The 230,686-nt window shown below is 32.1% G+C and carries 213 protein-coding genes and 1 tRNA gene (2 of these 214 cut by a window edge); 127 read left to right on the top strand and 87 right to left on the bottom strand.

The annotated features are described in order from the left end of the window. The 4 genes from BK011_05365 to BK011_05350 form a co-directional block, all read left to right on the top strand. Positions 1-576: the 3' portion of a hypothetical protein gene (locus tag BK011_05365; protein ID AUD65135.1), read on the top strand. Its footprint begins 39 nt before the window's first position; only the last 576 of its 615 coding nucleotides appear in the window; its start codon lies beyond the left edge, outside the window; the stop codon is at positions 574-576. A 68-nt stretch (positions 577-644) separates the two neighbouring features. After that, positions 645-1,304 carry a hypothetical protein gene (locus BK011_05360; protein AUD65134.1) on the top strand — a complete coding sequence of 220 codons (660 nt, stop codon included), beginning with the start codon at positions 645-647 and terminating at the stop codon, positions 1,302-1,304. A gap of 104 nt (positions 1,305-1,408) precedes the next feature. Next, positions 1,409-1,756, top strand: coding sequence for a hypothetical protein (locus BK011_05355; protein ID AUD65133.1), 348 nt, complete (start codon positions 1,409-1,411; stop codon positions 1,754-1,756). After that, positions 1,753-2,604, top strand: a complete 852-nt coding sequence (locus BK011_05350) for a hypothetical protein (GenBank protein AUD65132.1) — start codon at positions 1,753-1,755, stop codon at positions 2,602-2,604. The genes BK011_05355 and BK011_05350 overlap by 4 nt, the downstream gene beginning before the upstream one ends. Positions 2,605-2,649: 45 nt before the next feature. Here BK011_05350 and BK011_05345 read toward each other — a convergent pair whose 3' ends face one another. Further along, complete coding sequence (locus tag BK011_05345) at positions 2,650-3,639, bottom strand: hypothetical protein (protein AUD65131.1); 990 nt, start codon at positions 3,637-3,639, stop codon at positions 2,650-2,652. A gap of 412 nt (positions 3,640-4,051) precedes the next feature. On the opposite strand from BK011_05345, the gene BK011_05340 reads away from it, so the two are divergent. Both BK011_05340 and BK011_05335 read left to right on the top strand, forming a co-directional pair. After that, a complete protein-coding gene (locus BK011_05340; GenBank protein AUD65130.1) occupies positions 4,052-5,353 on the top strand; it encodes a hypothetical protein in 1,302 nt (433 codons plus the stop codon). Beyond that, a complete protein-coding gene (locus BK011_05335; GenBank protein AUD65129.1) occupies positions 5,353-6,618 on the top strand; it encodes a transporter in 1,266 nt (421 codons plus the stop codon). The genes BK011_05340 and BK011_05335 overlap by 1 nt, the downstream gene beginning before the upstream one ends. Before the next feature lie 70 nt (positions 6,619-6,688). Here BK011_05335 and BK011_05330 read toward each other — a convergent pair whose 3' ends face one another. Continuing rightward, a complete protein-coding gene (locus BK011_05330; protein ID AUD65128.1) occupies positions 6,689-7,558 on the bottom strand; it encodes a hypothetical protein in 870 nt (289 codons plus the stop codon). A 203-nt stretch (positions 7,559-7,761) separates the two neighbouring features. Here BK011_05330 and BK011_05325 point away from each other — a divergent pair, with 203 nt between their 5' ends. The 4 genes from BK011_05325 (at position 7,762) to BK011_05310 (ending at position 12,823) form a co-directional block, all read left to right on the top strand. Beyond that, on the top strand, positions 7,762-9,585 hold the full coding sequence (locus tag BK011_05325) for an elongation factor 4 (GenBank protein AUD65127.1): 1,824 nt from the start codon (positions 7,762-7,764) through the stop codon (positions 9,583-9,585). A gap of 69 nt (positions 9,586-9,654) precedes the next feature. Beyond that, on the top strand, positions 9,655-10,746 hold the full coding sequence (locus BK011_05320) for a hypothetical protein (protein AUD65126.1): 1,092 nt from the start codon (positions 9,655-9,657) through the stop codon (positions 10,744-10,746). Further along, the gene (locus tag BK011_05315) at positions 10,743-11,642 is read left to right on the top strand and encodes a site-specific tyrosine recombinase XerD (protein ID AUD65125.1); all 900 of its coding nucleotides are present in this window, start codon (positions 10,743-10,745) and stop codon (positions 11,640-11,642) included. Before BK011_05320 ends, BK011_05315 begins: the two co-directional genes overlap by 4 nt. After that, positions 11,642-12,823: a phosphopentomutase gene (locus BK011_05310; GenBank protein ID AUD65124.1), complete on the top strand. Its 1,182-nt coding sequence runs from the start codon at positions 11,642-11,644 to the stop codon at positions 12,821-12,823. The genes BK011_05315 and BK011_05310 overlap by 1 nt, the downstream gene beginning before the upstream one ends. Positions 12,824-12,885: 62 nt before the next feature. On the opposite strand, the gene BK011_05305 is transcribed toward BK011_05310, so the two are convergent. From BK011_05305 to BK011_05225, 17 genes are all read right to left on the bottom strand, one after another. Next, positions 12,886-13,560 (bottom strand): hypothetical protein, encoded by a 675-nt coding sequence (locus tag BK011_05305; GenBank protein ID AUD65123.1) that lies wholly within the window; start codon positions 13,558-13,560, stop codon positions 12,886-12,888. A 13-nt stretch (positions 13,561-13,573) separates the two neighbouring features. Next, on the bottom strand, positions 13,574-14,551 hold the full coding sequence (locus BK011_05300) for an L-asparaginase (protein AUD65122.1): 978 nt from the start codon (positions 14,549-14,551) through the stop codon (positions 13,574-13,576). Between the two features lie 1,932 nt (positions 14,552-16,483). Next, positions 16,484-17,377 carry a hypothetical protein gene (locus BK011_05295; GenBank protein AUD65121.1) on the bottom strand — a complete coding sequence of 298 codons (894 nt, stop codon included), beginning with the start codon at positions 17,375-17,377 and terminating at the stop codon, positions 16,484-16,486. A gap of 12 nt (positions 17,378-17,389) precedes the next feature. Further along, complete coding sequence (locus tag BK011_05290) at positions 17,390-18,211, bottom strand: alpha/beta hydrolase (protein ID AUD65120.1); 822 nt, start codon at positions 18,209-18,211, stop codon at positions 17,390-17,392. Between the two features lies 1 nt (position 18,212). Beyond that, complete coding sequence (locus BK011_05285; protein AUD65119.1) at positions 18,213-19,526, bottom strand: 4-hydroxybutyrate--acetyl-CoA CoA transferase; 1,314 nt, start codon at positions 19,524-19,526, stop codon at positions 18,213-18,215. A 69-nt stretch (positions 19,527-19,595) separates the two neighbouring features. Beyond that, on the bottom strand, positions 19,596-21,356 hold the full coding sequence (locus BK011_05280; protein AUD65118.1) for a hypothetical protein: 1,761 nt from the start codon (positions 21,354-21,356) through the stop codon (positions 19,596-19,598). Positions 21,357-21,416: 60 nt separating this feature from the next. Then, a complete protein-coding gene (locus tag BK011_05275) occupies positions 21,417-22,187 on the bottom strand; it encodes an ABC transporter ATP-binding protein (GenBank protein ID AUD65117.1) in 771 nt (256 codons plus the stop codon). Between the two features lies 1 nt (position 22,188). Next, positions 22,189-22,935, bottom strand: coding sequence for an ABC transporter ATP-binding protein (locus BK011_05270; GenBank protein AUD66155.1), 747 nt, complete (start codon positions 22,933-22,935; stop codon positions 22,189-22,191). A 694-nt stretch (positions 22,936-23,629) separates the two neighbouring features. Continuing rightward, positions 23,630-24,721: a hypothetical protein gene (locus BK011_05265; GenBank protein ID AUD65116.1), complete on the bottom strand. Its 1,092-nt coding sequence runs from the start codon at positions 24,719-24,721 to the stop codon at positions 23,630-23,632. A gap of 2 nt (positions 24,722-24,723) precedes the next feature. Further along, positions 24,724-25,683 carry a hypothetical protein gene (locus BK011_05260; GenBank protein ID AUD65115.1) on the bottom strand — a complete coding sequence of 320 codons (960 nt, stop codon included), beginning with the start codon at positions 25,681-25,683 and terminating at the stop codon, positions 24,724-24,726. A gap of 9 nt (positions 25,684-25,692) precedes the next feature. Further along, complete coding sequence (locus BK011_05255) at positions 25,693-26,718, bottom strand: hypothetical protein (protein ID AUD65114.1); 1,026 nt, start codon at positions 26,716-26,718, stop codon at positions 25,693-25,695. Between the two features lie 36 nt (positions 26,719-26,754). Next, positions 26,755-27,477 (bottom strand): beta-ketoacyl-ACP reductase, encoded by a 723-nt coding sequence (locus tag BK011_05250; protein ID AUD65113.1) that lies wholly within the window; start codon positions 27,475-27,477, stop codon positions 26,755-26,757. Between the two features lie 10 nt (positions 27,478-27,487). Next, positions 27,488-28,699, bottom strand: a complete 1,212-nt coding sequence (locus tag BK011_05245) for an acetyl-CoA acetyltransferase (GenBank protein AUD65112.1) — start codon at positions 28,697-28,699, stop codon at positions 27,488-27,490. A 240-nt stretch (positions 28,700-28,939) separates the two neighbouring features. After that, a complete protein-coding gene (locus BK011_05240; protein ID AUD65111.1) occupies positions 28,940-29,929 on the bottom strand; it encodes a hypothetical protein in 990 nt (329 codons plus the stop codon). Continuing rightward, entirely contained in the window at positions 29,926-30,714 is a 789-nt protein-coding gene (locus BK011_05235) for an electron transfer flavoprotein subunit beta (protein AUD65110.1), read from the bottom strand. Before BK011_05235 ends, BK011_05240 begins: the two co-directional genes overlap by 4 nt. Next, complete coding sequence (locus BK011_05230) at positions 30,711-31,835, bottom strand: acyl-CoA dehydrogenase (protein ID AUD65109.1); 1,125 nt, start codon at positions 31,833-31,835, stop codon at positions 30,711-30,713. Before BK011_05230 ends, BK011_05235 begins: the two co-directional genes overlap by 4 nt. After that, positions 31,832-32,245, bottom strand: coding sequence for an enoyl-CoA hydratase (locus BK011_05225; GenBank protein AUD66154.1), 414 nt, complete (start codon positions 32,243-32,245; stop codon positions 31,832-31,834). Before BK011_05225 ends, BK011_05230 begins: the two co-directional genes overlap by 4 nt. A gap of 306 nt (positions 32,246-32,551) precedes the next feature. On the opposite strand from BK011_05225, the gene BK011_05220 reads away from it, so the two are divergent. Together BK011_05220 and BK011_05215 are read left to right on the top strand one after the other, a co-directional pair. Continuing rightward, a complete protein-coding gene (locus tag BK011_05220; GenBank protein ID AUD65108.1) occupies positions 32,552-33,157 on the top strand; it encodes a hypothetical protein in 606 nt (201 codons plus the stop codon). A gap of 212 nt (positions 33,158-33,369) precedes the next feature. Continuing rightward, positions 33,370-34,218, top strand: coding sequence for a hypothetical protein (locus BK011_05215; GenBank protein AUD65107.1), 849 nt, complete (start codon positions 33,370-33,372; stop codon positions 34,216-34,218). Between the two features lie 83 nt (positions 34,219-34,301). Here BK011_05215 and BK011_05210 read toward each other — a convergent pair whose 3' ends face one another. The 5 genes from BK011_05210 to BK011_05190 form a co-directional block, all read right to left on the bottom strand. Next, positions 34,302-35,153, bottom strand: coding sequence for a translation elongation factor Ts (locus tag BK011_05210; protein ID AUD65106.1), 852 nt, complete (start codon positions 35,151-35,153; stop codon positions 34,302-34,304). Positions 35,154-35,245: 92 nt separating this feature from the next. After that, positions 35,246-36,298 carry a hypothetical protein gene (locus BK011_05205; GenBank protein AUD65105.1) on the bottom strand — a complete coding sequence of 351 codons (1,053 nt, stop codon included), beginning with the start codon at positions 36,296-36,298 and terminating at the stop codon, positions 35,246-35,248. Positions 36,299-36,310: 12 nt separating this feature from the next. Further along, entirely contained in the window at positions 36,311-37,975 is a 1,665-nt protein-coding gene (locus BK011_05200) for a hypothetical protein (GenBank protein AUD66153.1), read from the bottom strand. Continuing rightward, entirely contained in the window at positions 37,965-40,559 is a 2,595-nt protein-coding gene (locus BK011_05195; GenBank protein ID AUD65104.1) for a DNA topoisomerase IV subunit A, read from the bottom strand. Before BK011_05195 ends, BK011_05200 begins: the two co-directional genes overlap by 11 nt. Continuing rightward, positions 40,559-42,514, bottom strand: a complete 1,956-nt coding sequence (locus BK011_05190; protein AUD65103.1) for a DNA topoisomerase IV subunit B — start codon at positions 42,512-42,514, stop codon at positions 40,559-40,561. The genes BK011_05195 and BK011_05190 overlap by 1 nt, the downstream gene beginning before the upstream one ends. A 142-nt stretch (positions 42,515-42,656) precedes the next feature. Here BK011_05190 and BK011_05185 point away from each other — a divergent pair, with 142 nt between their 5' ends. After that, complete coding sequence (locus BK011_05185; GenBank protein ID AUD65102.1) at positions 42,657-43,301, top strand: acyl-phosphate glycerol 3-phosphate acyltransferase; 645 nt, start codon at positions 42,657-42,659, stop codon at positions 43,299-43,301. Between the two features lie 47 nt (positions 43,302-43,348). On the opposite strand, the gene BK011_05180 is transcribed toward BK011_05185, so the two are convergent. Then, positions 43,349-43,567, bottom strand: a complete 219-nt coding sequence (locus tag BK011_05180; GenBank protein AUD65101.1) for a hypothetical protein — start codon at positions 43,565-43,567, stop codon at positions 43,349-43,351. Positions 43,568-43,703: 136 nt separating this feature from the next. Between BK011_05180 and BK011_05175 the strand changes: the two genes are divergently transcribed. Beyond that, positions 43,704-44,540 (top strand): hypothetical protein, encoded by an 837-nt coding sequence (locus BK011_05175; protein ID AUD65100.1) that lies wholly within the window; start codon positions 43,704-43,706, stop codon positions 44,538-44,540. A gap of 26 nt (positions 44,541-44,566) precedes the next feature. On the opposite strand, the gene BK011_05170 is transcribed toward BK011_05175, so the two are convergent. From BK011_05170 to BK011_05060, 23 genes are all read right to left on the bottom strand, one after another. Further along, the gene (locus tag BK011_05170) at positions 44,567-45,106 is read right to left on the bottom strand and encodes a 16S rRNA (guanine(966)-N(2))-methyltransferase RsmD (GenBank protein AUD65099.1); all 540 of its coding nucleotides are present in this window, start codon (positions 45,104-45,106) and stop codon (positions 44,567-44,569) included. 65 nt (positions 45,107-45,171) lie between these two features. After that, positions 45,172-46,230, bottom strand: a complete 1,059-nt coding sequence (locus BK011_05165; GenBank protein AUD65098.1) for a peptidase M28 — start codon at positions 46,228-46,230, stop codon at positions 45,172-45,174. Positions 46,231-46,620: 390 nt separating this feature from the next. Then, positions 46,621-48,078, bottom strand: coding sequence for a hypothetical protein (locus BK011_05160; protein ID AUD65097.1), 1,458 nt, complete (start codon positions 48,076-48,078; stop codon positions 46,621-46,623). A 59-nt stretch (positions 48,079-48,137) separates the two neighbouring features. After that, positions 48,138-48,734: a 50S ribosomal protein L20 gene (locus tag BK011_05155; protein ID AUD65096.1), complete on the bottom strand. Its 597-nt coding sequence runs from the start codon at positions 48,732-48,734 to the stop codon at positions 48,138-48,140. Between the two features lie 16 nt (positions 48,735-48,750). Further along, positions 48,751-48,951 (bottom strand): 50S ribosomal protein L35, encoded by a 201-nt coding sequence (locus BK011_05150; GenBank protein ID AUD65095.1) that lies wholly within the window; start codon positions 48,949-48,951, stop codon positions 48,751-48,753. A gap of 18 nt (positions 48,952-48,969) precedes the next feature. Then, positions 48,970-49,503: a translation initiation factor IF-3 gene (locus BK011_05145; protein ID AUD65094.1), complete on the bottom strand. Its 534-nt coding sequence runs from the start codon at positions 49,501-49,503 to the stop codon at positions 48,970-48,972. Between the two features lie 209 nt (positions 49,504-49,712). Beyond that, entirely contained in the window at positions 49,713-50,384 is a 672-nt protein-coding gene (locus BK011_05140; protein AUD65093.1) for a hypothetical protein, read from the bottom strand. Continuing rightward, the gene (locus tag BK011_05135; protein AUD65092.1) at positions 50,381-50,935 is read right to left on the bottom strand and encodes a hypothetical protein; all 555 of its coding nucleotides are present in this window, start codon (positions 50,933-50,935) and stop codon (positions 50,381-50,383) included. The genes BK011_05140 and BK011_05135 overlap by 4 nt, the downstream gene beginning before the upstream one ends. Continuing rightward, positions 50,913-51,701 (bottom strand): hypothetical protein, encoded by a 789-nt coding sequence (locus tag BK011_05130; GenBank protein AUD65091.1) that lies wholly within the window; start codon positions 51,699-51,701, stop codon positions 50,913-50,915. Before BK011_05130 ends, BK011_05135 begins: the two co-directional genes overlap by 23 nt. Continuing rightward, entirely contained in the window at positions 51,698-52,324 is a 627-nt protein-coding gene (locus BK011_05125; protein AUD65090.1) for a hypothetical protein, read from the bottom strand. The genes BK011_05130 and BK011_05125 overlap by 4 nt, the downstream gene beginning before the upstream one ends. A gap of 50 nt (positions 52,325-52,374) precedes the next feature. Continuing rightward, a complete protein-coding gene (locus BK011_05120; GenBank protein AUD65089.1) occupies positions 52,375-53,625 on the bottom strand; it encodes a hypothetical protein in 1,251 nt (416 codons plus the stop codon). A gap of 13 nt (positions 53,626-53,638) precedes the next feature. Further along, positions 53,639-55,303 carry a hypothetical protein gene (locus tag BK011_05115; protein AUD65088.1) on the bottom strand — a complete coding sequence of 555 codons (1,665 nt, stop codon included), beginning with the start codon at positions 55,301-55,303 and terminating at the stop codon, positions 53,639-53,641. Positions 55,304-55,354: 51 nt separating this feature from the next. Further along, a complete protein-coding gene (locus BK011_05110) occupies positions 55,355-56,110 on the bottom strand; it encodes a hypothetical protein (GenBank protein ID AUD65087.1) in 756 nt (251 codons plus the stop codon). A 14-nt stretch (positions 56,111-56,124) separates the two neighbouring features. After that, positions 56,125-56,892, bottom strand: coding sequence for a hypothetical protein (locus BK011_05105; GenBank protein ID AUD65086.1), 768 nt, complete (start codon positions 56,890-56,892; stop codon positions 56,125-56,127). Between the two features lie 102 nt (positions 56,893-56,994). Beyond that, on the bottom strand, positions 56,995-57,642 hold the full coding sequence (locus BK011_05100) for a hypothetical protein (GenBank protein ID AUD65085.1): 648 nt from the start codon (positions 57,640-57,642) through the stop codon (positions 56,995-56,997). A 55-nt stretch (positions 57,643-57,697) separates the two neighbouring features. After that, positions 57,698-58,537, bottom strand: coding sequence for a hypothetical protein (locus tag BK011_05095; GenBank protein AUD65084.1), 840 nt, complete (start codon positions 58,535-58,537; stop codon positions 57,698-57,700). A 3-nt stretch (positions 58,538-58,540) separates the two neighbouring features. Beyond that, positions 58,541-59,596 carry a hypothetical protein gene (locus BK011_05090; GenBank protein ID AUD65083.1) on the bottom strand — a complete coding sequence of 352 codons (1,056 nt, stop codon included), beginning with the start codon at positions 59,594-59,596 and terminating at the stop codon, positions 58,541-58,543. Beyond that, positions 59,577-60,197 carry a tRNA (guanosine(46)-N7)-methyltransferase TrmB gene (locus BK011_05085; protein AUD65082.1) on the bottom strand — a complete coding sequence of 207 codons (621 nt, stop codon included), beginning with the start codon at positions 60,195-60,197 and terminating at the stop codon, positions 59,577-59,579. Before BK011_05085 ends, BK011_05090 begins: the two co-directional genes overlap by 20 nt. 49 nt (positions 60,198-60,246) lie before the next feature. Next, a complete protein-coding gene (locus tag BK011_05080; GenBank protein ID AUD65081.1) occupies positions 60,247-60,516 on the bottom strand; it encodes a phosphocarrier protein HPr in 270 nt (89 codons plus the stop codon). Then, the gene (locus BK011_05075; protein AUD65080.1) at positions 60,516-60,893 is read right to left on the bottom strand and encodes a hypothetical protein; all 378 of its coding nucleotides are present in this window, start codon (positions 60,891-60,893) and stop codon (positions 60,516-60,518) included. The genes BK011_05080 and BK011_05075 overlap by 1 nt, the downstream gene beginning before the upstream one ends. 56 nt (positions 60,894-60,949) lie before the next feature. Next, positions 60,950-61,966 (bottom strand): tRNA preQ1(34) S-adenosylmethionine ribosyltransferase-isomerase QueA, encoded by a 1,017-nt coding sequence (locus tag BK011_05070; GenBank protein AUD65079.1) that lies wholly within the window; start codon positions 61,964-61,966, stop codon positions 60,950-60,952. Beyond that, on the bottom strand, positions 61,963-62,973 hold the full coding sequence (locus BK011_05065) for a Holliday junction DNA helicase RuvB (GenBank protein ID AUD65078.1): 1,011 nt from the start codon (positions 62,971-62,973) through the stop codon (positions 61,963-61,965). Before BK011_05065 ends, BK011_05070 begins: the two co-directional genes overlap by 4 nt. Before the next feature lie 14 nt (positions 62,974-62,987). Then, positions 62,988-63,542 (bottom strand): Holliday junction DNA helicase RuvA, encoded by a 555-nt coding sequence (locus BK011_05060; protein ID AUD65077.1) that lies wholly within the window; start codon positions 63,540-63,542, stop codon positions 62,988-62,990. A gap of 230 nt (positions 63,543-63,772) precedes the next feature. On the opposite strand from BK011_05060, the gene BK011_05055 reads away from it, so the two are divergent. Beyond that, positions 63,773-67,252, top strand: a complete 3,480-nt coding sequence (locus tag BK011_05055; GenBank protein ID AUD65076.1) for a hypothetical protein — start codon at positions 63,773-63,775, stop codon at positions 67,250-67,252. A 34-nt stretch (positions 67,253-67,286) separates the two neighbouring features. Here BK011_05055 and BK011_05050 read toward each other — a convergent pair whose 3' ends face one another. After that, complete coding sequence (locus BK011_05050; GenBank protein ID AUD65075.1) at positions 67,287-68,267, bottom strand: IS30 family transposase; 981 nt, start codon at positions 68,265-68,267, stop codon at positions 67,287-67,289. Positions 68,268-68,379: 112 nt separating this feature from the next. Next, the gene (locus tag BK011_05045) at positions 68,380-69,000 is read right to left on the bottom strand and encodes a YigZ family protein (GenBank protein ID AUD65074.1); all 621 of its coding nucleotides are present in this window, start codon (positions 68,998-69,000) and stop codon (positions 68,380-68,382) included. 84 nt (positions 69,001-69,084) lie between these two features. On the opposite strand from BK011_05045, the gene BK011_05040 reads away from it, so the two are divergent. From BK011_05040 to BK011_05030, 3 genes are all read left to right on the top strand, one after another. Further along, positions 69,085-69,936 (top strand): hypothetical protein, encoded by an 852-nt coding sequence (locus tag BK011_05040; protein ID AUD65073.1) that lies wholly within the window; start codon positions 69,085-69,087, stop codon positions 69,934-69,936. 74 nt (positions 69,937-70,010) lie between these two features. Next, positions 70,011-71,159, top strand: a complete 1,149-nt coding sequence (locus BK011_05035; protein ID AUD65072.1) for a hypothetical protein — start codon at positions 70,011-70,013, stop codon at positions 71,157-71,159. Between the two features lie 9 nt (positions 71,160-71,168). After that, positions 71,169-72,089 carry a hypothetical protein gene (locus BK011_05030; protein AUD65071.1) on the top strand — a complete coding sequence of 307 codons (921 nt, stop codon included), beginning with the start codon at positions 71,169-71,171 and terminating at the stop codon, positions 72,087-72,089. A gap of 67 nt (positions 72,090-72,156) precedes the next feature. On the opposite strand, the gene BK011_05025 is transcribed toward BK011_05030, so the two are convergent. Then, positions 72,157-75,123: a hypothetical protein gene (locus BK011_05025; protein AUD65070.1), complete on the bottom strand. Its 2,967-nt coding sequence runs from the start codon at positions 75,121-75,123 to the stop codon at positions 72,157-72,159. Between the two features lie 133 nt (positions 75,124-75,256). Between BK011_05025 and BK011_05020 the strand changes: the two genes are divergently transcribed. Genes BK011_05020 through BK011_05010 form a run of 3 tightly spaced genes read left to right on the top strand, consistent with a single transcriptional unit; the run spans position 75,257 to position 77,119 of the window. Further along, positions 75,257-76,027, top strand: coding sequence for a hypothetical protein (locus BK011_05020; GenBank protein AUD65069.1), 771 nt, complete (start codon positions 75,257-75,259; stop codon positions 76,025-76,027). Continuing rightward, positions 76,024-76,467 carry a hypothetical protein gene (locus BK011_05015; protein ID AUD65068.1) on the top strand — a complete coding sequence of 148 codons (444 nt, stop codon included), beginning with the start codon at positions 76,024-76,026 and terminating at the stop codon, positions 76,465-76,467. The genes BK011_05020 and BK011_05015 overlap by 4 nt, the downstream gene beginning before the upstream one ends. A gap of 13 nt (positions 76,468-76,480) precedes the next feature. Next, positions 76,481-77,119 carry a hypothetical protein gene (locus tag BK011_05010; protein ID AUD65067.1) on the top strand — a complete coding sequence of 213 codons (639 nt, stop codon included), beginning with the start codon at positions 76,481-76,483 and terminating at the stop codon, positions 77,117-77,119. A gap of 25 nt (positions 77,120-77,144) precedes the next feature. Here BK011_05010 and BK011_05005 read toward each other — a convergent pair whose 3' ends face one another. The 7 genes from BK011_05005 to BK011_04975 are packed head-to-tail and all read right to left on the bottom strand — an operon-like array spanning position 77,145 to position 81,392. After that, the gene (locus BK011_05005) at positions 77,145-78,758 is read right to left on the bottom strand and encodes a hypothetical protein (GenBank protein ID AUD65066.1); all 1,614 of its coding nucleotides are present in this window, start codon (positions 78,756-78,758) and stop codon (positions 77,145-77,147) included. Then, positions 78,758-79,087 carry a sodium:proton antiporter gene (locus BK011_05000; protein AUD65065.1) on the bottom strand — a complete coding sequence of 110 codons (330 nt, stop codon included), beginning with the start codon at positions 79,085-79,087 and terminating at the stop codon, positions 78,758-78,760. The genes BK011_05005 and BK011_05000 overlap by 1 nt, the downstream gene beginning before the upstream one ends. Before the next feature lies 1 nt (position 79,088). Next, positions 79,089-79,781: a hypothetical protein gene (locus BK011_04995; protein AUD65064.1), complete on the bottom strand. Its 693-nt coding sequence runs from the start codon at positions 79,779-79,781 to the stop codon at positions 79,089-79,091. Beyond that, positions 79,774-80,322 carry a hypothetical protein gene (locus tag BK011_04990; protein ID AUD65063.1) on the bottom strand — a complete coding sequence of 183 codons (549 nt, stop codon included), beginning with the start codon at positions 80,320-80,322 and terminating at the stop codon, positions 79,774-79,776. The genes BK011_04995 and BK011_04990 overlap by 8 nt, the downstream gene beginning before the upstream one ends. Beyond that, entirely contained in the window at positions 80,319-80,618 is a 300-nt protein-coding gene (locus tag BK011_04985) for a hypothetical protein (GenBank protein AUD66152.1), read from the bottom strand. Before BK011_04985 ends, BK011_04990 begins: the two co-directional genes overlap by 4 nt. A 2-nt stretch (positions 80,619-80,620) precedes the next feature. Further along, positions 80,621-80,881 carry a pH regulation protein F gene (locus BK011_04980; protein AUD66151.1) on the bottom strand — a complete coding sequence of 87 codons (261 nt, stop codon included), beginning with the start codon at positions 80,879-80,881 and terminating at the stop codon, positions 80,621-80,623. Between the two features lies 1 nt (position 80,882). Beyond that, on the bottom strand, positions 80,883-81,392 hold the full coding sequence (locus BK011_04975) for a hypothetical protein (protein AUD65062.1): 510 nt from the start codon (positions 81,390-81,392) through the stop codon (positions 80,883-80,885). Positions 81,393-81,514: 122 nt separating this feature from the next. On the opposite strand from BK011_04975, the gene BK011_04970 reads away from it, so the two are divergent. Both BK011_04970 and BK011_04965 read left to right on the top strand, forming a co-directional pair. Continuing rightward, positions 81,515-81,946, top strand: coding sequence for a hypothetical protein (locus BK011_04970; GenBank protein AUD65061.1), 432 nt, complete (start codon positions 81,515-81,517; stop codon positions 81,944-81,946). 9 nt (positions 81,947-81,955) lie between these two features. Continuing rightward, positions 81,956-82,810 (top strand): hypothetical protein, encoded by an 855-nt coding sequence (locus BK011_04965; GenBank protein AUD65060.1) that lies wholly within the window; start codon positions 81,956-81,958, stop codon positions 82,808-82,810. A gap of 50 nt (positions 82,811-82,860) precedes the next feature. On the opposite strand, the gene BK011_04960 is transcribed toward BK011_04965, so the two are convergent. Both BK011_04960 and BK011_04955 read right to left on the bottom strand, forming a co-directional pair. Continuing rightward, the gene (locus tag BK011_04960; GenBank protein AUD65059.1) at positions 82,861-83,820 is read right to left on the bottom strand and encodes a hypothetical protein; all 960 of its coding nucleotides are present in this window, start codon (positions 83,818-83,820) and stop codon (positions 82,861-82,863) included. Continuing rightward, positions 83,807-84,133 carry a PadR family transcriptional regulator gene (locus BK011_04955; GenBank protein AUD65058.1) on the bottom strand — a complete coding sequence of 109 codons (327 nt, stop codon included), beginning with the start codon at positions 84,131-84,133 and terminating at the stop codon, positions 83,807-83,809. Before BK011_04955 ends, BK011_04960 begins: the two co-directional genes overlap by 14 nt. 326 nt (positions 84,134-84,459) lie before the next feature. On the opposite strand from BK011_04955, the gene BK011_04950 reads away from it, so the two are divergent. The 25 genes from BK011_04950 (at position 84,460) to BK011_04830 (ending at position 119,836) form a co-directional block, all read left to right on the top strand. Continuing rightward, positions 84,460-85,479, top strand: coding sequence for a 3-deoxy-7-phosphoheptulonate synthase (locus tag BK011_04950; protein ID AUD65057.1), 1,020 nt, complete (start codon positions 84,460-84,462; stop codon positions 85,477-85,479). Next, positions 85,476-86,306, top strand: coding sequence for a hypothetical protein (locus BK011_04945; protein AUD65056.1), 831 nt, complete (start codon positions 85,476-85,478; stop codon positions 86,304-86,306). Before BK011_04950 ends, BK011_04945 begins: the two co-directional genes overlap by 4 nt. Next, positions 86,296-87,303, top strand: a complete 1,008-nt coding sequence (locus tag BK011_04940; protein AUD65055.1) for a 3-dehydroquinate synthase — start codon at positions 86,296-86,298, stop codon at positions 87,301-87,303. Before BK011_04945 ends, BK011_04940 begins: the two co-directional genes overlap by 11 nt. Beyond that, on the top strand, positions 87,300-88,574 hold the full coding sequence (locus tag BK011_04935; GenBank protein ID AUD65054.1) for a 3-phosphoshikimate 1-carboxyvinyltransferase: 1,275 nt from the start codon (positions 87,300-87,302) through the stop codon (positions 88,572-88,574). Before BK011_04940 ends, BK011_04935 begins: the two co-directional genes overlap by 4 nt. Next, the gene (locus BK011_04930; protein ID AUD65053.1) at positions 88,561-88,824 is read left to right on the top strand and encodes a chorismate mutase; all 264 of its coding nucleotides are present in this window, start codon (positions 88,561-88,563) and stop codon (positions 88,822-88,824) included. The genes BK011_04935 and BK011_04930 overlap by 14 nt, the downstream gene beginning before the upstream one ends. Beyond that, positions 88,818-89,594, top strand: a complete 777-nt coding sequence (locus tag BK011_04925; GenBank protein AUD65052.1) for a hypothetical protein — start codon at positions 88,818-88,820, stop codon at positions 89,592-89,594. The genes BK011_04930 and BK011_04925 overlap by 7 nt, the downstream gene beginning before the upstream one ends. After that, on the top strand, positions 89,587-90,573 hold the full coding sequence (locus tag BK011_04920) for a hypothetical protein (GenBank protein AUD65051.1): 987 nt from the start codon (positions 89,587-89,589) through the stop codon (positions 90,571-90,573). The genes BK011_04925 and BK011_04920 overlap by 8 nt, the downstream gene beginning before the upstream one ends. 85 nt (positions 90,574-90,658) lie before the next feature. After that, complete coding sequence (locus tag BK011_04915; GenBank protein ID AUD65050.1) at positions 90,659-91,021, top strand: transcriptional regulator; 363 nt, start codon at positions 90,659-90,661, stop codon at positions 91,019-91,021. A gap of 3 nt (positions 91,022-91,024) precedes the next feature. Further along, entirely contained in the window at positions 91,025-93,124 is a 2,100-nt protein-coding gene (locus BK011_04910; GenBank protein AUD65049.1) for a cadmium-translocating P-type ATPase, read from the top strand. A 35-nt stretch (positions 93,125-93,159) separates the two neighbouring features. Beyond that, positions 93,160-95,145 (top strand): hypothetical protein, encoded by a 1,986-nt coding sequence (locus BK011_04905; GenBank protein ID AUD65048.1) that lies wholly within the window; start codon positions 93,160-93,162, stop codon positions 95,143-95,145. A gap of 31 nt (positions 95,146-95,176) precedes the next feature. Then, positions 95,177-96,184, top strand: a complete 1,008-nt coding sequence (locus BK011_04900) for a hypothetical protein (protein ID AUD65047.1) — start codon at positions 95,177-95,179, stop codon at positions 96,182-96,184. Beyond that, entirely contained in the window at positions 96,181-96,855 is a 675-nt protein-coding gene (locus BK011_04895; protein ID AUD65046.1) for a ribonuclease III, read from the top strand. The genes BK011_04900 and BK011_04895 overlap by 4 nt, the downstream gene beginning before the upstream one ends. After that, complete coding sequence (locus BK011_04890) at positions 96,836-97,447, top strand: hypothetical protein (GenBank protein ID AUD66150.1); 612 nt, start codon at positions 96,836-96,838, stop codon at positions 97,445-97,447. The genes BK011_04895 and BK011_04890 overlap by 20 nt, the downstream gene beginning before the upstream one ends. Next, complete coding sequence (locus BK011_04885; GenBank protein ID AUD65045.1) at positions 97,444-98,079, top strand: endonuclease III; 636 nt, start codon at positions 97,444-97,446, stop codon at positions 98,077-98,079. Before BK011_04890 ends, BK011_04885 begins: the two co-directional genes overlap by 4 nt. Positions 98,080-98,180: 101 nt before the next feature. Then, entirely contained in the window at positions 98,181-99,413 is a 1,233-nt protein-coding gene (locus BK011_04880; protein ID AUD65044.1) for a hypothetical protein, read from the top strand. 110 nt (positions 99,414-99,523) lie between these two features. Next, a complete protein-coding gene (locus BK011_04875; protein ID AUD65043.1) occupies positions 99,524-101,371 on the top strand; it encodes a hypothetical protein in 1,848 nt (615 codons plus the stop codon). Then, positions 101,361-103,190 (top strand): ABC transporter ATP-binding protein, encoded by a 1,830-nt coding sequence (locus tag BK011_04870; protein ID AUD65042.1) that lies wholly within the window; start codon positions 101,361-101,363, stop codon positions 103,188-103,190. Before BK011_04875 ends, BK011_04870 begins: the two co-directional genes overlap by 11 nt. A gap of 50 nt (positions 103,191-103,240) precedes the next feature. After that, the gene (locus BK011_04865; protein ID AUD65041.1) at positions 103,241-105,301 is read left to right on the top strand and encodes a hypothetical protein; all 2,061 of its coding nucleotides are present in this window, start codon (positions 103,241-103,243) and stop codon (positions 105,299-105,301) included. Between the two features lie 76 nt (positions 105,302-105,377). After that, positions 105,378-105,806, top strand: a complete 429-nt coding sequence (locus BK011_04860) for a flavodoxin (GenBank protein ID AUD65040.1) — start codon at positions 105,378-105,380, stop codon at positions 105,804-105,806. Between the two features lie 91 nt (positions 105,807-105,897). Further along, positions 105,898-108,864, top strand: coding sequence for a hypothetical protein (locus tag BK011_04855; GenBank protein ID AUD65039.1), 2,967 nt, complete (start codon positions 105,898-105,900; stop codon positions 108,862-108,864). Continuing rightward, positions 108,861-109,385, top strand: coding sequence for a hypothetical protein (locus BK011_04850; GenBank protein AUD65038.1), 525 nt, complete (start codon positions 108,861-108,863; stop codon positions 109,383-109,385). The genes BK011_04855 and BK011_04850 overlap by 4 nt, the downstream gene beginning before the upstream one ends. Positions 109,386-109,392: 7 nt before the next feature. Beyond that, positions 109,393-110,280: a hypothetical protein gene (locus tag BK011_04845; GenBank protein AUD65037.1), complete on the top strand. Its 888-nt coding sequence runs from the start codon at positions 109,393-109,395 to the stop codon at positions 110,278-110,280. A 179-nt stretch (positions 110,281-110,459) separates the two neighbouring features. Further along, on the top strand, positions 110,460-111,080 hold the full coding sequence (locus BK011_04840) for a hypothetical protein (protein ID AUD65036.1): 621 nt from the start codon (positions 110,460-110,462) through the stop codon (positions 111,078-111,080). Between the two features lie 106 nt (positions 111,081-111,186). Then, positions 111,187-111,855 (top strand): hypothetical protein, encoded by a 669-nt coding sequence (locus BK011_04835; protein AUD65035.1) that lies wholly within the window; start codon positions 111,187-111,189, stop codon positions 111,853-111,855. Between the two features lie 457 nt (positions 111,856-112,312). Then, the gene (locus tag BK011_04830) at positions 112,313-119,836 is read left to right on the top strand and encodes a hypothetical protein (GenBank protein AUD65034.1); all 7,524 of its coding nucleotides are present in this window, start codon (positions 112,313-112,315) and stop codon (positions 119,834-119,836) included. Positions 119,837-119,895: 59 nt separating this feature from the next. Here the strand turns inward: BK011_04830 and BK011_04825 are convergent, their stop codons facing one another. From BK011_04825 to BK011_04810, 4 genes are all read right to left on the bottom strand, one after another. After that, complete coding sequence (locus BK011_04825) at positions 119,896-121,326, bottom strand: hypothetical protein (protein ID AUD65033.1); 1,431 nt, start codon at positions 121,324-121,326, stop codon at positions 119,896-119,898. Then, complete coding sequence (locus BK011_04820) at positions 121,326-121,985, bottom strand: hypothetical protein (protein AUD65032.1); 660 nt, start codon at positions 121,983-121,985, stop codon at positions 121,326-121,328. The genes BK011_04825 and BK011_04820 overlap by 1 nt, the downstream gene beginning before the upstream one ends. Continuing rightward, positions 121,986-122,726, bottom strand: coding sequence for a hypothetical protein (locus tag BK011_04815; protein AUD65031.1), 741 nt, complete (start codon positions 122,724-122,726; stop codon positions 121,986-121,988). Positions 122,727-122,847: 121 nt separating this feature from the next. Beyond that, positions 122,848-124,092: a 6-phosphofructokinase gene (locus BK011_04810; GenBank protein ID AUD65030.1), complete on the bottom strand. Its 1,245-nt coding sequence runs from the start codon at positions 124,090-124,092 to the stop codon at positions 122,848-122,850. Positions 124,093-124,277: 185 nt separating this feature from the next. Here BK011_04810 and BK011_04805 point away from each other — a divergent pair, with 185 nt between their 5' ends. Further along, positions 124,278-125,228, top strand: coding sequence for a 6-phosphofructokinase (locus BK011_04805; GenBank protein AUD65029.1), 951 nt, complete (start codon positions 124,278-124,280; stop codon positions 125,226-125,228). A 47-nt stretch (positions 125,229-125,275) separates the two neighbouring features. After that, entirely contained in the window at positions 125,276-127,906 is a 2,631-nt protein-coding gene (locus BK011_04800; GenBank protein ID AUD65028.1) for a pyruvate, phosphate dikinase, read from the top strand. 138 nt (positions 127,907-128,044) lie between these two features. Here the strand turns inward: BK011_04800 and BK011_04795 are convergent, their stop codons facing one another. From BK011_04795 to BK011_04785, 3 genes are all read right to left on the bottom strand, one after another. Beyond that, a complete protein-coding gene (locus BK011_04795) occupies positions 128,045-128,365 on the bottom strand; it encodes a hypothetical protein (GenBank protein AUD65027.1) in 321 nt (106 codons plus the stop codon). Beyond that, positions 128,358-129,698 (bottom strand): hypothetical protein, encoded by a 1,341-nt coding sequence (locus tag BK011_04790; GenBank protein AUD65026.1) that lies wholly within the window; start codon positions 129,696-129,698, stop codon positions 128,358-128,360. The genes BK011_04795 and BK011_04790 overlap by 8 nt, the downstream gene beginning before the upstream one ends. A 72-nt stretch (positions 129,699-129,770) precedes the next feature. Further along, entirely contained in the window at positions 129,771-130,817 is a 1,047-nt protein-coding gene (locus BK011_04785; protein ID AUD65025.1) for a hypothetical protein, read from the bottom strand. 335 nt (positions 130,818-131,152) lie between these two features. Between BK011_04785 and BK011_04780 the strand changes: the two genes are divergently transcribed. The 4 genes from BK011_04780 to BK011_04765 all read left to right on the top strand — a co-directional run bounded on the left by BK011_04780 (position 131,153) and on the right by BK011_04765 (position 136,762). Further along, on the top strand, positions 131,153-132,820 hold the full coding sequence (locus BK011_04780) for a hypothetical protein (GenBank protein AUD66149.1): 1,668 nt from the start codon (positions 131,153-131,155) through the stop codon (positions 132,818-132,820). An 18-nt stretch (positions 132,821-132,838) separates the two neighbouring features. Continuing rightward, positions 132,839-134,794, top strand: coding sequence for an excinuclease ABC subunit B (locus tag BK011_04775; protein ID AUD65024.1), 1,956 nt, complete (start codon positions 132,839-132,841; stop codon positions 134,792-134,794). Position 134,795: 1 nt separating this feature from the next. After that, the gene (locus BK011_04770; protein ID AUD65023.1) at positions 134,796-135,416 is read left to right on the top strand and encodes a hypothetical protein; all 621 of its coding nucleotides are present in this window, start codon (positions 134,796-134,798) and stop codon (positions 135,414-135,416) included. Between the two features lie 83 nt (positions 135,417-135,499). After that, positions 135,500-136,762 (top strand): hypothetical protein, encoded by a 1,263-nt coding sequence (locus BK011_04765; GenBank protein ID AUD65022.1) that lies wholly within the window; start codon positions 135,500-135,502, stop codon positions 136,760-136,762. Positions 136,763-136,794: 32 nt separating this feature from the next. Here BK011_04765 and BK011_04760 read toward each other — a convergent pair whose 3' ends face one another. Beyond that, positions 136,795-138,006: a peptidase T gene (locus BK011_04760; GenBank protein AUD65021.1), complete on the bottom strand. Its 1,212-nt coding sequence runs from the start codon at positions 138,004-138,006 to the stop codon at positions 136,795-136,797. A gap of 187 nt (positions 138,007-138,193) precedes the next feature. Here BK011_04760 and BK011_04755 point away from each other — a divergent pair, with 187 nt between their 5' ends. From BK011_04755 to BK011_04735, 5 genes are all read left to right on the top strand, one after another. Then, on the top strand, positions 138,194-138,547 hold the full coding sequence (locus BK011_04755; protein AUD65020.1) for a hypothetical protein: 354 nt from the start codon (positions 138,194-138,196) through the stop codon (positions 138,545-138,547). Positions 138,548-138,577: 30 nt separating this feature from the next. Next, positions 138,578-138,979 (top strand): hypothetical protein, encoded by a 402-nt coding sequence (locus BK011_04750; GenBank protein AUD66148.1) that lies wholly within the window; start codon positions 138,578-138,580, stop codon positions 138,977-138,979. Between the two features lie 187 nt (positions 138,980-139,166). Then, the gene (locus tag BK011_04745; protein AUD65019.1) at positions 139,167-139,550 is read left to right on the top strand and encodes a hypothetical protein; all 384 of its coding nucleotides are present in this window, start codon (positions 139,167-139,169) and stop codon (positions 139,548-139,550) included. 90 nt (positions 139,551-139,640) lie between these two features. After that, positions 139,641-141,416 (top strand): hypothetical protein, encoded by a 1,776-nt coding sequence (locus BK011_04740; GenBank protein AUD65018.1) that lies wholly within the window; start codon positions 139,641-139,643, stop codon positions 141,414-141,416. After that, positions 141,403-143,196 carry an ABC transporter ATP-binding protein gene (locus tag BK011_04735; GenBank protein ID AUD65017.1) on the top strand — a complete coding sequence of 598 codons (1,794 nt, stop codon included), beginning with the start codon at positions 141,403-141,405 and terminating at the stop codon, positions 143,194-143,196. The genes BK011_04740 and BK011_04735 overlap by 14 nt, the downstream gene beginning before the upstream one ends. A gap of 73 nt (positions 143,197-143,269) precedes the next feature. On the opposite strand, the gene BK011_04730 is transcribed toward BK011_04735, so the two are convergent. Next, on the bottom strand, positions 143,270-144,196 hold the full coding sequence (locus tag BK011_04730; GenBank protein AUD65016.1) for a hypothetical protein: 927 nt from the start codon (positions 144,194-144,196) through the stop codon (positions 143,270-143,272). A 275-nt stretch (positions 144,197-144,471) separates the two neighbouring features. Between BK011_04730 and BK011_04725 the strand changes: the two genes are divergently transcribed. From BK011_04725 to BK011_04705, 5 genes are all read left to right on the top strand, one after another. Then, positions 144,472-145,512: a hypothetical protein gene (locus BK011_04725; protein ID AUD65015.1), complete on the top strand. Its 1,041-nt coding sequence runs from the start codon at positions 144,472-144,474 to the stop codon at positions 145,510-145,512. Between the two features lie 124 nt (positions 145,513-145,636). Continuing rightward, entirely contained in the window at positions 145,637-146,461 is an 825-nt protein-coding gene (locus BK011_04720) for a ZIP family metal transporter (protein AUD65014.1), read from the top strand. Between the two features lie 13 nt (positions 146,462-146,474). Continuing rightward, positions 146,475-147,128: a hypothetical protein gene (locus BK011_04715; GenBank protein ID AUD65013.1), complete on the top strand. Its 654-nt coding sequence runs from the start codon at positions 146,475-146,477 to the stop codon at positions 147,126-147,128. Positions 147,129-147,151: 23 nt separating this feature from the next. Then, complete coding sequence (locus BK011_04710) at positions 147,152-148,468, top strand: magnesium transporter (protein ID AUD65012.1); 1,317 nt, start codon at positions 147,152-147,154, stop codon at positions 148,466-148,468. A gap of 1 nt (position 148,469) precedes the next feature. Beyond that, entirely contained in the window at positions 148,470-149,801 is a 1,332-nt protein-coding gene (locus tag BK011_04705; protein AUD65011.1) for a magnesium transporter, read from the top strand. 100 nt (positions 149,802-149,901) lie between these two features. On the opposite strand, the gene BK011_04700 is transcribed toward BK011_04705, so the two are convergent. Then, positions 149,902-151,617 carry a hypothetical protein gene (locus tag BK011_04700; protein ID AUD65010.1) on the bottom strand — a complete coding sequence of 572 codons (1,716 nt, stop codon included), beginning with the start codon at positions 151,615-151,617 and terminating at the stop codon, positions 149,902-149,904. Positions 151,618-151,892: 275 nt separating this feature from the next. Between BK011_04700 and BK011_04695 the strand changes: the two genes are divergently transcribed. From BK011_04695 to BK011_04680, 4 genes are all read left to right on the top strand, one after another. Continuing rightward, on the top strand, positions 151,893-153,383 hold the full coding sequence (locus tag BK011_04695; GenBank protein ID AUD65009.1) for a hypothetical protein: 1,491 nt from the start codon (positions 151,893-151,895) through the stop codon (positions 153,381-153,383). Positions 153,384-153,392: 9 nt separating this feature from the next. Then, a complete protein-coding gene (locus tag BK011_04690) occupies positions 153,393-154,610 on the top strand; it encodes an L-serine ammonia-lyase (protein AUD65008.1) in 1,218 nt (405 codons plus the stop codon). Further along, a complete protein-coding gene (locus BK011_04685) occupies positions 154,594-155,886 on the top strand; it encodes a 23S rRNA (uracil-5-)-methyltransferase RumA (GenBank protein ID AUD65007.1) in 1,293 nt (430 codons plus the stop codon). Before BK011_04690 ends, BK011_04685 begins: the two co-directional genes overlap by 17 nt. A 70-nt stretch (positions 155,887-155,956) precedes the next feature. Further along, positions 155,957-156,742 (top strand): hypothetical protein, encoded by a 786-nt coding sequence (locus tag BK011_04680; protein ID AUD65006.1) that lies wholly within the window; start codon positions 155,957-155,959, stop codon positions 156,740-156,742. 64 nt (positions 156,743-156,806) lie between these two features. On the opposite strand, the gene BK011_04675 is transcribed toward BK011_04680, so the two are convergent. Continuing rightward, a complete protein-coding gene (locus BK011_04675) occupies positions 156,807-157,415 on the bottom strand; it encodes a hypothetical protein (GenBank protein AUD65005.1) in 609 nt (202 codons plus the stop codon). 99 nt (positions 157,416-157,514) lie between these two features. On the opposite strand from BK011_04675, the gene BK011_04670 reads away from it, so the two are divergent. The 16 genes from BK011_04670 to BK011_04595 all read left to right on the top strand — a co-directional run bounded on the left by BK011_04670 (position 157,515) and on the right by BK011_04595 (position 169,396). Then, complete coding sequence (locus BK011_04670; protein ID AUD66147.1) at positions 157,515-158,444, top strand: cysteine synthase A; 930 nt, start codon at positions 157,515-157,517, stop codon at positions 158,442-158,444. A 2-nt stretch (positions 158,445-158,446) separates the two neighbouring features. After that, the gene (locus BK011_04665; protein ID AUD65004.1) at positions 158,447-158,965 is read left to right on the top strand and encodes a serine O-acetyltransferase; all 519 of its coding nucleotides are present in this window, start codon (positions 158,447-158,449) and stop codon (positions 158,963-158,965) included. 99 nt (positions 158,966-159,064) lie between these two features. Beyond that, the gene (locus BK011_04660; protein ID AUD65003.1) at positions 159,065-159,289 is read left to right on the top strand and encodes a preprotein translocase subunit SecG; all 225 of its coding nucleotides are present in this window, start codon (positions 159,065-159,067) and stop codon (positions 159,287-159,289) included. 59 nt (positions 159,290-159,348) lie between these two features. Further along, positions 159,349-160,056: a hypothetical protein gene (locus tag BK011_04655; protein ID AUD65002.1), complete on the top strand. Its 708-nt coding sequence runs from the start codon at positions 159,349-159,351 to the stop codon at positions 160,054-160,056. A 72-nt stretch (positions 160,057-160,128) separates the two neighbouring features. Then, positions 160,129-160,302, top strand: coding sequence for a 30S ribosomal protein S21 (locus BK011_04650; protein AUD65001.1), 174 nt, complete (start codon positions 160,129-160,131; stop codon positions 160,300-160,302). A 121-nt stretch (positions 160,303-160,423) separates the two neighbouring features. Beyond that, positions 160,424-161,377 carry a phosphate starvation-inducible protein PhoH gene (locus BK011_04645; protein AUD65000.1) on the top strand — a complete coding sequence of 318 codons (954 nt, stop codon included), beginning with the start codon at positions 160,424-160,426 and terminating at the stop codon, positions 161,375-161,377. Further along, a complete protein-coding gene (locus BK011_04640) occupies positions 161,367-161,783 on the top strand; it encodes an rRNA maturation RNase YbeY (protein ID AUD64999.1) in 417 nt (138 codons plus the stop codon). Before BK011_04645 ends, BK011_04640 begins: the two co-directional genes overlap by 11 nt. A gap of 2 nt (positions 161,784-161,785) precedes the next feature. Then, positions 161,786-162,187, top strand: coding sequence for a cytidine deaminase (locus BK011_04635; GenBank protein AUD64998.1), 402 nt, complete (start codon positions 161,786-161,788; stop codon positions 162,185-162,187). Then, positions 162,180-163,064, top strand: coding sequence for a GTPase Era (locus BK011_04630; protein AUD64997.1), 885 nt, complete (start codon positions 162,180-162,182; stop codon positions 163,062-163,064). Before BK011_04635 ends, BK011_04630 begins: the two co-directional genes overlap by 8 nt. Before the next feature lie 3 nt (positions 163,065-163,067). After that, positions 163,068-163,724, top strand: coding sequence for a DNA repair protein RecO (locus BK011_04625; GenBank protein AUD64996.1), 657 nt, complete (start codon positions 163,068-163,070; stop codon positions 163,722-163,724). A 13-nt stretch (positions 163,725-163,737) separates the two neighbouring features. After that, on the top strand, positions 163,738-165,108 hold the full coding sequence (locus tag BK011_04620) for a glycine--tRNA ligase (GenBank protein AUD64995.1): 1,371 nt from the start codon (positions 163,738-163,740) through the stop codon (positions 165,106-165,108). A 20-nt stretch (positions 165,109-165,128) separates the two neighbouring features. Further along, a complete protein-coding gene (locus tag BK011_04615; GenBank protein AUD64994.1) occupies positions 165,129-166,862 on the top strand; it encodes a DNA primase in 1,734 nt (577 codons plus the stop codon). 15 nt (positions 166,863-166,877) lie between these two features. After that, positions 166,878-168,128, top strand: coding sequence for an RNA polymerase sigma factor RpoD (locus tag BK011_04610; protein ID AUD64993.1), 1,251 nt, complete (start codon positions 166,878-166,880; stop codon positions 168,126-168,128). After that, positions 168,115-168,732, top strand: coding sequence for a hypothetical protein (locus tag BK011_04605; GenBank protein AUD64992.1), 618 nt, complete (start codon positions 168,115-168,117; stop codon positions 168,730-168,732). The genes BK011_04610 and BK011_04605 overlap by 14 nt, the downstream gene beginning before the upstream one ends. Positions 168,733-168,801: 69 nt before the next feature. Next, positions 168,802-169,239, top strand: a complete 438-nt coding sequence (locus tag BK011_04600; protein ID AUD64991.1) for a hypothetical protein — start codon at positions 168,802-168,804, stop codon at positions 169,237-169,239. Positions 169,240-169,319: 80 nt separating this feature from the next. Then, positions 169,320-169,396 (top strand) — tRNA-Arg (locus BK011_04595). 209 nt (positions 169,397-169,605) lie between these two features. On the opposite strand, the gene BK011_04590 is transcribed toward BK011_04595, so the two are convergent. Then, on the bottom strand, positions 169,606-169,926 hold the full coding sequence (locus tag BK011_04590) for a hypothetical protein (protein AUD64990.1): 321 nt from the start codon (positions 169,924-169,926) through the stop codon (positions 169,606-169,608). Continuing rightward, positions 169,919-171,259 carry a hypothetical protein gene (locus BK011_04585; GenBank protein ID AUD64989.1) on the bottom strand — a complete coding sequence of 447 codons (1,341 nt, stop codon included), beginning with the start codon at positions 171,257-171,259 and terminating at the stop codon, positions 169,919-169,921. The genes BK011_04590 and BK011_04585 overlap by 8 nt, the downstream gene beginning before the upstream one ends. A gap of 101 nt (positions 171,260-171,360) precedes the next feature. On the opposite strand from BK011_04585, the gene BK011_04580 reads away from it, so the two are divergent. Then, positions 171,361-172,266, top strand: a complete 906-nt coding sequence (locus BK011_04580; GenBank protein ID AUD64988.1) for a hypothetical protein — start codon at positions 171,361-171,363, stop codon at positions 172,264-172,266. 278 nt (positions 172,267-172,544) lie between these two features. Here the strand turns inward: BK011_04580 and BK011_04575 are convergent, their stop codons facing one another. Further along, positions 172,545-173,771, bottom strand: a complete 1,227-nt coding sequence (locus tag BK011_04575) for a hypothetical protein (GenBank protein AUD64987.1) — start codon at positions 173,769-173,771, stop codon at positions 172,545-172,547. Positions 173,772-174,091: 320 nt separating this feature from the next. Between BK011_04575 and BK011_04570 the strand changes: the two genes are divergently transcribed. The 8 genes from BK011_04570 to BK011_04535 all read left to right on the top strand — a co-directional run bounded on the left by BK011_04570 (position 174,092) and on the right by BK011_04535 (position 181,789). After that, entirely contained in the window at positions 174,092-174,751 is a 660-nt protein-coding gene (locus BK011_04570; protein AUD64986.1) for a hypothetical protein, read from the top strand. Positions 174,752-175,148: 397 nt separating this feature from the next. Beyond that, complete coding sequence (locus BK011_04565; protein AUD64985.1) at positions 175,149-176,489, top strand: hypothetical protein; 1,341 nt, start codon at positions 175,149-175,151, stop codon at positions 176,487-176,489. A 14-nt stretch (positions 176,490-176,503) separates the two neighbouring features. Next, positions 176,504-177,274, top strand: coding sequence for a hypothetical protein (locus BK011_04560; GenBank protein ID AUD64984.1), 771 nt, complete (start codon positions 176,504-176,506; stop codon positions 177,272-177,274). A gap of 11 nt (positions 177,275-177,285) precedes the next feature. Beyond that, complete coding sequence (locus tag BK011_04555) at positions 177,286-178,101, top strand: hypothetical protein (protein ID AUD64983.1); 816 nt, start codon at positions 177,286-177,288, stop codon at positions 178,099-178,101. A 316-nt stretch (positions 178,102-178,417) separates the two neighbouring features. Next, complete coding sequence (locus BK011_04550; protein AUD64982.1) at positions 178,418-179,089, top strand: hypothetical protein; 672 nt, start codon at positions 178,418-178,420, stop codon at positions 179,087-179,089. 14 nt (positions 179,090-179,103) lie between these two features. After that, positions 179,104-179,841, top strand: coding sequence for a hypothetical protein (locus BK011_04545; GenBank protein AUD64981.1), 738 nt, complete (start codon positions 179,104-179,106; stop codon positions 179,839-179,841). Positions 179,842-180,135: 294 nt separating this feature from the next. Further along, positions 180,136-181,476 (top strand): hypothetical protein, encoded by a 1,341-nt coding sequence (locus BK011_04540; protein AUD64980.1) that lies wholly within the window; start codon positions 180,136-180,138, stop codon positions 181,474-181,476. Next, the gene (locus BK011_04535; protein ID AUD64979.1) at positions 181,469-181,789 is read left to right on the top strand and encodes a hypothetical protein; all 321 of its coding nucleotides are present in this window, start codon (positions 181,469-181,471) and stop codon (positions 181,787-181,789) included. The genes BK011_04540 and BK011_04535 overlap by 8 nt, the downstream gene beginning before the upstream one ends. Before the next feature lie 99 nt (positions 181,790-181,888). Here the strand turns inward: BK011_04535 and BK011_04530 are convergent, their stop codons facing one another. From BK011_04530 to BK011_04515, 4 genes are all read right to left on the bottom strand, one after another. Beyond that, positions 181,889-182,719, bottom strand: coding sequence for a hypothetical protein (locus BK011_04530; protein AUD64978.1), 831 nt, complete (start codon positions 182,717-182,719; stop codon positions 181,889-181,891). An 82-nt stretch (positions 182,720-182,801) separates the two neighbouring features. Then, on the bottom strand, positions 182,802-183,941 hold the full coding sequence (locus tag BK011_04525) for a hypothetical protein (GenBank protein ID AUD64977.1): 1,140 nt from the start codon (positions 183,939-183,941) through the stop codon (positions 182,802-182,804). Between the two features lie 14 nt (positions 183,942-183,955). Next, positions 183,956-184,462 (bottom strand): hypothetical protein, encoded by a 507-nt coding sequence (locus BK011_04520; GenBank protein AUD64976.1) that lies wholly within the window; start codon positions 184,460-184,462, stop codon positions 183,956-183,958. After that, the gene (locus tag BK011_04515; GenBank protein AUD64975.1) at positions 184,449-184,892 is read right to left on the bottom strand and encodes a hypothetical protein; all 444 of its coding nucleotides are present in this window, start codon (positions 184,890-184,892) and stop codon (positions 184,449-184,451) included. The genes BK011_04520 and BK011_04515 overlap by 14 nt, the downstream gene beginning before the upstream one ends. 138 nt (positions 184,893-185,030) lie before the next feature. Between BK011_04515 and BK011_04510 the strand changes: the two genes are divergently transcribed. From BK011_04510 to BK011_04400, 23 genes are all read left to right on the top strand, one after another. Beyond that, positions 185,031-186,227, top strand: coding sequence for a hypothetical protein (locus BK011_04510; protein ID AUD64974.1), 1,197 nt, complete (start codon positions 185,031-185,033; stop codon positions 186,225-186,227). A 1-nt stretch (position 186,228) separates the two neighbouring features. Further along, a complete protein-coding gene (locus BK011_04505; GenBank protein ID AUD64973.1) occupies positions 186,229-187,884 on the top strand; it encodes a type II secretion system protein GspE in 1,656 nt (551 codons plus the stop codon). 10 nt (positions 187,885-187,894) lie between these two features. Next, positions 187,895-189,115 carry a hypothetical protein gene (locus BK011_04500; protein ID AUD64972.1) on the top strand — a complete coding sequence of 407 codons (1,221 nt, stop codon included), beginning with the start codon at positions 187,895-187,897 and terminating at the stop codon, positions 189,113-189,115. A 102-nt stretch (positions 189,116-189,217) separates the two neighbouring features. Beyond that, positions 189,218-189,625 carry a hypothetical protein gene (locus BK011_04495; GenBank protein ID AUD64971.1) on the top strand — a complete coding sequence of 136 codons (408 nt, stop codon included), beginning with the start codon at positions 189,218-189,220 and terminating at the stop codon, positions 189,623-189,625. 86 nt (positions 189,626-189,711) lie between these two features. After that, complete coding sequence (locus BK011_04490; protein AUD64970.1) at positions 189,712-190,464, top strand: hypothetical protein; 753 nt, start codon at positions 189,712-189,714, stop codon at positions 190,462-190,464. A 6-nt stretch (positions 190,465-190,470) separates the two neighbouring features. Beyond that, positions 190,471-191,922, top strand: a complete 1,452-nt coding sequence (locus BK011_04485; protein AUD64969.1) for a hypothetical protein — start codon at positions 190,471-190,473, stop codon at positions 191,920-191,922. Further along, entirely contained in the window at positions 191,915-192,478 is a 564-nt protein-coding gene (locus BK011_04480; protein AUD64968.1) for a hypothetical protein, read from the top strand. Before BK011_04485 ends, BK011_04480 begins: the two co-directional genes overlap by 8 nt. Positions 192,479-192,563: 85 nt before the next feature. Further along, complete coding sequence (locus BK011_04475; protein AUD64967.1) at positions 192,564-193,337, top strand: hypothetical protein; 774 nt, start codon at positions 192,564-192,566, stop codon at positions 193,335-193,337. Continuing rightward, positions 193,334-195,436, top strand: a complete 2,103-nt coding sequence (locus BK011_04470; GenBank protein ID AUD64966.1) for a hypothetical protein — start codon at positions 193,334-193,336, stop codon at positions 195,434-195,436. The genes BK011_04475 and BK011_04470 overlap by 4 nt, the downstream gene beginning before the upstream one ends. A 14-nt stretch (positions 195,437-195,450) precedes the next feature. Then, positions 195,451-196,320, top strand: coding sequence for a signal peptidase I (locus tag BK011_04465; protein AUD64965.1), 870 nt, complete (start codon positions 195,451-195,453; stop codon positions 196,318-196,320). Next, the gene (locus tag BK011_04460; protein AUD64964.1) at positions 196,313-197,176 is read left to right on the top strand and encodes a ribosome biogenesis GTPase YlqF; all 864 of its coding nucleotides are present in this window, start codon (positions 196,313-196,315) and stop codon (positions 197,174-197,176) included. The genes BK011_04465 and BK011_04460 overlap by 8 nt, the downstream gene beginning before the upstream one ends. Then, on the top strand, positions 197,163-197,816 hold the full coding sequence (locus BK011_04455) for a ribonuclease HII (GenBank protein ID AUD64963.1): 654 nt from the start codon (positions 197,163-197,165) through the stop codon (positions 197,814-197,816). The genes BK011_04460 and BK011_04455 overlap by 14 nt, the downstream gene beginning before the upstream one ends. After that, a complete protein-coding gene (locus tag BK011_04450) occupies positions 197,791-198,303 on the top strand; it encodes a hypothetical protein (protein AUD64962.1) in 513 nt (170 codons plus the stop codon). Before BK011_04455 ends, BK011_04450 begins: the two co-directional genes overlap by 26 nt. A 160-nt stretch (positions 198,304-198,463) precedes the next feature. Next, positions 198,464-200,278, top strand: coding sequence for a DNA topoisomerase I (locus BK011_04445; GenBank protein AUD64961.1), 1,815 nt, complete (start codon positions 198,464-198,466; stop codon positions 200,276-200,278). A 205-nt stretch (positions 200,279-200,483) separates the two neighbouring features. Then, positions 200,484-200,984: a lipid hydroperoxide peroxidase gene (locus tag BK011_04440; GenBank protein AUD64960.1), complete on the top strand. Its 501-nt coding sequence runs from the start codon at positions 200,484-200,486 to the stop codon at positions 200,982-200,984. A 56-nt stretch (positions 200,985-201,040) separates the two neighbouring features. Continuing rightward, positions 201,041-201,997, top strand: a complete 957-nt coding sequence (locus BK011_04435) for a signal recognition particle-docking protein FtsY (GenBank protein ID AUD64959.1) — start codon at positions 201,041-201,043, stop codon at positions 201,995-201,997. Between the two features lie 9 nt (positions 201,998-202,006). Next, a complete protein-coding gene (locus BK011_04430) occupies positions 202,007-202,321 on the top strand; it encodes a hypothetical protein (protein AUD64958.1) in 315 nt (104 codons plus the stop codon). Beyond that, positions 202,321-203,727 carry a signal recognition particle protein gene (locus BK011_04425; protein AUD64957.1) on the top strand — a complete coding sequence of 469 codons (1,407 nt, stop codon included), beginning with the start codon at positions 202,321-202,323 and terminating at the stop codon, positions 203,725-203,727. The genes BK011_04430 and BK011_04425 overlap by 1 nt, the downstream gene beginning before the upstream one ends. Positions 203,728-203,806: 79 nt before the next feature. Next, positions 203,807-206,428 carry a DNA polymerase I gene (locus tag BK011_04420; GenBank protein ID AUD66146.1) on the top strand — a complete coding sequence of 874 codons (2,622 nt, stop codon included), beginning with the start codon at positions 203,807-203,809 and terminating at the stop codon, positions 206,426-206,428. Positions 206,429-206,436: 8 nt separating this feature from the next. Further along, positions 206,437-207,246: a DNA-formamidopyrimidine glycosylase gene (locus tag BK011_04415; GenBank protein AUD64956.1), complete on the top strand. Its 810-nt coding sequence runs from the start codon at positions 206,437-206,439 to the stop codon at positions 207,244-207,246. Further along, positions 207,221-207,832: a dephospho-CoA kinase gene (locus tag BK011_04410; GenBank protein ID AUD64955.1), complete on the top strand. Its 612-nt coding sequence runs from the start codon at positions 207,221-207,223 to the stop codon at positions 207,830-207,832. Before BK011_04415 ends, BK011_04410 begins: the two co-directional genes overlap by 26 nt. Then, positions 207,822-208,985, top strand: a complete 1,164-nt coding sequence (locus tag BK011_04405) for a hypothetical protein (GenBank protein ID AUD64954.1) — start codon at positions 207,822-207,824, stop codon at positions 208,983-208,985. The genes BK011_04410 and BK011_04405 overlap by 11 nt, the downstream gene beginning before the upstream one ends. Next, positions 208,982-209,794, top strand: coding sequence for a hypothetical protein (locus tag BK011_04400; GenBank protein AUD64953.1), 813 nt, complete (start codon positions 208,982-208,984; stop codon positions 209,792-209,794). Before BK011_04405 ends, BK011_04400 begins: the two co-directional genes overlap by 4 nt. Positions 209,795-210,175: 381 nt before the next feature. Here the strand turns inward: BK011_04400 and BK011_04395 are convergent, their stop codons facing one another. Continuing rightward, the gene (locus tag BK011_04395) at positions 210,176-211,402 is read right to left on the bottom strand and encodes a hypothetical protein (protein ID AUD64952.1); all 1,227 of its coding nucleotides are present in this window, start codon (positions 211,400-211,402) and stop codon (positions 210,176-210,178) included. 319 nt (positions 211,403-211,721) lie between these two features. Between BK011_04395 and BK011_04390 the strand changes: the two genes are divergently transcribed. From BK011_04390 to BK011_04370, 5 genes are all read left to right on the top strand, one after another. Then, positions 211,722-213,653: a threonine--tRNA ligase gene (locus BK011_04390; protein ID AUD64951.1), complete on the top strand. Its 1,932-nt coding sequence runs from the start codon at positions 211,722-211,724 to the stop codon at positions 213,651-213,653. A gap of 100 nt (positions 213,654-213,753) precedes the next feature. Beyond that, on the top strand, positions 213,754-214,656 hold the full coding sequence (locus BK011_04385; GenBank protein AUD66145.1) for a sodium ABC transporter ATP-binding protein: 903 nt from the start codon (positions 213,754-213,756) through the stop codon (positions 214,654-214,656). Then, positions 214,643-215,920: a hypothetical protein gene (locus BK011_04380; protein AUD64950.1), complete on the top strand. Its 1,278-nt coding sequence runs from the start codon at positions 214,643-214,645 to the stop codon at positions 215,918-215,920. The genes BK011_04385 and BK011_04380 overlap by 14 nt, the downstream gene beginning before the upstream one ends. A gap of 17 nt (positions 215,921-215,937) precedes the next feature. Then, on the top strand, positions 215,938-216,294 hold the full coding sequence (locus BK011_04375) for a hypothetical protein (GenBank protein AUD64949.1): 357 nt from the start codon (positions 215,938-215,940) through the stop codon (positions 216,292-216,294). A 24-nt stretch (positions 216,295-216,318) separates the two neighbouring features. After that, positions 216,319-217,263 carry a hypothetical protein gene (locus BK011_04370; protein ID AUD64948.1) on the top strand — a complete coding sequence of 315 codons (945 nt, stop codon included), beginning with the start codon at positions 216,319-216,321 and terminating at the stop codon, positions 217,261-217,263. A gap of 33 nt (positions 217,264-217,296) precedes the next feature. Here the strand turns inward: BK011_04370 and BK011_04365 are convergent, their stop codons facing one another. From BK011_04365 to BK011_04355, 3 genes are read right to left on the bottom strand one after another with little or no spacing between them, the layout of a single operon-like run. Next, the gene (locus BK011_04365; protein ID AUD64947.1) at positions 217,297-217,593 is read right to left on the bottom strand and encodes a hypothetical protein; all 297 of its coding nucleotides are present in this window, start codon (positions 217,591-217,593) and stop codon (positions 217,297-217,299) included. Between the two features lie 22 nt (positions 217,594-217,615). After that, on the bottom strand, positions 217,616-219,319 hold the full coding sequence (locus BK011_04360) for a phosphoenolpyruvate--protein phosphotransferase (protein AUD64946.1): 1,704 nt from the start codon (positions 219,317-219,319) through the stop codon (positions 217,616-217,618). A 12-nt stretch (positions 219,320-219,331) separates the two neighbouring features. Beyond that, positions 219,332-219,766 carry a hypothetical protein gene (locus tag BK011_04355; GenBank protein AUD64945.1) on the bottom strand — a complete coding sequence of 145 codons (435 nt, stop codon included), beginning with the start codon at positions 219,764-219,766 and terminating at the stop codon, positions 219,332-219,334. Between the two features lie 130 nt (positions 219,767-219,896). Here BK011_04355 and BK011_04350 point away from each other — a divergent pair, with 130 nt between their 5' ends. Continuing rightward, positions 219,897-220,895, top strand: a complete 999-nt coding sequence (locus tag BK011_04350; GenBank protein ID AUD64944.1) for a hypothetical protein — start codon at positions 219,897-219,899, stop codon at positions 220,893-220,895. A gap of 31 nt (positions 220,896-220,926) precedes the next feature. Here BK011_04350 and BK011_04345 read toward each other — a convergent pair whose 3' ends face one another. The 4 genes from BK011_04345 to BK011_04330 are packed head-to-tail and all read right to left on the bottom strand — an operon-like array spanning position 220,927 to position 225,150. Continuing rightward, the gene (locus tag BK011_04345) at positions 220,927-222,375 is read right to left on the bottom strand and encodes a glycine dehydrogenase (aminomethyl-transferring) (GenBank protein AUD64943.1); all 1,449 of its coding nucleotides are present in this window, start codon (positions 222,373-222,375) and stop codon (positions 220,927-220,929) included. Beyond that, positions 222,372-223,685, bottom strand: a complete 1,314-nt coding sequence (locus tag BK011_04340; GenBank protein AUD64942.1) for a glycine dehydrogenase (aminomethyl-transferring) — start codon at positions 223,683-223,685, stop codon at positions 222,372-222,374. Before BK011_04340 ends, BK011_04345 begins: the two co-directional genes overlap by 4 nt. 1 nt (position 223,686) lies before the next feature. After that, complete coding sequence (locus BK011_04335) at positions 223,687-224,055, bottom strand: glycine cleavage system protein H (protein ID AUD64941.1); 369 nt, start codon at positions 224,053-224,055, stop codon at positions 223,687-223,689. Positions 224,056-224,067: 12 nt separating this feature from the next. After that, positions 224,068-225,150, bottom strand: coding sequence for a hypothetical protein (locus BK011_04330; GenBank protein AUD66144.1), 1,083 nt, complete (start codon positions 225,148-225,150; stop codon positions 224,068-224,070). Positions 225,151-225,461: 311 nt separating this feature from the next. Here BK011_04330 and BK011_04325 point away from each other — a divergent pair, with 311 nt between their 5' ends. The 5 genes from BK011_04325 (at position 225,462) to BK011_04305 (ending at position 229,888) form a co-directional block, all read left to right on the top strand. After that, positions 225,462-226,508 carry a hypothetical protein gene (locus BK011_04325; protein ID AUD64940.1) on the top strand — a complete coding sequence of 349 codons (1,047 nt, stop codon included), beginning with the start codon at positions 225,462-225,464 and terminating at the stop codon, positions 226,506-226,508. Positions 226,509-226,574: 66 nt separating this feature from the next. Next, positions 226,575-227,384 (top strand): hypothetical protein, encoded by an 810-nt coding sequence (locus tag BK011_04320; protein ID AUD64939.1) that lies wholly within the window; start codon positions 226,575-226,577, stop codon positions 227,382-227,384. Beyond that, positions 227,381-228,232, top strand: coding sequence for an oxidoreductase (locus BK011_04315; GenBank protein ID AUD64938.1), 852 nt, complete (start codon positions 227,381-227,383; stop codon positions 228,230-228,232). Before BK011_04320 ends, BK011_04315 begins: the two co-directional genes overlap by 4 nt. Positions 228,233-228,244: 12 nt before the next feature. Further along, entirely contained in the window at positions 228,245-228,478 is a 234-nt protein-coding gene (locus tag BK011_04310) for a hypothetical protein (protein AUD64937.1), read from the top strand. Positions 228,479-228,706: 228 nt separating this feature from the next. Next, complete coding sequence (locus BK011_04305; GenBank protein ID AUD64936.1) at positions 228,707-229,888, top strand: hypothetical protein; 1,182 nt, start codon at positions 228,707-228,709, stop codon at positions 229,886-229,888. 61 nt (positions 229,889-229,949) lie between these two features. Here BK011_04305 and BK011_04300 read toward each other — a convergent pair whose 3' ends face one another. Continuing rightward, positions 229,950-230,686, bottom strand: partial view of a phosphoglycerate mutase (2,3-diphosphoglycerate-independent) gene (locus BK011_04300; protein ID AUD64935.1) — the 3' end only. Its footprint extends 787 nt past the window's final position; the window shows 737 of its 1,524 coding nt (coding positions 788-1,524); the start codon falls outside the window, past its right edge; it ends in the stop codon at positions 229,950-229,952.

The raw sequence follows: 230,686 nt of genomic DNA, 5'->3' as shown, positions 1-230,686 counted from the left end.
AGAAAGGAAAGAATGATTCCTGGTGTTATGTATGGCAAATCAATTGAATCTACATCAATTGAGGTTGAAGAAAAGGCCTTTAAAGATGCCTTAGCTGAATATGGAAAATCTATGACATTTAGAGTAACTCTAGATGGAAAAAGACATAACGTTTATATTAAAAACATTCAATCTGACATTTTAAAACCAGATGATATCGTTCATTTTGAATTACACAGAATCGCTAAAGACGAAACTGTTTCTGCAAGTATTCCTGTGGTTATTCATGGAAAAGAGACGCTTGAAAAACGAAAATTATATGTACAATTAGGATTGCAAGAAATCAATTGTGAGTACAAATCAGGATCAGGTATACAACACTTTGAGTTTGATGTTAGTGACATGGAACAAGATGAAGCCATTCATGTTAAGGATATTGTGATTCCTGAGGGTGTTACCATTCATGAAGATCCAGAACAAATTGTCTTTATCGTTAAGGAAGCTCATCAAGTTCTAGAAGAAGAAACTGATGAAGAAGCTATTGAAACTGATGAAGAAGCAGTAGAAACTGAAGAAGTAGTTGAAGAAGAAAATTAAGTAAAAAAAATGGTAATGAGTCATCTCATTACCTTTTCTTTTATGTTAAAATAGATGTGGGTGATATTATGCGTGTTAAAGCTAATCAAATAGAAATAAATTATGAAATTTTTGGTAAAGGTCAACCACTCATCATGCTTCATGGCAATCAAGAAGATTTTCATATTTATGAAGAACTTATAGAAATACTTAAAGACAACTTTACAATTTATGCTATAGATAGTAGGAATCATGGATTAAGTGGCAAAAGTATCGATTTTTCATATGATGCAATGACACAAGATGTTTATCAGTTTATACGTCAATTAAAGATAAATAAACCTCATATTTTAGGATTTTCAGATGGTGGTATTATTGGTTTGAAGTTGTCAATTTTCGCGCCAAATTTAATAGATAAACTTATAATTTGTGGTGCAAATTATCATCCGAAAGGGTTAAATAAAAAGATTATAAAAGCACTTAAAAACGAATATAAAGAAGACAAGAGTCCATATATTAAGCTTATGTTAGAAGAACCAAAGATAAGAAAAAAAGACATTAAAAAGGTTACGTTAAAAACACTAATATTAGTTGGTGAAAAAGATGTAATAAAGACTAAACACACATTAAAATTACATCAAATGTTAAAGAAATCAAAACTTATTATTTTAGAAAATGAAACCCATGATAGTTTTGTAGTACATAGCACGAAGTTAGCACCTTATATCATGGAGTTTACAAAAAAATAGCGCCACGAAACTATTTGATTAAAACGGACAACTTAAAAAAAGGCTAGGACATAGTATAGTGTTCTAGCTTTTTTTGTTAGAATGAATATAAAGGAGTCGTTAGAATGAATGAAAGAAAAACAAGAAAGCATCCATCGTATACAATTGATGAGAAAAACAAGATTGTAGAACTGTATTTAAGCAAAGAGAAAACACAGCGTCAAATACTTAGAAGTTTTGATATTGTTCATAGTCAATTAGATTTATGGGTAAAACAGTATCGAAAGCATGGCACTTGTGTAGATCGTAGAGGAAAAGGTACGAAAAAAGATATACCAAACAAAGGTAGACCTAAGAAGCTTAACTTGGACATCATGAGTAAAGAAGAACTGTTAAAATATATCAAAAGTGGTGAAGACATAAAAAAAGCGGTAGCCTACCTAAGAACGCGCGAGAAAAATACCAAGTCATAGACCAATTAAAGGATCGTTATTCTATCATCTATCTCTGCATGAGGATGTCATGTTCAAGAAGCGGTTACTATGAATGGATTCGCTTAGGTAGGCCAAAATATAAAGCGTTCAATGAATTGCTTAACCATCAGATTGTTAGTCTCTACCATAAAGATAAAAGATGGGGCATAGAAACAATTCAAATGAAATTAAAGAAAATACACGGCGTCTTTACCACGAAGAGCACCGTGTATCGATACATGAAACTGAATGGTATTCAGTCTATTATCAGACGAAAGAGAAAAAGATATAGCAAGGTCAACCATCATCGCATTCCTAATCTCCTTCAAAGAGATTTTACCACAAAAATGTCAAATCAAAAGTGGAGTATAGATGTTTCTTATTTGCCCACAACACAAGGAACCATCTATTTGTGTGCGATAAAAGATCTCTATGATAAATATATTGTCAGTTACAAAGTTTCCGAAAGAAATGATTTGAAACTAGTCATGGATACTTTAAAACAAGCAACAAGAACCGTACCCAGAAATTATCGCAAAGGATTAATACTGCATTCTGATCAAGGTACCGCATTTGTTGGACAAACTTACCATAGGTGGTTGAAAAGACATTGGATAAAACATAGTGTATCAGCAAAAGGCAGCTGCGTAGATAATTGTCCAATAGAATCTTTCTTCAGTCAATTTAAAAGTGAATGTATGCATCTTCATCATCAAATCACAATAAAACAAATGAAAACACTTGTCGATTCTTACATCACATATTACAATGAAGATAGACAAAGTAAAATAATAAAAGAGTTGACACCTCTACAATTGAGAATGTCAACTCTTCCTAGCCTTTTTTAATTACTGTCCATATTTAGCAAACAGTTTCACTGCGCTATTTTATTTTTAGAATATAGATAAAGCTCTTAAGATGATGTATGTGATATATGAAACATAAATGAGTAACATGATGATACCATCAAGTCTGGAAAGCCTACTTTTCGTGTATCCTAAGAATGCAACAAATCCTGTGACGCCAATGAGAATAATCATATCAATTAACACATCACCATTCAGTCCAAGTGGGACAATTGATCCCGAAAGACCTACAATAAGTAAAGTATTAAAAACATTTGATCCAACCACATTACCTAAAGCAATATCAGCCTCACCTTTTTTAGCTGCCATTGCAGAAGTAACAAGCTCTGGTAGTGAAGTTCCTAGTGCAACAACACTTAAACCAACTAAAGTTGTAGCTTTTGTAATTGTCATACCGGATTGGGTGAGAAGCTCTATTGCGATATATTCAGCACCTTCAGTGACTAGAAATCCACCTATAGATACTCCAGCAATACCAACGAAGAGTAATATAACTGCTTTTTTGACATCAACCATAGGTATATGTTCTTCTGTGATATCTTTTTCTGAATGAATCATTAAATACATATAATAAGCAAAGACAGCTAATAATATCAGTGCTTCCCACCAAACGATTGCGTAATCACTTTGGAAGAAATAACCTAATAAAGCAATTAATAAACTAATACCAATTAAGAATGGAAATTCTCTTTTTCTCATAGATTTGTGAACTAGAACGGGCATAATCAGAGCACTAGATCCCAGTATAAGTGTTAGATTAGCCATGTTAGAACCAATAATATTACCCATTGCGATGTCTGCAGTTAAACCTTGTGATTTTGCTGATAAGGATGCTGCAAAACTCACTGCAAGTTCAGGTAGAGATGTACCAAATGCGACAAGTGTTAAACCAATAATGAGTGGCGAGATTTTAAATTTTCTTGCAATAGAGCTGGATGAGACAATGAAAAAGTCAGCACCTTTGATCAAGAAAACAAAACCTACAATTAAAAATACGATGTTTAATAAAATTTGCATAATATACCCCTTAATTTAATGTATGTTCTTGATGTAATTTTTTTAAAAAATAAAAACCATCAAGACAAAAAAGTCTTGAAGGTCTCGTTACAAGGCATGCTTGAAATTAGCCGGGCGATTTGCCGTATTGACGACTAATTTAGAGTTAACTACTCCCCTTCAAAAAGTATTTTAGCATAATTACATGAAACCTACAAGTAGATTCCTTAACAAAGAGCATGGAAAGGATATCATCATTGACTTTTTTACTAAAATATAGTAATATATTCTCATACCGATTTCATGGAGGAATCAGACAGAAAATGGAAGATTGCAGTAGTAGGATCGACGATCCCATATCAGAGAGTAACAAAGACATTAATCAGAATCCTTTTTTTGGTGTCTTTTTTTGTTGTATAAAGGGTGAAGCCTTATGTTAGTACCTATATTATCGATTATATTTATCATCGTTTTAACTGCTATATTTAGCGCAGCTGAAGTTGCTTTAGTCGTCGTAAGTGATAGTAAGGTTAATGAAGATGTTCTAAAGAATAATAAAAAAGCTATAAAAATTCAAAAGTTTACAGCTGAATCAAAGAGATATTTATTATCTATTCAAGTGATGATTACATTATTAACTTTAATCAATGGTGCCATTGCACTAGATGCTTTTTATAATGATGTAATGTCATTATTTAACGAATTAGATTGGTTAAAACCGATTGCGATGTTTTTAATTATCTTCATCTTATTGTTTGTACAACTTGTTTTTGGTAGATTAATTCCAAGAAGACTTGCAAATAAATATACAGATAGCATCGCTTATCAAACGATAGGATTTATAAGACTTATATACTATATATTATTACCTGTGACTTGGTTGTTACATTCAGCATCGATGATCTTTGGTAGATTTTTTGCGTTAAAGCCTGAAGAAGGTGAGCGAATTATGACTGAAGAAGAAATTAGAACAATTGTTGAATTTAGTTCTAGATCTGGTAATATCGATGAAGAAGAGTCAGAAATGATTCAAAATGTATTTGATTTTGGTGATACAGCTGTTGAAGAAATTATGACACATCGTACAGAAATCTCAGCAATCAACATTAAATCAACGAGAAAACAAGTCATTGAGTATGTTCAAAGCGAAAGATTTACACGTTTTCCTGTTTATGAAAATGATATTGATCATATTATAGGAACTCTTCATGTAAAAGATTTACTTAAATTTTTAGATAATGCCGAAGAAAAGTTTTCTTTAAAAAAATTATTAAGAGAACCTTATTTCGTTCCAGATAGTAAGAAAACTGATGAGTTATTTAGAGAAATGCAAGCACAAAAAAATCATATAGCTGTTGTATTAGATGAATACGGTGGAACTGCTGGAATTGTTACAATCGAAGACCTTATCGAGGAGATTGTAGGCAATATTCAAGACGAATATGATGAAGATGAAGACGAAATCAGAGAAATAGATGATATGACATATGAAATCGATGGATTAACAAACATCGATGATGTTGAAGATGTATTAAAAGCCTCATTACCAGTAGAGGATTATGACACAATCAGTGGGTTTATCTTGGGACAATTAGGAAGATTTCCTGAACATGATGAGAAAATTAACTTTGAATACAATCAGTTTACATTTGAAGTTTTAGAGACAAATGAAAATGTGATTACAAAAGTCAAAGTTACTAAACCACAGATTTTACTTGAAGAGGAAGAAGATTAATGACTGATCAAGATTTTATACAAATAGGTATACTTATATTTTTGATTTTATTATCCGCATTTTTCTCATCAACTGAAACTGCATTTTCTTCAGCTAATAAAATCAAATTAAAAAATTTAATTCAAAATGGCCATAATAGAGCAGCTAGAACGCTCCGTTATGCGGATAACTTCGATGAACTAATTACTACGATCTTAATTGGTAATAATATCGCAAATATCTTATCTGCATCGATTGCTACTATCTTTTTCATAAGACACTGGGGTGATATTGGTGTGACATTGTCTACAGCAGTCATGACAACGTTGGTCTTAATTTTTGGAGAAATTGCACCAAAGAGTTTGGCGAAGAAAATACCTGAAAAATACGCACTTGCTGTAACACCGATACTGATGGGTTTTATATTTGTTTTAAAACCATTCGCTATCATCTTTGGTGGTATACAAAAATTACTCAACAAGTTGATTACATTTGATGAAGAACCAGCAATTACTGAAGAGGAATTACTTACTTATGTGAGTGAAGCTGAACAAGAAGGTGGTATTAATCAAAATGAAAGAGAACTTATCAAGAGTGTCATTGATTTTGATGATTTAATTGTTGAAGAAATCTTAACACCTAGAGTTGATGTTATTGCAGTATGTGAAACAGATGACCCTGAAACGATTAGACTAGCGTTTAAGCATTCAGGTTATTCAAGATTACCAGTTTATGATACAGGCATTGATCACATTACTGGTGTCATTAACCATAAAGATTTTTATAATTTAGTCCTTATTGAAAAACAACCACTTCATACGATTATAAAGCCACCAGTATTTGTTACTGAGTACATGAAAGTTACTAATTTATTAGAATTACTGCAGGAAACAAAAGCACACATGGCCATTGTAAAAGATGAATTTGGTGGCACATTAGGTGTTGTCAGTATGGAAGATATTTTAGAGGAAATTGTTGGTGAAATTTGGGATGAACACGATGAAGTTGTTGAACAAATTGTTAAAATTGATGAACATCATTATCGTGTCAAAGGTAATGCTGAACTAGATATGTTATTTGAGATGATGGGAATTACTGATGATTTAGATTTTTCAACCGTTAATGGTTGGATACTTGATGAGATGGGTAAAATTCCTTTTATAGGCGATACATTTAATTATCGTAACTTATTAGTCACAATTACTGGAGCCGATACTAAGCGTGTCTTAGAAGCGAAAATTGAAGTACAAGACATAGAAAAAGAACTAACTGAAGAGGTGCAATAGCACCTCTTTTTTGTTGATATAAAGAAAAAAGGATACCAAATGGCATCCTTTAGATCTTGTTTAATTTAGATTATACTTCGTAGTTTGCAAAACCGAATAATAATTCAAATACTTGAGTATAACCACTGTCTCTTACTGAAGCTCCAGTGATGTTTGAAATATAACCATCTGTAGTTTCAATTGAGTCAGCACCGTTTTCAAATACATATGCAGCGATAGCGTCAGCTTGTTCAAACCATTCTTTACCGATGTCACTTGCATCTTTCATACCATAGTCAGCACCAAGTTCTTGTTTAGTTTGGTCTCTCCATGCAAATGTAGCACCATCAGGTCTACCTTGAAGAACGTCTAATACTAAGTCAGAAGCAACACCTTTTTCATCAACCATCATAGTTGCTATAACTAAGTCATCTGATGAACAATAAACAGCTTGGAATTTACCTTCTTTAGCTAAAGCTACAGCATCAGCAGCAAGTTTTGTATAACCACCATCTTTGATAGTAACACCAGTAACGTTTGTAATAACTGTGTCAGCATCAACTTCAATAGAATCAACACCATTTTCTAACATGTAAGCTTCGATAAGTGCAGCTTGCTCATACCATTCAGCAATCGCTCCACCTCTTTCAACCATACCATAGTCATCGCCTAATTCTTTCTTAGTCTTTTCATTCCAAGTGTATGACCATTTGTCATCTGCAGTGTCTTCTGTGTCAGCACCTTCAGTTTGAGTTGCTGAACCTTGTCTTGCATCGATATTAAATGCAACGATTTCACCGTCTTCGATTGTTACACTTACCATTGTAACCATAGGTGCATTTCTGTGAATGCCAACTTCATAAGCTAAGAATTCACCATCAACTTTGTATTCAGATGATTTACATCCAAAAAGCGTGAATGTAGCTACTGCTAATATTAGCAGTAAAAATACTTTTTTCATTATTCATTTCCTCCTAATGTATTGTTTATCTACATGTTTATTATAACAAAATTTACAAATAATATGCAATCTTTTCTAGAAATAAATTTCGTAAAAGCGTTTTACTAGTTCAATATTTAAAAAATCTAAATCATTTTACACTTTATCTCTTTTATTAAGCGATTAAAAATGATACAATAATTAAGCGGAAAGGTATGTGAATTATGGATAATAACAAACTAAATGAAAGACAAAAGAAAATCCGAAACTTTTCTATTATAGCGCATATTGACCACGGTAAGTCTACACTTGCCGATCGTATTTTGCAAAAAACAGATACAGTAACTGATCGTGAAATGAAAGAGCAACTCCTAGATTCTATGGATCTAGAAAGAGAACGTGGCATCACAATCAAGTTAAATGCTGTTGAGGTTTTGTATAAAGCAAAAGACGGCGAAGAGTATATCATGCATTTAATTGATACTCCTGGTCATGTTGATTTTACATACGAGGTTTCAAGATCTTTAGCGGCTTGTGAAGGCGCTGTTTTAGTCGTAGATGCGGCTCAAGGCATTGAAGCTCAAACACTTGCTAATGTTTATTTAGCAATCGATAATGACTTAGAAATTGTACCAGTTATTAATAAAATAGATTTACCAAGTGCAGAACCAAAAAAGGTGATAGCTGAAATTGAAGATATCATAGGTATTCCAGCACAAGATGCCGTTTTAGCGTCAGCTAAAGAAGGTGTTGGTATTGATGAAATATTAGAAAGAATTGTGAAGGATATTCCTGCGCCACAGGGTGATGCAAATGCACCTTTACAAGCTCTAGTATTTGATTCAGTATTTGATCCTTATAAAGGTGTTATTCCTTCTATAAGAATTGTTAATGGAACTATAAAAAAAGGTGATGTCATTCAATTTATGGCTTCGAATGCAAAATATGAAGTGATTGAAGTTGGTGTGCATACGCCTAAAATTATTAAACGCGACATCTTAGGGCCTGGTGATGTTGGATATTTAACCGCATCTATTAAAGATATTAATACTGTACGTGTTGGTGATACTGTCACACATGCGAATAGAAAGGCTTCAGTTCCACTTCCTGGATATCGTAAAATGAACTCTGTAGTCTTTTGTGGGTTATACCCGATTGACTCGGATAAATATAATGATTTAAAAGACGCACTAGAAAAATTAAAGTTAAACGATGCATCACTACTGTATGAACCAGAGACATCACAAGCTTTAGGATTTGGATTTAGAACAGGATTCTTAGGATTACTTCATATGGAGATTATTCAAGAAAGAATCAGTAGAGAATTTGGAATTGAACTGATTGCAACTGCACCATCAGTTATCTATAAAGTATATTTAACAGATGGATCAATGATTACGATTGACAATCCATCGATGTTACCAGCTCCACAAGTTGTTGACCATATCGAAGAGCCTTATGTGAAAGCTACTGTGATGAGTCCAAAGGATTATGTCGGTGCTGTTATGGATATTTGTCAAAAGAAACGCGGAATCTTTGGAGATATGAAATATGTAGATGCAAACCGTGTCACAATCACATATGAACTACCATTATCTGAGATCGTTTATGATTTCTTTGATAAGTTAAAATCATCAACAAAAGGATATGCTTCATTTGACTATGAAATGTCAGGATATAAAGTATCAAAGCTACAAAAAATGGATATCTTACTTAATGGCGAAGTTGTCGATGCATTATCAACAATTGTGCATAGAGACTTTGCATATCAAAGAGGTAAAAACATCTGTGAACGCATGGTCGACTTAATTCCTAGACAAATGTTTGAAATTCCTGTTCAAGCATCATTGGGAAATAAAATTATCGCAAGAACTACCATTAAAGCGATGAGAAAAGACGTACTTGCTAAATGTTATGGTGGAGATATCAGTAGAAAGAAGAAACTTTTACAGAAACAAAAAGAAGGTAAAAAGAAGATGAAATCTATCGGTAGAGTAGATGTTCCTCAAGAAGCTTTTATGGCCATTTTATCTAATAGTGATGAGTAAAATCTCATCACTTTTATTTTTAATAACTGGCTATATAAGGTATAATATATATAGGAAGCGAGTGATTAAGTGAAAGGATTATATATCCATATTCCTTTTTGTGAATATATATGTCATTATTGTGATTTCGTAAAAAGAGTCCCTAAAAATAAAGAAATGATTGATGAATACTTAAAAGCATTAGTTAAAGAAATTCATCAATATGAAAAGCACTTTCATACGATTGAAACCATTTATATTGGTGGTGGAACACCAAGTATGCTTGATCCTGAGCAACTTGTTTTTTTACTCAGTCATTTAAAGGATATTCATCCAGTAGAATTTTCAATTGAAGTGAACCCTGAAAGTTATACGTATCAAAAGGGAGAAATCTTCAAAAAATATGGCGTTAATCGTGTAAGTTTAGGTGTACAAACATTTAATCAAGAACTGCTTCATTACTTGAATCGTGGTCATACAAATGATCAAGTTTTTAAAGTTGTAAATCATTTAAAACACATAGGTATAAACTTCATCAGTATTGATTTAATTTATGCAATCCCTAAACAAACATATGAGGACTTAAGATACGATTTAAAAATGATTAACGAATTAGATATCACACACGTTTCTTGTTACTCATTAATCCTAGAAGAAAAAACTTATTTTTATCATCAATACATTAGAGGTAATTTCAAACAAGTGGATGAAGATGTTGAAGCTACTATGTATAAAATGGTCATGGATGAACTTAAGAATCAAGGATTTGAACATTATGAGATATCAAATTTTGCGAAGCATGGTCATTATTCATTACATAATATGATATATTGGACACTTGGTGAATATATCGGCGTTGGTCTTGGAGCACATGGATTTATTGAAGGAAAAAGAACTTACAATGAACGTGCACTACCTAAATATATTGATCACTATATAAAAGAGGAAACTCTTCAAACTAAAGACATGATGATTCAAGATGAACTCATTTTTGGACTACGAAAAATCAAAGGTGTAGAGATAAGTGACATTGAAAAAAAATACGATATTAAACTGTTTGAACTGTATCCAAAGCTTCAAGAAAAAATAGATATAGGTTTAGTCGAAATTGAAAATGGTTATTTAAAACTTACTAATCAAGGATTGTTTTTAGGTAATCAAGTATTTATGGTGTTTATATGAAATATTTACTCAAGGATTATGAATATTATTTAAAAAAAGAAAAAGGATCTTCAAAAAACACGATCAGTGCGTATGCAAGAGACCTTGATCAATATCGCTTATTTTTAGAAAAATATCATCAAATTAAGAAACCTTCTCAAATTCAAAAGAAACACATTGAAGGTTTTCTAAAGAGTTTGGATAAAAGAGTATCTAGTAAAACTTTGGCTAGAAAACTAACTGCAATTAAAAGTTTCCATCATTTTTTAGCACTTGAAAAAGAAGTGGATATAGATATAACAAAAGATTTTTCTACACCAAAATCTAACAAAACATTGCCCAAAGTGTTATCTATTGATCAAGTTGTAAGCTTACTTGAAGAGGTTGATAAAGATACAAATTTAGGTCTTAGAAATAAAGCTTTATTAGAACTTATCTATGGGTCTGGGCTTAGAGTAAGTGAACTATTAGATATCGAAACTGAGGATATTCATTTGAATCAGAGTTACGTCATTGTACATGGAAAAGGATCAAAAGAACGTATGGTTCCAATATCTGATATGGCAAATATTGCACTTAGAAAATACATGGCTGATGCACGACCGAATCTTGTTAATGACAAGAGAAATACCTATGTTTTTTTGAACCAAAATGGACAAAGATTATCAAGACAAGGGTTCTTTAAAGTCTTAAAAAAACTTGCGTCTGATGCAGGTATAGATTCTGAATGTTCACCACATACACTAAGACATTCGTTTGCAACACACTTACTTGAAAATGGTATGGACTTACGAACATTACAAACTTTACTTGGGCATGAGGACATATCGACCACACAAATCTACACCCATATTAGTCAAAAAAGAATTAAAGAAATATATAAAAAAGCACATCCGCGTGCAAAGGAGGAATCATAATGTATAAAAGAATATTTTTGATAGTTTTAGACAGTCTAGGTATTGGAGAAGCTCCAGATGCAAAGGATTACAATGATGAAGGGGCACACACAATTGGACATATTGCTGAGCGTATGGATCTTAAAATCCCTAACATGGAAGCCTTAGGATATGGTAATATTGCACATATTAAAAATGTAAAATCAGTAGAAAAACCTAAAGCTTTTTACACCAAAATGCAGGAAGCATCATTAGGAAAAGACACGATGACAGGACATTGGGAAATGATGGGAATGTATATTACTAAACCTTTTCAAACGTTTACTGATACTGGATTTCCTAAAGAACTCATAGATGAACTAGAAGAGAAAACTGGTCGAAAAGTTGTTGGAAATATCTCAGCTTCAGGTACAGAAATCATAAAAGATCTCGGTGAGCATCATATGAAAACTGGTGATTTAATCGTCTATACTTCAGCAGATTCAGTGTTACAAATTGCTATGCATGAAGAAATTATTCCGATTGATGAGCAGTATAAAATCTGTGAAATTGCAAGAGAAATCACTATGAAACCTGAATGGAAAGTTGGACGTGTAATCGCAAGACCATTTTTAGGAACCAATAAAGATGACTTTAAACGTACACCAAATCGCCATGATTATGCTCTAAGACCACATGAGAAAACGGCTTTAAATTTCTTGAGTGAAGCAGGATTTGATGTGATAGCTCTTGGCAAAATCAATGACATTTTTGATGGATTTGGTATTACAGAATACAGCAAGACAAAGAGCAATGATGATGGCATGAGACAAATTACTGACGTTGCAGATAAAGATTTCGAAGGATTGTGTTTCTTAAATTTAGTTGATTTTGATGCACTTTATGGACATAGAAGAGACCCAATTGGATACGGAAAAGCAATCGAAGCATTCGATGAACAGCTGCCACTTTTAATGGAAAAACTTGGTGAGGATGACCTCTTGTTACTTACTGCAGATCATGGTAATGACCCTATACATCATGGTACTGATCACACGAGAGAATACGTTCCTTTATTAGCTTATTCTAAACGTTTTAAAGAAGGAAAAGAAATGCCGATATTTAAAACATTTGCTGATATTGGGTATACAATCAACGACAATTTTGGAACTGAAAAACCTAAGAATGGTGAGTCGTTTTTAAAATACTTGAGTAATAAATAATACTAATAAAATAGATAAAATCAAAAGGTCTAAGCAACAAAGCGTAGACCTTTTTTTGTATCTTAATCTATATGTATTTTATGATAAATTTTGTGTTTTAAGTAAAGTAATCCAAATGAAAAAAATGTAACTAAAGGACCCAATAATCCTATAGTAAATCCAATCAATCCCAATGTTTCACGCGGATAATTTTGGGGGTCTAAAAATGGATAAACATACCTAGCACTTTCGTAATTTGGAACAGTGACTTCGATTAAATCGCCGAAGAAAGGCTCGATGATTATGTAGACTAATCCCATAAAAATTAAAGGATAAATAAGTGCTATCCAAAACTTGTTAATTGGTATTTTGTAATTATAAAATAAGAAGTAAAATATGACATATAATGTTGGATTTATCGTGTGTAAAACATGATGCATAAAATTAATGTGATCCATGTAAGGTACTAATAATATATGAAACACAATTGCTGTTATAAGTATATTTACGAGAGTAATAAAGGCCAAGTAATTTACAAATTTATTGTCATGTTTTTTAAATAAAAAAAGAAGAAGTGTGATGGTTAAAAGTAAGTTTGATTGTGATGTGAAATATAGAAAAGTCACAAACAATGATGCACCAAAATGATCAAAAACTAGTGCTCTTTCTATCTCCAGACCGATGCCTAAAAGACCAAATAAAAGAACAAATAATGCATAAATTGTGATTAATTTTTGATGATGTATGAGCCTTTTCAAGAACAACCACTCCCTAAAAATAGTTCTCAATTTCATTCATTTTATGAGTAATACCGAGCGCTAACATCAGGCGAATTCTAGCTTTTTGTGCATTCAAATTATTAGTAAATATGACTCCTAACGTTCTTAGATGATGTCCTCCACCTTCGTATCCATAGTTATCGAGGACACGACCTTTGGGGCATCTAGATGTAAGAACAACTGGTATGTTATGCTCAATAGCTCTTTTGATACCTGGGACCATCATTGGAGGAACATTACCTCTACCTAATGCTTCAAGAACAATACCCTTAACTCCATTATCAATTAAGAAGTTTAGTATTTGTGAACTGGTTCCTGCAGCAGCTTGAATGATTTCAACCTCTTGAACTACATTTTCTGGATTAATGATTTTCCTAAAATCGGGAGCTTTTCTGGTATAGATGACATTTTCTTGCTCAACGATTCCAATGGGGCCAAACTCCAATGACTTAAAAGTATCAAGTGATAAAGTATGTGACTTAGTAACTTCAGACGCTGTATTGATCTCATCATTCAAACATACTAGTACACCCTTATCTCTCGAATCATCGTGAGCAGCAACTAGAATTGAAGATACCAAATTGCTTAGGCCATCAAAACCTAGTTCAGAAAATGATCTCATCGAACCTGTAAAAACCACTGGTTTAGAAGAACCTAAATAGAGGTCTAAGAAATATGCTGTTTCCTCTAATGTATCAGTTCCATGGGTGATAACGACACCATCATTCTCAGGGTCTTTTAGCATACGATTGGTTAACTTAGCTAACTCAAGCATGTCAGAAGGCGTCACTGATGGAGATGGTTTTAATGAGAACAAATGTGTTTTTAGAGTTACATGTTTGATCTCATTAGAGATGTTTTCTATCAGTTCGTTTTGATTATTAATGATCTGATTTTTATTGGTTAATTCATTGCGTTCCATTGATATTGTGCCACCTGTGAAGATGACAATTATTGTTTTTTTCTTCATATAATCACCATTTATATTGTATCACACTATGCATATAAACGTATCAGCAAATCGTTAGCTAATTTTACTCGTATTTCGAGGGTTTAAACAAAACATACAATCACAAGGGCAAAATAAGAAGGGTTAGCAGTTAACAACTTATCCACACTAATTCACTTATCCGCACAGTTGCAATCATATCTAATGGTTTACATAATATATATTATACGCACAAATATAAAATAGAAAACAATGCTTTAGAGTATTTTATCACTTTATATATAAGTGCATGACCATGATAAAAACAGTCATTTAACGCTTCTACCGCCGTTAAATATACTCATATATTATAATTGAATATGATATAAATATTCGAGAGTGCATTTTGAGTAACTTTAATTACTTCGGCTTTATGATTGTATGACTAAAGCTCTTAAATGACGATATAGCGTATTTTGATCATTTTTAGGGTATATTTGGAGAAGAGAAATTTTCACTTCTTACTTCTTCTACTAGGGTGCGTGTGTGATTATTTATGGTTGACTGTATCTAGAAATCTTTAGAGCAAATGTAGAGGTGTTTTACAATAAGCATTCAACGCATGTTAATTTTAGAGTAGATAAATTTTGACACTGACAGGGCAAGACACTTTTATATTCATATGCATTCTGAGCTGATCTAGATCAATATGTGTTCAGTTTGGTCATTCGAAACTGTTCATGTGTCATTCTGGTTTTTCTCTATTATTGTCCATCTGATATTTCAAGTACGATGTCATATGCTATGTAAATTCTTATGATAGCAACTTTTCATAATGTCTCTCAGTCATTATTAACCTTTATAAGTTTTTCACGAATCTCATATTTTTTATGTGCAAATAAGTTTCATGAATAATCTTATCTAATGTTGATCCTAAGATATACTTACCCTGATAAGTATTAACACACAAAGATTTCAAGACATACATTTACCTGCTTAATACTAGCTTCACAACTTTATCATTCGGTTGAATCGTTGGATTATGATTTGCATTTTGTGCTCCAGGTATAAATTTTTCACTTCAGTAAGATTTTCTAAAAAAGTTATTTTGTTTTAAAAATGTTTATATATACTAAACATACGTTTTTAGTCATAACTTTTCGTTAGATCCTATTCTTTTATTTAATCACCCATATGATTACTCAAATACTTCCCTTTTTTCTTTTGATAATTACTCTATGGCATTTCTTTGGATTATCATTAAATTGACAATATTTTTTTCTAGAATTCTTTATATCATAGCCTACTTTTTTCTTTACCAATCATCTAGACTTATCATTTTTTAAACTTGTCCTGTACAAGAATCCCAAAAAATAGGCGCTATATCACCACTTCATATTGCATCACAGTCAATAAACAATTTCTAAGCTTTGTCATATGATGTGCTACATTTGATTGATTCAGTTCTATTGTAGCCTTTAGTGGGTCATTTTAACATCTAAAACAGCTTCAAAATAATTACACGATTATTACCACAATTTTCTAAATCTACTGTTTATAACTGATTCTTCGACTACTGTTTTATTAATACTACATGATACATATAATTGATCAGTCACATCAATTATGATTTGATGTTTATTCAAATTTCTTGTAATGATATGAGCCAAAAAAACATCAACTTATATGATCATTGGAAATGTTTTATAAATCAAATATCACCTGATTTTCTTTGTTGCATATTACATATAAGTATATCTAAAATAATTTCTAAATTTTATTAATTTTTTTATAAGTGTCCATCAAATTCTGTCGTTATTTTTAAACCTTCCAAAATCATTTATAACGATCTATATTTTGTCTTTTACTTCTTTATTCTATGATCATTATGTATCATATATTCAAGTTCTCTTTAAACAAATTTCTATGAACTAATTATCAATGTTTCACGAGAAAAAAAGAATGAGTTTTACCTCATCCTTTATAGCCTATAAATTCTAAAATATCTTTAGTTAATTGGTCTGGAACATCAACTAGTGGTGAGTGTCCGCAATCTTCATAAACAATATATTTTGACTGTTCTTCCATAGCCTTTACATTGTCTTTAATCATGTACTCTGGTACAGTAATATCCTTAGTTCCCCAAGTATGTAACACAGGTGCTTTAACCTTTGAAATATTGTTCATACCAGCATTGTAAAAATTATGTTGATCTGACATATTTAGGTTTGCTAAGGCCCAGTCTGCATCAGGTAAATTTCTTTGTTTGAGAGACTCATTTATCCAAAGTTTATTGTTATCTTCAGATGGTTTATTTACTGTGTAAATCATCACATCAAAGATGTAACTTACAAAAGCAAAGTTATTCTCTTTCTGAGCTTTTAGAATGGGTAGGACTTGAACAGGATCGTTTGCCATTTCATCAGCTGAATGATAGACTTCTCCAACAAGTGGTTTTCCATCAGAACCTTTTTTGAATACAGGATAACCTTTATGAGTTGTTGAATTGATTAGTACTAAAGACTTAACAACTTCAGGGTGATGAGCCGCAAGTTCTAATGCAACACCTCCACCAAGTGACCATCCAACAACATCAAACTGTTCAATCTCTTTTGCTTGCATAAACATATAAATGTCTTCTGCAAAATCATTTAAACTACTGATACGTCTATAATACGTTGAATCACCAAAACCTCTTAAATCGGGTGCAATCACTTTGATGTTACTAGGTAATCTTTCTAAGAGTGGTGTGTAGTGAAGTGATGAAGAAAAGTTTCCATGAATCAGTAACAATACTTCATCACCTTGTCCTTGTTCAACATAATGGTAGACTTCACCATTTTTTAAAACAATACTTCTTTTTTCCATTTAAGAACCCTCCTATATATTATACTTAGATTGTTTAGCATTTATGAATCCTAAAACTAGTGAAACAAACACCATAGGTCTTTCGTACATGGAAGCATGACCAACACCAGGTAAGATCACAAGTTCAGAATCTTTAATCAATTCATGCAAGACTTTTTGATTACCAATTGGTGTTAAATAATCTTCATCAGCAGCAACAATTAATGTTGGTGATTCAATGACATGGAGTTTATCTCTTACATCAAAATGTTCAGCGCTATTGGTAAGTCTTTCCATTGCATCTAGAAAATCTGGATTAGAGAAAACTGGTAATAAGATTTGTTCTCTTTTTTTCATCCACTCTAATCTGCTTTCATAAAAGCTTGGAGAATAAATTGCTGGAATGGTTGCTTGATAATAAGTTTGACCATTTCTAGTTCTGCCTATCGAATTCCATTTATAACCGATTTCTGCAAGCCATGGTGAGGTGTAAGCTGTCGTGTTAAACAAAACCAGTCTATCGACTAAATTTGGGTGTTTTACAGCAAATGATAATGCAACTTCCCCACCATATGAAATACCAACGATACTAATCTTTTCTAACTTTAATTCTTTTAATAATGATTCAATCACTTGAACTTGAATATCTTGAGTATATATACTAGAAACTAATTTATCAGATTGACCTTGATCAATAAAATCTAAGCGAATAACCATGTTGTTTTCAGTGAAGGATTCCATGAAAGGTTCCCAACTTTTTGTTGACATCATGATACCATTTAAGATTAAAAATGGTTTACCAGTACCTGATACTTCATAATATACATTGCGGCCTTTATAATTTAAGATGCTCATATCAATTACCTGGAATGTATTGAAGTCTAATCGCTTCTTTTCTTAAATCATCTCTAAACTTAGGATGCGCAATACTAATCAATAGTTCAACACGTTCTTGTATAGATGTACCTCTTAAAGACACACAACCATATTCAGTTACAACATAGTCAACATCATTTCTAGATAAAGTCACTGCAGCACCTGGTTTTAAGAAAGGTACAATCTTAGATATTTCTTCTCTTTCGCCAGTCTCAGGATTTTTAACATTTGCAGTTGAATATAATGTAATAAAGCTCATACCACCTTTTGAGTTTTGAGCACCAACTGCAGTATCTGATTGTCCACCAGTACCACTAAATTGACGGTGTCCAATTGATTCAGATGCACATTGTCCTGTTAGATCAACTTCAATGGTTGTATTGATAGAGACTTGATGATCATTTAACCCTATTACTGCAGGATCATTTACGTAATTTCCATTTAAGATTTGAACACTTGGATTATCATCTATAAACTCGTATAATTCTTTAGTCCCTAAAGCGAAACATGCGACATGTTTATGTTTATGCGTATTTTTCTTAGATCCATTTGCTGCACCAGATTTAACTAAATGCATAAGACCTGTAGTAAACATTTCAGTGTGAATACCTAAATCTTTTTTATCTAATAAAGCATGAGCAACTGCATTTGGAATACCACCAATACCTAGTTGCAATGTAGATCCATCTTTAATTTTTTCAGCGATGAAATTTCCTATTTTAATATCTTTTTCATTTGGAACGGCATCAGGAAGTGTTGGAGCTTCATAATCTGCCTCTACAATGTAATCAATTTTTGATTCATGGATTTCTACATCTCCAAAAGTTCTTGGGAAATTAGGGTTTACTTCTAAGATAACGATATCCGCAAGCTCAATCGCTTCTTGTTCATAAACATTAGATAAAGATAATGATAAGAATCCATGCTTATCAGGTGGGGTTGCTGTTCCAACAAAAATGTTAGGTTTCGTATGTTCAAAACGTTTACGACCAGCTAAATGCAAATGATTAGGTATAAAACTAATATTTCCATTTTCATGTACTTTTCTTAAGGAAGCCCCATAAAACCAACTGTCAGTTGAAAATGAAGATTTATAAGTTGGATTTATAAAAAATTCGCCATTTTCAAATGGTAAACAATTTGTCACTTTGACCCCTTTAACTTGATCTGCAACTTCATGAAGTTTTTGAATAAATAATTTAGGTTCAGCTCCAGCCATACCAAGAACAACACTATCGTTGTCTTTAACAAGTTTAATGGCTTCATTTACTGTGATTTTTTTAGGTGTTTTCATCTTATGCCTTCTTTCTTTATATTTAGATGAGGGGAGAGTAAATACCCTCCCCATAACTAAATTATATGATTATTTTGCTTGAATGTCTTGAATCGTTTCGATATTTCTAACTTTTGCCCATTGAGGAGCTTCACCAGAATTATCTAATTGTAGTAATGCCATTGAAGCAATACCCCAACGTTTACCTTCTGTAAAGTCAACAACGCCACCCATAGGTACATTGATTTCTGCAGATTCCATAGCATCTATATAAGTTTCCCATGTTAATAAGCCATCATCAACACGGTTTAAACCTTCAACAAAGATTGATGCAGCGATATATCCAGCCATTGCAAATGCATTAGCAGCATAATCAGCATGTCCAGCAGCAGTCATATCTGTAGCGAATGCCCAGTATGCATCAGAGAAACCAGCTTGACCATTTGGATCTACGATGTCTAACCATGCGTTAGCATACATAGGGAATCCGTAATCAATTGTTGGATCTACTGAAGTCGCATCAGCATTAACATATGATGTAAATACAGGAACTTCTAATCCAGCACTATTTAACGCACCAACAGCAGCCTTGAAAGGAGCTTGGTTAGATGCAACGATTACAGCAGATACACCTTCTGTTTGTAAATCTAATACAGCAGCAGCTAGTGCAGCAGTATCAGCAACTGAGAATGATCTGTAAATGAAATCATCTTCTCTACCTTCTGTAGCAGCTTGTACTTCGATACCAGCTTTAATTGAAACACCGTCATCAGTCGTTGTATGTAATACACCAACTTTAGCATCAGCAGCTAATTGAGCATCTCCATTAGCACCAAATAATGCTTCATTTAATGCTCTTGCAGTCATCATTCTACCATCAGTCTTATAAATTGGTTGAACTGCCATGACTGGATTTGATAATCCATCTTCTTTTTCAAAATATAATGCATTGATACCTGTTGCAGCATATACCATAGGAACACCAGTTTCTTGGATATAACCTAATGTAGCACCAACAGTTGGAGTACCAAAGTGACCAACAAGTGCGAAGATGTTATCTTCTTCAACTAATTGTTTTGTATAGTTTAGACCAGCTGTTGCATCAAAGCCATCATCGTAAGTCACAAATTCAATTGTACGACCTGCAACACCACCAGCTTCGTTAATCTTATGGAAATAAGCTTCAATACCTGCATTAAATGGAACACCAACAAATGATAATGCTCCAGAAGCAACTGCCGTATTACCAACTTTGATTGTTGTTTCTGTTACACCTTGAACAATAACTTCTCTAACTTTATAAGAGAAAGTTGCTGTTTTTTCTTCGAAAGTAACTGTGATTACGCCATCAAGTTTAACAGCTTCTGATGTGAAACCAGTTAATGTATAACCTGTAACTTCTTCACGATCACCATTTTCATATAAAGCTTCGATCACTAAACCAGCATCATCAAATGATTCACCGATTGCATATTGTTGTGTCGTTGGTAAACTCTTAACACTAATTGATCTTAAAACTCTTTCAGCGTTTGGATCAAAAACATTTACTGTGAAAGTAACTGTTTTGCCTTCATAAGTAACTGTAATTGTTTGTTCTGAAGCAGTTGCGTTATCAAAGCCACTAACTGTTAAGTCAGCTACTGCTAATTCAACTTCTGTTTCATCAGAATAAACAGCTTTAACTGCTAATCCAGCTAAATCAAGTTCTTCACCTAAATTGTACTCTACCTTTGTTGGTTCTGCAGTAATGACAATACTTTCTAATTCTTTGTCTGTATTTGTATCATCAACACATGCAATTAAACCGAATAAAGAGAATACTGCAACGAATAATAAAACTAATTTTTTCATTTTTTTCTCCTTTTGTCGCTTATTTGCGTCATTATATATTTCTGCTTTTCGCAGTTATAACTATTTTTTAGATCCTAAGTAAGCATTAATGAGTTCATCATCATTTAGTAATGCTTCTCCGGTTCCTTCTTTCTTAACTTTTCCAAGTTCTAATAAGTATGCATAGTCAGCAATTTTTAATGTTTGATATGCATTTTGTTCAACGATGAGGATGGTTGTTCCTCTTTTTTTAATCGTCTCAATAATTTTAAAAATATCTCTTACAATAAGTGGTGCTAATCCTAAAGATGGTTCATCAAGAAGTAAGAGTTTTGGATTTCCCATTAATGCTCTACCAATGGCCAACATTTGTTGTTCACCACCTGATAGAGTCGATGCTTGTTGTTTTTTTCTTTCTTCTAGAATTGGAAAATATCCATAAACTTCTTTCAAAAGATTGTTTGTTTGTTCTTTAACAGTAATCTTCGTTTTAACTTCTATGCCATTATCAATCGTTGTTTTAATAATAGGTTTTAATGCATAAGCACCAACTTTTAAGTTTTCTTCAACAGTTAGACCATATAAGATGAGTCGTCCTTCAGGTGATTGTAAAATGCCTTTTTGAGCAATCTTATGAGGATCTAGGTTTGTGATATCTTCATCTTTGAATGTAACAGATCCTGATGAGATTTTTGTGACACCAGACAAACTTCTAATTAAAGATGATTTACCAGCCCCATTAGCTCCTAAGATGGCTACAATCTTTCCTTCTTCAACATTTAAGTTCACACCTTTAACAGCTCGAATGATACCATAATCAATGGTTAAATCTTTGATTTTTAATATATCCATATCATTCGCCTCCTAAATATGCTTCTTTAACCACTGGATGGTTTTGAATATCTTCAGGTGTACCAATCGCAAGTTTTTTTCCAAAACTAATTGCACAGATGGTATCACATATACTCATAACTAATCCCATATCATGTTCGACTAAGAAAATGGTTGTGTCATAATCTTTTTGAATCTTTTTAATGGTTTTAGCTAAGGCTTCTGTTTCAGCATCGTTAAGACCTGCTGCTGGTTCATCTAAGATGATCAGTGAAGGGTTTGTCATTAGTGTTCTAGCAAGTTCTATTTTCTTTAAGATACCATATGGAAGTCCTAATGGATAGAAATCTTTATAAACATATAGATCTAAGTCTTTTAATATTTTTTCTGCTCTCATCTTTAAAATCTTTTCTTCTCTCTTAAAACTTAATGTTTGAAAAGAATGATTAAAGAATTTTGAACGGTATAAACTGTGAGCACCAACAAGCATATTATCTAGGATTGATAACTCCCAAATAAGTTCAACATTTTGGAATGTTCTTACAATACCTTGTTTGATGACATCGTGAACCTTGTAGTCTAATAGTGAAATGATGTCATGTTCTCTATTTTTAAAGATGATTTTTCCTTCTGTTGGTTTATAAAACTGAGTAATACAGTTAAATACTGTTGTTTTACCTGCACCATTAGGTCCAATAAGACCGAAGATTTCACCTTTTTTAACATCGAAAGACAATTTATCGACTGCTTTGAGTCCACCAAAGTTCATGGTTAGATTTTCAACTTCTAATAGTTTATCGTCGAATTGATCTACTGCATTGATATTTTTCTCATTTAACTTTTGTATAATTGGTTTTAACTGAGCTCGTTTTTCTGACAATTGTTTTTCTTTATGTTCAATTTTGTGATTAATTAAAGTCTGTCTTTGAGCAATCATTTCATCATGTTTTTGTTTTAAGTTGTTTTCAAATGCTTTGATGCTATCTAAAGCTTCTTTCTCACTTGATTTAAAGATCTGCTCATTTGCCTTAATTTGCTCTTTAGAGTAGTTTCTTGCACTATATGGAGCAAGTATTTCTGTCTTTTTTTCTTCAAGCTCTTGTTCCAAAGTTTTTAATCTGTTTTCTACTTCTGTTTCGATACGTTTCATCTCATCAGATTGGTTCTTAAGTTTTTCAAGATCTCTAACCTTTTTAGCAATGACAGCTCTTTTTTTAAGTTGATATGACTTTTCAATTTTTTCAATCTTATCTTCTGTATGATATTTGACATAATCATCATTAGACAATTGTTCGATTTCTTTTTCTAATAAATCTCTTCGGTAGTTTTCTTTATACTTGTCAAGTTGCTTTTGATACGATTTATTTAATTTGTCTTTGTATAATTCTATATCCGCTTGAAGTAATTCAATTTGATAAGCCAATTTTGCTATTTGTTTTTCAAGGAGTGTCTTTGTTAGACTTTTAAATGTCTTTGCCATAACGATACTCCTTCCATCTAGTATTTAATTGATTAAACCATTTAACTGCTAAGTTTTTAATATCAGTAAACAATTTGATAACCCCGCCAGGATAAAACATTACCACTACGATGATCAGTGCTCCAGAGAACATCAAGTGTGCATTTTTATATGTTTGGAAGAAAGCAAATCTTACAAGGACTAAATCTTTTAAACCAAAGATAATGAATGTTCCAACTAATACACCCCAAATGTTTTTAGTTCCACCAATAACAACGGCTGCTAATACGTTTAGTGATAAATCAATACCCCAACTTGTTGGGTAAGCAGTCAGCGATCTAACCATATTAAGCATCCCACCTGTGACAGCGAACAATGTTGCGAGTAAGAAAGCTGATAATCGATATTTTAACAAACTGATACCCATAGCTTGTGCAGCTGATGTCGAATTTTTGATTGATAAGAATGCACGTCCTGTAGGGCTTTTAATGATATTGATTGTCCAAAGCATGAGAATCACCATGAAAATGACAATGACATAATAAACCGGATTATAAATTAATGTGTTTGAACTAAAAATACCGAAAAAATCCATACCTGCTTGTAAGTTCATCCCATTTGCTCCACCAGTAAATGGTGAATTTTCAAAAAACTTCTTTAATATTTCTGATAAACCTAAAGTGACAATTGCAAGATACATCCCTTCAATTCTAAGTGAGATAAATCCAACGATTGCGCCAAGGATAAGCGATAATATCAATCCAATGATAAATGCGATTTCTGATGCAATACCAGCAGTTTGGAATAAATAACCGATTAAATAAGCGCCAAGTCCCATAAATCCTGCAGTTCCTAATGATGCTAAACCTGCATAACCTAATAGAATCATAAACCCTAGGGCAACAATATATCTGGTTAGTACTGGAGATAAGAAGTTTAAAACTGAAGGTCTAATCAGTCCTGTTGAACCAATGACTTGTAATAAAACCAATAAACCACCAAGTAATATAATTGGAAAATATGGATGTTTGGTGTAAGTATTAAAACGTGACATGAATGCATGTTTCTGTGTTTTCTTTTCGTATGTTAGTTTCATGATTACACCTTCTTCGCAATCTTCTTGCCGAACAATCCAATAGGCTTAATTAAGATGATAATGAGGATGATGATATAAACAACAACCTTATAATAAACACCTAAGTTTTCTCCACCTATTTGTAATTGTGGCATGATATAATATGAGATTTGGTTTAAAACAGGAATGATGATTGCGCCAACAACTGGACCAAAGAATGTTGAAAACCCGCCTAAAATTGAAGCTAAGAATCCATTGACTTGCATTTCAGTCATAAACGCAACATTAATTGTAATATTGTAAGATGCATAAATGATAGCACCGAGTGAACCTAATGCACCTGCTATACCCCAACTCATTGCTGTAATAAATTTTGTATTAACACCCATCATGCCAGCAACACGTTCATTTGCTGCAGTTGAGCGCACACCTAATCCCCATTTTGTATACTTCAACATGACAAATACTGTAGAAATCACAACAGTTGTTAGAGTGATTGCATAAATATAATTCTTTTGAATCACAATATTTTTACCCATTGATGTTTCTATTACAAAGGTACCATCAAACAAGAATGGTATCGTTGGCATGTTTAATTCTGCCTTAAAGAATAGTGTAGGCAGTAATCCCATAACGAATAATACAATACCCATGGTAATCATTTGCTTGGTCAAGGCATTACTGAATTTAGATTTCCTAATCAGTATGGTATCAATAAATATACCAAATAAGAATGCTACAATAATCCCTGATAAGAAAGCAATCAGTGTTAAGAAAACTGTGCTTGCTTCTGGGAATTCTAAGATCAAATAACGATTATATAGTATGGTAACGATATAGGCTCCCGAAGCTGCAATCATCCCTTGCGCAAAGTTTGTTGTAAATGATGTTCTAAAAATTAGAACAATCGCTAATGTGACGAGCGCTAATGGTGCTGCATCAGCTAGTGCTAATATGAGTCTGTTTATAATATCAACTGCCATAACTGATCGTTACCCCCATCTTATGATATTCGCTGCCCATACATATCCAATACCAGCGGCTAACATGCAGACGACTGTGCCATCTTTAACCTGTCCAGTTTGAAGTGCTAGGTGCAGTGATAATATTTGATCGATTTGGCCAATGTGACCATAATCTTCTAAATAAATGGATTGGTTCTCTTTAAGTCCTAGTTCATTGAGCATAAACTCATGACCTGAACGTTTGATATGTAAAATATCAAGATAACCAATATCATTTCTTGTTAAATTTGATTTTCTCAAAGACTCATCGATACATGTAATCCAATTTGGCATGGATACTTCGTTAAGTCTTTCTTTCATTTTTTTAGGATCCATTAATCTTAATGATTTCTTGGCTTCTTCAACGTTATCTTTGGTAATTGGATTGCATACGCCCCCAATTTCGACCCCAGCTGTTCTTGATAAAGATCCATCTGCAATCATATGTGATCCTAATAATATGTTTTTATTGTGGTTTTTCTTTAAAATGATTGCGCCTCCACCAGCACCTAAGTTATACATCATTGACATATCTTTATCAGTATAGTCCACAAAATCGCCATTACGGTATCCACCGACGACCATGATGATGTTAATTTCATCATCTGCAACGAGCATGTCTTTCGCCATTTTCATTGCAGAAACGGTTGTACAGCAACGGTTTTGTACATCTATACCCCAAGCATTGGTTGCACCAATTCTGTCTTGTATGTATAATGCAGAAGTTGTTAATGGATATTCTTTCCATTCTTCTGTAACACTTAAGATTACATCGATATCTTTTGGATTAACACCAGTGTTTTTAAGTGCGTCAAGTGCGGCAAGTGCTCCCATTTCTTGAGTACCATCTTTTGGCATCTCTTGTGGTATCGTTTTTTGTCTAATGCCTAGTTTTTCGATAACTGCTTCTTCAGACCAAACACCTTGTGTCTTTTCTGAAACTTCTTTTGCAGTCATCCTTCCTTCTGGCAAATAAATCCCAGTACCAACGATGCCTACGTGTACTTTTTCCATAGTAGGAACCTAACCTTTCTTATATAAGTGTGATAATTATAATCTCATACCACCGTTAACACTTAGTGTTTGACCTGTGACATAAGATGCTTCTTCTGATGCTAAGAATAAAGCTGCATTTGCAATTTCTTGTGGTTGACCTAAACGTTTTAACATAGTCATTGCAGCAAATTTATCAAGTAAATCTTGAGGAACTGTTTTTAAGATATCTGTCATGATATATCCTGGAGCAATCGCATTAACTCTAACATTTTGACCTTTTCTAGCAAATTCTTTTGCCCAAGTCATTGTTAATCCTAAAACACCTGCTTTAGTAGCTGCATAATTTGCTTGTCCAATGTTTCCATATAAACCAACAACAGATGATATATTGATAATTGAACCATAATTATTTTCAGTCATGTGTGGTCCAATAAGTCTTGTTAAGTTAAAGACACCTTTTAAGTTTACATTGATGACTGCATCCCACATATCATCAGTCATTTTGTGTGTCATTGCATCTTTTGTAATACCAGCATTATTGACTAAAATATCAATTTTACCGAATTTTTCAACGATTTCATTGAAAAACACTTGAATACCTTCAACATCTGTAACATTCAATCTATAAAAGTGAACATTTTTCGCTTCATAAGTCATTTCACCTATATCAGCTGCAATAACAGTTGCACCTTCTTTAGCAAATGTTTCAGAAATTGCTTGACCCAATCCTTTTGCGCCACCTGTAACTACGGCAACTCTTCCATCTAATCTTCCCATGATATTCTCCTTATTTTACTTTTTTAAAGATCACTGCAGTTCCCATACCGCCACCGATACATAAACTTGCAAGACCTACATTTTTATTTTCTTGTTTTAACATTTCATGAAGCAATGTAACAATAATTCTATTACCGCTTGCTCCAACTGGATGTCCAAGTGCGATTGCACCACCATTTACGTTTGTTTTTTCTAAAATGTCTTCTTTAGAAACACCAAAAGCCTCAGTTAACTCTCTAATCACTCCTAGCGATTGAGCTGCAAAAGCTTCATTTAGTTCCAATAGCTCTAAATCGTTAAATGATAAATTAGCAGTTTTTAATGCTTGTTTGATTGCAGGAGTAGGTCCTAAACCCATGATAGATGGATCAACACCACCTTGACCAATGCCTACAAGTTCAAATAATGGAGTTAAGTTATATTTTTTAACTGCTTCATCACTTGCAAGTAATAAGAAACTTGCGCCATCATTAATACCTGATGATGAACCAGCAGTTACTGAACCATCTTTTTTAAATGCAGGTCTTAATTGTGAGAGTTTCTCATATGAAGTACCTCTATTGATGTACTCGTCTTTATCAAAGACAACTTCACCTTTTCTTGTTTTAATCGTAATTGGTACAATTTCATCTTTAAATTTACCAGCATCATCAGCCGTTCTAGCACGTAACTGAGAGTTCCAAGCAAATTGGTCTTGTTCTTCTCTTGTTAATCCGAACTTTTCAACGATATTTTCTGCTGTAATACCCATATGATACCCTTCAAAAGCATCAGTAAGAGCGTCATAAAGCATGTGATCTCTTAATGGTTGTTCCCCCATTTTAAGACCAGTTCTTACTTTGCCTGGTACTAAATATGGAGTGTTTGTCATAGATTCAGCTCCACCAGCAACAACAACATCATGAAAGCCTAACATAATATTTGCATAAGCATTCATAACAGTCTTCATACCACTACCACATACCATATTTACACCATATGCAGGTACAGTTGAAGGAATTCCAGATTTAATTGAAATCTGTCTAGCTACACCTTGACCAAGTCCAGCAGGTAATATATTGCCTACCAATACTTCATCAATCTTTGAAGGATCAATCTTTGTTTCTTCGAGTAGTGCACGTAACACTTGTGAACCAAAGTCTGCTGGATGTACATCTGATAATGACCCCATGAATGAACCGATTGGACTACGTTTTGCGCCTACCACATAAACTTTTCTCATTTTAATTCTCCTATTCTTAAAAGCGTTTACAATTTTTTCCTAAAAATATATGACATAGTACAAAAAGCGCAAAAAAGGCTTTTGTTATGTCGTTATTTGTTTAAATTGTGTAGTTTCTTACTATGAATATATATTCATAATACGATTTCATATTATCATAGGTTATATCTTTTGTCAATCAATTACATATATATTGTTCGTAAAAAATAAAAACGGTTACAAAAAAAGGCAATAAATGCCTTATTGATGTTGATGCTGATTTGATAACTCTGCTTTTAAAATAGGAAGCACTTGATTTGCATCTGCAATAATCGAGATATCTGCGATATCAAAAATGAGTGCATCGGGATCTGTATTAATGGCTATTATGAGTTCGGACTTATCCATACCACTTACATGTTGTATCGCTCCGCTAATCCCAGAAGCTAAATAAACAGATGGTCTAACAGTTGTTCCTGTCTGACCAACAAGTCTATCCTTTGGTTCAATAGCCTGATCAACGATTGCTCTTGATGCTGCTAGTTCTCCACCGACAAGCTGTGCAATCTCTTTAAGTGTTGAAAAACTTTTTTGAACACCTCTACCACCAGCTACAATTAATTTTGCTTTTGTTAAGTCTGTATGAGATTTTTCGGTTTTTTCAACATTAAGTATTTGAACAGAAGGTTTAACATCTATTTTTTGATTGAAATAGATGAGTTCAGTTTGGTGATGATCATATGTTTCTACCGGAAAGACACCTGGTCTAATGGTTGCCATTTGTGGCTTGGTTTTTGGACATATGATCGTTGCAAACAAGTTTCCACCAAGTGCAGGTCTTGTTGCTAATAATCTTAATTCATCATTTTCTGTTTCAAATGCTAATAGAGTTGCGTCTGCAGTAAGACCAGTATGAAGTCTTGCAGACAGTCTTGGTCCAAGATCTCTACCGATGAGAGTAGAGCCTAATAATAAACAATCAAAGTGATATGTTTTCACAATGCTTTCTAAAGCTTTTGTATACACGTTAGTGTCATAATTTTTAAACAGTTCATGTTGATATATGATGATTTGATCCGCACCTGCTTTTGATATGTCATTAATTTCTTCATCATCGATTTCATGTGTTAAATATAAAGCAATAACTTTATGATTATTTTGTAACAAACGTTTTGATTCAGAAATGAGTTCTAGACCAACATTACAGATACTTTGATTTCTTTTTTCGATAAAAATTGCTGTCGTACTCATTTTGTTACCTCCATGTATGGATAAATCAGTTTTAAGATGCGTTTTGCAGCTACAGTTGGCTCTAAAACTTCTTTTTCTGATTTCTTTGTTATCGGTTTTGTAAAAGTTGCTTTTACTCGTGTTGGTGATCCTTTTAATCCGATGTACTCAGGATTTAACTCTAAATCCGAAGATGTAATCAGTTGAATTGGTTTTTCTGAGGTTTCCCAAATTTTAAAGGCACTCATTAATCTTGGTTGATTCATTGTTCTTACTGTTGTAATTAAGCAAGGTAGTTTTGTCATGAGTGTATGCACTTCATCTTCAAAAGCCTTTTTAACAGTAATACTTTCTAGATTAACATCTAAAATCTCTTTTATGTGTGTGATTTGAGGTATATCTAAAAATTCTGCAACTTGTGGTCCAACTTGCGCCGTATCTCCATCAATCGCTTGATAGCCTGCAATAATGAGATCATAGTCTAATGATTTCAAAAATGACGATAGTATATATGATGTTGCCCATGTATCTGAACCAGCAAATTTTCGATCTGATAATAGATAAGCCTCATCGACACCCCTAGCATATAGAGCTTTGATCATTGATTTTGCATGTTCAGGTCCCATTGTTACAGTAATTACCTTACCTCCATAAATTTCTTTAAGCTTTAAAGCTTCTTCAACACCAGCTAAATCATCAGGGTTAATTATGTTTTTTACGCCTGTTCTAATCAATGTATGTGTTTCTTTATCGATTTTAATTTCAGTTGTATCAGGCACTTGTTTTACTAAAACAACGATATTCATGATTTCAACACCTTTCCTGCGATGACCATACGTTGAACTTCTGATGTACCTTCATATATTTCAGTGATCTTCGCATCTCTTAAGTATCTTTCTACTTCGTAATCTCTAATATAGCCATATCCCCCCATCAGTTGTATAGCATCATCAGCAATTTCTACAGCAATTCTTGAAGCGTAAAGTTTTACCATGGCTGCTGAAAAAGAATAATCGAGATTGTTTTCTACATCAGAAACTGCTTTATCTAATAGACATCTAGCTGCCTCAATTTTTGTTTTCATGTCAGCAATTTTAAACTGTGTATGTTGGAAATCAGCTATCGATTTACCAAACTGTTTTCTGGTTTTAACATATGCAACAGCACGTTCAAAAGCGCCTTCAGCTATACCCAAAGCTTGTGCAGCAATCCCGATACGACCACCATTAAGGGTCTTCATCGCGATTTTAAAACCTTCGCCTTCTTTACCAAGTAGGTTTTCTTTTGGCACTTTTACTTTATCGAATATAAGTTCACAAGTTGAAGATCCTCTAATCCCCATTTTCTTCTCTTTTGGACCGACTGAAAATCCAACCATATCTTTTTCTATAATAAATGCAGAAATACCTTTTAGACCCAATTCAGGTTTTGTCATCGCAAAGATAACATATATATCTGCATATCCAGCATTCGTGATAAATATTTTAGATCCAGTAATTTCATAGTATTCACCACGATCTATAGCTTTTGTTTGCTGTTTGGACGCATCTGTTCCTGCACCAGATTCAGTAAGACCAAAAGCACCTAAATATGTACCATCATTAAGTTTAGTTAGATACTTTTGTTTTTGTTCTTCAGTTCCAAATTGATAAATTGGAGAGCTACATAAACTTGTATGTGCAGATATAATCACACCAGTTGTTGCACAGTCTTTAGATAATACTCTCACTGTGTCAATATAAGCTTTATAAGGCGCACCAACACCTTTATAAACATTTGGATAAGGTAACCCTAACAAACCAAGTTTCCCTAACTCTTTAACAGTTTGAGTAGGAAATACTTCTTCTTCATCAACAGTTTTCGCATATGGCTTTACATAAGTTTCACTAAATTCATCAAGTAGTTCAAAAAGTAATTGTTCGTTCATCTTGGAGGCATAACGAGTGCTTGTCCAGTAACAACAATATCACCATTTTGATTGGTTGCTGTTGTTTTTAGAACAACTCGGTTTTTACTTTCTAAAATTTCAATGACCTCAACTGTTGCAGTAATTGTGTCATTTAGATAAACAGGTTTGATGAATTTAGATTCTTGTGATAAATAGATCGTACCTACACCAGGCAACGATGTGCCTAAAACTGTTGAAAATAGTGCAGATACTAATCCTCCGTGACATATGCGATTTTTAAACATAGATGCTTTCGCATAGACATCATTCATGTGTACAGGGTTCATATCTCCTGTGACACCAGCAAATAAAACAACATCTGCTTCAGTGATTGTCTTACTAAAAGACGAAGACTCACCTAAACAGATGTCCTTGATTGTTTTAGCAATCATTTGACATCCTTCTTTCTTTATGTATTTTTTAATATGAATAAACGTTCATGTTATCTTTATAATAAATCTAAAACGAGGATTTGTCAAGATGATAAAAAAATTTTGATTGTTTTTTTTATTTTTTTACGTTACACTATGTATAGAAGATTAAATTTTAAGTTAAGATCAAGAATATAATCTTTTTCTATATGCTTATGATTAAAAAATGTCGTATACTATAAATCACCATGGGCTCAATTTAAAACTTGAAACGAAGGAGTAAAGATTACTGTTGAATATATCAGTATCATCTTATAAAATCATATGAATCAACAAAATTATAGACTTCCAAAGCGTAGTGACGGTCAAAAAACGTTTGATCAAATTATAGATACAGCAAAAAAACTTTTTTCAAAAAATGGGTATTTAGCTACATCAGTCAATGAAATCATTGAAAAAAGTGGGATTGCTACAGGTACTTTTTATATTTATTTTGATGATAAGTTCGCTTTATATTCTTACATATTAGCAAAATATCGCAAACTGATTCGCAAAACGATTAGTGAAGCAATCAAAGATGTGCATACGAGATATGAAAAAGAAAGATTAGGACTTCGGGCGTTTTTAAAATTTGCTTGGGAGGATCCTTTGGCATATCGTATTATATGGGAATCTATGTTTGTAGATCAAAAACTTTTTAAAGAATACTATCAGACCTTTAGCGTGGACTATCAAAGACAACTCAAACGTTCTGTAGATAGTCATGAAGTCAATGACGATGTTGATTTAGAGACATTATCATATATATTGATGGGGATTTCTAATTTCGTTGGGTTACAAGTGCTATTTAGAGATACTTTGACAGATAAAGATTTAGACAGAATATGCGATGAAGTGATGAAAGTTTTAAATCATGGTATGTTTAAATAAGTGAATCTCAATTTATAGATGTTAGTTATTAAGCAAATAGCTAGCATCTTTTTTTGTTACAAGCTGTAAGATTTATTGTAATCAAGACAAGAGTAATCAAATACATTAAGCTTATGATATGAAAATTTCGAATATATTATCGTATCTATTTACTTTCTATGAATAAGTGCTATAATATGCTCACGATATCTATATTTTTGGAGGTGTTTGCAATGAAAAAAGAACAAAAACTAATTTTTATCGTTATTGGCATATCTGGAACAATCGTCCTTTTTCTTACCTTTATTATGCTATTCATGGGTGATCAACTAGAGGTTCTTTTTAATGTTATTGGTATAAGAATAGCTGCGATTTTCATTGCATTTGCAACCTTCTTATCCAGTATGCTTTTTAGCTTACTTATTCTCATGCATAACAAAACAACTGTAAAAATAAATGATGATACAAACAAACGTGCAGAATTATTTAGAGAACTGCAATTTGCATCTTCTAATTACTCGATTATTGATTTTATCGATCGTATGTTAATCTATCCTGAATCTGAAAGATATATTGAAAAGTTTATAACACAAAAAAGCACAATGTTTCATATGCTAGAAAAAGGGTTAGATAAACAAGATGTACTTGAATTTCCAGAAAACTATCAATTTTTAACTATTCGTATTCCATTTAGAGTCATTGAAGGGAAAATCGTATCAACCATAACATTTGATAAACTAAGATTTGAAAGAGATGGTGTTGATTATGAGTTTTATCCACCTGATTATGAATCAGAAAGTAGAGCATTTTTACTTTATAACGAACGTACTAAGAGAAATAACACGATTATTAACTTAATCATGTCTAAGGATAGTAAATTTTATCATTTCAATGAAGTAAATCAATTTACAAAAATCAAAATTTATGTCAATATTATGAGTCTATTAGGTGTTAAGGTAAAGGGTAATAGCGAGCTTTACTTTACCAATCCTGAGCAAATCGAGGGTGACAATAGTAATACTTATGCCATCCATTCTTCAAATTTTTTGATTACAGAACAGCCTAAAATTATAAAATCATAGTATTCTTAATAGTTAAACAGGATTAATAGATAGTAAAAGCCCAATTCAATCATGAACTGGGCTAATTTTATATATGTTTATATTTAGTAAACTGGTGTTACTGTGATTTTTGATCCATCACACGGGATATCCAGTCTACAGTTAAGCTTGTTATCTATCCCTTGACCAAGCTCAAATTTAAAGAAATCAATTATTTCAATATTGTGTTTTGAAATATATTCCTTGACAGTCATTGTTTGATCTTTTATCCATGGTTGGCTTAACAAAGATTTTTGTGCTAACATATGATTGAAATCATCTTCATTTATTGATCCATGTTGCTTCTCATACATAAATCTTTCATAATTTATTGTATCATCGTCTATGAACTCTAAATCCAGATATTCAGCGTTCATTGCAGCCACTTGCATCGCCAGTTTATTCGCAATCTCATTTTCATTTTTGTTTAGTATAACTAAAGTTACAAGTTTTCCTTGCATATGTGTATATGTGCCAAACCCTTGACTTTTATCTTTGCTAACCCGATAAAATCTTCTTAAATATGCGTTTTCGCTGATAATTCCACTTGTGCGTTTGATGATATCTTCTATTGTTTTGCCATCAATGGTTTCTTTTAATGCTGCTTTGGCATTTGTTACATCGGAATTTATTAAATGTTGTCCAATCATGTCTACCATGCTTGTGAAGTGTTCATTTTTTGTAACAAAATCAGTTTCTGCGTTAACTTCAAACAAAATCGCTTCGTTATCTTTTACAACTATATGACACATACCCTTAGATGCTACTCTGGTGTTTGCATCTTTTTTCTTTGTATGATCTAAGATATGTTTTAAAGCATCTTCATAGTTATCATTGTACTGATTAAGTGCTTCTCTACATTCAAGCATACCAGCACCTGTTTGTTCCCTAAGTTTTTTTAATAGTTTTATATCCATGTTATCCCTCAACTTTCCAGTTTATTATACAACATATATTTAAATAAATATTAAAATATGCAAATTATTTAACAAAAAAAGGCACATGGCCTTTATTCGTTAAACAATGAGAGTTGCTCCATAATGTTTTTCTTGTTGCCTTTAATAATGCGTTGCCATTTAGAACCTCTACCTCGACCAAGAGGTCTGATTTTGTTTTCATCTTTTAGTCGTTTAAGTGTACGGTCTATTGTTGCGTCACTCACATTTGGATGTCTTTTTCTTAAATCTTCTTTTGTAAATACTTCTTGAAGCTTTAATATACTATTTTCTATGTTATCTGATTTGTTTAGATTCTTCTCGAACTCATACTCATGAGCCATTTGATCTACTTCTTCGTATGCTTCAATCAATAAATTAACAAGCAATCTGTTAAGCATATCGGTTTGTGCAAATCCACTAGACCAATAATAATTTGCTGTGATTAATCCTGAGTGCCAAGTTTCTTTAACTTTCAAAAAGTATTTAAAGAAGCTTACATACTTAAATACATTAAAATGTTTGAGTAAAATCGCATATAAGACGATCATTCCAACAATATCATTATGTAGATTATAAATATTCATATTCATAAAATCGACATAAAAGTTTGATATCAACTGTGTAAGTTCATGTTTCTTTGATTTTAAGCTCTTTTCGAACAAAGATAATAAGTGCTCTAAATCTTCTCTTTTAGAAATTTTCTTAGTCTTTAACATGCCATCTTCAGCTTTATCATAGGTGTTAAATTGAATATGATCATATTCTTTAGACAATAACTTAGCTAGGTTGTTAATCTCGTTGACTAGAAGTTCAAATTGTTCAGGGTTTGATTGTAGTTGCTGAAGTGCAACCTTTATATTTGCCAAACAATGCTCATCTTTGGTACGAGGAACCATTTTCTTTTTAGCAAATAACTTAATCCTAGGCTCAGTCATGTTAAGTTCTAAATATGATGCAATCGATATTAAGTTTGTTTCCATTGTGTTTTTTTCGAATGCACTTAAGTCACGATTAAAAAGCTCATCATAGTAAAATGACTTGCCTTTTGATTCATATAAGGATAGTAAAAGTAACATGACTTCATTTGTGATCTGTATGCGGTCTATATTTGCTAATGCTTTCATGGTTAATCCTTTCTAGTGATTAAAACTGCTTCCTCCAATAAACTCTCTTAAAAGAGAATTACAAGGGACCAGTTCATCTTCAATGTCCATAAAATATTTTAAGAATTTCAGTAGTCTATTTGCGGTAATAAAGTGTTTATTATCTTTAGGTATCGCTCTAAGTTGAGCTACAGCGTGTTTCTTTAATACTGCTAACTCATACGTTAGTTCAGAATTAAAGACGTAATTTGCTTCTTTTTGGTTTGGATAAATCCATTTGAACTCACCACGTCTAACACTAGGCCACATATCCATTGTGTCTGATGCAGAAGAATTTCTATATTTTTGATCTCTAACGATTCTTCTTAATAACCTTAATTCAGTAATTGAAATTGGATTATGATCATCGATATGAAGCTGCGTCTGTGGTGCAATATAAATATTAAACTTTTGATGTTTTGGAATTGAATGTGTCAGTTTCTCATTTAATGCATGGATGCCTTCTATGATAATAGGTTGATCGCTTGGAATTTGAATAGTCTTTCCAACTTCTCGTTTACCTTTTTGGAAGTTAAAGTGAGGTAAGGTAACACTTTCACCTTGAATCAGTTTCAACATATCGTGATTGAACAACTCTACATCAAGTGCATCAACATGCTCTAAATCAGGTAACCCAAACTCGTCTTTTGGCGCATGATCTTTTCCAAAATAATAATCATCGATACTAATCATCACAGGTTTAATACCTCTAGTCATCAATTCAATTCTTAAGCGATTAGAAAATGTCGTTTTACCTGACGATGATGGACCAGCAATACCGATTAATCTAATATTTTCAATATTATTTTCGATTAAATTACCAAGTTCATTTAATTGATGTGCATGTTTTGTTTCGCACATATTTACAAAATCAACGCTAGAGACGACTTCTTTAGCAAATTTATTCATCTTAGGAATAGTATTTCCAGAGATGATTCTACCCCATTTGCTAGCTTCCTTTAATGCTTTGCCAAATGTTGGTTCATCCTTAAACGGAGGTATTTTCCCATCGAACTCAGCTCTTGGATATTGGATTAAAAATCCTGGATGATAAAGAATGAAATTAAATGTAGTTAAGTATCCTGTAGAGGGTAACATGTATCCAAACATATAGTTAATATAGTTGTTGCACTCATAAAGGTTTACATAGTCTTCATCTCTATATTTTAAGATTTCTACTTTGTCATGCATATCAAGTTCATCATAAAGCTTCATTGCTTCTCCTAAAGAAATTCTCTTTCTTACGATTGGCAAATCTTTTTGAATTAAATCATTAACTTCTTTTTCAATGTCATCTAAAGTATTTTGATTTAAAATACCATTAAACTGATCAAATACTGCAAGTATGGATCTTGAAATACTATAATTAAAGCGTACTTTTGCGTTTGGATAGAGGTTTTTGACTGCCATCGCAACCACATATCTTAATGTTGATTCATAAATCTTTATCGCATCTGGATCCGTATAGTTTAGAAACTCAACTTTTGCATCCTCAGTTGGTATATAACTGAGTTCTCTTAAGCGCATATTTACTGTAGCTGCTAATGCATCTTTTATACCGACATCTTTCGCAACTTTTTTTAGTTCAAGTGGTTTTTCATATGTATGCACTTCATTATTAATTGTAAATTTCATTATGTTTTCTCCCTTATTCTTCATCTTCATCAAAAAGATCAAATCTACTTAAATGAATTTTTTTGTGATCCTTTGTGATGACTTCTTCCTCTTTAAGTATATCAAGAGGTTCTTCTATGTTCTCAATTTTTGGTTGTGGCTTTTTGACAGGTTTATGAACATCTATATCCTCAGAGGCTTCATCTATTTTGATGATTTCTGCCATGCCTAATTTTTGATCATCGTAGATTTTTTTGCCAAACTTGTTACCACTATATTTTAGTTCTGAAACAGTTGTGTGAATTGCTTCTTTTTCGGTAATGATTAAGACAGGTACATCTTCTTTAACTTGTGCTCTTGATAATCGATCAGCCGATACTAAATCATGTGGGTTTGATTTTAAATGCTCTACAACCAAGATACCACGTCTATTTCTATTATAAATTGGTAGTTCTTCAACAACATCTTTAATCACGTGACCTCTGACAGATAACATAATAAACTCATCACGTTCACTTACATAAAGTGCTTTGACAAGCTCATCCTTATCAGCAATATTCATACCTTTTACTCCCCCAGCTTGTAAGCCATATAAAGGAAGGTCATTTGTCAAATATCTTAAAACATAACCGCGTTTTGATATCGCAATGATGTTTTCTTTTTGCCCATAATGAACTGAACGAAGTTGATCGCCATCATTTAACTTCATACATTTCATCGATTTATAAAAACGAGTAACTTCAAAATCTGCAAGTTTAGCTTGTTTCATCATACCATCTTTGGTTGCTAAAAGAATGGTATCATTATCTTTAAAGCTTGAAACACAAAGCGTATCAATAATGGCCTCATCTTTTTCAATTGGCGTAATGTTATTGATGTATATGCCTAGATCTTTCCATTTTTGATCATCGATTTTATAAACTGGTAAGAATATATAGTTACCTAAATTTGTAAATATCAACAATGTATCAAGCGTATTGACTTCTTTTTCAAAAATCATTGCATCATCTTGTTTAAGTCCTGCTTGTTGTGTTGCTTGATAACTTCTTGTAGATGCACGTTTGATATAACCTTCTTTAGTTACACCAACCATAACACGCTCTTCAGTGATTAAATCTTTTTCATCAATTCGAATGGTCTCGATTTCTTCTTCGATTTGTGAACGTCTGTCATCACCTAAGAGTTTTGATACATCTAATAGTTCACGTTTAATCACACGTCTTAATGCATGTTCTGATGATAAAATGTGTTCTAGCTCTTTGATTTTATCAGATAGTGCCTCATCTTCATGTTCTAAAGCTAGAATGTCCGTGTTAGATAGGCGATACAGTTGTAATGTAACAATCGCTTCAGCTTGTAATTCAGAAAACCCAAAACGAGCAATGATGTTTTCTTTTGCGTTCGCCTTATTATTAGACTCTCTAATGGTTCTAATGACTTGTTCAACAATTGAAACCATCTTAATCAGCCCTTGTACGATATGTTGTCTCTTTTGGGCTTTTTCGAGTTCATAGTTTGAACGACTAGTAATCACTTCTTTTTGATGATCTACATAAGCTTTTAATATTGGAAGAACACCCACTAAAACCGGTCTATGGTTTAAGATTGCAACCATATTATAGTTGTATGCGACTTGAAGATCTGTTGATTTATACAGCAGATTAAGCATTAAATTCGCGTCTGCACCCTTTTTAAGGTCAATCGCTATTCTTAATCCTTGTTGGTCTGATTCGTCTCTAATCTCAATAATATCATCGATTTTTTTATCAATTCTTAAGACATCAATGGCTTTAACTAAATCAGCTTTATTGACCTCATAAGGGATTTCTGTGACAACAATACGATCTTGAGATTTAGATATTTCTTCAATTTCTGTTTTTGCTCTAATAATCACTTTACCTGCACCAGTTTCTAGTGCTTGTAAAATGCCTTCTTTTCCTTGAACAATACCACCTGTAGGAAAATCTGGACCTTTAATGATCTTAGATATTTCTTTAAAAGATACTTGGTCATTATCCAAATATAAAATAGTTGCATCAATAACTTCTCTTAAGTTATGTGGTGGTATTTTTGTTGCATATCCAGCAGAAATACCTGTTGCACCATTGACTAAAAGATTTGGAAATTTCGCTGGAAGAACTGTAGGTTCTAATTCTTCATCATCGAAATTAGGGACAAATGGTACTGTTCTTTTATCGATATCTCCTAATAATGCTTCTGCAGCAAGCGATAATCTTGCTTCTGTATAACGCATTGCCGCTGCACTATCACCATCGATTGACCCATTATTACCATGCATATCAATTAAAATTGAGCGCATTTTAAAGTCTTGTGATAATCGGACCATCGCTTCATAGATACTAGAATCTCCATGTGGATGATATTTACCCATGACTTCACCAGCAATTCTTGCTGATTTCTTATGTGGTTTATTGTGGAACATACCGAGTTGTTGCATCGCGTATAAAATACGTCTTTGAACTGGCTTAAGTCCATCTCTTGCATCTGGAAGTGCACGGTCTTGAATGATATATTTAGAATATCTAGCAAACCGGTCACTAAAAATCTCTTCTACGGTAGATTCAATGATGTTTTCGACAAAATCGTCAATTTTCTTGATGACTGACATTATTCCACCCCTATTTCTAAATCAAAATCATCGCTGATTTCGAAATCTACGTTTTCTTCAATCCATTCTCTACGTGGTCCAACCTGATCGCCCATTAAAATAGAGACACGTCTATCAGCGCTACCTAAATCATCAATCTTTACTTGAATTAATGAACGCTTTTCAGGATTCATTGTGGTATCCCAAAGTTGCGGTGCATTCATTTCACCTAAACCTTTATATCTTTGGATACTAACTTGTTGATGTCCATTAATAAGCTCTCTTAATTCTTCATCACTCCATGCGTAATGAGACTCTTCCTTTTTACCTTTTTTAATAGACACTTTATATAAAGGTGGTTGGGCGATATATAAACGACCATCTTCAATCAGTGGTCTCATATATCTAAAGAAGAAAGTTAAAAGTAACACTTGAATATGTGCACCATCAGTATCCGCATCGGTCATAATGATGATTTTTTGATAGTTGCATTTTTTGATATCAAAATCATTACCAAAATCAGCACCGATGGTGTGGATCATGGTTGCAATTTCTTCATTTTTTAAGATTTGGTCTAAACTTGCTTTTTCAGTATTAATAACTTTACCTCTTAAAGGCAGGATTGCTTGGAACTTGCGGTTTCTACCTTGCTTTGCAGACCCACCAGCTGAATCCCCTTCGACTAAGAATAATTCATTTTTACTCTTATCTTTAGATTGTGCAGGTGATAACTTACCTGATAAGGTTATTTCTTTTTTATTTTTAGTTTTACCGTTTCTTGCTTCATCTCTAGCTTTTCTAGCAGCATCTCTAGCTTTTTGAGCACTCACTGCTCTTTGGATGATTTCACTAGCAACTTTTCTATTTTCTTCTAAATATGTTGTAATATTTTCATAGACAACACTATCTGTTGCATTTCTTGCTTCTGGTGTTCCAAGTTTTCCTTTGGTTTGGCCTTCAAACTCTAAAACATCTTCAGGTACTCTTAAAGAAACGATAGCTGTTAAACCTTCGCGTATATCTGAACCATCCAAGTTAGGATCTTTATCTTTAATAAGTGCATATTTTCTAGCGTAATCATTTAAAGCTCTTGTTAAAGCTGATTTAAACCCAATTTCATGTGTTCCACCGTCTTTGGTTCTAACATTATTAACAAAGGATAAAATATTTTCAATATAACCATGTGTAAACTGAATGGCAATATCAACTTCGATGCTTTTTGTCTTTTTATGCTCTAAACGATATGCTTGTTCAATCACGTAGGTATCATTGATGATTTTTTTATCTTTATTTAAAAATTCAACATATGCTTTAATACCTTCATGGTATTGAAATGATTCTTTTTGATTATTTCTTTGATCAATGATCGTAATCTTTAATCCTTTAATTAAGAACGCTTGTTCTCTAAGACGTTCTTTAATCAAATCATAAGAAAATAAAGTTGTTGAAAAAATCTTTGGATCTGGTTTAAATAAGACTGTTGTCCCAGTTTTTTTTGTATCTCCGATTCTTTCTAATTTTGAAATATGTTTACCGCCATTTGTAAACTTCTGGTGCCAAATACCTTTATCTCTATGTATGGTAACTTCTAAGTATTGTGATAGTGCATTAACTACTGATGATCCAACACCATGTAGACCACCAGAAACTTTATAGCCACTATCTTCAGAAAACTTACCACCAGCGTGTAAAACAGTAAAAATGATTTCTGTTGTTGGACGTCCTGATGTATGCATTTTATATGGCATACCGCGTCCATTATCAGAAACCTCAATACTATTATCCGCTTTAATTGTACATGTTATTTCGCTACCATAACCTGATAGGGCTTCGTCTATAGAGTTATCGACGATTTCCCATACCAAATGATGTAGCCCTCTTTGATCGGTTGATCCAATATACATCCCAGGACGTTTTCTAACTGCCTCTAAACCTTCTAGGATTTGAATCGACGTTTCATCATATTGTTTTATCATTTTGCTCACATCATCACCATCTTATTTTTATGATATTATTATATCAAAAAATATGGTCATACACAATGTTTGATTATGTTTTATTTTTTAAATGTTGTTTAAAAAAATTTGTGATATAATTGTTAAGTAACGGGGTGAATTTATGACTTATTTATATATAGGTTTGCTTATGATCTTATCATATTTTCTTGGTAGCATACCAAGTGGACTCATTATTGGAAAAGTATTTAAAAACATAGATATAAGAGAACATGGATCAAAAAATACAGGTGCAACCAACGCTATTCGAGTATTAGGATTTAAGACAGGTATTTTTGCATTTGTCTTTGATGTCTTAAAAGGTGCTCTAGTCATCGCTTTTGTCTTTTTCTTAGGTGATCAATCCTTATTTATTGTAAGCGAGTATAATATCAATATATCGAGTATATATGGTATGGCTGCAGTCATTGGACATGTATTTCCAATTTACATCAATTTTAAAGGTGGTAAAGCGGTTGCGACTTCAGCTGGAATGATCTTAGCAATTGAGCCATGGGTTGCATTAGGCGTACTTGTAGTATTCTTAATTATGTTTTTTACAACGAGATATGTCTCTTTATCATCGACTATTGCGGCTAGTGGTGTTGTCTTATATTTCTTGATTAGAATATTATTTGAACATCCGCTTTATAATCTATCGACTAGGATTATGGATTTTGTAGTCATTTGTGTGCTTGCAACAATCATTTTTGTAAGACATAAACAAAACTACAGGAGATTAAGAGAAGGTACTGAAAACAAGTTCTAAAACTTGTTTTTTTTTATTTTTGCATAAAAAAAGACATGCAAGATGTCTTATTTATATTGATTCATTGAATTTAATATTTGTCTGACTTGTTTTTCAGATGGTGTACGTCCCATTTGACGCATCATTTCGCGAATCATTTGTTCATTAACTGGTGGATTTTTTTCTAGATATCTTTTAAACCAGCCTCTAGATAAGAAGAATCCAACACCGCCACCAACAAGTAATGCAACGACTAAAAATACAATAAATACCCAAACTTCTATCATGTTTAATCACTCCTTCTTCTTCCATACTTATTTTACTTGATAAAAGTATAAAATACAAGCGTTAATCGCTAAAGTTTGACAATCGTGTGAAAATTACTTATACTAAAACATAATCACTATTTTTTAGGAGTTAATTATGAATGATATTGTTAGATTTTTAATTAGTATTATTTCCTATTTTATCATTGCCCATTTTATTTACCGTGTCTTTGGTAAAATCAAGTGGTCTTATATCTTTTTAGGTGTTATTTTAATATCAACACTCTATGAGTGGATCCCAATCGCAATAAATCTAGATGATCCATATCTATTGCTTTATAGTTTTATCATTATGGTATTTCCAATCTTGTTTTCAAGTGTTTTATTTATTAAATTCACGGGTGGATTTAGGTTTAAAACACCGAAAATAAAGAGAACAAAATTTAAAGAATCAAAAGATGAAATCTTTACAACATCTTATCTCCAAAAATTTATTTATTTGATGTTTTTCTTTGCATTAGTTGTCATTGGCTTAACTGTATTTTTTATTGAAGGATTGCTATTCTATTTACTTATAGCTCTATCATCTGGAGTGATTCTTTATGGCATTTATATGTTATATCAGTTAAGAGCATTTAGATTAGATAAGATTATCCTGATTGTTGGAAAACAAAAAGAAAATATATATGAACACATATTAGAGCCTAAAAAGGCAATAATAACTATTAAAGATATTTATAAGAATGAAGACTATTTGATTGATAAGTTTGCAACCATCTATCTATATGAGCATAAAAAACTTGTTGAAAAACACTATTTATATTGGATTGCAACCTCACAAGTATTTGACATCGAAGATCCTCAGTTTAAGAAAATCGAACTTGGATATAAAGATCATATTCAAGAGCTCATGAAGTATCATGACGCAATTATTAAACTGGAAAAGCATAAATTAAGTTATTCGAAACTTAAAGAAAAGAAATATCGAAAATAAAAGGTATCCTTGTGGGATACCTATTTTTATATCATTTTTTGATAGATGGATACTCGTTTAATACCATATGTTTTTTCTTTTGTTTTTACTAGATCTTTATACTTTTCTTGTAAAACATTTTGTTTTTTAGTTTCAACAACAACAATTCCATCTTCTTCCACTAAATCGTTCATGTTTTCTAATAATAAATCATAGGAACCAAAATCATAGGGAGGATCAATAAATACTAAGTCAAAATAGATATTTCCAACGCCCTTTAAAAACTGCTCGTAATCTCTTTGCAAAATCGTCATATGTTCTGTTACATCGAGCATCTTTGCATTATCAAAAACAGTCTTAATTGCATCTTTATCTCTATCAATTGCATATAAATATTTAGCACCTCTAGATAAGGCTTCAAGACCATAAGAACCTGAACCAGCAAATAGATCTAAAACCATCTTATAAGACTTTCCTTGAATCATGTTAAATACTGATTCTCTAACCATATCAGCGGTCTCTCTCGTTGTTTTTTTACCAACTCTTTTTAATATTCTACCTTTATGGTATCCTGCAATAATTCTCATTTTTTTCACCCCACACTCACAAATGTATTATAGCAAATTTCCTTTAAAAAAACACCTTTCGGTGTTTAATTATTTAATAGTTCATCTACTTTTTGTCGATCAAGCTTTTTAACGACTGCTAATACTAATTTTACAGTGTTTTCATAATCATCATAATGAATAATTGATGTATGTGAATGCATATATCTTGTAGGTATGCCAATCGATAATCCCAAAGCACCTTGATGGGCTAGATGCATGTTTCCTGCATCGGTTCTACCACCAGTAATAAATGCTTCTTGATAAGGAATGCCCTCTTCTTTAGCAACTTCAATCACAAATCTTCTTAAGTTCTGATTTGGAACTAATCCGCCATCATATAGTAAGATTTGTGGTCCTTTTCCTAATGATTGCTCGTTTTTATCGCCTTCAGGAACGTCATTAGCAAGTCCTGTATCAACTGCAATCGCAATTTCAGGATGAGCAACATAACTTGAAGTTTTAGCTCCTCTAAGCCCAACTTCTTCTTGAACTGTGAAGGTAGCGAAAAGCTCATTTGGAGTTTGATCTAACTGTTTTAAGACTTCCATGACAACAGCACTACCTATTCTATTGTCCCATGCTTTAGAAAGTAAGTGTTTACCACTGCCTAAAACTTTAAACTCGCTGTGTGGCGTAACCATTTGACCAGGCAGAACTCCTAGTGCTAATGCTTCTTCTTTACTTGAAACACCAATGTCTAAATACATAGACTCAATTGAAATGGCTTCTTTTCTTTTTTCAGCAGGAATAATATGTGGAGGTTTAACGCCTGTTACAGCTGTAACAACACCTTTAGGTGTATGTATATCCCATACTTGTGCAAGCATCACTTGTGAAAACCAACCACCTAAAGTTTGAAACTTAACAAATCCTTCTTTAGTAATTTGAGTTACAAGTAATCCAACTTCATCCATATGTCCTGCTATCATGACTTTAGGACCATCATGTTTTTTAATTGCAATTAACGATCCTAAGTTATCAACAATAAACTCATCTGCATGTCCTTCTAAAGATGATTTGATATATGCTCTAACTTTTTTTTCTTGACCTGGAACACCAGGTAATAACGATAATGTCTTTAATATTTCATATGTTTTATCCATAAAAAAAACTCCTTTTTTAAGTTAGCTATATTATAACATTTTTTTTAGCATAAAAAAAGCCTAGAAAGCTGTGAGAACGGGTTAGGTTCAAGTGGGTGTCAACTTATCAATACTTCGGGATTCCAATGACTTGGCATTCACGCCCGTATCGTCTGACTCCCTATCAAAAGATTTGGGTTCCACGGCTGCTTCCTAGGATAGTTTTAATTTATCATTCTTTACTTTTTATGTCAAGTTTTTTACGTACGATTAATGGCTTTATAATCTTTTTAATCGCTATTTATAAAACTCTTTGATTGCATATACAAAATGCCTGTGATATAATATATAATAAGTAATATGTCATTAATTAAATATATGAAAAAAGTCCATGAAAATGGACTTATTTTTTTAATAGTATACAGATATCCGAACAAACTGTCCTTGACTGATCAATAGATTTAAAAGCACATCTCTTATCTTTGTTTCAATCATATACTCATTATTAATGGTCTTAATGTCAATTCTAGCGGTAATATAATCATCAACCTTCATATTTGGCATAATTGATACTTGATACTCATCTGATAATGATTTTATATCTGATTCATTTTTAAAGTATGCAATAATCGAAATAATGATGCTTGAATCAATGTTGAGTTCTTTTAGCAGTTCAGCAAGTCTTTGTGCTCTTGCGATAATATATTCTGGTCTATGGAAGAATTTTTCTTCATATAGTGTTTTTTCAGGATCAGATTGAAGATCCAAAGGTACAGTTGTTTTGTATTTAGACTCCAAGAATGTTTTAAATTTTTGCGCTCTTTTCATTGCTTTTGTATTGAACTCAGCATATAAATGAACAGTATCTTTATCAATCGCATAAGCTGTGATGATGAAGTGAAAGAAATTTGCATAAATTAAGATATCTTGAAAATGTTTTCTAAATTCTTTTTTTGATTTTTTGATTTGATAGTGACCACATAACGTGAATGTCTCATTATACACTAATGGTTCAAAAAGCGCGTTTGCATGCACTTCCATTTGCTGATCAACATCATAGTATTTATAACTATCGTAGGCAACACGTTTATGAAGATTGATGAGCTCAATGGTGCCTATGACAAGTCCGAAGATCACAAATGATCCGGCAAGCGAATACTTGAGTGCATCTGGAAAATCTGAGATCATGAGCATAAAAATAATTGGTGGAAATAATGATATACCAAATGTTCTAAATGTTGATGTAAATCCCTTTAAATGCACAAAATATGCAAGTAAAAATACAATAATTACAACATATAACGTGAAAAAATTATACCAGTTAATGTCATCGATTCGATTGGCAATATAACTTATTTGATGTATAAATATAAAAACACCAAGTGTATATAATAAAACCATTGTTATTTGTCTAGCATGCAAATACCATTTTTTAGTATATAATTTTTTTTGTTGTGGCAAATGATAAAAGTTTTTCATTTCTTTTCGATATTCAAAAAATGGCCAATAAGATCCGCGAATACTTATATGTATAGGCAATACATCTTCATCTTTCATCTTTGATTCCAAATATTCTTCAAATACAGATAGTGGATTTAATATGAATAACAGAGTACCAATAATAACAACGGGCATTTGGTAATCATAAGGAATCATGGATAAAACGACTGCTATAACAATGCCATAAATCGCATAAATGATGAGTTTGGGTATACCTCCAAAAACATAGACACCAATATAGACAAAAGAAACAATGGCAGATATCATAAAAATACCTCGTCCTCTAATGTTGAAAAGGCTTAAGGCAATCGGCATCAAAATCAGGATTAAAATAGATAGTGTGAGTGCAATTATTAGTCTTGATTTCATAGTATACTCCTTAATTTAATTATACAAAAAAAGAGCAGCAAAAGCCACTCTTTACATTTTTATTTATCTGATTCTTCTAAAGCTTCAATTAATTCAGCTTTTCTCATTGTGCTATAACCAGTAATGTTTCTTTCAGAACATAATTCTTTAAGCTCTGTTACTAGCATACTTGAGTAATCAACTTTTTCTTTTTTAGGAGCTTCTTCTTTAGCTTTAGGAGCTTCTTTTGGAGTCTCTTTCTTAGCTTTAGGAGCTTCTTTTTTAACTTCAACTTTGTTTTCAGTCTTTGGAGGAATGTATCCATCTAAAGCTGCTTGTGCTAAAGCGCAATAAGCTTTGAAATCTTCAGGTTGGTTAACTGCAATATCAGCTAGCATTTTACGGTTCACTTGTACGTTAGCAAGTGCTAAACCATGAATCAACTTAGAATATTTCATTCCATTTAATTTTGCAGCTGCATTGATACGAGTAATCCATAATTTTCTGAATTCTCTTTTTCTTTGTTTTCTATCTCTATAAGCATATGCTAATGAACGCATAACTTGTTCATGAGCTGTACGATATAAAGCACGTTTTGAGCCAAAGTAACCTTTAGCTAACTTTAATATTTTTTTACGACGACGTCTTGTTGTCGCTCCACCTTTAACTCTTGGCATGTTCTAGTTCCTCCTGTTACTTAAGGTTCGAAATAAGTGATTTAATACGTTTTTCATCTGATGGATGAACACTTGTTTCGCCTCTTAATTGTCTATTTTGTTTCGTTGTTTTTGATGCTGCTAAATGTCCTTTATATGCTTTTCCGCGCATTAATTTACCAGTACCAGTAATTTTAATTCTTTTCTTTAATCCACTATGTGTCTTTTGTTTTGGCATGTGAATACGTCCTTTCTGTTAGTTAGTTTGATTTGGTGCAATAATTGCGATCATATTGCGGCCATCCATTTTTGGATAAGATTCAACAGTTGCTTGATCTCCTATGGCTTCAATAAATCGTTTGATCACTTCTTTTCCAACTTCTTGATGAGTGATCATTCTACCAAAGAAACGAATAGTGATTTTTACTTTGTCACCTTTTTGTAAAAACTTAAATGCATGTTTAAGTTTCGTATCAAAATCATGTTTGTCAATGGTTGGACTTAGTCTAATTTCCTTAATATCAACAACACGTTGGTTTTTCTTCATTTCTCTGAGTTTTCTTTGTTGATCGTAACGATATTTCGAGTAATCCATAAGTTTTGCTACCATAGGTTTTGAATCCGGAGAAACAACAACTAAGTCTAAGTCTTTTTGACTTGCCACTTTTAATGCTTGATCTCTTGGAATAACACCATGATTTGTACCTTCATCGTCAATAAATAAGATTTTGACATTTGGAATCGATTCGTTTACTAATTCAGTAGATTTCTTGTTTTGATTTTGCTTAATATTTTCACCTCCGCAAATTAATATGTTTTTTATGAAAAGAAAAAGTGGTTACGTATAAGTACCCACTTTGAATGTCAATTAAAATAAAAAATTTTAAATGTGACTGCTTTGCCCATGAATTTGTCCATCAGGCGAGAGGGTACCTCTTCTTTTCACTACCTTTTAAATTATACTCAATTTATGAGTAATTGTCAAGGATTTCATTGGTTTTATAGTTGTTCATTGATGCTTTTTAGTAAATACAACATGAAACCAAGAAAAATATAACATATTTTATAACAAAGTTCAAGTAAATGATAGTTTTTACTCAAATTATATATAGGTAATATGTATTGATAATTAAAGGAGATTGACTCCAAAAAGAACATTGAAACAATATAAATCATGATGATTATGATGGATAAACTCTTATATTTGTGTTTCATACATATGAGTATTAGATTTACAAGAATTACCATATCTAAAAACATATATAAGAGTGTATGTAAATCTATCTGCACGTTTATAGGCGTTAAGACATGAATGGCTATTTCACAACTAGCATAGACATAACATCCATAAAATCCAATCATAAGCATGTAAAATATGTATTTATAAACACTAACTCTTAATCGTCCAAAATAGGCAAACAACGGTTTGATAAATGGCTGATCATGATCCATGACTAAAAACAAGACAAACATAGCATTGACCATGATAAATACTTGTGTAAATACTTCAGAGATATAATTTTGATAGTATCTTGGTGTAAGCATCATCTCTAGTGTTGCATCTTTTTCATAGACAATGAGCGTCATGAATAACAAAACAAGCATTTCAAATATAAATAATATCATAACTTTTTTTCTATCTACATATGACATAAATAGAAGTTTTATCATAAGATGAGCATTTTTGTTACAAGATCATTAAAAAGATGAGGCTGATGTGTAGATACTAAAAAACTTAATCCCAAATTAACTTTTTGCTTCATATAGCCTATGAATTCGTGAATACTATCTTGATCTAAACCAGATAAAGGTTCATCTAAGATGATGAGGTCTGGTCTTCCAATAAATGCGGATAACAATGCTAGTTTTTGTTGATTACCCTTTGATAACTGATAAATATATTTATATAATGGTATTCTAAATAAATGAATCAAATCCTCATGTAATATATCTTTTTTTATCCTAGATAATGTTTCTAAATAATCACTAGCCTTAATTAAAGGTGGCAACATGTTTGTTTCTGGTACATATCCAATCCTTAAGCGTCTTTTATCAATCATACCTTGATCAGGGTGTTTAAATCCTAATATGAGCTCAATTAAAGTCGTTTTACCCTTACCATTTTCACCACTTACTAAGATAAAATCGTTTTTTTCAATGACTAAGTTAAATATTTGTGAGCAATAATGCTTTTTAGCTTCATGCAATTTGATCAAGTGCATAATGATAGATGAGCTGTCCAGATTGTTTTAAAACTTCATAGTCATTGATATAAATAAAATAATTAAATACTTCTGTTTCATAATCAGAAAATGTAATGAAAATTGGGCAAGCATTAAATAATTGTGCTTTATAGGGTATTTTTATGATGATGTGATCATCAATAACTTCAAAAGTGACATCATATAAGTTTCCAAGTGAAACATGACTGATATGCTCATTTAATGTTTCATAAGTTATAGTAATCGAATCTAATCTTGATAAATACGAACCTTCTTTTTTTGTGCCTGATAAAGCTTTCCAATCTAGATGATTACTATCATCATGGATTGTTTTTAAAGATAGAGAGCCTACATAAAAATCATAAACTGTTTCATTGGTTAAACCAATCTCTAAGTAACAATCAATGATATCAAAATCATAAGTTAAAACTGGCATGTCGAAAGCATATGTGTATTTGTAATATATTTCACTTAAGTAGTATTCTTGATGTCTATAGATCACCTCATTTAAGCTTAAATCTAATGATTTATCAAAACTTTCATCATGTATCATAGTCTTAGCATATGATTCAACTTCTGTTAATGGATGCATACGTGTTGATAGGTAAAAATCAATATAAAAAACTGCATCATACTGATCAATATAACTATAATATGTATCTACAGTTAATACTTTTGGTGTCAGTGTTTCCTCATTTTTATTGATTAAAACCACCATAAAAATAACAATAACTGCGATAAACACATAAATCACAAGATTTTTCATATGCGTTTCTTCTCTAATCTTTGATATTGTGTCGTTACAACAAAGGCCTCAAAACCGCCTTTATGAGATCTTAACCAAAAAAAGTATCGTGCCGCAACACCATTAGTGATTAAACCTTCTCCGTAAATATAAAGATCTACTTGAGTTCCAGGATCAACTTCTAATGACACTGTATATGATTCTTCACTCGATTCTGTTGTAGTGTAATCTGCAGATAATTTAAGTGATCCTTCTAGATTTTGCTTAAATGTTGGCTTGGTGCCATTATGCTTTATCCCAATCGAACCAGAAGAGGATAAACTAACCTTAGACGTCGTTTTTTGGTCCAGTTTGTATTCATACTCAATTGCGGTATAACCATCGTTATAATACGAAAATAAGGTCTCTGTGATATAGGAAACTTCTACATCTTCATTAACAGTATGAACTCTCCATCCCATAAACTTTCTTTTGTTTACCTTTTTGTAATAGTCTTTATAATCAGAAGATGAAAAATCACTTAAAAGTTCACCTGATGACATCGTGATCTCTTCAAAAGACTGATAGTTAGAGTCTGCATGACTCTTGTGGCTAATAAGCATGAACATTAAAAATAAGATGATTCCAAATAGTAATTTTTTCATAAAAAAATCCCTCCTATCTCATAGTAAGGGATTTCTTTTATTTTTACTTTTTATTTTTTCATGAAAGCTTCGATATCAGCAACTTCTTTGATAATATCCTTGGTTAAATTGATTGCGCCATCTTTGGTCACGACAACATCATCTTCAATACGTATACCAATACCTTCTTCAGCTATATATAATCCTGGTTCTATAGTTATTAAAGCTCCTTCAGGAATCGGTTTTGCATAGTTTCCAACATCATGTACATCAAGTCCTAAATAATGTCCTAATGAATGATAGTAATACTTATTAATTTCGCTATCTTCATTAATTAGACCTAATTTTTTAGCACCTTCAATTAAGATCTTTTTACCATAATCGTTAAACTCTTTAATGGTAACACCTGGTCTTAACCATTCTATTGATTTTTTATTGGCTTCTAAAACAACTTCATAAACCTCTTTTTGCCGTTTTGTGAACTTACCACTTGATGGTATGGTTCTAGTGACATCAGAACAATAATAATCATAATCCACGCCTAAATCAAATAACACAAGTTGATTTTCAGGGATTTTCGAATCATTATCAATATAATGCAGAACAGTTGCGTTTTTTCCTGATGCTGCAATGGTATCAAACGATGGTGTGGTTCTATTTTTATTTAATACATAGTTATATTCAGCTTGCAGTTCATATTCAAATAGACCAGGTTTCATTTCACTCATGATACGCTCGATTCCTGTTTTAGTAATTTCTACAGCTTTTTTAACCTGCTCAATTTCAAATTCATCTTTAACAGTTCTAAGTTCTGCCAAAATTAATTGATTGGTTTTGATGTTGACATAAGCATATTTGGCCTTAATCTCATCAGCAAACATATGTGCTTTTGTAGGTAGGGAGTTTTCACTTTGTCTTTCTAAATCTAAATAAACCGAATCCATGAGACCATAGACTGCACGTCTATTGGTTGATAGTAATCCATTTAAATAACTATTGAGTTCTGTGATATCTTTCACATGCTCAAGTGGAACTTCAGCTTGTTGACTAGCTTCTTCAAAAGTTAACCCTGCGCCATCCCAAAGTGCTTTAACTGGATCAATCTTTTCAATGAAAATAAAACTATCTGTTTTTTCGTTACCTTTAACCATCATTAATACAACATTTTGTTGCTTAATGCCTGTTAGGTAAAAGAAATTGCGGTTAACTGAAAAATGATAGTTTTGATCGTTTGATTTTTGAGGTGCTACACCTGAAAATAAAAACGATATGGATAGGTCTTTGACTTCGTTAAAATATTGATCTCTTCTTTGTGCAAACATTGTTGGTTTCTCCTTATATTTGATCGATAATTTTCATGATTTCTTTATCGATTTTGTGTAGATATGCTTTAGCTTCATCTAGTGTTTTTTGCTTTGTGCCATAATAAATCTTTATTTTTGGTTCTGTACCACTTGGTCTAAAGACAATCCAAGTGTCATCTTCAAAAATATACTTCAATACATTTGATTTTGGTAGGTCTAAATGTGACTTAATACCATCTTCAACACGAATGCTCTTTAAGACATCATCGTAACCAAGCAAGTTCTTACCTTCTAGTTTTGGCGGGTTTTCTCTAAAAAATGACATGATTTCTTGTATTTTTTTACTACCTTCAATTCCTTTTAATGAGATGGAATGCGTATATTCATAATATGCACCATATGTTTTATAAATCTCATCTAAATAATCGATAATGGTTAGATTCTTTAGTTTTAGATGATTTGCGATTTCTGCGAGCATGTAAACTGCTTGAACAGCATCCTTATCTCTTACTACATCAGAAATTAAACTACCATATGATTCTTCGCAACCAAAGATATAAGGATTTGTTTCTTTATAGATTTCGGCTTTTTCGCCAATGAACTTAAATCCTGTTAAAGTTGTAATGACATCAAGTTCAAAGCTTCTTGCAATCACTTCAATGAGCTTTGTTGTTACATTGGTAGTATAAACATGACCATTTGGTGGAAGTAAGTTATATTGCTTTCTTTGTGTTAGTAAATAATATAACTCTACACTTGCTGTTTGATTACCTGTAATCAGTTCATAATTGCCTTCATGTTTCACTGCAATCCCTAGACGATCCGCATCTGGGTCGGTAACCATAACGATATCTGCATCGATATCTTTTGCAAATGCAATCGTTTGTTCATATGCTTCATGTTCTTCCGGATTTGAAGATTTTGTGTTTGAGAAGTTTGGATCTACGATCATTTGTGGTGTGTATGGGTGGACATCATAACCTTGATCCATCAAAAATTGAGGGATAATCGGTCCACCAGTTCCATGAAGTGGTGAATAAACGATTTTTACTTTCTTTGGTTCATCATTTATTTTAATTGCTTTAATTTCATTTAAGTAAATATCATCAAATGTTTGATCAACATGGGTAATCAAATCATTTGATAATGTCTTAATATCAAATGGATTTTCAATTTGATTGATTTCATGAATGATTTGATCTGCAGTTGCAGGATTCACTTGCGCACCTGTTTGGTCGTAAGCTTTATATCCATTATAAGCCTTAGGATTATGAGATGCTGTAATCATAATACCCCCACTGGCTTTAAAATATCTAACCGCAAAGCTTAACATTGGTGTTGGTCTGAGCGCATCAAATAAATAACTTTTGATGTTATTTGCTGCTAAAACCTTAGCTGCTTCTTCTGCAAATCTTTTTGAGTCTTTTCTATTATCATAGCTGATTGCTATACCATCAGTTAGATTGTTTTTAAGCAGATATCTTGCAAATCCCAAAGTTGCTTTTCTAATGGTATAGATGTTAACTCTATTGGTCCCAACACCCATGATACCTCTTAGACCACCAGTTCCAAAGGTTAAATCTTGATAAAAAGCATCTTCTATTTGTTTTTCGTCTAGTGTTTCTAATTCTTGTTTTAGACTTTCATCTAAGTCTATATAGTTTTTCCATAAATTGTAATTTTCTTTATAATTCATATATAATCACCTTCTTCTATATTTTAACAAAAAATAACCAGATTTTCCTGGTTATTTTCTAATTTGTTCATTTTTATTATATATTTTTAATAAACCTTTTAAGATAATGTCTTGATCGACTTCAAGAGGATGCAGACATAAGGGTGCAATCAAACTTGATAACCCACCTGTCAAAATCACTTTAAAATCTTCATTAACTTCTGCTTTAATACGATCAATGAGACCATCTACTTGAGCAGCAACGCCATAAGTGACACCAGATTGCATACAGTGAATGGTATTGGTTCCTAATACTTTTTTAGGAACTTCAATATCAATATCAGGTAATAGTGCTGTTTGTCCGACCAACGCTTTAATGGAAACATTGACACCCGGAGTAATGATAACACCTAATATCGTTTTGTTTTTTACATAAATATATTTAATCGCAGTCCCTAAATCAATCACTAGGGCTGGATCGATATCATCATCTAAACCAACAGCATCACAAATCAAATCTGCACCAACTTCTCGTGGATGATCTGTCTTAATATTTAATCCTGTTTTTACACCAGGTCCAACAACTAAAGGTTCTAAACCAACAAACTTCTTAGCGATTTCCTTTAGTTTTTCTGTTATTCTTGGTACCACAGAAGAAATGGCAATATGTTTAACTTGATTAAAGTCAATTAAGTTTTTCATTTGAATATAATACTCATCAGCAGTCTTAGTGACTTCAGTGTTTAAACGATAAGTGTCAATGATTTTAAATCCGTCTGAAACACCAATAAAAACATTCGTGTTTCCAACATCAAATAATAAGATCATGTCATCCCTCTTTTCTAAGTGTTTTGAGCTTTAAGTTGATTGATTGCAAGTACAATAGGTGTACCGATTAAAACAGCTAAAATTGCTTCAATTAAGCCGTTTGTTACGGCAACAGTATAAATGAAACCTAGCAGTTCCGCAGATGGAATAAACTGTTCAATAAATGCTTTTTCAAAGATGACAAGTGCACCTAAGACAACAACTGTATGAAATACTGTAGCAATCAAGAATGTTGATGGCACAACTGTTTGTTTATGATTATTTCTACGTATTAAAGCGTAATATCCAGTAATAAATACTGTCATGATCAGTAATGCTACAGGATAAATAACACCTTCACTCCATCCAGTGGATTCAATAATTACACCTGACGCATAATATAACGCAAATACAGTCAAAATTGTCACAATCAAAAAGATGTAAATATCAGAATTTTTAACTTTTATATCGAACCATTTAAACAAATCAAAAATATAACTTGCAGCTAAAGCAAAAAGCATTCTAGGCAGTACTGAAACCAGTGGATTGACAAACGCTGGATCAAGTACTCCAGTTGGTGTTGTTGCAGCTCTAATTAAAGAACCAATCCCAAACATAAATCCTAATAAAACAACATACTTTTTAGGCAACAAAAAAGCACCAATCAATACTGGAATGTGAATTAAAGTTAATGCCAAAGTTCCAATGGTAATAAAACCAACTTGAGGCACAAACGTCATCACTAAGATGATTGCTGCAAATACAGTCGTAAGCGTTAAAGCTTGCATTTCATTTCTTTTCATTTTTATTCTCTCCTTTTTAGGCCACTAAGAGTCCCATAAGTCACACTTATTATATATGATAAACTTGATATAATCAAGAAAAAAAGATGATATATCTACCAATTATTCAAAATTGATAGACACATCATCTCCACTATAATCCAAAGTAACATCTAAATCATTATTTAAATCAATACTATTGCTATTTTCATCTTTTAAGTAAGCTTTGACAATCAGTGTTTTTTGATCATCATGAACTACCGTATGCTCTAGTTTTTCATAATAAGCTTTTAACTCTTCATATGATGAAAAGATACCTTGATTAAAGATACTGTGATTCATTTCGATATATGGCATACGGTAGATCTCTCCATCAACATCAAAGTCTATAAAGCCACTATACAAATGAAACTTTAACAAATCTTCATCGTATTTCAATGTAAATAATACATCTTCAACCAAAAATAAGTAGTAATTACTTAAACTATTATTGGTTGTAAATTTCTCGCCAATATAAAACTCATGTGTAATGACATGCTTATCAATAAAGTCTCTTGAATCTGCGACCTTAAATGATACAGATGCTTGCCCATCAACTTTATTCTCTTCATAATCACTTAATATATAACTACCTAAATGAAGTGTTTGTCCACCAAAAGTAGATGAGACTTCAATGCGATCATAAATGGTTACAAAAATGATGGTCAATATCAATCCAAATAAGAGCATGACACCACTATAAATTGTTAAATTTCTTCTTGTTTTTGTCATCTAGTACTCCCTTCTTTCTGATGTAGGTAAAAAAGTGACCGAAAGGCCATCTTTTTTATTCTACATATGGTCCCCATGGTGAGTTATCTGGGTCTGTGTAGACACGTTTACCACGGTTTAAATCATTGATTTGTTTCATTTCCTCTTCTGATAATACAATGGTTTGGGCATCGAAATTCTCTTTGATACGTGCTGCTGTAACTGATTTAGGAATCATCACAATCTCTCTTTCTAAGCCCCAAGCAATGACGATTTGAGGAATAGATGCGTTATGTCTTTTCGCAATTTCTCCTAAAACTTCTTTCCACTGACCTTCAAAAATGCCACCTCTCATAAATGGTCCATAAGATTCTAGTTGAATACCTTTTTCATCCAAATACTTTTTCAGAGGTACTTGGGATAAACCAGGATGCATTTCAACTTGATTGACCATAGGCATAACTTCTGCAGTTTCAAGTAAGTCTTCTATATGATGAATTTGGAAATTTGATATACCAATGGCTTTTGCACGGCCTGCTTTATAAATTGATTCAAAAAACTTCCATGTTTGTTGATTGATCTTTTTATCATGATTAGGCCAGTGAATCAAATATAGATCTACATAATCAGTTCCTAATTTTTCTAAGCTTTCATCAAAAGCTTTTTTCATGTTGTCTAGATTTGAATGACCTCTTTGTTTTGTAGTAATAAAGATATCTTTACGATCAACTCCAGAGTCTTTGATCGCTTTTCCAATGAGTGCTTCATTTAAATACATTTGTGCTGTATCAATATGACGATAACCGATTTCTAAAGCATATTTAACTGCCTCATATGCTTCGTTTTCTTTTGCTAGAAATGTTCCTAATCCAAATAATGGCATTTCATAACCATCATGTAGCTTAGTTTTTTTCATAGATTACACGCTCCCTTGTAGTTTTTTTATTTTTTTAGGTGTTAAATCACTTAACACTTTAAATATCATAGATCTTGCAGCTTCTAAATCTCTAGTATCCATCATTGCTGCAGTTGAATGAATATATCTTGCAGGTAAACCTATTGTTGTTGCAATGACACCGTCTTTTAAATCTAGAGCTTTCGCTGCATCTGTTCCACCTTTTGAGGTGAAGTATTGATAGTTAATCTTGTTCTTTTCTGCAAGTTTCACAAAATAATCTAAGATTCCATGATGCATAACATTTTTTGGATCATAAAGTCTTAGTAAAAATCCTTTGCCTAGTGCACCTAAGCTATCTGCTGATGCCATGTCATTTACTGGTGATGCATCGAGTGCTAAAAAGATATCTGGCATAAACATGTTAACAGCTGTTTCTGCACCTCTTAGACCAACTTCTTCTTGCACAGTTGCACCTACAACAAGTGTAAACGGTAGATCTTTATTTGCAAATCTTCTAATGGTCTCTAATGCGAGCCCACAACCATATCTATTATCAATCGCTTTCGAAATTAATCTATGTTCATTTTTTGTATAGAAAAACGGATTATCAAACAAAACCATATCTCCAAGTTCAACCCCAAATGATAACGCTTCTTCTTTTGAAGTTGCACCAATATCAAGAATTAAATCTGATATCGTTGTTTGCTGTGATTGTTTTAAATGTGGTGGTAGTGCGCCAACAACGCCTTTGATCACACCTTGTTTCGTATGAACATTAAGGACTTGGGAGATAAACACTTCTCCATTTAAACCACCGACATTTTGTAGTTTTAACATACCGTATTTAGTGATTCCTACAACCATGAGTCCGACTTCATCCATATGTCCAGCAACCATCACAATAGGTGCATCTGGATCCATTGCTTTTTTGACTGCAAATATAGATCCTAAGCGATCTTTATGGATTTCATACTGAGGATACTTCTTCATATAAGCTTCCATATAGTCTCTTATTGGTTTTTCATACCCTGAAGTCGCTTCAAGTGTAAATAAATCTTTATATATCTTTGGAATCATCTTGTTTTACCTTCCCTTTTAATTGATAAATTGGACCTAATTTTCTTTTCTTTTCTTCATATTCTGTCATATAATCTGATGGTTCTAAATCATAAGTCACATCTGTGATATCAAAATAATCTTCCATATAATCTAGTGAATCGATAAATAAATTTAAATGGTCTGTTCTAAACTGTAAAAATGCATCTTTTTTAAGAATCTTCAAATAAAGTCTTAAAAAACTTGGATATGTTAATCTACGCTTATGATGTTTACTTTTTGGCCATGGATCACTGAAATTCAAATATAGAAGATCAATCTTATCATTTGCAAAGTAAGTTTCTAGTTCTTTTGCGTCACCTAAAACAATCAATAGATTATCTAATTTCTGTTCTAGTTTCTTTTCTAAAATCCGATAGATCACATACATATTGACTTCCATAGCAATAAAAAAATCATCGGGATGATTTTTAGCAAGTGACGTTATAAATTGTCCCTTACCACTGCCGATTTCTAAATAAACATGTTTATCTTTTGGTATCTCTAAGTGCTTCACATCGGTAATGACACCATGCTCTTCAAGTAGTTCTTTAGTTACATATTTTAATCGTTTTTGCCTCATGATGCTCCTTAAATAGACATAAAGTGGCTTATGGCCACTTTATCATTTTTTAAGCTAATCTGCCTAATCCTTCTGTCATAATAAAATCACTTAATTGCTCGATTGCCTTTTCGCTATCGTGGCCAGTAGCTGTGATTTTCACTTCTTCACCTTTATAAATCCCAAGAGACATCAGTCCCATGATTGATTTTAAGTTGACAGTCTTACCCATTGCTTCTAACATGATCTCAGCGTCGAAGCTCATTGCTAGATTTACGAGTCTTGTTGCTGGTCTCGCATGAATTCCATACTCAGATGTGATGAGAAATTTCTTTTCCATTATACTTCCTCTTTTCTTTTTTCATTTAAGTATTTGTATACTTCTTTTGAATTGTCTTTAATTAACAATGTTATTTTTTTACCAGTAACAAACGCTGGCATGTTTAAAGTCTTTAATGCTTCTTGGTCAATCTTTTTGATGGATTGAACTTCAACCTGTAATCTTTTTTGAACAAGTTCAATCGTTTTAATATTTAATGATGTTCCTAAAGCTAAATATAAGTCATTTAGAAAGGATAACTCTAACGGTTTTTCTTTAACATTTTTTCTTCTTGTTAATAGAAAAAATGTAATTCCTAATGTAAATAATGCAATAGTTCCAATTGCGATATATAAATAAAAACTAGATGTCAATGTTTGTAAGCTGGTATTATTCATATGATATCCTCCCATACGTCTATATAAATTATAACGATTTTATCTTAATTTTTCAATCATTTAATAAACATTGCATCTCCAAAAGAAAAGAAACGATATTTTTCTTTGATAGCTTCAAGGTATGCATGTTTCACAAAATCATTGCCTGCAAGTGCTGATACTAACATAATAAGTGTTGATTTTGGTAGATGAAAATTGGTAATTAATTTGTCACATGCTTTAAATCTATATCCTGGATAGATAAAGATATCTGTTGCATAAGTACCTTCATGAAAGCCATCTTTGTAATTAGCTTCTACAGTTCTGAGTGATGTTGTTCCTACACAAACAAGCTTTTTACCTTGCTTTTTCACCTCATTTAAACGTTCTGCGCTTTTTTTAGTGATGGTATAGGTTTCATGATGCATGATATGGTTTTCAACCTTATCGACAGCAACAGGTCTAAATGTTCCAAGTCCAACATTTAATGTGACTCGTATAATTTCAATGCCTTTATCTTCTATTTTTTCCATGAGCTCTTTTGTGAAGTGAAGTCCAGCAGTAGGTGCAGCAGCACTTCCTGGATTGGTCGCATAAACTGTTTGATAGCGATCTTGTTCAAGAAGTTTCTCCGTAATATATGGTGGTAATGGCATCGTGCCTAATTTTTCTAAAACTTCAATCAAAATACCTTCATAATGCAGTTTATAATCTCTTAGTCCTTCATCATGAATGCCAACACACTCTAACGTCAATTGGTCACCAAAATGGATTTTAGTGCCTATTTTAACACGTTTGGCTGGCTTTGTTAAAGCTTGCCAAACATCTTTTTCTAGTTCCTCTAACAATAAGACTTCGATAACAGCTTGTGTTTCTGCTTTAGATCCCAAAAGTCTTGCAGGAATCACTTTAGTATCATTGATCACTAAAACATCGTTTTTGTCTAACAAATCAACAATATCATAAAAATGTTTATGATCAATAGATTCAGTTTCTCTATTTAGAACCATTAATCTCGAATGGTCTCTTTTTTCACTTGGGTGTTGAGCAATCAGCTCTTTTGGCAAATGAAAATCAAAATCACTTACTCTCATTTTTCGAACAATCCTTTATAGTATTTTATGCCTAAGGCTTCATAAGTCTTTTCAGTTGCTACTCTACCTCTAGCAGTTCTTTTTATATAGCCTTCCATCAGTAGATAAGGTTCATAAACATCTTCGACTGTCGTCATTTCTTCTGAGATGGATGCAGATATCGTTTCAATACCTACAGGTCCACCACCAAATTTATCGACAATCGATCTTAAATAACGGTAATCCGTATGATCAAGTCCATTATGATCAATGCCTAATTTAGATAATGCATGATCAGTAATCTCTTTATTGATTGTGCCATCGCCAATGATTTCCGCAAAATCTCTGACACGTCTAAATAAACGATTGGCAATTCTTGGTGTTCCACGACTTCTTTTAGCTAAAGAATTCACTGCATCTTCTTCAATTTCGTTTTGATAAACACCAGATGTTCGTCTTACAATTTTTTCTAAATCTGTAACTCCGTAATAGTTCAATCTAAAGACGACACCAAAACGATCTCTAAGCGGTGCAGATAAGTCACCAAAGCGTGTGGTTGCACCAATCAAAGTAAATGGAGGTAAATCGATTCTAATGCTTCTAGATTCATGATCTTTACCAATCACAATATCTAACACATAATCCTCCATAGCAGCATATAATACTTCTTCAACAAATCTAGGAAGTCTATGGATTTCATCAATAAATAAAACATCACCAGGTTCAAGTGATGATAGAACTGCAGCTAAATCGCCACTACGCTCAATTGCTGGACCACTTGTGACTTTAATATTAACACCTAGTTCATTTGCTACAATTTGTGCTAACGTGGTTTTACCAAGTCCTGGAGGTCCATATAATAACATGTGATCTAATGCTTCCTTACGCTTAATTGCAGCTTTTATATAAATATCAAGCATTTCTTTGATGTCGTCTTGCCCAATGTATTGGTCAAGTTTTGTGGGGCGTAATGTTTGATCTTCATCTTCTTTAGTTGACATCGCTGTTACAATACGTTCTTTATCCATAAAAACCTCTTTTATTATTTCATGAGCAACTTAAGTGCATCTTTGATCATCAACTCAACACTTTGATCAGAATTTACCTTCTTAAGTACTTTCTTTATTTCTGTCTTAGAATAGCCTAAAGCAGTTAATGCTTGTGAGACATCAGATTCTTGATTTGGAATAAGCTCTAATTCATCGATGACAAGTTTACCCTTTAAATCTAAGATGATTTGTTGCGCGCTCTTTGGACCAATCCCTGGAAACTTAGTTAAAAATTTCACATCAGATGCTTCAACTGCCATAATGATATCATCAATTTGATCACTTGCTAAAATACTTAAAGCGCTCTTTGGACCAATGCCAGATACACCAATGAGTTTAACGAATAAATCCTTAGCATCTAAACTTGGAAATCCATAGAGCACATTAATATCTTCTCGAACATAGTGATGCGTGTAGACAAGTACTTCTTCATCTCTTTTATAATGATATGAATTTGGAGTTAATATTTGATAACCAACACCTAATACATCTACTACGATGTAACTTGGTTTAATAAGCGTAACAACGCCTTTTACATACGCAAACATAAAGTCTCACCCAGCTTTTTATCTTTTCATTTAATTATAACATTTTTTCATGCTTTTTTCTATCTTAACTCTTGATTATGTTATAATAATTTTAGGATGTGATAACCATTTTAAAGATAGACAACATAGAGACGTTTGAACGTCTTTTCGAGGATGAATTAAATCACGGACAAAAATACCTACCAATTTCAAATCAATTGGTGGTTCTTTTACATGACATTAACCCAAACTTGTCTTGGATTGAACAGCATATTACTTATAAACATAAAATTGCAATCGATGTAAGTTTACAAATCCATAAGAATTATGTAGCGCGAATTGAGCGTTTACATAAAAAGATTTTAAAAAATGTAGAAGATCATAAAACACGTCTCGATCAGTTACAAAAAGATAAAATTCAAAATCTTCAAAAAATCAATCAAGAACAAAGCCTATTAACAAAAAAATCTGAACAAGATAAAAAAGCCTTAGAAGAAACATATGATGATAAACTAAAAAAACTTGAACAGACATTAAAACGTGAAATATCTCAATTCGAAAAAGAAAAAGCAAGTGCTAGAAAAATATATCAAGAACAATCTACTGATATTGAAAAAGAGAAAAAAGAGACGCTTATAAGTCTGGAAAACATCTATAAGAAAAAAGTAGAAAACGTAAATCAAGCCATCGAAGACTTTAAAAATGAAAAAGAACAAGCATTAAAGAGCAACGATCTTGAAACGCAAAATATCAAAGATGAGAATGATCAAACTTATCTAACGATTAAAAACAATTATCATTTGTTGACAACACAGTTTAATACAGCAATTAACAAACTTAAAAAAGCACATGATAAGGCTAAAAACTCTCTCGAAAAAGAACATCAAAAGAAGATTGATCCAGTCAACATCAAACTTGAAGCACTGAATCAAGAATACCAAGAAACAATCAATAAAACCAAACAACAACATCAACAAGACTTGCTTGATCTTGATGATTATTTTAATACGCAAAAAGACATTTATGAAGAGAAAAAACAAAAAATCATTCACCAATCAAATGAAAATATTACTTTATTAAATTCGAAGCTATCTGCATTTAGAGAAGCTATCCATAAAGAAAAGATCATTCAATCCAGATCTTATCGCGAAAAGATGAAACAAACAAGTGATCCACATGTTAAAGAAAAGATTAATCACGATCTCACCTTTGTCTTAAGATCACTAGATAACGACCTAAATAAGCAAATCTTAAGAACACAAAAGGATATTACAACAAAGCAGAAAGAATTACAATTAAAACTCTATCAACACGATATCAATCATACTAAAGAAATTAATGACTGGCGTTTAAAGCGCAATATTATTTCATATGATTATAAACAAGATTTAGCAAAAATAGACTTAAACTTCAATCATAATTTATTAGTCTCTAAAAAGCACTTGAATTTGCTTGAAGAAACATATAAGTATCAACTTCATGTTCTCAATCTCACTTTAAGAAAAGATTTACTTCGACTTGAAATTCAACTTCAGATTCAAGCACATGTACAAGAAAGAGAACTTAATTTACTTAATAACGATCAACATCTTGCATCTTATTTATCAAAGTTAAAAACAGCTCAAATCGAGCATGAATTTGCATGTAAAATAGAAAAAGAAAACCTTAAAGGTATGATTGCTAAACTTGATTACGATTCAGAAACTCAGTTTGTTCAAATATCTACACAACTCGAGTTAGAAAAAATGAAATCAAAAAGAGATTTTACATCAAGTGAACAAGATATTAGAAGAGAAATTGCAGAAACAGTATTTGAGAAAAATAAACAGCAAATCTTAAAAACATATACTTTGGATTTAGAAGAAACAAAACATAAAGAAAACTTAAACTTAATTGTGAAAAAGCATCAAGTAGAACTTATCAAGCTTGATCAACAAAGAAAGCATCACGAGCAAGAATTTGATTTATTAGAAAAGAAGACCAATCACCAAAAGAATCTTTCTAATGAAAAAGCACTTCGTCTCATGAAACTTTATTTAAACGATCTCAACTTAAGACAATACCAGTCAGAGATGTTGTTTTATGGTTTAAGAATGTTTTATAAAAAACATAAAACCATTCAATCAGTCATTCAATCACTTTATCTTCTTCCATCGCATCCAGAAGTGTTTAAAAAAGTTTTAAAACATACACTTGACTTAGAACATGTTTTAAAATCTGGAATTACTGAAACGATAAGTCATTTTAAATCTCTTGATCTAGAGTATTATCAAAAGAAAATAGATGATCAAACTAGTTATAAATACATGCTCAAGCATGAAGATGCAATGAACTTATATGAACAAGAGCTACAAAAAATTCATGCCAAGCAAAAAGATATACAAAAAGATATTGATATACTTGAACAGCAATTTTTCCAAACCCAACAAACATTAGAAAAACAAAACCAATTTATCATTCAGCTTCAAAAGATTAATGATAACATCACAGATGGCATCATTAAAGTGAAACATAAACATCATGACATTAAAGAAAATCAAAAACTCATAGCTAATCATGAAAAAGAAATCAAGAATTTAAAACATAAACTTTCAATCATTGAAAAGCAAATTGACAAGAAACATCAAAAAATGTTGCCTTACGATAAACAAGTTGAGCATATCAAAGAAAGCATGGATAAGCAGCAAATACTTCTTAAAAAGCATCAAGCTAAAGAATCTAATTTCTATTTGAAATATCAGCTCGCTAGTCAAAAGATTTATGAAACCATTCAACTAGATTTTGATAAACTCATTGAGGCACATTTTAGCTTTATCACTAGTTTAAATGAAACTGTATATGTTACAGATTCATTGCTTGCTCAAGAGAATAAAAAACTCATCAAAGCACAAACACTTTTTGAGAATAAACTCATTTCTAATCAGCAAATGATTTTAAATCATATGTATGATTTCTATCATGCAAGTGATAAAAAACAAGATGATATCGTTGATGACTTTAATAAGGCTCAAGAACACTTATTAAATGAACTAAAAAACAATCAAAAACAAACCATGGATCAACTTGACACTAATGAAAAGAAAATCAACGAGCAAAAGGAAAGTGATTTAAAGCATCAACAGCAAGTCTATAAAGAAACTAAAGAGCAAAGACAATCTGAGCATGAAAAGGCTATAGCAACTATTCAGGCAAACATTAAATTACTTGACACAAAGCTTCAAGAACATTTAGAGTTTATGAAACAAGAGTTAAAATCACTTAACGACAATCAGACGCAAATTGCTAACCAATCTTATAGTGATTATCAAAAACAAATGGATCAAATCAATCAACAACATCAAAGACATATTCAAAAATATGATCAACATTTAGAACTAGAAGATAAGAACTATCAAAATTTCTTACAATCATCTGAAAGTAAGAATCAAGCATTGTTATCTCGTTTTGAACAAACAAGATTAAAAATACTTGAGACATTAAAGCAAAAAACTCACAATTACGATGAAGATATGAAAAAATCTAAATTATCTATTGAAAAAGCACATAAGAATAATGAAGTCGATTTACAAAATCTTAATCAGAATCGTGCGAGTGAAATTAGAAACATGAATGAGCACACGAAGAAATATCACTTAAAAGCATCAAGGGCTCAACAAAAGGTTTTACGACAAGAGTTAAGACATTTAAGAAAGAATTATCGTTTTAAAATTAAATCATTACATTTAAAATAGGAGAAATCTCCTATTTTTTTTCGAAGATAATTTGTCAATTCAAGTGCAACGCATCATAGTGCTCATTGATTACTTCTAATGGAGTTTTAAAGTTGATACATTTTCTTGGTCTATTATTCAAACGATTTAATACTTCATTAACTTCATGATGATCAGTTTGTGACAAATCCATTCCTTTTGGATAATATTCTCTTAATAAACCATTTGTATTTTCATTAGTTCCTTTTTGCCATGCACAATAAGGATCAGCGAAATACATCTGACAATTTAACTTCTCTTCAATCTCTTGATATCTAGAAAATTCTTTTCCACGGTCACATGTTATTGTTTTTACAAGTTCCGATGGAAACTGTGATAATAATTCAATCATCGCAGCCGTGACATTCTCACTTGTCCTATCGGGCAACAGTTTAACAAGATACAGTCTTGATTTACGTTCAACTAATGTGACAAAACAGTATTTACTTTTGCGCTGATGATTAAATCTTCCTGATTCAACTGTATCAGCTTCCCAGTGACCTATGGATTGTCTTTTATAAACTTCTTTAGGCCGTTTTTTTATCGGTTTACCAATATTGAATCGTCCTCTTGTTTCTGCAGGTCGTTTAAACTTGCCTTTACGTCTTAATTTTGTCATATTTCCTTTGATAAGATATTTCTTATGGATCCATCTATAAATAGTTGAAAAACAGGGGATTTTTTCAGGTTGTCCTTTATCTCTCATAGCTATTTGTTCTGGAGACCATTGTTGATTCAATTTGCTTTCAATATACTCTTTGATGATTGGTGATATTTTTACCTTTCTATGGCTATTGATTCGACGTTTGTTGTATTTTTTTTGTGCGACATGAGGTAAGTATTTGTAACGATATCCACATGAATTTCTCTTTAACTCTCTAGATATCGTACTAGGACTCCTCTTTACTGCTTTACTAATCTGTCTAATACTCACGCCTGATAACCATAACTGATATATACATGTTCTTTCTTCTATGGTAAGATGTATGTAGTTCATAGTTTCTCCTTTTGTGTTTGTTTGGTCACTTACATTATAAAGGAATCTATGAACTTTTTTGATTTTTATTTAGTGTTGCACTTGTAATTATAAATTATCCAATAAAAAAAACTCAAGTTTGAGTTTTCTCTTTTTTTATCCATAAAGTTTCAGAAGGTAGGGATTCAATAGATTTAAATTGATGTTTGATTTCATCAAATACAGAAATGTCTTTATCTTTAAAATATATGTGATAGGAAACATTTTCTAGATATATTTTATCTTTGATGATAGATATGTCTTCTAAGATGTGATCGATTTTAGAAATCAACGCATAATCAAAAGTAATTTTGTAGCCTTCCATTTCCTTTTTTTCATAAAATGGTGCTGACTTTAAAACTTCAGCTGTTGCCTTCGAATAAGCTCTAACTAATCCACCAGCACCCAGTTTAATCCCACCAAAATATCTAACAACCACACATAAAACATTGGTAATATTGTTGTGCTTTAAAACTTCTAGAATTGGAATTCCAGCTGTTCTTTGTGGTTCACCATCATCACTTGATGTCGCGTGTTCAAGCCCTTCTCCGTATAATGAAGCACTACAGTAATGATTTGCTTTTGGAAACATGTTTTTTGCTTCTTCAATTAAATCTTTAATATTTGATGGATCGTCAAGCGGAAAAAGAATGCCTATGAAAATAGACTTATCAATTTCTATTTGATGTGTAATTATTTCCTTAATATGATTCATATCATCACCAAAAACATTATAACATATTTATAAGCTAATGCTTTTTTGATATAATGAACATAGTCTAAATTTATGGAGGAAGTTATGGGAAAAAGAATCGTTGTTGATACATCAACTGGTGGACTTGATTATTATCCTTTTCATCATGATATTAAAATATTAAGAATCAAAGTCTTTATCGAAGATCAAGGCTATCTTGATGGGAGTGAGCTTAAAGCTGACGAGTTTTACAGCATCTTAAGAGATAGACCAGAACTGATCCCAAGGACTTCACAACCAGCTATAGGAGAAGTCATTGAATTTTTTGAGAACTTACATCAAGAAGGATATGATGAAATTTATGTAACAACCATTTCATCTAAACTAAGTGGTACACATAATGTGATTAAACTCGCTAGTGAAGAACTTAAAGATAAGATGAACATTCATGTTTTTGATACATTAACTGTATGTTTTTCTGAAGGACTATTTGCACTTGATGCAGAAAAAATGATTAAAGAAGGAAAGACTTTTGCAGAGATAGATAAACACTTAGAGGAAAAAAGAAAACATAATACCATCTTTTTTGCAGTGGATTCTCTATCATATCTAGTTAAAAATGGAAGATTATCTAATGCTCAAGCATTTATGGGTAAGCTTTTAAAGATAAAACCAATCTTGCAAGTTCAAGAAACAGGACATATTGTATCGATTGAAAAAATTAGAAATATCAAAAATGCTTTATCATCCATCGCAAGCAAAGTGAATGCTTATGCGAACGGACGTCCATTTGATGCATATATTTTATACACAGGTAATCCAAAACTAAAAGCACATTTTATTGAAACACTAAAAACAGAACTTGGTTTAGAAAACTTATATGAAGCACCATCAACACCAGTCGTTGGCGCACATATCGGACCAGATGTTATCGGTGTTGGGATCTTTTTAAAATAGGACAGATGACTGTCTTATTTTTTTAAATGCTATAAAAAATACTGATTTCTTGGTATAATATAACAGGTGATAACATGAGTAAATTAAAAACAGCAAAAAACGTTTTATTTGAATTAAAAAAAGCAGGATATGAAGCATATATCGTCGGTGGTGCAGTGAGAGACCATCTTTTAAAGATGCCTTCTAATGATATAGATATCACAACAAATGCTAAACCATTTGAAGTGAGCAAAATATTTAGAACAATTCCTACTGGTATCAAATATGGAACTGTAACAGTTTTATATAAAACTGAAAAATTTGAAGTAACGACATATCGTATTGACGGGACTTATACAAATCTACGTCATCCAGATCAAGTTACTTATAGTGATTCAGTGATTGAAGATGTGAAGAGAAGAGATTTTACGATTAATGGTTTATTAATGGATGAAAGACTTCAAGTGATTGATCATGTTGATGGAAGAACCGATTTAAAAAACAAAATGATTCGAACAATTGGTGATCCGAAACAACGATTTGAAGAAGATGCTTTGCGTATGTTAAGAGCATTTTATTTTCAATCTAAATTAGGATTTCAAATTGAAAAAGAAACTAGAAATGCGATTGAAGACTTAAGAGAAAACTTACATAATGTTTCATCTGAACGCATCTTAAATGAAATGATTAAAATCATCCAAGGTCCACATGCAAAAAAAGCATATAAATCATTGGTAACTACCAAAGTCCATGAAGTTCTACCCGGACTTAAAAAGGGATTAGCATATATCCAAAACATGGAAGAAATGCCATTTGTTGATGCATTTTTCATTTTGTGTTTTGCGCTAAATGATGGCGTGATTCCAAAAGCATGGTCATTTTCAAACAAACATAGACATCGCTATCAACAAGCAGCGACACTAGCAAATATGAATCCAGAGTTTGATGCATATATATTATATACATATGGACTTGATTTATGTTTAACCGCGAATAAAGTAAACCACATGCTTGGTAGATCAGAAAACTTAAGAAATGAGATCGAACAAACATATAAACACTTACCAATTCAATCTGAACTAGATCTTAAACTAAGAGCAACCGAAATTATGCAAATCACAGGAAAAAAAGCGGGTGCTTGGCTTAAGGATATCCAACAAGAAATGGTACTTAAAATATTAAAAAATGAATTAAAGAATGATAAAGATATGTTAAAATCATATATCATAGAACATGTAAAGTAGGTGAATCACATGCAATTATTAGAAAACGAAATATATAAAATGATTGGTAAAGTTGAAAGTATTAATACAGGTGCTCACTTCGCAAATACCACCATTGTGACTGAAGAAAATGAACACATTAATATCAAACTTGATTTTGAGCAACTTGCAGATATTAAATCTGGGAAAATCTATGAATTTACAGCTTTAGCAGTCGTTAAAATCGAAGATGAGCTCATCTTAAAGCTCAAGTCTTTAAAGCCTGTAGAAGAGGTATTAGAGGCTAAGGAGTTATCAAAACTACTCGATCACTTCTATACTTACGCTCCAATACCAATGATGGAAATAAAAGAGGGTATTGAATCATATTTAAATCAAATTTCAAATCAAGTATTATTAGATATTACGAAAACAATATATAAGACATACGAAAAGACATTTTACATGCATCCAGCAGCAACCAAATTCCATCATGCATATGTTGGTGGGTTAAGCTATCATACATTTACGATGTTGAAATTGATTGATCCTTTTATATCAGTTTATCCTTATTTAGATAAAGATCTATTATATGCAGCAACCATTTTACATGATATGTCAAAAATCACGGAAATTAGTGGTGTTGATGGAGAATATACTAAAGAGGGATTGTTAATCGGACATCTTGTCATGCAAACACTTGATATCGATGAAGTTGCAAAAAAACTCGGGTATAAAGATAAAGAAGAAGTTTTACTATTAAAACACATGATCTTATCACATCATGGTCAACTACACTTTGGATCTCCTAAAAAACCACAAACAGGAGAAGCATTACTGTTATGGTTTATTGACACGATTGATTCTAAATTTACTGTATTAGGTGAAGTGTTAGAAGATACAGCAGAAGGGCAGTTTACACAAATGATTAGTGTCCTTGATAAAATGAGATTTTATAAACCAAGAAAATAAGCGCTAGAAGCGCTTTTTTTATGCATTAAAACCGTAAAAAAAGACCACCGAAGTGGTCTTAATACGATTAGTTAGAACCTTTTAAGATTTCTAATATACCGCCAAATAAAGCTTCATAATTTGCATCATTCACGCCACCGTTTTGTGATAATTGGTAACCGTGCATTTGACGCAAGTTTATTTCTCTAATTGTTTCTAATCTTAAATCAGCATCAGCGTCAGTAAAGTCAACATCATCTAATAAGCTAAAGATTAATTCTCTTTGCATATAAGTGCCTTCATACACTGTTAATACTGGTTGTAAGTAATTTGTTACAGCAGTTTGTACATCTCTAGGAAGTTCAACACCTTCATCAGATAATGAACCTAATAAATAGTATTTGACTTGGCTAGCAGTTAATGTATCCGAATCACTGTTATAAACATTGATTGTTTCATCATCTGCAAGTACATATTCACTGTTTTCATCATCAGCTTCATCAAAGATTGCAGAAGTTGTTTCACCAATTCTGTTTGCTAAAATGAAATGATATCCGAATGAAGATTTAACACTTTCTAACTCTGTTTCTGTAATTGCATTAGATGAATTTACCCATGCATCATAGAAATCTAAATATGGGAATAATGAATCATCGTCTTCCATTTCTGCTAAAGTGTCATGAATTAACATAGCACGATCGTAGAAAACTTCATCTAATCTTGATGATCCAGTTACGAAATTAGACTTATTAGTTACAGCAGAATTAATATCTTCAAACTTTAAGTAGAAACCTAATTGACGATATTCTGACCATACACTTTCAAGTGTGTAATCATATGGTGGAACTGTACTACCAATTTGAATACGTCCTGAAGTATTAAAGTCATTAGCGATAGCACTTAAGCCTTCTTTCATACCCTTATATAATCCTAGGCGTGAATAAACTAAATCGATTAAATCAATAAGTCCATTGATGACTTCTGTTTGAGAAGCAGCATCTAATGTATCTAAGTATTCTTGTGGGTCATCTGGTGTTCCATCGCCATCTTGATCAAAATAGACAAGTAAGTGACTTACAGTAATAGATTCAAAGTTATTATATTGTCTTGCAGCTAAAGTAGCAAAACTTTCATAAATGTTTTCATTACCAAAATGAACTTCATAATCTTCTAAATATTGTTGTCTTAAGTCTGGATATACATATAAGTTATTGATTGCTTCTTGGTTTGATCTTGAACCAAATGCAGTTAATAAGAAGTTTTGTCTACCCATGCTTGCTGGATAACCAGAAGATGCGAAGTTGTCTGATGAGAATTGTGAAATAATATTTTCGAATTGGTCTGTGTAATCTTCTAAGTCTGCTTCAGATACTGTATATTTTTCGCTTGCTTCAAAATATTTATTAGCTAACATATCTAATGCTAAGTTGATACCATATGAAGACTCTAACTTGTTATAGAATGCTTCAACAGTAATTTCGATATCGCCAATTTTAGCAACGACATTACCGTCTTTATTATCTTGAGTACCTTCATAGCCATAACTTTGGTTATAGAAGACTCTAACGATTGGATCAAAAATATCTAAAGTTTGTTCTTCATATAATTCAGTAACTTTTGTAGTTACATAAGTATCTGTTAATTTAGATTCTAATAATTCGTTTTTCATTTCAGCTTGAATTGCAAGTGCTTCAACTGTATCATTAAAGACATCAGTATCTGGATCTTCAGAATCTTCCACTAAGATACCTTCTTCAGTTTCGCTTTCGTCATCTAATTTAAACACTAAATAACGAGAATCACCGAATGTTTGAATTCTTGATGAATAAGGTTTACCATCAGCTGTGTCATCTGGATCTTCCATATCAGCTTCTGCAACTAACGTGTTATAGATATGACTTCTAAGGCTTGTATTGATGTCTGTTAAGTCGTCATAAGTATAAGTTGTTGTATAATCATTGCCATCGCCAACGATTGAGACACCATCAGTGTCAAGCTTGATTGGTGCTGCTGGATTTAATAAGTTATAGATTTCGATAAATTTAGCTTTTACACCTTCTGGTAAAAGTTTAACGTCTGAGAATCCATCAGCTCTATCTGTGTTAATAATGTATGCTTTATAGTAATCTTCGTAATCTTGAACAGTAATCATTTCGCGAGATTCAAGATCTACACCTAATTTAGAAATAAGTCCTAAATCATCTAGGATATCTCTAACATGTACATAGTCAGGATCATCTAAGTCAATATAGCCTGGATTACCTTCTAAGATTCTGATATCTGGTAACTCATACCAGAAACCTTTAGAATCTGATTTTAAGCCAACTTGGTATAAAGCAGCGTTTGCTTCGTTTAAGTTAATGAAGCGAACAACTAATGCATCTACATCGTATCGACCTTCTTTGTTGTTCTTGTAGTAAGTTACGATATTGTCATCAGAAATATATACATCACTTTCTTCATCATTGACTTCTTCGTCTAATAAAGTTTTAGCATATGCTCTTTGAGCGACTCTTAAAGCATAACGATCTAACATAAAGTCAAGTGTATGATATCCAGTAAATGGGCTTTCCTCAGTTTGTGCTAAACCAAGTAATGCATCAATGACATCTTGAATCACCATGCTGTTATCAAGCAAGTATAGAGAGTCAGCATATCTTTCAATATTTCTAATATAATTTTCAGGGCTCTCAGCGTAAAGGTCTTCTAAGTCTTCTAGTTCTGTTGAACCGTGGATTGCTCTATTAACTATATCGTCTAGATAACCAACTAAAGTTTCATCTCCATTAGCAAGTTTAGTCTCAGCATCTTCAATATATGTTTTAAATAATTCTTCGTCAACCATAGTTGCTAAAGTTGATGCGCCTTGCAAACGAAGTTGATCATATAATTCTTTTTCTGTGATTGTTATATCTCCATAGGTTAAATAAACATTATCATCTGATAAGTCACCATATGGTGTTTTTTCACTGCCACTACAAGCAGCTAATGTTAGAACACCTGCTGCTACGAGCACAAGTAGCGCAAATCTTCTAATATTTTTTAATTGATTCATTGTGTGTTCACTCCTTCAATTGTTTCATACAAGCAAGTATAATATAGCATTTTTTAGGGTATAAATGCAACCACTTTCATTTTATTTTATAATATCACATATTTTTATGTTAAGATAATAGAAGGTGATGAGCTTGGAAATATATGTTTTAGCCAGTGGATCTAAGGGCAATATGACCTACTTAAAAGTAGGACATATTAAATTGTTTGTCGACGCTGGGATTAGTTATAAGAAAATTAAAGAAAAAATGTTAAGTTACAATGAAGATTTAAATGAGGTAAAAACCCTACTTTTAACGCATGAACATTCCGATCATACGATTGGTTTAAAGATGCTATTAAAACATCACGTGATTACTGATGTTTATATGACTAAGGGTACCCATGATGGACTACCTTTAGATATCATTCATATGATTCCAAATATACACATGATTAAATCAGAAGATCAATTTAATCTTTTAGGATTAGATGTATCAACTTTTATGGTTTCTCATGATGCCAATGAACCTGTAGGATATGTCATCAAGCATGAGGATAAAAAAGTGTGTTTTGTCAATGACACTGGGTATGTAGATCAAGCATATCATGAACTTTTATCGGATGCTGATTGTTATTTGTTAGAGGCGAATCATCATCCAACAAAACTCATGCAATCTCTAAGACCTTTTTTGCTTAAAAAAAGGATTTTAGGAGAAAAAGGGCATTTATCAAATGATGATGCTGCGTGGTTAGTCAATAGTTTTGCTAAAACTAAGAAAACCAAATGGATTGTTACTCATATTTCTGAAGATTGCAATTCCATTTTAGATATTGAAGAAGCAATTGTAAAAATCTTTGATGATCCTACGAAAGTCGAGGTTTTTTACGCAACAAAAGATGGACTTGGAGTGGTTAAGATATGATTAAGCTCATTGTTGTTGGTAAAATGAACCAAAAATATCTTAATGAGGGTATTAACTACTATAAAAAACAAATACCAGGAGGCTTTGAAATCATTGAAGTTAAAGATGAAAAAGACGAAGTTGGTATGACCATAGAAGGCGAAAGAATTTTAAGTAAAATTAAACCATCAGATACAGTTTGTGTGCTTGCAATCGCAGGCAAAATGATGGACAGTTTAGAATTTTCAAGTTATATTGAACATGTTCAGACTTATCAACAAGGAGACTTGGTTTTTGTGATTGGTGGATCTTACGGTTTGGCAGATGAAGTTTACAAACGTGCTAACCAAAGTGTCTCATTTTCGAAAATGACATTTCCACATCAAATGATGAGACTGATTCTAGTTGAACAGATTTATCGTGCATTCATGATTATGAAAAATCATCCATATCATAAATAAAGGGGGACTTTATATGTTAAAGAAAAAATATATTTTTTGGGACTTTAATGGGACTATTTTAGATGATGTTAAACTCTGTCACAATATCTTAAATGAAATGCTTACTGAAGCTAATAGAAAAACAGTGACTTTAGAGGAGTACTTAAAAATCTTTGATTTTCCTGTAAAAAATTATTATGCAAAAGTCTATGATTTAGAAAAAACACCTTTTGAAGAACTTTCAAAAACATTTATTTCAAAGTATCAGCCAAGAAGTTTCGATGAATCGCTTCATGATGGTGTTTTGGATGCTATGTTTTATTTCCAATCGTTGGGGGTTAAAAACATTTTATTGTCTGCATCTGAACAAAACAATTTAAATGAGCAAGTCAAACATTTTGGTATTGGCCATTATTTTGAAGCAGTACTTGGTACTGATAATGTTCATGGCGAAAGTAAAATCGATGTTGCTAAAGCTTATGTAAAAAAACATAAAATTAATCCAAAAGATGTTGTGATGATTGGAGATACACTTCATGATGCAGAAGTTGCAGAGACTTTAGGATTTGATGTGATTTTATATACTAAAGGACATCAGCATCAAGATCGACTTAAAGCTTATCAAAAGATTAATCATTTTTTTGAACTTTCAAGAATCATAATAAAAAAATAAAAGTAGACGGCTGTCTACTTTTTTCTTAGAGTATGTAAAATAAAACAAGCGATAATGCTGAAATATAAAAGATAAATAAATAATTAGCTGTTTCAAAAGTCATTTGGAACTCTCGTAAAACTTTGACTGGTTTATGATCTTTAGCAATATAATACTTATAAAGGATATAACCTATACCGATATAAATCACATAATCTAACCAAGCTTTAATATCAAAGAGTTTGACATAGGATAAATCTAGATTGTAAATCATTTCTCCGAGTGGTTTATAGAAAAGTCCGATACCGATACATAATAAACCAATCGCGATGATAGAAACAAATTGTTTCGCATCTTTTCGTTTGTTTAACTCCACTTTTTTTCCAAAAAGAATTTGTGAAAACTTTAGAAATGATGTTACTGTACCAACATTAACTAATGTATATAAAAACATCTTGAAAGGTTCAGCTTTAAAACTATATTTAATCAAAGTTTTAGATACGTAACCATTGAAAAATGGTGCACCACTAATCGATAACATACCAATAATCAAAAATATAGATGTCAGGGGCATCGATCTAAATACGCCTCTAATTGCATAAATCTTTTTCGTTTTATATTCATAGATAATGAGTCCTGCACAAAGGAAGAGAAGTGATTTAAAAAGCGCATGATTGATTAAATGCATCAAACCACCTGTAAAGGATAATCCATAACCATAGGATAATCCCATCATCATGAGTCCTATTTGAGAAATCGTATGGTGAGCAAGTATTTGTTTTAAATCTTTTTGAACTAAAGCTAATACAACACCTGCTAAAGCTGTTAATGCACCAATATAAAAGAAGACTTCAGTCATGTTATATGTATCATAACCAAACATATAAACATGAACTCTAATGAACAAGTATAATCCACCTTTGACTAATAAACCAGAAAGAAGTGCTGAAAGTGAAGTATAAGCGACACCATGTGCTTTAGGTAACCAAGTGAAAAGTGGGAATAAAGCTGATTTCACACTGATCCCTGAGATCATCAAAATATAAGCGAGTTTTACCATTTGATGATCTTGATGTAGATGAATATTTTCTTGAAGATAAGTGATGTTTATCGAACCATAAGTATAATATAAAATAATGATACCGATCAAAAAGAACATTGCACCTAAAGTGTTTAGCAATAAATAATAGATTGCGGCTTTTAAAGAAGGACCATTTTTCTTATAAGCTATCAATATGGTTATTAATACTGTGATAAGTTCTAAGAATATAAATAGATTAAATAAGTCATTGGTTTGTAAAAAAGCTAAAAATATACCTTCTAAAAACATTAAGAAAAACAAATACTTATGATATATTCTGTTGGTTTTAAATGTATAAAATAATACCGCAGTCCACATGAAAATAGAAAGAGCAATAAAAGTTAAAGATAAAGTATCATTTATTAAAGTGATCGCAAATTTATCATTCCAACCACCTAGTACGATATAAGAAACATTTGGATCTTGAATATATGCATAAGTGTATAAACCAAAAAGTGTCGCAAGGATGATTTGTGATAAGAAAACAATGACAGTGACATGTTTATTTTTAACTAAGTAGATGATAATTCCGGTTAAAATTGGAATAAAAATGAAAAACACAGGAAATAACTGAATCATTATTTATCTCCTTTCAAAATGACTTTCCATTCGATGCTGCCATAATGATGGAAAATCTTGATACAAAGCATCAGTGCTAAAGATGTAATTGTTGATCCAATAACGATCGTTGTAATCATTAAAGCTTGAGGGATGGGATCAACAATTTCAATGCCTAACGATGATAAGATAGGGATGACTCCACCTTCAAATGCACCCAAGTTTAGAAATAAGAGAATGGTTCCAGCTTCAACAATTGTGATACAAAAGACAGATTTAATGATATTTTTACTCACGGATAATCCGTAAATGCCAACTAAAATGACGATAAATGATAAAATTGGATTCATATTATCTGCCCTCCTTTAAAAATGCGGTGAAGATTGCTACTAAACCTAAAGAAACTTTCGCGCCAATTAAGATATTCATGAGTGTTAAAAAGATAGCTTTTTGATCGAGTGAAGCATCAAGTTTAAAGAAGTTAGTGAATAATACGCCTCTTGTAAAATACGATAATGAAGCCACTAAGACCAATACAATGAATAATGTTTTTTCAATGGTTAAAACAAAGTGAACATTTACAGTTTTCGTAATATCAATGTAGTACAGAATTAGAATTGCGGTTGCTACGATTGCACCACCTTGAAATCCTCCTCCAGGGGATAAATGTCCATTGACTATGACATAAATTCCAAAGAGTAACATGATTGGATAGAGTAATCTGCTAAATGTGATAAAAAGTTCAGGTGTTTTTTGTTTATCTAACATGAACATTGCGTTTTTTTCATCGATTGAATGTTCTGAAATGAACATAACGCCAGCAACTGCTATCAATAATATAGCTGCTTCAAAGATACTGTCAAAGAGTCTATAATCCAAGTAGATGCCCGTCACATAATTATAACTTCCTGTATCTTGAAATCCATTGGCATAATAGAACAGTTTACCATCGTCATTGTAGATTAAATCAAAGTCTTGAATGGAGTTGATAAATATAAATAAGATGAACCCTAATAATAGGACTAAAGATATTCTTCTAATCAATGGATTCACCTTCCTTAAAAGTAATGACTTCAATATAATCAAGTTGGAAGGTTTTTTGAATTAAGTGATCCATCAATATGGAGCTTTGCTTACCCTTTAGAATAAATTTTTCTTTCTGATGATCATAAGAAATAATCAAATCAACATTTAAATCTTTAGTGAGTGCTTCATCTGATCCTTTAATATCGGAACACACATTCATTTTTAGTTGATTATCATCAACAAAACTTGTTAAAATCTCATATAGTTCTATATTTTTTTCATCAATACTTTCGTCAAGTTCATTATGATCGACGCGGTCTAAAACAATAAACTCTCTTTGTCTGGAAATACTAATTACATAAATTAAAGGGATAATTGCAGAACCAATAGCAACCTCTGCTATCGCAACATCAGGTGCTTGATTTAAAACATATAAGGTTGCTGCTATAAGCCCAAATGATGAAATATATATAATAATCGTAAAATTCTCTTTATGAAACACGATCGCTATTGCGATGATGATTAACAGAATTTGCAATAAGGTCGGAATAATATTCATGATTTGTTAACCTCCATATCTTTAAGAGGTACACCGATTAAGTAAGCTGATCGTATATTTACGTGTGAACTAATTGGATTTGTAATAATCAAAAAGACAATTAAAATGAATAATCTAATACCATACTCAAATTGCCATGACGCAAATATTAGTGCGAACAGTACTAAAAAGCTAGCAACTGTATCTATGGTAGCGGCAGTTAATATTCTTGTATATAAGTTTTTAAGTACAAAAATTGAAATCATTCCAAAGACAATGAAAAACCAGGAAATGATTAAAATAATATAAGCAACCACAGTCATTTCTCTCTACCTCCAGCCATAATAAACTTAGAAAGTAAAGTCATCGTTAAAAACCCAATGATACCGTATGAAATTGCTATATCAAGCAAAATCAAACGGTCAGAATAAATTGCATATAAAGCGATGAATAAGACAACTTTTGCGGATATTAAGTTTAACATTAAGATTTTATCCCATAAAGTTTTTGAATAGATCAATCTAATAAACGATAAGAGCATCGCGACAACTAGAATAAACAATGTAATTAAAATAAAAATGTTAATGAGTGGCATCTTCGTTCACCTCTTTTGATAGCAAGTATTTTTCAAATCTGTCTCTAATTGGTTTTGCTAAAGTCTCATGACTTGTCTTTGGATCAGCTAATACCATAACAAATATTGTTTTATCAATAACTTCAATACTAATTGTTCCAGGTGTTAATGTAATTGAGTTTGCAACAATCGCCACTTGAACATTTGTTAAATGCTCAAGTGAAATCTTGAACACTACAGGTTCATATTTTTGCTTCATAAGGTTAATCACATACAAAATGGATGATCTAAATATCTCATAAAAAAGTATAAAAAAATAGATGAAAAGCTTTGTGAATTTAATGCCTTTAAATCGAAAGCCATTTTCATCGTATAAAACTTCATAAGTAAATATGGATATTAAAAAAGAAATCGTCACGCCAAAAATAATCGTTCTTATTTCAAAGTTGAAATTAAATAAGAACCATAAAATTAGCATGACGATAAAAAATTTTAACCTAGTGATTATATTTTTCATCAGCATCATTCTCCCAAATGATTTTTGTTATTATTATACCATAGCATTTTTGAGTTGTTAACTTTAATTGCAGTATCTAAAATAATCAAAATATGATATCATAAAATAAAAAGGGGTTCCGTATGAAAAACAAAACAAGAACATTTTTCAAAGGGTTCAAAGATTTTGTCACAAAAGGTAATATCTTAGACCTAGCTGTTGCGTTTATCATTGGTGCTGCATTTCGTGCAATCGTTACATCTTTAGTTAATGACATTATCATGCCATTGGTTACATCTTTAACTGGAGAACAAAACTTTACTGACTTGGTATGGGTTATTAATAGTTCAGAAATCAGGTATGGTGCATTCATTCAAGCGATTGTTGAATTTTTAATTATAGCATTTAGTATTTATGCAGCAATCACGCTTGTTATAAGAAGAAAACAATTCTTAGAAAGAGTTGAAAAAGAACACGCTCCAGAAGTCGAAGAAGTTAAAGAAGTTGTAGTACCAGAAGATATTAAGCTTTTAACAGAAATTAGAGATCAATTAAAACAAATGAAGAAAGAATAAGGGGATTTTATGAAAAAAGTTGCGATTTTAACATGTAGTAATGCAGGTCTAGATTATTTGAAATATCCAAAAGATATCAGAATTTTACGTTCTGTTATTCATTTTAGTTCAGATGATAAAGCATATAATGATTTTATTGATATGGATGCTAAAACCTTTTACGAACGTATTAAGAAAGACCCAGATGATATTCCAAAGACATCGTATGTATCTATAGGTACAATGATTCAAAACTTCGAAGAACTAGAAAAAGAAGGCTATGAAGAAGCATTAGTGATCGTCATATCTTCTGAGTTAAGTGGATTATATGAAGCTGTAAAAAGAACAGCAAATGAAGTGAATATTAAAGTCACTGCATTTGATTCTAAAACATTAGCATACGGTGAAGCTTATATGGTTTTAGAAGCACACAGGCTTGCAGAAGAAGGAAAGTCAGTTGCTGAAATCGTTCCACATTTGGAAAAGATCAGAGATAATGATATGATTTACTTTGCTGTAGACACACTGCTTTATTTAGTTAAAAACGGTCGTCTATCAAAACTTCAAGGAACTTTAGGTACTATGCTTCAAATGAAACCTGTACTTTTTATTGGCGATAGTGGTAAAGTTGAAACTTTAGAAAAAATCAGAACAACTTCAAAAGCGCATAAGCGTGTATTAGAAAAATATATTGAAGATACTAAAGATAAAAACGTTATTACATATATTTCACATGCACATGCTGATGAATATGTTGCTTGGTTTGTGGAAAAGATTAAAGAAGTTTTCCCTGAAAGAGAAATTGTTGTCGCATATTTAACTCCAGTTGTTGGTGCTCATACTGGACCTAAAGGTATAGGCATTGGTTATATTTTATTAGATTAAAAAAAGTGCCGAAGCACTTTAGATTGGGTTGATTCAGTTCAGCCCTTTTTTTATGCATTCTCGATGATTGCTACGACTGGAATAAGTAAGAACGCAATCCATGATATTGCAAATAATCCAAAAAAGAATCCTAAACTATAGAAGATAATGACTGCAATAAATGGCATGAAAGGTGTTAACTTTCTCGGTTGATCATATAAATAAATTGCTGTCATTGGGATTAACAAAAATACCATCCAAGCATAAGCCCATCCATCTGCTAAATAACCAAGTAAAAAGAATGTTGCGATTGAACCAATGATTACTGAAGCAAATACAATTGCATTTTTTCTTTTTAATGGATTTTTTACAACAAGTTCAAATTGGAGTTCAGCGTAATAAAGCATAACGACAAGTGGTAAGATAAAACCAAATAAACCAGTTCTGAAATCGTCTTGTGCGTATCCCATATATAAATAGAAAGCTGCGGCAATGAGTATTGATGAAATCATTAATGCTTTTTTTACATTATTCTTCTCGTAAACAAGTGCAACTAACGGAATGATAAGAAAGACTAGCCAAGCTGGATTCCAGTAGTTTGTATAAGTGCCTACTAAAATAAATGTAATCACCGCAACAAATGGAGATAGGGCAACAATCTTTTCTTCTTTTTGAGTACTTAAAATGATAGCTGTGATGGGGATGATCAAAAAGATTAACCATGTTGGATGCCATATATCTGTTGACATGCCTACAGTCATAAACACTAAGACTGCTAAAAATGGAGATAGGGCAATAAACTTATGCTTATATCTTTTCATTTGTTTCATTTGAAGTGTGTCTCTTAACTCTTCATAAACTTGATTAGGATCGCCTAATAAGTTATATGCTTCATCATCAGATAGCCCTCTTTCAAGTGCATCTTCATACATGCCTTCATAATCACTTATAACATCTTTGATATCTACTTCTAAGACCCCGTGACTTTGCAAAGCTTCTCTTAAATCTTTTAAATAATTAGTTTTGTTCATTGAAATGACCTCCTACAATATTAAATACACCTTTTAAAAATGATTTCCATTCATCTAAAGACTCATTTAATCTTTGTTTTCCTTGTTTTGTAATTTGATAATACTTTCTAGGCGCACCTAGTGTGGTTTGTTTTTCATATGTTTTAAATAAGTGTTGAGAAGTTAATCTTCTTAAAATTGGATAAATTGTATTTTCATTGACATCGATGTCATTAGCCAAACGCTCGATGACTTCAAATCCATACATATCTTTTTCATCTATGACATATAAGATACACATTTCGAGTATGCCTTTTTTTAATTGAGTGTTCATAAAATCCTCCTTACTGTGTATTACACACTACTAATATATCATGGTACTGTGTAAAACACAATACCTAAAATACACTTTTTTTATTTTATTCATCTTGTCTTTTTATTTTTATTATGATACTATACTTACAAATAGATGAGGTAGATATCTATGAAAAATATGAAAAAGGCTGTTTATTACTATTACGCATATTTGATATAAGGACTGCTTTTTGTGGCATTCCTTTTTGACAATGTGAAGGAACAGCCAAATCATGATTAAACAATCATCCTTGGGGTTCCTCAGGGATTTTTTTATTTTTCAAGTATCCAAAAGGAGATAAGACTATGATTATTAAAATGAAGAAGGATTCAACAAAAAAACAATACCAGAAATTGGCTGAGTTTTTAAAGAGTAAAAATTTAGAGATTAGAGATGTGAGTAGTGAACACGTTCATATTTTTGGGATCATTGGAGATACATCATCGTTTGAACCTGTAGATTTATATGCTTTCGAAGGAGTTGATGAAGTTACAAGAGTTTCAACGCCGTTTAAAAAAGCATCAAGAAGTTTTAAAAAAGAAGACACAGTTATCAAATTAAAATATGGTGTAGAAATTGGAAAAGATCAGTTTGTAATGATGTCAGGTCCTTGTTCAGTGGAATCATATGAGCAATTAAGAACAGTAGCTAAAACGGTTAAACAATCTGGTGCGCATATCTTAAGAGGTGGTGCATATAAACCAAGAACATCTCCTTATGCATTTCAAGGCTTAGGAGAAGAAGGTTTGCAAATCTTAAGAAAAGTAGCTGACGAGTTTGAATTGATGGTCGTTACTGAGATTCCAAGTTCTGATTTGTTACCTTTATTTGAAAAATATGTTGATATCATTCAAGTAGGCGCAAGAAACATGCAAAACTTTGAGTTGTTAAAAACATTAGGTAAATCAACAAAACCGATTTTGCTAAAAAGAGGTTTATCATCAACAGTGGAAGAATGGTTGATGAGTGCTGAATATATCATGAGTGGTGGAAATGAAGATATTATTCTTTGTGAAAGAGGCATTCGTACTTTTGAAAAATATACAAGAAATACACTTGATATATCTTCAGTCTTAACAGTTAAAGAACTTTCTCATTTACCAGTGATTATTGATCCATCACATGCAGCAGGTAGATGGTCAATGATCGAAAAATTATCACTAGCAAGTTTAGCAGTTGGAGCTGATGGGTTAATTGTTGAAGTTCATCACGACCCTGAACATGCTCTTAGTGATGGCGCACAATCATTAAAACCTAAAAAATACCTTCAAATGACAGATCAACTTAAAGAAATGGCTAAGTTATTAGGAAAAACGTTTATATGAAAATATTTATTGTTGGATTAGGTTTGATTGGTGCATCTTATGCTGAAGGATTAAAAAAACAAGGACATCAAATCTATGGATATAATCGAACAGAAAGTATTTTAGATCTAGCGATAAAAGAAGGTATTATCGAAAATGATAATCATTTTGAAAAAATTTCAGAAGCGGATGTCATAATTTTAGGGCTTTATCCAGAACATAACGTAGAGTTTTTAAATAAATATCAGTCGTTTTTAAGAGAAGGTCAATTGATCACCGATGTCAGTGGGACAAAAGTTTGGATGATGGAAGAAATCGATAAGATCATCCCTGAAGGTATTTCTTATACGTCGCACCATCCAATGGCAGGAAAAGAAGTTTCTGGTTATCATGCAAAAGATTATAAAATCTTTAAAAAAGCAAATTTTGTGATTGTTAAAGGAAAAAAATCACTAGAAAATGATGAAATTATCCTTAGATCCATCGCAAAAGACCTTGGTTTTGGTAAAATAACAGTAACAACACCAGAAAAGCACGATGAACTTATCGCCTTTACATCACAATTAACACATGTGATTGCAGTCAGTTTAGTCCATAGTGATCATTTAGAGGAAACCAAAAATGCAACTGGTGATTCTTATCGAGACTTAACGAGAATTGCTAAAATCAATGAAAACATGTGGACAGAATTGTTTTTAGAAAATAAACAAGCTTTATTAAAAAAAATCAATGACTTTGAAAAAGAACTTGATGATTTAAAAAACTTGATTAAAAACAACGATAAACAAAGTATTCAAAAATATTTAAAAGAAGCAAAAGAAAAGAGGAAACAATTTGATGAGAATTAGTATGCAAGATTATGACATCATGATTGGCAAAAAAAGCATCAACAATTTAGAAAACTCAATCAAAGCTATCTATGATGCAAAAGACATTTTCATTGTTACAGATGATCATGTGTTTGACCTTTATCATGAAAAAATAACTAGCATACTGAAATCATATCATCTTCACTTTGTATCTATAAAGCCAGGAGAAAAATCTAAATCGTATAAAGTTTACTTAGATACGATTGAAAAACTGATAGAAAAAGGCATTAAAAGAAATCATTTACTCATCGCTTTAGGTGGCGGTGTTGTCGGAGATTTAACGGGTTTCATTGCGGCAACCCTCTATAGAGGGATACCATTTATTCAAATACCGACAACGCTTCTTGCTCAAGTAGATAGTAGTATTGGTGGTAAAGTAGGTATTGATTTAAAAGAAGGAAAAAATCTGGTTGGCTCATTTTACACACCTAAGTTTGTCATCATAGATCCTGATTTTCTAGAGACTTTAAATGATAGAGAATATCGTCAAGGTGTCGCTGAAATGATTAAAGCTGGTTTAATTAGAGATAAAAATCTTTTTGATTATTTCAAAGAAAACATCCTTGTATCAGAAAAAGAAATACTCATGGCACTTCAAGTGAAAAGAGAGATTGTACTTAAAGATCCATTTGAAAAAAATGAGCGTATGTTACTCAATTTTGGACACACATATGGACATGCCATTGAAAAAAAATTCAAATATGAAACTTATAAGCACGGTGAAGCGATTAGTTACGGTATGCTCATTGCATTAGAAGAGGGTATTAACCAAAAAATCACACCAGCTTACCTATATGATGAAGTCAAAGAAGTTTTAATCAAACAACAACTTGTTCAAGAACCGTTTTTTAAAAAAGAAGATTTAGAATCATATATTTTAACAGATAAAAAGAACACATCTAAAGATTTTCATTTTATTTGTTTAAAAGATATTGGAAACAGTGTTATAACTAAATTAAAAGTGGGTGAAAAATAATGAACGTCACAATTAAACCATCAAAATTAAATGGAAATGTAGGAGTCGTTAGTTCAAAATCATTATCACATCGTTATGTGATTGCTGCTGGACTAGCTAAGGGTACGTCAATTGTCTATAATGTTTTAGACTCTGAAGATTTGGATGCTACAAAAACAGCTTTAAAAGGACTTAATGTAGAATTTAAAGATGAAAAAGTCATTGGTTCAGGATTTAAAGTTGTCAGTAATGATGTTTACTGTAACGAATCTGGTTCAACACTTAGATTTATGATTCCGATTTATATGCTCCAAAAAGATAAAGTCGTCTTCCATGGAGAAGGTAGATTAGTGGATCGTCCGATTGATGTTTATGAGTCATTATTTAGAGATAAAGGTTTAGGTTTTACATACTTAAATGAGCCACATTACCTTCCTTTAGAAGTCAAAGGTAAATTAAAGGGTGGGCATTATCCTTTAATCGGTAATATCAGTAGCCAATTTGTATCTGGGCTTTTATTTGCGCTTCCACTTGCTAAAGAAGACTCAACCATTGAATTATTAACACCACTATCATCTAAAGGATATGTGGATATGACACTTGACACATTAGAAAAATTTGGTATTAAGTATACTTGGAATGATAGACTCATTCATATTCCTGGTAACCAAAAATATCAACCTCAATTAGTGACTGTAGAAGGTGATTTTTCTCAAGCAGCTTTTTGGCTTGTTGCCGGTACTATTAATAAACACCAATTACCATTAAACTTAAGAAATCTAGATCCTAACAGTAGACAAGGCGATAGAGTTGTTGTTGATATTATTTCTAAAATGGGTGGATATTTATACTTCCAAAAAGATTTAAAACAATATGTCGTATATCCAAGAAAAACTAAAGCAATGACAATTGATGTTGATCCAAATCCAGATTTAGGTCCTATTCTTATGGTCTTAGCTGCACTGAGTGAAGGTGAAACACATTTTATCAATTGTAGAAGATTAAAAATTAAAGAATCGGATCGTTTACAAGCCATGTATGAAGTCTTAACAGCTTTAGGTGTTGAGATGAGAATTACAGACGATGAAGCTTGGATTAAAGGCCAAGATGGATTTAAAGGTGGACTTACGTTTGACTCATATAATGATCACCGTATTGTGATGGCGATTGCAATCGCAAGCCTAAGAGCTGATGGACCGATAACTATTAGAAATGCTGAACATATTCAAAAGAGTTATCCAACATTCTTTGAAGTCTTTAAATCTTTAGGAGGCATTGTTGATGAAGCTTGATTTACTTAGAAAAGAAATTGAGTCTATCGATCAACAGATGCTTGAACTTTTTTTGAAACGCATGGATGTTGCTTATCAAATTGGTAGTTATAAAAAAGAACATCACTTACCTATTTTTGATGAGCAAAGAGAAAAAGCATTGCTTGAAAAACAAAGAAAGTTACTGAATAATGAAGACTTATGGCCGTTATATAAACAGTTTTTAAAAGAAGTGATGAGATTATCGAAAGAATTCCAAAAAACATGTTAAGATTTGGACTTATCGGGAAAAATATCAGTTATTCTAAATCACCAAAGATCCATCAAGTATTAGCCAAGTATACGCATATAGATATATCTTATGATTTATTAGATGTTGATAGCAAAGGCATTAGTGTTTTGATTGAACAATTGAAACTAGGGGATTATCATGGTTTTAATGTTACACAACCTTATAAAGAATTGATCATGAAATATATTGAAATATTAACCCCACAGGCAAAAAGAATTCAAGCTGTAAACACAATCTATATCAAAGATGGCTTTGTGGTTGGCGATAATACAGATTATGATGGTTTTTTAGGGTTGTTAAAAAGAAATCAGATAGAAATATCACAAAAACAAATTTATATCTTAGGTACTGGTGGTGCCGCTAAGGCATGTTATCATGTCTTAAAGGATTTAGATTCAAACCCGATCTATGTAACAAGAGATCCACTTAAAGTTAACAAGGAAACAATTACATATGAAACACTTTATCAAACGGATGCAGATCTGCTCATTCAAACAACACCAGTTGGAACTTATCCTCATACGAAAGAGTCAGTTTTAAGGCAATCATATGTTAAAGATAAAGTGGTTATAGATCTAATTTATAATCCATTAAAGACACAAATCGTAAAAGACTCTAAAAAAGGATTTAACGGACTTGATATGCTGATGCTTCAAGCCATCAAATCTTTTAATATTTGGACAAACAAAGAGATCGAGCTTACACATAAGCTTTATCAAGAACTTAAGGAAGTGATTACACATGAATAGTTATGGCAATATATTTAAAGTAACACTCTACGGAGAATCTCATCAACCTGCAATTGGTGTTGTTATTGACGGTTTGCCCGCAGGAACAAAAATAGATGAAACTCTAATTCATAATGATTTAGAACAAAGAAAACCAAAAGCAATCGGCACAACACCAAGAAAAGAAGACGACATATTTAAAATCACGAGTGGTGTTTTAAATGGGTATGCAACAGGGTCTCCAATTCATGTGATGATTGAAAATAAAAACATAAAATCAAAAGATTATGAACATTTAAAAACACATCCTAGACCTGGACATGCTGATTTTGTTAGTGAAGTAAAATATAAAGGTTTTCAAGATTATAGAGGTGGTGGACGCTTTTCAGGAAGACTTACCGCAGCTTTAGTGGTTGCAGGTAGTTTTGCAAAAATGGCGATCCCCTTTAAGATAAGACATGAACTCACACAAGTGGGCACTTTAAAAGATATGACAAAGCTTGATGATTATTTATTGGGTGTCATGGAAAAACAAGACTCAGTTGGTGGGACAATTAATATAACCATATCAGATATGATTGTTGGTATCGGTGAACCATTTTTTAATAAGTTGAATGCAGAACTTGCAAAATTATTGTTTTCAGTACCTGCAGTTAAAGGCGTTGATTTCGGATTAGGATTTGATGGTGTAGAAAAACTAGGTAGCGAGTTTAATGATGTCATCATTGATCAAGAAGGTAGAACAAAAACGAATAATCAAGGTGGAATCAATGGCGGCATCTCTAATGGTAATGATATTCACATCAGAGTTTTTGTTAAACCTACCTCAAGTATTCAGAAAAAGCAAGATACTTATCATTTGTCTGCTAAAAAAGTGGAAACACTTGATATTGGTGGACGACATGATGTCGCAATCGTAAGAAGAGTGGGCATTGTTTTAGAAAATGTTGTAGCTATTGGTTTACTCGACCAGTACTTAATGTATAAAGCTTATCGATAATGTATTTAAAGTTTCTATGTTGTTTGTTGACGTAGAGACTTTTTTTTGATATCATAAATATGAACATATGAGCAAATGTTCATATATGGAGGTATTTATGACAACTTATACATGTGATGCAATATGTATCCATGAAGATACAATTCAAGAAGTACAAAAAAGTATGATTAAAGATAATGATTTAGATAAGATTTCAAAAATCTTTAAAGCGATTTCTGATCCGACTAGAATTAAGATATTATATGCTTTAAAAACTCAGGAACTTTGCGTGTGTGATATTTCTGTAGTATTAAATATGACACAAAGCGCTATTTCACATCAATTAAAAGTTTTAAAGGATGTTGATTTAGTAAGAACAAGAAAAGATGGGAAAACAAGGTTTTATAAACTTGCTGATGAACATGTGCATACATTGTTTTCACAAGCATTTGACCATGTAAACGAGTAAAATATGAAAAAAACATTTGAAATTAGAGATATAGACTGTGCGAATTGCGCTTTAAAAATTGAAAATGAAATCAAAAAAATAGATGGATTAAAAGATGTGAGTATTGATTTTGCTAAGCAAAAATTATATGTTGATGATCAAGAAAATAAAATAGACGCAAAATCATTAGAGAGAATCGCTAGAAAAATCGAATCTTCTGTATCTATTTACGATAAAGAAGAAATCATTATAGAAAAGCATAAGTGGACTTTAAATCATTATAGTGTTTTATTAGGATTTTTGATGATTTCTATCTATTTAATGATGGATACATGGGTTTTTATGTTTGAATCTCATATTGATCTTACATTGTTTATCCTATCTTATGCATTCATTGGTGGCAAAGTCATTATTAAGGCTTTTAAAAACATGAGTCATGGACAGGTTTTTGATGAACATTTCTTAATGATGATTGCAACCATTGGAGCATTTTTTATCGGTGAGTATATCGAAGCTATAGCGGTGATGTTATTTTATCAAGTTGGGGAGTACTTCCAAGATTTAGCGGTAAATCGCTCAAGAAATCATATTAAATCATTAATGGATTTAAAGCCAACCATTGCACATCAATATAAGGATGAAAATTTAGAAGATGTAAGTCCTGAAGATTTAGTGGTTGATGATATTATTTTGGTTAAGCCCGGAGAAAAAATCCCAGTTGATGGGGTGATTATCAGTGGTCAAACCACTCTTGATGAAAGTAGTATCACTGGAGAATCGACACCTATACAAAAAACTGAAAAAGATGAAGTGTTATCCGGTGCTCTTAATATAAATGGATTGATTACAGTTTTAGTGAAGAAGCCATATCGAGATTCAACTGTCTATAAAATTATTGAATTTGTTGAACAAAACTCTAATAAAAAGGCCAAAACTGAACAGTTCATCACAAGATTTGCGAAATACTATACGCCAATTATTGTTGTTATTGCAGGTTTACTAGCATTTTTAGTACCTTACTTCATGACCTTTTTTAATCAATCTTTATACACAACTGAATTTCCCATATATCTAGAAAGAGCACTTATATTTTTAGTTATCAGTTGTCCTTGTGCACTTGTTCTATCTGTTCCATTATCATATTATGCTGGTATAGGTAAAGCATCCAGACAAGGCATATTGGTTAAAAGTGGAAGTGATTTAGAGCAGTTTAGTAAAATCGAGCATTTTGTTTTTGACAAAACAGGGACACTCACAAAAGGTGATTTTGTCGTTGCGAAAGTTTTTGCAGAAAATAAAGATCATATCTTGAAACTTGCAGCACATGCAGAATCAAACTCAAATCACCCTATTGCTTTATCGATATTAAGAGCTTATCAAGGAGAGATAGATTCAAAGAGTTTAAGTGATTTTGAAGAAGTATTTGGTAAAGGTATAAAAGTGATCTATGATGATAAACGTCTCTTGGTTGGAAATGATAGATTACTATTAGATGAGAACATTTTATTTGATAAGTCTTTAGATACGCATACTGTGATCTATGTAGCTTATGATAATAAGTATATTGGATATATAATTTTGGAAGATGAACTTAAGATCAGCTCAAAAGAAACGATTTCTTATTTATTAAAAAACAACAAAAAAGTATCTATGGTAACAGGAGATAAGATTTCAATTGCCCATGATATTGCCCAGCGCTTAGGTATAACTAACGTCTACGCTGAACAATTACCTGATGATAAAAGAAATGTTATTGAAACACTTAAAAAAAAAGATAAAACAGCTTTTATCGGAGATGGAGTAAATGATGCTCCTGTGCTTATGACCTCAGACTTAGGTATATCTATGGGTGCTTTGGGTAGTGATTTAGCAGTTGAAGCATCAGATGCCGTGATTATGAATGATGAACCAGAGTTGTTGATACATGCGATAGATACATCTGCACTCACGAGAAAAGTTGTCATTCAAAATATTATATTAGCTGCAGGGACAAAATTTATTGTACTTATCCTAGGTGCGTTAGGTTTCGCGAATATGTGGCTGGCAATATTTGCAGATGTTGGGATATCTTTAATTGCTGTTATACACGCAATGAGTATACTAAAAACGAAGAAATTAAGTTAAACAAATGTTTAACTTTTTTCTTTAAGTTGAGTATAATGGAAATAGGTGATATTTTGGAAATAAAACTTGATCAAGTCAAAGGCGTTGGGCCTAAGTTATTGTATATATTTCGAAATAACAACATCTGGTCTACATACGACCTTGTTTTACGGTATCCAAAAACCTATCAAGATTTTTCAATTGATCAAGTTAACCTTTTAAAGCACAAAGATAAAGTGACTGTATCTGGAAAAATAACAACGCCAATCAAAGATAATCCTTATGCAAGAGTCCATATGTCGTCGTTTCATATGGAATTATTTGGTAATCAAATTGAAGTTATTGCTTTTAATAGACCCTATTTATCAAAGCAGTTTTTTGTAGGTGACGAAGTCGTTGTTCAAGGAACATATCAATTATATAAGCACCAGTTAATCGCACAAACAGTCATTAAAAAGGAAAAAAATGTTGAAATCAAACCGATTTACCACATTGGAGATATTCATGATAAAGTGATATCTAATATTGTTCAAACGATTTTTGATGAGAAACTTGTTCAAATATATGAAACCATACCTGATGTATTTTTAGATAAATATCATTTACCAGATAGAGCTGATGCATATAAGATGCTACATTTACCTAAAACATTTGAGGATGTTAAACAAGCCAAAAGAAGATTTAAATATGAAGAAGCATTTTATTTACAACTTAAGTTAAAGGCCGAATTAAAAGAAAAACAAGTATCAAGAACGCCTATAGTATACGATATTGATCAAATCAAAGCATTTATTCAAGAATTGCCTTATGAACTAACAAATGATCAAAAACAAGCGGTCAATGATATCTATAAAGATTTCAAAAAGCCTTATGCACATTATAGACTCATCCAAGGGGATGTGGGTTCAGGGAAAACTTTAGTCACATGCCTTGCAACACTACCGTTTTTACAAAATAAAAAGCAAGTCGCATTTATGGCACCAACTGAACTTTTAGCAACTCAACATTATCAGTATTTTAAATCCTTATTAAAAAAAGCTAAAATTTGTCTTTTAACAGGTAAGACCAAGCAAAAACAACAAGTGAAAGAAGCTATAAAAAATAACCAATATGATATTGTCATCGGTACACATGCACTCATTGAAGATGATGTTACATTTCATGACTTGGGATTAATCATTATTGATGAACAACATAAGTTTGGTGTTGATACAAGAAATAAGCTGATAGATAAGTCAACAGCTAATGATGTCATCTTTTTAACAGCAACCCCTATTCCTAGAACATTAGCAATGGTTGCTTTTGGTGAGTCAAATGTATCCATCATTAGAGAAAAGCCGCAAAACAGAAAAAAAGTAGATACCCATTATTTATTAAAAAAAGATATTCATAAACTTTATGAAGCTATAGATCAAAAAATTAAAAATAAAGAACATGTGTTTGTTGTTGTTCCTGCAATATCCTCAAGTAAGGTTGATGACAATATTGATACGGTTTATCAAGAACTATCATTAAACATAAGTGCACCAATCTTTGTACTTCACGGAAAACAATCTAAAGATGAACAAGAAGAACAGATGGAAAAATTCATGTATAAACCGGGTAGTATATTACTAGCAACAACAATGATTGAAGTTGGTATTGATATACCTACAGCAACACTTATAGCAATTTATGCCGCAGAATATTTTGGATTAAGTCAACTTCATCAATTAAGAGGACGTGTAGGAAGATCTAATTTAAAGAGTGAATGCTTTGTCATCTCACAAAAAGAAGATATTGAAAGACTAGAGATGCTTACAAAAACTGATGATGGATTTAAGCTTTCAGAATATGATCTTGTCCAAAGAGGGCCTGGTGATTTTTTAGGAAGTGAGCAAAGTGGTTATTTGAATTTTAACTTCTTAGATTTGTTAAGCGACTATCCGATTTTATTAGAGGCATCTAAAAATGTGGAATGGTTGATGCAACAAAAAGATTTTTATACAAACGCAAAATATAAATATTTGCTTAGATACATTAAAAACAATATAAAAATATGATATAATTATACATACGAAAGAAGGTAGACTTATGATAAGATTAGCTGTAGATGGCATGGGTGGAGATTATGCACCAGAGCCAATTGTTAAAGGTACTTTAGCAGCACTTGAAAAATTTGATCAAATAGAAATAACATTGTTTGGCGATGAAGAAAAGATGAAACCTTATCTTAAATCACATCCAAGACTTAAAGTTGTTCATACGCCTTTTTATTTGGACATGGGTGAAAAAGACCCAATCAAACAATATAGAACCAATAAAGAAATGTCAATGTTTAAATCACTTCAAGCTTTAAAAGACAATGAAGCTGATGCAGTGGTAAGTGCTGGACCTACTCAAGCGCTTGTTGTTGGTGGGCATTTTATCGTTAGAAGAATGCCTTCAATGAAAAGAGTAGCGATTGCCCCAATTATTCCTTCTTATGATAGAAGAGGAAGAATACTTTTAGATTCTGGAGCAAACGTAGATTTTAAAGCAGAACATTTAAGAGATTTTGCTGTTTATGCATCAGTTGTTGCTGAGAAAGTGTTGAAAAGAAAAAACCCACAAGTTGCTTTGATCAATATTGGAACAGAAGAAGGTAAAGGTAGAGAATTAGACGTAGAAACTTTTAATCTCTTAAAAAATGATAAAAACATTAATTTTTATGGCAATTTAGAACCCAAAGAAGTTTTTACCACGGAAGCAGATGTTTTATTATCAGATGGATTTACTGGGAATATCGTCATGAAAACCATGGAAGGAACCGCAAAAGGTTTAGGCATGGTTTTAAAAAGAGAAATTAAAGCAACTTTCTTAGGTAAGATTGGTGCTTTACTGATGAAAAAGAACTTAAGTAATTTTAAGAAATCACTAGATGCATCTGAAGTTGGTGGTGCATTATTGATGGGTCTTAATGGTATCGTCATTAAAGCTCATGGGTCTTCGAATGATTATGCTTTTTTCAATGGTATAAGACAAGCCAAAGAGATGGTTGAAGCAGAAGTCATCAAAAAAGTTACTGAAGCATTAGAACAAAAGGAAGTTGACAATTCATGAAAGATTTACTTAAAAAGTTAAATCTTTTATATAAGGATGAATCTCTATATGTTCAAGCGTTGACACATGCATCATTCGCTTATGAAAATCAAACGGATAATAATGAAAAGTTAGAATTTCTAGGTGATGCAGTCATTGAACTACTGACTAGCGATTATCTTTATCAAAAAGATTTAGCTGATGAAGGCGAACTTACAAAAAGACGTGCTCAAGCAGTTTGTGAAGAAGCACTTGTAATCTTCGCGGAAAAAATACATTTAGATCAATATTTAAGATTGGGTAAAGGTGAACAGTTGAGAGGACCAAATCCTGCAATGATTGCGGATGCATTTGAGTCTTTATTTGGAGCTGTTTATTTGGATTTGGGATTTAAGCAAGCCCGAAAATTATTTCATAAAATCGTTGTACCACATTTGAATCTAGTATGGGGAATAAAAGATTATAAATCTGCACTTCAAGAGTATATTCAAAGCGGGGATAAGAGAAATATAAGTTATCATATTATCAAAGAACAGGGCCCTTCACACAATAAAATTTTCGAAGCGGCTGTGAAACTTGATAATCATATCGTACTCGGTACCGGTATGGGCCGATCAAAAAAAGAAGCAGAACAAAATGCTGCACACGACGCATTAAAGAAGGGTAATTATGATTTTAAAGAGATTATATGATGAATATGATTTTGCAATTGAAAGAATTTTACTCAAGGAGTATAGAAAACTTTCTTTAACCATGCAAGAATTGACTGTGTTAATTGCACTATTTTCTATTTATAAAAAAAGAAAGACATTTTCAACACTTGCAATATCTAGAAGAGTTGAATATCATTCAAATGAAATAGGAGAAATTGTAGAATCTTTATTAGAAAAAGGATTTCTAACCATATCTTTAGAATTAAAAGATCAAAAAGAACGAGAGATATTTGATTTAGGCCCAACTTTTGATAAAATAGAAAAGCTGTATATCGAAGAAGAAAAAGATAAACAGAAACAAATGATTGAAAATGAAGTAAGTGAGGTGATCTTGAAGTTTGAACAAGGATTAGGAAGACCATTAAAGTCATATGAGTTAGAAAATATTAGGAAGTGGTTTGAAGATGATCACTTTTCATATGATCAAATTGTTAAATCTATAGATCAAGCTGAAGAAAAAATTAGTGTAAAATATGTTGAAAGACTACTTACACAACAACCTATTAAGCAAATTGAGATTGATCAAGATGTTGATGAAGCACTTGATGAAATCTTCAAGAGTATAAAATGAAAAATGCAGATTATATATTAGAAACGCTTGATCAAATGTTTCCTAATGCGACTGTTGAACTTAAACATAACAACAATTTTGAATTACTAGTTGCTGTTGCACTGAGTGCACAAACAACTGATATTGCAGTTAACAAAGTAACACCAGCATTATTTAATAAATATCCAACACCTTATGAGTTATCTAAAGCAGACGAGAAGGATATTGAAAAATGTATTAAAACTATAGGTTTATATAGAAATAAAGCGAAAAACATCAAAGCCTTATCGAAAGATTTAGTCGATAAATTTGAAGGTGAAGTACCTTCAAATAGAAAAGATTTAGAATCTTTACCAGGCGTTGGCAGAAAAACAGCAAATGTCGTCTTAAGTAATGCATTTCATATACCAGCATTAGCGGTGGACACGCATGTTGCTAGAGTATCTGTAAGATTGGGATTCGCAAAAGTTGGGGATTCTGTATTAACCATAGAAAACAAATTAATGAGAAAAATACCGAAAGACAAATGGCAACAAGCTCATCATCAATTAATTTTCTTTGGAAGATATCATTGTTTAGCAAGGAACCCTAAGTGTAGTGTATGTCCTTTATTTGATATGTGTAAATTCAAAGAAAAATATGAGTATAGATGACAGTGAGTTGGCGACAACTCATTTTTTTTCTAATTTTTAACGGATTTAAAAAGATTAAAAATATACAATAGAATACGATAATAACAACCAGGAGGGGTAACATGTATATTAATTTAACAGAACTAAACCACATTATAAAAAAGAGGCAATCCAATAATAAGTGTGTTGGATTACCTTTTGGATCAGCAATCAAGTATAAAAGAGATGAGTTGAAAATGACTTTGGAGGAAGCTAGTGCAGATATATGTAGTGTATCTTACTTATCGAAGCTGGAAAATAACATCATTAAACCCAGTGCTAAATATGTTGATCTATTAAAAAAGAGGTTCAACATCAAAGAAGATTATGTCTATGATAGTGATGAATTTAAAACTCATATTGAAATGATTATTCGTGCGATCTTGTTAGATCAAAAAATTGAGCATTCTCTACTTAAAGACTTTGAAACACGTGAAGATTATGAATCGGTCTTAATCAATTTCGCTTATCACGTACTTCATGAGGACAGTGCTCAAATAGAGTATTATTATAAAAAAATAGTGAGTTCCATATTATCTATGCCAGAAGAAGCTTTCATGACTGCAATGCTTTTAGTTGACCGTATTTTATACGATGCAATGAGATATTCTGAAGGTGTCGATTTGTTAAACACCATTGAGGCTTTTAATCCCGAACATGAAAAAATTAAGTTACTAATTCTTAAAGGTAAAACAAGGCATGCATTTAAACTTAATAATTATACAATGATTCATGATACATATGAGACATACAAGCATGCACTCATACAAAAACACCTTTTTTCACAGTTCAAAAAAATTCATCTTGAAAAACTCATACATGAAGCAAAACATAGATCATGTGATTGTATCATCCAAGAAATCGATCAAATTGATGAGTTTGAAGATTGTGATAGACAGTATCTAAAAGCTAAATGTTTCTCATACAAGGGAGACTATGACAGAGTTTTAAGTATCGCTACAATGTATAAAGATCAATCTATCGATTGGATGATACTTTATGTTATGGCACTGGAACACTTAAATGAAACTAAAAAAATCATTCAATTTATTGAAACTCATCAAGATATTAACAATGCAAGGCTAAACGTTATTTTCAAGCATCTAAAACATAAGTACAAATCGACTCAAGAAGAACAAATGAGTTACATCAAAAGAGACATATTAACATTTCATGGCATGACAGAAGATTATGAAATACTAAACTATTTGCTTAAAGATTGTGAGCAAATGTTAGTCAAACATCAATATTATAAAGACGCTGTTTCGTTATATCGAATCTTTGTAAAAAAACTCAACCACTTAGCTTTTGCTTAAGAAAAACATAAGAAATAAGGTGATAAACCTTATTTTTTTGCTTATTTAAGCCAAATACTATTGACTAAAAAAATATAATCATATATACTATTTAAGGCTAAGGAGGGAAGATGATGCGTACAATAAAATTGTTTAGCTTAGCTAAGGGGTTCGGGTTTTTATTTTTGATTGCTGCAATTTTAACAGCAGTTCATCAATATACATATTCTAATGTACCCTTATTTACACAATATTTAATTAAAACATTATTAGCACAACCAGGTATTGCTGATCAAACAGTGAGCGTAGGTGAAGTAAACCTACCTACTTTTTTGTTAAACTTTTTTAGACAAGATACCGAAGTCTTAAATATAATATTAAGAATTGCTAGTGCATTACTTATCTTACAAGTCTTTAGATTTAGTTTGCGGTTTTTTGAACTTTGGATCAAAGGTGCGTTATTAGAAAAACTTGCTGAAAAACTAAGAATACGTTTATATGGCCATATTCAAGACCTGAATTATGAGTTTCATAATAATGCTGACACTGGAGATTTAATTCAAAGATGTACAACTGACGTTGAAGCAACAACAACATTTTTGACAACAAGAATGTTAGACTTTGTTTATTTGTTAGTAACACTACTGTTTGGTGCTTACCAATTATATTATATTAATCCTACCATGGTATGGATATCGCTATCGCTTGTACCTTTGGTAGCAACTGCCTCAATTATATACTTTATTAAAATAGATAAGATTTTCCAAAACATTGAAGAAACTGAATCTAAGATGATGACCGTTGTTCAAGAAAACTTATCAGGCTCTAGAGTTGTTAGAGCTTTTGCTAATGAAGCATTTGAAGTCACAAAAATGGAAAATAAAAATAGAGAATATGCTGATGCATTAAAAAAAGCAAACAGTATCGTAGCTATATACTGGGGATCTATGGATTTTATCAGTATCACGCAATATCTAGTGATTATCGCTATTGGTGTTTATGCTGTTAGAAATCAGACGATGGACGCTGCTGGTGTCGTTGCTTCATTATCATTAGTTGGTATGCTTATTTGGCCAGTCAGAGGATTAGGGCGAATCATCAATGATTATGGAAAAGCACTTGTTGCATCTGATCGTATCCACCACATTTTAGAACAGTCTAGTGAATATGAAAATGATGGCAAAGAAGAACCTAAAATCAATGGAAATATTGAGTTTTCTAATGTATCATTTAAGTTTCCTGATACACAAGAACACTTACTTAAAGATGTTAATTTTAGTATCAAAGCTGGTCAAACCGTAGCGATTATTGGACGTACAGGTAGTGGTAAATCGACCATTATCAATTTATTAATGCGTATGCATGAATATCAAAGCGGAAATATATTTATCGATGGCATCGCGTTAAAAGATATTAGTAAAAAGTATATTAGAAGACAGATTGGTGTTGTTTTACAAGATCCATTCTTATATTCAAAAACAGTCTATGAGAATATCGCGATCGCACACAAAGATGCTGTCAAAGATAGAGTCATAAAAGCTGCTGAAATAGCAGCTCTTGAAAAAGATATTAGAACCTTTAAAAAAGGATATGAAACCATCGTTGGAGAAAAAGGAACAACATTATCTGGTGGACAAAAACAAAGAGTTGCAATTGCACGCGTTCTTGTTCAAGATAAGCCAATCCTTATTTTTGATGATGCCTTAAGTGCTGTTGACACACAAACTGATATTATGATTAGACAAGCACTATTAGCAAAATCAAACAAACAAACAACAATCATCATAACTCATCGTATTACAACAGCAAAAGAAGCAGATCAAATTATCGTATTAGATAAGGGAACAATTCAAGCGATTGGTACACATGATGTGTTAAGTCAACAAGATGGTTTATACAAGAAGCTTTGGGATATCCAAGGTAAATTAGAAAAAGCGTTTGAAGAGACGCTGGAGGTAGGTGAAGATCATGCATCATGAAGATGATGTTAATGTTGAGTATAAAGTTCAACTATCTACCTGGAAAAAAATAATTGGTATCGTCTTTTCTTCTAAAAAAAGAATAACTTTACTTATCGCATTTTCAAGTATGGTTGCTGTGTTAGATGCACTGATCCCTCTTGTAAATAGATATGCAGTTGATGTTTACTTTGTAGAAGGAGATTATTCAACTTGGCCATATTTTGTTGCTGTAAATATTTTAATCGCAGCTGGTTTTGGGATTGCGGTTTGGGGATTTATCCATCAAGCTGGTATTATTGAAGCTGAAACAAGTTATGAGCTAAGAAGACAAGCATTTAAGAATCTACAAAAGTTATCATACAGTTATTTTGATAAAACGCCACAAGGCTGGATTATGGCTAGAATGACTTCTGATGCAAGACGATTGTCATTAATTATTTCATGGGGAATTGTTGATTTCGTATGGGCTGGATTATCAATGATTATGATTCTTATTGTCCTATATGTAACTTTCTTTAAATTAGCACTTATTGTAACGATTGTTGTTCCTGTAATGTTTGTGATAGCATATTTCTTTAGAAAACTTATTTTAAAGCAACATCGAATTGCAAGAAAACACAATTCACAATTAACAGCACAGTACAATGAGGGGTTTTTAGGTGCAAAAACCACAAAGAGTTTGAGTATTGAGGGTCAGAATTTTGATGAATTTGCATACACTGCTCATCAACTAAAAAGAGCAAGTATTAAAGCAGTTATTTCATCAGCACTATTTTCATCAATCATTTTAGTGCTTGCATATATTGCGGTAGGAACAACCATGTTTCAGGGTTCAGTTTATGTTTTAGAATTTGTCATAACAGTTGGTACATTACAAATGTTTATTGCATATACGATTAACTTCTTTGAACCGATTATGGCAATTTCAAGAATCTTATCAGATTTTCAAAATGCACAAGCATCAGCTGAGCGTATTGTAGGTTTGATTGAAACTGAGTCAGATTTAACAGATACAAAAGAAGTTGAAGCAATCTATGGTACGCTATTTGAAGATAAGGTAGAAAACTGGGAAGAACTCCACGGTGAAGTAGAGTTTAAAGATGTAACATTCTATTATTTAGAAAACGAAATGATATTAGAAAACTTCAACTTGAAAGTAAAACCAGGTCAAAGTGTAGCTTTAGTTGGACACACAGGTTCTGGGAAAACGACTTTAGTCAATTTACTTGCAAGATTTTATGAACCTAAATCAGGAAACATCTTAATCGATAACAAAGATTATAGAGAAAGAAGTATCCATTGGTTACATAGAAGACTAGGCTATGTTTTACAAAGTCCACATTTATTTAGTACAACAGTTTTAGAGAATATCAGATACGGAAGATTAGATGCAACCGATGAGGAAGTTAAATATGCTGCGAAAATGGTCGGTGTAGATGATTTTGTTAAGAAACTAGAAAAAGGGTATGAGACGTTTGTTGGTGAAGGTGGTAATTTATTATCGGTTGGTCAAAAGCAACTCATATCATTTGCTAGAGCAGTTCTTGCAGATCCAAAAATTCTGATTTTAGATGAAGCAACGTCTTCAATAGATTCAGAATCTGAACTTGTGATTCAGTACGCAACTGAAAAGTTATTAAACGGACGAACAAGCTTCATCATTGCACATCGATTATCGACTATTGTCAATAGTGATTTAATTGTCATGCTTGATATGGGTAAAATCATTGAGATGGGTACGCATGATGAACTGATTGCAAAACGCGGACATTACTTTGAACTTTATCGCAATCAATTTATTAGAGAGAGCGAAGATAAACTTAGCATTGAATTATAAAAAAAGTAAAAAGACATCTTGATTTCTAATATGATGTAGAGGTGAATGAGATGTCTTTTTTGTTATCTTTTTTTCAGTGGACCATATGTTTGACACAAGTGATTTGGTCAAATACAGTCATTGATGTACCCGTTTTTGATGATTTAGAATCTTATATTACAATTCCCGAAGCTACATTATATATTGATGGGATTGCCGTAGCAGATACACCGTCCTATGTGAGATCAGGAGTAAATCGTACATTTTTATCAACTATTGTTACAAGTTATGTAAAAACATACTATATTTACTTTGAAGCTTACTTTGAGTCTTATGATGTTAGGCAAAAGCAATTAATCACAATCAATGTTGTAGATGGTATAAAACCGGAAATAACTTATATACCGACATACATCATAGATGTTTATAGTGAACCACCAGATTTTTATCAGCATTTGCAATATAAAGATAATTATGATCAAGCAGAAGATTTAGTTGTCAAAGTCGATGATCAAGCAATTAATTTTAATCAGGTTGGAACATATGATGTCATATACTATATCACAGATACATCAGGAAATACAAAAACCTATGTGAAAGAGATAAAGATTATTGATCGCATTAAACCTCAGATTGAACTCATAAAACCAATCATTATTGAAGTTCACACCCTTTTAGATATAACAAAGTTTATCGAAATCACTGATAATTATGACTTAAACGTGAATTTCGCTGTTATTGGAGGTGAAGCTCCATTTGATCGATTGGGATATCATGAAATAACAGTTTTAGCTGTAGATAAATCTAGAAATCAAACCATAGAAAGCTTTGTAATAGAGATTGTGGACAGAACACCACCTGAGCTCATTTTAGTTTCTTATCCAAAAATCATCCCAGTTTACGATGTGTTTGATGAACGTGATTGTTATGAATATGTTTTATCTGTAAGTGACAACTATGATGATGTAGATATTACTGATATTCGTTTAAGTTTTGATGTTGATCCTAATCGTGTTGGAAAGTATAAGATCTACTATAGCATAGCAGACCAATCTGGCAATGAGACGCAGAAAACTTTAGAAGTAGAGGTTAAGGATCTTATTGGACCGAATATAGAAATATCAGAATCACTCATTTTTGAAGTGTTTTCTGCACACCCTATTTTAAACCATTATATCAATGTAGATGATAATTATTGTGATGTCTCTTTGTTAGATATCGATATAGATTCAAATATCAATATGAATCAGATTGGGATATATGAACTCAGTATAACTGCTTTAGACTGTTTTAAGAATAAAACGACTTTACATACTACAGTTGAGATCATTGATTTAATCCCACCAGAAATCACACAAGTCAGTGAGATTGTGTTGACAGAATTTATAAAAAAAGACTTAAGTATCTATTTTAATGCCATTGATTTATATGATCTAGATAATATTAAAATGATTTTAGATGACTCGCATATAGATTATGAAAAAATAGGAGCATATGAACTCATTATCTATGCATACGATCAGTCGAATAACGAAAGCTATTATATTGCTGATGTTTTAGTTGTAGATATTATGCCGCCCGTTTTAGAAATCGATGTATCATATCTATATTTAGAACTGAATCAAGCTGATTTAGACTTGATCAGCTATATAGTAAATGTTGATGATAACTATACTTATGTAACTATTGCTGATGTTCTCATAACATCTGATATTGATGTCACACAAATTGGAGCATACACATGCATCTATACCATTTTAGATAGCTCCCTTAATCAAACGACAAAAAAGGTAAATGTTTTTGTCATTGATCGTGAACCACCAATCATTGAAGGACAATCATTATATGTTAAGATGTATGAGCATGTTGATATAATGGAAGGATTATTTATAAATGATAATGTAGATGTCTTTGATATATACACATCTATTGATTATATAGATACAACATATCCCGGATCATACGAAGTTTCATATGTTGTCGTTGATACAAGTGGCAATCAAACTATTTTTAGTCGAATGATATATATTAGCGAAGATGAACAGGTATTTGAAATCCAAGATTTTTTACCAATGATCATTATATTGTTAATTAGTGCTTCAACTTTATATTATCTTTATAAAAAATTGTAGTTATATCTTTTGACTTTACCCTTTATTTAAACTATAATATGAACGTAAATTAAGAAATAAAAAGGAGTGTCTAAACATGGCAGACGTATTAGTCGTTTATTGGAGTGGTACAGGTAACACTGAAATCATGGCAGAAAAAATCAAAGAAGGTTTAGAAGCAGAAGGATTATCAGTAGATTATAGATCTGTTGATGCAATTGAAGTTGATGAAGCAGCAGCTTTTGATAAAATTGCATTTGGATGCCCATCAATGGGTGTTGAAACACTAGAAGAAGATGAATTTGAACCATTCTTTGAAGCACTAGAAGGTTCATTATCAGGTAAAAAAGTAGCTTTATTCGGATCATACGGATGGGGTGAAGGTGAATGGATGGAAGCTTGGGAAGACCGTATAAAAGATTCTGGAGCTGAGTTATTCGAAGCAGGATTTAAAATCAATTCAACACCAAGTTCTGAAGAAGAGGAAGAATGTGTTGAATTTGGTAAATCATTTGCTAAATTCTAAGAAGATATAAAAAATGCTAATCATAGCATTTTTTTTATAACACAGTTTGGAAGATATTAAAAAGCATGTATAATAAATATAGGTGAAGAGCATGATTGGAGTTCTTGGTATTCAAAGTTCATATTCAATGTTAAAAAATACCATACCCATGGAGACTTTAGTTAAAGAAGCTAAAGCGCGTGGATATGATTTTTTAGCTTTAAGTGATGAGCAACTCCATGGTATGCTTCATTTTTATCGTTATGCTGAAAAATATAGCATTAAACCTATTTTAGGCATTCATGTTCAAGTGAATTATCTTATGTTAGAAACTTCATTTTTGATTTATGTTAAAAATCAAGAAGGCTATCAAAACTTATTACAAATCAGCTTACTAAAAAGTCAAAACGAATTAACCTATGAAAAACTGATAGAGTTTCAAGAAGGACTCATTTTCGTGACTTATAAAACATCAGTCATAGATCACTATTTATTAAATAAAGACATTGAGCAAGCCATGGATATTGCAATTGAATTTAAACAAAAATTTACAGATTTTTATTTAGGGCTTTCTTTAGATGATTTTGATCATGAAATTGTAGTAGCACCTGCATTAAAACAATTATCTAAAGAGTTAAGTATTCAAATGTTACCACTACACCAAACAGGGTATTTGAATACTGGAGATAAATCTGTTTATGAAGCATTAATAAAAATTGAAAGTGAAGATCATCAAGTCAAAGAAGATGCGGATTTTCATTTGCTCGATCAACATGAGATTAACAGTCTATTTTCGGAATATAAAGAAGTATTTGATCATTTAAACGCATTCATAAACTCTGTTCAGTTTACTTGGGAAAACCCACATTTTGATATGCCTAAATATGACATCAAAGGTTCATCATCTAAGGCATATATAAAATCCTTAGCCATCAAGGGTTTAAAGAAAAGATTAGAAAACACAGGTAAGGATCATAAAGTTTATCAAGAACGATTACTTTATGAGCTTGATGTGATTCATAACATGGGATTTGATCACTACTTCTTAATTGTTTTTGATTTTGTAAGATACGCAAAAACTCATGATATATACGTAGGACCCGGTAGAGGAAGTGCTGCAGGATCCTTAGTCTCTTATTGCTTAGGTATCACAGATATTGATCCAATTGAGTATCATTTATTATTTGAACGTTTTTTAAATCCTGAAAGAATCACTATGCCAGATATTGATATGGATTTTCCAGATAATAAACGAGATGAAGTGATACAATACGTCCAAGAAAAGTATGGTAAACATCATATGATTTCTATAGTTACTTTTGGAACATTTGCACTTAGATCTTCGATAAGAGACATTGCGCGTGTCATGAAAATCGACTTACAAAGAGTCAATGCGATTATCAAAAGAGTTTTAAATGAACAAGTCGATACGACCGATGAAGAAACTGTCAGATTATTAAAAGTTGCAAAAAAAATAGAAGGATTACCTAGACATACTGGAACACATGCAGCTGGCATGATTTTAGCTTCTCAAGATTTATTAAAACATATTCCATTACAACAATCATCTCAAGGATTTTTTCAATCTCAGTTTGAAGCGAGTGATCTTGAGTCATTAGGATTACTTAAAATTGATTTTTTAGGCATCAGAAACTTACAAATCATAGATGATGTTTGCAAGCTTATCCAAAAAGAAATACCTAATTTTAATATAAAAGAAGTTCCTCTAGATGACAAAAAAACATATGAACTTTTGAGTCAAGCCTCTACAGAAGGCATTTTTCAGTTGGAATCAAGTGGGATGAGAAATGTTTTAAGAAAACTAAAACCAAGGGACTTTGAAGATATTGTTGCGATACTAGCACTTTTTAGACCAGGTCCGATGGAAAATATTGATGAATATATCGAAAGAAGAAACGGTAAAAATTACACATATATTCATCCAAAACTAAAAGACATTTTAGAACCGACATATGGGATCATTATCTATCAGGAACAAATCATGAGGATTGCTCACGAGTTTGCTGGATATACGCTCGCTGAGGCGGATTTACTTAGAAGAGGTATATCTAAAAAAGATAAAAAGATCTTGGAAAGAGAAAGTCAAAGATTTATTGAAAAATGTTCAGCTCAAAACTATCCTAAAGAAACTGCAGAAACGATTTACGATTTAATCGTGAAGTTTGCAGATTATGGGTTTAATAGAAGCCATAGTGTTGCATATAGTATGGTTGCCTATCAAATGGCATATTTAAAAGCTAACCATTATAAAAAGTTTATGACAATTTTACTATCAAATGTCATTGGAAATGATCAAACGATTTATGATTATATACTAGATTTGAGAAAAAATGGGATTAATGTTGAATCACCAAATATTAAAATATCAACAGATCGATTCGAGATTTATAAAGACCAGATTTACCTACCATTAACCCAAATCAAGAGTATCGGAAAAACCCTGGTTCAAAAAATACTAGATGTCAGAAAAGAAAATCAGTTTGATGATTTTCAATCATTCAAAAATCATATGAAATCTACCATTAATGAACGCAACATGGAAATGCTTATTCATAGTGGTGCATTAGATGTTTTTGATATGAATCATCGAACAATGATAGAGAACAAAAAAACTGAACATGCGGGATATGAGATGTACATATCTGATTTTAAACTCAAAACATATGATGAGTATACTTTTAAAGAATTAGCAATCTTTGAAAAAGAATCCATCGGCTTTAATTTAGTTTATCATCCGCTTAGACTATATGAATCATATATCAAAGAGCATCATTTAGATACTATTGAAATTGCAAAACAAAAAGACTATTCGAAATTTTTGGGATTTATTATTAATAAGAAAGTGATTAAAACAAAACAAGGAAAACAAATGGCGTTTTTGACCATTGATGATGGTCAAACTCAGATTGAGGTAACGCTATTTACAAAAAGCTATGAAAAGTACATCAGTATTTTAGATGATAAAATTAAACTTTTTGAGGTTAAAGAAAACAATTTTAATGGTAAAATAACTTATATTGTCGAAAAAATGTATACCATCAATGAGGTGGTATCATGAGATTTGATCATTGGTCAAAAGAAAAAAAGCAAATGTTAGAATATGATTATCAACGCTTGTTTGCTGATCAAATTATGACACTAAAAAAACTATATCGTTTTAAAGCAGATCCAGACTTATTTAATGAAATTATAGACAATGTCGCAAGCATTTTATTTAACTTACTTAAGGATAATCACTTTGAGTTTGTTGAAGAGCTCATTGAACGCATGTTTTTATCCATGCTCGCATATGATGTTGTCATCTATCAAAAAAGAAATTTCAGTTATTTTCAAGTGGATTTGCATTTTTACAATGAGTATAAAACGATAAGTTATAGAGAAATCATACTTGTTTCAGTACAAGATATCAAAAAAATGATAGAACTCATTTTATTTATTGGAAGAAAGTATGATCAACTTTCGTTATCCGATCAAGAGGATATGAAATATATGGATCGATATCAAATGATTTTTGGATTTGATGAAAAATTTATAAAAAACAACATGAAACAACTTCAAGAGAAGTTTTATATGCAATGAGGTTACTATGACAAAAACAAGCAGAAAACAAATACTTACAGCAATCTATATTGGTCTAGCGATTAATATATTTTTAACTATTATCAAATTGGGATTTGGGATTTGGGGTAATTCCCAAGCATTAGTATCTGATGGTGTGAACTCATTATCTGATATATTTATGAGCACAATCATTTTCTTTGTACTTAAGGTTGCAACTAAAAGTCCAGATAAAGACCATCCATATGGACACCAAAAATTTGAAGGACTCGCATACTATACCATTGGCATCATCTTTGCAGCAACTGCTATATACCTTGCTTACGGATCAGTTAGCAACATTATTTTTTATATAGAAAATCCAAATGATCACATTATTCCAAACATTTGGACGCTCGTTATCTCTACACTTGCACTTGTCATAAAGATGTTTTTAGCATATTTCTATTTCAAGTTGAACACAAAGTTCGATAATCCAACACTAAAAGCAGAGTTTAAAAACCATTTTTATGATATTTTCTCAACAGGACTAACTGTATTTGTTTTACTGCTAGCTCAATTTAACTTAATCGTTTTTGATTATATCGGATCATTGATTATCAGTTTCTTTATTTTAAGATTAGCTATTCAAATTATTAAAGAGGCGGCTTCATTTTTAGTAGACGAATCTCCAGAACCAGAAAAACTAAATGATATACAAACTTTCATTAAAACAGTCCAAGGCGTTAAATCTATAGATGATTTAAGAGTAAGAAGACACATGACTGAATGGTATGTAGATGTAGAAATCGGAGTTGACGATGGATTATCTCTAAAACATGCGCATGATATTGCAGAAACTGTTCACATAAGCGTTGAAGAGAAATATAGAGAAGTCATTCATTGCATGGTACATGTCAATCCAAAAAGTAAATAATTTGCACATGATATAGTCACTTAGTATTAAAAATTCAAAAAACGAATAAAATTATATATTTTTTCGTTTTTTATTTTTAACCATATCAAGGATAATAACGTCTACATATATCAAGTTTTTTAAGATCTATGATACTCTATAAATAGACAAAAAATATAAAACGAGAGGAAGGTATACAAATGAATCTCGGTGAAAAAATTCAACGTCTTAGAAAAGAAAAAAATTATACCCAATCAGATTTAGCAGATATGCTATACGTATCTAGAGCAGCTATATCAAAGTGGGAAACCGGAAAAGGGAATCCCAATCTTGATTCACTTCAAGAAATCTCAAAAATATTTGGCATCTCAATTAATGAATTATTATCAAATGAGGAATTGATTTCAATAGCAGTTAATACTAATCGTCATACGTTAAAAGCCTTTAGTCTTTATGGGTATGGATTACTTGACTTGTTTAGTTTTATGCTTATGTTTTTTCCTTTGTTTGGATTAAAGGTAGGTGACTTTATTAAGTCTGTTACTTTATTCAATCATGATGTTGGTAATATCATGATTATAAGTTTGTATTATGGCGTATTTGCGATTTTCTTAATCCTGTTCATGTTTCAATTTATCATTGCACGCTTTGGGTTACTCTATAGACAGCAATTTTATATCTTAATGTTATCGATAGCATTTTCGTTTTTTTCACTGTTGGTTTTCATTGTTACAAACGAACCCTATATCAGTTTCTTTTTAACTGTCTATCTCATTGGAAAACTGTTAGTTTTACTCAATTTTATGCATATTAAGCGATAGTCAACGATAAGTATCACAATAATCAATTCATGTTTCGAATCGTTTCTTTACTGTAGGTTAGATAGCTTTTATACTGAAGACATCTAACATACAAAGGAGAAACAAAATGGAAAAAACAAAAAGAAAAAAAATCATATGTATACTTACAGTAGCAACAATTTTTGTCATCTTTACAATTGCACTTATGAGTTATGACGTCAAAGAGATTGGACCTATGGCATCATCTGTTGGATTTTCACGGTTTAATGACTTTATGCATCACTTCATTGGAGTCAATATGCTTTATTATGAAATCATAGATTGGCTTGGTTTGTTTCCGGTCTTTATAGGGTTGATTTTTGCTTTTATGGGATTATACCAACTTATTCAAAGAAAAAGCATAAAAAAGGTAGATCGAAAGATTATAGGGTTAGGTATATATTATGTAATACTCATCATTGTCTATATATTTTTTGAAACGTTTATCATTAACTATAGACCAATCTTAATTGATGGATATTTAGAACCCTCATACCCATCAACACACATCATGATTAGTTTATGTGTGTTGATACCTACACATTTTATGATTAAAGAAATGATAAAGAGCAAAGTTCTAATAATCACAATAAATTTACTGATAAGTTTGGTTTTAATAATCATTATCTTTGGTAGAATTCTTTCTGGTGTACACTGGATGACAGATATCATAGGTGGACTTTTACTAAGTAGTACATTAATCTTATCATTTCTTACATTTGTGCCATACAAAGATAAGCACATTTCGAAAATCTAATCATGCTAGATCGTAGTCAATAAACATTAAAATGAATAGTGCAAAAGGTACTGATGGATCATAAATCAGTACCTTTGTTATTTTGTAAACCATTTTTATTTGTATGCCTTAAATAAAGTTAATCAGATGACTTGAAATATATTTAGAGGATAATACAACATATCGACTAAAAACAAGGGCGATTATTCACCTGTATATTTATAAAAATATACACAATGATTTAAGTTTATTGAGTTAATCTATGATTTTTGCTAAAATAAGAATATGATTTACCAAGAAAGGCGGAATGTCTATGCCCTCATTTCTAATGATTCAGTGGGGAATTATCGGATTCTTCGTAGTTATACATTTTTTGATAGGATTTTTGAGAGGAACGAGTAAGTCAACGTATTTTACGATCGTTAGTTTAATCATGACGGTGGTGACTTTATGGATTGTTTAGAAACTTTCTTTTAATATGCTCCTAACTTCTGGATTATTTTCAACGTCTTTAATAGATTTAGTTAACGGATTATCAGGTGGTGCTATTCCTGCTGATATTATCAATTACTTAAATGAACCAGAAATTTTAGGACTAGTTATTGCTATTGCAGATTTAGTCTTAAGAATAGTAGCATATTTCGTTTTATATCCATTGATTAAATTTTCACTTACGATTACAATATTTAAACCTATATGGAAACATGGCATTAAAAAAAGCATGCTTAAAAAACAAAATGAAGAAGCAAGAATTAAACATGAAGAAAAAGAGAATCAAAATCGCAAGTTTGTGCCTTCTAAACGTCTAAATAAAAACGTTCTAAGTCGTTTATTTGGTGGAGCAATTGGTTCTGTCAGAGGTTTAGTGGTTGCTTTTATTTTTTTAGTTCCACTTTTAGTCATTGCAGGCTTTGCCTCTGAGATTACATCAAGTTTAAATATCGAAGAAAATCAAAATACACAAGCCTTAAGTTCAACAACAGAACTAGCTATTGCTATACCTAGTGAGATTCAAGAAATATTAAATAACATTAAGGAAATGAATGAAGGTGGACTCTCAGCTATTGTAAAGGATATCAAGATTCAAGAAAAATCTTTGGATCGTTATATTTTCGATGAAGTGTTCACGACAGATATTGTTGTTGAAGAAACGACAACAAGCATTAATTTTGGTAATGAACTCGAACATATTATGGGGATTGCAAACATCATTGCAGAAAATGGATATTTAGAAGATGATTTTAGAATCGAAGATATATCTAGTGAAGATATAAATAATGCTGAACTCATCTTTAATCATATTGGTCAAAGTGAACTCATTCAGTATATGATCCCTGCAGCAGTTAGATATGGCGTAGAAAACTTAGCTCCAACAGAACTCAATGGCATTGATTTTGGAGGTAGAGATGCTACACAAGCTGCTTTGGATTATTTTTACAGTATTTCATGGGATGAAGAGTTCGGTGAAATTTTTGATATTGCAGATGCTGCACTTACGTTTGCTACCGTCGGTGAATGGATGACATACATGAGTCAGCCAGAACTATTAGCTGAGTTGACCCCTGAAGAAGGTGTCATGTTAGCTAATATTTTGCGTTCAATTGGAGATTTAAAAGTTTTATCTTTAATTAACGTAGCATTAGACTATGCAACAACTTTAGAACAAGCTCAACAACAAATTTCATGGATGGAGCCATCAGAAGTTGAAGGGTACTTACAAGATAGATTCTCGTTTATACTTGATGATCCTGATTTCTTTGTCGGATCAGAAGGTGAGTTATATCGTATTGCCCAAATTATAGAAACAGTATTCTCAGATGAATTTGGGGATACTAACCTAACTACTCTATTTAATTCAATTAGTAATTTAGAAACGTTCATTAACACACAAAATCCTGAATGGATTGGTGCAATTATAGAAGATTTAGTTGAAGTTAGAATGATCATTGAATCTATGCCTGTTGTTGTCGATTTTGCATTATATCAACAACTACGTGATTCTATTGATGAAGAACTAGCTGAACAAATTATTTTAGAACTAGAAAACATTGAGTGGGATCAAGAAATTATCAATGTTGGTGATATTTATAAAGAAGCATTAAAACTTGGTGTTGGTGCAATCTTTGGTGAAAGTCCAGATATGCTTGCTTTTATCGATGATATCGCAGTCAATCATATGGATTCACTCAGACAAATAGTCGAATATGTTTTTGAAGGCAGTGAAGTAGTCAATGCCGCACTTGAGATTGCCAGTCCAAATGTTGTTGAGACATTAGTTAATGACCCAGCTTTACAAGACGCTATTAATGATATTTTAGTTAGTGATCCAACGGGTGAAACCATTGACTTTAATTTTGGTCAAGAGATAAACAATTTGCTAACAGTTGTGGAAAGCGTTAATAAGTTTAGTAGTCTTTCTGAGATTAGAAACTTATCTGGATTAGAAACAAATCAAATGTTAGAAGTTATATCTCAGTTTAGTCAATTATCAGATGCTGATTACCAAACAATGAGACAAGCTATTGATGAACTACAAATATTAACAAGAGCTGGGGAACCTGCGCTTAATTATATTCAGTCAATGGTTACCTCACCATATTTATACATACCAAACAGTATAGCACTTAATCAAGAAGTTGCCTCTGTCCTAGATTTAGCATTCACTGTTTCAGATTTTTTATCAGAACAAAGTGGACTGTATTTAGAGTTTCAAGATATTGATTTAACAGGATTGTTCAATGACCCTGATTTTAGAGCGTTCTTTACTTATTCTGTTGAAAACACACATTCTGATTTATTACTTGCTAGTGTAGCAAACAGTGTAAGAAATATTGTTGATACAGGTGCTTTAAGCGCATATACAACGATTCCAGTATCATTAGTTGATGCAGAGGTTGATTCAGTCTTATGGAAACAAGAATCGACCGAAATCATGGAAGCAATATTTGATTTAATTGTAGCAGCTGGAAATTCAGAAGGATTTGAATTATCATATGCTGGCATTATTACAGCAGCAAATGATTCATCGAAACTTCCACTTGATGCATTATATCAAATGTCTGAAAATGGAACATTCTTAGAACTATTTGATTCTGATGTAATACATAAACTAGTTTCAGATTTCTTATCAAACACAGAAACTCAACAAGTTTTAGTAAATGCAGTCAACTCTGCACAAACTATATTTGTTGCACCTGATGATTTCTTTGTTGCTGATCCGGATCTTATGGATGGAGATTTGATAAAACCTGTTGAGTTTGAAAATATCGTTATTGCAACTTATGCTTTAGGTTTAACATCTACAGAAGCGTTAAGTACATTAGGATTAGAAACTTTTACAAACTTATTAGATAGAAACATTGACCCTGATACAGGAGATGATGATTTTGATCGTGTATTTGGAGCAAATTATATTTACACTATATTAGATAAAGTATTAAAACTTGAAACTTTAGGGGACTATGTTGGAACGACATTAGGAACTGCTTTAGGACTTACAGTTGATAGTTTTGATACAACACCATCTGATGCAATGCTTGCTAGTGATCCTCTACTTCATGAGGATATTGAAATCGGAAGAGTACCTAAAGATGAGTTTAGACGTATGCTCACATCATTAACCCTTTTAGGAGATTTTGGTGCTATTGGTTTAAATACGTTTACAGATATGATTGATACAACACAACCTAAAGATGATTTTGACACATTTATTGCATCTGATTATATTTATACGATATTAGCAAGATTATTTGATAATCCTGCATTTGGTGATTATGTTGGTGATGCACTTGCAGGTGCATTTGCAGATAATCCAATCACATTAGAAATGGCTGTACCATCAGATGCACTTGGTACAAGCGGTGTTGAAGATGATTTGATTTCAAGAGCTGAAATTAAAAAGATGATGATTTCGCTTGATATGCTTGATTTTGGTGGAGAGTCAACCATTACTGTAACAACCATTATGGATATGATTGGTTATAATGTTGATAGTGGAACTGGAGAAGATGATTTCTCAAGATTTATTGATAGTATTTATATTCAAGATAAAGTTTCACAATTATTATTAAGTGATCAAATTATAGAAACGATTGCTAATGGAAGATTCTTAGCAACTGATTTTGTCATGCCAGCATCAAGTACAGTAAACGTTGATGGCAGAGACAGAATGATTAAGCAAGAAATTTATGATCTATTTGCTGGACTTAAACTCATCGGTTTAGGTGATTTTGAGCAAGATACTGTAACTTTGGATTCTATCACTAGCCTTACTGATCAAGAAGAAGATGATTTGTTATCTTCAAGCTATTTATATGTGACACTTGACCTCATGTTGAAATCTGAAGCAAGTCTAACTGTTCCAGGTGATGCATTAGAAACATCTGGTGAATATGATGGCATGATTAAGAAAACTGAAATTAAAGATTTACTCGCAGTATTTGATATTTTAGGTCAAAGTGATCCAGCATTAATTGATGTCAACTTAGTAACAATTGCAGACATTCAAGAGATGTTTAATCTAGAATCTAATGTCATTGATCAACTTGTTAGTGACGCAATTGTTGAAAATCTAACATCTATTCCTTTAACTGCATACAATGTTGAAGGTACAAGACTCTCTAGAGATGAAATTGGTAAGATGATCGATACATTACTTATTTTAAGTGATGGCGATGATCAACAAACACTCACAGGCTTAATGCCAATTGATACAAATACTATAACAAGAGAGAAGTTAACAAGTATACATAATGTAGATTCAAGAATTATAGATCGTTTAACATCAGAAGCGATTATCGATAGTGGTATTTCAATTCACTCACTTGCATATGATGAAAATAGTGAACTTGACCCAGTCGATTCTCATAAACTTGATATTAAGCGTTCAGAATTAGGTGATATGCTTGCTGCACTTGATATCTTAGAAATTGATATCGCAAACGCAGGTGTTATCGATCAATCTAAGTATACGCCAACAAATATTGGTCTATTATTGGATTTAGAATCACTTATTATTTACAGACTCATATCTGAAGGCATCATCGATCAAGGTTTGGAAACAGATGAATCATTAGCTGTAGATGGTATAGATATCAATTATGATCCAGAAGCTCCTGGCAGTGATTTGAAAGTTCTAGAAATGGAAGCTTTAGTAGAAGCGATGATCGTCTTAAATATTGTTGATTTAACGCAACCAATTGCAGTCGATACAGTAAGTATTGCTCAATTAAGACAAACACATTATTTAGGTTTGGGCACAGATCCTAACGGAGATGTTTATGAATCGAGAATTATTCATAGACTCATTAGTGATTCTGTAGATGATAGTATCACGGTTCCAGATGATGCATATATGACTGATGATAATCTTGACTTAAATGCTGATGAAATTAGTGCTTTAATTGATGCACTAGATGTGATGGGATTAGCAACGCTTGCAGATCCAATTAATGTTGATGCTTTAACAACAGCGCAACTTAAGGATATTCATTATTTAGGTAAAGGCACAGATCCAGTTGATGAAAAATATAATTCACTTACAATTCATCGATTGATCAGTGATGCTGTTATTGATAGTTTATATAGTGGTGATGAAACAGCAGCACCAAGTAGTGCATTTGATGTTGGTTCTACTGAAGATTTATTAGCTGTTGAAATCAGCGCACTTATAGAATCATTAGATGTGATGGGACTTGCGACATTAGGCGATCCAATCAATGTCGATGATTTAACAGTAGCACAATTAAGAAATATTCATTATTTAGGATTAGCAGAAGATCCTGTAACTGATCCATATGATTCTGTGATTATTCATCGATTAATTAGTGATGCAGTTATAGATAGTTTATATACTGGTGATCCATTATTAGCTCCAGATGGCGCATTCATAAGTGGATCAACAGAAGACTTAGAAGCTGACGAAATTAGTGCACTTATTGATTCACTTGATGAAATGGGACTTACAAAATTATCAGATCCAATCGTCGTGGATAATTTATCAGTTGCACAACTTAGAAATATCCATTATTTAGGTTTAGGTATAGATCCTGTAACTGATACTTATCAATCTGTCATCATACACAGACTGATTAGTGAATCAGTGATTTCGACTGTAACCATTCCAGATGATGCTTATATGACAGTTGCTCAAGAAGATGTTAAACCACTAGAAGTAAGTGCTTTAATTGAAGCACTTGCAGAAATGGGACTTACAAAATTATCAGATCCAATTAATGTAGATACACTTACACTTACACAACTTGAAAATATTCATTATTTAGGTCTAGCAATAGATCCAGTTCTTGATGAGTATCAATCACTTATTATTCATCGATTAATCAGTGATGCAGTTGTGGATAGTCTATATACCGGAGATCCTTCACAAGCTCCGAATGGTGCATTTAAAGTTGGTTCTACAGAAGATCTAGAAGAAGATGAAATCAGTGCACTTATTGATGCACTAGATGAGATGGGACTTACTACTTTAGGTGATCCAATCAATGTGGATGATTTGACATTAACTCAACTTAGAAACATTCATTATTTAGGTTTAGAAGAAGATCCAATTTCTGATCCATATGATTCTGTGATCATTCATAGACTCATCAGTGATTCTGTAATCTCAACAGTTACTGTTCCAGATGATGCATATATCACAGCAGCTTTAATTCATGTTAAAGTTGAAGAAATTTCAGCACTGATTGAAGCCTTGGAAGAAATGGGCTTAAACAAGTTATCTGATCCAATCAATGTTAATGGATTAACAGTAGCAACACTTAAGGAAATTCATTATTTAGGACTTGCTGATGATCCAAATGGAGACGTATATGAGTCACTCATCATTCACAGACTTGTATCAGATGCTGTTGTCGATAGTTTATATGCTGGAGATCCATTAAATGCTCCAGATGGCGTCTTTAAGACAGTTGCAAATGAAGATTTAGAAGAAGATGAAATTAGCGCATTAATTGCAGCTATGGAAGAAATGAGTATTACTTCTTTAGGCGCTTCATTATCAATTAGTAATCCAACAAGAACTCAACTTCAAAACTTACATTATTTAGGATTAGCAGTTGATCCAATTACTAATACTTATGATTCATTAATTGTTCATAGACTCATTAGTGATTCAATCATTTCAGCATTAACAGTACCAGATGAAGCATATATGACAGTCGCAAACGAAGATGTTAAGGTTGATGAAATTAGCGCATTAATTGATGCGATGGAAGAAATGGGCATTAACACACTTAGTGCAGGATTGTCTGTATCAAATCCAAGTGTAACACAATTACAAAATCTTCATTATTTAGGATTAGCAGAAGACCCAGTAACTGATCTATACGATTCATATATTGTTCATCGATTAATTAGCGATAGTATAGATGCAGCACTTGATGTACCAGATAACGCATATGATTCAGTTGCATTAGATGATATTAAAGTTGATGAAATATCAGCGTTAATTGAAGCTATGGGAGTGATGGGTATTACAACACTTAACTCAAGTTTATCATTTGATGATCCATCTAGAGACGAGATTGAAGACCTTCACAATTTAGGTTTAGGTGATCCAGTCGGAGATGTTTATGATTCATATATTGTCCATAGATTATTATCAAGTGCAATTGATACAGTATTGACCGTACCTTCAGAAGCTTATATGGTTGGTAGTACAGAAGATATCAAGAAGGCTGAAATTGATCATATTATTGAATCAATGGATATTCTTGGTGTGACAAATGTTTCTACAATTGCATCTACCATTACAGTAGCTAAATTGAAGACATTAAGTTCACAAGATATTGATGATTTAGTTGAACCACCAAGTGGTCCAAATGTTATTATTTATTACTTGATAAGTGACGTTGTAGATCCATCAAATAACATTTATGATGCGATTGATCCAATTAATGCAGATGATTATTATGTGATGAATGGTGGAATTAGAGTAAGATTGTTAAGAACTTCAATTGCTACAGCAATTACTGCACTACCATAAAATTGAGACAAACAAAAAACCTAGCGATATTGAATATCTGCTAGGTTTTTTTACTTATGTTATAACTTCTCTATCAAATTTAAATAAAAATATGTTCCATGAATGACATTATTAATGGTGATCTTTTCATCCTCACCATGTATTAGTTTCAAATCATCTTTGGATACATCCATAGGTGAAAACTTATAAACCCTCTCACATATTTCATGATAATGTCTAGAATCTGATGTTGCTACCATCAGGTATGGCGATACAATAACTTCTGGCCAAGTCTTCTTTATTGCTTGTCTAACGATTCCAAATGGCTCATCCATCAGTGAGGTAGAAGTGGCTTCTGAAACTTTAAGCACTTCAATTTCGATATCCTCATTCTTTATAATTTTCTTAATCTTTCTAATGACTTCATCAGATGTTTCTTCAGGTCTTAATCTATAATTAATACCAACAGATGCTTTTGTAGGTAAAACATTGATTGCATCACTTGCTTCAGATACTGTAAATGCTTGTGTCGTTTTAAACATAGAAAGCATTTCTCCACCATTGAGTTTAGCAATTAATTTTACTACAGGAGTGAATAACCAGAGATTAGCAAATATCATTCTTATAGCAAAACTCTTTGAATGAGGAGCTAAAGTATCAAATAATGATCTTACACCATGAGTTAATTTTAACTTAAATTTTCGAGTATTGTTTAATCGCAATACAGCTTTAGACAATATTGTTAATGCAGTGTCTTTTGGAGGTGTTGATGCATGTCCACCTTTAGAGTATGCAGTTAGCTTTAAGTTCATAAATCCTTTTTCTGCGATTCCAATAACTGCAACTTTTTTTCTAACTCCAGGGAACATATTAGAGACAATCGCTCCACCTTCATCTAAAACCATATAAGGTGTAATCTCGTTTGTTTTAAAGTATTCCACCATTTGTTTTTGGGTATCGCCATAGATTTCTTCCTCACCAGAAAAACAAATGTATAAATCGTTTTTAAATATTTTACCTTGAGATAGACTATACTCAACAGCTTCCATGATTGCATTTAAACTGTTTTTAGTATCTAGTGTCCCTCGTCCATAAATATGTGTCTCATCAATATTACCGCTAAATGGCTCAAATGACCAATTTCCAGTGACTGGAACCACGTCAAAATGGGCCATTAAAACAGTAGGTTCCTCATTGCTTTGACCTTTGATATGAAACATCACGCCAGTTCCAATTTCTTGATAAGTACCATGTTCATTGATTAATGGATAATCAGTTTTTAAGTGATTTTTAAAATCTGTGAAAGCCTGTTGATTGATTTTTTCTGGATCTAAATATGAGATGGTTGGAATTTTGATTTTTTTAGATAAACTCTCAACAATTTTCTTATCATCAAGTACATATTTCTTTTTCATTTCTGGGTATAACACAGGTTTAAATCTAATGGTGTTAATGATGACTACAAGGATGATTAGACCTAATAAACCAAGTCCAATGTATAAAGCATACATTATTTTATCAATCCTTTCTTATATAAAATTCTTGATACTACTAATGAAATGACAACTCCAACAGGTACCATAATACCAACTAATCCACCACTGTTTGGAACAAATAAGAAGAATGCTAGCATAAATAATATTGGAATGATAGCAACTTTAAATCGTTTAGTGATATAGACAACACCAATAGCTCCAAATAATGCAGGAATAACATTATCGAAAGCAGGTTTTAAAACTTCAGATTCTAAAATAGGTGCTAGTGGAATAATAAGAACTATACCTAATAAAATGATAAGTGTTGTAGCAATAGAAGATGAAGCTACAGCAATAGTTGCTAAAACATCGCCCTCATCTGTGCCCTTTTCAACATTTAAAGCATCTTGTGCATTAAGTGCAGCTGGCACTTTAAGTGAAGTAAGGTTTCCTGTGACAAATGCTAAGTAGCTACTACCAGATCCAAGCATTGGTGTGAAAGTGAATACTTCGATGGTTGTTACAGGCCAGAAAATCACTGCAGTCGCAATAAAACCAGGTAAGAATTTATTCATGGTTGGCCATACACCAGTAAAAATACTAATGAAAAGTGGTAGTGATACAAATAAAGCTAAAGCACCGAGCATCCAAATTCTACCTTCAAAATGAATTTGATCTTGATATGAGCGTTTCATTTATCTCACCCCCAATAATGCATAAACTAAGGCAAGTGCCATTGAAGCAATCATTGATATGGGTAATGCATAATTTTTAAGCCATTCTTGTTTATATTTTTTGATGATGAGTCCAAATACAATAATTAAAAGCCCACTTGTTAATAACACAAGTATTGCTAGTAATGATATATATGTTTCACCAGTTGTTTCGTTTGTAACAGGTGCAACTACATAACCGACAAATGCTGAAATCATCCCTAGAAATAAAGCATCCATCATGATGTTTTTCCATGTTGTATCTTTTTCTTTCATCTTATCGAAACCTTTACTGATTTTCTTTAAGAACAAAGGAACAATCAAAAGTGGTGGAATACATCCTAAAGTCATAACCCATAATGCAGTCACAATCATTTCAGGTGTAATCAGTGAACTACCGATATCAACATTAAAGACACCTTTAATGACATTGGTTGCTGCTGGAAGTTCATAGGTTAATGCGCCTAATGTACCAAGTCTTAAGCCTGCGACCATAGGTCCGAATATTTTAGTTAAAATCACTAAACCAAATAAAATTGCTAATGATGGAGCAATCGAGAAAACCATCGATGATATGATTGTTTTTCTAATTTGCTCTTTGGTGAAATTTAAAGCTAATGCACGTTTTCTTGCTTGTAGCAAAAAAACCGTACTTTGGGCAAGCACATACAAAAAGATGATACTTACAATCACATAAACCCACCATACGTTCAAGAAATCCAACTGACATCCCTCATTTACTTATATTTTGTGTAATTTAATTTATTATACAACATTTTGAAGTAAATATGAATATAAGTTAGAAGTTTAGAAAAAAAAGCATCCTTATCGGACGCTTTCAACCTTATTTTTTAGTAACTCTGACTTTTTTAAGTTGTGCAAATCTTGGTAGACCATCTTCTAATTTAGCTTTAGATTCACCTTGGATAAGTGGGAGTGCATAATCAATAAACTCTTGAGTTAATCCTCTACCTCTAGGTTTAATCCACTCTAGTGGAACTTTTTGTTCTTCGTTTGCAGCTTTTCTTAGTGGGATTAACTTATATTTAATCTTATAAGGATTTGATGATACTCTTTCAAATCCGACCATCTTATCAGTTGTACCTCTAACAGCAGCTTTTACAGCTTTTTGACCAGCTTTAAATGCTTCTTCAACATCAACTTTAGATGCTAGATGAGCTGCTGAACGTTGTAATAAACTAAATTCGATTGCTCTGATTTTCACATTGATACGGTTTGATAATTCTTTAGCTAAAACTGAAGCAGTACCACCTAATTGTGCATGACCAAACGCATCAGTTTTTAGTTCTTGTAAAGTTTCCGCGATATATTGACCTTTGTCATTCTTGATACCTTCAGAAACAGCGATTAACACTTTACCTTTTTCTTTTAAAATAGATTCAACATCTTCATAGAATTCTTCAACATCAAATGCAACTTCTGGCAAATAAATTAAATCTGGACCTTGACCTTTGTAAGTTGCTAGTGCTGAAGCGGCAGTTAACCAACCTGCATTTCTTCCCATCACTTCAACGATTGTAATCTGTGGAATATCATAAACAGTTGCATCATGATATAACTCCATAAATGAAGTTGCTACATATTTTGCTGCACTTGCAAATCCTGGAGAGTGATCAGTAACATTTAAGTCATTATCAATTGTCTTTGGAACACCCATGACATTGCAATCATAACCTGATTTCTTAAAGAACTTAGAAATCTTATTACAAGTATCCATTGAATCATTTCCGCCATTATAGAAGAAGTAACGGATATTATACTTCTTGAACACTTCTAGTAGACGTCTATAATCTGAATCATCTTTTTTAGGGTTTGCTAATTTATAACGAACACTACCAATTGCAGATGATGGTGTATTTTTTAATCTTAATAGTTCTTCTTGATCTTCTTTTGAAATATCATAGAAATCTTCGTTTAATACACCTTTGATGCCATGAATTGCACCATATACTTCAGTGATATTTTCTTGTTTTAAAGCTTCTAAGAAAACACCAGCTGCACTTGAATTAATAACACTTGTAGGACCGCCTGATTGGCCTAATAATGCTGCACCTTTTAAATCTTTCATACTTTCATCACCATTTCTTTAATATTTTTATTTTTTCCATATCTATTTTAACACACATGGATTATAATGTGAAAAAAAATCGTTTTCATTATTTAATAAAAACTAAGTAAACACAGTTTGAAACATATAACATATATGTTATAATAAGAAATGGTTATGATTTTACACTTAAGGAGATGCAAAATATGAAAATTGCAGTATTGACCTCTGGTGGTGACGCACCTGGTATGAATGCCGGTGTGAGAGCCGTTGTCAGAGCAGGAACCATGTATGGACATGAAGTTTACGGCATCAAAGATGGATACAAAGGACTTGTGGAAGATGATATGGTTTTACTTACACATCAAAGCGTATCAGGGATGCTTACAAAAGGTGGAACTTTTTTAGGAACATCAAGACTCCCAGAGTTTAAAGAACTGAGTGTTAGAGAAAAAGCAATTGATAATTTAAAACAAAGAGGTATCGAAGCTTTAATTGTTATTGGTGGCGATGGTACATATCGTGGAGGTATGGAACTTGCAAAAATGGGCGTAAAAATTATTGGTGTCCCAGGAACCATTGACAATGATATCCCAGGAACTGATTATACCATCGGTTTCCACACCGCTGTTGAAACGATAGTTGATGCGATTGATAAACTTAGAGATACATCATCATCTCACCAAAGAGTATCCATTATCGAAGTGATGGGTAGACATAGTGGCGATTTAGCTGTATTTGCAGGTATTTGTGGTGGCGCTGAGTTTATTATTACACCAGAAAATCCAATGAATAAAGACGATATGATCAAAAAGATAAAAAAGTATAAGAATGAAGGTAGAAGACATGCCATCATTGTGATTACTGAAAAAATCTTAGATGTTCATAAACTAGCAGAAGAAATCACAGAAGCAACCGATTTCAGTTCTAGAGCTACCGTCTTAGGCTATATCCAAAGAGGTGGAGCACCATGCCCAGAAGATCGTATTTTAGGATCTAGAATGGGTGCTTATGCTGTTGAATTATTAAATGATGATATTTACGGTGTATGTGTTGGTGTACGTGATTCTCGTATGGTACACTTACCATTCGCAAACATTATCGGTCAAAAAAGACCAAAAAATGAGTTATACTCACTCGTTAAAAAAGTATCTTAATTGTGTGTTTAATTTAAAATTAATATAAATTAAAGTATAGGAAGGAAATGACGATGACAAAGTATGTATATTTGTTTAAAGAAGGCGATCAATCCATGAGAAACCTTCTTGGTGGTAAAGGTGCTAACTTAGCTGAAATGACTAAGATTGGTATGCCAGTGCCACAAGGCTTCACTGTAACAACTGAAGCTTGTATCGATTACTATAATCGTGGTAAGAAAATTACTCCAGAGATTATAGAACAAATCGAAAAAGCGCTTGCTGAAACAGAAAAAATGGCAGGCAAAAAATTTGGAGATGCTAATGATCCATTCTTAGTATCAGTTCGTTCTGGTGCTAGAGCTTCAATGCCAGGGATGATGGACACTATCTTAAACTTAGGTTTAAACGATGTTTCTGTAGAAGGGTTAGCGAAGTTAACGAATAATCCTCGTTTTGCTTACGATTCATACAGACGTTTCATTCAAATGTTCTCAGATGTAGTTATGGAAATTGATAAAGAAAACTACGAACATCTATTAGAACAAATGAAAGAAGAAAAAGGTGTTGAACTAGATACTGACTTAGATGCTAATGACTTAATTAAATTAGTTGGTCAATTTAAGGCTAGATACTTAGAATTAAAAGGGGAAGCTTTCCCTCAAGATCCAAAAGAACAATTAATCGAAGCAATTACTGCTGTATTTAGATCATGGGACAACCCAAGAGCTAATACTTACAGAAGAATGAACCACATTCCTTATGAATGGGGTACTGCTGTAAACGTACAAGGTATGGTTTTCGGTAACATGGGTGAAGACTCAGGTACAGGTGTTGCATTCACTAGAAATCCATCTGATGGTACAAATGAATTATATGGTGAGTACTTATTTAATGCACAAGGTGAAGACGTTGTTGCAGGGATCCGTACACCAAAACCAATCAGCGAATTAAAAGAAGACAATCCTGCATTATACGATGAGTTTGTGTCAATTTCTAATAAGTTAGAAGCACATTATCGCGATATGCAAGATATGGAATTTACGATTGAACGTGGTAAATTATACATGCTTCAAACAAGAAATGGTAAGAGAACTGCACAAGCTGCATTAAAGATTGCTATTGACCTTGTTAAAGAAGGTGTATTAACAGAAAAAGAAGCTATTTTAAAAGTTGAACCAGGACAATTAGATTCTTTATTACACCCACAATTTAACCCAACTGCACTAGGTCAAGCAAAATTGATTGCAACTGGTCTAAACGCATCACCAGGTGCTGCTACAGGACGTGTTGTATTTAACGCTGATCGTGCGAAAGAAATGAAAGAAAAAGATGGTCTTCCAGTGATCTTAGTTAGACAAGAAACATCACCAGAAGATATTGAAGGTATGATCGTTGCATCTGGTATTTTAACATCACGTGGTGGTATGACATCACATGCTGCAGTTGTTGCTCGTGGTATGGGTAGATGTTGTGTTGCTGGTGCAGGTTCAATTCGTGTATCAGAAGCTAAGAAAATATTCGAAGTTAATGGCGAAACATATAAAGAAGGCGACTGGATTTCATTAGATGGAACAACTGGTAAGATCTATGGTGAAAAAGTTGAAACTATGGATGCTACAGTATCAGGCGACTTCGAAACATTAATGACTTGGGCAGATAAATATGCTGCACTTAAAGTTCGTACAAATGCTGACAATCCAAGAGACGCTAAAGTTGCTTATGAGTATGGCGCTCAAGGTATCGGTTTATGTAGAACAGAACATATGTTCTTCGAAGGCGATAGAATCATGGCTGTTAGAGAAATGATCGTTGCTAAGAATGTTGAAGAACGTAAAAAAGCATTAGCTAAATTATTACCAATGCAAAAAGAAGATTTCATTGGTTTATACAAAGAGATGAGAGGATTCCCAGTGACTGTTCGTTACTTAGATCCACCTCTACATGAGTTCTTACCAACTGAAGCTGATGATATTAAAGCATTGGCTAAAGAAATGGGTATCTCTGAAAAAGAATTAAATGATACAATTAATGAATTACACGAAACTAACCCTATGTTAGGTCATCGTGGTGTTCGTTTAAGTGTGACATATCCTGAAATTGCAGAAATGCAAACACGTGCTGTGATTGAAGCTGCAATTGAAGTTAACCGTCAAGGTATGAATGTAGTGCCTGAAATTATGATCCCACTTGTAGGTGAAGTTAAAGAGTTGAAATATATTAAAGATGTTGTTGTGAAGACTGCTGATGAAATCATTGCTGCTTCAAATGTAGATCTTAAATATACTGTAGGTACAATGATTGAAATTCCTAGAGCTGCTTTATTAGCTGATGAAATTGCTAAAGAAGCTGAATTCTTCAGTTTTGGTACAAACGACTTAACACAAATGACATTTGGATTTAGCCGTGATGATGCAGGTAAATTCTTAGGCGACTATTATGATAAGAAGATATTTGTAAATGATCCATTTGCTCACGTAGACCAAAAAGGTGTAGGTAAATTAATGGATATGGCATCTAAATTAGGTAGAGAAACTAGACCTGATATTAAATTAGGTATCTGTGGTGAACATGGTGGAGATCCACTATCAGTTGAGTTCTGCCACAATATCGGATTAAGCTATGTTTCATGCTCTCCATTTAGAGTACCAATCGCTAGATTAGCGGCTGCTCACGCAAATATTAAAAACCCTAGATAATTTATAATATTTACAAGAGTTATGACTTAAAAAAGTTATAACTCTTTTTTTATTAACTAGGAAATTCTAATTGATCATTTAAATAAAAACAAACAGAAAAAACTCATCTAAAATGAGTCTGTAAAACGAGTCAACAAATTAATCAATAAGTTTATGATAAATATCTAAAGGCACAAACTGCAACTTACCACAATGACTACAAACATCAACGGGAAAAGCAGCACCTTCAGTCTCCATAAAGTGAGCATAACCAGAAAAATTGACAGTAAGTTCAAATCCACAGTGCAGACATTTCATATCAACCATGATATCAAAATTAGGCATCGATATAAATTCATTAAATGAAGCGGCGGGGCCAGCAATGAATCCCTGCTTAACAGCTGATTTATATTCAGCATACAAATTCTTTTTTTGAACAAAAGACATATGCACAGATTTAGTTTTAAATAGTTTAGGCATCGCTAAATAACCTCTCTTTTCGGTGATTTGGTAGATATGAAGCATCAAGATTTAAAACCATAGTAGAACCACACTGACATTTAAAGATGTCATAGTGATAAGTCTTAAGCAACAAAGTTCGAAAGTGAAGTTGATGTTTAAGATAAGTCAAAGATTTAGGGTTAACTAACTTTAACTCAGAGGCAATTTTTCGTTTTGTCCGATTTGAATAAAAACCGTAATAACGAATCAGATGAAATCCTTTATCAGGGATGTGTTTAATGAGACGTGCAATAAATTTAAAGACATGATCAGTGATGATTTGAGTACCTCGTTTATGATGTTTATCTGAAATTTGATCATCTTCATGAGGATCAAAATGCCAAGTGACTTGGTGATTGATATCATCGAAGTCATCAATTCTAGATTCAGAGATGGCTGGATGAGAAGCATATCTGGCGATGTATTTAGCAATCTTTTTGGCTGTAGACAAGCTAGATTTTCTCTTTAATTGAGGCCCGTAAGTGTAAAAGCCTTTTTTATACTTATGAATGAGATAACTTCTTAAGCGATTAAACTCATTATAGATAGAATTTGTCGCATGGGTTTTCAAATAGGCTGAGATGTTACTTAAGAGTCTATATTGCCAAAACATACGCAGTCTCTCAAAAGGAAAGAAAGACATGTTGGATAGATGACCATGAGCATCAATAAAGCGTTCAGCAACTAAAGCATGGATATGAGGATTGGTCTTCATATCTCTGCCATAGGTGTGAAGAAAACAAATGATGCCAAGTCTTCTATCTAATTGGTGGTCAGCCTTCGTTTTCTTAACAGCTTTATGAAGAACTTCATTTACAGTTTGAAATAAGATATCAAATAAGTCTCTATAAAGCCAAAAGAATTTACGCATCTCTTTAGCAACTGAAAAGACAAAATGTCTATGAGGGCACTTAAGTAATTTGGATTCAATCGCAAGTGTTCGAGCTTCTCGATATCTTTGATTACAAGAAGGACAAAACCTTGAATGACAAGAAAGACCTTGGATATGAAAGTTATCACAAGTTGGGCATTCATAGAAGAAGTAGCCATATTTGAAATCACGACAATGTATCATTTTTTCAACATTTTCGATAATTGAGGGACGTAGTTTATCTTCAAAATGAAGTTTAAATGAATCCCAATAGGTAGCAAATATAGATTGAATGGAAATGGAGTTATCTCTATATACTTTTAAATTAGATAGTTTAACAAGCTCATTGTTAAAGACATGTTCACCATGTTTAAGAGCAAGTTCTAATTGATCTTTAAATTTATACTTAATCACTATAGGTTCCATAAATCTATTATACAATGTGACTTTAAAAAGAAAAAGGCGATTTTTATCGCCCCTAGTGAATTTATTCACTTTTGTTCTAAACTGTGTTCAAGATAAATACTGATATGGCTTAAAAATATCAATAGGCCAATCTCTTTGATGAATATCACTTGATTTGATTGAAACATGGTTTGATATGACATATTTTAATGCCGCATTTAAGTGCTTGTCATACTCCAATTGATACTTTAAATACTTCATGAACCTAAACCACATCAAGTAACCCTCTAAATGTTTCGTAGATACGCCTCTAAATCTTCTAAACCAGGTTTTTAATTCACTATGATAATTATTAATAACTCCTAAACTGTATTCATCTTTGGTGTGTTCACCAGAAGGAATTTGTGTAACTGAACATTCTAATTGATGAGCAATATCAAAATAAGATGATTTACTATCTGATGTGATATGACTACCCGCTTTAACCTTACCTTTAATGGCATCGAAGATATCATCTTTCCACGGATTTCCTTGACCAACGACCTTCGTTAAAACCTGATCATTTTCATCAAGTGCGATAAGAACACAAACATGTTCATTAGAAACACCACGTAAAACGGCGGGTTCACCTTTCTTCTTAGCAGATCTTGGCATTTGTTTACCTTTCCAAGGACCCTTCATGTTAAGAAGAAAATAAGTTTCATCAATCTCTATTTCCCCAGACAGTTTGACAACTTCCTGATAGTCTTTCATCGCTTCGATGACTTTATGACGCCACGCAAAGGCAGTAGTCGTTGAAATCCCAACTTCAGATGCACTCTTTCTTAAAGATAGACCATAGAGCATACATTTGATAAACATCAACCACTGTTCATATGACTTCTTGGAGTAACGAACGATGGAATGATGGGTATCTGAAATAGATCTACTGGTTTGAGGATTGAGATACTTTTGACGACCAGTAGGTGTCTTACCGTTTCTAACATATCCGTTAGGAACTCGACGCTCTCTAAAGATGATTTTATGAAGAGCATTCGCAGCATCATTGATTATCTTTTGATTCAGCTGCATTTTCTTAAGCAGTTCATTATAATCATCAGCACATAAAGTTTGAATGATTGGGTACAATGTTTCTGGTGTTATAGCTTGATTCATGTTTGGTAGACTCCTTAAATGATAAATGTCCTTAAGCAACCAGCTTGAATAGGAACTTTCTTATCGCCAAACAAGAAATAGTGTCCAAGCTGGTTGATTAAAGACATCAACTTAAAAGGTATTCTATTCACTATTCTTGTTTGGCATAATCATTTTACCAAACGTAAGGTTATTATTCAATTATGAGTTATACAAAATCAGTATTTATCTTGAACACAGTTTTTTTATAAAAAAAGTTCGCATTTTTAGTAAAGATAAAGTAAAATAGTAATGGTTGATTTTTTAAGGAGGATTTGTATATGATCTATGCGAGCATAAATTATGGGGATAGTTTAATGTTTGTTTTCGGTGGACTAGCACTTTTTATCTTTGGTATTAATATGATGAGTGAACAACTAAAGGCAGCTGCTGGAAGCAAATTAAAATTAATTATTGAAAGAACAACGAACACACCACTTAAAGGTATTTTGGTGGGGATATTTTTGACCATTCTCATTCAGTCTTCATCAGGAACAACAGCCTTGATGATTGGATTATTAAGAGCTGGATTGATGACACTTCCACAAAGCGTTGGAATTATCATGGGAGCCAATATTGGTACAACAGTAACAGCGTTTATCATCGGCTTACCGATTGCTGATTATGGATTGGCATTTATCTTTGTTGGTTTTATAATGAGTTTTATGAAGAATCGTAAAGTGCATCATTTTGGTGGCGTTCTGATCGGTTTAGGTATGTTATTTGTTGGACTCAAAACAATGAGTAGTGGATTAAAGCCTTTAGCTCAAACACAAACAGCGACTGATATGTTTAATGTTTTCTCTAATAACTGGTTATTAGGGACAATTTTTGGGACAGTGTTTACTGGTATAGTTCAATCTTCATCTGCGGCTATAGGTATTTTAGAAAGACTTTATAATCTTAATGCAGAAGGTATAGCATCTATATCTTTAAATGGCGCAATTCCTATTATTTTAGGAGCAAACATAGGAACAACCATTACAGCTTTCTTGGCTTCTATTGGTGGTAATATTGAATCTAAGCGAGCATCTTTTATTCATATCTTATTTAATGTTGTATCAGCAGTTGTATTCTTGATTATTTTGATTCCTTATTCTAGATTTGCTCAATGGTTTGAAAACAGATTCTTACAGCCGTATTCGATGTTAACCATCGCCTTTGCGCATTTATTCCAAAATGCTGTGATGACTGTTCTGCTTTATTTCTTTATCAATAAGATGATTTGGTTAAGTAAAAAAGTAGTCAAAGATCCTAAAAAAGATCTGATTCCAGAAGACATGTTTGATGAGAAATTAATTCATGAATCACCAATACTAGCATTAGAGTTCGTTCAAAAAGGTATTCTTTATATGGGATCCATTGTTAAAGATTACATGACTTTAGCAAAATCTTATAGTTTGAAAGAAGATTCTGCACTCGTCAATGAAGCATTTACATTCGAAATGATGCTTGATAGTTATGATCAAAAACTTCATGATTATTTGATTAAAATATCTCAAGCAGGTTTAGATCCAAATAACTCTAAAAAACTTTCAAGAGACCTTGATACCATCAAGGATTTTGAAAGAATTGGAGATCATTTAACAAATATAATCCAATTTTTTATTGAACGATATAAAGAATCACAAATGCTTTCAGATGATGGTAGAAAAGAACTTGAAGAGCTCTTTACATTATTGCTAAGCATGTTGGATGACACATTGGTAAGTTTCCAAAATGGTGATGTTGAACTTGCTAAAAAGGTAGTTCAAAACGAAGATTTAGTTGATGACTTAGAAGAACTCTTTAGATATAGATATATAGAAAGATTAAAAAATGGTCAAATCACATTTGTGGTTGCGGAAAACTACGCAGACATTTTATCTAATTTAGAAAGAATTGGGGACCACCTAACAAATATCGCTGGTGCAGTGATAGAACCTTTATATGTACCACAAAGTTTAATCGTTCCAAAACCTCACGAAATCGATAAAGATACATAAAACGAAAGAAGTGATCAAATGTTTGATTTAAAAGCACCTTTTGTTCCAAAAGGAGATCAAATAGAAGCGATCGAAACATTAAGAAATAATTTTAAAAAAGGCTTAAATGAACAAGTTTTACTAGGTGCAACAGGTACTGGTAAAACATTCACGATGGCTAATATTATCAATAAATTACAAAAAAAGACTTTGATACTCGCGCCTAATAAGACCTTAGCAGGTCAATTATATGGCGAGTTAAAAGCCTTTTTTCCACATAATAGGGTTGAATATTTTATATCTTATTATGATTATTATCAACCAGAAGCTTATGTCGTTTCAACAGATACATATATTGAAAAAGATTCATCCATTAATGATGAAATTGATGAGATGAGACATAGTGCAACTGCATCATTATTAAATCATGATGATGTTATTGTCGTTGCCTCTGTTTCTTGTATCTATGGTATTGGTGATCCAGACACTTACAAAAATGCGATGATTTTTGTTCGTGTTGGTGAAAACTATGGTAGAGATCGGTTGATTAATAAACTTGTAGAACTAACTTATCAAAGAAATGATATGGATTTTCATAGGGGTACTTTTAGAGTTCGAGGAGATTCGGTTGAGATCATTCCTGTTTATGAAAGAGCACAAGGCATTAGAGTTTCTTTTTTTGGAGACGAAGTAGAAGATATCAAACGCTTTGATGTCCTTACTGGTCAAGCGTTAGAAAATTTAGAGTATACAACAATCTTTCCAGCGACACATTTTATGACAGATAAAGATCGTCTTCAAGAATCGATTAGAAGAATTAAAAATGAGATGCAAGAACAAGTCGCTTATTTTAAAGATAACAATTTACTTTTGGAAGCACAACGTATTGAACAACGAACAAGATACGATATGGAAATGCTTGAAGAAATCGGGATGTGTTCGGGTGTTGAAAACTATTCAAGACATTTATCACTTAGAGAAGCAGGAGAAACACCAGCAACTTTAATTGATTTTTTCGGTGATGATTTTTTAATGATTATCGATGAGTCTCATGTAACAATTCCTCAGGTTAGAGGGATGTATGCAGGAGATAGATCAAGAAAAGAGACTTTAGTCAATTTTGGGTTTAGACTGCCTTCAGCACTTGACAATAGACCGTTGCAGTTTCAAGAATTCGAACAAAAACTTGATAAAGTCATTTATTTAAGTGCAACACCTGGTGGATATGAGCTTGAAAAAGGACTTCCTATAATAGAACAGATCATTAGACCTACTTATTTACTTGATCCAGAAGTTGAAGTCAGAAAAACAGAAGGCCAAATGGATGATTTATATTTTGAGATTAAAAAGCGTGCTGAAAATAATGAACGTGTTTTAGTCACAACACTTACCATAAGAATGAGTGAAGATCTAACTGCATATTTTAAAAAACTAGGATTAAAGGTCGCTTATTTGCATAGTGAAATAAAATCCTTGGATCGTATTAAAATATTAAGAGAGCTTAGAATGGGTAAATATGACTGTTTAATTGGAATTAATTTACTTAGAGAAGGGCTTGATCTACCAGAAGTATCTTTGGTCGCAATCTTAGATGCCAATAAGCAAGGATTCTTAAGAAGTGAAAGATCTTTGGTTCAAACCATAGGTCGTGCAGCAAGAAATGTTAACGGACATGTCATCATGTATGCTGATTCGATATCACCAGCTATGCAATACGCAATTGATGAGACGAATAGAAGAAGATCTTTACAACTTGAGTTTAATGAAAAATATCAAGTGGAACCTGTAACGATTAGAAAAGATATTAGAGATAATATCTCAATGAAATCGGATATTATAGAAGAAGAAAAAGATTTTTCAACTATGAATAAGAAAGATAAAGAAAAAACGATTAAACAACTTGAAAAGGATATGCAAGAAGCAGCTAAGCAACTTGACTTTGAGAAAGCCGCAGAAATTAGAGATTTAATCTTTGAACTAAAGGCAGATGATTGATATGAAAAAAGATATGACAGTTTTAAAAGCGATCATCGAAGCTGATTATAAAAGACATGTGAAAAAATTTGATCAAATCAGTGATACAAAAGAGCTAATTCTATTTGGAGATTCAATGATGGCATATTTTCCAATCAAAGCTTTTGATTTAGAAGATCAAGTTTTAAATATGGGTATTCCTGGAGATACAACTGTTGGACTTTTAAATAGAGTTGATCAAGTGATTAGAATGCATCCGAAATACGTAATCATCAATATTGGTTTAAACGATTTTGTATTAACACAGTTATCATATGATGAAAGTTTAAACAATATACTTGAAATAAGACATCAAATACTTGAAAAGTGTCCAAATACGAAAGTATATGTGACTTCATTGACACCCATCAATCAAAAAGATTTTGAAGATCAGACTTACTTGCTCAATAGAGATAAAGAAGATGCTGTGAAATTAAATAAGCTACTTAAACGTAGAATTGATCATAAATATTTTATCGACATCTATGACGATTTATTAGATGAACAAGGTGATTTAAGATTAGATTATACTAGAGATGGTATTCATTTGAATCAAAAAGGATATCAAGTATATCTAAAAATGATTAATAATATACTCAAATAAACGTATCTGAGGATACGTTTTTTTCTATCATATTTAAGGCATAAAAGTCATAATTATGTTAATATATTCATGGAGTTGATATTATGAACGCAAAAAGTCATTATGAAAAAGGTTTATCACATTATCTACTGAATACCCCTAAAAAAAATATTGATCTAGCGATTAAACATTTTGAGCAAGCTGCGGAACAAGGATATGCAGATGCACATTATTTTTTAGGTAGATTTTACGGGTTGGGAGATGGTGTATCCCTAGATTTTCATCAAGCGATTGAGCATTATCAAAAGGGCATTCAATTAGGTAGCCATAAGTGTGGATACGCACTAGGTATGCTTTACTATACAGGTACAGGTGTTGAAAAAGATAGTGATTTAGCAAGTGATTACTTTAAACAAAACTATCAGGTTTTATTGATGGAAGCTGAAAAAAATGATCCAGTCAGCATACATATATTAGGAACATACTATTATTATGGATTTAATGTGCAACGTTATATATTTAAGGCGATCGAATGGTTTTTAAAATCAAGTGATCTTGGATATAGTGATTCTCAGTATATGCTAGGTATGATTTATGAAACCATTGGTGAGGATGAAAACCAAAAACAAACAGCCATTAAATATTATAAGTTAGCAGCTGCACAAGATCATCCTTATGCACAATATGCATTAGGGATCATAGAACTAGAAAATAATAATTTTCATAAAGCTGAACAATATTTAGAAGCTGCAGCATATCAACATTATGGACTTGCAGCATATACACTTGCGAAGATTTATGATGAAAGAGATCCCAAACACCCACAAAAAGCTTTTGAGTGGTTCATGGTTGCTGCAAAACAAGAACATGTTGAAGCTTGTTATTATGTCGGGCTATATTATCAAAATGGTAAAGGTGTTAAGCAAGATATTAAACAAGCGGTGATATGGTTTGAAAAAGCAGCTCTTAAGAAAGATAAAGATGCATTATATCATTTAGCAATGATTCTAATGCGTCAACCAGAAAAAGATTATGAAACTATTGCAAAACTTTTAGAACAAGCTGCAGCACAAGATCATCCAAACGCACAATATAACTTAGCTGTGATGTATCAAAGAGGAGATGGTGTTCTACAAAGTAATCAAAAAGCATTGTTTTGGTATGAAAAAGCAGCTGCAAGAAATCTTGCAATTGCGCAGTATAATTTGGGCATGATCTATTTCGAAGGTAAACTGGTTGAAAAAGATGAACTAAAAGCCAAAGAGTTATGGCAAAAAGCAGCTGATCAAGGCTTAGAAGCTGCAGTAAAACTCATGTATTCGATTAATAATTATGAAAAATTACAAAAGAGTGATTGGCAATCATAAAAAAACATCTTCCAAAACGGAAGATATTTTTTTTATTTTGCATTTAATTTGATGATTTCTTTGTAAATCTCAACAGCTTTCTCCATTTGTTGTATTGAAGCAAATTCTAGTCTTCCATGGAATTGATATCCGCCTGTTCCTAGATTAGGACAAATCAATCCATCATAAGTTAATCTTGCACCATCAGTACCTCCACGAATAGGCTCAACTTTTGGTTCGATTCCTTGGTTTATGGTTGCTTGTTTAGCAAGTTCAACAACATACATATGATCTTTAATGATGTCATACATATTGAAATAGCTGTCTTTGATATCAACCTTCACAGCTTGATATCCGTATTTTTCATTTAAGTAGTGCGCTATAGTGACAAAATCATCTTTTTGTTTTACAAATAAACCTTTATGGTGATTTCTTACTATGTATTGCGTGCGCGCGTGTTCTACTTGACCGTGCATTTGTGTTAAGTGATTAAATCCTTCGTATTTTTCTGTATAGGCTGGATTTAAGAATGTAGGTAACATGCTATGAAATTCCATAGCGATATGCTGAGCATTAATCAGTTTGTTTTTTGCTGAACCAGGATGAATACTTTTACCAATAAATTCTAAATTAACAGTTGCAGCATTGAAGTTTTCATATTCGATACCACCTACTTCACTACCGTCTGCTGTATATGCAAAATCAGCTTTAAAGAAATCGAAATCAAATCTGTCAGCACCTTGACCTATTTCTTCATCAGGAGTAAAGCAAATATATATATCGCCATGCTTTTCTTCTTTATGGGTTGTAAAGTATTTGGCAACTTCCATAATCTCTGCAACACCACATTTATCATCTGCACCAAGTAAAGTATTTCCATCTGTCACAATGATATCTTCACCGATAACTTTATTTAAACTAGGGTATTGTTCTGGGTGCATAGATATTTCTTCGTTTAACTTAATTGTAGAACCGTCATATTTTTCTATGATTCTTGGATTAACTGGAAATCCAGGGGCATCTGGAGAAGTATCCACATGAGCAATAAGGCCGATTGCTTTTTTACCATCTATGTTTTTCTCTATCTTTGCATAAACATATCCATCTTTATCTAAAAATGCATCTAATCCCATTTCTTTTAATTCTTTGACGAGTAGACGACTCAAATCCTTTTGTTTTTCAGTTGATGGGAATGTTTTTGATTCGTGATCAGATTGTGTATCAATTTTAACATAACGTAAAAATCTCTCTATTAATGTGTTCATTTTGTATCATCCTTTCCTTATATATATATTATAACGCACAAAATTAAAAATATTAAGGGTGAAAATTAATAAAATTAATATCAAAATTAACTTTTTTAATTTTTTTTGCAAAAAAGTGTTGACAAATCAAAAAAAGTTTAATATAATCAAAGTGTAAATTAAAAATATTAAGGAAGGCGGCGAAAAATTGACAAAAAATGAAGTTTTAAATAAACTATCTAAAAATGAAGTATCATCGAATGATGCATATCAAATGTTATATCCTAAAACAAAACAAGCTAAAGCAAGAAAAGCGAGATTTATTAAATTTAGAATTAACATACCAGATAGTAAGGGCGCAACATACTTCATCAATGTATTGTTTGCATTACCCATTCCAATAGGGTTAGTGAAGTTATTCCTAAGAGGAAGAATGAATCAGCCAGTTAGTGATCAATTTCCGATCTCAATGAAAGAAGTAATTGACTTAGCCGCAATCAAAGGAACATTCGTTAAAGTCATTGCAAAAGATCAAACAAAAATCTTGATTAAGACAATATAAAGGAGAATCGATATGAATCAAAGAATCAAAATGAACCCAGTTATGTCAGCTTGTCCAGTATGTAAGCATGATTTAAAGGTAACTAAACTTGTATGTGATCACTGTGACACAGTGATAGAAGGAAACTTCACATTATCAAAATTCAATTATCTAGAAACAGAAAAACTATATTTTATAGAAGTATTTGTTAAAAATAGAGGAAACATCAAAGCGATTGAAAAAGAGTTGAACATCAGTTATCCAACAGTTAAGAAAATGTTAGATGACGTCATTGTTGGCTTAGGATATTCTCTAGATAATGAATTAGAAGATGAAGAGGTAAATAAAGAAAAGCAAGAGCCTAAAGCTTCTAAAGCAAGTATTTTAGAAAAAATAGCAAACAAAGAATTATCAGTTTTAGAGGCGATGGAGTTGCTCAAAAAAGGAAAGTAAGGTGAAGAGCTATGCGTCAAGTATTTGAAACTATTGATAATGAAGATGTAAAAATTAGAAAAAGTTTTCGTGAATCAAATAGAAATAAAGATAAGAAATATACAATTGAAGATATACACTATGTCATGATGTATCATGTACACATTTAATAAAATAAAAAAATAAAAAATCTATAGAGGTGAAAGAAATGTCAAGAGATCAATTAAAAGAAGAAAGAATGAAAGTTTTAGATTTACTAGCAAAAGGAACAATTAGTTCAGATGAAGCAGAGAAATTATTAACTGCGATGGATCAATCAGATAGAAATTTTGGGCAAGAAGTAGTAACTGCAAAAAAAGCTCCATTTAAGATGTTAAAAATTTTGGTAGATTCTAATGATGGAGATAAAGTTAGAGTTCAAATTCCAGTTGAGTTTTCAAAACTATTGAAATCAGCGAAATTCAAATCAAAAATTGGAGATACAGACATTGATATTGATGCTATCATTGAGATGATTAGTCAAGGTGTAGATGGTGAACTAGTAAATGTTGAGTCTTCTGATGGCGATATTATTAAAATTATTGTTGAATAATTTAAGAAATATAAGTTTTCCACGCTGTATTATTTAAACAGCGTGGAAAATATTATATAATAGTATCAAGAAGACAACAAGGAGATCATTATGTTATTCGGCAAACATTTTAGAAAATATTATTTAAAATATGCCCTATTTTTTTTGACGGGCGTTTTTGTATTAATTGCAGTTGATTGGTATCAACTTGAAATACCAAAAATCATTGGGGCTATTATCGATAATTTATATGAAGTAAATATCGATGAAAATATGATCTTAGATGGTATTAAACGCATTGCATTACTAGCAGGGATTATAGCGTTAGGTAGATTTTTGTGGAGATATACAATTTTTGGAGCTTCAAGACGTATTGAGTATCAATTGCAAAATGTTATGTTTAGACACGCAACAAATCTTTCTCAAAGCTTTTATGCAAATGAAAAAGTTGGGGGGTTAATGAGTTACTTTATTAACGACCTTCAAGCGATACGTATGGCTTTTGGACCGGGATTATTGATGTTAGTTGATGGGTTATTCTTAGGTGGTTTTGCGATTTATCGTATGGCGAATTTAAATGGTAGATTGACAATCATTGCAGCTATACCTATGGTGTTACTGACAGCGGTTATGGTTTTTATTAGAAAAAGCATGAGTGTTAAGTTCAAACTTAGACAAAAAGCTTTTGAAGAGTTATCGGATTTTACACAAGAAAACTTTTCGGGAATCACTGTCATCAAAGCATTTGTTAGAGAAGCTAAAGAGTATTTGTTATTTAAGCAAAGAAATGATGAACTTTACAATAAACATATGGGATTTGTGAAATACATGGTTTTCGTAAACATTATTATTTCTGTAGCACTTAACGTTGTTATTTTAACGATTATAGTCTATGGTAGTGTATTGGTTATTTATAGAGATTCATTTGGATTAACTGCAGGTCAATTAACAGAATATATTAGTTATTTCTTCACATTAATTTGGCCAACAATGGCTTTATCAAGATTTATTCAAATCCAATCTCAAGCTAAAGCAAGTGCTGAAAGAATTGAAGCATTCTTGAATCGTGAAATAGAAATCAAAGATGGCGAAGATATAATTAGAAATGTATCTGACTTAAAAGGTAGTCTTCAAGTTAAGAATCTTACCTTTCAATATCCTGATGGAGATGTTCCAGTATTAAATGGTGTTTCTTTTGATATTAAAGCAGGCGAAATGGTGGGCATTTTAGGCCGTACAGGTTCTGGTAAAAGTTCTCTTGTAGATCTATTTTTAAGAATCTACAATTTAAATGAAAATCAAGTATTTATTGATGGTCATGATATCATGAAACTCCCTATTCATACGGTTAGAGAAACGATTGGTTATGTGCCACAAGATAATTTCTTGTTTTCAGAAACAATCTACTCAAATATAGGTTTCGCATATCAAGACATTGATGAAAAGAAAATTGAAGAAGCTGCAAGACTGTCAGATGTTTATGATAATATCATGGAGTTTAAAGAAAAATTTAACACAGTATTAGGTGAGCGTGGTGTAACAGTATCAGGTGGACAAAAACAAAGAATATCCATCGCTAGAGCTTTAGCAAAAAATCCAGAAATATTGATTCTAGATGATTCAGTATCTGCAGTAGACACAAAGACTGAAGAAGCGATTATCAGTAATCTTCATCGTGTTAGAAAAGGCAGAACAACGATTTTTATTGCGCATCGTATTTCAACCGTGAAACGCATGGATAAAATCATCTTGCTTGATGATGGAAAAGTTGTTGCAGTAGGCTCACATAATGAGTTATTAAAGACATCAACTTTATATCAAGATATGGTTAGACGTCAACAACTTGAAAACTTAGTTCAAGGAGGTAGCACCGATGAAGGACTTTAAAGATAACACTCGCGAACGTAGTGACAAAGAGGTTTTAAGACGCTTAATAAGATATATGCTGCCTTATAAAAAGCAGTTTATCATTATTGTTATTATGATGTTTGTTGGTATAGGTATTCAATTGTTGCCACCGTTTTTAATCGGTTTTACCGTAGACACAGTTGCAAGTGATGTATTATCCCAAGATGAGAAGCTTTACCGAATCATTTTTATGGGTGTTGGATTTATATGTGCACTCATTTTAGGTAATGTCGTAAATTATTATCAGTCTATTATGCTGCAACGTGTTGGACAACAAACTGTAGTTGAACTTAGAAATGATGTATTTAATCATATTGAGAAACTCGCTATTGGACAAATTAATGAAGTTCCAGTAGGAAAACTAGTAACAAGAGTTGCAAATGACACAAATACAATTAGCGAAATGTATACAAGTGTCGCTGTTAACTTAATAAAGAATATTATTTATATTATGGCGATCTTAGTTATTCTATTTACGATTAACCTAAGAATTACATTATTTATCATTATGATCTTACCGTTTGTTGTTGGAGCATCTGTTTTATTTAGAAAATTTTCTAGAGCTTCTTATAGGAAAGTTCGAGCAAATGTATCTGAGGTAAATGCATTCTTATCAGAAAACTTATCTGGTATGAAAATCACTCAAATATTCAACCAAGAAGAAAAAAAGAAGGATGAATTCTTTCATAAAACAACAAATTTGAAGAAGAGTTATTTAAGAGAGATATTGGTATTTGGTATCTATAGACCATCGATCTATTTAATGTCCATGATTGGGACGTTAATTGTACTTTATGTAGGTTATCAAGAGGTTGTTGCTGGTGTAATCACGGCAGGTATATTATTTAGTTATTATACATATGTGGGAGATTTTTTCCAACCAGTACAACAACTTGCTGAAGAGTTTAATATCTTACAAAATGCTTTTGCAAGTGCAGAAAAAATATTTGATGTATTAGATACAAAACCTATGATTGTAGATGAAGATGATGCTATTGAGTTAGAGTCATTTAGCGGAAATATCGAGTTTAAAGATGTATGGTTTAAGTACATTGAAGATGAATGGGTATTAAAAGGTGTCAGCTTTAAGGTGAATCCTGGAGATACAGTAGCATTTGTTGGTGCAACTGGCTCAGGTAAAACAACGATTTTAAGTTTAATTGTAAGAAATTATGAAATTCAAAAGGGTCAAATTTTAATTGATGGTATTGACATTAAGAGAATCAAACGCTCAAGTTTAAGAAAGCATATCGGTCAAATGTTGCAAGATGTATTCTTATTTAGTGGAACAATTAAAGATAACATTACTTTAAAAGATGATTCAATAAGTGATCAAGAAGTAGTTTCAGCAAGTGAGTATGTTGGTGCAAATACATTCATTGACAAACTCCCAGATAACTATGGTCATGTTGTACTAGAAAGAGGAAATAACTTCTCTAGCGGACAAAGACAACTTATCTCTTTTGCAAGAGCATTAGTATATAAACCAAGTTTAATGATTTTAGATGAAGCAACAGCAAATATTGATAGCGAAACTGAAGAACTTATTCAAGAATCTTTAGAGAAAATGATGAATATCTCAACGATGTTAATCGTTGCTCATAGACTATCTACAATACAGCATAGTGATAAGATCATTGTGATGCAAAAGGGCGAGATTAAAGAAGAGGGTAGCCATCAAGAATTATTAAAACAAAAAGGACTTTATTATAACCTTTATCGTCTGCAATATGACGATGAACATAAATCAAAACAGTAAATGTTGTAATAGATAGATTTTATTGAGAGGCTTAGGCTTCTCTTTTTTTTCTGACGTTTGGTGCATAGTGTTGTTATTTTTCATAATAATCACTACTCACTGATTCTAGTACATCCGTAATTCCAGGATCACTTTGGAAATTTCTATAAGTGATTCTCTTTTTTATCTTTTTAACTCTTCTGTATAAATCATCAATCATAGAATTCCTGCTTTCAATAATTTGACGACTGTTAATGTGTTTTGATTTAGGCGTATGATTATATCTATAAACGAAAAAATTCATGTAATGTTGTAGATTTTTTAGACGATATCCTGCGTGCTTGAATAAGTATCTTTTTATATTGCTATGTAATGAATCTACTAAAAGTGTATTGTATTTTCCATCACATTCTCTGCGTGCATCATAATTAGGGACACTAAATTGACGCATAAATTGTTTCTGTATTACCGATCCATCATGGATAAATTTAGTCACTTCTCCAATGTTTTTTGTACATAAATCAATAAACTTTTTTGGTGAAGCGTTTCCTCTTGATGACACTTTAGCTATAGTTATTCCTTCTAAACTTATCAAAGTAATCACGCAAAGATGATTAAATGAAATCCCTCTAATCCCCTTACCATCACGTCTAACCAGTTTATATCTTTTATCACTTATTCTGACGAAAGTCTCATCTACTAGAATAGTTCCATTCAAAAATACCTCATCTTGGTAATCTCTTAAAGATTCGAAGATAAGGTATCGATAATATAAAGCTGTCTTTATATCAATGCTTAGGTTTCTTGCGATTACTTCTAAAGTTACATCATCAATCATAAATCCAATAAATCTTTTGAAGATGTAATCACTATTATTTAAGTAACTTGTTGTAGATTCGTCTTGTATAAAAGTTCCCATACAAGATTTACACTTAAATCTCGGTTTACCATTCTTAGTACGACCATGCTTGATTGTAGAATTAACTGTACCACAAAGTGAACATATTTTGAACTTGGGCATAATACTCCTTAGACCACAAAAGCGAGTATTTCACCCAACTAAGGAAAGTCGCCAAACAAACCAGGGTAAAATACTCGCTTTTGCGGTTCCTTAGTTTATTTGTTTGGCACGTTCATTATAACATTTTAGTTTTGGAAAATTCCACTCAAAATAAAAAGTTTAATATTCGCCCTTGTTAATGATTTATCAGAAAAATTTAACAACACTATGCACCAAACGTCAGCTTTTTTTTAAATAGATTAGTGTTATAATGAAAGAAAGAGGGTGAAGTATATATGAAAAAAATAGTAACTGCGATTGTTGGTTATGGATTTTCTGGATCGACATTCCATTTGCCACCATTAAAATATAACGAAAAGTATCATATCAAGCTAGTGATGACAAGAAGTGAACATCATCAAGCGCAATTAAAAAAAGATTATCCACTAGCTCAAATTGTTACAACTTATGAAGAGATTCTAAATGATAAGGAAATAGACTTAATTGTTATTGCAACTTCTAATGCAGTTCATTACAGTTATACGAAAGATGCTCTTCAAATGGGCAAACATGTAGTTTGTGAAAAACCATTTGTTGAAACTTATGAACTTGCAAAAGAGTTATATGATCTTGCTGATGAAAAAGGTTTGATTCTAAGAGTTTTTCATAATAGAAAATATGATGGAGATATATTAACACTGCATCAATTAATTAAAGAAAAGGACTTTGGTGATATTGTATCTTATGAAAGTAGGTTTGATCAATATCGTCCAGAAATAGGATCGAACTGGAGATTCAAAAAAGTGGATATGGCTGGGAATTTTTATGATCTAGCACCGCATCTTGTTCATCATGCTATTTCTCTATTTGGTTTACCAAAAAAAGTTTATAATAAATTGTTCTGTGATAGAAAGGGCTCTAGCGTTGATGACCATTTCGAAATGGTGCTTTATTATGAAAATGGACCTAGATGTTATTTAGGAGCTGAAATGTTGGATAGAACTCCAAAACCAAGACAAAAACTAGTAGGGACTAAAGCAAGTTATGTTAAATATGGATTTGATGTACCTGATACAGTTGATTTTATACCAAATCAACTATATCAAGAAAAATCAGTAAGAAGTGATTTTATTGAAGATCCTTCTAAACCTGAACATATCGATGTATTGAAGGGTCAACATTACAAGTTTTATAATATTCTTTCAAAAGATATTTTCAATAAGCCAATAGAAGATGAAGACAAAAAGTTAGCATTATCGGTTATCTTAGTCATGGAAATGGCGATGGAGTCATCGTTATTAGGTGAAGAAATAGATATTCCGCAAGTCTTAAAATAAAGAAAAATGAAGCACGTTAGGTGCTTTATTTTTTTGTCTCATTGCTTTTTAATAAGTGCTATGATATACTGAAAATAGAATTAAGGTATACCTTAAAAAGCATTGATTAGAAAAGGGGATTAATATGTTAGATTGGTTTATGTCGTTGCACCCAGCAGTGCAAGCTTTAATCGGAACGTTATTTACATGGGGACTTACAGCACTTGGAGCATCACTTGTCTATTTTTTCAAAACCATAAACAGAAATATTTTTAACCTAATGTTAGGATTTGCTTCAGGTGTAATGATTGCAGCAAGTTTTTGGTCTTTGCTTTCACCAGCGATTGATATGGCAAATGAGCAAGGTGCAATTTCTTGGCTTGTTGTTGCTGTTGGATTCGCTCTTGGAGGTTTATTTCTCTATATTGCAGATAAGACTATTCCCCATATGCACTTTGGCATGAATCATGATAAGGAAGGCTTGCCTACAAAGTTAAAAAGAAATGTCTTACTTGTTTTCTCTATTACTCTACATAATATCCCTGAAGGTTTGGCTGTCGGTGTTGCATTTGGAGCTGTCCAATATCAAACTGGTGACCCAATGGTTGCTACGCTATCAGCAATTGGTTTGGCTGTCGGTATTGGTATTCAAAACTTTCCTGAAGGCGCTGCAGTCTCTATTCCACTTAGACAAGAAGGTGTATCAAGAAATAAAGCATTTCTTCTTGGTCAAGCTTCAGGACTTGTAGAACCTGTTGCAGGTGTTTTGGGTGCTTTACTTGTGATTTCTGTTAGTCAAGTATTGCCATATGCACTTGCGTTTGCTGCTGGAGCTATGATTTATGTAGTTGTTGAAGAGTTAATTCCAGAAGCACAACAAAAACAAACGCCTAAAGGCGCACATTATGCTACTTTTGGAGTTATGATTGGTTTTATCATTATGATGATGCTAGATGTTGCATTAGGATAAAGAGGTGAATATGATGTTAAATAGAGCTGAAGAAGATTATATTAAAGCGATATATGAGTTGACCATACAAAATGATACACCCATGATAAAGACAAATGAAATATCTGATTATTTTGGCTATACGGATCAATCGGTCAATGAAATGATTAAAAAGCTAAACCAAAAAAAATTAGTTAATTTTATACCTTATAAAGGCATACAATTGACAAGTAAAGGAAAAAAAGAAGCTATTAGAATGATTCGTGCACATCGGATTTGGGAAGTCTTTCTTACAGATAAGTTAGGTCTTTCTTGGGAAGATGTACATGAAGATGCTGAAAATCTAGAGCATGCGACAAGTTCAAGAGTTTTAGATTTACTATATGAGTTCATTGGAAAGCCTGACTTTTGTCAACATGGAAATCCAATTCCAAACAAACAAGGTGACATCAAAAAAGCATCTAACTTTAGTTTATCTGAATGTAGAGTAGGTGATGTTTTCACCTTAACTCGTGTATTAGATTTAAAAGCATTATTAGTCTATCTAAATGAAGAAAAGATAAAATTAAATGATCAATTGATCATATTAGAAAAAGATGAGTTTAATGAGATTATTAAAGTTGAACATCATCAAAAACAAAAAACAATTTCGTTAAAAACCGCCAAAATGCTATTTGGTAATAATTAATCAATTAAAGGAGTGTGACTAAGATGTTAAAGGATATTTTAAATGAAAATAAAAAGCAAATACAAGTATACTTAGAAGATATTCATGGATACGACTTAGCACAGTCTTTTTTGGAGTTAGATGATGAAGAAAAAGAAAAACTTTACGAAGTTATTTCAAACGAAAAATTAGCTGAACTGGTCTCTTATTTAGATCCTGATATAGGTGCTCAAATTCTTACTGCTTTTGATATTGCTAAACAAAAGCATTTGATTGATTTCATGGATCCGGATGATGCTGCAGATGTGATTTTAGAACTTGCAGAACAAGACCAAGAAGCGCTTATACAAACATTAGATAAAGAAAGTGATGTTCTATCACTGATTCAATATGATGAAGATCAAACTGGATCAGCAATGACGAGTCTTGTTGTTAAGTTAGATATATCTATGGATGTGAAAAAAGCCACTAAAAAAGTGATCAAAGAAGCACCGGATGTCGAAACAATTTCTACGCTTTTTGTCGTGGATGAAGAAGGTCGCTTTAAAGGGGTTGTTGATCTTAAAAAATTGTTAAAAGCAAAAACACCTTTAACAGTTAAAGATATATATGAAGAACATCCTTATGTTTTTGATAAAGACTTAATTATCGAAACAATTTCTAAAATTAGAAACTATGCGATTTATGAAATGCCCGTTGTCGACGAAGACTTACGTCTTTTAGGTATAGTTACACTAGATGATGCATTAGATATATATGAAGAAGAAGCAAAAGAAGATTTTGAGATGTTAGCTGCCCTTCCAGAAACATTAGAAACAGGCATTATTAAGACAGCTCTACATAGAATGCCGTGGTTACTGATGTTACTCGCAATATCTATTCCGATTTCACTTGTAACTTCACTTTTCGAAGAGATTATTGCAACTGTAGCTATACTTGTGATATTTCAACCCCTCATTTCTGGTTCAGCAGGTAATGTTGCCACACAAACACTAGCTGTTACTTTAAGAATGTTATCTAAGAATGAAGAAGGCATCAAGCATAATTCATATAGAGAAATAGTTACAGGGATGATTAACGGCTTGATTATTGGTATTGTAGCATTTTTAATTACTCTTGTTTTTACGACACTCAATCAGTCTTTAGTGACAAGTCCTTTCAGTATAGCATTGGTTGTTGGACTATCTTTATGGCTTACAGTGCTGCTTGCACCAGTCATTGCAGTGAGTGTACCTTTAATACTAAAACTCTTAAGAATAGATCCTGCTGTTGCAAGTGGACCTTTTATCACAACGCTTATTGATATATCTGCTATATCGTTATATTTTGGTTTAGCAACCCTCCTTTTAGGAGGTGTTTAAGATGGCAAAAAAGATTAATTTTAAGCACAGCGACGCTTTACTCGATAAAATGTTCGATGCCATTCATGGTTATGATTTAGCAGTATTGTACCCTTCTTTAGAGGATATAGAGAAGAAGAGAATGATTGCACTTATTAAAGATGAGAAACTTGCTGATATGTTTGTTGAATTAGAAAATGAAAATCAACTAGATCTCATCAATTATTTGACTCAAGCAAAAACTAAAAAATTAATAACCAGCTTAGAAAGTGATGATTTAAAAGAGTTTTTAGAAGATCTAGATGAGGTAACTCAAAAACAATATTTGAAGTATCTAAATAAAATTAAAGCGAAAACCATAGAACTTTTATTGACTTATCAAGATGATCATGCAGCGTCAATCATGTCTACTGATTTTATGATTGTTGATCAAAACATGAGCGTTAAAGATGCAACCAGCAAGATTGTTACAACATCAAAAGATCAGGATTACATCGATCACATATATGTTACAAATGATAATGATCAATGGGTAGGAACTATCAATATCAAAGACCTGATAATCGCTAGATCAGGCCAATTAGTAAAAGATATCATGGAAGATGAAGACATTTTCATTTTTGAAGATGACTCTATCGAAAAAGCCATTGATATGGTTCAAGATTATGATAAAAATGCAATTCCAGTACTGGATCACAATCATCATGTGATTGGTATCATTACTGCTGATGATATCTTTGATGAATTGATAGAAGACTATGAAGAAGATTATCAAAAATTGGCCCTTATTAATGAGCATACAACAGCATTAACTTCTATTCAAAGAAGTAAACAAAGACTACCATGGTTACTCATAGCTGTTTTGTTAAATTTAGTTACCATAACGATACTATCCACCTTTGAAGCAACCCTTGAAGCTGTAACAGCTTTAGTATTGTTTCAACCAATGATTTTGGGTATGGCAGGTAATATTGGAACTCAGTCTTTAGCTGTAACTATTCTAGGTATTCATGAAGATGATTTCGAGAACAAACATAAGAAACATATTATAAAAGAAATATCAGTTGGTGTCTTTAATAGTACTATCTTAGCAGTTATTGCATATGTTTTTGTTTACACATTATTAAGTATCATAAGTAGTTCTGTGACAAGTCCACAAAGTATTGCACAAGTCGTTGGGTTAGCAATCTTTTTAGCAATGAGTATATCATCAACGATGGGAGCTTTAGTTCCTATGACCCTACATAAATTAAATATTGATCCAGCATCAGCTTCTGGACCAATAATGACAACTTTTAACGATATCATTGCGCTTGTGCTATATTTTGGTATAGCAACCATGATGTTTTTATAAAAAACAAGATTTTATTATGTTATAACCCGAGTTTTATAGTTTGAAAAGAGTAAAAGAGACAATCTCCGCTTGATTAGTGGAAGTTAGTCTCTTTTTTGATTTAAGTGTTTTGTAGTAAAGTAGTAAATTCTCTTTTAATAGTTTCGGATTTGTAGAACTGCTTAGAGAAATCTACTCCATATTTATATGATAATTCTAGGATTTCATGATTCACTTTATTCAAATGTAATATTCCATTTGACATTTGAAGTATTTGTGCGCTATTTAAAGCGTCTTTAAGTTTATTTACTGAATACTTGTTTCCAGTTTCTAGCTGTAATAAACGATAAAGTGTTAATGAGATGAAACAAGTTAAGAAATGGCCTTTTATGTGCTCGTCTGTCCATACATAAACTGGTCTTCCTTCCAAGTCGCTTTTAGTGACTCTAAATGAATCTTCAATTACGGATAAATTTCTATACTTATCAATGATATCGAATGGTGTTAACTCTAAATCGTTTGTTACGATTGCGTAATATCCATCCAATGCGATATCTCTTTTGTACTTTTCTTCATTAAATTCATAATGATTCTTAGCTTTTACTATTTCTCCAGTATCTTTATCATATACTGTCTTTTTAAAGTATTTCTTTACACCGAATGAGTTTGATGCGTTAAGTAATGATGGGTCATCAATAAACTTTTCTATCTTTTCATCTAGAATGCCACGTTTAGCGTGTTGGTATCTTTCTTCCTTTAAACTCCAAAAACACAATAGATGTTCTGTTAATTCATGTTTGATCTTTTTATTATCTTTATCTACTTCACCAGTGTCTACAGTACGGATTCTTTTGACTGTTTTATATTTGAACGTACCAGCTTGGTTTTCTATATATCCTTCAGGATCTAATATGATATCTGCCATTTTGCTTCCACGCATTCGTATCTTTTGGGAAATAATATACTTATCTTTCTTTTGATCAATATAACTAAGGTTTTTTCCACTGTTGTTACCTTTGTCTCCGACAATGGTAATTTTACCTAAGTTGTATTGTTTTTTTATTTTCGTTAAGATTGGTTGCATTGTACTTAAATCATTTGTACATCCTGGAAACAACTCATAGGTTATTGGGATTCCATCTCTATCTATAAATAACCCCATTTGTACTATTCCTGTTTTTTTATTTTCTTTGGATACTCCTTTTTGTCTTAAACCTATCATCTCTTCACTTTCAAAGTAATAGTTAGTCACATCATAGAATACTAATGTACAATCACGTCCGTATTCCTTACTGATTCCTTGATGCATGCAATATGTTAAATCATCTTTAATTAATGCTAAATAATCAAGTGATTTATAGATGTCTTCCATCTTGAAATCACTTAAATCAAAGAAGTAATTCCCTTTATTCTCATATGTTTTCTTCTTACTTCCTGGATTAAGACATCTAGAAAACACAAGTAACTTCAATATGTCATCTAAGTCGTATTTTACTCTTGTAGTTTCTTGGTATGCCTTCATAAACTTCGATATCCCTATCTTGTTGTAAATTCTCTCTAAGAATACATATCCGTAGTTCAGCAACGAGTTTGATTGTTCTTTGGAGAAATCAATTGTCATTTCTTGAAAAAGTTGTTCTTCTTTCTCTAAACTCAGTTTCTTCGCTTCTAATCTTAGTTCTTCTAAAATGTTTGGGTTGTCTTTTTCTAACTCTTCTAAAATACCGTAACTCTTTATTGTTCGGTGCTTTGGTTTACCGTTTTGATCACGGTAACTCTCAACCAAATATAGAGAATGTGTATTATTTGTTTTTATCTTTACCTTTTTTATAAACATAAGAATCAACTCCTATATTCATCATATCATAAATTACTACGATTTACTACAATTATTTTGACTATTTGCTTTTTTATAGTTTGTTTTATACTTAAAAGCACCTAAATCACTATTTATAGCCATTTAGGTGCTGTTGTATTTGTAGTAAACTTGTTGTATTAATGTTGTTTAGTGCTAGGTTTGTGAAACTAAACTATAAAACTCGGGCCATGATGTTTTTATAAAAAACAAGATTTTATTATGTTATAATAAACACTAGAAAGAAGGTAAAAACGATGGAAAATTATATTAAGATTTATGAAGAAACAAGAAAAAAAATCAAAGCTTATAGTTACATGATGTGGCTAATGAGTTGGGACAGAGAAACTGAAGCTCCAAAAGCATCTTTAGCATATAGTGCTAAACAGTTTTCTGTCATTCAAGAAGAATTATATACTATCGAGTCTAACCCAGATTATATGGATGCAATCGAAAAACTACATGAAAATCTTGATCAATTAGAAGATCATGACTTTAAAGTAGAGATTAAGCATGCATATAAAGAACTCAGAATGATTAAAAAAGTGCCTAAAGATGAATATCTTGCGTATGGTTTATTAACTCAAGAAGGTCCACATATATGGGCTGAAGCCAAAGAAAAAAATGATTTTGAGATGTATAGACCAACATTAGAAAAAATCGTTGCATTCAATCAAAAATTAGTTAAATATTTAGAAACTGATGAACTTAAAGGTTATGACGTTTTGCTTGATATGTATGAAGAAGGATTTGGTGTTAAAGAATATGATGCATTTTTTAATACTGTAAAAGAGGATCTAGCCCCATTTGTATTAGAAGTCACAAAAAATAAACAACGATTCTCTAGAAAACTTACTAAGGGTATATTCCACAAACGTGGACAAGAAGAATTTTCTGAGTACTTAATGGATGTTTTCCATTACGATCGTTCTAAAGGTGTTTTAAAAGAAAGTGCACATCCTTTTACATCAGGTGTAAGCAGTGTTGACACAAGAATAACAACTAGATATCATGAGGACAATTTAGCATCAAGCATTTTCTCAACCATTCATGAAATGGGTCATGCCATTTATGAACTACAAAATGATCCTAAATATGATGATACCATGCTACATGGTGGAACAAGTTTAGGTATTCATGAATCAGAATCAAGAATGTATGAAAATATGATTGGTAGAAGTTATGCTTTTTGGAAGATTCATTATCCAAAACTAGTAGAAATATTCCCTAAAGAATTAAAGAATATCACACTTGAAGAGTTTTATCACTTTATCAATCGTGCCGAAAGATCATTAATAAGAATTGAGGCAGATGAGTTAACATATGCTCTTCATGTTCTTGTTCGCTATGAAATTGAAAAACAACTCATATCAGGTAAACTAAAAGTTAAAGATCTTCCAAAACGTTGGAACGGACTTATGAGTAAATATGTTGGTAAAAAACCAAGCAATGATAAAGAAGGTGTATTACAAGATATTCACTGGTCATTTGGATCATTTGGATACTTCCCTACGTATGCTTTAGGTTCTGCCTATGCAGCACAAATTTATCAAGCAATGAACAAAGAAATTAATGTTGAAGAAGCCATATTGAATAATCAAATCAATTTGATCAATGACTGGTTAAAAGAACATGTTCATCAATTTGGTATGTCTAAAACACCAAAAGAAATCATGTTGATTGCGACTAAAGAAGATTTCAAACCTTCTTACTATGTAGACTATTTAATTAAGAAATTCACGAAATAAGGAAAAATCATGTTATCTATTCGCTCTTTATACCAAGTAGGATATGGTCCTTCTAGTTCACATACCATGGGTCCTGCAAAAGCATGCTTAATCATCAAAGAACAATATCCATACGTTGAAACATATGAAATTATTTTGTATAATTCTTTTGCTTTAACAGGTAAAGGGCATTTGACTGAAGAAGCGATTAAAGATGCATTGTCACCATCATCGGTGACTTTTTCTACGTCTATTGATGTTAAAAAACATCCAAATACGATGATTATTAAAGGCATCTTTGATCAAAAGATAGTTGTAGAAAAAGAAGTTCATAGTGTTGGCGGTGGACGTATTGTATTTGTTGGTGAAGATGATCGTGAACCAATGATTTATCCACATCAAACATTTAAAGCAATCAAAAAATACTGTAGAGATCATCAAATGTCTCTTTATGAGTATGTTGTTATGGTTGAAGGAGAAGACATTAATATTTTCTTAGAAGATGCTTGGAAGGCTATGAAAGAAGCAGTAGAAAGAGGTATTAAGACAAAAGGTACATTGCCTGGACCACTTAAAATGAAGAGAAAGGCATATGATCTTTATCATAGACAAAAAGACAATGAAGTTCCTGAAATAACTGAGAATAGATTAGTTAGCAGTTTTGCATTTGCAGTAAGTGAAGAAAATGCAAGTGGGGGCATTATCGTAACTGCACCTACATGTGGTGCGTGTGGCGTTGTTCCCGCAGTACTATATTATATGCAGTTAAAGCATAAGTTTTTAACAAAAAAACGCATCATTAAGGCACTTGCTGTTGCAGGATTGATCGGTAACTTAATTAAATATAATGCATCGATTAGTGGTGCAGTTGCTGGATGTCAAGCAGAAATCGGAAGTGCTTGTTCAATGGCTGCTGCAGCTCATGCAACCTTATTTAATCTAAGTGTTGATCAGGTCGAGTATGCTGCAGAAATTGCGATGGAGCATCATTTAGGACTTACTTGTGATCCAGTTAATGGATATGTTCAAATACCTTGTATAGAAAGAAATGCAGTGGCTGCACTAAGGGCAATCGATGCTTGTGGATTATCTTATTTTTTAAGTGATTCAAGAAAAATTAGTTTTGATACTGTTATTGAAACTATGTATCAAACTGGACTAGATATGCATGAGTCATATAAAGAGACAGCAAAAGGTGGACTTGCCAAATATTTCAAAGAGGATGATAACGATGTTAACTGTTGGTAGTATCATTACTGGAAAAGTCGTAGATGTTGACTTTAAAGGACAAGGTGTTATTAAATTAGATGGTTATGTTATCTTTGCGCCAAGACTTATTTATGATGAAATCGCGAAACTTAAAATCACAAAAGTCAAGAAAAAATTTTGCGAAGCTGAAGTCCTAGAAATCATTGAAAAAAGTAAACACCGTGTACGTGATCATGTGATCTTAGATGCTCTTGATTTATATCATATAAGTAGTGAAGCCCAAAAGCAGTGGCAAATAGATATTACGAAACAAACATTATCAAAAATATCTGGGATTGATGTAAGAGTTAATGAAATTATTTGTGATGAAAAAGATATTCATTACCGAAATAAATCAGTATTCCACGTGATGGATGATGAGGTATTAAAGTTAGGTTTGTATGATATAACAAAAGAACAACTAGTTGAAATTGATTCGTTTATTTTGTCTGATCAAGTAACCAATAAGTTTCTTAAAATCATTCATGACGAGGCATTTCATATAGAAAAAAATATACTGAAGCATGTTGTTTTTAGAACGAATCAAAAAGGTCAGATACTTGTAACTTTCGTGTCTAATCATCGGCGTGTTAAAGGCATAAAATTTATTATAGATAGACTTAAAAAAGAGTCTGAAGTTGTAGGCATTACTTTAAACATAAGTGACTCACCAAAACATATTTTAGGAAAATATAGTGAAGTTTTATATAAAGAAAATGTCATTATGGAGCGATTAAACAATATTGATATGCCCATTAATGACAGATCTTTTTTTCAAATAAATTTGCCAGTTATCCATAAGGCATATCAAGTTATTAAAACTGGTTTAACAGAGAAGGATATTGTCTTGGATGCGTATAGCGGTATTGGTTCAATTGGGTATTTTATAGCAGACAAGGTTGACAAAGTGATGATGGTTGAGTCTAATAAACAAAGCATTGATTTAGCTCTAAATATCAAAGAAAAGTATCGCTTTGACCAAGTAGAAATCTATCATCAAACGACTGAATCATTTGCACAAGATATAATGTTTAATAAGGTTATTGTTGATCCACCTAGAAATGGATTGATGCCTAGCTTTATAGCATACATACTTGAAAAAAAACCCGAAACCATTTATTACCTATCATGTGATGTTAAGACACTAGCTAGAGATTTATTAATGCTAACAAAGCATTATGTTGTTGAACAAGTTTATCCAATTAGAATGTTTCCTCAAACGACTTCACTTGAGACTCTAGTTGTTCTAAAACATGTCAATACTTTAAATACTTAAAAAAGATGATTGTTAGTATATTATAGTAAAGGAGAAATAATTCATTTTTATTTGAATTTTAGTGGTTTTTATGAAAATAGGATTATATCAAATGATCAATCAAGGAGATATAAGTCAAAATTTCAGTGTGATGGAACAAGGTGTTATTGAAGCATTCAACAGTGCATGTAAAGTCGTAGTTTTTCCGGAATGTGCACTTACTGGTTATCCACCGATTGAAACTCAAGTTGACTTAAATTCTATCAAAGATGATGTCGCTTTATTTGAAGAAAAACTTAAGCAAACCGCAAAAAAGTACAACATCAATATCATTTTTGGAACCATTAGATTCGAAGATGATAAAAGATTTAATACGCTCAAAGTGATTAATCAAGAAGGTAATATGATTGATTATTATGATAAAAGAGCTTTGTGGGGTTATGACTTGCAAAACTTCCAACATGGACAAACATATAAAAGTATTATCATCGATGATGTAAAGATTGGATTATCGATTTGTTTTGAAATACGTTTTCCAGAATACTACAGAGAACACAAAAATCATGCAGTCGATCTCATGCTAACTTGTTTTTGTGACACCTCTGCAGTGGAAAGCCCAACTAGATATAACCTCATTAAAGGGCATATTCAAACTAGAGCAGTAGAAAATGTTATACCACATCTATCTGTTAATAGTGCAAGTAAATTTCAAAGCGCACCAACAGGTGTATATGATATATATGGTAACGAATTAATGAGTGCGCATTTAAATGTTAATCAGTTATTGATTTATGCCTATCAAAAACAAGAGGTAGGCTATGGAGCAAAAGGTATTTTAGAGATATCTAAAAACTTGTCTAAAAATAAAAAAGGTTAAACTAAAGATCACGGTTATATATAAAAAAAGATGTTATGAGAATAATCTTCTCATAAACGTCTTTTTATTTTTCTCTTACGAACATATTGAATTTTTTTTCATGTCCAATCGTTGTTGGTCGACCATGCCCAGGATAAAGCTTTGTTTGGTTTGGTAGCATTTTATAGAGCTTTAAAATACTACTTTGTATATCTTCAAATGAAGAAAATGGTAAATCAGTCCGCCCGATTGTTTCAAAAAATAGAGTGTCTCCTGAAAAACATAACAGACTATTTAACGCACACAAAACAGTTCCTCCTGCAGAGTGTCCAGGAGTTTCAATAACTTTAAATTCATGGTTACCAAGGGTAAGCGTATAGTTTTCTTCGATAAAATGATCAACTGGGATATCATAACCTAAACGATTATAATCGGATTTAATAAACCATATCTTGTCTTTTAAAGGTGCAAATACTTTAGTATTATATAATGATTTAAGTTGCTTAACTCCGCCAACATGATCAATGTGTCCGTGTGTTATGTAAATACCTTTGATATTAAGTTTTTGATCATCAATGAAAGCAACAACTTCAGCACTTTCATAACCTGGATCTATGATTATTGCATCTTGGTTTTCATAGACGATGTAACAATTGCTTTTATACATGCCTAACGTAAATTTTTGTATATTCATATTATCACCAAAAGTAGTATAACATATCTTATTTTAATAATCATATTGCTAGCATTATTTATAAAAAAATTATATAATAACAACGGTAAAGGAAGTGAAATCATGAAAATAGCAAACAGTTATTTAGAACTTATTGGCAACACACCATTATTAAGGTTAATGAAATATGAAAAACTTGTTGGCGCACATGCGGAAATCGTTGTTAAGTTAGAAAACTTAAACCCACTAGGAAGTGTAAAAGATCGTCTAGCATTTGCGTTAATTAATAGTATTGAAGAAAAAGGTTTAATCAAAGAAGATACAGTTTTTATTGAACCAACCAGCGGTAATACAGGTATTGGTTTAGCTTTTATCTGTGCATCTAAAGGATATAAGCTGATTTTAGTGATGCCAGAAACAGTGACCAAAGAAAGAGTGCAAATCGTTAAAGCATTAGGAGCAAAAGTTGTTTTAACTGATCAAACAAAAGGGATGCAAGGATCGATTGATTATGCAAAAAAACAGTTAAAAAAACATAATAATTATATCATGCCATTACAATTTGAAAACTTAGCAAACCCAGAAATTCATAGAAAAACTACTGCAATTGAAATCTTAAACGATACAGATCATCAGTTAGATTTCTTTATTGCTGGTGTAGGTACAGGTGGGACAGTTACTGGTACGGGTGAAGTCTTAAAGCAAACATTAGAAGACGTTAAAATAATAGCTGTTGAACCATCTGGATCTCCAATGTTATCCAAAGGAGAAAAAGGTCCACATAAAATCCAAGGCATTGGTGCTGGATTTGTACCAAAAGTATTAAATCGTGATGTTATCGATGAAATCATTACTGTATCAGATGAAGATGCTTTTAATACTGCTAGGTTATTAGCGAAAACAGAAGGTGTCTTTGCTGGTATTTCATCAGGAGCCATTTTATATGCAGCAACTGAGATTGCGAAAAGAGTAGAAAATAAAGGAAAGAGGATAGTTGCGATTGTTTGCGATACAGGTGAACGTTATTTGTCGACAACTTTATATGAATAATTATGTTTTTTAAATGTACTGTCAAAGATGTAAACTCAGCTAAAAAGTATGACCCAGCTGCACCAGGATGTTTTATGTTGTTTTTCACTTATCCAGGTGTTATTGCACTTAGAAGACATCGTCTTGCACATTTTTTGTGGAAGAAAAAACTAAAGACACTAGCTAGATTCATCAGTTATAGAACAAGAAGAAAGACTGGAATCGATATTCATCCAGGTGCAACTATTGGCCAAGGTGTATTTATTGATCATGGCATGGGTGTTGTCATTGGTGAAACAGCAGTTGTGGGAGATAGATGTGTGATTTATCACGGAGTCACTTTAGGTGCAAATACATTCGAAAAAGTTGATCGCCATCCAAAAATAGGTAATGACGTTATCATTTATGCAAATGCAACAATTATCGGACCAATACACATTGGTGATCACAGCATTATTGGCGCGCATGCGGTTGTAGTAAAAGATGCACCGGCTCATAGTAAATTGATAGGAATTCCAGCGCATAAACATAGTAAAATGTAAAATCAAAGATAATATCCCATAAAGATGTTTTGATTGCGATGATTTATTGACAAAAGCATAAAAATTTGATATCATAAATTGAATTTTAGGAGGGTACTTATGATTTGGGTAGATTATATAGCAATTATCTCAACAATCCTACTCATCATTGCGGTATTATTACAATCTTCAGAAGATAATATCCAAGATGCGTTTAGTGGTGAAAAATCAGAGTTATTTAAAAATAAAAAAATACGTGGTATGGAGTTATTCTTAACACGTGCATCAATCATTTTATCAATAGTAATGATTGTATCAGTTATATTATCAAATAACTTGAGATAAGTTGAAATGAAAAAACAAGGTGTTTCTAACGAAACGCTTTTTTTCGTAGGAGGATAAGGATGCCGCAAAGATATTTTATTGATCCAATTGATTTTGAGATAAAAACAATTTCTGGTAATGATGCACATCATATTTCTAAAGTGATGCGCATGCACATTAATGATGAAATTATTGTTTGTAGCAATCAAGAGTGTTATCGTTGTCATATTACAGATATAACCAAAGATGTGCTATTTGAAATTGATGAAAAATTAGTGAAAAAAGAAGCGTTTCATGCAACATTAATCCAAGGTTTGCCTAAAGGATCAAAGATAGATACAGTGGTTAAGTATGCGACTATTTTTGGAGTATCAAATATCATTTTTGTTGAGATGAATCGCTCGATCTCCAAAGAAAAAAATACCGATAATAAACTTAAAAGACTTGAATCAATAGCAAAAGAAGCTGCTGAACTAGCACATCGATTTGATGTTCCTAAAATAGAATTTATCAAAAGATTAAAAGATATTAATTATCAACCATTTTCTTATGTGTTGGTTGCTGATGAGAATGAAAAAACAACACATTTAAATCATGTTATTAATCATCAAAATATCAAAGAACATATCGCTATAATTATTGGCCCTGAAGGTGGAATCACTGATGAGGAAAGAAACTTTTTCAAAGATCAAAAAGCACACTTTATTTCCCTTGGAGATAACATTTTGCCAACCGAAATAGCCTCATTATATGCATTATCCTATTTATCAATCAAAAATATCGAATAATTTTGACAAATCTTAAAAAATCATATATAATGTAAAAGGCTATTAAATCTAAGCGTGGAAGGAGGGCAGACTATGCCTAAAACAGTTGTTCGCGAAAAAGAAACATTAGAAGATGCTTTACGTCGCTTTAAACGTGATGTTTCTAAGTCAGGAAACCTCCAAGAAGCTCGCAAGCGTGAATTTTACGTTAAACCAAGTGTAGAACGTAAAGACCGTGCTCGTGCAGCTCGCGCTAAGAAAAAGTAAATCGTGAAGAAACGCACCAATTGGTGCGTTTTTATATCATTTATACCTCAAAAAAGTACTGTTTGTGCTTTTTTATTTTTCTGGGTATGGTATAATAAATACACGATAAGGAGCTGATTTAATGAAATTAAATCAACAAATTCATCATGCTGAATCCATCAGTAGACTTGTTGGTGTTCAAGATCGTAATCTATTAGTTTTCAAGCAATACTTAGGTGTATCAGTTTCAATTAGAGGTTCTGAAATCATCACAGATGCAAAACCTGATATGCTTTCGCTCTTGGAAGCTATTTTTGCTGTTTTAATAAAACTAGCAGAACATCAAATACAGTTTAATGAACGAGATGTCATGTATATCATTAAACTCGCTGAGAAAGATGAATTAGCAGGAGTGTTTGATTTATATAAAAATCGTGAAAAAATATTAATTAATGATCAAGGTAAATCCATTTACCCTAAAACATTCAATCAAAAAGATTATATCAAAGCGATTGAAATCTTTGATTTAACTTTTGGTGTTGGTCCTGCTGGGACTGGGAAAACATATTTAGCTGTTGCTGCTGCAGTCAGAGAACTTAAGTTAGGTAAAGTTAAGAAACTGATCTTAACAAGACCTGTTGTGGAAGCCGGTGAGTCTTTAGGGTTTTTACCTGGAGATTTGAAAGAAAAAGTCGACCCGTACTTAGTGCCATTATATGATGCATTATATGAAATGTTAGGGATGCAAACAACAACCTCACTTTTAGAAAAAGGTGTGATTGAAATTGCACCTCTTGCTTATATGCGAGGTAGAACTTTAGAAAATGCTTGTGTGATTTTAGATGAAGCTCAGAATACAACAAAAGCACAAATGAAGATGTTTTTAACGAGATTAGGATTTGCGTCTAAAATGATAGTCACTGGAGATCCATCACAGACTGACCTTAAAAACAGTAGAGAAAGTGGACTTAATCAAGTACTAGAGATTCTTAAAGATATGGATGACATTAGAATCATTACATTTGATAAACTAGATGTTGTTAGACATCCTCTTGTCCAGCATATACTTGAAAGGTACGACAAACATGAAAATTAATATCCATAATCAAACACAAGAAGATATTAAAGATGTAGTTAAATTATTAAAAAAGGTATTTAGACCAATCAAAGAAAAATTAAGTATGGAAATCATTTTTGTAACACAAGAAATTATCCATGAAATGAATAGAAACTTTAGACAAATCGATAGACCGACTGATGTTTTAAGTTTTGTTAATGACGATGAATCGATTAAGTCGTTAGGAGATATATTTATATCTTTGGAACAAGCACATCTTCAAGCAAAAGATTTAGGACATTCATTTGAAAGAGAAGTTGGATTTTTAGCTGTTCACGGATATCTTCATTTAAAAGGGTATGATCATCACTCACCAGATGAAGAAAAAGAAATGATTGAAATGCAAGAGTACATTTTAAATAAAGCAAACTTAAAAAGGAGTTAAATATGAAACATTTAGATGAAGCAAAACAAGCAAGAAGTCATGCATATGTACCTTATTCACATTTTAAAGTTGGTGCTGCCATTCTTTTAAAAGATGGGACATTTATCCATGGGGCAAACATAGAAAACGCTGCATATCCACTTGCGAACTGTGCAGAAAGAAGTGCATTATTTTCACTATATAGTCAAGGTTATAAAAAAGAAGATATTGTTAGCATGACTATTGTTGCTGACACTGAACATCCAGTTTCTCCTTGTGGTGCATGTAGACAAGTCATGCATGAACTCATGCCAAAAGGTACACCAATCTATTTAGCGAATCTAAAAGGTGAAATCAAAGAAACAGATCCAGATGACTTACTACCTTATGCATTTGAAGAATTTGAAGGAGACAAAGATGCATAAATCAGGATTTATTGCTATCGTTGGTAGACCAAACGTCGGTAAATCTACGCTTTTAAATGCACTCATAGGCCAAAAAGTTGCGATTATGAGTCCAAAACCACAAACAACTAGACATCGGATTACAGGTGTTTTATCAGAAAATGATTACCAAATGATTTTCGTTGATACACCAGGTATGCACAAAGGAAAAGACTTATTAAATAAAACAATTGATAAAGTTGCTGTATCTAGTCTTAGAGATGTTGATATGGTTTTATTTGTTGTAGATAGAAAGAAAACAGCAGCTGAAGGCTTTATCATGAACTATTTTAAGGGCTTGAAAAAGCCAGTATTCATTGTTATCAATAAGATCGATGAGTTAAAAAGTAAAAGTGCTATAGATGAAGTTATTATGAGTTATATGGGAGACTATGATTTTGAAGGATTCTTCCCAGTTTCAGCAAAAGATTTAACATACGTAGATAAGATTAAAGAAAAATTGATCGAGTATTTACCTGAAGGTCCAAAATATTTTCCACCAGAAATGAAATCAGACCAAAGTGAAACAGTCATGATGTCTGAATTGATTAGAGAAAAAATACTTTATTTTACAGAACAAGAAATCCCTCATGCGGTTGCTGTAGTGATTGAAAGTATTTATCAAAACACAGAACTTAATCAAGTCGATGTTTCTGCATTAATCATTGTAGAAAGACCAACACAAAAGCAAATTTTAATTGGTCGTGGTGGAGAAAAAATAAAGCACATTGGTACTGAAGCAAGAAAAGAGATTAATAAAGTTTTAGATACAAAAATCCACTTAACATTATGGGTAAAAGTCAAAAAAGACTGGAGAAATCGACCAAGTGATTTAAAAGCATTTGGATTTGGAGAATAAGTCATGGAAGGGTTAATTTATAAGGTGCAACCGTATAAAGAATCATCACGATTGGTTTTTATCTATACACCCAAGGGTAAGATGACCTTAATTGCTAAAGGTGCTCAAAAATTAAATGATAAAACTAGAGTGATCACACAGTATTTAACCCATATTTCATTTAAAGAAAAAGAAGGACAAACATTTTTTACTTTGCAAGACGCAAAACTATTAAATGAGTTTTCACACATAAAAAATGATTACCATAAGACAAAACATGCTGCAGTAATGTTAGAAATCATTGATATGCTTATGCTTGATCATATTGATGATGAATTCGTTTTTCAAGAACTTATTGATGGACTTAAAGAAAACGATGTTAGAGTATCAAGTTTAAGTTTTGCATTAAAGATGCTAAAACCTTTAGGTTATGATCTTAATATGACCGCAACCGGACAAAAGATTAAAGGTGTTAGTATTGAAAAAGGCGGCTTAGTTTATGAAAATGATTCCTATAGTATTGATTTGAATACAAAAGACGCAATATTTCTTTTAAAACTCTATGTTTTACCTTATAATGAACATGGTATCTATGAAATAGATATATTAGATAAAATCGAAACATTTATCAAAAAATATTACCAATATCACATGCATGTGACATTGAAACACTTAAATTAAAGGATGTGGACAAATGGTTTCATTAGACAAAATCGTGCAATTTGCAAAATCAACAGGATATATTTATCAAGGTAGCGAACTCTATGGAGGTTTAGCTAATACTTGGGATTATGGTCCACTAGGTAGTTTATTAAAAAAGAATATAAAAGAAGCTTGGATTCAAAAGTTTCAAAGAGAAACACCATATAACGTTTTAGTAGATACATCAATTCTAATGAATAGTGAAGTATGGAAAGCAAGCGGACATGTCGGAGGATTTAGTGATCCTTTAACAGAATGTAAGTCATGTAATCAAAGATTTAGAGCAGACCAACTTATTGAAGCCCATGATCGAACAGTAGATCCAAATGGTTGGACCACTGATGAGATGTATGACTATTTGGTTAAACAAGAAGTTAAATGCCCTAATTGTGGTGCACATGATTTCTTGCCAATTCGTAAGTTTAACATGATGTTTGAAACACACCAAGGTGTTGTAAAAGAACAAGCAGATCAAATTTATTTAAGACCTGAAACAGCACAAGGTATTTTTGTGAATTTCAAGAATATTCAAAGAACAACAAGAAAAAAACTTCCGTTTGGTGTTTGTCAAGTCGGGAAATCATTTAGAAATGAAATTACTCCAGGTAACTTTATTTTTAGAACAAGAGAGTTCGAACAAATGGAACTAGAATTCTTTGTAAAACCAGGTACTGAACTTGAGTGGTTTAGTTATTGGAAAAACTATTGTATGGATTGGTTAACGCAACTTGGATTAAACCCTGATCATTTACAGTTTGATGACCATAAACCTGAAGCACTTAGTCATTACTCGAATGCAACAACTGATATCAGATTTGAGTTCCCTTGGGGATTTGATGAACTTTGGGGTATAGCTTCCAGAACAAATTATGATTTAAATGCACATCAAATGCAATCGAATCAAAACTTAGAATATCTTGATCCAGAAACCAATGAAAGATACTTACCTTATGTTATTGAACCATCAGTTGGGGTTGAACGTTTAGTGTTGGCATTTCTTGCGGATGCATATGACGAAGAGACTTTGGAATCTGGGGATATGAGACAAGTTTTAAGATTACATCCAAAACTGGCTCCATATAAAGTTGCTGTTTTACCACTCGTAAAAAAACTACATGCCGATAAAGCAGAAGAGATATATCAAATATTAGCTAAACATTTTGACGTTGTTTATGACGAAACTCAAAATATTGGTAAAAGATATCGTAGACAAGACGCCATTGGTACATATTTATGTGTAACTGTTGATCATGATACTGAAACACTAGATTCTGTGACTGTAAGACATCGAGATACTATGGCTCAAGATCGAGTAAAAATCGCAGATTTAAAATCGTATATCGAAGATAAAATCGCGTATTAATAAATATAAGGAGGGATTTTATGGACAATAAACTCATCGAACTCATTAATGAGAAAACACCAATCGTCGATTTGGTTTCTGAGTTTGTCTCTCTCCAAAAAGCCGGAAAGAATTATAGAGGACTATGCCCTTTTCATCAAGAAAAAACACCAAGCTTCTTTGTATCACCTGAGAAAAACATTTGTAAATGTTATGGATGTGGCGAAGGTGGTTCACCTATTAATTTTTATCGAAAGATAAAAAGTATATCTTTTCAAGAAGCTGCAGAAGAACTCGCGGAAAAAGCTGGCATAACCATTGAAAAGACTAATCGACAAAAAGATCCGTATGAAACTTTTTATCAACTGATGCATGAAGTTAAAGAGTTCTATAAATTTAATCTAAAAAATAGCGAAAATGGACAAAAAGCATTAGATTACCTTTATAAGCGAGAACTTAGTGATGATATCATCGATCACTTTGAAATTGGATACGCACCAGAGCATTCAGATGCCCTCTATAAGCTTTTAAATGATAAAGGCTATCAAGTGTCTGACATGATAAAATTAGGTGTTGTAAAGCAAAAAGATGACGGTTCATATTATGACTTATTCAGCCATCGTATCATCTTTCCAATTACAAACGCAAAAGGTAGTGTGGTTGGTTTTAGTGGTAGAACTTTAAACCCTAAAGATACCATCAAGTATGTCAATAGTCCGGAAACCGTCATATTTAAAAAAGGTCAATTGCTTTATCATTTCAACGAAGCTTTATCTGAAATCAGAAAAAATAAGCAAGTCGTTTTATATGAAGGTTTCTTTGATGTAATCAGTTCTTATAAAGCAGGAATCAAACATGGTGTAGCTACCATGGGAACTGCCCTAACTTTTGATCAAGTAAAATTGATTAAACAGTTTACTGATTCAATCATTATTGCTTATGATGGTGATGATGCTGGTGTTAAAGCAACACTTCAAGCGATTCATCTTCTTGAAAAAGTACGATTAAAAACAGAAGTTTTAACAATTCCTGAGAAAATGGATCCTGACGAGTTTATTAAAGCTTATGGTGACGAGAAATTTGAAATCCTTTTTGGTGAGTATGTCAAAGATCCTTATCAATTTAGATATGGATATTACAAAAAGGGTAAAGATCTATCAAATGCAAATGACATCACAACATTTAAAAATCAAGTACTTGAAATGTTATCCTATGCTGATCAAACCATTCAAAGTCTTTATAAAACTAGATTAGCCAAAGATTTGAATGTGTCAACAGATGCATTTGATATAAAGACTAAAAAACAACCGCCATTACCCCAAAACGAAGTTTTACCAAGAAAAGAAACCCAAAAGATTTCTAATAAATATGAAAAAGCTGAGCGTTATTTGATCTATGCAATGCTTAGATCAAAACAAGACTCAGCACATATTCAAGCAAGACTTAAGACAAGTGATTTTGTTGATCACATTCAATCAACCATTAGAATATTAATTGATTCATATTATAAAGAACATGATCAATTAAATATAGAAGAGTTTATGGATAGTTTGACCAGTGAGCAAAGAGCATACGCAGAATCAGAGTTGTTTAAAGATATCATTTGGGAAAAAAATTTGGGTATAGATGTAAGTGAAGTTGAACATTATATTAGCCTTGTAAAAACGGCAAACTTAATTAGAAGAAAAAATTATGTAAAAGCTACATTAGAAAAAGAAGCATATAATAATCATATTTTGCTTGACGAATTTAAAATGTTAGCTAAATTGAAATAGAAATACTTAGGAGGTATGTTTGTGGATTTTGAAAAAATCATTGCACAACTAAAGAAAAAAGCTGGTAAAGACAAATTGTTATCTGTATCTGATGTAGAACCTTTTGCAAAACCAGGAAGTGAACTCTATTTTGAAATAGAGCGAGGATTACTTAATGAAGACATTGATATTGCACTAGATGAAGAATACGAAGATGTTGAAGTTAATGAAGAAGTCATTGAAGAAGATGACGAGTTTGAACTTGAAGAAGATGAGGATGAACCAGATGATTTATCTTTATCAGGGTTAGAAGTTGAAGAAGAAGAATTAATTAATATAGATACGATCGCATCATCCATAAAAATTGATGATCCAGTACGTATGTATTTAAAAGAAATTGGTCAGATTCCTCTACTAACACATGATTTAGAAACCAAATATGCTGTTCAAGTATCTAATGGGCGCTATGCAAAAGAACAGTTAGAAGAATATCAACAAGGTATCTTAGACCTTGAAGAACAAGATGTAGAAGAATTAAAAGAAACGATTAGAATAGCTGCAGAAGCTAAGAATAAGCTTGTGGAAGCAAACTACCGTTTGGTTGTATCGATTGCTAAAAGATATGTTGGTCGTGGACTATTATTCTTAGATTTGATTCAAGAAGGTAACATGGGCTTAATGAGAGCTGTTGACAAATTTGATTATGAAAAAGGATTCAAGTTTTCAACATATGCAACATGGTGGATTAGACAAGCAATTACACGCGCTGTAGCCGATCAAGCAAGAACCATTCGTATTCCAGTTCATATGGTTGAGACCATCAATAAGATGATTAGAATCCAAAGACAACTGATTCAAGATTTAGGTAGAGAACCATCCATCGAAGAAATCGCAGATAAGATGGGTATTACACCTGAGAAAGTTCAGAATATTCAACGTATTGCTAAAGAACCGATATCATTAGAAGCACATGTTGGGGAAGAAGATTCATCATTAGGTGATTTTATCTCTGATCCAAACGCATTGACACCACACGAGTATATGTTACAAGAGATGGTTAAACAAACACTAGATGAAGTTTTAGAGACATTAACTGATAGAGAAGAAAAAGTATTAAGACTACGTTATGGATTGTTTGATGGAAAGAACCATACTTTAGAAGAAGTAGGTCGTGAATTTGGTGTTACACGCGAGCGTATTCGTCAAATTGAAGCAAAAGCTTTAAGAAAACTAAGAAGTCCATCTAGACAAAACAAATTGCGTGAATTTTATTATGGCAAGAAATAAGAGAATTGATTTCTTAGCTGAGTTAACCAAAGGATATGATACTGTTTTAGATATTGGAACAGATCATGGTCTTGTTTTAAAAAAAGCTTTTGAAAAAGGATATATTAAAAAAGCAATCGCTAGTGATTTAAGGGAAGAACCCTTAAATCAAGCGAAAGCTAATTTAGAAGAATATCCGGTTTCTTTTGTTTTATCCGATGGATTCAAAAAGATCAAAATGGATTTCGATTTAGCTATTATTGCTGGCATGGGAGCCTATTTGATCACTGAAATACTTAAAGATGCACCAAAGGATAAGATCTTCATTTTACAAGCAAATGATAAACAAGAAATATTAAGAAGCTATTTGAATGATTCTAATTTTGAAATTGTTGATGAGTTCGTCATTCATGACAAGTTTTATTACGTGATGATTATTGTAAGAGCTGGTCAAATGAGTTTATTAGAAGATGATCTATATTTAGGACCAAAACTAAAGTATAAACCAGAAGCAAAACCGTATTATCAACATAAGATCAAGCAATATCAAAAAATCATCAATCATGTTGATGAAGATAGACAAAAAGAATTACTAAAATTGATTAAAATATATAGTATGCTATAAACAATACGCTTTACTAATTTCATAAAAAAGTATAGAATAATGAGGAAGTTGTTTATAGGGAGGTATTGAATGAAAAAAGATTATCAAACACTACAACAATTGGATCGCGCACTAAAAATATTTAGAAGAAGTGGTATTTATGATCGCGTGAATACAAAATTAAGTGATGCAGATATCATGGTATTATTTTGCGTTGCGTTTTGTGATTTACACCAAAAAGTAAAGTTGACGGATATCTCTAAACGACTCAAAGTAACTTTGCCTGCAGTGACTCATAAGGTTAATGATTTAGTTGAAAAGAATTATGTAGAAAAAATCCAGTCAGAAAAAGATCTTCGTGTCGTATATATTAAACTTACTGAAGAAGGAAAAAAATATGTTGAATCTATTCGTGATGCATATTATAGTCCAATTGAGCAATTAACAAAACATTTAGGTGAAGAAGACACTAAAAACTTCTTAAGAATTCTTGATAAGATTAGTGAAATTGGAAAGATTAAGGTCTAATTGAAATTAAATTGAAAAAGTCATGAAAATGTCTTTACATTCGGCATAGATATTTGTTATAATAACTTGTGCCGACTGATGATGCAGTAGCTCAGCTGGATAGAGCAACGGCCTTCTAAGCCGTCGGTCGGGGGTTCGAATCCCTCCTGCATCGCCATCTAAACAACACCGAGTTTATTTCTATGATAATATCGCCTTAAACAGCACAGTTTAGCGGTATTGAGAAATGGACTCGTTTTGTATTTTATAAGATATAGACTGATTTTTCAGTCTTTTTTTATTAACTAGGAAATTCTAATTGATAATTTAAATAAGTACAAACAGAAAAAACTCATCTAAAATGAGTCTGTAAAACGAGTCAACAAATTAATCAATAAGTTTATGATAAATATCTAAAGGCACAAACTGCAACTTACCACAATGACTACAAACATCAACGGGAAAAGCAGCACCTTCAGTCTCCATAAAGTGAGCATAACCAGAAAAATTGACAGTAAGTTCAAATCCACAGTGCAGACATTTCATATCAACCATGATATCAAAATTAGGCATCGATATAAATGCATTAAATGAAGCGGCAGGGCCAGCAATGAATCCCTGCTTAACAGCTGATTTATATTCAGCATACAAATTCTTTTTTTGAACAAAAGACATATGCACAGATTTAGTTTTAAATAGTTTAGGCATCGCTAAATAACCTCTCTTTTCGGTGATTTGGTAGATATGAAGCATCAAGATTTAAAACCATAGTAGAACCACACTGACATTTAAAGATGTCATAGTGATAAGTCTTAAGCAACAAAGTTCGAAAGTGAAGTTGATGTTTAAGATAAGTCAAAGATTTAGGGTTAACTAACTTTAACTCAGAGGCAATTTTTCGTTTTGTCCGATTTGAATAAAAACCGTAATAACGAATCAGATGAAATCCTTTATCAGGGATGTGTTTAATGAGACGTGCAATAAATTTAAAGACATGATCAGTGATGATTTGAGTACCTCGTTTATGATGTTTATCTGAAATTTGATCATCTTCATGAGGATCAAAATGCCAAGTGACTTGGTGATTGATATCATCGAAGTCATCAATTCTAGATTCAGAGATGGCTGGATGAGAAGCATATCTGGCGATGTATTTAGCAATCTTTTTGGCTGTAGACAAGCTAGATTTTCTCTTTAATTGAGGCCCGTAAGTGTAAAAGCCTTTTTTATACTTATGAATGAGATAACTTCTTAAGCGATTAAACTCATTATAGATAGAATTTGTCGCATGGGTTTTCAAATAGGCTGAGATGTTACTTAAGAGTCTATATTGCCAAAACATACGCAGTCTCTCAAAAGGAAAGAAAGACATGTTGGATAGATGACCATGAGCATCAATAAAGCGTTCAGCAACTAAAGCATGGATATGAGGATTGGTCTTCATATCTCTGCCATAGGTGTGAAGAAAACAAATGATGCCAAGTCTTCTATCTAATTGGTGGTCAGCCTTCGTTTTCTTAACAGCTTTATGAAGAACTTCATTTACAGTTTGAAATAAGATATCAAATAAGTCTCTATAAAGCCAAAAGAATTTACGCATCTCTTTAGCAACTGAAAAGACAAAATGTCTATGAGGGCACTTAAGTAATTTGGATTCAATCGCAAGTGTTCGAGCTTCTCGATATCTTTGATTACAAGAAGGACAAAACCTTGAATGACAAGAAAGACCTTGGATATGAAAGTTATCACAAGTTGGGCATTCATAGAAGAAGTAGCCATATTTGAAATCACGACAATGTATCATTTTTTCAACATTTTCGATAATTGAGGGACGTAGTTTATCTTCAAAATGAAGTTTAAATGAATCCCAATAGGTAGCAAATATAGATTGAATGGAAATGGAGTTATCTCTATATACTTTTAAATTAGATAGTTTAACAAGCTCATTGTTAAAGACATGTTCACCATGTTTAAGAGCAAGTTCTAATTGATCTTTAAATTTATACTTAATCACTATAGGTTCCATAAATCTATTATACAATGTGACTTTAAAAAGAAAAAGGCGATTTTTATCGCCCCTAGTGAATTTATTCACTTTTGTTCTTGGAATCGTGTTATAATAATTTGACAGGAGTGATATATATGAAGGAAAAGGTACATGCTATTTTAAAAAGTGAGAATATTGAACACAACTATATTGAAAAATCTAAAGTTGGATTTTCTAATTTAGTTTATTTTATAGATGATAAGTATGTTCTCAAAGTATTGGAACCAGAAGGGAATAAGATTAAATTTATGAATGAAATTGGTTTCTATAAAACAATGAACTTTGACTTTATACCAAATTATGTATCTAGTGGTGAACATGAAGGTACAATATATATTCTAATGGAACGAGTATCAGGTGTTTCTCTTTATGAAATATGGCACACACTTTCAAGTGAGAAGCGAGGAGCAGTTGTTGAACAAATTGCAAACATATTAAAAGAAATCAACAAGGTACAAGATCATAAGTTCTTACAACAAAAATATATAAGAGATGATCTAGTTGATATTTGGAAAAATGCTTTTACAAGAAATATTGAAATTCTAAATCAAAAGGGATATAACACTTTGAACTTACTGAAATATGCTGAGGAACGTGTGCCAATTATTTTCAAAGAAAAAAGATTAGGGATTGTATATAATGATGCTCATTTTGACAATTTTATTTATGATGGTGATAAAGTTACACTGATTGATTTTGATCGTGTTTTATTTACATCAATAGATTATGAGTTGCTTATATTAAATACTATGGTAAATAATCCGAAAAAGTTTGCAAGTGAGGACGTTGAACCATTTGTAAATCCAAAAGATTATATGGACATTATACCCAAACTAAAGAAAGAATATGGAGAGTTGTTTAACTTTGAATATCTAGATGAAAGATTATTAGTTTATTCATTCTTTTACATGTTAGGGAACATATATACTTTCAAACTTGATCACTTGTTGACAGATTTAATAGAAGATTTTTCAAGAAAGACAAATCTACTATTTGTTTAGGTAGAAATTAAAACTCGCTCACACGTATGAACGAGTTTTTTATTTTATATCTGTTACAATGGGGTGTATCGTAGATAACCTAGAAGAATAAGGAGTAAAGCATATTGTTATTTATTACATAAGAAAGTGTCTTTTTTTGATTAGTATGTTAAAATATTTCAAAACCGGTAAAGATGTCAAGCACTAAAAATTAAAAAAGCGAGTAAAATTTAATAAAAAGCATCATTTAAAGACATGCTTAAAAAAGTAAAAGTTATAAGAATTAATCTAATTAAGTTTTACTTATAAAGTCTATTGGTACTCAACAAACCATAGATAAGACGAATAAGTTTTCTAGCAGTTAAGGCGAGTGCACGTTTGTGTTGATGAGTCGTGACTTCATCATATTTCTTATGATAAAAATCACGATACTCAGGTATATGAATTCTAGCCATGTTGGCTGCCTGGATTAAAAAGTAGCGCAAATATTTATTTCCAGTTTTAGTCATGTAAGTCTCATCAGCGGTGAATTTCCCGGATTGATTTTTACGCCAGGTAATACCTGCATATTTAGCAAGTGCATCATTGGATTCAAACTGACTAATATCAACAATCTCAGCTAAGATACCGGCTGCATAAACTTTACCAATACCAGGTATAGACGTTAAGATTTGATAGTGATCATGATTAAACCCAGCGACTTGTCGCAAAATGGCTTTATCAATATCTTTCATTTCATGTTCATAACATTTAATGACATTTATGGATGAGGCGAGAGCTGTATTAATAGGATCATAAGAAACTTTATCAAGACGATAAGAATCTCTAGCAGCTTTTTGGATCTTAGCAGCGATATCAAGTGAATTATCAAAGCGATTTTTACTTGATTTAGCAACAAAGTCAGATAAATCTTCTAAAGATGAATCGATAATATCATCAATGGTTTTATAATCTAATAAGAGATCAACAGCAGTTGATCCAAAGTTATTAGAAAATATAGTTTCAAAGTTAGAAAACTTTATAAACACGTTATTAAGGGCATAAACCTTCTCATTGGATAGTTTTTCAGCAATATGAAGTCTATGCCTTGTGAGTCTTTCTAAAGCAAGTCTTTGACCACCTTTAAAGGGAGTTAACTCATCGGTTCTTCCAACTCTAGCAATATCAGCTAAGATGTAAGCATCTTTAGGATCAGTTTTATCCATATCAGCAAAACTTTTTCTATAATTTTTAGAAATTTTAGGATTGATGAGATAAACTTTGATATCGAAAACACTCAAAAACTTAGAAGCTGATAAGTAGGTCGCAAGATGACCGGAGTAAACACCAGTTGACTCTAAGATGACAATGACTTTAGAGAGATGATGTTTATCAAGAAGTTTTAAAATATGCGTTTCAATTAAGTTCGCACCATCTTGGGTATTAGGAATATTGACAGATAAAAGTTTATCACGATTAAAGTTAAGTGCATAAACGTGATTGGACAGTTTAGCAACGTCAATACCAACACATAAAGTATGATTCAAAAGAACACCTTCTTTCAAGGGAAAATAGATATAAGAGAAGTCCTAGCCTTGAAAGACAACTGCAGCCTCGCCAATAAGAAACCACCGTTAGACATAGAAGTTGAGTGAAATCTAACGGGTAACAACAACCGGTTAGCAGATAAGTCAATCAAGCAGGTTTGCACGCTTAAATAGCACCATGATGTGCAAGGAGTGGAAGCAGATTCTTCTGGTTACATCTTGATTTAATTATAACACTAGGACTTCAAACTTATAAATAATGATATGTAGTAAGGTATCAACCTAAATCTACACTACATATTATACGAGGAGTGGATGAGATGATAAATATTTTAAATATGGATTATAAGATACATGATGACTGGTGTAAGGATTTCTATAGCAAATATATAAATGAAAATGATAAAGTCTGTGTTTTAGCTTTTAGCTATAGACAATCACAGATTTCGAACTTAGAAGAGTGGTCATTATTTTATGGACCTGATGAAGGTTCGTATTATAAAGGCATAGTTGAAGCTTATATGGCGTTTGGTATTAATGAGGATAATATATCTTTTGTGAATTACTATATACATAGTATTGAACAAATGCAGAGTATGATTTCAGAATCGACTATTCTTTACTTACCTGGAGGTATTCCTACTGGATTTTTTGATAAGATAATTGAGAAAGACTTGTTGAGTACTATATCTAATTATGAGGGTGTAGTTATTGGATGTAGTGCAGGAGCTATGATTCAAATGGATGAGTATTTTATTTCGCCTGACAAAGATTATCCTACTTATAGTTTAGAAAAAGGGATGGGGTTATTGTCTGGATTTGGAGTTGAAGCCCATTTTTCTAATGAAAAACATCAACTTGATTCTATATATAAGTATATAAATGATAAGAAGTTACCAGTGTATGGGTTAAGTGATGATGGTGTATTAGTTGTAGAGAAAGATAAAATTATACTCTTTGGGAGTGTAGAAGTTTTTTAGAAAACCTTATAAATGTATTCAAGTTAAAAATTTTGATTTTTAAGTTCTTTTTACTTCAAATGTATATATATCAAAAAAAACAGCATTTCCAAATGGATTTGCTGTTTTCTTTACATTAATATTATAACACAGTTTTCATATAAAATATAGACTGATAGTTTAACTTTAATAAGTGTATTATTTATTGTGGAGGTGTTTATGCGAAAAGAGATAATAGATGTAATTGATAAAGTATGTAAAAATGCACACTTAAGAAATCACAAAGTTTTTAGGAACAATATTGATTTATTAAAACAACGAAGAGTACAAGGGTGAAGATAAAGACGACAAGTAAAATTGTCTCTTTTCTTTTTATATGAGTAATTGTAATATACATACTGCAGAAAGGAATGATAGTATGAGTATTGCAATTTATGGAAGGGTATCAACTGATAAGCAAATCGCTGATGGATTTGGATTAGATGTACAGAGAAAAGAACTTATTACTGAAGCTGAAAGTAAAGGTCTAGAGTATTTAGAATATATTGATATGGGGATTACTGGAACATCCATGAAAAAGAGAAAGGAACTTCAAAGGTTATTAGAAGATATAGAAGAAGGAAAAATAAAAGAAGTTTGGGTTACAAAACTTTCAAGGCTAGGTAGGAATACTAGGGATGTTCTTAATATTATATACGAGTTCGAGAAACATAACGTAGTCTTTAAATCACTACGAGATGGTATAGATACATCAAACTCCATGGGAAAGATAATGCTTCAGTTTATGAGTATTGTGTCAGAGATGGAGAGGGATATAATAATAGAGACAACAAAGGCAGGATTAGATTATAGAGCTTCATTAGGAAAAATATACGGCTGTGCTCCAGTTTTAGGATACGATCGTATTGGTAGTGGGAAAACATCATATCTTGAGATAAATGAAAAGGAAGCTAAGATTATAAAGTTAATATTCAACTTGTACCTGAAAGGAAATGGTTACAAAGCAATATGTAATGAACTAAACTCAAAAGGCAGATTGACGAAAAAAGGTACATACTTTTCTATAAACACAGTTAAAAACATCTTATCTAATCCTTTGTATGTTGGAATGATAAGATACAACTTGTTCAAGGATTGGAGTACTAAACGTAGAAAAGGAATGCAATCTAAAGATGATTTGATTCTAGTTGAGGGACTACATAAAAACATAATATCTAAAAGTAAATGGGCAAAAGTTCAAAAGAAGATGAAAACCAATAAAACTCAGAGGAAAATAAGGAGTTCTAATTATCTCTTATCAGGATTGATTCGTTGTCCTGATTGCGGTGGACTAATGGCTGGAGTGAAAGGTACGTATAAGAGTGGTTATATTAAGAACACTTACTATTATTATGTTTGTAGCACCTATCACAATAAAGGGCGAGTTGTTTGTAATAGTAATTCCATCGACGTTAAGAGATCTGATGAAGTTGTTATCAGGAGTTTGAAAAGATTCATTGAAGAACTTGGAACGTACGGTGAAATTAATACATGGAACAGTAAAATGAATGAAATACTAAACTCTGAAGATAGAATGAATATCAAGAGATTCCTAAGAGTGTTAGTTAAAAAAATCAATTTTGATAAAGAAACAAAACAGATAATGAATGTTGAATTTAATTTTGAAGAAGATACATTTGCATCTTTGGATATTAGGTATTCAGAAAGACTAAGAAAAAAACTATTAAAATGTTTTGAAGACTTTGATATAATTTACTAGAGGAAGTGATAGCTATGAGACATTTAACATTTGATAATGAAGAAGTAATTATGGAGTTTTTTAGAGATCCAACCAACAAAGTGTTGGCATTTCCACAAGGCGATGAACTACTTAAAACATTTAATTCAATCAATAATGAAGACGAGTGGAGTAGTTGGGTTAATGCTTCTAAAACAAATACACCTCCTGATTTTTATAATGAAGAACTTAAACTCATGATGGATGTTATGAGATTTGATGATCAACAGACTGTTGATGGAAAGAAACATGCAACAAAATCTAAGGAAACTGAGCTATTAAAAGAGTTAAAGGAATCAGGTATACTAGATATTGCACCAAACGCAACAAATGTTTTTATAAATGCAGTGACTGATTTACCTCAAAATGAGGATCATAATTTTAAGAGGTATAGAGGTAACTTTAAGAGAGTAATAGAGAAACACGCTAAGAGGGTACAAGCATATAGAGAGAATCATCCAAGATTTAAATTGATATTCTTTGTTTTCGATGAATCTAGATCAATGTATGCTGAAAAGGTTAACTATCCAGTGAACTCACCATTGATACAAGGTATGCCATATTGGTTTTTTATTGATGAGTATATGGTTGATATAATTAAAAAGTGTGGAGCTGATTTCTTGGTATGGTTTAAACCTTATTATGATCCCAGTGTGCTACTTGGGTTAGAACAACCTTTACCCACTGTAATAATGTATGATTTAAATAATCTGATGATTGACACAAAGAAATATAATGAGAATAACATTATTAGTTTAGAGGAATAGGGGGAGTTAAAATGAAACACAAAATATTAAACATAATTCAAAATAAAGACGGCATAAAAGTTGCTGAGGTCTTATACAATAATGAAAATCGTGTAATTAAGACTTTCTCAAAGGGTGTTTCAAGTTTTGAGATAAATTGGTATAAAATTTTAAAAGAACTAAACATACCTATTCTTGAGACTTATGAACTAGGTGAAGATTATTTGATTATGGAAAAAATTGATGGTAAAAAATATAGGCTTGGACGTGAGGAAGATTTATCGCTTGAAAACTCGGTCGTTTCCATTGCAGGTTATTTCAAGAAGTTACACACCTTTTCATCTGAGATTGATAAGAAATATAATGATTTACCTTTGTATTCACCAATGTTGAACATAGATCATATTGATTTTTTGGTTAGCAAATTAAAAGATAATAAGTTACTAAATTTAGTGAAAAGGAAAGTTCACAAATTAAACAGGATCATTAATGATTTCAAATTAGTAATCATCCACAGAGATTTTTACTATAAAAATTTTGCTGTGAAAGAGACAACAAACACAATTGTAATGTTTGATTTTAGTCAAATGTGTATATCATATAAAAGCGTTGAAATTGAGTTTATAAGAAGAGTATTGAAATCTAGAAGTGAAGAGGCTGAGAGATTATTCTTGGAGTATTATGGTGAATATGATTTGAATGAGTATTTAATTTGGGAACTTGTAAATCATTTGGATTGTCTATATCATGCTTTTAGTGCTGAAAAGTTTCCCGCTTGGGGAGAATCCGCAAAGGATTATATTTTGAACTTGGATAATTTTTATTTTTTCAAGCAGATGCTTAAGTGATAGACACTATTCGACCTATTTTCTATGTAGGAAGCGTTTATTCAGGGTACAGAGAATGCAACACATAACAGACAACCCTTGATTTTGAACGCAACACCGTTCAAAAAGGGTGAAAATTGAAATAAACACGGTACGGACAAGACACTTGTATAATGAATGATACTGTTTCTGATGAAACAGTATTTTTTTATGCAAAATTATTACTCTATATGTTGTTAATTGCTTCTGATCATTGACTATTGTTGTTTTGATAGGTATAATTTTAATTAAAGTTAACGCATCATAAATTATATAGTTTTCATAGAAAGGATTACTTATGGATCATAAACAAACTTCAATCTCATTTTGGGATCAATTTTTTAAAGATTATAAACCAGTAAAGATAGAAAAAGAGGACATAGTTGTATCTTCTAAGTTAGATGAATATTTAAAACAAATCGGCGACTATGCTGAACATATTTTAGATGTTGGGTGTGGGACAGGTTATGCTTTAATAGGCAGTAAGTGTTTAGGGACAAAGATGAAATCAGGTATTGGATTTGATTCATCTCATCATGCAATTCATATCGCTAATGAAACGGTCAGACTTTCAAATATTGAACATTTATCTTTTGAAGTATCCGATGAAACGTTTTTAAAAACAATGCCAGATGAAAGTTTTGATGGTATCATATGCTCTAATTTTTTAGATGTGATTCCAAAACAAATGTCAGATGATATCATTGATGACATCGAAAGAGTTCTAAAAAAAGATGGATTGTTTCTGCTTAAAATTAATTTTCCTCTAGACGAACATCTGATTAAAAAAATGAACATGGAAGAAATCGAAGAAAACACTTATCAATTAAATGGTGTTGTTCGAGCTTACAATTTAACAACTGAACAATGGATTAAACGCTTTAAGCATTTACAAGCGATTCAAATAGATGGTTTCAAAAGAGCTGAGCATTTACCAGAAGACAGAATCATATTATTTCAAAAAAAATAAATCGAGGTCATTAAATGAAAAAAGTTGCTTTTTTAACATTAGGGATTGTCGTTATAGTTTTAGCAAGTTATGTTTTAATAAATCTTAGATCTGTTTATTTTTTTGATGCAAGAACACAAGAAAAAACAAAGCTAACTTCTTTTTGGTTTAAGCGAGATGAAATTACGATGAGAGATCGATGGTTTTCTAATTTTGATGATGACGTCATCAGTGGGTTTGCTTTAATTGAAGATCAGAAAACATATGCGATTATTCCGTATGTATATACAAAACCCATATTTGATCAGGAGCTTGATATATTCTATCAAGCAAACCTTGATAGAAATAAAGAAATCATTTGGAGAGATAAAGAGAATGATCAAGCTGTAATATACGATATTAGCGAAGAAATAGCAATAGAAGTTGCTGTTGACGTTTATCCTGGATACGTCACAGAACCATTGAAATATGGAGACGGGATATATACAGTGCCAGTATATAATGATTTAGGAGATATTGTAGAGCATGTTCAATTTTTGGAAAGCAGTCAAGCTGGATTACGAGAAGGGTTCAATAACAATATACCGTGTTACATTCTACAGACTGTTTTATTTGTTGAAATCAATATAAATAACCATGAGATGAAACTTTTGGTTCCAACATTTTTTGTTGGAGGGTTATTATCAGCTGAGATTAATGACAATCATTATTATGATCAATATTTCGATCAACTTCTTGTTTTTGAAGCTACGCTAGATAAACCAAATGACTAGATAAAAAAACCATAATTAATTATAAATTTAAAGCTCATTCTATGAGCTTTTATCATTTTTAAAGATATCGAAACACTTTTTTATGAAATATTTCAAAAGTGCTTCACATATTGCTTTGATTTATGATACAATTTCTATGTGGTCAGGTTTTAAAACTTTTTTTATCATTTTGACCACAAATGATTGAACAAAGTCTCGACTCCCCCTTGGGACTTTGTTCCTTTTTTTTGCAGAACAAAAGTGAATAAATTCACTAGGGGCGATAAAAATCGCCTTTTTCTTTTTAAAGTCACATTGTATAATAGATTTATGGAACCTATAGTGATTAAGTATAAATTTAAAGATCAATTAGAACTTGCTCTTAAACATGGTGAACATGTCTTTAACAATGAGCTTGTTAAACTATCTAATTTAAAAGTATATAGAGATAACTCCATTTCCATTCAATCTATATTTGCTACCTATTGGGATTCATTTAAACTTCATTTTGAAGATAAACTACGTCCCTCAATTATCGAAAATGTTGAAAAAATGATACATTGTCGTGATTTCAAATATGGCTACTTCTTCTATGAATGCCCAACTTGTGATAACTTTCATATCCAAGGTCTTTCTTGTCATTCAAGGTTTTGTCCTTCTTGTAATCAAAGATATCGAGAAGCTCGAACACTTGCGATTGAATCCAAATTACTTAAGTGCCCTCATAGACATTTTGTCTTTTCAGTTGCTAAAGAGATGCGTAAATTCTTTTGGCTTTATAGAGACTTATTTGATATCTTATTTCAAACTGTAAATGAAGTTCTTCATAAAGCTGTTAAGAAAACGAAGGCTGACCACCAATTAGATAGAAGACTTGGCATCATTTGTTTTCTTCACACCTATGGCAGAGATATGAAGACCAATCCTCATATCCATGCTTTAGTTGCTGAACGCTTTATTGATGCTCATGGTCATCTATCCAACATGTCTTTCTTTCCTTTTGAGAGACTGCGTATGTTTTGGCAATATAGACTCTTAAGTAACATCTCAGCCTATTTGAAAACCCATGCGACAAATTCTATCTATAATGAGTTTAATCGCTTAAGAAGTTATCTCATTCATAAGTATAAAAAAGGCTTTTACACTTACGGGCCTCAATTAAAGAGAAAATCTAGCTTGTCTACAGCCAAAAAGATTGCTAAATACATCGCCAGATATGCTTCTCATCCAGCCATCTCTGAATCTAGAATTGATGACTTCGATGATATCAATCACCAAGTCACTTGGCATTTTGATCCTCATGAAGATGATCAAATTTCAGATAAACATCATAAACGAGGTACTCAAATCATCACTGATCATGTCTTTAAATTTATTGCACGTCTCATTAAACACATCCCTGATAAAGGATTTCATCTGATTCGTTATTACGGTTTTTATTCAAATCGGACAAAACGAAAAATTGCCTCTGAGTTAAAGTTAGTTAACCCTAAATCTTTGACTTATCTTAAACATCAACTTCACTTTCGAACTTTGTTGCTTAAGACTTATCACTATGACATCTTTAAATGTCAGTGTGGTTCTACTATGGTTTTAAATCTTGATGCTTCATATCTACCAAATCACCGAAAAGAGAGGTTATTTAGCGATGCCTAAACTATTTAAAACTAAATCTGTGCATATGTCTTTTGTTCAAAAAAAGAATTTGTATGCTGAATATAAATCAGCTGTTAAGCAGGGATTCATTGCTGGCCCTGCCGCTTCATTTAATGCATTTATATCGATGCCTAATTTTGATATCATGGTTGATATGAAATGTCTGCACTGTGGATTTGAACTTACTGTCAATTTTTCTGGTTATGCTCACTTTATGGAGACTGAAGGTGCTGCTTTTCCCGTTGATGTTTGTAGTCATTGTGGTAAGTTGCAGTTTGTGCCTTTAGATATTTATCATAAACTTATTGATTAATTTGTTGACTCGTTTTACAGACTCATTTTAGATGAGTTTTTTCTGTTTGTTTTTATTTAAATTATCAATTAGAATTTCCTAGTTAATTAAAAAAAGCAGTTAGAATAACTGCTCTTTCAAGTCAAAGAACTTAATTAAATATCTTGCGATGCCATCTTCATCATTGGTGTATTCTGTTTGATCTTTTGAAACACCTTTAAGTTCCCAGTTGCCATTTTTCATCATGACACCTATGCCAGCATCCCTGATCATTTCTATATCATTAATGCCGTCACCAAATGCTATAAAACGGGAACGCTCTATATTGTAATAGTCTAAAAGATAATTTAGTGCTGATGATTTAGAGACGTGCTTTAAATAAATTTCATAGATTGCATGTCTATGTCCAGCACCCCATAATCTAAAGGAAATCGTATCTGAATAGTTTTCTTTAATATAATTTTCTAATACTGTTTTTTGCATGGAATCTACTAAAAATATTAATCCAGAAGGTTCAACATCTAGGTTTGTAAAATCACCCTCAACAATTTCATTTGAAAAAGCTAAGCCAGCAAATATTTCTTCTAATTTTGGTTCATAATTGTAGGCATAAACGGTCTTTTCAATACTGAAAAACGCAGATTTTAAGATGGGTTTTGCGTGTCTAAAAATATCATGCATGATATCATTAGGAATGAGTGTTCTTTGTTTAGGAAACTTATGATTAAGCGGGTTTTCGATGGTCGCACCATTATCATTAATCATCGGGTTAGGGATACCTAACTGATGGTAGATTTCAATAGCACCCCCATATGGACGTCCTGTAGCAATAACGACTTTATGTCCGATTAAATGTAAGTGATTTAAGACTTTAATTGTTTTTTCTGATAACTTACTTTGACTGTTTAATAGTGATCCGTCAAGGTCACATGCGATCAGATATGGCTGCATAATTTTCACCTCACTTTATTATCTCATATATTATAGTTTTTACAAGCATAATCATGTAAAGATAAAGAAAAAGGCTTTCGCCTTATTTCAATTTTGGATAAGTAAAGACAATTTCGGAATCACTTGTTCCATCAGGATTGTCTGTTTCGGTTGTGATTTGAGTAGGTACTGCATAATCATATAATTTGGAAACATCTAAAGATAGATTCTCTTCGATATAGACATTTTCTCCATAATCAAATGATTGATGTGTGTAGATACCACCAATGATATTGATATTGTTTCCCATCTCAATGTTTTCCGCAACAATATAAGCATAGCCAGAAACATTGTTTTTAATCTCAACATTTCCAGTGACAAAAATAAATGTAGGTCGATCGATAGTACCAAGTTCTAAATTATTACTTATAACTAAGTCACCTTGTATGTAGAGAGTGGCTACAATTTGAATATCGTTTCGTTCAATTTCAACGTCCCCATTGACAATGATATTGCCATAAACTAAAGTGTCTCGTTGTAAATTTAAGTCTCCATCAATAAATAGTATGCTTCCGTCTGATACAATCAAATCACGATCTCTTTTTAGATCAACGTCGCCATCAATGTAAGTGTTATCTGTAACAACAGCGGTTTTCATTTTTTCAATTTCCGAACTCGACATTTCATCAATGATGCCATCATTTGCAAGATCTTCCATATAATTCATGACGTCATCATAAGTGTTTAAATCTTCAGGAGCATTCGATATATTTAATGAATCAATGACATAATCAGGCATATAATCAGATAGTAGAGTTTCAGAAGTAATAACTGGTGATAGTTCAAATGTTTCTTCTGTTCCATCAAAATCAAAGATAATATCATCAATATCGGTTATCTGAGTTGAGCCTGTCATATAACTTACAACTTCATTTGTCTCGTTGATCAGTGAAGTAATGATGTATAAACCATTTTCATTTTGCTCTATGACTACATTTAGATAGTTTGACAGTGACAGAATTTCTGCATCTGTCATCTCAGGATTTTGAGATAAATAATTGAGTGCAGTACTGACATCTGACACAGCATTATGATAAGTTTCTGATTCTTCGATATCATATTCAACTATTCTAGATTGAAAAACAATATAACTCATGAGAGTTGCTGATAAGCCAATGACAAAAACAGTTATACCTAAAACCATAGGTAATCCCATACCTTTTTTATTTTTTAAGATATTCATGGTCATCAGCTCCTTTAAATGAACACTTCTAAAGTGGTTTTAAATGTGTAAAGATTTTTTTCAGATGCTAAAACAATTGTGATGATGAACTGTGTAGAGGATACTTTTTCAATCATATCAATACGACTTGTCTCATGTATGAGAAATCCAGACAGATCTTGAATCTGATTATTTATAGAGATATTATTATTTTCAATAACAATAGTCAGTTCTAATCTAGGATCGTGATTAATGAGTTCTATTTCAGCAGTTAAATCGTTATAAACATATTCAAAGTTTGAATATAAAACAAGTTCTTGATCTGGAGTATAAGTATAACCAGTTATATATAACTCACTTACTTCTTGCTCAATGTGTCTAATGAGTAATGTACCAGTTGTATTTGCCTGACCATTTTCTATAATTTCCTTGTTAGCATTGACGATAAATGTAATCGTTAAAGCAATGATAGAAGAAGCAATTGAGAAGATAACGATAGCACCTAAAAGCTCAACTAGGGTCACACCACTATGCTTTCTCATAAATAACTCCAATCATCGTAACAGTTTGTTCTTTGTAATAGTTAATTGTTATTTCAAAATGAATCATCTGAAAATATATGGAGTCTTCTGTAGGCTCTAAAAATCGAATTGTGATCAGTGGTGCATAATCCTTTTCTTCGATAATATGATTGAATAATGAACAGTCAAGTGGAGAAACATCACAGTTTAAGTTGGACACGATTTTTTCGTCGTTATTCATCCAATTGAGAATAGTTTGATATGCATAATCATGTTCAAGATCATATCTAATCACAGTTCCAAGATCTGTAGCTTTTATCTTTTCTTCAGTTCTTATGGCGTGATTTCTCATGGTCAACATAATGCTTAATGAAGTGATTAAAACCAAGGTCACAATAAACACAGAAGCAACAGCTTCTAATACTGTAAAACCATTTTTATTAGCAATCATGAAAAACCACCACCTTTCTTTACACTTATTATATAATATATTTCGCAGTAAATATATTAAGAAGTACTTGTTTTTCATAGATTTACGTCTATTTGACTTCATTGTTTGGTATAATAATAGCAAGTAGAGGTGGTACTATTGAAAAATTTTGTAAACTATTTTAAGAGAAACATCTATTTCATGATTTCAATCATTACTGTATTTTTATCAATTGTATTTGCGATCACTATTTTCTTAGTATATGATTTATCAAATCAAGAAAATGAGACTACCGTTGGGTCTGTTTTTTTAGGTGGTATTGATGAATCCCAGTATAAACAAGTATTGAATAGTGAAATTAACGATTATCTAGATGATTTGAACTTTGATATCGAGTATCAAGGCGTTCATGTGAATTTAGAATCATCTTTATTTTCACCAAATATTGATGAAACAGTAAATGGAATTATACAAGACTCACAAAATAAAGTTGTTTTTATTATAGAAACAAGCCACCAGGGAGAAATATTGAATCTCATCGATTCTATGTTTACTCAAAATATCTTAAGCTTGATAGATTCGGAAAAACTGTTCAATGATTTGATTGCTGATTTAGGAGATATGGTTTTAATTAAAGACTATCCTTTAGAAGATTATTTTGTTGAATCAGCATTTGATCAATCGTTATACTTCGACACCATAAGTGGAGTTGATGTTGATGCTGTAACGAAAATATTAAACCAATTAAATGCCATCATCATTAAACCCCAATCTAGATTTTCATTGTTAGAAGAGCTTAAAGATTACGATTTAACAAATGAAGAACTAAGTATTATTGCGTCAGGTATGTTAAAAGTGTTAACAAACACACATATGAATGGGTTCGTATTTCACACATATCCAGAAATGCCTGCTTGGGCGACTACAGGTTATAATGTTCGTGTTTTAAAAGTGAATGCGTATGATTTTACATTTTATAACTCAAATCATTTCGAGTACCGTATTGAGTTAGGCCAATCATCAGCTAACGCCATTGGTTTTAGCTTAAAAGGTGTTCCACAAGTATATGATTATGAAGTAAATATAACTAAACAAGCAACAGTGCCTATTGAAAACATATATATTGATAATGATACACTAAATGCTTCAACTCCAGATGTAGTAGAAATTACAACTGACACTGAAACAAGATATGAACTACTGATTGAAACTGGTGTTGAGGGTGGTGTTTATACAGTTTATCGAACTGTGACAGATGCACAAGGTCATAGCATTATTCAAAAACTATATGATATATATTTACCTTCATTACCTAATATCTATGAACTAAACATTGTTGAAATAGGAGGCGCATGATATGGCATTAAAAAGAATCGGTGATGTTTTACTAGATGCTAAGATTATTACAAAAAAACAGCTTGAAGATGCGCTAAAAAAACAAGAAAAAAATGAACGCCTTGGTGAAACTATCGTGCGTTTACAATATGCATCAGAGATGCAAATCTTAAAAGCATTAGAAGATTCAACTGGCGTTCAAAGAGTATCGCTCATGCATTTCACGATTGATGAAAATGTATTAAAGTTGGTTGATGAGTCTTTTTGTCGCAGAAATACAATGATTCCTTTAAGAATAGAAGGTAATAAATTGATGTTTGCGACATCTGATCCTCTTGATTTTTCAGTGACAGAAGAATTAAGACTTATGACCGGGTATCGACCAAAAATGTATTCTGCACCTAAAAATGAGATTAATACTCAAATTGAAAAATATTATGGGTTTACGAGAACGCTTGAAGCACTTGGTGTCAAACAAAATGTATCCATGGATGAAGTCACTGAAGAAGAAGATGATTATAGTGATACACCAATGGTTAATCTAGTCAATCAAATATTGACATCAGCTGTTTTTCAAAGAGCAAGCGATATCCATATTGATCCACTAGATGATAAAGTTGTTGTTAGATATCGTGTAGATGGTGTTTTAGATATAGTTAAAGAATTTCCGATTAAGATTCTGAATCAAATGGTGAGTCGTATAAAAGTCATGTCGGGCATGGATATTACTGAAACAAGAATACCTCAAGATGGACGTATTCAAACTGCGATTCAACAAAAAAATATCGATTTGCGTATTTCAACTTTACCAACAGTAAGAGGAGAAAAAGTTGTGATGCGTATTTTAGATATCAGTGGTGGAGCTAATCGATTAGATAGTATCGGTTTATCGAAAAAAGAAGAAAAACTCGTAAGAGATATGATTGCCAAACCTAATGGTATTGTACTAGTGAGTGGACCCACAGGATCTGGTAAAACAACGACTTTATACGCATGTCTAGAAGAGTTGAATAAACCTAATGTAAATATTGTTACAGTTGAAAATCCTGTTGAACTTAAAATGGAAGGCGTTAATCAAGTACAAGTTGAACCAGATGTGAACTTAACATTCGCAAGTGCTTTAAGATCTATTTTAAGACAAGATCCAAATATCATTATGGTCGGTGAGATTAGAGACGTAGAAACTGCAGAAATTGCAATTAGAGCATCTTTAACAGGTCACTTAGTTTTATCAACCATACATACAAATGATGCAGTAAAAACAGTGACTAGATTATTAGATATGGAAATCGAACTATTTTTAATCGCATCGTCATTGACTGGTGTAATTTCACAACGTCTTGTAAGAAAACTGTGTACAGAATGTAGTTATGATGATGAACCAACACCAACAGAAGTTGTTATGTTTAAAAAGCAAGGTATTGATTTAGATCATGTGAAACGTGCTAAAGGATGTCCTTCATGTAATTATAAAGGTTATGCTGGTCGTGTTGGAATTTTTGAAGTTTTACCTATATCTGACCAAATGAGAAAACTGATTGCTGAAAATGCAACGTTTGATGAGTTAGAAAAAGAAGCTAAATATTCTGGAATGCAAAGTATATTGTCTTCAGGCTTGAAAAAGATTCAAGAAGGTGTCACAACACTAGAAGAAGTTATGAAAGTTGCGGAGGAATAGGAGGGATATTTTGCATTTAAAAAACTTTAAATATGTTTGTATAAACACTGAAGGAAAGACTGTTAAAGGGCGCATGGAAGCCGTTAATAAGAGTGTTTGTATTAAGTATTTACAAACAAAAAATTACAAAGTAAAGAGTGTTATTGAATATAAAAATATCATCACTAGACTAGAACAATTTACGATTGGTAAGTTAATTAACCAAAAGCAATTAGTCTTTTTCCTAAAGCAATTGGGTTCACTCATTAATTCAGGTGTAAAGTTATTACCCGCACTAGAACTCTTAAGCTTGCAGCAAGAAAACAGAAATATTAGAAGATTATATTTTGAACTTTATCAACAAGTTTATAATGGAAATTTACTTTCTAAAGCTATGAGCAAGAGAAATCAGGAGTTTCCGAATTTGCTTGTCCAAATGATTAAAGTTGGTGAGTTATCTGGTGAGTTAGGACAAACCATTTTAAAAATGGCTGATTATTATGAGTCGCAAATTAAACTAACAACAGAGATCAAATCAGCTGTTAGAATGCCTTTGATCTATTTAGGGGCAGCCATTGCTATATCCATAGGGATGTTATTATTTGTTTTCCCAAACATCACAGGACTATTTGAATCTTTCGGGGATGTTGAACTTCCACCTATTACTCAGTTTTTTCTTAATACAGGAGATTTTTTCCAAAATTATTCACTAATCATTTTTGGAAGTATATTGCTTATTGGCTTAGTATTTACAGGTTTTTATCGGTATAACACGAACTTTCATTATTATGTGAAACTAACTTTGTTAAAAATGCCGATTTTTGGAAGATTGATTCAAATGAGTAATCAAATTTTGATTGCTAACTCATTATCACAAATGTTGTCCAATGGGATTAACTCTTTAGAAGCGTTAAAAACAACGAAAGATATTTTAAATCATGATGTGTATAAAGCTTTAATTGATAAGACCATATTGTATTTACAAGATGGGAAGCCCTTTAGTAAATCTTTTGAAGAAAGTAGACACATCGATCCAATTATGGCAAAAATGATAGCGACTGGTGAGAAGACTGGTGATATCCCAAGACTTATGGAAAACTTAAGTGAGTATTATAATGGGATTAGTGAGCTTAGAGTTCAACAGTTAAAAAACAGTATTCAACCGATTTTGTTAATCATTGTTTATGCCATTGTTGGAGTCATGATTTTAGCAATCATGTTGCCGATGTTGTCTTTAGGAACCCAAATTTAGTTATTACATTTTTCTTAAATCTTTCAAAATTGATTGACAAATGAAATGAAAAAGCATAACATTATAGTATAATTTTATAGAATAAAATACGGAGGAGAAAGTATGAATAAAGCATTAAGAAATAAAAAAGGGGTTACGTTAGTTGAATTGTTAGCGGTTGTTGTGATATTAGGGATTATAGCTGCTATTGCTGTTCCAACTATTGGTGGATTAATTGAAAGACAAGAAGCAAATGCTGCTGAAGCAACTTATGATACAATTGTTACAGCTGCTGAACTATATGCAGAAGATACGACAGCATTCACACTAGCTGCTTTAGAATCAGAAGATTTTGTTGACTTAAAATCAAATGAGTTTGGATACATGGATGGTGAAACACTTACTGTTTTAACTAAAGATGCGATTTGGATTGTAGTTAATGGTTCAACGGTGACATTTTATAGTGATGCAGGAGCTACAAATGCAATTGATTTATACATTAATGGCCACGAAGGAAATCCTGCTGAATAAACCATTCTTTGATAACTAGGAGGTCTCTTTTCAAGATGCCTCCTTTTTCTTTATATAGTATAATAAGAATATAGGAGAACATGATTATGACAATACTATATGCCATCTTTATATTCCTTTTTGGAACTCTATTTACATCTTTTTTTCAAGTGCTTGCTACAAGGCATAATAAAAAAGAATCCTTAAAAGGAAGATCACATTGTGATCAATGCAATCACACCCTTAAACTGATAGATGTATTACCTGTTATTGGCTATTTAATCAATAAGGGTAGATGCAGATATTGCAGTGAAAAAATAAATGTCAAGTATATCATCTATGAAATGATTGGTGGTTTTCTTTTCGTCATTCCATACCTTATTTTTGGATTTACACTAGATTATTTAATTGCTGTAATCCTTATATCAGTACTCCTTATCGAATCCTTTTCAGATATTGATGATATGATTGTTATTGATAAAGTCTGGATGATTGGATTTGTTCCATTACTCATCATTAGAGTTATCCAAAATAATATCCTTGAGTATCTTCTATCAAGTGTGATTTTGTTTTCTATCATGTTTTTTATCGCAATCATAGGTAAATCTATTGCTAAAAAGGATGCTCTTGGCGGTGGAGATATTAAAATTTACTTGTTTATAGGATTGGCATTAACCTTCCCACAAGGGATATTATCTATCTTTATGGCGTCACTATTCGGCTTAATATATGGTATAATTTCTATAAAAGATAGAAATAAATATTTGCCACTTATACCTTTTATATCGATTGCTGTTTATATCAGTTATTTAGTTGGTGAATCAGTTATTACGTGGTATTTAAATTTATTAGGGATGTGAGTTTTCATGAGAAAAAAAGAAGATATTACAGTTTTTATATCAGACTATAAATGCGCATATATGACACATCAAAGTCAACTGAGTAAATCTCTTAGTGAAGAGATTATACTGCCTGAAGGTGTTGTCATCAATGGATATATTAAGGAACCTGATATATTTTATCATCTCTTGTTAGAAAGTATAAAAAAGCAAGCGATTAAGTTACGTAATGTATTTATCTTAATCCATGATCAAAACTTACTGATTAGGAATCTTAATATCTCAAAAGATGAGTTGCAAAAAAAATCCATAGAAAATTACTTGCACGAACAAACAGACAAGAAAGTGTATTTTCCGTTTGAAAAAGCTGCAATTTCTCATTTTTTACAAGAAGAAGATGAAAAACATGTCAAAGCTTTAGCGATGATCACCGATGAAGATTTACTCCACGACTATTATGATATATTTGAAAAACTTGGTGCTAAAGAAGTTAACTTTGATTTACCATCTTTATCACTATTTGAAATCTATAAAGATAACTATAAATCAAAATCAAATCAAGTGATGATTGTAACGATTTACAAAAGTTTATTAGCCATTCAGATATACGAAAATAGTATTCCAATCTTTCAAATGATTGAAGAATGTGATGAATCTAAAGCAAATACAGTTTCAGTTTTAGAAAACTATATCGAAAGAATTGCAAACTACTATAAGTACAACCTAAATAAAGGTAATGCAAATATAGACGAAATTATCATCTATAATTTATCGGAACATTTATCAAAACGAGCAATCGAAAGTGAACTTATTCCTAACTTAAAAGATTTTAAAGTCGATCATTTCGATTTCACAAAAATTGAAGGTTATCAAGATCAATTGCCGACAGGATGTTATTTGCCATTTTTAGCAATTAAATCAAGTAGACTCAAAGTTCAAATTCCATTTGATTTTGAGTTAGAGCGCATTAAACCAGTCAATTTATATGGTAATTATCTCATGGTATTAGCATTTTTAATTTTTTCAAGTATCGCTTTATTATACATCCCTTTTTATTTATTTAATGAAGAAGCACAAGAACAAGAAAATACAATTCAGAGTTTAGAAAATCAATTAGACATATTAAAAAGAGATCAAACCAATCAAACAACCTACACTGATGAACAAGTTCAATATAACGAAGCATATGAGTCACTATTAGAAAAAGAAATGAGCTTTCGTGCACATTTGATTGATTTAATTGCCGAACTTGATGTGAATGTATCCTTAGATCATGTTGAAGTGGATGCTAAAAGCAAAACCATCACTCTTCTTGTTTCTGGAAATACTGTTTTAGATTTGAATGAGTATGTGATTAGAATATATGAAGCTTATGGTATATCAACTTTTGATGATGGTCCTAATAGGTGGATAACATCAGAACCTGAAACCTCATTTTTATCAGAACTATTGATGGAGGTGACTATAACTTATGCGTAGATATAATGTTTTTGGAAAAAAACTTTCTAAGACTAAAGCACTTCCTTTGATGATTTTAATATTTGTTGCTGTGATTGCAGGATATTATTTGATGAGTGTTTATCAAAATCAAAAACTAGAAGAGCTAGAACAAAGAGAAGTTGAACTTAATTTAGAAATCAGTCAACTCATCAATAATCAAGAGGATGTCACTTATTTGGAAATTGGCGAACTTATGCCGTTTTTACCCTCTAGTTATGATAAACAATCTATTGATAATGAAATACTTATAGCGAAAAATCTAGCATTGTTTGAGTTAACAGATACATTTAGTCATACCATCACAAATGATGTGAACTCTCCATTTGATGAAGCTTTAGATCAGCAAATTAAGTTTACACGAATTAACGTAAGCTTTAACGTTGATGATCATATCAAAGCATTATCATTTATGGATTCTATCATCGATATGACAACAATCTATCATATTGATTTCATGGATCTTTCCTTTTTGACCAACGGAAATGTTCAAGTGGATATGGTGATTTATACATTTTATTATGATATGAATGAATGAGTTGGACTTCGGTTCAACTTTTTCTTTTCTATCATCTTTATGATATATCATTTTAATGATATAATACGTAATAGGAGTTGATGATGTGCTCATATTTCTTGAAATTGGTCCTATAACCATAGATTTTTCAATGTTAATCAGTTTTTTAATTGGAGTGAGTTTTGGATTTTTCCTATTACTCCTCATTTATCTATATGCAGTCTTAAAAAGTTTGAATAAAGGTCTAAAATTAAGACATGCTGATGAAACCGATATTGATGAAGAAGAAATTAAGTGGTTAATCGAAGATGCTCAATCGCAATTCAAGGATAAAGATATAAGAAATGAAGTCGGTTATTCAAGACATCTTCAAAACATTGCTGCTGAGCTTACTGTTGATATTGCAAAGAAATTTTATCCCAAATCTAAATATCCTTATTTAGAACTTACTGTTGATGAAAGCTTAAACTTAGCACACTACATCACAGATCGCATAGAAGCACTGCTTCAAGGCAAGATTTTAAGATTAACAAGAGGATGGACATTAGCAAGAATCTATGAACTCAACGAGACAAAGACGAAAATCGATCAAAATAAATTTGTAAAAGCTGCTAAAAAGTATTCTAAAGTAACAAAAACTGCTGTTGCAGTGATTAATGCAGTCAATCCAGTCTATTGGGTTCGAAAACTAACCAAAGAAACCGCGATGAACATTATCATGGTGCGTATTGGGTTAGCAATTATCGCAATTACTGGTGAAGAGACTTATAAGATTTACAGTAAAAAAGTTTTCAACATAGAAAAAACTATCGATACAGGTGTTGAAGATATCTATAACGAATTAACTGAAGATCTAGAAAAAGCAGGTGAAGAAGCATGAAAAAACAAAAAGAAGTTTTAGAACAAGTCATTACAAAAGAACCTTTTGTTATTTTTCAGTTCGCGAAAATTGAAGGGATTAGAGGTAAACAAGTTTACAAATCTGATCGTTTTGTATCACCTATATTTGGAAGAAGAGTTAAAGATGTTGTGACGGTACCTTTTACAGTTAAAAATACTGGTGATACGACAAGACGTTTTGATGCATTTAGAACAAAGCATAAAATGTCTGATGATGAAGCTATTGAAAAGTATGGTACTAAATATTATGAGTTCACGAATATTGTTTCTCACAAAACAAGAGATGAAATTTTTGGACCAACAAATTATGATGACATGAATATTCCTGAAGAAAAACAAGAGGAAAAACCAAAGATTATTTCTCCAATTGGTGCAGGACATAAATACCAAAAACCTGAAAAACAAAAATCAAAAGTTGATGATTTTCCATTTAGAACAAAACCAGAGGTTAAACCAGAACCGCAAAGACAAGTTTTTCATGCAAAACCAGAAGAAGATAATTTCCGTTCACATGAACCAAAGGTTGAAACCTATCAAAGAGAAAAACCAGAACCAGCAAAACCAGTGGTTGCTTCTGATTTTGGATTTTTAGACGATAAAAATAGTCCAAAAGTTTCTGAAACCATCAAAACTCCTTCTCTTGATAAAAAAGAGACTTATCAACATCCAAGTATATCTTTATTTTCTAAAAAGGATAGAGATACAAACGAGCAACCTCAATGGTTGCTTGATCAAATTGATGTGATTAACGCAACGCTCCAACAATTTGGTATTGAAGGAGAAGTGAAGTCAAGTAAAAAAGGTCCTACGGTTACGCGTTATGAAATCGCGTTAGAGCCTGGAGTTAACGTTAAACGTATTTTATCCATTAGCGATAACTTAATGATGAGTTTAGCATCTAAATCCATTCGTATTGAAGCTCCTATTCCAGGAAAACCATTTGTAGGTTTAGAAGTGCCTAATAAAAAAACGGAAATCGTTGCGTTTGGTAATGTTGTTGATGATCCAAGGTTTTATAATGATAAAGAACACCCGCTTAAAGTTGCTCTAGGTGTTGATATTGATGGTGAAAATATCTATGCAGATATTCAAGCAATGCCTCATGGTCTAATTGCAGGAGCAACGAATAGTGGTAAAAGTGTTTGTGTAAATACAATATTAGTAAGTTTGCTCATTAAAAACTCGCCAGAAGATTTAAAACTTATTTTAATTGACCCTAAAATGGTTGAATTAACACCATACAATGATCTTCCTCATTTAGTAACACCAGTAATTACAGATGCTAAAATGGCAGCACAAGCATTAAACTGGGCTGTTGATGAAATGGAAAGAAGATATCAAAAGTTCTCACAAAGTAGAGCAAGAGATATCAGATCATTTAACGATAATGTGAAACGTGGACTTATTGATGATCCAAAAATGCCTTACATCGTTATCGTCATTGATGAGTTGGCTGATTTAATGATGGTTGCAGCGCATGAGGTTGAAGACGCCATCCAAAGAATTACACAAAAAGCTAGAGCTGCTGGTATTCATTTATTAGTTGCGACACAAAGACCAACGACTGATGTTGTTAAAGGTACCATTAAATCAAATATTCCAGTTAGAATTGCATTTAAAGTTGCATCATTTGTTGATTCAACAACGATTTTAGATGGAGCAGGAGCCGAAACTCTACTCGGTAAAGGCGATATGCTATTTAAGAAATCAGATCGTCCACACCGTTTACAAGGCGCCTATATTCCAGATGATGAAATATATGCAGTAACTGACTTTATTAGAGAACGTTATGATCAAAACTATATCTTTGAACATGAAGCTTTAAAACAACAAGCAGAGTTAAAAGAAATTGCATCTGATGAGTTATTTGAAGATGTTGCATACTTTGTCGTTGAAACCGATAATGCATCAATTAATAGTATTCAAAAGCAATTTGAAATCGGCTTTAATCGTGCTCAAAAACTTGTAGAAATGCTTGAGTATTATCATATTGTATCTCCATCTCAAGGCACTAAGGCAAGAGAAGTATTAGTTAATATGAGAGAACTAAATACGATTTTAGGTAAAGAAGAAAATTAGAAAAGGTGAAATCTATGACATTAAAAAGAGCATATATCAGTTTATTCATCGCAGTTATTTTAATCATCTTCAATATATTGCTTTATGCTTTAGATGTAAGTAGATTAAACATTAGATGGACAACATCAATCTATTGGGTATCATCAGTTATTGCACTCATATCTATTGGATTTAGCATATATCATTTTCATTTCAAAAAAGAATTTGAAGTGGTTGAGCCAATCATAGATGTTGATGACGAGACATTAGAAGAAAAAGATATTGAAATAGAATCATTTATGAAAAAACATAAATACGAAATCCTTGATTGGATTTCGTTTTTAAGCATCTCGATGATGCTCATTCTTATGGTATTTATGTACTTCTTATTACCAACAAATGTAGAAGGAAAATCCATGGAATCAACACTCGTTGATGGTGAACGTGTTTTGATGTATCACTTTAATTATATGCCAGAAAGAAATGATGTTGTCATTGTCCATATTACTGATAGATATTTAGATACATCAGGTAGACAAGTGAATACATCAAGTGAATATGATGACCAAGATCAAGTTTATTTTGTTAAGCGTGTCGTAGCAGTTCCTGGTGATACAGTCACATTTGAAGAAATTGATCAAACTGAAACCTATCATATATTGATTAATGGTGTAGTTTATCAAAACCAATATTTTCAAATCTATGAAGTAGATAACGCAGGTCGATTAAAAATGCTATCTTATCTAGACCAAGATAACAAGTTAAGAGAAAACCAATATTTTGCATTCGGCGATAACGAATCTTTTTCATATGACAGTAGAAACATTGGTGCAATCCACAAAGAGGATATGATTGGTAAAGCGATTTATAAGTTGTCGCCTTTAGGAGGTATTTCACATGGATAAAAAATTAACAGAAAAACAAATCCAGTGGTATCCAGGACATATGTTTAAGTCTTTTCGAGAAATCAAAGAAAAGCTTAAACTGATGGATATGGTTATGATTTTGTTAGATGCAAGACTGCCTATATCATCCATGAATCCTGAAATTTTAAAAACAGTGAAAAACAAACCCATTCTATTATTGTTTAATAAAATGGATTTGGCAGATTCAACTATTCTAAATAAACACATGAGTTATTATCAATCTTTAGGTTACGAAGGTATAAAAATTGATGCTCAATCACAAATCAATACAAAAAAAATATATGATCGGGCCAAACTAGTGTTAAAAGAAAAATTAGATCGTGAAAAAGCAAAAGGCCTTAAACCAAGACCGATAAGAACGATGATATTAGGTATACCAAATGTAGGTAAATCAACCCTTATTAATGCACTATCACAAAAAAAGGCAACAAAGACTGGTAATAAACCAGGTGTTACTAAAGCACAACAATGGATAAAATTAGGTGATAATTTTGAACTGTTAGATACACCGGGTGTACTATGGCCTAAGTTTGAAGATAAAAAAGTAGGGTATCATTTAGCGATTACTGGAGCAATCAAGGATGATATCATTCCTATTGATGATGTGTGTCATTATGCAATGGATTTTTTAAAAGCACATTATCCTAAACGCTTACTAGAAAGATACGAAATTCCTCTTGATATGTATGATTATGTGGAAATGTTAGATCATATCGGAAGTAAGAGAGGAGCGCTTTTAAAAGGTAGTGAAATCGATTATGATAGAGTCTATCATACCATCTTAACTGATATTAGAAATAAGCAGCTGGGAGGATTATCATTTGACAGAATATAATTTATATCATTACGAAGACGCTTTATATGATAAAGGTGTTAAATATATTGCTGGTATTGATGAAGCAGGCAGAGGACCTTTAGCAGGACCAGTGGTTGCTGCTGCAGTTATTTTAAAAAAAGGAGCGAAACTAAAACTCGTTGATGACTCCAAAAAATTAACCGAGAAACAAAGAGAAAAAGCACTTGAAGAGATCAAAGCGCATGCACTTGCCATAGGTATAGGCATTGCATCTGTTGATGAAATTGATCGTATTAACATTTATAGAGCAGCAAGAGAAGCTATGTATTCTGCAATAAAGCAATTAAAAATAAAACCTGAATTCTTACTTATTGATGCAATGCCAATGGAAATAGATATTCCTAGTGAATCCATCATAAAGGGCGACCAAAAATCCATAAGTATTGCTGCAGCATCTATTATTGCAAAAACCACAAGAGATCAGTACATGATTGAAATGGATAAAATATTCCCTAAATATAATTTTAAACAGCATAAAGGGTATGGCACAAAAGAGCATATCGAACTCATAAAAAAATATGGATATACACCAATCCATAGAAAATCATATGAACCTATCAAAACAATGATCAAAGAAGAAATGAGAAAAAAGTATGAAGATCATACACTTTTTGGATGATAAAAACTATAATGATACCGATCTAATATTTAAAAGAACTGCTGTTAGAGCAATCATTAAAAAAGAAGATGAATATATCTTGATTCAAAGCCTTCTATATAAGGATATAAAATTTCCTGGCGGCGGTCAAGAAAAAAACGAGTCAGACATAGATACATTATATAGAGAAGTTTTAGAAGAAACAGGACTAAGTATTATTAAGGATCGTGTGAAACCGTATGGGATGATCATTGAAAAAAGAAAATCAACATTTAAGGATAATGAGATCTTCTATATGGAATCAAAATACTATACATGTGAAGTTGAAGATCATATGGGTAATCAATCTCTTAGTGCATATGAAATCACATATGATTATAAAGTTAAGTATATGACTTTAGAAGATGCCATCAAACAAAATAGTTTATTATTAAATAAAGATACCAAACAGATCCCATGGGTAAAAAGAGAACTCATGATGCTCAAACACTTAAAAGATGAACAGTAGTATTCGTCTTTTTTCTTTTCAAGTAATTTTGCTTGATAAATGCTAAAATAAAATGAAAAAAGATATATATTATATAAATATATATAAAAAAAAGCATACTCTTTTCGCTTGACATTAAAAATTTACTTACTATAATAGATATGGAAACGGAAGTGTATATATGAGTCAAAAAAGATTAATCATTGTGGAATCTCCATCAAAATCAAAAACAATTGCAAGTTATGTAGGAAATGACGTGCTTGTTTTATCTTCAAAAGGACATGTGAGAGATTTAGCAACTTCTGGGAAAGATGGATTAGGCATTGATATCGAAAATGATTTTCAGCCAAGCTATAAAGTTATTCCAGGTAAAAACACATTAGTAAAAGAACTAAAATCTAAAGCTAAGGGTCGTGAAGTTTTAATTGCAACCGACCAGGATCGAGAAGGAGAAGCCATTGGTTGGCATCTTGCTCAAATTCTTGATTTAGATCCAAATGAAAACAACCGTATTGTCTTTAGAGAAATTACGAAGCAAGCAATTACTGAAGCTTTAAATCATCCAAGAAAAATTGATCAAGACTTAGTGAACTCTCAAGAAGCAAGACGTATATTAGATCGTATTATCGGCTTTAAGCTATCAAAATTACTACAATCAAAGATCAAATCTAAATCTGCAGGACGTGTACAAAGCGTTGCTTTAAAACTTATTGTTGATTTAGAAAAGGAAATTGATGCTTTTATTCCTGAAACTTACTATGAAATAGAAGCTGATTTCCCACATTTTAAGGCATCTTATCATATCCCTGGTAAAAAAAGATTATCTAAAGAAGAAGCAGATCAAATTGTAGAAACATCTACAAATCCATTTAAAGTTACAGATATAAAAACAAAAACTTCAAAAAGAAAATCTAAACCAGCATTTATTACATCAACATTACAACAAGATGCAATCAATAACTTATACATGAGTGCAAGTAGAACAATGATGGTTGCTCAAAAACTTTATGAAGGTATTGATATTGATGGTGAACTTGTAGGGTTAATTACTTATATGCGTACAGATTCAAACAGATTAGCTCAACCATTTATTGATGAAGCTAATCAACACATTGAATCACATTACGGTAAAAAATACTTAGGACATTATAAAACATCAACGAAAGAAAATGCACAAGATGCACATGAAGCCATCAGACCTACATCAGTACATCGAACACCAGAAATGATGGAAGCATATCTTGATAAAGATGAAGCTAAGTTATATAGAAGAATCTATGAAAGAGCAGTAGCATCACTCATGAGTGATGCAGTATTCGAAAGTACAAAGATTACTTTAGACTCAAATGGCAATATTTACCATTTAGATGGTTCTATCTTAGTCTTTGATGGTCACACAAGAGTTTTTGAAGAACAAAAAAATAAAGATAAACTCTTACCTAAATTAGAACTGAATCAAGAAGTGAACGCAAAAAAAGTTATCTCTATTGAGAAAGTCACAACACCTCCAGCAAGGTATTCAGAAGCAACACTGATTAAGGAAATGGAATCACTCGGTATTGGTCGACCATCAACATATGCATCGATTATTCAAACACTAAAGCATAGAGCATATGTTCATATGGAACATAAACGATTTGTACCTACAGATCAAGGTAAACTAACTGCAAAGGAATTAGATGAATTTTTCCATAAAATCATAAATGTTGAATACACATCAAAAATGGAAAAGAAATTAGATGAGATTGCTGAAGCTAAAGAATCTGGTGTTGAGATTGTATCTAAGTTTTATCACAGTTTCATTCCAATGGTTGAACATGCTCAAAAGCATATGAAAAAAATTGAACCTAAGATGACTGATGAGCTGTGTCCAAAATGTGGTAAGCCATTGGTGGTAAGAAAATCTAGATATGGTGAGTTTATTGCCTGCAGCGGTTTTCCAAAGTGTAGATACATTAAAAATGACGACAAACAACAAGATAACAACGCAAAATAATCGATAGGCTTTACAAACACATTAAAAAGTGATAATATATCTATGCATCCAAAAAAATGGATGTTACTTATCCCCTATTTAGTGTATGAAAATACACAAAATCCCCTTAATAGGTCTTCTGAACTTTTTCAGGAGGCCGCTTTTTATGAAAACCATAAAAATATATGTTATAATATTGTTAAGACTTTAGAAGGAAGTGTCTCATATGAAAACATTTAAAGGCAAACCTGTAACACTTATCGGTGATACAAAAAAAGTTGGAGATGTTGCTCCGGATTTCAAAGCTTTAAACCATAAAAATGAATATGTGAATTTAGCAGATTTTAAATCAAAGTACGTGATTTTAAATGTCGTACCGTCACTAGATACAACTGTATGTGACAGACAAACAAGAACAGTGAATCAAGAATTATCTGAAATTGATGATTTGACAGTGCTTACTATTTCTAATGATTTACCTTTTGCACAAGCAAGATGGTGTGGAAATGCAGGTTTAGAAAATGTGATTACATTAAGTGATTACATCGAACTTGATTTTGCAAACAAGTATGGAACTTATATCAAAGAACTTAGATTACAGGCGAGAAGTGTCTTCGTTTTAGACCAAAATCGTAAGATCATTTATCTTGAATATGTTGATGAAATGAGCCAACATCTAAACTTTGATGAACTGCTTAGCTTTGTTAAAAACTTACCGAAAGAATAACTTTCGGTTTTCTTTTTCTTATGGTATAATATCTTAGGATTATATGAGAGGTTAACATGGGATTATTTAAAAAGTTATTTGGAAAAAAACAAAAAAATGATAAATATGCTCTGGGGTTACATAAAACAAAAGAAAACCTTGGAGATCTAAAACAAATATTAAGTGAATCTAAAGTCATTAACGATGACCTTTTTGATGCACTTGAAGATATTTTTATTCAAGCTGATATTGGTGTTGATACAGTAGTTTATTTTATTGAATCATTAAGAGCTGATGTTGAAAACAAGCACATCACAGATCCTAATGATCTTGCAGAAATGATCGTTGATAAGATGTTTGAAATTTATCTTAAAGGCGAACTCTTAAACACAGAATTAAACTATGATGAAGGTGAACTTAATGTTTATCTTTTTGTAGGTGTTAATGGTGTAGGTAAAACAACAACTATCGGTAAACTGGCTAAACAACTTCAAAATGAAGGTAAAAAAGTGATGATGGTTGCTGGTGACACATTTAGAGCTGGTGCTATCGAACAACTTAAGATTTGGGGTCAAAGAAGTGGCACATTTGTATTTTCTAAAGGCGAAGGTAGTGATCCATCCAGTGTGATTTATGATGCGATTGAACTTGCTAAAAAGGAGAAATACGATATTATTTTGTGTGATACAGCAGGACGATTACAAACAAAAGTCAACTTGATGAAAGAACTAGAAAAGATGAAAAGAGTCATTCAAAAGACTTTACCTAATGCACCACAAGAAACACTTTTAGTAATTGATGCAACAACAGGTCAAAATGGTATGCGTCAAGCTGAAGTTTTTAAAGAAGCAACCGATGTGTCTGGGATTATCTTAACAAAACTAGATGGTACAGCAAAAGGCGGTATCGTTTTAGCAATTAGACACTTATATGATTTGCCGATTAAATACGTAGGATTAGGTGAAAAAATAGATGATTTAGTCTATTTTGATATTGAACAATATATCTATGGTTTATTTGAAGATTTCTTCTAAGAGGTATTTATGGAAACACTAGAGAAAAAAGAACAACTCAATGAATTATTTGATCTTTATCAAGCATTGCTTACTGATAAACAAGTAGAATACTTTAAGTATTATTATCAAGAAGATTATTCACTTCAAGAAATTTCAGAACTTCTTCATGTGAGTAGAAATGCTATTTTTGATCAACTCAAAAAAGTAGAACAACATCTTTTTTCTTATGAAGAAAAGCTTAAACTATTAGAAAAGAAACAAAAAAGATTAGATATCATGGATCAACTGACATGTGAAACGTATAAACAGTTGATCGATGAGCTTAGAAAGTTGGATGAGTAATGGCAGAAAATTCATTATCTTCGAGATTACAAATGGCAATGCGCAGAATCACTGGTCGAGGTTTTTTAACAGAAAAAGATATCGATGAGATGATGCGCGAAGTAAGGTTATCTCTTCTTGAAGCAGATGTTAATTTTAAAGTTGTTAAACAATTTATTAATCACGTCAAAGAACAAGCTGTTGGTGAAAAAATCTTAAAAGGGCTAAATCCAGGTCAGCAAGTTGTTAAAATTGTTCATGATGAGCTAAAACGCGTCATGGGTGATGAAGCTGAAGGTATTAGATATAATATCAACGGTATTACAACGATTATGACGATTGGTCTTCAAGGGACTGGTAAAACAACAGCAATTGGAAAACTTGGTGTTTATATAAGAAAGGCTGAGAAGAAAAAGGTCTTGTTTATTGCTGCAGACGTTTATCGTCCAGCTGCTATTGATCAGTTAGTAACGATTGGTAAACAAATTGATATTGAAGTTTATGAAGAAGGCTTAATTGATGCAAGAACCATTGTAAAAAATGGCCTTCAATATGCTAAAGAACATAAATTTGATGTTGTGATTATCGATACAGCAGGACGTTTGCATATCGATGAGAATATGATGCAAGAGTTACTTGATGTAAAGAAAATCGCAAATCCTAATGAAATACTACTTACAGTAGATGCAATGACCGGTCAAGATGCAGCAAATGTTGCTAAAAGTTTTCATGATCAGTTAAATGCTACAGGTGCAATATTAACCAAAATGGATGGTGACACACGAGGTGGTGCTGCATTATCTATTAAAGAGGTATCAGGTATTCCTATTAAGTTCTCATCAACAGGTGAGAAAATGGATGCATTTGAAGTCTTTCACCCAGAACGTATGGCTCAAAGAATTCTTGGTATGGGTGATGTCTTAACATTAATCGAAAAAGCAACAGATGCAATTGATGAAGATGAAGCTAAAAACATGATGGAAAAACTCATGAGTGATACATTTAACTATAATGACTTGTTAAAACAATTCAAAATGATTAAGCGTATGGGTTCAATGAGTAAAATCTTAGGGTTTATGCCAGGCATGGGTAAAATCAAAGATGCAGCTTCTAACATAGATGATAAACAATTCGAAAAAATGGGTGTATTAATTACTTCCATGACTGAAAAAGAACGTAAAGATCCAACTTTAATCGATCAAAGTTCAAGACGTAGAGAAAGAATTGCTAAAGGTGCAGGCATGAGTGTTGCCGAACTTAACCGTTTAAGACAAGCATTAGATGCACAAAAGAAGATGATGAAAAAAATGATGCATATGGATGAAAGACAACTAGAAAGCTTATCAAAAAATCCTACTCAAGCTTTTCAAAATCAGAAACAGAAAAAGGGAAAAGGTAAAGGAAAGGGTCAATTTAGGATACGTTGATCCTTTTTAATTATCCACAAAAAATGTGGAAAAGTATTTGACAATCACATGTTAAAATGAAATAAAGGGGTATGATATGATGAAGAAGATTACACTAATCGATGGTAATTCCATACTATTTAGAGCTTATTATGCAACGGCTTATCCAAGCGCTAAACTGATGCAATCATCCAAGGGAACATACACAAATGCTGTGTTTGCTTTTGTAGGTATGTTTGAAAAAATAGTGACAAATGAAACCGAGCATGTTTTAGTTGCTTTTGATACGAAAGAACCTACCAAAAGACACCTTGCCTACGAAGGATATAAAGCAGGTAGACAAAAAATGCCTGAAGAATTAGCAGAGCAAATTCCTTTGGTTAATCAGTATATTGAACTCAACGGTGTAACTGCCTATTCCAAAGCTGGATATGAAGCTGATGATATCATTGGAACACTTGCGAAAGAAGCAAGCCAAAAGGGATATCATGTTGATGTATACTCTAGTGATAAGGATTTACTTCAATTGGTTGATGATCAAATCACTGTTCATCTACTCAAAAAAGGCATGAAAGAAGTTCATGACTTTGACCCTAAATTATTAAAAGAAACATATGATTTAACGCATCATCAAATGATTGATTTAAAAGCACTCATGGGTGATCCATCAGATAATATTCCTGGAGTTCCAGGTGTTGGTGAGAAAACTGCGATTAAACTCTTAAAAGAATACGAAACGTTAGAAAATATATTAGAGCATCAAGACGACATCAAAGGAAAACTTGGTGAACGTATCAGAGAACATAGAGATAGCGCAATTATGAGTAAGGATCTAGTGACGATTCAACTCGATTGTGATATTGATTACCATGTAGAAAATATTGATAAAAAACCTGCGAAAACAGATGAACTCATCCGTTTTTATCAAGACTTAGATCTCCATGTTTTTGTTAGAAAAATGGAAGAACCTGTTCAACAAGAAGATACCAACTGGAGTTATCAAGAAATTGAAGATGAAAAAACACTGGAATCTATTTTGAATCAAGATTTGGCTGTTCATTTTGAATTTAGTGATTACAACTACCATAAAGCAGAACTCTGGGGTGTTGGACTTTCAGATGGAAAAAACCATTATGTGATTCATCCGGATGTTGCCTTATCATCTATCAATTTCCAAATGTATTTAGCTGATGATAGATATCAAAAATATGTTTATGACTTAAAAGCGACCAAAGTATATCTTTTATGGCAAGGTTTAAACATATCTCATGTATCTTTTGATCTTTTACTTGCAGCATATTTAATTAATTCACATTTAGGAAAAGAAGAGTTTAAAAGAATTGTCTCTAATTTTCATTATGAAGATATTCAATATGATGAAACGATCTATGGTAGAGGAGCTAAAAAAGGGTTACCTGAAAAAGAAATTTATTATAGACATATTGCATCAAAAGCAAAAGCGATATATTTATTAAAAGATAAACTCATTAAAGAGTTGAAAGATCAAGAACAATTCCATTTATTAATAGACATAGAGTTACCCTTATCACACGTTCTAGCAGAAATGGAATATGAAGGACTGAGTGTCGATCAAAATGAGCTTAAAATCCAAAAAGAAGATCTAAATGAGCGTATTGGTATACTAGAAAAAGATATTATTAAACTTGCTGGTAAAGATTTTAATGTCTCAAGTCCAAAACAGTTAGGTGAAATCCTATTTGAAGACTTAAATCTTCCAAATGGAAAGAAAACAAAGACTGGATATTCAACAAACGTTGATGTTTTAAATAAACTTAAAGGTAAACACCCAATCATTGAAAAAATTCTTGATTATAGACAACTATCCAAACTATATTCGACTTACATCATTGGTCTAGAACAGAATTTATTTGATGATGGTAAAGTTCATACAATCTACAACCAAGCTTTAACAACCACTGGAAGATTATCATCTTTAGACCCTAATTTGCAAAACATTCCGATTAGAACTGAAGAAGGTAGACAAATTAGAAAAATATTCATCTCTAAAAATGATACTTACTTTTTAGGTGCTGACTACTCACAAATTGAACTTCGAGTTTTAGCATCAATGGCTGATGTTAAGAAATTAATTGAAGCATTTAATGAGCAAAAAGACATTCATACTAAGACAGCTCAAGAAATCTTCCATAAAGAGGATATAACGCCTGAACAAAGAAGAGCCGCAAAAGCGGTTAATTTTGGAATCATTTATGGGATTGGTGCTTGGAGTTTAGCTGAAGATATTGATGTTTCTGCTAAAGAAGCTCAACGGTTTATTGATGATTATTTAAATCTATATCCTGAAATCAAAAAATACATGGAAGATATCGTTGACTATGCAAAAGAACATGAATATGTTGAAACCATCATGCATAGAAGAAGATATATCCCTGAACTTAAATCAAGTGTATATACACAAAGAGCTTTTGGCGAAAGAACAGCATTAAATGCACCTATTCAAGGCAGTGCAGCAGATATCTTGAAAAAAGCAATGGTGGATTTATACAATTACCTAAAAAAAGAAAAGAAAAAATCAAAAATATTATTACAAGTTCACGATGAGCTCATCTTAGAAGTTCCAGAAGATGAACTTGAAGAAATGAAAGAGATTGTACCAAGTATGATGAAAAAAGCAGTTGAACTTAAAGTTGAACTTGAAACATCATGTGATGTTGGTAAAACTTGGTATGATTTAAAATAGGTGATGATATGCCAGAACTTCCAGAAGTAGAAACTGTAAGGCGTACCTTACTTTTGAAATTAAAAGACCAAGTGATTGCTGATACCTTAATCAGATATCCAAATATTATTAAAACTGAACTTAAAGATTTTAAGCATACATTAATCAATCAAACCATACACGATATCAAGCGTATGGGGAAATATTTGATATTTATATTAGATCATCATGTGGTAATCATGCATTTAAGAATGGAAGGTAAATTTTTCATTAAAACAACTGAACCTTATGATAAACATGAGCATATCATCTTTACATTTAAAAGTGGATTACAACTAAGATATCATGATGTTAGGAAGTTTGGTACGATGCATGTCCTACCTTTAGAGACATACTTAAATGAATATCCATTAAATGAGTTAGGTTTAGAACCTAAAGATTTGAATCCTAAAGATTTTTATGCTAAGATCCATAAATCAGAAAGACCGATCAAAGCAAGTCTCCTTGATCAACATATCATCAGTGGTCTTGGAAATATATATGTCGATGAAACTTTGTTTCTTGCAAAGATCCATCCAGTAAGAAAATCAAAAAGTATTACGAAAAAAGATGCTGAAAAACTCATATTAGCAGCAACATCTGTTTTAGAAAAAGCAGTTCAACTTGGAGGAACAACCATAAGATCATATACATCATCTTTAGGTGTACATGGTCGATTTCAAAATGAGCTTAATGTGCACACAAAAAAGGGTGAACCTTGCCCGATTTGTGGCACAACAATCATAAAAATTAAAGTAGCAGGACGTGGTTCTTATGTCTGCCCATCATGCCAAACCTAAACCGTATATCATTGGACTTACCGGTGGTATCGCTTCAGGTAAAACAACTGCATCAAAGTATTTTCAAGAAAAAGGCTTAACAGTGATTGATAGTGATCAAATTGTTAAAAAACTGTGGAATGAAAACGAAGAAATGATTCAAAAAGCTGAATCACTTTTTGGCTTTGCTATTAGAACAAAAGTAGATAAAAAGAAGTTAAGTCAACTGATATTTAATGATAAAAGACTTAGGCTAAAACTAAATGATATCATCCATCCTTATGTATATAATGAGATTCATAAATTTATAGAATCACATGAAGAAAAACATTTATTTGTTATCGATATGCCACTTTTATTTGAAGTGGGATATGAAAAGAAATGTAATGTTACTTGTTTAGTCTATGTGAATCGATCGATTCAAATCGATCGCTTGATGAAAAGAGATAGTTTGTCACAAAATGAAGCAGAAAAACGCATAGATGCACAATTAGACATTGAAGAAAAGAAAGTAAAAGCAGATGTCATATTTGATAATCAATTGGATCTTAACTATCTATATTATCAAATCGATCAGTTTATTAGAGGGTTAGAAGATGAGAAATAGTTCAACATTTAGAATACATAAATCTTTTGATTTATCGAGCCAAGACTTCAAAGTCTTAGCACTTTTATATCAGCCACTACTTGGCGTTGAAGCCCATAGTTTGTATATTACATTTTATCAACTTAATCATCAACAACCGGAAATCAAGTTAGAACATCAACAACTCTTTGATTTACTTGATTTAAGACAAACCGATTTTTTAAAGATGAGAAATAAGTTAGAAGCACTAAACTTACTCGAAGTTTATCAGCAAACTGATGATTATATATATGTTGTTAAAACACCATTATCCGCAAAACAATTCTTACTGGACACTGTTTTTGGTAGTTATTTGCAATCAGAAATCGGTGAAAAACACGTGGATTGGATTGCTAGTTTATTTAAAATTGAAGTGCCAAGTCTAGATGGTTATAACAATATCACGAAACCATTTGATTCCATGTATGAGTTTAAGAGCCTTAATTTGCTTAAACTGGATTATGAGTTCCAAGGTAGGAAACAAAATGGTGGTAGTCATATCGGATATCATTTTGACTACAATAAGTTTGTTGAAATGTTACCTGAGAGATTAAAAAACTCACAGTTGTTAAACCAAAGACTACAAAAACAAATCTCAAAGATTGCGTTTGTTTATCAATTTAACATTGAAGATATGGTAGAAATCTATATTGAAGCAACCAAATCAAAACAAACCGCTAACTTTCAAGCATTAAATCATAAAGCGAAACTTTATTATGAGAATAAGAATCAAATCTTATCGATCAAAGAAAAAGAGATTCCAAAAACAGATTTAATTAAAACCTTACCTCCTCAAGTAATTATTCAAAAATATAGTAAACTTGATTTTCAAGGGATTGCACTTCAAACCGCAACCTCTCTGATTGAAAGAAATCATGTAGATCCAGGGATTATCAATGTCATTTTGATGTTAGTTTTAAAACAGAAAGATGGTGTACTACCAGGATTGAAGTATATGGAAACAGTCCTTCACGATTGGTTAAATAAAGGCATTCTAACGACAGAAGATGCACTCAATTATTCAACGCAGTTAGAGCATACTTGGGGAAAGAAAAAGAAAGTTCAAAAAGTTAATGAGCCGGACTGGATGGATGATTACGTAAAAGAGTTAGAGAAAATGGAGGAATCGTCATGACCATAGATGAAATGAGAAAAGAGATTGCTAAATACGATGAAACAAAGCATTTAGATATCTTAGATGTTGATGTCAATAAAGTATATCAATATATCGTTCAAAAAAAAGAAAAACCGATTGTTGATGGTTATGAGATTGTTTTAAAAACTGATCCTTATATTGAAATCATATATCGACCAACCAAAGAAAAAGCTTTGGAGCTAAAAAAAGAAAAGATAAGAAAAAATCTTAAGTTCTATGATTCTGAAGTATACATCCAAGATGCAAGTTTAAAAGATTTTAGATGCTTTAACGAGGAAAGAGAGCATGCTTTTGAAAAAGCTCAAAACTTTTTAGACCATTATAAAAAAGATCGATACGAAAAAGGGTTGTTTATCTACGGAAGATATGGCACTGGTAAATCATATTTACTTTCTGCCATTGCCCAAGAATTAGCACTTAGAAACATCGCAGTTTTATTTGTGTATGTGCCTGATTTAATTCGTTCGATTAGACAAGGTATGAATGAAGGTAATTTAGAAGAACGGATCAATAAACTTAAACAAGCTGATATTTTGATGCTTGATGATTTTGGTGGAGAAAACATGAGTTCTTGGTTTAGAGATGAAATCATCGTTCCTGTGATGCAGTATCGATTATCTGCTAAACTTCCAGTTTTTATCAGTTCAAACTTTTCACTTGTTCAACTTTTAGATGCACTGACACTTCAAAAAGATGAAACGAACCGCATGAAAGCAGGAAGACTCATTCAAAGATTTAAAGATTTGATGCATTATGTAAAACTATCAGAAGAGCCATATAGCGAATAAAAAACACTTGTAATTTAAAATACTAGTGATATAATAGATATGAATACGAAGAAGAGGACAAGATTTATATCGCCCTTAAGCGACACAGGATGGTGAAAGCTGTGAACAGATATAAGTTACTACCTTGGAGTAGATTAGACAAAAACTAATCCGGGTCACACCCGTTATCAATGACATAAGTGCTAGGGATACCTAGAACTAAGGTGGTACCGCGAATATATTCGTCCTTAGACAAATTGTCTAAGGATTTTTTTATTTAAAAAGCAACCGGTAAAGATGTCAAGCACTAAAAATTAAAAAAACGAGTAAAATTTAATAAAAAGCATCATTTAAAGACATGCTTAAAAAAGTAAAAGTTATAAGAATTAATCTAATTAAGTTTTACTTATAAAGTCTATTGGTACTCAACAAACCATAGATAAGACGAATAAGTTTTCTAGCAGTTAAGGCGAGTGCACGTTTGTGTTGATGAGTCGTGACTTCATCATATTTCTTATGATAAAAATCACGATACTCAGGTATATGAATTCTAGCCATGTTGGCTGCTTGGATTAAAAAGTAGCGCAAATATTTATTTCCAGTTTTAGTCATGTAAGTCTCATCAGCGGTGAATTTCCCGGATTGATTTTTACGCCAGGTAATACCTGCATATTTAGCAAGTGCATCATTGGATTCAAACTGACTAATATCAACAATCTCAGCTAAGATACCGGCTGCATAAACTTTACCAATACCAGGTATAGACGTTAAGATTTGATAGTGATCATGATTAAACCCAGCGACTTGTCGCAAAATGGCTTTATCAATATCTTTCATTTCATGTTCATAACATTTAATGACATTTATGGATGAGGCGAGAGCTGTATTAATAGGATCATAAGAAACTTTATCAAGACGATAAGAATCTCTAGCAGCTTTTTGGATCTTAGCAGCGATATCAAGTGAATTATCAAAGCGATTTTTACTTGATTTAGCAACAAAGTCAGATAAATCTTCTAAAGATGAATCGATAATATCATCAATGGTTTTATAATCTAATAAGAGATCAACAGCAGTTGATCCAAAGTTATTAGAAAATATAGTTTCAAAGTTAGAAAACTTTATAAACACGTTATTAAGGGCATAAACCTTCTCATTGGATAGTTTTTCAGCAATATGAAGTCTATGCCTTGTGAGTCTTTCTAAAGCAAGTCTTTGACCACCTTTAAAGGGAGTTAACTCATCGGTTCTTCCAACTCTAGCAATATCAGCTAAGATGTAAGCATCTTTAGGATCAGTTTTATCCATATCAGCAAAACTTTTTCTATAATTTTTAGAAATTTTAGGATTGATGAGATAAACTTTGATATCGAAAACACTCAAAAACTTAGAAGCTGATAAGTAGGTCGCAAGATGACCGGAGTAAACACCAGTTGACTCTAAGATGACAATGACTTTAGAGAGATGATGTTTATCAAGAAGTTTTAAAATATGCGTTTCAATTAAGTTCGCACCATCTTGGGTATTAGGAATATTGACAGATAAAAGTTTATCACGATTAAAGTTAAGTGCATAAACGTGATTGGACAGTTTAGCAACGTCAATACCAACACATAAAGTATGATTCAAAAGAACACCTTCTTTCAAGGGAAAATAGATATAAGAGAAGTCCTAGCCTTGAAAGACAACTGCAGCCTCGCCAATAAGAAACCACCGTTAGACATAGAAGTTGAGTGAAATCTAACGGGTAACAACAACCGGTTAGCAGATAAGCCAATCAAGCAGGTTTGCACGCTTAAATAGCACCATGATGTGCAAGGAGTGGAAGCAGATTCTTCTGGTTACATCTTGATTTAATTATAACACTAGGACTTCAAACTTATAAATAATGATATGTAGTAAGGTATCAACCTAAATCTACACTACATATTATACGAGGAGTGGGAAAATGATTAAAATTACATTTCCAGACGGAAGTCAAAAAGATTATGAAAAAGGCATTACACCTTATGAAATTACCCAAGGTATATCCATCAGTTTAGCGAAAAAAGCGATTGCGGCTATATTTAATGATGGTTATGTAGAACTGAATAGAAAACTTGAAGAAGACGGTAAACTATCACTTCTAACAGAGAAAGATGAGAAAGCATTAGATGTTATCAATCACTCAACAGCTCATTTAATGGCTCAAGCAATCGTTAGTTTGTATCCACAAGCTTGTTTTGGTGTGGGACCTTATATCGAAGAAGGTTTTTATTATGATGTTGATTTTGGTGATGAGAAGATCAGTGATCAAGATCTAGTAAAAATTGAAAAGAGAATGCATGAGCTAGCTGAAGAAGGTTTTGATATTTTAAGAGATGAAGTCACATATGAACAAGCGCAAAAGATTTTTAGCCATGACCCATATAAATTAGAAATTATCGAAGATTATAAACATACACAACTCACAGTCTATCGTCAAGGGAATTTTGTTGATTTATGTCGTGGTGGACATGTGTTAAACACAAAACAAATCAAACACTTTAAACTTTTAAACTTAGCAGGTGCTTATTGGAGAGGTAACAGCGACAATAAAATGCTTGTTAGAATTTATGGTACAAGTTTCTTTAGCAAAAAGGCACTAGATGATCATTTAATTTTACTTGAAGAAAGAAAGCAAAGAGATCATCGTAAGCTTGGTAAAGAGCTAGGTTTATTCATGATCTCAAAAGAAGCTGGTCAAGGTCTACCTTTCTGGCTGCCTAAAGGCGCAACCATCCGTCGTGTGATTGAAAGATATATTACAGATGTTGAGATATCTCTAGGCTATATGCATGTTTATACACCAATACTTGCAAATGTTGATGTTTATAAGACTTCAGGACACTGGGATCATTATCAAGATTCTATGTTTCCACCAATGGATATGGGAGATGGTGAAATGCTAGTCATCAGACCAATGAACTGTCCACATCACATGATTATGTATAAAAATGATGTTCATTCATATAGAGAATTACCTTTAAGAATTGCAGAACTAGGTATGATGCACCGTTATGAAAAATCAGGTGCTTTATCAGGGCTACAACGTGTCCGTGAAATGACACTGAATGATGCACATATCTTTGTAAGACCGGATCAAATCAAAGATGAATTTAAACGCACAATGGAGTTACTTCTTGCGGTTTATAGAGATTTCAATATCACAGATTATAAGTTTAGATTAAGCTATAGAGATCCTGAAGATACTGAAAAATATTTCCCAAATGATGAGATGTGGAATAAAGCAGAACGTATGCTAAAAGAAGCTTTAGATGAGTTTGGTGTTGAGTATTTTGAAGCTGTAGGCGAAGCAGCATTTTATGGTCCAAAATTAGATGTTCAAGTCAAAACTGCATTAGGTAATAGCGAAACATTGTCAACCATTCAACTTGACTTTTTACTTCCAGAACGATTTGATTTAACTTATGTTGGCGAAGATGGTAAAAATGATCAAAGACCAGTGGTTATCCATAGAGGTATTGTATCAACCATGGAACGTTTTGTTGCATACTTAACAGAGGAGTACAAAGGTGCATTTCCTTTCTGGTTAGCACCAGTTCAAGTCAAAGTATTACCTGTTAATGTCTCTGCACATATGGATTATGTGAAAAAAGTTCATGAATCGTTAAAATACAAAGGTTATCGTGTAGAATCTGATTTAAGAGAAGAAAAACTTGGATACAAGATTAGAGAAGCACAAACCATGAAGATTCCTTACGCGTTAGTTTTAGGGGATAAAGAAGCTGAGCAGGGAGAGGTCACTTATCGTAAATATGGTGAAACCGCACAAATTACTGTTTCACTTGAAGCGTTTGAAAACATGATTCAAAAAGAACTTAAAGAAACTTTAAAGTAAAAAAAACAGTCGAGTTATGAAAAAAATCGTAACTCGATTTTATTTCTATTAAATCTATGATAGAATAACTAAGAACGACACGAGAGCGAGGTATATGAATATGTTAGAAGTCAAAGATGCCAAGATGATGTATGGCAACTTGGTTGCTGTCGACCATTTGACATTCACCATCAAACCTGGTGATATTTTTGGTCTGCTTGGAACAAACGGTGCCGGCAAAACTACAACCTTTAGAATGATTATGGGATTATTAAATCCTACTGAAGGTGAAGTTTTATATAACGGTGAAAAAGTTGGGTATCACAATGTTAATGAGATTGGATATATGATTGAAGAAAGAAGTTTATTAACAAAAGTCACAGTCAAAGAGTTGATGCTTTATTTTGGACAGCTCAAAGATATGGAACCTAAAATCATTTTAGAAAGACTTGATTACTGGCTTGAAAGATTTGGAATTGTTGATTACAAAAATAAAAAAATAAAAGAATTATCAAAAGGAAATCAACAAAAAATTCAGTTCATTTCAGCGATTATCAATAATCCAAAACTTTTAGTATTGGATGAACCATTTAGTGGACTTGATCCAATCAATACTGAACTGTTTGTAGAAGTCATTAGAGATTTCCAAAAAAACGGAAGTATGGTTGTTTTTTCTTCACATCAACTGGATCATGTGGAATCATTTTGTGAAGAAATCATTGTTTTAGAAAAAGGAAAAGCAGTGATTGAAGGACGTATTGATCAAGTTAAAAAAGACTTTAAAAAGCAAAATATACATATCGTTGGTGATGTTGAAGTTGAGAAGCTAGAAAAAATACCTGGAGTTTTTAAAGTCATTGAAAACTCTAATGGTTTGATTGTAAAAATTGAAAACGTGGACGTATCAAAAGCTGTTTTTGATTACGTAAAAACATGTAAACATATTACTAAGTATGATGTTGAACAAGCAAGCCTTTCAGAAATATTTGTTGCAAAGGTAGGTCATAAACATGAAGAAGTTTAAATTTTTGGTGAAATACGGACTTAAAAAAAGAGTCGGAAGAAAAGCTTTTGTGATTGCAAATATCATTATCGCGATACTATTTGTCGCAATCGTTAATCTTCCAACCATTATTGGATGGTTTGGCAGTAATGATGAAGAAATCACCAATGTGTATATTGATGTTTATAACGAAACCGAAGTTGATGGTATAGCATCTGATTTATCTGATATGCTTAATGCACCTTTTGACAATTATGATTTTTATGTCTTAAATGATCAGGAAAATAGTTTAAATGTAGATAGTTTTTGGGAAGATTATGAAGTCAATGTAGCACTTGTTGTGACTGGGACTGTTAATCAGCCAGTGATTAACATTTATACAAAAAATCCAGAATATAATCAAACAATTATGGGTCAAATTGAGCTTTTAATGATCAACTATCAAATCGAGGATTATCAGAGTCCTCAGTTTGTGACAAACTTGGCACCAGATTATGAAAATCCAGAAGAAGAAGCTGCATTATCTTCTTTAATGAGTATTTTAGTACTACCATTATTCATTTTAATTACGATGGCTACACAATTTGTTGGGGTTGATATTATTGAAGAAAAATCAACGAAAGCAATTGAGACGATTATTGCTAGTGTACCTGCTAAGATACATTTCTTATCTAAGATTACAGCAAGTATTCTATTTGTTTTAATTCAAGGCGCACTCATCTTAGTTTATGGAGGTATAGCAGCAATTATTGGTAATTTTAGCCAAGAAATGTCTACACCATTAGCTGGAGCTGGAATTGATGTTCATTTACTTAAGTATCTAGGTGATCTCATTCCAAACTGGCCACTTGTCTTAATGATTGCAATGTTATTTGTAGTTATTGGAACATTATTCTATCTTGTGATTTCGGCACTCTTTGCATCAATGGCAGTGACTCAAGAGGATTATCAACAATTTCAATCACCACTTATGCTCATGCTTTTAGGTGGATTTTATATCGGAATTTTTGCACCAATGGCTGGAGGATTTGGGTTCATGAAGGTGATGGCTTTTGTACCAATATTCACTCCGATGGTTGCACCAGTTGCATATGCATCAGGCGTAATGACATTATTAGAAGCAATCATAGCTCTTGTGATTATGATTGCAGTACTTATTGGTTCTTTATATGTAGTTGCTCCAGTTTATAAAGTTGCTATCTTAAGTTATGATCAAACTAAGTTTATGAAAAGAGTAAAATCATATTTCAAAAAAGGACTCGCCAACAATCATAAGAAAAAATAAAAGGATTGGTATTTGTTATGTCAGATTTTTGGATATTTATGCTCATCATTAGTTTAATAACGCCGTTATTATTATGTATTTTTGGTTGGATCTTCTCAGTAAGGCCACCTAAAAAAATCAGATCATATTTTGGTTATCGGACTATAAACTCTATGAAAAACAATGAGACATGGCAACATGCTCATCGTTATATTGGTCATCTATGGGTTATCATTGGTTTATCATGGATTTTACCAACAGTAGGATTTATGTTACTTATGCTGGATTTAGAGACTAACAGAATTGCAATACTAAGTTCAGTTATGATTGGGATTCAGTTATTGACACTTTTTTATAGTATATACTTAACTGAAAAATCATTAAAAAAAATATGATAATCATTGATTGGAGGTGCTTCTTTGAAAGATTACATTTTGTGGATAGTAGCAATTCTTTGCTTTTTGCTCATCGTTTATATGATTTATTTGTTTATCAAACATAAAAAATTATTAAAACAAGAGACAAAACAGTATGCACCAATAGGAGATATTAAAACCATAAATCAATACATATCACATCAATTGATTTTAGGTAATAAAGAACAAGTGTGTGTATTATTAGCTGGGCATGGAACGATATTGCCTACAATTGATTATAAAGTTTTGGCAGAAAAACTTAGCCATCATTTTAAAGTCATTATTATAGAAAAACCAGGCTATGGCTATAGCTCATCTCCAAAGCCATTGTCCTCTATTGATGAAATTATTGAGTTCTATAGATTATCAATTAAAGAAGAAGTAGGAGTCAATCCATTTATTTTGGTTGCACACTCAATGGCTGGTTTAGAAGCTATTTATTGGGCTCAAAAATATCCTAATGAAGTTAAAACAATTGTGGGTATTGATGCATGTGTTCCATATAGTTATGAAGTTTTGCCTAAACCAAACCATATGGTTATCGGTGTATCTAGATTATTTATGAGAATAGGATTAGCAAGGTTATTTCCTTTTGAGGATTTAGTTAAATTATATCCAATATTAAATAGTGATGATTTAAGTGACGAAGAAAAAAATAGGTATATAGCTAATTTTTATCGCACACTTTATTCAAAACAAATGATTACAGAGATAAAAATACTGAATCAATCTATAAAAAAAATACTAAGCCAATCGGTTCCATCAACTAGATATTTAATGTTTATTGCTAGTGAGCAAAATCAAAAATATAATGGATGGAAAGAAAAGATAGATCAATATTTAGAAGGTATCAAAGATCAAAAGGTTTATGTACTTAAAGGATCACATTATTTGCATTACGAACAATCAGCATTTATCGCAAAAGCAATTATTGATAAAGAAGCATAATATAATCTTATAATAGATGAAAAAAACGAGATTTTATTCAATCTCGTTTTTTTGTTGTAAATCTATTTGTTTTTTCAACAAAACATTTGTTTCTTTGGTTTGTTCTTTAATATCATAGATGTTATGTAGCATATTAACAAAGGTCATTCCTGTAAAAAAAATGAAGACACTTCCTAATAAAAATAAGAAGCCTTGTCCACCCATGTTATTCATAAAAGCCGCAAAAGCAAATAAAATCATGATGCCAGATGATACTAATACCACCCATTTTGCAATATCTAAGAACAATGGATTTCTAGGATTAAATATGGAATCTTTATTGTTGTTCATGATGCTCCCCCTTTCCATTTAATTATTTAATATGTTTTTTTAGTTGATGAATCACAGCAATATCACTTGTTAAAGATAATATCTCATATGATAGTTTAACAAGATCTTCATAACTGTTTTTAAGAATTTTATCTTTTACATTTACAATAGATGAAGCTGTCATTGATAATTCATCAACACCAAGACCAATAAGTAAGCATGCAGCAATTGGATCAGATGCCATCTCCCCGCAAACTGCTGTCTTAATGTTGTTTCTCTTTGCAGCGGTTGTAACCATATGGATTAATCTTAATATTGATATATGAAAAGGCTGATTTAAATAGTCTAGTTTAGAGTTTAATCGATCAGCAGCAAGCGTATATTGAATGAGATCATTTGTCCCAATCGAGAAGAACTCAACAACACTCGCAAGTTGATCTGCAATCAGTGCCGCAGATGGAACTTCAATCATAACACCTAACTCATAAGTGCCTACATTGATGTTATCTTGGATGAGCTCTTTTTCTATTTGTTTTACCATACGTTTAACTTTCACAAACTCTTCTTTTGTAGAAATCATTGGAAACATGATTTTTAAATGTCCATGAACACTCGCACGAAGTAAGGCTTTAAGTTGTGTTTTTAACATATCATCCTTTACAAGCGAAAATCTAATGCCTCTAATCCCCAAAGCAGGATTAAGTTCATCTTGATGTTTAAGATAGGGCAAAGGTTTGTCTCCACCAATATCTAATGTTCTAATCGTTACTGGTTGTGGGTAAAATGCATCTAGAACTTTCTTGTATTCATGATATTGCTCATCTTCACTTGGTAGTTCATAACGATCAAGGAAAATAAGTTCGGTTCGAAATAAACCTACACCATATGCATTTTGCTTTTTTGCAAATTTAACATCTTGATATGAGCCTATGTTTGCAAGCAGTTCAACATAATGACCATCATGTGTATAAGGTTTCACACCAATTAAAGACTCAAGTTTTTGCTTTTCCAAATTGAAATTGGTAATTTTATCTTGGTAAAGACTTTCTGTTTCTTTTGTGTAAGAACGAATAAGTTTTCCATCCTCAGCATCTAGAATCACTTTTTCATTGCTTTTAATGGTCTTCATCAAATCTTTCACGCCAACAAGTGCTGGAATACCGAGCAATCGAGCGATAATTGAGCTGTGAGAATTTTTTCCACCAACCTCTGATAGAAACCCCAAAACATACTTGGGATTGACCATAGCCGCTTCAGATGCGGTAATCTCATGTGCAGCTAAGATGACCTGGTAATCAATTTTTTCTAAATCAATCATTTCGATATCTAAATGATTTTTGATGATTCTATCACTTACTTCAAGTAAATCAGAAGCACGTTGTCTTAAATAATCATCTTCGATATCTTTAAACATATCGACAATTTTTAAAACAACAGATTTGACTGCATAAGCTACATTGCATGTCTCTTTAATGATTTTTTCTTCAACTTGCTTGATCACTTCCGGATCTTTAGCAATTGCGATATGTGCATCAAAAATCGAAGCTGTCTCATGATCAAAGGTTTGTGCATTTTTAAGTTTTAAAGCTTCCAATTGTGCAACAGTTTTTTCGATTGCTTCGTGTAGATAACTCACTTCGGTTTTGATATTTTTAACTGTAAATTTAGTTGTATCAATGGTTTGTCTATCTATCTTTAGGATTGGGGCTATCGCGTATCCTAAACTTGCAGGAACACCTTTTAACATATGTTCACTTCCTTAATCGTTGATTTCTAGTAATAAGATATCTGCTTTTGATTCTATGATTTTAAAATCTTTTTTTTGAACAAAAACAATAGGCGTTGCTATATCTATTTCAGTTAGTATCAGATCTTGGATAAGAAGTTCTATAAGTAGATCGCCTTGTTCAACTTCATCGCCTAAACTTACATGCATTTTAAAATAAGATGGATTTCTTAATGTTTCATTTAATCCAACGTGAATTAAAATATCGACTTCATCATTTGAGATTGCAATCGCATGATGTGTTGGATAAATCATCTTTATTTTACCATAAATAGGTGCAACGATTTGATGATTTGTAGGATTTACTACAAATCCAGGCCCGAGTAACTTTTGGCTAAACACATCATCTTTTGCATGAGTGATATCAAGATATTTTCCTTCAATGGGTTTTTTAAATGATAGAAGCATATTATTCTCCATTAGTTTATAGTCTTTATGTTTAATTATAACGTATTTTGGACTTAAGTCAAAACGGTTTCAATCACTTTTATAACACATAAGTGTTATTATTTGTTATAATATGTGTGAGGTGAACGAGATGACGTCTTATGATGAATTAAAAAAGAGAATTGAAGAGATTAATGATCCTGGTTTTAACCAACCATTTGGTAAGGTAAACGGGGTTAAAAAACTAGTTGTTGGACCTACTGGCGTAGCAGAATTAGAGATTTATTTAAAAGACAAAGCGAAATATGAACAACAAGTAAAAATTGAAATTATTAAGCTTGTAAAAATTGAGCTGGGCTTTCCTGGCATTAAAATAGATTTCTTTGAATCTGAGTTTGTACCTGAAGGTGAAAAACCAATGAAATATTTAGCAGTCGCATCCGGTAAAGGTGGGGTTGGTAAATCAAGTGTCACTGCGAATTTAGCAGCAGCTTTAATTAGACAAGGTAAAAAAATTGGGATTATCGATGCTGATGTGTATGGTCCAAGCATTCCTAATGTATTACAATTAGAGGTTAAACCTTTATCAGCAACCCAAGATGAAAAAATGATTCCACTGAATAAAGATGGTATTGAAGTGATTTCAACTGAGTTTTTCATGCCACCAGAAAAACCATTAATGTGGAGAGGACCGATGCTTGGAAAAATGCTCGTGCATTTTTTCAATGGTGTCAAATGGCAAGATGATATTGATTTAATTTTAATCGACCTTCCACCAGGAACTGGGGATGTTGCATTAGATGTTAAGAGTTATGTGCCTAAGAGTAAAATTATGGTTGTTACGACACCACATATTAACGCAAGTTCAATTGCAGTAAAAGCTGGTATTGGTGCTCAAAATATCGGACATGAAGTGATTGGTGTTGTTGAAAACATGAGTTATTATTTAAATCCATGTAATCAAAAACGTGAGTTTATCTTTGGTGAAGGTGGCGGAGAAGCAGTTGCTAAGAAATTAGGGGTACCTGTTTTTGGTCAAATTCCAATTAGCCAACCACAAGATAAGACCTTTATTTATAAAGGCAAAGAAGATGCCGCAAAAGCATATGATGAGATAGCAGTTAAAGTTATAAAAGAAATGGAAATATAAGAAAAAGTGCTCAAAATTTTGAGCACTTTTTTTAATGAATATCTTTGTATTTTAATATCGGTTGTTTTACAGCTTTCACTTCATCAAGTCTTCTAACGATCGTTGTGTGAGGAGCAGTTTTAACAAGTTCTGGATTTTCAATCGCTTCTCTAGCTACGGTTCTCATGATTTCTATAAACCCATCTAAAGTATCTTTTGATTCAACTTCAGTAGGTTCAATCATCATCGATTGATGGAAAATTAGAGGAAAATAAATCGTTGGTGCATGATAGCCATAGTCTAAAAGTCTTTTTGCGATATCTAATGTCTTAACACCAGTAGAACTATCTTTTAATCCATCAAAGACAAATTCATGCATACAGTTACCTTCAATAGGTAGATCAAAGATATCTTTTAATGATTCTTTGATATAGTTTGCGTTTAAGACTGCAAGAGAACCAACATCTTTGATGTTTTCTTTACCTAGTGTTCTTAAATAAACATATGCTCTTAAGTAAACAGAAGCATTCCCATAAAACATACCTAAGTTTCCAATTGAATCTTTAGCTAGTTCTAAGTGATATGTGTCACCTTTTTTAGTAACGATTGGATTAGGTAGGAATTCAACTAGTTTTTCACAAACACCTACTGGACCAGAACCAGGCCCTCCACCACCGTGTGGTGTAGAGAATGTTTTGTGAAGATTGATGTGTGTAATATCAAAGCCCATGTCACCAGGTTTTGCATGTCCTAAAAGTGCGTTTAAGTTAGCACCATCATAATAAAGTAGACCGCCAGCTTCATGTACAAGTTTAGAAATTTCTAAAATGTCTTTTTCAAAAACTCCAGCTGTATTAGGGTTTGTTAACATAAGACCAGCAATTTCATCTGATAAAACTGCCTTTAAGGCTTCAACATTAACTGTCCCATCTAAGTTAGACTTGATTTCTACAACATCAAACCCACAGACAGTAGCACTAGCTGGGTTTGTTCCATGTGCTGAATCTGGAACGATAATTTTTGTACGTTTATCGTCTTTGTTTTTTTGATGATATGCTTTAATGATCATTAAACCTGCAAGCTCACCATGTGCTCCAGCAAATGGATTTAATGAATAAGCTTTAAGACCTGATATTTTAGATAACATTTCTTGGGTTTCATAATAAATTTGAAGAAGACCTTGCATGGTGTGTTCTGGTTGTAGTGGATGGATATTTGCAAATCCTTTTAAAGTTGCAAGTTCATCATTAATTTTAGGATTGTACTTCATCGTACAAGAGCCTAAGGGATAAAATCCTGTTTCAACACCAAAGTTTTTTTGACTGACATTCGTATAATGTCTAACAACATCAAACTCTGAGACTTCAGGTAATGATGCAGGTGTTGATCTTAAAAGTGTTGATGGTAGGTTGACTTCATCTAAATGTTTTTCTTTGTATTGATAACCAATACGTCCCGCTTTTGATAAATCAAAAATTAAGGTGTCATATAGTTTTTTCATGTGAAGTTCACCACCTTTTCTATAAATAGATCAAGCTCAGCTTTTGTACGTTTTTCTGTTACTGCAAATAATAAATGATTATCTTTGATTTGAAGAGGTCCTAAGATGCCTTGATCTAAAAGATAGTTATTAAATTTTTCTACGTCGAAGTTTGCTTTTAAGACGAATTCTTTAAAGAATGGTTTGTCATAAACTTTTTCAAACATTTTGGTTTCTAGTAATTTTTGATATAAGTAATTTGCGCCATTTAAGCTTTCTTTAGCGAATTTAACAAAACCTTCTTTTCCAACTAAAGATAGATAAATGGTTACTGCAAGTGCATTTAACGATTGATTTGAACAGATATTGGAATTTGCTTTTGCACGTCTAATATGTTGTTCTCTTGCTTGAAGTGTTAAAACAAATGCTCTTTTACCATCTACATCTGTGGTAATACCACAAATACGTCCAGGCATTTTTCTCACATATTTTTGCTTAGTTGCTAAATAACCAATATATGCACCGCCAAAACTTAATGGGATACCTAAAGATTGAAGATCTCCACAAGCGATATCTGCATCAAGTTCACCAGGTGTTTTTAATAAAGCCAATGATTGCCCTTCTTGATTGATGACAAATAATCCGCCAGCTTCATGAATGATATCAGCAAGTCCATTATAGTCTTCAATAATGCCGTAATAATTAGGGTTAGCAACAATCACACCCATTTTATCTTGGATATTGTCTTTAATAAAATCGATATCAGTGACACCATCTTTTTCAGGAATTAAAGTTACAATTAATCCTTTGTAATGTGCATAGGTTTTAATGACATCAATAATTCTTGGATTTAAAGTAGAACTCACTAAGACTTCGTTTTTCCCTGTTTGTGCATGCGCCATAAACATCGCTTCAGCAGTAGCAGTAGATCCGTCATACATCGATGCATTTGAAACATCCATTTGCGTCAGTTCAGTTACCATCGATTGATATTCAAAGATATACTGTAAAGTCCCTTGAGCAACCTCTGGTTGATAAGGGGTATAAGATGTTAAAAACTCTTGTCTTGAAATAAGCGCTTTAACAGCACTTGGTGTATAGTGATCGTAACTACCAGCACCTCTAAAAATAAGCAACTCTTGATTTTTGTTTGCCAAGTCATGCATATGTTTAGTTAGCTCATCATCACCCATTGCTTCTGGTATGTCATAATCTTTATTCATTTTTAGTGATTTAGGAATCTTATCAAACAAGTTGTCAATAGAAGATGCTCCAATTTTATCGAGCATCTCTTTGATTTCTTGATTGGTATGAGGTAAATATTTGTGCATTTTAGTCCTCTTCTTTATATTCAGTGTGGTCAAATAGGTTTTCTAATTCTTTTTGATCTAAGATTTCAATTTTACAAATCCAACTGCCATATGGATCTTGGTTTAATTTTTCAGGTTCAGATTCTAAATCAGTATTCACTTCAATAATTTTTCCTGATACTGGTAAATACATATCTGATGCAGCTTTTACAGATTCTACAGCACCAAAGGCTTCACCCATTTTGATTGTATCGCCAACTTTTGGTAATTCAATAAAAACAACATCTCCTAAAGCTTCTTGAGCATGATCAGAAATACCTACTAATGCTTCATTGCCTTCAACTTTTAACCATTCGTGAGATTTTGCGTATAATAAACCTTCTTTAATCATTTTAAAACCCTCCTATTTTTTATAATTCTTTGTATAGAATTTTTTATTTCTTATGACTGCTTTAACCATTTTGTGTCTGATTTGAATCTCTATTTCAGTGCCTAAAGATCCATGCTCTTGTTTAATCAATGCTAAACCAATCGGTTTATCATAATCTGGAAGTAGATAACCTGTAGTAACTTCACCGATTTCCTCATTATCTTTAAAAACCTTATATCCATGTCTTGGAATATTTCTTTCTAGAAGTTCAAATCCAACAAGTTTTCTTGATTTATTTTCTTTATGGAGGATACAAGCATCTTTTCCGATAAAGCTTTCTTTATCAAGTTTAACTGCAAATCCTAATCCAGCTTCATATGGTGTAATGTCTTCACCGATTTCTTGACCATATAAAGGGAGGTTTGCTTGAAATCTTAATGTATCTCTTGCGCCTAATCCACAAGGTTTAACACCATGAGCTAATGCATCATCCCATAGGTTTATGATAAAATCAGGATATCCGTATACTTCAAAACCATCTTCACCTGTATAGCCTGTTCTTGAAACAATAACATGGCCATCCATATAAGGAACAATTTTAAATGTCATAAAGGTCAAATCGGATACAGTAGTATCTAAAAGTGTGTCGATAAACTCTTTAACTTTTGGTCCTTGGATTGCGACTTGACCATAGTTTTCAGAAACATCTCTAACCGTAACATCAAAAGATTCAGATTTTTTTAACACCCAAGCAAAATCTTTTTCTCTATTACCAGCGTTAACCACAAGTAAGACTTGGTTTTTTTGAACGACGTAAACCAATAAGTCATCTAAAGGATAACCTTGATCATTTAGCAGAAGTGCATAAGTGACTTTTGTTAAATCATCATCGATGTGATTTGATACTAAATAGTTGGTAAATGCTAAAGCATCTTTACCTTCAATCAAAAACTCACCCATATGTGAAACGTCGAAAATGCCCATATGTGTTCTGACACTAAGATGTTCAGCGTTTATGCCTTCATAAGATACGGGCATTTCATAATTGGCAAATTCGATCATTTTCGCTTGTAGTTTTAGGTGGGTTTCATGTAGAGCAGTTTTTTTCATTTCCAGTCTCCTAAAAGCGTTTTCTAATTTCATTATACAACATATTTTGATATTTAAAATAGAATGGCTCAAAAAACATTTTATTTTTAATAAAATAACTGTGTTCAAGATAAATACTGATTTTGTATAACTCATAATTGAATAATAACCTTACGTTTGGTAAAATGATTATGCCAAACAAGAATAGTGAATAGAATACCTTTTAAGTTGATGTCTTTAATCAACCAGCTTGGACACTATTTCTTGTTTGGCGATAAGAAAGTTCCTATTCAAGCTGGTTGCTTAAGGACATTTATCATTTAAGGAGTCTACCAAACATGAATCAAGCTATAACACCAGAAACATTGTACCCAATCATTCAAACTTTATGTGCTGATGATTATAATGAACTGCTTAAGAAAATGCAGCTGAATCAAAAGATAATCAATGATGCTGCGAATGCTCTTCATAAAATCATCTTTAGAGAGCGTCGAGTTCCTAACGGATATGTTAGAAACGGTAAGACACCTACTGGTCGTCAAAAGTATCTCAATCCTCAAACCAGTAGATCTATTTCAGATACCCATCATTCCATCGTTCGTTACTCCAAGAAGTCATATGAACAGTGGTTGATGTTTATCAAATGTATGCTCTATGGTCTATCTTTAAGAAAGAGTGCATCTGAAGTTGGGATTTCAACGACTACTGCCTTTGCGTGGCGTCATAAAGTCATCGAAGCGATGAAAGACTATCAGGAAGTTGTCAAACTGTCTGGGGAAATAGAGATTGATGAAACTTATTTTCTTCTTAACATGAAGGGTCCTTGGAAAGGTAAACAAATGCCAAGATCTGCTAAGAAGAAAGGTGAACCCGCCGTTTTACGTGGTGTTTCTAATGAACATGTTTGTGTTCTTATCGCACTTGATGAAAATGATCAGGTTTTAACGAAGGTCGTTGGTCAAGGAAATCCGTGGAAAGATGATATCTTCGATGCCATTAAAGGTAAGGTTAAAGCGGGTAGTCATATCACATCAGATAGTAAATCATCTTATTTTGATATTGCTCATCAATTAGAATGTTCAGTTACACAAATTCCTTCTGGTGAACACACCAAAGATGAATACAGTTTAGGAGTTATTAATAATTATCATAGTGAATTAAAAACCTGGTTTAGAAGATTTAGAGGCGTATCTACGAAACATTTAGAGGGTTACTTGATGTGGTTTAGGTTCATGAAGTATTTAAAGTATCAATTGGAGTATGACAAGCACTTAAATGCGGCATTAAAATATGTCATATCAAACCATGTTTCAATCAAATCAAGTGATATTCATCAAAGAGATTGGCCTATTGATATTTTTAAGCCATATCAGTATTTATCTTGAACACAGTTAATAAAATAAAAAAAATTAGCTGTTTCATGTATAATATAGACAAAGGAGACGGATAATATGTTAATCAATGGAATTTTATTACATGTCAAAAAAGACGAAGTAGAAAATGCGAAGGCTAAAGTGATTTTAACTCACGGAATTGCAGAGCACAGTGGTAGATACGATGCTTTAACAAAAGCTTTAAATGAGGCATCTTATACAGTGATTAGATATGATATTAGAGGTCATGGACAATCTCAAGGGGCTAGGGGGAAATTAAAATCATATCATCAAACGATTGATGATTTGCATCAATTAATTGAAATGGAAAAAAAGATTGATGATAAACCAATCTATATTTTCGGACACAGTATGGGGGCATTGATTGTGAATATGTATGGTGTGAAATATCATGATGTTGATGGTATTGTTTCATCTGCTGCACCATCATACTTTATAAAAGATGTTCTTCCTTTTAGAATCATCGGTTATCGCTGGCTGGGTTTCTTAGCAAAGAAAACCAATTTTGCAGATGATCAGTTATCAAGAATTAAAGAAGTAGAAGATGCTTACATCAACGATCCTTTGAACTTAAAGAAATTTTATTTCTCACTAGCTGGTAATATGATGGTTGGTGGAGTTAGATATCTAAACAGAAATATTAAAAAGTATGATGCACCAGTATTATTACTCCATGGTGAAGCAGATAAGATTGTACCAGTAGAGTTTAGTAAAAGACTTTATGAATTACTCCCAGTAGAAGATAAGAAGTTGATTACATATCCTGATGCATATCATGAAATTTTAAATGATTTGGATCAAGAAAAAGTAAGAAAAGATATCGTTAGTTGGCTCGATCAAAAAGTTAAGGAGTTGAAATCTTCATGAAGATTTTATGGATAGGCACTGGTGTAATGGGAGCACCAATGGCTAAACATTTACTCGAAGCTGGTCATGAAATATATGGGTATAATAGAACACCCGATAAGGCAAAAGTTTTAGAACCAGATATTAAGTTTTGCAAAGATATTAAAACATGTATTAAAGATGTCGATATCGTCTTTACAATCGTAGGTTATCCAAGTGATGTTAAAGAAGTTTATGATGTTTTATTAGAAGAAGCAAACCCAAGAACGATTATGGTAGATATGACAACATCATCACCAACACTTGCTAAAGAAATCTATGAAAAAGCAAAAAAGAAAAACATTGATGTTTTAGATGCACCTGTTACCGGTGGTGATCTCGGTGCAATCAATGGCACATTAAGCATCATGGTTGGTGGCGATTTCCATATTTATGAGAAAGTTTTACCACTATTTCAGTATATGGGTAAAACCATTACTTATATGGGTGAAGCGGGATCTGGCATGTATGCAAAACTGGTTAATCAAACAGTTATTGCTGGAAATATCATGGGCATTAGTGAAGGTTTAATGCTCGCTAAACAAAAAAACTTAGATTTAGAATCGATGTTAAGTGTCATTACTGGTGGTTCAGCAAACTCATGGCAAGCCGCAAACAACGGCAAAAAAATGATTGAAAAAGATTATGAACCAGGATTTTTCGTCAAACATTTCTTAAAAGATTTAAAATTAGCGATGGATGAAAAAGAAAACCTGGATTTAAAAGTATTAGAAATCGCAACAAAAGCATATGAAACATTATCAAGTAAAGGATTTAGTGAAAAGGGCACACAAGCCATTATCGAATATTATTTACAAAAAATGATGTAAGGAGTGTATGAAATGTCAACTGTTTACCTTAGATGCAAGGGCATTTACCCAGCAGGATGTGTAACAGCAATTGAACATGTATTATACCGACAAGGAATTACTCATTTTGAATACGATGTCGCAAACAAACATGCAAAAGTTGTGTTTGATGAGAACATCGTTACTGTTGATCAAATGCTTAAAAAAATTAGAGAAATCGGTTATGATGCCGAAGTTGCAGGATTAGATGAAAAAGACGAATGGTAAATGAATTAGATTCTCCTTTATAAAGACTTATACTTGTGATAAGCTTTTTTACAGGAGAATCTTTTCTTTACATGTGAATTAGTTCCCATATAAGTATTTCAAATTCATAATTTTTTGTATATAAAATAAAAATATGGTATTGTCTATCGAACAAATATACAAAAAACATAAATATGGTATTGTCTATCGAACAAAAAAATGTTATGATGAGTGTAAGAGGTGAGTGATATGATAAAAAGAGAGTTATATTTAGACCAAATTAGACCTTTCATGGAAACTGATTTGGTTAAAGTGATTGTTGGCATTAGACGTTCAGGTAAATCTACTCTTATGAAACAAATCATTGATGAACTACAAAATCAGGGTATACAACAAGAACAAATCATTTATCTAAACTTTGAAGACTATCGCATAAGAATTTATAAAAATCCTGACCATCTTTATGATTATATAAGTAAAAAAATAGTTGAGGGAACTAAAACTTATATATTTCTTGATGAAGTTCAGGAAGTTGCAAATTTTGAACAAGTTGTCAACTCATTTAATGCTACAAAAAATGTCGATATCTATCTAACAGGTTCTAATTCAAAAATGTTATCAGGCGAGTATGCCACTTTATTAACTGGCAGATATAAAAGTTTTAAAATTTTTCCTTTTTCATTTAAAGAACTTATGATATATCATAAAAGCAAGTCTAAGAAAGAAGTTTTTAATGATTTTATCAAATATGGTGGATTTCCAGTTGTTCAGGGTTTCGATACTGATGATCAAAAAAGATCAATTCTAAAAGATTTGTATGATTCAATAGTGATTAAAGATATAGTTCAAAGGCATGGAGTCTCTGGAGTCGATGTGTTAGATAAATACATCAGTTATCTACTTAATACAATAGGATCCCAATTTAGTGCTAAAAGTATTACAAATTATTTCAAGAATGAGGGTAGAGTATTGAGTAAAGAAACTCTGTACAACTACATAAATTATGCTAAGGATGTTCTTTTAATATATTCTGCAAAGCGCTATGACTTAAAAGGAAAGAAACTACTGACCACTAATGAAAAATATTTTGTTAATGATCAGGGACTGAGAGCAACAAAATTTAACAACGAGAAAGATATAGATAAGGTATTAGAAAACATCGTGTTTTTTGAACTCATGAGGAGAGGATATGAGGTAACAGTTGGAAATATTGGAGACAAAGAAGTTGATTTTATTGCAACTAAATTCAATGAAATTTCTTATTATCAGGTTTCATACATAATGGAGCAATCTAGTACTAGAGATAGAGAGTTTGGGTCTTTAAATATGATAGATGATCAATATCCAAAGTATGTATTATCTTTAGATGATGTTAATTTCTCGCAGAGCGGAATACAGCATAAAAATATCATTGATTTCCTTCTTGAGTAGAATAAAAGAAAAGGGCAACATATCAATATAGATATGATTTGCCCTTTTATATGTAGCATGTTTACTTGATGATCAATGATTTCCCAGTCATCTCTTCAGGTTTTTTAACACCTAAGATATCTAGAAGTGTTGGTGCTATATCACATAAAGCACCTGTGTTTACTTTAATGTTTTTATCAGTAATAACTACTGGTACTAAGTTTGTTGTATGTGCAGTGTGTGGTGAACCATCTTCTGCACGCATTTTTTCTGCATTCCCATGGTCAGCAAGCACAATAGCTACACCACCAATTGATAAAATAGCTTCAACAACATCTTTTGTACACTGATCCACAGTTTCCACAGCCTTTGTAGCAGCTTCAATGGATCCAGTATGACCAACCATATCAGGATTTGCAAAGTTTAGAATCATCGTGTCAAACTCACCTGATTTAATTGCTTCCACAGCTTTATCTCTAACTTCATATGCACTCATTTCAGGCATCATATCGTAAGTCGCAACTTTAGGAGATTCAACTAAAATCTTTTGAGCACCTTTAAAATGTTTTTCACTACCACCATCAAAGAAGAAGGTAACGTGAGCATATTTTTCAGTTTCAGCAATTCTAAGTTGTTTTAAACCAGCGTTAGCAATCACTTCACCATAGATATTATCTAACTTTTGTAAATCATAAGCTAAAGGTCCCTTAACAGCTTCATGATAATGCATCATAGAAACTAAGAATATATCCTTTAAAGGATGATCGAGTTTAAATGTAGGCTTGCCTTCTGTTACAAACTCTTTTGTGCCTTCAGGAT

This window comes from Tenericutes bacterium MZ-XQ, from assembly GCA_002838205.1.
Lineage (GTDB): Bacteria > Bacillota_I > Bacilli_A > Acholeplasmatales > Acholeplasmataceae > Mariniplasma.
Note: the sequence above shows the minus strand (reverse complement) of the source record. Positions and strands in the feature narration are given on the sequence as shown.

Coding starts and splice junctions, on each gene's coding strand:
- BK011_05360 (AUD65134.1), top strand. CDS start 645: ATGCGTGTTAAAGCTAATCAAATAGAAATAAATTATGAAATTTTTGGT.
- BK011_05355 (AUD65133.1), top strand. CDS start 1,409: ATGAATGAAAGAAAAACAAGAAAGCATCCATCGTATACAATTGATGAG.
- BK011_05345 (AUD65131.1), bottom strand. CDS start 3,639: ATGCAAATTTTATTAAACATCGTATTTTTAATTGTAGGTTTTGTTTTC.
- BK011_05340 (AUD65130.1), top strand. CDS start 4,052: ATGTTAGTACCTATATTATCGATTATATTTATCATCGTTTTAACTGCT.
- BK011_05335 (AUD65129.1), top strand. CDS start 5,353: ATGACTGATCAAGATTTTATACAAATAGGTATACTTATATTTTTGATT.
- BK011_05330 (AUD65128.1), bottom strand. CDS start 7,558: ATGAAAAAAGTATTTTTACTGCTAATATTAGCAGTAGCTACATTCACG.
- BK011_05325 (AUD65127.1), top strand. CDS start 7,762: ATGGATAATAACAAACTAAATGAAAGACAAAAGAAAATCCGAAACTTT.
- BK011_05315 (AUD65125.1), top strand. CDS start 10,743: ATGAAATATTTACTCAAGGATTATGAATATTATTTAAAAAAAGAAAAA.
- BK011_05310 (AUD65124.1), top strand. CDS start 11,642: ATGTATAAAAGAATATTTTTGATAGTTTTAGACAGTCTAGGTATTGGA.
- BK011_05300 (AUD65122.1), bottom strand. CDS start 14,551: ATGAAGAAAAAAACAATAATTGTCATCTTCACAGGTGGCACAATATCA.
- BK011_05295 (AUD65121.1), bottom strand. CDS start 17,377: ATGGAAAAAAGAAGTATTGTTTTAAAAAATGGTGAAGTCTACCATTAT.
- BK011_05290 (AUD65120.1), bottom strand. CDS start 18,211: ATGAGCATCTTAAATTATAAAGGCCGCAATGTATATTATGAAGTATCA.
- BK011_05285 (AUD65119.1), bottom strand. CDS start 19,526: ATGAAAACACCTAAAAAAATCACAGTAAATGAAGCCATTAAACTTGTT.
- BK011_05280 (AUD65118.1), bottom strand. CDS start 21,356: ATGAAAAAATTAGTTTTATTATTCGTTGCAGTATTCTCTTTATTCGGT.
- BK011_05275 (AUD65117.1), bottom strand. CDS start 22,187: ATGGATATATTAAAAATCAAAGATTTAACCATTGATTATGGTATCATT.
- BK011_05270 (AUD66155.1), bottom strand. CDS start 22,935: ATGAACTTTGGTGGACTCAAAGCAGTCGATAAATTGTCTTTCGATGTT.
- BK011_05265 (AUD65116.1), bottom strand. CDS start 24,721: ATGAAACTAACATACGAAAAGAAAACACAGAAACATGCATTCATGTCA.
- BK011_05260 (AUD65115.1), bottom strand. CDS start 25,683: ATGGCAGTTGATATTATAAACAGACTCATATTAGCACTAGCTGATGCA.
- BK011_05255 (AUD65114.1), bottom strand. CDS start 26,718: ATGGAAAAAGTACACGTAGGCATCGTTGGTACTGGGATTTATTTGCCA.
- BK011_05250 (AUD65113.1), bottom strand. CDS start 27,477: ATGGGAAGATTAGATGGAAGAGTTGCCGTAGTTACAGGTGGCGCAAAA.
- BK011_05245 (AUD65112.1), bottom strand. CDS start 28,699: ATGAGAAAAGTTTATGTGGTAGGCGCAAAACGTAGTCCAATCGGTTCA.
- BK011_05240 (AUD65111.1), bottom strand. CDS start 29,929: ATGAGTACGACAGCAATTTTTATCGAAAAAAGAAATCAAAGTATCTGT.
- BK011_05235 (AUD65110.1), bottom strand. CDS start 30,714: ATGAATATCGTTGTTTTAGTAAAACAAGTGCCTGATACAACTGAAATT.
- BK011_05230 (AUD65109.1), bottom strand. CDS start 31,835: ATGAACGAACAATTACTTTTTGAACTACTTGATGAATTTAGTGAAACT.
- BK011_05220 (AUD65108.1), top strand. CDS start 32,552: ATGAATCAACAAAATTATAGACTTCCAAAGCGTAGTGACGGTCAAAAA.
- BK011_05215 (AUD65107.1), top strand. CDS start 33,370: ATGAAAAAAGAACAAAAACTAATTTTTATCGTTATTGGCATATCTGGA.
- BK011_05210 (AUD65106.1), bottom strand. CDS start 35,153: ATGGATATAAAACTATTAAAAAAACTTAGGGAACAAACAGGTGCTGGT.
- BK011_05205 (AUD65105.1), bottom strand. CDS start 36,298: ATGAAAGCATTAGCAAATATAGACCGCATACAGATCACAAATGAAGTC.
- BK011_05200 (AUD66153.1), bottom strand. CDS start 37,975: ATGAAGAATAAGGGAGAAAACATAATGAAATTTACAATTAATAATGAA.
- BK011_05195 (AUD65104.1), bottom strand. CDS start 40,559: ATGTCAGTCATCAAGAAAATTGACGATTTTGTCGAAAACATCATTGAA.
- BK011_05190 (AUD65103.1), bottom strand. CDS start 42,514: ATGATAAAACAATATGATGAAACGTCGATTCAAATCCTAGAAGGTTTA.
- BK011_05185 (AUD65102.1), top strand. CDS start 42,657: ATGACTTATTTATATATAGGTTTGCTTATGATCTTATCATATTTTCTT.
- BK011_05180 (AUD65101.1), bottom strand. CDS start 43,567: ATGATAGAAGTTTGGGTATTTATTGTATTTTTAGTCGTTGCATTACTT.
- BK011_05175 (AUD65100.1), top strand. CDS start 43,704: ATGAATGATATTGTTAGATTTTTAATTAGTATTATTTCCTATTTTATC.
- BK011_05170 (AUD65099.1), bottom strand. CDS start 45,106: ATGAGAATTATTGCAGGATACCATAAAGGTAGAATATTAAAAAGAGTT.
- BK011_05165 (AUD65098.1), bottom strand. CDS start 46,230: ATGGATAAAACATATGAAATATTAAAGACATTATCGTTATTACCTGGT.
- BK011_05160 (AUD65097.1), bottom strand. CDS start 48,078: ATGAAATCAAGACTAATAATTGCACTCACACTATCTATTTTAATCCTG.
- BK011_05155 (AUD65096.1), bottom strand. CDS start 48,734: ATGCCAAGAGTTAAAGGTGGAGCGACAACAAGACGTCGTCGTAAAAAA.
- BK011_05150 (AUD65095.1), bottom strand. CDS start 48,951: ATGCCAAAACAAAAGACACATAGTGGATTAAAGAAAAGAATTAAAATT.
- BK011_05140 (AUD65093.1), bottom strand. CDS start 50,384: ATGATAAAACTTCTATTTATGTCATATGTAGATAGAAAAAAAGTTATG.
- BK011_05135 (AUD65092.1), bottom strand. CDS start 50,935: ATGCACTTGATCAAATTGCATGAAGCTAAAAAGCATTATTGCTCACAA.
- BK011_05130 (AUD65091.1), bottom strand. CDS start 51,701: ATGAAAAATCTTGTGATTTATGTGTTTATCGCAGTTATTGTTATTTTT.
- BK011_05125 (AUD65090.1), bottom strand. CDS start 52,324: ATGAAAAAATTACTATTTGGAATCATCTTATTTTTAATGTTCATGCTT.
- BK011_05120 (AUD65089.1), bottom strand. CDS start 53,625: ATGTTTGCACAAAGAAGAGATCAATATTTTAACGAAGTCAAAGACCTA.
- BK011_05115 (AUD65088.1), bottom strand. CDS start 55,303: ATGAATTATAAAGAAAATTACAATTTATGGAAAAACTATATAGACTTA.
- BK011_05110 (AUD65087.1), bottom strand. CDS start 56,110: ATGATCTTATTATTTGATGTTGGAAACACGAATGTTTTTATTGGTGTT.
- BK011_05105 (AUD65086.1), bottom strand. CDS start 56,892: ATGAAAAGAAATGAAATGCAAGCTTTAACGCTTACGACTGTATTTGCA.
- BK011_05100 (AUD65085.1), bottom strand. CDS start 57,642: ATGACAAAAACAAGAAGAAATTTAACAATTTATAGTGGTGTCATGCTC.
- BK011_05095 (AUD65084.1), bottom strand. CDS start 58,537: ATGAAAAAAACTAAGCTACATGATGGTTATGAAATGCCATTATTTGGA.
- BK011_05090 (AUD65083.1), bottom strand. CDS start 59,596: ATGATTCCAAAGATATATAAAGATTTATTTACACTTGAAGCGACTTCA.
- BK011_05085 (AUD65082.1), bottom strand. CDS start 60,197: ATGAGGCAAAAACGATTAAAATATGTAACTAAAGAACTACTTGAAGAG.
- BK011_05080 (AUD65081.1), bottom strand. CDS start 60,516: ATGGAAAAGAAATTTCTCATCACATCTGAGTATGGAATTCATGCGAGA.
- BK011_05075 (AUD65080.1), bottom strand. CDS start 60,893: ATGAATAATACCAGCTTACAAACATTGACATCTAGTTTTTATTTATAT.
- BK011_05070 (AUD65079.1), bottom strand. CDS start 61,966: ATGAGAGTAAGTGATTTTGATTTTCATTTGCCAAAAGAGCTGATTGCT.
- BK011_05065 (AUD65078.1), bottom strand. CDS start 62,973: ATGGATAAAGAACGTATTGTAACAGCGATGTCAACTAAAGAAGATGAA.
- BK011_05060 (AUD65077.1), bottom strand. CDS start 63,542: ATGTTTGCGTATGTAAAAGGCGTTGTTACGCTTATTAAACCAAGTTAC.
- BK011_05050 (AUD65075.1), bottom strand. CDS start 68,267: ATGAACTACATACATCTTACCATAGAAGAAAGAACATGTATATATCAG.
- BK011_05045 (AUD65074.1), bottom strand. CDS start 69,000: ATGAATCATATTAAGGAAATAATTACACATCAAATAGAAATTGATAAG.
- BK011_05040 (AUD65073.1), top strand. CDS start 69,085: ATGGGAAAAAGAATCGTTGTTGATACATCAACTGGTGGACTTGATTAT.
- BK011_05035 (AUD65072.1), top strand. CDS start 70,011: ATGAGTAAATTAAAAACAGCAAAAAACGTTTTATTTGAATTAAAAAAA.
- BK011_05030 (AUD65071.1), top strand. CDS start 71,169: ATGCAATTATTAGAAAACGAAATATATAAAATGATTGGTAAAGTTGAA.
- BK011_05025 (AUD65070.1), bottom strand. CDS start 75,123: ATGAATCAATTAAAAAATATTAGAAGATTTGCGCTACTTGTGCTCGTA.
- BK011_05015 (AUD65068.1), top strand. CDS start 76,024: ATGATTAAGCTCATTGTTGTTGGTAAAATGAACCAAAAATATCTTAAT.
- BK011_05010 (AUD65067.1), top strand. CDS start 76,481: ATGTTAAAGAAAAAATATATTTTTTGGGACTTTAATGGGACTATTTTA.
- BK011_05005 (AUD65066.1), bottom strand. CDS start 78,758: ATGATTCAGTTATTTCCTGTGTTTTTCATTTTTATTCCAATTTTAACC.
- BK011_05000 (AUD65065.1), bottom strand. CDS start 79,087: ATGAATCCAATTTTATCATTTATCGTCATTTTAGTTGGCATTTACGGA.
- BK011_04990 (AUD65063.1), bottom strand. CDS start 80,322: ATGAATATTATTCCGACCTTATTGCAAATTCTGTTAATCATCATCGCA.
- BK011_04975 (AUD65062.1), bottom strand. CDS start 81,392: ATGAAAAATATAATCACTAGGTTAAAATTTTTTATCGTCATGCTAATT.
- BK011_04970 (AUD65061.1), top strand. CDS start 81,515: ATGAAAAACAAAACAAGAACATTTTTCAAAGGGTTCAAAGATTTTGTC.
- BK011_04965 (AUD65060.1), top strand. CDS start 81,956: ATGAAAAAAGTTGCGATTTTAACATGTAGTAATGCAGGTCTAGATTAT.
- BK011_04960 (AUD65059.1), bottom strand. CDS start 83,820: ATGAACAAAACTAATTATTTAAAAGATTTAAGAGAAGCTTTGCAAAGT.
- BK011_04955 (AUD65058.1), bottom strand. CDS start 84,133: ATGAACACTCAATTAAAAAAAGGCATACTCGAAATGTGTATCTTATAT.
- BK011_04950 (AUD65057.1), top strand. CDS start 84,460: ATGATTATTAAAATGAAGAAGGATTCAACAAAAAAACAATACCAGAAA.
- BK011_04945 (AUD65056.1), top strand. CDS start 85,476: ATGAAAATATTTATTGTTGGATTAGGTTTGATTGGTGCATCTTATGCT.
- BK011_04940 (AUD65055.1), top strand. CDS start 86,296: ATGAGAATTAGTATGCAAGATTATGACATCATGATTGGCAAAAAAAGC.
- BK011_04925 (AUD65052.1), top strand. CDS start 88,818: ATGTTAAGATTTGGACTTATCGGGAAAAATATCAGTTATTCTAAATCA.
- BK011_04920 (AUD65051.1), top strand. CDS start 89,587: ATGAATAGTTATGGCAATATATTTAAAGTAACACTCTACGGAGAATCT.
- BK011_04915 (AUD65050.1), top strand. CDS start 90,659: ATGGAGGTATTTATGACAACTTATACATGTGATGCAATATGTATCCAT.
- BK011_04910 (AUD65049.1), top strand. CDS start 91,025: ATGAAAAAAACATTTGAAATTAGAGATATAGACTGTGCGAATTGCGCT.
- BK011_04905 (AUD65048.1), top strand. CDS start 93,160: ATGGAAATAGGTGATATTTTGGAAATAAAACTTGATCAAGTCAAAGGC.
- BK011_04900 (AUD65047.1), top strand. CDS start 95,177: ATGATAAGATTAGCTGTAGATGGCATGGGTGGAGATTATGCACCAGAG.
- BK011_04895 (AUD65046.1), top strand. CDS start 96,181: ATGAAAGATTTACTTAAAAAGTTAAATCTTTTATATAAGGATGAATCT.
- BK011_04885 (AUD65045.1), top strand. CDS start 97,444: ATGAAAAATGCAGATTATATATTAGAAACGCTTGATCAAATGTTTCCT.
- BK011_04880 (AUD65044.1), top strand. CDS start 98,181: ATGTATATTAATTTAACAGAACTAAACCACATTATAAAAAAGAGGCAA.
- BK011_04875 (AUD65043.1), top strand. CDS start 99,524: ATGATGCGTACAATAAAATTGTTTAGCTTAGCTAAGGGGTTCGGGTTT.
- BK011_04870 (AUD65042.1), top strand. CDS start 101,361: ATGCATCATGAAGATGATGTTAATGTTGAGTATAAAGTTCAACTATCT.
- BK011_04865 (AUD65041.1), top strand. CDS start 103,241: ATGTCTTTTTTGTTATCTTTTTTTCAGTGGACCATATGTTTGACACAA.
- BK011_04860 (AUD65040.1), top strand. CDS start 105,378: ATGGCAGACGTATTAGTCGTTTATTGGAGTGGTACAGGTAACACTGAA.
- BK011_04855 (AUD65039.1), top strand. CDS start 105,898: ATGATTGGAGTTCTTGGTATTCAAAGTTCATATTCAATGTTAAAAAAT.
- BK011_04850 (AUD65038.1), top strand. CDS start 108,861: ATGAGATTTGATCATTGGTCAAAAGAAAAAAAGCAAATGTTAGAATAT.
- BK011_04845 (AUD65037.1), top strand. CDS start 109,393: ATGACAAAAACAAGCAGAAAACAAATACTTACAGCAATCTATATTGGT.
- BK011_04840 (AUD65036.1), top strand. CDS start 110,460: ATGAATCTCGGTGAAAAAATTCAACGTCTTAGAAAAGAAAAAAATTAT.
- BK011_04835 (AUD65035.1), top strand. CDS start 111,187: ATGGAAAAAACAAAAAGAAAAAAAATCATATGTATACTTACAGTAGCA.
- BK011_04830 (AUD65034.1), top strand. CDS start 112,313: ATGCTCCTAACTTCTGGATTATTTTCAACGTCTTTAATAGATTTAGTT.
- BK011_04825 (AUD65033.1), bottom strand. CDS start 121,326: ATGTATGCTTTATACATTGGACTTGGTTTATTAGGTCTAATCATCCTT.
- BK011_04820 (AUD65032.1), bottom strand. CDS start 121,985: ATGAAACGCTCATATCAAGATCAAATTCATTTTGAAGGTAGAATTTGG.
- BK011_04810 (AUD65030.1), bottom strand. CDS start 124,092: ATGAAAGATTTAAAAGGTGCAGCATTATTAGGCCAATCAGGCGGTCCT.
- BK011_04805 (AUD65029.1), top strand. CDS start 124,278: ATGAAAATTGCAGTATTGACCTCTGGTGGTGACGCACCTGGTATGAAT.
- BK011_04800 (AUD65028.1), top strand. CDS start 125,276: ATGACGATGACAAAGTATGTATATTTGTTTAAAGAAGGCGATCAATCC.
- BK011_04795 (AUD65027.1), bottom strand. CDS start 128,365: ATGCCTAAACTATTTAAAACTAAATCTGTGCATATGTCTTTTGTTCAA.
- BK011_04785 (AUD65025.1), bottom strand. CDS start 130,817: ATGAATCAAGCTATAACACCAGAAACATTGTACCCAATCATTCAAACT.
- BK011_04780 (AUD66149.1), top strand. CDS start 131,153: ATGTTTGTTTTCGGTGGACTAGCACTTTTTATCTTTGGTATTAATATG.
- BK011_04775 (AUD65024.1), top strand. CDS start 132,839: ATGTTTGATTTAAAAGCACCTTTTGTTCCAAAAGGAGATCAAATAGAA.
- BK011_04770 (AUD65023.1), top strand. CDS start 134,796: ATGAAAAAAGATATGACAGTTTTAAAAGCGATCATCGAAGCTGATTAT.
- BK011_04765 (AUD65022.1), top strand. CDS start 135,500: ATGAACGCAAAAAGTCATTATGAAAAAGGTTTATCACATTATCTACTG.
- BK011_04760 (AUD65021.1), bottom strand. CDS start 138,006: ATGAACACATTAATAGAGAGATTTTTACGTTATGTTAAAATTGATACA.
- BK011_04750 (AUD66148.1), top strand. CDS start 138,578: ATGAACCCAGTTATGTCAGCTTGTCCAGTATGTAAGCATGATTTAAAG.
- BK011_04745 (AUD65019.1), top strand. CDS start 139,167: ATGTCAAGAGATCAATTAAAAGAAGAAAGAATGAAAGTTTTAGATTTA.
- BK011_04740 (AUD65018.1), top strand. CDS start 139,641: ATGTTATTCGGCAAACATTTTAGAAAATATTATTTAAAATATGCCCTA.
- BK011_04735 (AUD65017.1), top strand. CDS start 141,403: ATGAAGGACTTTAAAGATAACACTCGCGAACGTAGTGACAAAGAGGTT.
- BK011_04730 (AUD65016.1), bottom strand. CDS start 144,196: ATGCCCAAGTTCAAAATATGTTCACTTTGTGGTACAGTTAATTCTACA.
- BK011_04725 (AUD65015.1), top strand. CDS start 144,472: ATGAAAAAAATAGTAACTGCGATTGTTGGTTATGGATTTTCTGGATCG.
- BK011_04720 (AUD65014.1), top strand. CDS start 145,637: ATGTTAGATTGGTTTATGTCGTTGCACCCAGCAGTGCAAGCTTTAATC.
- BK011_04715 (AUD65013.1), top strand. CDS start 146,475: ATGTTAAATAGAGCTGAAGAAGATTATATTAAAGCGATATATGAGTTG.
- BK011_04710 (AUD65012.1), top strand. CDS start 147,152: ATGTTAAAGGATATTTTAAATGAAAATAAAAAGCAAATACAAGTATAC.
- BK011_04705 (AUD65011.1), top strand. CDS start 148,470: ATGGCAAAAAAGATTAATTTTAAGCACAGCGACGCTTTACTCGATAAA.
- BK011_04700 (AUD65010.1), bottom strand. CDS start 151,617: ATGTTTATAAAAAAGGTAAAGATAAAAACAAATAATACACATTCTCTA.
- BK011_04695 (AUD65009.1), top strand. CDS start 151,893: ATGGAAAATTATATTAAGATTTATGAAGAAACAAGAAAAAAAATCAAA.
- BK011_04690 (AUD65008.1), top strand. CDS start 153,393: ATGTTATCTATTCGCTCTTTATACCAAGTAGGATATGGTCCTTCTAGT.
- BK011_04685 (AUD65007.1), top strand. CDS start 154,594: ATGTTAACTGTTGGTAGTATCATTACTGGAAAAGTCGTAGATGTTGAC.
- BK011_04680 (AUD65006.1), top strand. CDS start 155,957: ATGAAAATAGGATTATATCAAATGATCAATCAAGGAGATATAAGTCAA.
- BK011_04675 (AUD65005.1), bottom strand. CDS start 157,415: ATGAATATACAAAAATTTACGTTAGGCATGTATAAAAGCAATTGTTAC.
- BK011_04665 (AUD65004.1), top strand. CDS start 158,447: ATGTTTTTTAAATGTACTGTCAAAGATGTAAACTCAGCTAAAAAGTAT.
- BK011_04660 (AUD65003.1), top strand. CDS start 159,065: ATGATTTGGGTAGATTATATAGCAATTATCTCAACAATCCTACTCATC.
- BK011_04655 (AUD65002.1), top strand. CDS start 159,349: ATGCCGCAAAGATATTTTATTGATCCAATTGATTTTGAGATAAAAACA.
- BK011_04650 (AUD65001.1), top strand. CDS start 160,129: ATGCCTAAAACAGTTGTTCGCGAAAAAGAAACATTAGAAGATGCTTTA.
- BK011_04645 (AUD65000.1), top strand. CDS start 160,424: ATGAAATTAAATCAACAAATTCATCATGCTGAATCCATCAGTAGACTT.
- BK011_04640 (AUD64999.1), top strand. CDS start 161,367: ATGAAAATTAATATCCATAATCAAACACAAGAAGATATTAAAGATGTA.
- BK011_04635 (AUD64998.1), top strand. CDS start 161,786: ATGAAACATTTAGATGAAGCAAAACAAGCAAGAAGTCATGCATATGTA.
- BK011_04630 (AUD64997.1), top strand. CDS start 162,180: ATGCATAAATCAGGATTTATTGCTATCGTTGGTAGACCAAACGTCGGT.
- BK011_04625 (AUD64996.1), top strand. CDS start 163,068: ATGGAAGGGTTAATTTATAAGGTGCAACCGTATAAAGAATCATCACGA.
- BK011_04620 (AUD64995.1), top strand. CDS start 163,738: ATGGTTTCATTAGACAAAATCGTGCAATTTGCAAAATCAACAGGATAT.
- BK011_04615 (AUD64994.1), top strand. CDS start 165,129: ATGGACAATAAACTCATCGAACTCATTAATGAGAAAACACCAATCGTC.
- BK011_04610 (AUD64993.1), top strand. CDS start 166,878: ATGTTTGTGGATTTTGAAAAAATCATTGCACAACTAAAGAAAAAAGCT.
- BK011_04605 (AUD64992.1), top strand. CDS start 168,115: ATGGCAAGAAATAAGAGAATTGATTTCTTAGCTGAGTTAACCAAAGGA.
- BK011_04600 (AUD64991.1), top strand. CDS start 168,802: ATGAAAAAAGATTATCAAACACTACAACAATTGGATCGCGCACTAAAA.
- BK011_04590 (AUD64990.1), bottom strand. CDS start 169,926: ATGCCTAAACTATTTAAAACTAAATCTGTGCATATGTCTTTTGTTCAA.
- BK011_04580 (AUD64988.1), top strand. CDS start 171,361: ATGAAGGAAAAGGTACATGCTATTTTAAAAAGTGAGAATATTGAACAC.
- BK011_04570 (AUD64986.1), top strand. CDS start 174,092: ATGATAAATATTTTAAATATGGATTATAAGATACATGATGACTGGTGT.
- BK011_04565 (AUD64985.1), top strand. CDS start 175,149: ATGAGTATTGCAATTTATGGAAGGGTATCAACTGATAAGCAAATCGCT.
- BK011_04560 (AUD64984.1), top strand. CDS start 176,504: ATGAGACATTTAACATTTGATAATGAAGAAGTAATTATGGAGTTTTTT.
- BK011_04555 (AUD64983.1), top strand. CDS start 177,286: ATGAAACACAAAATATTAAACATAATTCAAAATAAAGACGGCATAAAA.
- BK011_04550 (AUD64982.1), top strand. CDS start 178,418: ATGGATCATAAACAAACTTCAATCTCATTTTGGGATCAATTTTTTAAA.
- BK011_04545 (AUD64981.1), top strand. CDS start 179,104: ATGAAAAAAGTTGCTTTTTTAACATTAGGGATTGTCGTTATAGTTTTA.
- BK011_04535 (AUD64979.1), top strand. CDS start 181,469: ATGCCTAAACTATTTAAAACTAAATCTGTGCATATGTCTTTTGTTCAA.
- BK011_04530 (AUD64978.1), bottom strand. CDS start 182,719: ATGCAGCCATATCTGATCGCATGTGACCTTGACGGATCACTATTAAAC.
- BK011_04525 (AUD64977.1), bottom strand. CDS start 183,941: ATGAATATCTTAAAAAATAAAAAAGGTATGGGATTACCTATGGTTTTA.
- BK011_04520 (AUD64976.1), bottom strand. CDS start 184,462: ATGAGAAAGCATAGTGGTGTGACCCTAGTTGAGCTTTTAGGTGCTATC.
- BK011_04515 (AUD64975.1), bottom strand. CDS start 184,892: ATGATTGCTAATAAAAATGGTTTTACAGTATTAGAAGCTGTTGCTTCT.
- BK011_04505 (AUD64973.1), top strand. CDS start 186,229: ATGGCATTAAAAAGAATCGGTGATGTTTTACTAGATGCTAAGATTATT.
- BK011_04495 (AUD64971.1), top strand. CDS start 189,218: ATGAATAAAGCATTAAGAAATAAAAAAGGGGTTACGTTAGTTGAATTG.
- BK011_04490 (AUD64970.1), top strand. CDS start 189,712: ATGACAATACTATATGCCATCTTTATATTCCTTTTTGGAACTCTATTT.
- BK011_04485 (AUD64969.1), top strand. CDS start 190,471: ATGAGAAAAAAAGAAGATATTACAGTTTTTATATCAGACTATAAATGC.
- BK011_04480 (AUD64968.1), top strand. CDS start 191,915: ATGCGTAGATATAATGTTTTTGGAAAAAAACTTTCTAAGACTAAAGCA.
- BK011_04470 (AUD64966.1), top strand. CDS start 193,334: ATGAAAAAACAAAAAGAAGTTTTAGAACAAGTCATTACAAAAGAACCT.
- BK011_04465 (AUD64965.1), top strand. CDS start 195,451: ATGACATTAAAAAGAGCATATATCAGTTTATTCATCGCAGTTATTTTA.
- BK011_04460 (AUD64964.1), top strand. CDS start 196,313: ATGGATAAAAAATTAACAGAAAAACAAATCCAGTGGTATCCAGGACAT.
- BK011_04450 (AUD64962.1), top strand. CDS start 197,791: ATGAAGATCATACACTTTTTGGATGATAAAAACTATAATGATACCGAT.
- BK011_04445 (AUD64961.1), top strand. CDS start 198,464: ATGAGTCAAAAAAGATTAATCATTGTGGAATCTCCATCAAAATCAAAA.
- BK011_04440 (AUD64960.1), top strand. CDS start 200,484: ATGAAAACATTTAAAGGCAAACCTGTAACACTTATCGGTGATACAAAA.
- BK011_04435 (AUD64959.1), top strand. CDS start 201,041: ATGGGATTATTTAAAAAGTTATTTGGAAAAAAACAAAAAAATGATAAA.
- BK011_04430 (AUD64958.1), top strand. CDS start 202,007: ATGGAAACACTAGAGAAAAAAGAACAACTCAATGAATTATTTGATCTT.
- BK011_04425 (AUD64957.1), top strand. CDS start 202,321: ATGGCAGAAAATTCATTATCTTCGAGATTACAAATGGCAATGCGCAGA.
- BK011_04420 (AUD66146.1), top strand. CDS start 203,807: ATGAAGAAGATTACACTAATCGATGGTAATTCCATACTATTTAGAGCT.
- BK011_04415 (AUD64956.1), top strand. CDS start 206,437: ATGCCAGAACTTCCAGAAGTAGAAACTGTAAGGCGTACCTTACTTTTG.
- BK011_04410 (AUD64955.1), top strand. CDS start 207,221: ATGTCTGCCCATCATGCCAAACCTAAACCGTATATCATTGGACTTACC.
- BK011_04405 (AUD64954.1), top strand. CDS start 207,822: ATGAGAAATAGTTCAACATTTAGAATACATAAATCTTTTGATTTATCG.
- BK011_04400 (AUD64953.1), top strand. CDS start 208,982: ATGACCATAGATGAAATGAGAAAAGAGATTGCTAAATACGATGAAACA.
- BK011_04390 (AUD64951.1), top strand. CDS start 211,722: ATGATTAAAATTACATTTCCAGACGGAAGTCAAAAAGATTATGAAAAA.
- BK011_04385 (AUD66145.1), top strand. CDS start 213,754: ATGTTAGAAGTCAAAGATGCCAAGATGATGTATGGCAACTTGGTTGCT.
- BK011_04380 (AUD64950.1), top strand. CDS start 214,643: ATGAAGAAGTTTAAATTTTTGGTGAAATACGGACTTAAAAAAAGAGTC.
- BK011_04375 (AUD64949.1), top strand. CDS start 215,938: ATGTCAGATTTTTGGATATTTATGCTCATCATTAGTTTAATAACGCCG.
- BK011_04365 (AUD64947.1), bottom strand. CDS start 217,593: ATGAACAACAATAAAGATTCCATATTTAATCCTAGAAATCCATTGTTC.
- BK011_04360 (AUD64946.1), bottom strand. CDS start 219,319: ATGTTAAAAGGTGTTCCTGCAAGTTTAGGATACGCGATAGCCCCAATC.
- BK011_04355 (AUD64945.1), bottom strand. CDS start 219,766: ATGCTTCTATCATTTAAAAAACCCATTGAAGGAAAATATCTTGATATC.
- BK011_04350 (AUD64944.1), top strand. CDS start 219,897: ATGACGTCTTATGATGAATTAAAAAAGAGAATTGAAGAGATTAATGAT.
- BK011_04345 (AUD64943.1), bottom strand. CDS start 222,375: ATGAAAAAACTATATGACACCTTAATTTTTGATTTATCAAAAGCGGGA.
- BK011_04340 (AUD64942.1), bottom strand. CDS start 223,685: ATGCACAAATATTTACCTCATACCAATCAAGAAATCAAAGAGATGCTC.
- BK011_04335 (AUD64941.1), bottom strand. CDS start 224,055: ATGATTAAAGAAGGTTTATTATACGCAAAATCTCACGAATGGTTAAAA.
- BK011_04325 (AUD64940.1), top strand. CDS start 225,462: ATGAATCAAGCTATAACACCAGAAACATTGTACCCAATCATTCAAACT.
- BK011_04320 (AUD64939.1), top strand. CDS start 226,575: ATGTTAATCAATGGAATTTTATTACATGTCAAAAAAGACGAAGTAGAA.
- BK011_04315 (AUD64938.1), top strand. CDS start 227,381: ATGAAGATTTTATGGATAGGCACTGGTGTAATGGGAGCACCAATGGCT.
- BK011_04310 (AUD64937.1), top strand. CDS start 228,245: ATGTCAACTGTTTACCTTAGATGCAAGGGCATTTACCCAGCAGGATGT.
- BK011_04305 (AUD64936.1), top strand. CDS start 228,707: ATGATAAAAAGAGAGTTATATTTAGACCAAATTAGACCTTTCATGGAA.